This is a genomic window from Alcanivorax sp. DP30 (genome assembly GCF_009882945.1).
GTDB lineage: Bacteria > Pseudomonadota > Gammaproteobacteria > Pseudomonadales > Alcanivoracaceae > Alcanivorax.
On sequence record NZ_WTUY01000005.1, the window covers coordinates 451,493 to 677,781 of the forward strand.

Genomic DNA, 226,289 nt, shown 5'->3' on the forward strand with positions numbered 1-226,289 from the left:
GCTCAAGGCATCCGAGATCCTGGCAATGCTGGAGACGGCAAAAACCATGATTCTCGCTGACATGGGGTATCTGCCAAGTGAGTAAGCCAATACCTACCGAGCACGAAGAGCAAAAGGCCGTAATTCAGTGGTTCAACGCCCAGCACAGGGCGCTGAAGGGTCGACTCATTGCGGTGCCGAACGGGGCGCATCTGGCCGGCAGCGCTCGCCAGCGATGCGCCAAGATGGCGCGAATGAAGGCGGAAGGCCTGAGCCCGGGATTTCCTGACCTGTTCTTGCCGGTGGCCCGGCGCGGGTTCCACGGGCTGGCAATCGAAATGAAGCGCGTGAAGGGCAGCACGACCAGCAAAGAGCAGCAGGACTGGCTTCAGTGGCTGCCCGAGCAAGGTTATCTCGCTGTGCTGTGCAAAGGCGCAGACGTGGCAATAGACACCATTCAGGCTTATCTGGCAGAGGAAGAGTGAAATGGGATATGCACAAGCAGAGCCGGACTTTTCAGAAGCTTTCCAAGAGGCCAGAGCGACTGCCGGTCGCGATGATTCGATAGCAAAGACGGAGGTGCTGCTGGAGCAGTTTTGCATCTGGGCCCGCACAGGCAGCGGCGTTCCAGCCAAGTATCGGTCGATCATGGCTGCAACGATGAATATTGAGGGAGAGAGCACTGTTCGAGAGGCCTGTATAAGTGATGACCAGGCTCTGGAAATAGATCAGGCATGGCGACAGCTTGAGGATGCGCGCCCAGATGAAGCACTGGTGCTGCAGCTGTACTACATGCACGAATGGGAAATCCCCAAGATCAGCAGGGTCTGCAAGGCCTCAAAAAGCACCGTTTCCATGCTCAGGAAGTGTGGCCTCAGCTTTATCGATGCCAAAATACAGGACGAATAACCAGTGCTGTACAAATTACGCTGGAAATATTGACAGTTCGAACCGGAATCGGTAGAAAGGTGAAAGATGCAAGAGTTCGCCCAGTTGACGGCGTTTTGCGGTGCAGAGGGTTGCGAAAACGTAACCCATGTATCAGCCCTTTATTGTGTTGGGTGCCGCGAAAAGTATCTGGAGAAGGCCCTGGCTCGATTCCCTGAGCCGCCCAAGGGCAAGACATGGATTTATTTCATGCGATCAGGCGAGGATGGCCCGATAAAGATTGGCCAATCCATCGACCCCACAGAAAGAGCTGTGTATCTCCAGACTGGCAGCGCCGAAAAGCTATGGATTGAAACCGCAATGCTTGGAGCGCCAGAGATTGAGGGGCGGCTTCACGCAAGGTTTATAAAGCACCGGATCAGAGGGGAATGGTTTAAGCCGGCTCCCGATATTCAGGCGCTGATTGTCTGGGCCAAAAAGGCGGAGAAAGAGGCACGCCGTAAGCGTCTTGAGATCGCCATGGGCTCAGACATTTTTGATTCGAAGTAACAATTTGATTTCGTTGGCCGACCCTTCCCCCGAACCCATTGGCCAGCATCCCCCAAACCCGCCTTGTGCGGGTTTTTCTTTTTCTGCCCCGAAACGACGTTGGCCGGGGGCGGGAACAGCAGGCTAGCAACGCCGGCTGGTATCACTGCGGCCTCGGTGGGATTGGCGACCCCTTTGCAGTCAGTCAGCCACATCGCGATATATCTAGCCTGCCACGCCTCAACGGACTGGGAGTAACCCGTTCGGGCGCACCACGGCGGGCGCCAATTTCTGGAGCATGCAATGGACTGGGACAGATTCGCCAACTTCCAGCCGCATGAATTCGTGTGCTCCCACACCGGAAAGAACGGCATGAAGCCGGGCTTTATGGAAAAGCTGCAGGCTCTGCGCACTGAGTACGGCAAACCCATGACCGTCACCAGTGGTTACAGGCACCCGACTCACCCCATTGAGGCCCGCAAAGCCTCCCCAGGGGCGCATGCCAGTGGCCGGGCTGCTGATATTGCAGTAAGTGGCGGCGATGCCCTGAAAATCATTGAGCTGGCGCTGAAGCACGGCTTTACCGGTATCGGCGTGAACCAGAAGGGCGACGGGCGATTCATCCACCTGGATGACCTGAAGCCCGAGCCGGGGCGGCCCCGGCCTTGGGTGTGGAGCTACTGATGGCCCGCCTGTACCGGTTCATCACTGAAAATGCGCTCATGAGCCTGGTGGTAATTCTCTGGGCAATCACCCTGACCACCTGGGTGACAATCCGCGTGTTCGGTGACAGCCCGCCAGACGTGCCAGCGGGCACTGCAGCTGCGCTGACCACGGTATTTGGCTTGCCTACGCTGGGCTTCACTGTGTGGAAGTGGCGCAGGGAACAGAAATGACCTGGCTCACCCTGCTGAAGAAGGGCGGGCCGTATCTGGTCGTGCTGGCAGTTGCCGCGGCACTGGTCGGGATCGGCTGGGTTGGCAAGGGCTGGCATGAAGACTCCAAAGAGCTTGAGCGTCAAAAGGCCACCGCGGATGCAATTACCGCGGCACTGAAGTCAGATTCCAAGATTGCCGCGGCAGTGGAAGAGAAGCTATCGGGCCTGAAGGCAAATCAAACCGTTATCGACCGCGGGGTGACACGTGAGATCCAGAAGACTGTGTATCGCAATGTGTGCCTGCCTGGTACTGGTGTCAGCTTGCTCAACGCCGCGGCAACAAACGACATTACCGGCCTATCAGCAGAACCTGATGGCGAAATGCCCGCGGCAACTGCCAACCCTGAGTGACGGGGAGGCCGGTACGGTGCTGACCACCATGAAGCAGTGGGCCAGCCAGTACCACGATTGCGCAACCCGCCACAACGGACTGGTCGATGCGATCCGGGCGGCTGAATAAAAAGCTACAGGACACGCTACACGGCCTGATCCTGGGCGCAATCATCACACTACTTTTTTGGCTTGGCGCTGCATATTTGGTGCGGCAATGGTGGAGAGCGGTACGTGAGTCAGAACAGCCCCGAAAAGACAAACCATAAGCCGGTCCATTTCAATAATGAGATCAGCATCGGGAATGTCCTTACCGGCATCGGCATGTTTCTGGCCCTCGCCACCGCATGGTTCAACCTGGACAAGCGGGTAAGCGTCAACGAGGCCAATCTGATTAACCAGTCACAGCGCACCACAGAGCTACAGCGGCGCATCGATGACCGCTTGTACCAGATGGACCGCAAGCTGGATGTCATCGTAGAGCGGCAGATAGACAAAAACTAATGGCAAAGCATGTGACGTTCGTTATGCAAGTGAAGGTGCGATGGTGGTTGCGCCTGTACCTGCATGGCGTAGCACTCACCAGCTACCTGACGGGCTTAGAGCCTGATCACAACAAAGTGCAAAAGTGGATCAATCGTGGAGTGAAGACCCGACTGGTCAAGCGATAACGGGCGGTGCCCGGAACGTGGAGGAATCGGCGGTGCTGAATTCCAAACAGCAATTATTCGTAGAGGAATACCTCAAAGACCTGAATGGCACGCAGGCTGCAATCCGGGCCGGATACAGCCCAAATAGAGCCGACCAGACTGCTTCGCGACTGTTGAGAAATGGCAAGGTCAAAAGCGCAGTAGAAAAGGCCAAGGCGCAGCGTTCTGAAAGAACCAAGGTCGATGCTGACTACGTGCTCAAGCGCCTTCATCAAATAGATACTTTGGACGTGACTGATATTCTCGATAACACCGGGAATATGCTGCCAATTCGTGAGTGGCCGAAAGCGTGGCGCCAGTCGATTTCTGGTGTGGATCTTCAAGAGCTGATGTCGGGCGACACCGAGACCGTGGTGCGCAAGATCAAGTGGCCGGACAAGCTGCGCAACCTTGAATTGCTGGGCAAGCATGTGAACGTCAAGGCCTTCGAGGAAGACAAGGATGGCGGCGTAGAGGATATGGCGGCCGCACTTGAGAAGCTGGCTGACAAGCTGCCAGGCTGATGAATATACAGCTTCAGCGCCAGATGGAGAGGTGGTATCCGCTCAAGGATCATCCTGTCCAATTGGCGCTGATTAAGGCTGTTTCAGAAGGGGTTAGGTTCCCGGTGGTTCCGGCCGGCCGGAGGTCAGGCAAGACCGAGAGGTTCAAACGCTTTATTGCCAAAGAGGCGATGAAGCGGCCCGGCGAGAAATACTTCATTGGTGCGCCAACGCACGACCAGGTGAAGAAGATTTACTGGGATGACATGAAGAAGCTGACGCTCTCATGCACCCATGCAAAGCGGCCGTCTGAAAGTGACCGCATCATCTTCATGCCCAATGGCACAGAGATACACCTGATCGGCCTTGATCGGCCGGAGCGTATCGAGGGTATCCAGTGGACCGGTGGCGGCATTGATGAGATTGCTGACATCAAGGGCAAGTCTTGGGAGGCGCACATTCTCCCGGCGCTCAACACCGTCAACCCAACCCGGCCGGATTACCGCGCCTGGTGCTGGTTGCTGGGTGTGCCTGATGGCCTGAACCACTACTACGAAATGGCCCAGTACGCCGAAACGGCGAATGACCCTGAGTGGGCTCTTTTTCACTGGAAGTCATCAGAAATTCTGCCGGCTGATGTGATTGCGTCAGCAAAGCGGCAAATGTCCTCAAAACAGTTCAGGCAGGAATTCGAGGCCAGCTTTGAAACGGCTACCGGCCGCATCTACGAGGAATACAGCAAGGCCAACCAGACTGATGCTGTTATTGAGCCTCATGAGCAGCTGTGCTGGATGCACGACCAGAACTACACGCCGCTTTCCTCTTCAGTTGGTGTAGTCCGGAATGGCGACCTGTACCTGCTGGATGAAATCGTGCTCACAAGCGCCATCAGCAGGCAGTCAGCTGATGAGTTCGTGGAAAAGTTCAAAGACCACAAGAACAAGCACGTCCTGATCTACGGCGATCCGGCCGGCCGTGCAGGCGAGAAGCACGGCCACGCTTCGGATTACACCGATATTGAGGATGTGCTCAGGGCTAACGGCTGGAAGTTCACCCGAAAGGTGAAGAAGAAAGCGCCAGCCATTAAGGACAGGCAGAACGCAGTCAGGGCAAGAATTCTGAATGCGGCCGGTGAGCGCCACCTGTTTGTGAATCCAGTGACGGCGCCATGGAGCCACAAGGGCCTGGCAACTGTTCAGCTTCAAGAAGGCTCCACTTTCCAAGAAGACCAGAAGAACGATTACCAGCACATCACCACGGCCATTGGCTACATGGTCGATGTCGAGTGGCCGCTTGAGCGTGCCGCAATCTCCACAACGCTGAGAATGAATTACTAATGGCTAAAGACGTTACCTACACGCGAGGCGACTACGCCAAAGCGCTGCCCAGCTGGATGCTGGTTGGCGATGTGGTGGCCGGTGAGGAAGCAATCAAAGCCAAGGGCGAGGCATATCTGCCGAACCCGTCAGCCGTTGAGGGCGAGCCGGAGGCGGTTTATGACCGCTACAAGCAGCGGGCCAGTTTCTACAACGTCACCGGCCACACTTTGCAGGGGCTTATCGGGGCGGTATTCCGCAAAGACCCCGAGCTGGAAGTGCAGGCTGGTCTGGATTATGTCTCCACTGATGTTGATGGCGCCGGGGTAAGCATCTTTCAGCAGAGCCAGCGTGTCCTCGAAAACGTCATGGGCAAGGGCCGCGAAGGCCTGCTGGTGGATTACCCCAATGCAGAGGCCCCGGCCTCGCGGGCCGACCAAAACGCCGGCCTGGTCCGCGCTAGCATTGTTCGCTACCAAGCAGAGCAGATCACCAACTGGCGCACCACCAAGGTTGGGGGCGCTCATGTGCTTTCCATGGTGGTGCTGCATGAAACGGTTGAGGAGGCTGGCAAGGATGGATTCAGTGTTGATGAAATCGAGCAGTATCGGGCGCTGCAGCTTGTCGAGGGTGTCTATCAGGTAACGCTCTGGCGCTCAAATGAAAAGGGCACGGCTTGGGAGATCCACGAGCAATATGCCCCGCGCACCGGCACCGGCACAGTCTGGAACCGTATTCCGTTCACCTTCATTGGCGCACAGAACAACGACAGCGGCATTGATAAAGCCCCGCTTCTTGACCTGGCCCGACAGAACATCAAGCACTACCAGGTGGGGGCGGACTGGTATAACGCGCTGTTCTACGCCGGCCAGCCGCAGCCCTGGATGTCTGGCCTTACTCAGCAATGGGTGGACATGCTGGAAGACAAGGGTGTTTTGGTTGGCTCTCGCGCTCCCATCATGTTGCCCGAGGGCGGCCAATTCGGCATTGAGACGGTCATGGCCGATTCTGCCATCCAGAAGGAACTGAAAGACATTGAAGAGCGGATGGTCGGTCTTGGCGCCAAGCTGATGCAGATTGGCGGTGTTGTGAAGACCGCCACCGAGGTGGATAGCGATGACGCCGCGCAGCACTCCGCTCTGTCGCTCGCCTCTTCCAATGTGTCCGACGCTTACACCCAGTGCCTTGCCTGGATGGGAGACTTCAACAACGCCCCGGGCGAATCTTCCTATCAGCTGAATCAAGATCTGGTAGAGCACAAGCTGGACGCCCAGCTTCTGCGCGAGATTGTGGCGGCATGGATGAGTGGCGCGGTTCCCGAAACTGACGTTTGGGCATGGATGCGCCGCACTGGCCTGATCGATTCAGAAAAGACCGATGACGAAGTGCGCGAGGAAGTGAGCGACAGCGGCACCGGACTTGCCCTGGATGATGCTGATGGCGGTTCCTGAAGCCCTCGTTGACTCCACGGTTCGCCATGCGGTTTATCTGGAGCGCCTGAAATCAAGCGAAGCCAATCAGATGGTGAGCTTCCTTCAGGAAGTTGACCGAGAAATCCGCAAGAAGCTGCTGTTTCGCTCTGAGCTGGCCGCCTACAAGCGGGACAAGCTGAGCCGGCTGCTAAAAGAGATCGACAGCCTGCTGACCGGTCTATATGCCAAGCAAACAGCTGGCCTGTTGGGCAGCCTGAAGGAGTTGGCCGAATACGAAGCTGGCTTTGAGGCGCGAAACTTGGGCGGCGTGGTTGCGGGCACTACATTCGCCGTTCCCGGAATCTCCACGGTGTGGGCTGCGGCAACACTGGACCCCATGAGTGTGCGGGGCAGCCAAGGCGGCAAGCTGCTAGAGCCATTCATCAAAGACTGGGCTCGCAGCGAAGTTGAGGCGGTCAAGAATCGCATCAGGCAAGGCGCTTTCGAGGGCCAGACCAATGCCGAGATTGTCCGATCGATTCGCGGCACCAAAGCCCGGCGCTACAAAGACGGCATGCTGGACACCACCCGGCGCCATGCCGAAGCCATTGTGCGGACTGCCGTGCAGCATGTGGCTAGCACTGCCAGAAAGCAGACGTGGGACCGTAATGCCGACCTGGTAACAGGCTATCGGTGGGTTTCCACGCTGGATAGCCGCACCACGACACAGTGCCGCAGCCTTGATGGGCAGACGTTCGAGGTGGGCGACGGGCCAATGCCGCCCCTGCATATCGGCTGCCGCTCTACCACGGTGGCTGAGCTGGATGACGGGCTGGACTTCCTCGACAAAGGCGCCACGCGCTCCAGTGAGAACGGCTATGTGGATGCCGACCTGACGTATTACCAGTGGCTGAAACGACAGCCAGCCGCTTTCCAGGATTCAGCAATAGGGCCAACGCGGGGCAAGTTGCTCCGCAATGGCGGCATCAATGCAGAGCGATTCGCGCAACTGCAGCTCGACAGAAATTTCCAGCTCCTGACCTTGGCAGAAATGCGGCAACTTGAGCCGCAGGCTTTCGCACGGGCAGGGATTTAACCCAGTGGGTAAACCAAGAGGTCAGTGACCAATGCGATTCAATAAGATTCCCCAGATTAAACGTGAAGGTGCCGGTGGCGAAGGTGGTGACGGTGGCGGCGGTAGCCTGACCCCGGAGCAGATTGCCGAAATTCAGGCCGAAAACAGCCGCCTGAAGGAACACCAGGACAAACTGCTGGGCGAGACCAAAACCGCCAAGCAAGAGCGCCAGGAGGCCGCCAAGCGAATGAAAGAGCTGGAAGATCAGCTGGCATCCATCAATGACGACAAGAGCCGCAAGGCAGGGGATGTGGACGCGCTGGAAAAGAGCTGGCAGGAAAAACTGTCAAAGCGTGAAAGCGAATTGAAGGCCGAGGTTGAGCAGCACCAGGCCTGGCTCAAGGAGCAAATGGTCACTGGTGTGGCGTCTGGCATTGCGGCAGAGATCGCAGTGCAGGGCAGCGCCAAGGCGTTGCAGCCGCACCTGACCAGTCGCTTGTCGATGGAAGTTCGAGACGGCAAGCCGACCACCGTTGTGCTGGATGCCGAGGGCAAGCCCAGCGCAATGACGGTGGACGAACTGAAAGCAGAATTCAGCAACGATCCGGCCTTTGCGCCGCTGATTGTTGCTTCCAAGGCCTCTGGTGGCGGTGCCAGCGGGGGCGGTAATGGCGGCGGTGCCGCAACTAAAGGCAGCTTGGGCGGTGATCGTTCCGAGCGTACAGCCGCAATCAAAAACCGTTTCCCTGAACTGAATAATTGAGGTAACAAATCATGGCACTTTCCGATATGCAGGTGTTCAACCAGTACATCATGCCCGCGACCATTGAGACGCTGGCCCAGATGGTGGACAAATTCAACGCCGCAAGCCGTAACTCCATCCGCCTGACCACTGAAGGCTTTGATGGTGATTTCCTGCAAGAATCTTTCTTCGCAGCCATCCATAGCGCCCAGCGCCGGGTTGACCGATACGCTGCCAATGGCTCCGCGTCTGCCACTGACCTGACCCAGCTGAAGCACAGCTCCGTGAAGGTTGCCGGTGGTTTCGGCCCGATTCTGTTCGAGCCGGGCCAGCTGACCTGGCTGCGCAAGCCGACAGCAGAAGGCATTGAAGTGGCCAGCCGTAACTTCGCTGAAGCCCTCATGTCCGACCAGCTGAACACGGCCATTGCGGCTCTGGTTGCTGCCATCGAGAACAACAGCGACGCCACCAACGATGTGTCCGGCTCTGCCGGTCTGGATTACGGCGCCCTGAACTCTGCGCACGCCAAGTTTGGCGACCACAGCGGCAACATCATCACCAACGTGATGACCGGCGCCGTGTATCACAAGCTGATTGGCCAGAACCTGACCAACACCCCGCAGCTGTTCCAGGCGCAGAACGTCCAGGTGGTGGATATTCTGGGCAAGGCGGTGATCGTTACCGATGCGCCGGCCCTGTCCGAATCGGGCACCCCGGATCTGCAGAAAGTGCTGGGCTTGGTTGAGTCTGCTGCCATCGTGCATGACGGCGGCGACGTAATCAGCAACATCGAAACCAGCAACGGCAAAGACCGCATCGAAACCACCATGCAGGTGGATTACACCTTTGGGCTGGGCCTGAAAGGCTACACCTGGGACGAAGCGAACGGCGGCAAGTCCCCTACCGATGCAGAGCTGGCAACTGGCACCAACTGGGACCAGGTGGCCACTTCTGTGAAACACACTGCTGGCGTCATCGCTGTTGGCGACGCTGCTCAGTAAGGAGTAATGACCCATGGCGAATAAAGCGCCTGTTTGGTATCTGCCCGGCCCCTTCACTCGCTATAACGAGGATGTGAAGGCGCTGGCCCAGAAGTCCGGCGTTCGCATTGTGGATGCCCGTTTTGTGCCCGAGGATGGTCGCAAAGACGCAGCCCCTGAAAAGGATCTGCCGAAGGTGACCGAGAAGGGCAAGAAAGCAACAACCAAGAAAGCACCAGCTGACAAGGCTGGCGAGTGAACAAGGGGGCATTTGCCCCCTTTTCATTTCACGAATTTAAGGCATTCTGGTAAGCCGGAATGCAGGAGTACCCATGGCCCTGATCATCGAGGACGGCACAGGCAAGGCGGATGCGGAAAGCTACGCCACCGCAGCTGATTTTGTCGATTACGGCACCCGCTATGGCGTGACCGTGCCTGACACTGAGGCAGAGCAGGAAGCCCTGCTGCGCCAGGCTGCCGTCCAGATGAACGTGATGAAGTGGAAGGGCCACCGGGCCAATGCTGGCCAGGCGCTGGCGTGGCCCCGCTCCAACGTGTGGACAGATGGCCAGCTGCAGTCAAACGACTACATCCCCTCGCGGATTGAGTATGGCCAAATGGCCTTGGCTGCTGAGATATTCAACGACCAGACAAACCCGCCGGACCAGCGACAAGGGCCGGTCACCAAAGAAAAGGTGGACGTTCTGGAGGTGGAATATGGCCAGGTGGAGAACACTGGCAAGCTGATGTGGGCGGCGCCTGAGCGCCCCAGCCGTGCGCAGTTTGCTGATTTCTTGGTAACCCGCGGGCTGCTGGCTGTCCGTGCATGAGTGCCTTTTACGACAGACAGGCGGCCACAGCGCAGCGGCTACTAGCCCAGTTTGGCCAGCCTGTAACGGTTTCCAGGGTAACGGGCGGCACAGAAGACCCGTTGACCGGAGAATTGACCGGGCAGACGCCTGAGAGCTACACCCCGAACGGCGTTCTGCTGAACTACTCAGTCAAAGAGGCGGGTGATTCACGCGCCGCAGGCAACGAGATCCGCACCAGCGACCGCAAGTTGCTGTTGGCCCCGTTTGACGTTGACCCGGTGGTGACTGATTCGGTCACTGTGGATGGCAGCGAGTGGACCATTATCCGCATCAAGACCCTGCGCCCTGCAGGGCAGACCCTTCTGCATGAGATCCAGGTGAGAAAATGAGCTTCGCATCGGACGTTCGGTCATTCTCGAAGAAGGCCGGGCGCTCGATGGAGCAGACGGCCCGTGGCGTTGAGTTGCGCCTGTTTCGCGCCGTCATTATGGACACCCCGGTTCTGGATGGTCGACTGCGTGGTGACTGGCAGACCACTACCGGCTCCCCGGCAACGGCTGAGAACGGACGAGCAGACAAAACCGGAAGCACCACCACCGCCGAGATGCAGGCCATTGTGCAGGCCATTGAGGGCGGAAGCGTGACCATGCTGAGCAACAACATGCCCTACGCCTACCGCGTTGAGTTTGATGGCTGGTCACACACCAAGGCACCGGAAGGCATGGTGCGCCGCAATGTGGCCCGGTTTAAGCGCCTGTTTGAAGAAGAGGCCCGGAAGAACCGCGTATGAGATTCCTTGATATTCGCAATGCGCTGATTCAGTCATGGATCGAGGGCGAATTTGACCTGCCCTGGGCAAAGCCGGGCAAAGACTTTGACCCCGAGACGGGCGATCCGTGGGCGGCTCTTCATGTGCTGCCGTCACAGCCCGGGGTGGCCACGCTGGGTGATACCGGGCAAGACCGACACGATGGCGTGTTCCAGATTGACCTGAACTGGCCGCTTAATACCGGGGACACCCCATTGCTGGTGAAGGCTGACGAAATCGCTGCCCGGTTCAAGGCCGGCGCCCGGTTTGAGGCCCCGATTCTTTCAGAAACCCTGCATCTGGATTTTGTCGAGCAAGAGTATGGCATCTATGTCCCGCTCTGCGTGCTGATTCGTTCCTGTGGCGTAAGCCCCATTCGCCGCGTTGATAACTGGAATCGAGTTTCTGCCACGATTTACTACAGCGCCTGGGTCAACCGGGCGCTATAAACCCCACGGCCCGCCACTGAGCGGGCTTTTTTGTATGTCCCGACTGGAGGCTCCCCTATGGGCTGCCCTGCTAATGGCTCTCGCCACTCTATGGCCCTGGTGGCCGAAACTGTTGCCGGAACTACACCTGCGACCCCAACTTTCACCCCGATCCGCCAAACCGGCACCACGCTGGCTCTGACCAAAGAGACGATCCAGTCTCAGGAGTTGCGAGCTGACCGCCAGATTGCGGACATGCGCCACGGTAACAAGCAAATCGGTGGCGATATTAGCTGTGAGCTGTCCTTTGGTGGCGCATTCGACACCATGCTGGAAGCGGTGCTGTGCGGCACTTGGGAAGAAGATACCCCCAGCGCTGGCACCGATGAACTGAAGGCAGGCATCGTCCGCCGTCCCTTCACCATCGAGCGCCACTTTGCCGATATTGGCCAATACCTGCGCTACAAGGGTTGCGAATTCAACACCTGGAACCTGACCGTTTCCCCGAACGCCATCATCACCAGCAACTTCGGGCTGGTTGGCCGTTCCATGGATGATCCGGCTCAGACTGCTATTTCCGGCGCCACCTATGACGCCGATACCACTGCCAGCCCGTTCGACAGCTTCTCCGGAACCATTGAGGAGGGTGGTGCGGCTATTGCGGTCATCACCGAACTGTCCCTGACGCTGGAAAATGGCCTGAGCCCTCTGTTTGTGGTCGGTTCCGATACGGCTGAGTGTATTAGCATCGCCCGGTCGAACCTGTCTGGCTCGGTCACTGCCTGGTTTGAGTCCGAAGCGCTCTACGAGAAATTCATCAACGAGACGGAATCCAGCCTTGAATTCACCCTGAGCGATGGCACCAACGCCTACGGCTTCAGTCTGCCGCGCATCAAGTACAACAGCGGCCAGCCGGACGTGAGCGGTGAAGGCGAGGTGACCATCTCCATGGACCTGATGGCCCTCTACGATGAGACCGAAGAGAGTCAGATTGTTATCACCAAAGGTGCCGCGTAATGGTAGGAATGGATGCGTTTTTCACCCGTAACAAGGCGAACGAGGGCATCAAGGTGCCCTTGCGCACACCGGAAGGCGAGGAAACGGAACACTATCTGGTGATCCGGTCTCAATGGTCTGACGACTTCCAGAAGGCCAAGGCTGAGGCCTACCGTGCCGATCTGGCTGCCATCGCAGGCAAGGGTGAGGCTAGCGCGGAAGACCGCACAGTGATCCTCACGGCGGCTCTGGTGGCTGACTGGTCGTTTGATGAGGACTGCACCCCGGAGAACGTGCAGAAGTTGTTGCGTGAGGCGCCCCAGCTGCGGGACATGATTGACCGCTACGCCTCCAACGATGCCCGTTTTTTCACGAAACCGTCCAGCGACTCTACGACTGGGCGGAAGGGCAAATAGCCCTCGATCTACCCGACGCCAAGACCGGTATCAGCCAGCGAGAGCGGCTTGAACAGGTCTGGAAGCAAACCGGCAACAAACCCAAAAGCCTGAAGCTGGAACCACCCCCGGAGGGGCTTGAATACCTCTGGGGCTGGTTCTGCCAGCTGGGCGACTGCACTTTCACCGAGATCCACCACTGGGCAGCACTGAAGCAGATCCACCTCCTACCCTGGGAAGTGGACGTGCTGCGTCGTCTGGATCAACTCAGAGCGAAGGCCTGGCATGACAGAAACAGCGCGTCTCGTACTGGCGGTTGATAGCACGGATATTTCCCGTGGCGAGCGAAGCCTGAAACGGCTTGATGCTGCCGCTGGCAAGACCGAGCGCGAGACAAAGCAGCTTACCCGTGCTACTGATCAGCTGGGTGGTGCCTATCGCGGGTTGCGTACTGTGCTGGCCACAGTCGGCGCGGGCCTGCTTGTCCGTGAGTTGGTGCAGGCTTCTGACACCTATACCGAGCTTCGCAGCCAGATCAAGCTGGTCACCGACAGTCAGGAAGAGCTGAACGCGGTATTCGCTGAAAGCTATGAGCTGGCCAATGACACCCGTGGCAGCCTTGAGGGCACGGTTCAGCTCTACACCAAGCTGGCCCGCTCAACGGAAGAGCTTGATCTGGCCAACGAAGAGCTTTTCACCATCACCAAGGCGGTTAACCAGTCCTTTGTCGTGTCCGGCGCCTCTGCCCAAGAGGCCGAAGGCGCTATTCGCCAACTTGCCCAGGGCATGGCCTCCGGCACCCTGCGTGGCGACGAACTGAACTCCGTGATGGAGAACAGCCCCCGTCTTGCCCGTGCCATCGCGGATGGCTTGGGTGTCACCATCGGCGAACTTCGTCAACTGGGTGCCGATGGCAAGATCACCGCCGAAGCCATCACCACGGCCCTGCTGTCCACCGCCGACAGCATTGACCGCGAATTCCAGCAAATGCCCCGCACCGTGGGCCAATCCCTGCAGCAGCTGCGCAACGACCTGCTTGTCACCTTTGGCCAGACCGATACCAGCGAATTTGTCTCTGCCATCGATGACCTGCGCAGCATCGTTACTGACCCCGGCTTCCAGAGCAGTATGGTCACCCTGGGCACCTCTGTGGCCACCCTTACAGGGAATCTGGCCTCTGCCACAAAAGAGACGGTAGGGTTTACCAAATGGCTTGGTGAAGAGCTTGCGGCGCGAATTCATGGCATCGCCAATGATGATCTGGTCCGCCTGAATGAGCAGCTTGTCGAGCAGCAAGAGGTGGTGGAGACCATCCGCAAAGGGAAGGATGATTTCTTTTTCAACCCCTCGCTTCTTGAGCAGGAAGAAAAGCTGCTTGCTCAGTACACCAAGCAGTACGAGGATGCAGTAGCGGCTCAGGAAAGGGCCGCCCAGCAGGCGCTTAAAAACAGACAAATCCTTGCGCAGAAGGCAAAGTCTGAGCGTTTTGCGGATGAAATCCTGTCCGAAATGGGCGGCGGCCCCTCCCTTGGTGGCGACTCTGGCGGTTCCGACGCCATCCAGAAGCGTGTCGATGCCTTGCGTATGGAGGCAGAAACACTCGGCATGACCGCATCAGAGGCGGATCTGTACAGGCTTAAAAATGAGGGCGCGACACAATCGCAACTGAATGCGGCTCAAGCCCTATATGCTCAGATTGATGCCCATGAAGCGCTGACCGAGCAGCAAAAGGCGGCCCGACAAGAATCTGACCAGTTGCAGGCATCCTTGGGAGAAGTGCAGGAGCGATATGCAACCGAGCGCACTTTGCTTGAAGAAGATCTGTTAGCTCGGCGTGAGATTATCCTGGAGTCATTGGATCAGAAGAAGGTTGATCAAGATGAGGCTAACTCCCTTCTCTTGGCCTCCAACCAGGAATACTACGACTCCTTGGCTGCGTTAAGAGATCAGGACGTTGAGAGGGAGAGAGCCGCAAATGCAGCGATAGGGGCAGCAAGGTTTGCTGCGTTGCAGCAGGGCCTCGGGTTCTTGAGTGTGTTTGCTCAGGAGAATAAAGCGGTCGCCCTGGTTGTTCTTGGCGTCCAAAAGGGGCTCTCTGCTGCTGCTGCGTGGGTAAACACCCTGACCGCTGCCACGCGAGCCGTTGCAGAGCTTGGCCCGATTGCTGGCCCGCCAGCGGCTGCAAAGATAATGGCATGGGGCAAGCTGCAGGTCGGACTGATTGCAGCAACAGGCTTGGCAGAGGCAGCAGTAGGCGGCGGCGGGGGAGGCACCAGCATAAGCACAACCAGCGGTGGGGGAACGGGATATGGCGATGCCTATGCTCAGTCAGCCGCACCGTCTGCGCCTGCCCCAATTCAGTCACAGGTAAACCAAGGAAACACTGTTCAATTCGTGTTTGCCGGAGATGTGAGCGGCCTTGACGCCTCGCAAATGGCAGAGGCTGTGATGGCTGAGATTGGGGATAAGGTTAATAATCTGGATTACGTTCTGATTGACCCAGCCAGCAGAAATGGTAGAGCCTTGGCAGGACAGTGAGCCGGAAGTGATTAGATATGAGAAAAATAGCCATGATGCTGCCTTTTTTGGCTGCCTGCGCTCCGGGCTGGGGGCCAATGGATGCACGCCAGTATGTTCATGCTGATGCGGAGCCGGCGCCCGAGTATGCGATAGGGGTCTGGACGGGCGGCCTTGGGCCATACGTTATGACCATGAAGGTCGCTCCAGATGGCCATGTGGACACATGTCACTCATGGAACCACCGGGACGCAGTAGGCAAGGCCAAATTTGCTGGCGGGAATCTGTATTTTTCAGATGGCTCGTTTGCTGTTCTGGGAAAGACGGCTGACGGAATTACGGTTGTCCCGTTGGCCGATGAGGATCACGCATCGGATTTCGTTAGAGACGAATCTTTAAGGCAGGCGGCGCCCTTTTGCGAGGATTACTTTCAAAATAACTAGCGCCCCGCACTGACCCAAGAACCCGCTTCGGCGGGTTTTTTTATGCCTGGAGAAAACATGGCGGTAATCATTTACACGGCAAGGCGCGGCCTCGTTGCCGGCCACACTGCCGGCCAGTCCTATGAGCTGGAAGTTGGGATCGAGAGCGTTTCGCCCAGCTTTGACCGTGAGGAAAACACGCTCACCACGCTATCCGGCAAGGACTACACCACGTTTTACCGCATTGAGGAACGGGACAGCTTCAGCACAGTGGCCATAGACGATACGGCGCTGCTTGCTCAGTTGCGTGAATTCGTCATGTCTGTTGCCGCTGGGGAGCCGTTCACGATGGACCTGATGGGCGAGTCGGGCAGCCCTGTGGCCCCGGTCAGCTACAAGTTGCGCGGCAACCCCAGCAAGCGACTGGTGAACTCTGCCGGCTTCTACTCCTACTCATGGCAAGTGAAGGTGTTTGATGAGAACCCATAACAGCGCCTTTGGCTCTTTCAATGTCGGCCAGACCCGCGAGCCGCGCTTTGTTATCGAATTCGACTTTGGCGGCGGTGATTATCACTACTTCACCAGCCATGAGGTGGATGGGCTCTCTGGCGCCAACGTGACTGATGGCGTGCTGACCCGCGTGGACAGCACCAGCCAGAAGCTGGACCCGGACAAGGCCAACAGCAAGATTGGCTCCATGACCGTCCGCATTGCGGATGATGGCCTGACCGAGCTGCAGCAAGCCAAGCTGAACGACGACAAGGGGCTGCGCGGCAAGCGTGTGCGCTACTACGCTGGTTTCTTGGGCCTCCCGTGGTCATCTTTCGTCCTGGTGCAGACCCAGCTGATCCAGGGCGCCTCCTACAAAGAGCAGGAATACACCTTCAAGTGTGCTGATATTCAGCGCCAGATGCGTGATGACATCTTCGTCTTGAAGGAAACCACGCTCAGTGCCTCACTGGCTGCGGATGATACGGAGATTGAGGTCTATTCCGTCAATGGCCTGCAGCTGGTTAAGCAGCCCGTTAGCCCGTCTGGCCGGACCCTTGCCAGCGGGAAAAGCATCTGCCTGGTGAGGCTTGAAGGTGAGAATGATGCCTTTGAAATCGCCATGGCAGAGGAGATTGACGAGAGCACCAACACCCTCAAGCAGGTGACTCGTGGCGTCCTGGGGACCACGCCGCTTACCATTGAGGTGGACCCAGACGAAAAGCGCGACAATGCCCCCAAGGTAACCGAATACGTCTATCTGGACATGCCGGCCCCTATGCTGGCTTATGCGCTGCTGACCGGCTCTATCTATGGCTATCCCGGCGAATACCTGCCGGACCACTGGCATATGGGTGTAGGCCCTGAGTTCATCCGTACGTCTGAATATCTGAATATCGGGCCAGACCTTTGGGACGTAGACAGCTTCGACGATGGGCTGTCTGCTCAGGTCTCAGGGGTAGAGAAGGAGAGCGGCAAGAAGTTCATCGAAGAGCAGATCTTTCGCATGATGGGCTGTTACCCGCCTATCTATTCGGATGGCCAGATTGGCCTGCGCCGCATGACCCTGATCCCCTCCCAAAGCGGGTATGTGCGGGAGCTGAACGAGGACCATGTGCTGTCCCCGGCCACTCTGACCCATGACATGGGCGGGATGATTAACGACATTCTGGTCTATTGGAACTGGAACCAGCGCAAAGAGGCCTACACCCGCGTAAACCGCCTGCTGGATTCGGGCTCTATCGAGCGCAACGGTCAATCTGAAACCCTTGAGATTGAGTTCCGCGCCCTGAGTGCTGAGCGCCACACCTACACCACCATCAAGAACATCCTCGACAGTCTGCGGGATCGTTACGCCGGCCCTCCGCTTCGCCTGTCACTGGACCTCTCCCCCGAGAACAACGATCTGGAAGTGGGCGATATTGTCCGGGTGAATCTGGGCGGAATTAAGGACTACAGCACCGACCAGGTGGACGTGACCCTGAACCGAAATTTTGAGGTGCAGCAGGTCAAGGTGGACTGGCAGACCGGCAAGGTAACGGTTGACCTGTTCGGGTCCAGCCAGCGGGCCAGCGAATTGCCGGTGGACCAGTTTGGCTCAGCATTACCGCTCAGCTGGTATCAGAGTGAAGGCACCGAGATCAGCGCGGCCAACTTCCCTGGGGCTGTCGTAGAGAGCACCGGCGAGCGCCACATCACGGCGGACATTACCCTGGAAGGTCACGCCTCGATTGCCGACGACACGGCTATTTACTGGTGCCCGGAAGACCTGACCATTGATGGGGGCGTGACAGTCACGCTCACCAAGAATGTGCAGCTTCGTGTGGCCGGCTACTTCCAGAATAATGGCACTGTTGACGGTCGCGGTCAGGGCCAGCCTGGCGGGGCCGGGGTTGACGAACTGAGCATTGACCCTATCTATTCCGCGCGGTACTTCAAGTGGAATACTGACAACAAAGGGCTGCCCGGGTATCTGCGTGCCGAGTCTTTGCCGCAGTCGCCAAGCGTCATGATTCAAGAAGACTCTTTCAGGGACTATCGATGGGTATATGTTTCTGACCAGGCGTTGGATTATGCGCTTTTCGGCAGCAACGCGCTGGAGGACTCCTTTTCTCAGCTGCCCCCGGTAGGAGGGCTGGTTGTAAGTGCTGCCAGGTCAGGGCTTGATGTTGTGGATGGCGAGCTAAAAGGCCTCCCGGGATACCTATGGGGCGGGAGCGGCCATGGCGGCGGCCCTGCGGGCAAGCGCCCATTTTCGCCCTTTGAGCTGTCGTATCTTGGCCCTGGTGGTGACGGCGGCAACTCAGGTGCAGGGCTGGCAATTACCTGCCGCGGCTTCTCTGTGGGGGATAACGGCCTTTTTGACCTGTCAGGCGGTGATGCTCCAGAGCCGCAAACCTTTTATCAGGCCGCAAGCTGGGCGCGGGCCTACCCTGGAACAGGTGCGCCTGGCGGTCCCGGTGCCCTGTATTTCGTTATGGACGGCGAGACCGCTATTCCTGGGGATCTCACCGAAGGGAACTTCCACGCATTCTATGGCGCCGCTGCGGTCCCGGGGCATCAGGGCACCAGAGGAACGAACTCTCTTGGATTTTTAGGGAATTCCATACCGGGAGCGTATAACTACTACGAAAATTCCAGCAATGAAATCCTCTCGCCTTTGCAGAGCCCCCAGCCGCTTCCTCTGAATGTTTGGCAGTCAGCGTATGTGGTTCATCAGCTAACAGGTTCAATCGCTGCCACCCCGGACATTCCTGAAGAGACAGAGAACCCGGTTACGGTGACCATTGCCGAGCTGACCAACACTCCACGCAGCGCCAATGCCAACCTTTCCACGATTGAGGTGGCAATTCAGCCTCCAAGCGTTAGTAGTTACAAATACGCCCTGGTGGAGTACCGGGAGAAGGGTCAGGAGGGCTGGTTTGAGGTGGGCCCGGCCTCTCCTGAAGTCGGCTTTGTTGTCCCGAGTGACGGCAAGACCTACGAAATCCGTGCGCGTGGTGTATCGCTGGCCGGGAATGTTGTGCCTGATGCCCCGATTCAGGAAATCACCACCACCAAGATCCTGAATGCCGACCCGGGCGACGAGGATGTGGATGATGTGGTGGAGGTGCCGAACGTCCATGGCCTGGAGCTGTTCGAGCAGGGTAATGATTCCGTATTTGGTGGCCGTGACGCTAAGTTCGTGTGGCGCAAGACCAGCGTTACCGAATGGCTGGAAATGGGCAGCGAGGGCCAGCTGGGGGCCTCCCGTGGCTCTCTGGACCTTTACTTCAAGGATTACCAGGTAGAGGTCTGGGTAGGCGGGTCTCTGGTTCGGACAGAATGGGTTGTTGACCCTGCCTTCGTCTACACCTACGAGAAGAACGCCGAAGACTATGCGCGAGAGCAGGGCCAGGCGGGCGCGTGGCGTGCGTTTGAGTGCCGCGTGTACTGCCGGGGCCGCCAGAACCAACTCAGTGCACAGGCCGCGAAATTGCCCGTGGAGAACGTGGCGCCAGAATTGCCCGACGCAATCACGGTATCCGCCAGCTTCCGTTCTCTTCAGATCGACTATGACCCGCCGGAGGATCTGGATTACAAGGAAACCCGTGTCTGGCTCAGCCAGAGCGAAGGATTTACCCCTGACCCGGCCAATCAGGTGGCGCAAGCCTACGGCGGGCCAGTGATTATCGCTGGCCTGGCGGACAACACAGAGTACTTCCTGCGCTTCGCGACCTATGATGCCTTCGGGCAGGGGAGTTTAAGCCAGGAATTCAGTGTCACCACTCCCAGCCTTGCGGCTGCCGAGGTGGATGGTCTGAGCCCCTGGGCCACGGTTACCGACGCTGACAAGGCGTTCATTGATGCCAACCTAGAAAATGACGCCATCGACAGCACCAAGATCGTCAAGCTGACGGCCTCCAAGATTGTGACCGGCACTCTGGCCGCCACCGAAAAAATTAGCGTTGATGGTCAAATTGAGAGCGTAGTTGGCGATGCCGTTGCCACAATTGGCCCCAAGGCCACGGACGGCAAAACCGGCATGGTTACCTACCAGTACGATGGCACCACTCTGTTTGCTGTTTATAGCGACGGCAGCGCGGCCTTCTCTGGTGCGGTGACCATCACCAACGGCAGCGGCTATGCCAACCTGAGCGACAAGCCAAGCTCCTTGGCCGACATTAACAGCGGGGAAGGTGGGAAGCTTAGTGGCGTTGAAACTGGCGCCACTGCTGGCGCTGATTGGTCCAGCAATCTGTCCAACATCCCCAGCAGGCTGGGCGATACGCCAAGCACGGGCTTGAACCTCACCGCCACCCACCTGGGTTATTACGATGGCTCTGACTGGCGCGCATTCATCGAAAACGATGGCACCTTCTACTTTGGTGACGGCGATCAGAAATACCTGAAGTTTGACGGCACCGACTTCACTGCTGGCCGTGAAACTACGCTCATAGGCGTGGATTCATATAACGGCAGGAAGCTATATGTTCACGACAACTTCCTCACAGCCTTTGTTCCTGATGATAATTTCAGCGTAACCGGAGCTCCGAGTGCGGCTCTCAATCGAGGCAGGTATTCGCTGTGGCTTGAGACAAGCGAGAATGGGGACGATGTTGAATTTTATCATTATGTTCCCCAGTACATTATTGATCAGGCAGAGGCAAGTTCTAACTTTAGGATGAAGGTGGGCTTCTCCTTCGGCCATGGTGCAAACGGATCATATGGCTTTGGCGACAATGTAAACACAATAATGAATATGAAGCTGTTCTCCTGCAGGGACAGCGGCGCGAACTTTTGCCAGGCCCAATATGAAGTGGAAAGTGACTGGGCATATGCCGGATCAGGGAGCGATAGAGAGTACACCACCACTTATCGTGTCAGGTTTCGCCAAGGCATAACAACCGAAACCAGGGTTATTGCAACAGAAACAGGAACGGTCCCCCCTGCCTCAGTTATTGCGCCGTCTCTTGGTCAGTTCTACGGGGTTGAATGCTTTGTTGATCTTGAAAATGATGAGGTGACCATAAGCACACCCAATGGCGAAGAAACCTTCGCCCTGACCAGTACATACACAATCAACGACTTCAGCCCCGGGGATGCACTGAAGGTTTCTCTTGTAACCACAGGCAACCGGACAATGGAAGCGGAAGCCCACCTCAGCGATTTCTATTTCATGCAGGAATAACCGGAGTAACCAATGGCTCAATACAAAACGGGCACCGCCACGGCGGTGAACGATAGCCCAGTTGTGTCTGGATCTGGGACGCAATGGCTGGCCAATGTGCAGGCCGGTGACAGCTTTGTCATGGCTGGCGTGGGCTTGGTCTATGACGTGGCGAGCGTCGATAGCGACACGCAGATCACGCTGACCGCGCCTTACGGTGGCACTGGAAAGACTGGCGCCTATGCCATCCAGCGCGACTTCACCAGTGACGGCATTCCTGAAATGGCCCAGGGCGACGTAGAGACGGCGGCCATCTTCACGCGGGCGATGCGCAAACTGCAGGGCTTGCTGGCCCAGCTTGGCGGTGTGGCAGGCACCGGCGCAACGATTTATCCGAGCATTGCCGCCGGGGAGGCTGGCACAAGCGACACCGAATACTTCTGGGTAGCCGATGGCGGCACCTTGAAGCTGTACCAGAATCAAACCGGCACGGGCGTAGAGCAGGGCGAATACCCGAACAGCACAGCCCTGCAGACGGCCATTGATGCTTTCACTGGGGCCGAATCCAGAATTATTGCTCTGATCCAGTCCCTGCACCCTGATCTGCTCGGCACCACCTTTTACGCTGACTTTGTAGCCCAGTCCTATGTCCAGGAGGATGTGTAATGGCGCTTAAAACCGTCCCATTCAATGTTGCCTTCGATTTCTCGCGCCCAGCCCCAGCCGACTATGAAGACATCAATGGGGATATACAGACGGCGGGTGTCGATGAGCCACGATTCAACTACAGCAACGGCGTTGCAGAGGGGCTCATCCTTGACGCCAGCCTTTCAGAAACCGCAGCCATCAACGACATCCCCACTTTCAACTCCAGCTCGGGGACATGGGTATTTAAAGGGTTTCTGGATAAATCCCTGCCGATACCAAGCGCTGGGTTTGGTGAATTCATGGAGGGCTCTGGCACGCTGGTTTTTGTTTATAGCGGCGGCGTCGGAAAGTGTTGGGCAGATGGAGAGGTTTTGTACACGGTTGACTCTTTCTCTGCTGCAGAACCAGAATTTCTGTCAAATGGCGGGCTGGCGAAAATCCAATCCCTTAAATACTACCCATATGCCTGGTCAGAAGAAAAGGCAGCGGCAGAATCAAACGGTGAGTTCTCGATTTATTACAGCCCACTATTCCTTTTTGCGGATGGCACAGATGGCTACTGGGGCGACTCAAGCGACCCGGCGACCCGTTTCAAGGACGTGGCGGGCACTGACCCCGCGGCGGCGGCGGGCGATGAATTTGGGTTGCGGCTGGATAAGTCGGGGAACGGCAACAACCAATACCAAGCAACCACCGCGCAAAAAGGCACTTACCAGACAGACGGAACGTACCACTGGGTCGCCCTCGACGACGACGACAACTATTTAATCGACGTACCAGCGGGCGGCTGGGCTGGCACTTATGTGCAGGGCACTATGCAGGGCGTCATTGTTGCGGAGTTCGCTGCGCCGGAGGGGCCGTATCAGATTCCGACTGACCCGAACTATGCGGGGCCGGGCACTGACACCCAACTGGTGCTTGTTGATCGTGTGCTGTCTGACCATGAGTTAGAGGGCCTTGTGGAGTGGGTTGGGCAGCGTGGTGCTGAGACGGATTTTGCGGGGGCGGCTGACGGGGTGGATTGGTTCCTGTTTCGTGATGACCTTACCGCGCTCGACGCTAGCAGATGGGACGTGTCCGCGTTCGGCAGTCTTATTCGTTTTGTAGCGAACTGTTCTAACCTCGCATCGCTGAAAATGGACGGGTGGGTGCCGGCCAATGTGACAAGTTTTATGAGATTTATGACCAATTGCCCGCTGCTGACACGCCTTGATGTCAGTAGCTGGCGCACTGTTAGCGCCAACACGTTTTTTCGTTTTGCGGCGTCGTCGGGTCTGCATGAATTGATAATCTATGGCGGCACGGGGAATCCGTTTAGCGACAGTCCGTGCGTCGATTATAGGGCAGCGTTCCTAGACACCAACCTGAGCCAGCAATCCTACGAGGACCTTGTTACCGCCATCGAATCGGCGGGCACCAGCAATGGAGAGCTGGACATCACCGGCGGTAGCGCAACGACAACCGGCGCGGCGCAAACCGCTGTGGACGCACTGCGGGCGCGTGGCTGGGCAGTAACCACACCGGACGGGTACTAATTATGGCCGCTTACATTCGCAAACAACTGCGCATCCCGGCAGACATTCAAGACGCCGCGAACCGGGTGGCGGCAGTTTTCGACCCGGACAGTGGCGGCGCGGAGACGTTCGGCGTGTGCCGACTTGGCCCTAGTGAAGAAGGCCCGGTGACGCATTATCTGGCCAATACGCTGATTGACCCCGACTACCTGCCGCTGCTGGCTGACCCGGCCATGGCGCTGGCCGCGCTGAACCAGCTAGCCGACCTGCGCGACCGCGACCGGGTGACGCTTGAGGACGTAACGGCATTTTGCAACGGCGTGGAAATTGACCCGCCGGATGACCTGGAACGTGTGGGGGTGGGTGTGGCGCCCGCCGCATAGCGCTGGCACGTCTGCCGCTGGTATGTACCGGCGACGGGCAAGGTCATCGTCTCAGGTGCCAGGGAGGGTGTCTGTAGGCGATGGATTAACCCGGCGTAATCTGTCGGGGTATCCGTTCGTAAGCTGTTGTTTTCGCGTGTGCTGAATCTGCTGTTTTTCCCTCCTCAAATTCCCCCTGTTTTCCTTTCCATTCAGCTGCTTATCCCTGACCGGTCACGACCTTGACATGGTGGTGCTCTAAGGTGGCTCTCGAATCAAAACCCACAGCTAACTCGTTGATTTACTTATCCTGTCCAACTTGCCAAAATACTGTTTATACGTTCAGTATTTGATGCGCTGAAAACGAATAAAAACAATGGGTTAGGCGGGCACTGTCTCATGCATGGGGTGCAAGGGGTCGGAGGTTCGAATCCTCCCGTCCCGACCAAANTCGAGATACAAAAAAGCCCGACGGGAAACCGCCGGGCTTTTTTGTATCTGCTGTTTGCAACAGATCCCACTGCGCTGTTCAGTTCCACGCGCTCTGCGGGCGATTGCCTGCAAGCTCCCACAAGGTGTGTGTCTCTCTCGTACTCACCGCTAGTCCTTTTTATTCGCCTTCGCCTTGTAGGCCGCTTTTCTTGCTTGTTTCTTCGCTTCCTTTTCTTCCGCTTTCTGGCGGCGAATCTCGGCCACCTTTACATGCTCCTTTTCGGCCATGGCCGGGGTTTCCAGGGTGATCTGGCCCAGCTTGCCACTGCGAAACTCGTTGATCAGCAGCGTTGCGGTTCGGTCGAAGTCCACATGGCCACCGCGCCCCAGGCAGCCGCGTTGTTTGCCGATGGTTTCCAGGAAGGGGACGCCTTCCCCGGGAAGTGTATCCAGCTGGAAACGCTCCTTCATCAGCGCCGGGTAGGCGTCCATAAGGTATTCGGCGGCGTAGAGCGCCACATCATCGTCCTGCATGGCGGTGGCCTTGATGGCGCCTGACAGGGCGAGACGGTAACCGCTGGCCGGGTTTTCAATCTTTGCCCAGAGAATGCCGGGGGTGTCGATAAGGATCAGGCCCTCACCCAGTTCAATACGTTGCTGGCGCTGGGTGACGGCGGGTTCATTGCCGGCCTTGGCGACCTGGCGGCCGGCGAGAGTGTTGATCAGGGTGGACTTCCCCACATTGGGAATGCCGGTAATCAGGGCGGTGATGGTGGTGGCGCGATCAATTTTCTTGTGGACCATCTGTTTGCAGGTTTCTGCCAGCTTGCGGATTGGCTCCGGCTGCTGGGTGGTGATCGCCATGGCGCGCACAGTCGGGTCTTGCTGCAGATGATCCAGCCATTGCCGGGTTGTCGCCGGGTCGGCCAGGTCGCTTTTGCTGAGCAGTTTCAGGCAGGGTTTGTCGGCACGGAAATTCTCGATGACGGGATTGGCACTGCTGTAAGGCAGGCGGGCATCTACCACTTCAATGATCAGATCTACCTTGGGGAGGATCTCACGGATTTCGCGGGTGGCCTTGTTCATATGGCCGGGGAACCAGTTGATGCTCATTGACGTGCCTGCAGTGATGAAAGCAAATTTGCCGGGATTATAGCGGGTATGGCGGTGGCCTGCTGATCCTGGCAGGCAAAGGGCCGGGGCGCGTGTTTGAAATGGCGCATGACGGTTTTCGCCAGGGGGCTGATACGTCCCGTCATAAGTGTCTCACTGGTGCTCCTATACACTGTATACCATTGATTCTGATAACAGCGGAGTACGGTATGGATCTGCGTGTGCCGGAGCAGGAAAAGGCATTTCGGGATGAGGTGCGGACCTTTCTGGAAGAAAGTCTGACCCCCGAGATTCGTGAGGCAGGAAAGATGGTCACCTCGGTGTTCGCGCCGGTAAAGGAAGCCATGGCCTGGCAGAGAATCCTCAATGACAAGGGCTGGGCTGCGCCTCACTGGCCGAAGGAATTCGGCGGTACAGGCTGGAGTGTTACCCAGCGTGCCATTTTTGCCGAAGAGCTGGTGCGTGCCGAGACCCCGCCGCTGGTGCCCATGGGCCTGCATATGTGTGGCCCTTGCCTGATCGGTTGCGGTACCGAAGAACAGCAGAAGGAATACCTGCCGAAGATCCTCAACGGTGAGCACTTCTGGTGTCAGGGTTACTCCGAGCCCGGCTCCGGTTCCGACCTGGCATCGCTGAAGACCTTTGCCGAGAAAGACGGCGATGACTACATCATCAACGGCACCAAGATCTGGACCACCTACGCCCACTATGCCAACAAGATGTTCGCGCTGGTGCGTACCAACAAGGACGGCAAGCCCCAGCAGGGCATTACCTTCCTGCTGCTGGACATGGACCTGCCGGGCATCACCATTGAGCCCATCGTTGGCCTCGACGAAGTCACCGAGCAGTGCCAGGTGTTCTTTGACAATGTACGCGTGCCCCAGAAGAACCGTGTGGGTGCAGAAAACGACGGCTGGACCGTGGCCAAGTACCTGCTCACCTTCGAGCGTGGTGGTCAAGAATATGCGCCGGGTCTGAACGTGCAGCTGGAAAAAATTCGGTTGATGGCCGAGAAGCAGCAAACGGTTCATGGTTCCCTGAAGAACGATCCGGTATGGCAGCACAAATTCGCTTCCGTGGAAGCGGACGTACTGGCCCTGGAATTCACCGAGATGCGAATCAAGTCGGCATTGTCCGCTGGCAAGGATCCTGGCGCGCTGTCTTCCATGACCAAGATTCTCGGTACCGAGCTGCTGCAGAAAGTCACCGAACTGCGCATCGAGACTCTCGGTGCCCAGGCCGCCATCTGGCAGCCCCAGGCCCTGGTGCCCGGTGATGAACAGCCAATTATCGGTCCGGAGTATGCACTCACTGCCATGCCCCATTACCTGAACTCACGAGCCTGCTCCATCTACGGCGGCTCCAACGAAGTCCAGCGCGGCATTATCGCCAAAGCCGTCCTGGGTTTGTAAGCGTCCGCCAACAAGGAGAAGTCTGATGAATTTTCAGTTGAGTGAAGAACAGCAAATGCTGGCGGACAGCGCCAAGCGTTTTGTGCGTGATAATCACGATGTGGAGAAACATCGCCAGAACAAGAAGCTGATGCCACTGGACGAAGCGACCTGGAATCAGTTCGCCGAGCTGGGCTGGCTGGCGGTACCGTTTGACGAAGAGCACGGTGGCCTGGGCATGGGCCCGCTGGAAACCATGGTGCTGCTGCAGGAGCTGGGCGAAGGTCTGATCATGGCGCCTTATATTGCTACCGTGGTGTTGGGTGGCGGTTTCCTGCGTCACGCTTCTGACGCGCAGCAGGCGGAAACCATTCCATCGCTGCTGGAAGGGGGGCTGCAGCTGGCGTTTGCTGCCGAAGAATACGAGCGCGTCTTTACCCTGGAAAACACCGCCATGAAGGGCGACGTGCAGGGTGGAGATGTGGTGTTGAATGGCACCAAGTCCTGCGTACTGAACGGTGACCACGCCGATCAGCTTATCGTGCTGGCCCGTACCGCAGGCGAGCCCGGTGACAAGGACGGCCTGAGCCTGTTCCTGGTGGATGCCAACGCCGAGGGCGTTGAGCGTACACCTCACCGTACTGTGGATGGTCGTCAGGGTGCGGAGATTCGTTTCCGCAACGTTAAGGTGTCGGATGCGGCGCGTATCGGTGAGTTGAATAAGGGCTATGACATTGCCCGTAGCGTGCTGCTGGAAGGCCTGCTGGCCCTGTCGGCCGAGTGTGTGGGGAGCCTTGCTGTGCTGCTCAACGATACCGTGGAATACAGCAAGACCCGCAAGCAGTTCGGGCTGCCCATCGGTAAATTCCAGGTGCTGCAATTCCGCATGGCGGATATGTTCATCGCCATGGAGCAGACCCAATCCCTGCTGATGGCAGCGACCATGAAGCTGGTGGAAGGGCATGATGATGCGGCCAGAGCGGTGCATGCCATGAAAGCCCAGCTGGGTCGTACCGGCCGCAAGATTGGCCAGGAAGCCATCCAGATTCACGGTGGCATGGGCATGACAGACGAGCTGAACGTGGGCCACTTTGTGAAACGGCTTAGCGCCGTGGACGGCCTGTTTGGTAACGCCGATGTGCACCTGATGGAGATGGCGAAGTCTGCATAATGCCTGCGTATTCGGAAGAAGCGGCCCACGGGCCGCTTTTTTTGGCCTTCGCGTATTTGCGGGAACGTCATGTCGTGTGGTCGGAGGTTAGACGCCTGACGTCAGACGTCGGACCAATCTGCATTGCCGCTATTTCGCGAAGCACCTTCGCGTGCAAGCACGCTTCCGGAGCAGGAAACAGACAGGGCAGGTTTTCCAGGCGGTTCCCGGGTATTTCCCGATGAACCTTGGGGGGCTGCATGGTTGGGGCCTGTTTGCGGCAGTCTGGCGCATGGGGTATAAGTCTGAAAAACGATGAGACACAGGAATCTGAATGTCACAACAATCCGTTGCCGCTCAAACCCTTCTCCAGAACCTGAAAGTGCCTGAAGGGGACAAGACCTACGAGAAGATCCTGGATGCCGGGTTGTCGCTGTTTGTGGAATTCGGATTGCGTCGCACCACCATGGAAGATGTGGCCACCAGGGCCGGCATTGGTCGCGCAACGGCGTATCGCCGGTTTACCGACAAGGACCAGCTGATCCAGGTGGTCATTCTGCGAGAGTGCCAGCGAGAGCTGACCAAAATTGAAGCGGATCTTCGCAAGATTGAAGGTGGTCTGGAGCGGGTGCTGGAGTCTTTTGTGTTGGCGGTGACCCGCGCCTATCGGCACCCGCTGCTGAGTCGCCTTATGACCTCGGAACCAGAGACGATTCTGCCCATGCTGACACAGCGTCTGTGGCAGATGATGGGGTTCTTTCGTATCTACCTGGCCTCCCTGCTGGACAAGGTCAAGAAAGATGGCGCCATCCGTGACCAGTCCAGCGAGATGCTGGCAGAACTGATGTTGCGCCTTATGCAGTCCATGGTGCTGTCTCCCGATGGCGTCATGAATCCCGCCGATGAAGCCAGTGTCCGCAAGGTGGCAGATCTCTACCTTAGGCCTTTGCTGGCCAGATAAACCTTTCCTGGTACAGGCAGCCCTGCGGAGGGTTTCTGCGTGCAATACAGAATGCAGAAATCTGTATGGGTGGCTTGCGACGCCATCCTGTGAGACGTATTTTGTTATTCGTCTCACATTGGCAGTCAGGAGCCGTCATGACAGAAACCTCCGCGCAAACCCGTAGTCCCGACCTCATGCCCCTGGGACCGGACTCCTACACCTGGCAGGACTTCGGCTCCTGGCGCTTCAATCTGATGCTGCCACAGGCGTTTGTGCTGCAGGTTTCCCACCCGACGATTGACGCCGGCGTTGGTGAGCATTCTGTCTACAAGACCGACCCCTGGGGCCGTGCCAGGCGTTCTACCGAAATGCTGTGGCCCATTGTTTATGCCCGTCCGCAGAAGGCCATCGAGATGGGCGTGAAACTCTATGACCTGCATCGCTCTATCAAGGGGGTGGACAAGAGTGGCAAGAAGTACTTCGCCCTTGAGCCTGAAGCCTACAGCTGGGTACACATCACCGGTTACGACGCCACCATTCGCATGCACGAGTTGATGGGCAAGTCGCCCACAGCAGAACAGCGCACAGCCATGTTTCAGGAGTGGCGTCAGCTGGGCTTGTTGATGGGTATTCGAGACCAGGATCTTCCTGCCAACGAAAGCGACTACTGGGAATATTTCCACGGCATGATCAAAGATAAGCTCGAGATGACAGATGTGGCTAAAGACCTGCTCGCGCACAACCACTATCTTGAGATACCAAAACCCCCGGCTGACTGGCTGCCGGATTTTGCCTGGATAATGACCCGGGCGGTGATGGGGCGCTTTATGCGCTTTATTTTGCGAGCCACGCTACCACATCAGTATCGCGAAAAGTTTGCGATTGCCTGGACACGCAATGACGAACGTTTGTTCAAGGCATGGTGCCATTTTTATCGGATTGCGCATGCCATGACGCCGAAGAATCTGCGACTGATTCCTCTGGCCCGAAAAGCGTTCAAGGACGCTCGCCAACACCCCGAAGCCTATAACTTGAATAACACGCAGGAAGATGCGCACTATGAACTCGGATAACCGTCCCTGGCTCTCAACCTACGACTCATTGGGCAAGGACTGGCATACATTGCCGGAACTCCCCGAGAAAACTCTGTCCGATTATGTGCGTGATTACGCATCACAGTTTCCGGATCGTGAAGCGCTGGTTTTCCTTGGGCAGGGGATTACCTACAAACAACTGGATGCGCTGGCCGATCGCATGGCCGCCCTGTTTGCCAAACAAGGCGCCGTGGAAGGGGATGTTCTTGGCATGCAGTTGCCCAACACCCCGCAATATGTGATTGGTTTTATTGCCGCTGCCCGTCTGGGCATGGTGACCACCAGTATTTCCCCGCTGATGACTCCGCCGGAAATTACTCACCAGGCCAACGATGCCAAAGTAAAAATCCTGCTGACCCTGATGCCGTTCTGGCAGACTTCGGTGCAGCCAGTGTTGGGCAAGGTGCCGACCCTGAGCACCGTGATCGTGTCCGGTCCCATGGACATCATGACCGGGCAGGGCGAAGCGCTGGACGAAACCGTGGCGGGCGTAACGGGCATTTCACTGCATGATCACCTGCCGGAGACCACAGCAGCCGTGAACACCAAAGTGGACATGGACAAGGTGCTGTATCTGCAATACACCGGCGGTACCACCGGGTTGCCAAAGGGTGCCAGGCTCACCTCCCGCAATCTGTTCATGAACAACCTGCAGGCCAACGTGTTCTATGGTTACCGCACGGGTGAAGAGACGGTGGCATCGGCGTTCCCGCTGTTCCACATCGGTGGTGCAGCGGTGGTGTTCAACGCGTTGCGTACGGCTGCTACCTTTCTGCTGATTCCTGATCCCCGTGACATCGAGCATTTTGTCAGTGAAATGAAGGCGCGTACGCCGACCGTGCTGGCGGCAGTACCGGCCCTGTACCAGATGCTGTGTGCCAACGAGACATTCAGGAACCTGGATTTTTCCGGTCTGCGTATGGCCATTTCCGGTGCGGCGCCTTTTGCCCGGGAAGAGGTGCAAAAGCTGGAAAGCGTGGTGGGTGCAGGCAAGTTCTGTGAAGTGTATGGCATGACCGAAACCAGCCCGGTGATCACCCTGAACCCGGCCTCCCATTTCAAGGAAGCCCACGTGGGTATTCCGTTGCCGGGTACCGATGTGCGCATTGTGGATGCCGAGGATGGCGAAACGTTGATGCCGTTGGGCGAAGCCGGTGAAATCATCGCTGCCGGTCCGCAGGTGATGCAGGGGTATCTGGAGATGCCGGAAGCCACGCAGAAATCCCTGCGTGAAATGGACGGCAAACTGTGGATGCACACCGGGGATGTGGGAGTCATGGATGAGGACGGTTTTGTCCGTGTCTGCGATCGCAGCAAGGACATGCTCATCGTCGGTGGCTACAAGGTGTTCTCCGTGGAAGTGGAAGGCAAGGTACAGAGCCTGCCCTGGGTGGCCATGTGTGCGGTGGTTGGCCGACCCGACACCAACCGTCCGGGTAATGATGTGGTGCAGCTGTACATCGAGCGCACCCCTGACTCCCGGGAGAGTGAAAGTGAACTCAAAGAGCAGTTGCTGAGCTTCTGCCGAGAGAACATGTCGCCGTACAAGGTGCCCAGGGAAATCTTCTTCATTGATGCGATCCCGCTCACGTCCGTGGGCAAAATTGACAAGAAGGCACTGCGGCAGCCTGCATAACGCTGGTTCGAATTAAAATAACAAAGAGAGTCCTCCATGAAAGGTGTACTGCTGTGTCATGGCAAGACGGTGCTGCTGGCGTTGTTGCTGGTTCTGCAAGGCTGCTCTTCACTCAAGGAGTCGTCCTATGTTCCCCAGTCCCCGGAGGGATTGAGTGAGTGGCGGGTAGAAGGGAAGTTTTCGCTCTATTCCGAGGGGAAGAAAAGCAAGAGCTATTTCTACTACCAGCAGATAAATGAGAACTACGAACTGGCAGTGCTCATGGATGAGCCGGTGGGAGAGCCCCAGGCCATGATCCGCGGTAATGTGTTCGAGCCAGGTAGCGAGTCCGTGGATGTCATGGGTGGTGCAGATGCGCTGTCAGTGGCAGAACACCTTCAGTCGGGAATCCGTGCCGGCAACCTTTCCTATTGGTTGAGAGGTCTGCCGGCAACCGAGGATGCCACACTTTATCAAGACGGCCTGTATCAGGTCGACCGGATCGAGGAAGCCGGCTGGGAGATCCATTATCGCGATTACATGTCATTGCTGGGCGGGTATCGTTTGCCCGCAGACATCAAGTTCAAGGCCGATGACAAGACATTGGTGCTGGAACTGGTTCGTGGCGATACCGGCTATCTCACCCATCCCTGCGATCAGGGCGTTGGCGAGGAAGTCATGGTGATGGCAACGGATCCTGAGCCAGCGGCGGATGTTGTCAGCCAACTGGTTCCGCGCAATGGGCAGGCGCCCTTGCCGCGCTGGATCAATGAAGTGGACTTCTGTCGCCAGCTAGCCAAAATTCACGACAACAAATTACCCGATACCCGTGAGGGACTGTACGGCCCGGATTCCATGATGTGGAAACTGGATGGACTTAGTGCGCCGCCAGCCTTTGGTGCCGGCCGCGCCCTGTTGTTGCAGGTAGCACATCCCTGGGTGACGGCGGGCATTGATCAGCATTCCGAAGTGCGCGATGACCCCATGGGGCGTGCCCGTCGCACGTTCTATCATATCTCCAGCATGGTCTTTGGCAGCATCCCTCAGGCCATGGCTTCCGCTAACCAGGTGCGCGATATCCATGAAGAGATTGATGGCCAGATGACTGAGCAGGCAGGCGCCTTCCATCATGGCTCTGAGTACCGTGCCAACGAAGTCAGCGCCATGATTTGGGTGCATGCCACGCTGTGGGAAACCATCGTACACATGTACGAAAAGCTGGAAGACGATCTCAGCCAGGAAGAGAAAGACCAGTTCTACGAGGAAACCAAGTTATTCGCCATGTTGTTCGGGATTCCGGAAAGCGCCTTACCGGCGGACTGGAATGAGTTCATGGCCTACAACAAGGCCATGTGGGAAAGCCCGCAGCTCACCGTGACACCCAATGCCCTGCAGCTCAAGGAAGACCTGTTTGATCCCAAGTCTATCTGGATGATTGCACCGCTGTGGGGACAGGAGATCATTACTTCCGCAGAACTGCCGCCCCGGATTCGCGATCAGTACGGGATGAAATATGGCTGGTGGCAGAAGTTCAACTATGGCTGGATTCGTGCTGCCACCTGGACGGGGCAGGTACTGTTGCCCAAGAGTATGGAGCACCACCCGATCTATCATGAAGCCCTGGCGCGGCTGGAAGGTAAGCGGCTGGGCGGCTATAACCAGTGGCTGATCGAGGGTTTCTTCGACAAGGAACGCATCGTTAACTGATGAGCAGGAAACGGTTATGCCTTGCCCTCGGTCTGCTGCTGGCGACACTCTGCCCGTCAGTGATGGCGGTTAGCGGTTATGACGAAACCGAGTACCTTAAACCGGAAGCGTTTCTACACAAGGTCTATGGTGAAACACTGCCCGGCATCTCGCTGATGCCTCTGCGTGGCGACCTGCGCGAGCAGGTGGAAGCGGTACTGGGTCATCGCTACCGAGGCTTGCGTCTGCGCTACTGGGAAAAGGATGGCACCACTGCCTGGATCCTGGATGAGAAGAGCAAGGACATGCCCATGACCATTGGCATTGGCGTCAATGCCGAGGGCGAGATCGCGGTGCTGGAATTACTGGTGTATCGGGAACCACGGGGTGAAGAAGTGCATCAGGTCGGCTTTCGCAAGCAGTACCTGGGCATGACCCTCACTGACACCCTCGGTTTGTCTGGCAAGGTGGACGGTATTACCGGCGCGACGCTTTCCGTGGATGCCATGAACCGGGTGGCGGCGGTGGCGCTGCTTTTGCACCGGGCCGTCCAGCCGTGACGGCAGCACTTGTTTGATTCGGCGATCCATAAAAAGGGACACTCTGGTGTCCCTTTTTATGGCGCACTGTATGCTAAGGCATCACTTCTTGCCGGACTGTACCAGTCTGGAGAGTTCCGCCAGTTGCTCTTGAATCTCTGTGAGTTGGCGCGTCATTCGTTCTCTTTCGCCATGGGCCTCTTGCGCTTGTTTGGCGTTTTGTTCTTCGCTCATCACTTCCAGAATGGCACCGATCATCATGTTCAGGAAAACGAAGGCGGTGAGGAAAATAAAGCTGAGGTAGTACAGCCAGCTGAGTGGATAACTCTCCATGGTGGCGTACATGACGTCAGTCCAGTCTTCGAAGGTGGCCACCCGGAACAGGGTGAGCATGGAAATGGCCACATCTCCCCACAGGGTTTCATCGACACTGGAGAAGAACATGGATCCCATGGCGGCGTATATGTAGAAGATGATGAACATCAGCAGGGCGATGTAGCCCATGCGGGGGATCGCCTTGATCAGGGAGTTGATCAGAAAACGCAGTTCTGGCACCACCGACACCAGACGCAATACCCGGAATACGCGTAGCAGTCGGCCCAGCAGGACGACCTCGGCATTGTCCATCGGAATCAGGCTGCCGATCACCACCAGAGTGTCGAACAAATTCCAGCCATCCATCAGGAACCGCTTTTTGTCCTGATGAACTCCGAACCGGAACAGGATTTCCACCAGAAAGAACACCGTGATGGCGTTGTCGAGCACTGCCAGGGTGTCCCCGAATAGTGGCGGCAAGTTATAGGTGTTGGCGCCGATAGTCAGTGCTGAAAGGATAATGATGGTAATCACTGCGCCCTGAAAAAGTTTGCTCGATTCGATGCGGCGCAGCTGCTCCAGTGTGAATACGGAGCGGGTCAATTCGGTTGACATGACGTGTAAGGGTCCCGTTTGTAATGTGGCTGAACGATGTCAGAACCGAATTCTAATCGCCCGCGGGCTTGCGCAACAGCGCCCATGTTGGCGCACCAGGCTGATGGTGCGGAGCCCGGGAAACGCCAGACTAGTCTTCCAGCCGTTGAGACAGCCCGGAGGCTCTCCAGGTGGCTTTTTTTACTGCGCTGTCCCACACGCCGGCCTTGCCGAATTCCAGCAGCGTAAAGGTTTCCCTGGCGCGGGTGACCGCGGTATAGACCAGCTCCCGTGTCAGTAGCGGGTGCGGGGTGTCCGGCAGCACCAGCAGGGTATGGCGGAACTCGGAGCCCTGGGATTTGTGCACTGTCATGGCGTACACGGTTTCCACGCCATCCAGTCGTGACGGCAGCACCCATTTGATTCGGCCATCGGGTAACTGGAAAGCCACCCTTAGAGCGCGCAGGCCGGCCTCGTCTTGCTCGCCGGGCAGGGTCAGGCCCACATCCCCGTTCATCAATCCAAGCTGGTAGTCGTTGCGGGTCATCATCACCGGGCGGCCGGGATACCACTCCCGTTCCGGGGCCAGATCCTGCTGTTGCAGGTAGTGGGTGATCCTCTGATTGAGCTGCTCCACCCCGAACGGGCCGCTGCGCAGTCCACTGAGTAACTGCTGATGCGTTAGCTGTCTGAGTAATGCTGCGGCCCATTGATCGCGGGTGTGATCCTCCGGCGGCGTCTGTACTGCGTTGAATAAACTGCGCAGGCCATCGTGGCCGGCACTGCCTTCCAGCAGCAGGTTTTCCAGCTCCTGGCCATCGCTGCGCAGGGAGCGGCGATTCAAGCTGTCCGGGTAATCCGAAAACGCCGTGCGGGTACCTTTCAGGTCCGCCTGATTGATGGCGGTAGCCAGGGTGCCGATGCCCGGACTGTCCTTGGAACGCCAGTTCTTCCTCAGCATGGCGGTGCATTGAGCCAGTGCGGTGCCCTGTGTCGTGCCCGCTGCTTTGAAGGCGGTGATGTCAGTGCCGCAGCTGTCGGCAACAAAGGTAACGGTATCGTCCTGATAACGGCCCTCGAAGGCATGTCGGCAAAGATCCCCCATCACCGCACCGGCCTCCACGCTGGCCAGCTGATCCTTGTCGCCGAGTAGAATCAGCTGCGCATGAGCGGGGAGGGCGCCCAGCAGGCTGGCCATCATGTCCATGTCGATCATGCTGGCCTCGTCCACCACCACCAGATCCGCGTGCAGGGGATTGTGGGCATGGTGGCGGAAGTGTCGGGAGTCTGGGCGGGTACCGAGTAGACGGTGCAGGGTAGTCACGTCCGTCGGAATGCTGTCGCGCACGGCATCGGATACCGGCAGTGCTGCTACCTGATCACCGATGGACTCGGTGAGACGGGCCGCCGCCTTGCCGGTGGGGGCGGCCAGCCGGATACGCAATCGCTGCCCCTTCGCCATGGCCAGGCTTTGTAACAGGCCAAGGAGCTTGACCACGGTAGTGGTCTTGCCGGTACCAGGCCCGCCAGTAATGATACCGATGCCACTGCGACTGGCCAGGGCGCAGGCCACTTGCTGCCAGTTGGTGTTGTCGTCGCTGTGCGGAAACAGTGCCTGAAGGGGTTGGTGAAGCTCCGCAGCAGACAGCCCCGAAAGTGTTGCCAGCCGAGCGGCAATGGCCTCGGCCACCGCGCATTCCTGGGACCAGTTGCGGCGCAGATAAAGGCGGTGATTATCCAGCACCAGGGGGGTACTGCCGTCACTGCTGACCAGCGGGCTTTGCTGCAATGCCTTAAGCCAGTCTGCGGGTTTGCCGGGCAGTAGAGCGGCCAGATTGTCTGGTGGTGAGGTGCCCCACAACTGTTCGCTCAGCCTGTCATTGTCCAGGTCTACACACAGGTGCCCACTGGCCTGTTGGTTACTGGTGAGCGCTGCCAGCATCAATACCGCATGGTTGGCACCATTACACTGCTGCTCAAGGAAGCGGGCAATGGCCACGTCCAGATCACGAAGCAAGCCGTTGTCACGAAGCTGGTTAAGGGCGTCTTCCCAGTGAAGGGTGGTGAACATGTCAGATTGCATGGAGAACCCTCCGGGGCATTGTGCGACAAGCTTCAAGCTGCAAGCGACAAGGCGCGGGAAAGGTGGGAGGAATGAGCTGGGTGGCTGTACCCGCGTTCTCACCGTCATGAATCGCGGCGCGAGCGGTTACAGTGTGGCTACAACTGGTACCGTGTTGTAGCTTGTAGCTTGAAGCTTGTAGCTTGCTTCTCATTCCCCACCTCCAAACATCGCATCCAGCCTTTCTATCAGCGCGGTATCCGGTCGATCGAACACTGTTCCCGCCGCCGGGCCCTGCAGGCCACGGAGGAAGACATAAACTGCGCCGCCCAGGTGTTGCTCCGGGTTGTAGTTGTCGCCCAAGCGGCTTTTCAGCAAGCGATGCAGGGCCAGCAGGTAGAGCACATATTGCACTTCATAGCGCTTGTCGAGCACGGCGCGGGTCATGGCGTCGCGGGTGTAGGCGTTGTCATCCACACCCAGCCAGTTGGATTTGTAGTCGAGCACGTAATATTTGCCGTCGTGTTCAAAGACCAGATCAATAAAGCCCTTGAGCATACCGTTGAGCGTATCCGCTTCCAGCCGCGGGCGGGTTTGCGCTGGATGGATGTGATCACGGATTTGTTGGTCCAGTTCGGCCACGCTCACCCGGTGTGCTGGCAACATGAATTCCATTTCGGGCACATAGCGCTGCATGTGGTGCAAAGAAACCTGGCTGTCTGCCAAAGGCAGGGGCGTTTGCAATGCCACTTTCCACCATTGGTTGATGGCCTCGCGGTATTCCTGCCATCCCCGGGCCTGAAGTTTTTCCTCCAGCGTCTGTTCGAACGGTTCGGGCATGCTCAGAGTGGCCACGAAGTCCTGATTGGCGGCCAGTTCAAGGAAATCGTGCAGCAGGGTGCCCGGTGCTGCGCCGCGCGGAAAAGCATGGATCGTACCCGGTAACGGATCCTGTTCCGGACTGGCATCCTGATCGGGTTGTTCTGCCAGCTGGTCGCTACGCGGATCTGCCGGCGCCAGGGTTTCCTGTACATGCTTGAGGGCACTGTAGCTGGCAATCCACCAGGGCGTCCGTTTATGTGGCGGTGGGACCTGCGGCGGCAGCAGTGCCAGGTCCTGTTCTGCCGGCAGGTAATGGTCATCGTTACTTTCCGGGGGGGCGATGACTCTTATGTTCTCGCTGACAAAAGGCGCCAGTGATTTGGTCAGAGCGTTATTTTCAATCCCGTCTCCGAACAACAGACGGCCCACTGCACTCTTTTCCAGCTGGTTGGTTTTGCTGTTGCCTTTCACATAGGGTGCGATGCCCAGTGTGCAGGTATGGCAGGCGCGGGTCAGGGCCACGTAGAGCAGACGCATATCTTCGGCAAGCCGTTCCTCGTCAGCCTTGCGCTCATCCTCTGCATCCGGTTCCAGCGACACATGTAGCCGGTCATCGTCGTGAAATCGCAGAGGTGGTTTGCTTTTATCTGCGGGGCGGAAGCTGCAGATAAATGGCAGGTACACCAGCGGGTATTCCAGGCCCTTGGACTTGTGGATGGTGATCACCTTTACCCGGTCATCATCGCTCTCCAGTCGCAGGATGCTTTCCTTGCTGTTGTTGCTTTGTTGCTCCACGGTTTCTTCCAGATAGCGGATCAACGCCTGCTCGCCGTCCAGTTGAGTGGCCATGTGTTGAAGCAGCTCGGACAAGTGCAGCAGATTGGTCAGAGCCCGCTCGCCGTCCAGGCTTTGGCTGAGCCGTACCGGCACATGAAAATCCATCAGCAGGTTGCGCAGCATGGGCAGCACGCCCTGTTGCTGCCATTGCTGGCGATAGTCATGGAATTGCTCCACCAATTTTTCCCAGAGCACTTCATCCTGGTTGATGGCATCCAGCTCGGCGTAAGCCATGTCCAGGGAGGCACAGGCCAGGGCGCTGCGTACCCGGCTGTCGGATTCCGGGCTGGCGCAGGCGTGGAGAATCAGCAACAGGTCGGCGGCTTCCGGTTGCGCAAAGACCGAATCCTGATCGGAGAGATAGACGCTGCGCACGGATCGCTCCATCAGTGCATCGCGGATGGCCTTGGCTTCAGTGCGGTCGCGCACCAGGATGGCAATGTCATTGGGCTGCAGCGGCTGAAAACCGTCCCCCTTGCGAAAACCGGTATTTCCCTTGACGGCACCGTTGAGCAAACCGGCAATCTCCGTGGCGCAACGTTCGGCCATCTGTTGGCGGTACTGTCCGGCGCTGACGGCCTTGTCGCGATCTTCCACCCAGAGAGTGATGCCGGCGGTTGGCGTGCCATCGACTTCCAGCTGCTCCTTGCGGCCTTGTGCCTCCACAGGTTCAAACGGGAAAGGGCTGCCGGTTTTTTCCATGCGGAACACATCGCCGAAGGTCCGGTCGCTGTAACTGAAAAGTTCGTTTACCGCATGCACCATGGCGTGAGCAGAACGGAAATTTCGGCCCAGGGTGTGGTGGCAGCCTTCGGTGGCCTTGCGGGCTTTCAGATAGGTAAATACATCCGCGCCACGGAAAGCATAGATGGCCTGTTTGGGGTCGCCAATCATGAACCAGCCCGTGTCGGGCTGGTTTTGGTACAGTGCGGAAAAAATGCCGTACTGAACCGGGTCGGTGTCCTGGAATTCGTCAATCAGAGCGACCGGGAATTGTGTGCGAATGACTGCGGCTAGTCGTTCGCCGTTGTCGCCGTCCAGCGCGTCGCGCAAACGGGTGAGCATGTCATCAAAACCCAGAGTGGCGGTCTGTCGGCGCACCTGATCCACGCGACGATCAATCCAGGCGGCCACATGGGCAAGCAGATCGGTGCGCGGCAGGCGGGTGTTTTCGCGCCCTATGAGCATCCGGTCCAGGGTTTTGCAGAACACAAAATCCGGGCGGTGGTCCTGGCCGCTCTTGGTCAGTTTCAGGCCGTCTTCGGAAAACTTGTAGAGGGTCTCGTAATCTTTGTCGCGCAGGCCCTCGCCGTTGGCGTAGCGCTTCAAGGTCTTGAGCATGCCGGGCACACTTTTGGTCCGGTAGCTATTGCCGTTTAGCCACTTGTTGTCCTGGGCGGCGCGTAACCATTCAAAAAAATCCGGTAGCGCTTCGGCCAGTTGCTGGCGGGCCAGTCGGTCGATCTCGGCCTGGGGATCCGTCTGCGTCAGCCATTTTTTCACGCTGTCGGGCAGCTGTTCCGGGTCTGCTTCTTTGAGCCCCAGCAAGGGGCGTGCTTCCTTGAGCAGGTTGTCCGGGTTGCCCAGTTTTTCGCTCTGTAACTGATTGGCTGCACTGACCGGGAAACGGGAAATAATATTACGCCAGTAGTCCCTGGCGGCTTGCTGTTGTTCGTCGCTGGCGTCTTCCTGCAGTTCCAGGCTGAACAGGCTGCCGGAGTCGAAGGCATGCTGCTTGAGCATGCGGTTGCAGAAACCGTGGATGGTGTAGATGGCGGCTTCATCCATCCACTGCGCCGCAGCGTCCAGACGCTGTGCACATTGCTTGCGCGCATTCGGTTCCGCGTAATCTTCCAGCAGTTGTGACAGCACCGGATCATCGGCGCAGGCCTGGGGATCGGCAAAGGTGCGGGCGGCATCGGCAAGGCGATCACGAATCCGCTCGCGCAATTCTTCCGTGGCCGCTTCGGTGAAGGTCACCACCAGAATTTCCGGTGGCAACAGCGGGCGGTGGAAGGCCCGTTCGTCACCGTGACCCAGCACCAGCCGCAGATAGAGCGCGGCCAGGGTGAAGGTCTTGCCGGTGCCTGCACTGGCTTCAATCAATTGCGCGCCATGCAGGGGAAAGGTGATCGGCAGAGGCGCTTTTTGAGTCTTGTGGATACTGCTCATGCCGGGTCTCCCAGTTCGGTCCACTGGCTGTTTTGGAAGAGCGGGTCGTACAACTGCTCGGTCCAGTGAATGAAGCCGGGGCGTCCGTCATGTTCCTGTGCCCATAGATTCTCGAAGTCCGGCCAGGCCCGTGCCAGAGAAGGGTCGTCCACTTCTCCGTGATTAAAGTCGTTGCTGGTGTATTTGCGTTCCGCGGCTTTTTGCGCACGCTCTTCGTCTTCTTCGGCCAGCCAGGCAAAGGCCGTGGCACAGGCCACGGGCAGGGGCTCGCAAAGCGCCTGTTGCCAGGCGTGGCCAAGTTGATCCAGCAGACCTTGGGCGTGGGCCTGAGTGACTTGCAAGAGGGTAAAGCGGCCATCCTGGCCTTGAATATAGCTGGTCAAAGGGTGGCCGGCCGCACAGGCGGCCAGATGGATTACCCAGTCACGGGTGAGTTTGTCGTAACGGTTTTCCAGCTTGCCGGTTTGCAACACCAGCCGTTGCGGGTTGCCGTCCGGGCCGCGCAGGTCGGTGAGCCAGTCTTCCAGCTCCAGGGGGCCGGCGGTGAGACGGATTTCCTGCTGGGGTTGTGGCGCACCGCTTTTGGCGAGCAGGGCAAAATAATCGTCCAGGGGATCGCTAAGGGGCACCAGCAGGCTGTCGCGACTGCTTTCGGTAAACGGGGGCAGGGGCAGATCGCCGCTGGCGGCGAGGCGATTGAGGGTGTCCTGCATGGTGGCCTGTGCCAGCTCCGGGCCCACCCGGAGGGCCTCACTGACCAGTTGATCCTGAAGCTTGTAGCGTTGCAGTCCATCGAAGCCGAACGGTTCGCAGTCCTCAAGCACATCCAGGTGTTGATCCAGTGAGGCTTTCAACCGTTGCTTGAAGAAATGGGCAACGGGTTGTTTGAGAAAACGGCCCAGCGCGGTGCAGTTGACCGGTTCCTGATTGTCCAGCGGCGGCAGTGGTTGGTCATTGCGCACCGCAGGCGCCTTAACATCATGGAGAACCCGCCATTCATTAGCATAGGTGGTCAGTGCCGCATTGGCGGCATCGAAGTAACGGGCGCTGAACGGTTGCAGGGGATGGGACTGGGTAAGGGCGTCCACCGGTGCGCCCTGATCTGAGGACCAGCGCTGGTTGATGTGGTCACGGAGCTGGGCCACCAGTACCGAAGGTGGCCGTTCGCTGTTGTCACGCACATTTCGACCGGTCCAGCTGATATAGAGGCTGTCGCGGGCGCTGAGCAGGGCTTCCAGAAACAGGTAGCGGTCGTCGTCGCGGCGGGAGCGATCGCCGGGGCGGTAGTTGCCCCATTGGCGCATCAAATCGAAATCCATGGGCTGTGTCGGGCGCGGGTAATCACCGTCCTTCATGCCCAGCAGGCAGACATGGCGGAATGGAATGGCGCGCATGGGCATCAAGGTACAGAAATTGATGCGCCCGGCCATGAAGCGCTGGGACAGGCTTTCCGAATTGAGCGTGTCCAGGAGCGGCCGCCGGGCCACGGTAAGTGGCAGATCGCTGGCAAAGTCCGCTTCCGAACAGGCGGCAAGCCAGTCATTCAGCGCATCGCGCAGGCTGGCGTCCAGCCCCTGGTCATCCTGCTCTTCGGGGGCGAACAGATCATCCAGCAGTTGGCTGAAGCGTTGCTGCCAGTGTATCGGCGTGGCCGGGGCCCGGAAGGCCTGCCAGTGGTGCTCGAGGCTGTCCAGCAGTCGCGACAGCCGTCCCGCCAGCTCTGCGCCCAGGCCGGCCACCTCATCCAGGGGCTGGATGTCATTCCAGGCCGGGCCATCGCCCATCAGGTAACCGGCCAGCATGCGTTTAAGGCCAAAGGCCCAGCTGTTTTGTTCAAAGCCGGGCACGTCCAGAGTGTGGCGCTGCGTGCTGTTGAGGCCCCAGCGGATACGGGCCTGATCAATCCAGCTGGCCAGTTGGGGCAGGTCGCTTTCCTCAATGCCGAAACGCTGACGGACTGCAGGGACATCCAGCAGATCCAGAATATCCCCGGCGGTGAAACGCCACTGGGGCAGGTGCAGCAGGGACTCCATGGCCTGGGCCATGGGCGAGGCGGCACCGGCACTGCGGTCGCTGAGTGTATAGGGCAGGTAACGGGGATCGTCGCGCTCCATGCGGCCAAATACGGCATCGATGTAGGGGGCGTAGGCTTCGATGTCCGGGACCATCACGATCACGTCGCGGGGCTGCAGGTAAGGGTCATTGGCAAAGCGTGTCAGCAGGGCGTCCTGAAGAATTTCCACTTCCCGTTGGGCACTGTGTCCGATGGCAAAGTGCAGGGAACTGTCCGGCTTGAGGAGCGGTCTCTGGCCCGCTGCCGGCTGGGGTTCAAGATCGAGAATATCTTCCTGCAGTTGTTGCAGTAACGAGGTCGGCTCACGGTTTTCAAACAGGTCGATCTGGTTCTGAAAGGCGCTGCGGTAACTGTCCGGGTCATCATGATCGTAAAGCAGGCCGATAAAGTCCCGGCCCTGCTTGCCCCAGGCGGCCAGTAGTGGATTGACGCGATTCTCCGGCAACAGATCCATATGACGCTTGCGGTCATCCAGCTGGCGTTTGAGCAGGTGGCGATCTTCCACAATATCGGCCCAGTAATGCTGGCAGGGATTCTGTACCAGCATGAGTATCTGGCAGTGCTTGCTAAGGGCCGCGAGGGCTTCAAGGGCTTGTTGTGGCAGGGCGCTGATGCCAAAGATGATCAGCCGTCGTGGCAGGCCTTCGGGACTGTCGCCCTGACTCAGGCTGTCGACAAAGGCTTCATGGATGGCATTACGACTGAGGCCGCGTTTTTCGCTGGCCATGTCCGCCAGCAGGGCGCGCCAGAGAAAGGCCTGCCAGCGCTGGCTGGCCGGGAATTCATGGAAGTTGTTGCGATCATGGGCCTGGCGCAACTGGTCATTGCCGGCTTCCCAGTCGGTGAGCCAGTCAGCCCGGTAGACCTGGTAGGCGTCGTACAGGTCGGCCAGCCGCTCGGCCAGTTGGTGTCTTTTGCGACCGTCCTGATCGTCCGCAAGGAAGTGGCGCAGGGGACCAAAGTGTTGGTCGTCCAGTAAGGTGGGCAGCAGACGATACAGCCGCCATAGCAGCCGTGATTTATCGAATGGCGAGGTGCGCGGCACCTTGTCTTCGCCGAGCACGGTGCGGTAGGCACTCCACAGAAACCGGGCAGGCATCTGGAACTGAAAACCGGCACTGATGCCGAGCGCATCGGCCAGCTGCAGTTTCAGCCACTGGGCCATGCCATTGGATTGCACCAGAAAGGTTTCGGTTTCCAGCGGTCCCAGGGGCTGGCGTTGCAGCCAGTCAGTCACCAGTTCGGTGAGGGTTTCCAGACGGTTGCTGTGCAGCACCATCAGCCCGTTTTGCATGGGTCATCCTTGGCTTAAAAGAGAGTTAAGCGAAAGGAACTAGCCTAAGGGAGAAGGCCTCCGGACGCCACAACATAGGGACGTTTCCTGACGCGCAAAATCACAGGCTAAGGCCGGGGCAGGACAGATTCTGTCGCGCAGGGGCTGGGGGGTAAAACAGCGGGACCTCAGAAGCGAGTGACGAGTTTGATAAACAACAATCCAGGTCTTGAGGAAGGGTTTGATTTTCGCAACTCGCAAGAGCAATGCTACATCACGCTTAGCCACCAGGGCTCACGGTTCCCTGTCGGTTCGGCGGTTTGTGTTGGCTGTGCTTCGCCAGCCTTGCGCTTATTCGTTTCGCTGGCTTGCAACCCGAAGGTTGGCACCAGGGAAACAATCAGCAGGACGGCCATGGTCCGGTTGAATAGCCGAAGCCGTCTTCCTTCCGTCAGCCAGTGTTTGAGGACGGCCCCGAACAGGCTCCAGCTACTGATCAGCGGCAGACCCAATAACAGGAATACGCCTGCGATAATGGCCACGCTGGCCGTGAAATTTTCGGGATCTGTAAAGGTGGCGACACCGGTCAGAATCATCATCCATGCCTTCGGATTTACCCATTGAAACAGGGCTGCCTGGAAGAACGTAAACGGTTTGCTCTGCGAGGGGCTGTCTTCCACCGTTCTGCTGCGAACCAGTTGCCATGCCAGATACAGCAAGTACAGAGCGCCAGCGAAACGTAGCAGGGTGAGTGCCTGTGGGAATTCCCCCAGTAGCTGTCCAAGTCCAAGGGAAACGCACACCAGAATCACCTGGCAGCCGATAGCAATACCGAAAATATGTGGCAGTGAGCGACGGAAGCCTGCGTTGGCGCCGGACGCCATCAGCATCAGATTATTGGGGCCGGGGGTGGCGGTCATGACGGTCACGAATCCGATCAGGGCCAGGTACTGCTCCGTTGTCATACTGCGCATCCAGATATCGGGGAAGAACAACAAGAGTAAGTGGACAGCTGGGTGCGATACAGATATAAAAAAACAAAATTGATACGGTACAGAGTTTGGCTTTTCTGTTCTGTGCTGCCTGTTTTTTCATGAACTGTACTGCCGAGGGTGGGATGACGCTTTACCAGACACTGGCGGATCATATTCAGGGTTTGATTCGTGATCAGGTTTACCCGGTGGGCAGCCGTTTGCCGGGCGTACGCTTGCTCAGTGCCCAGCATGAGGTGAGCGTGTCCACCGCGGTGAATGCCTGCCGTGAGCTGGAGCAGCGTGGCGTACTGGAGGCGCGTCCACGTTCCGGATATTACGTGCGTCAGCCCACTCTGGTTCGTGAGCCTCCGCGGGTGGCCCGGGCCAGCCGCAAGCCCAGGCACATTACCGGTCAGGAACGGGTGTTGCAGATACTTCAGTCGGTGAAGGATCCGGGTGTGGTGAATCTGGGGGCGGCCGTACCCGCTCCGGATTTTATGCCGGTGGCTGCCATGGAGAGGGTTTATCACTCGGTGCTTCGCGAAGAGCGGCGCCGCTGTGTAGGGTATGAGTTTCCTCCCGGAGCGATGGAGCTGCGTACCCAGATAGCCCGACGCCTGGTGGGCTTGCACTGTGACGTCACTCCAGATGAGGTTTTGATTACCAACAGTTGCCAGGAATCGGTTTCCATTGCGTTGAAGCTGGTTACCCAGCCTGGCGATACGGTGGCCATTGAGTCGCCAACCTACTATGGCCTGCTTCAGGTGATTGAATCGCTCGGCTTGAAGGCTTTGGAAATTCCTACTGATCCGGTGGAGGGGATTTCGCTTGATGCACTTACCCTTGCCCTGGAGCGATGGGATGTGGCGGCTTGTGTGGTGGTGAGTAATTTTTCCAATCCGCTGGGGGTGTGTCTTTCGGATCAGCGTAAACAAGCATTGTTGGCGCTGCTGGGCAGGCACAAGGTGCCGTTGGTGGAAGACGATATCTATGGTGATCTACCGCTCGCAGGCCCTCGCCCAAGACCATTGAAAAGCTGGGACACCCATGGCCTGGTGTACTACTGCTCGTCATCGTCAAAGACCCTGTCGGCGGGAATGCGTGTGGGTTGGCTTGTTCCGCCTGCAGCCCAGCAGAAACGGGCTGAATATCTGCAGTTCATCAATACAGTTTCAGTGAATACGCCGGCGCAGTTAGCTCTGGCAAGGTATCTGGAAAAGGGGCGTTACGACCATTTCCTGCGGCAGCTGTGTGGGGAACATGTCCGTGGTGTGGCGAGGATGACCGAGCGGGTGACCCAGTTGTTTCCCGTGGATTCGAGGGTGAGCCGGCCTGCGGGTGGTTTTGTCTTGTGGGTGGAATTACCGGGTGAGGTGAATACCACTGAGCTTCTGGAAAAGGCCTTGCAAGCAGGTGTCAGTTTTGCGCCGGGGGCCATGTTCTCGGCATCTGGAAAATTTAGCCACTGCTTGCGCATGAACTGTGCGGTCCGATGGGATAACCGCGTGGAACAGGCGCTGGTCACGTTGTCGAGATTGCTTTGAAGCTACCTGAACGGGACGTCGATTCTGCTAAAACAGAAGCGAGTCGCGAAAAGAAAACCTGACGTATTCGTCCGGTCTTTTGATTTTCGAAACTCGCTGCTCGCAACTCGTTACCGGGTTCTGCGTTTACAGCAGCATGGTACCCAGCACTTCGCGTTCCTGGTCCTGGATCTTGACGACTTTGCCGTTTTCCTTGATCAGGGTGTAGTTTTCTTCGATGCCGTTGCTGGTGGCCAGTACGGAGATGGAGCCGTCGGCGTTGTAGGTCAACTCGGCCTGGTTGCCCATGCCGTCAGTGACGGTTTCGGTGGTGCCTGCCACCTTGGCGCCCTCATTGCTGATCGGATTGGTGCCGGTCCAGAATTCGATAGAGTTGAATATTATGATATCCCCCAGCAATGACAGACCGTAAACCGGGACCCACCAGAACACAAAGGAAATGCCCTGGTTCACAAACTTGTTATTGGTGGCGGTGGCATTCCAGTCCTGGACAGTATCGAACAGGGCGTTCTGACCGAGGCAGCCGGTCAGCATCATTGCGCAGGCTGCACTGGTAAAGGCTTTCTTCATGGTGTTCTCCTCGAAATAATAAGAACGTCCTTACCGGGCAAGTCAGCAAAGACGCGTTAGTAATAGCGCACTACAAGTGAAGGTGCCATCGCGAACAGTAGTAAAATGTGAAAGGCGCACCAACAAAAACGCCCCGCTGGGCGGGGCGTTTTGCAATGGCGTTAATCCGTTTTTTCCATTAATGCCAATTCGTCCTCGAAGAAGAATTTATCCTCCCCGAAAGCGGGCTCCAGATGATTGAGCCAGGTGGCGTCTTCGTTGTATTTGGCAAAGAAGGGTCGCTGTACCCAGTCGTGATTACGGCCCTGGATAAAGCGAAGGGCGAAGACTTTTTCACCGTTGATTTCGGTGACACCTTGAATTTCCACCTTGCCAGGGTGGCTGGACATGCTTGGGCCACGGGCGGTGCGGGCTATCCCGGAAACCTGTTTCATGGCGTCGCGGTAGATCTTCCAGGCTTTCGCCAGTGGTACTTCAAAGTAGTGACGGGCGCCGGTGTCGCGTTCCACAAACATGTAATAGGGCACGATGCCCAGTTCTACCTGGGTTTGCCACAGGCGAGCCCAGTCGTCGGCATTGTCGTTGATGTTGGCCAGTAGCGGACCCTGGGCGCGGATGACCGCACCGGTGGCGCGAACCCGGCGGACAGCTTCCCTGGCGATCTCGGTTTCCAGTTCCTGCCAGTGGTTGTAGTGCGCCATCAGGGCCAGATGCTTGCCGCTGGCCTGGACTTCGCGGAACAGTTCCAGCAGGTCCTCGGCATCGTCGTCGGATACCACACGCTGTGGCCAGAAGGTCAGTGCCTTGGAGCCGATGCGAATGGTGCGAACCTGCTCCAGCTCCATCAGTGGCTCGATATGGGCACGCAGATTTTTGGTTTTCATCACCAGCGGATCGCCACCGGTGATCAGTACGTCGGTAATTTCCGGGTGCGCCTGGATGTACTTCTTCAGCTGACCGGCTTCCTTGGCGGCAATTTTCAGGTCGTTGTCACCGATGAACTGGGCCCAGCGGAAGCAGAAAGTACAGTAGCTGTGGCATACCTGACCCTGACTGGGAAAGAACAGCACGGTTTCGTTGTACTTGTGCTGGATGCCATCAATCTTCTCGCCATCCACCTCTGGCATGTTGTGTTCCATCTGGCCGGCCGGGTGTGGATTGAGGGCCTCGCGGACTTCGGCGATGACGGCCTTGATTTCGGCCTTGTCGCCGCCGCGCATGGCGGTGGCCACTTTGTCAAAGTGTTCCGGTGCCAGCATGCCTTTCTGCGGGAAGGTCAGCTGGTAGATGGGGTCATTGGGTACCTTGTCCCAGTTGATCAGCTCATTGATCACATATTCGTTGACCCGGAACGGAAGCACGCTGGCCACCACTTCCATGGCAAACCGGGTTTCTTCATCAAGACGGGAAAGCGGCTCGATCTTGTCGAGCTGTCGCGCGGTGTAGACCTTGAACCGGCGCGGCTCGTCGAATTGTGGCTGCGCACTCTGGTGCAGCGGAATAACCGTATTGGTCTTGGGCATGGTTATGCTCCTCATCATGTGCCGATGCGGGCAGTTCAGCGCTAACATGCAACGCCAACACCGGAACACTGGCTGCCTAAACCAGCAAGATTAATCGTGTATTGCAGATGGCCAGCGGCGGCAGCCGCTGAAAATGAGCGCGGGGCTCATATGCGTGCGCCACGGGGTGACGCGGAGGATTCGGGTAACAACTGTGTCCAGCCATGCCGGGGACGCAGATGGCGGTCCGTCCAGGGCCGCGCTAACCGAAAAGAGGACGCATTCTACTGAATGGCGGGCTGATTCGCAAAAAACGTAGAAAATTCATAATGTTCTGTTTCCCGTTGTGGCGAGGTTCTGTGCTATGTTGGCGGGAATGCCTGCCTGCCAGAGGAGTGGGTAGGGCAGAAAAGCAGGGACTGGAGTGCAATGGGCGCGTGGATCAGCGACTGGCATCAGATATGGAATGATTGGGTAGACCGGCTTGCGCCGTTCTGGCCGTATATCGCTGCTGTCATCAGCATCAGTCTGGCCATCACCGTCACTATCCATGTGTCGAAGAACAAACGCGATGCCCGAGCTGCGGCCGCCTGGACTGGCCTGGTCTGGCTGGTGCCGGTAGTCGGCGCGTTGCTTTACCTGATGCTGGGGGTGAACCGTATCCGGCGTCGGGCCCGGCAGCTGACCGGTGGATTGATCGACAGTGAGGATGGCTGGCGGGTGGCAGCGGAGCCATTACCGGCCTGTGGTCATCTGCAGGAACTGAGCCGACTGGTCGGCAGGCTGACCCATTTGCCTCTGGTCAACGGCAATCATGTGGAACCGCTGGAGGCCCCCCAGGCCTGGCGGGCCATGCTCGACGCCATTGATCACGCTCGCGAAAGCATTTACCTGGCCACCTATATTTTCGGAAACGATGCCGCTGGCAAACCGGTCTGCGAAGCCCTGGAGCGGGCGGTGCAGCGTGGGGTAAAGGTGCGGGTGCTGATTGATGGTGTCGGTGCCCTGTATTCGCTGCCGTCGGTGTTCTGGCGGTTGCGACGCCAGGGGGTGTTTGTACAACGTTTTCTCTATTCCCTTGCCCCCTGGCGGATGCCTTATATCAATCTTCGCAACCATCGCAAGTTTATGGTGGTGGACCGTCGGCTGGCGTTTACCGGCGGAATGAATATCCGTGCGGGCTATATTCAGTCTCCGCCGTCCATTACCGATCTGCATGCGCGGGTAGAAGGCCCGGTGGTGGGACAGCTGCTGCGCAGCTTTGCCGCTGACTGGGTGTTTACCTGCGGCGAAGTGCTGGACACCAGCTACAGCGGCCTGGCACAGGTGGGAGAGGTACAGGCGCGAGGCATCAGTGCCGGCCCTGATGCGGATTTCGACAAGCGCCGCCTGACTCTGCTGGCGGCAATCGGCAGTGCGGAAAAGCGTATCCGCATTGTCACTCCTTATTTTGTTCCCGATCTCACGCTTCTCGCTACGCTGCAACTGGCCCTGCTCAAAGGGGTGGAAGTGCAGATTGTGATCCCGCGCAAAAACAATTTGCGAATGGTGCATTGGGCCAGCCTTCATGCGTTGCACTGGCTGGTGCAGGAGGGCGCGCAGCTGTATCTGTCCGCTCCCCCGTTTGATCACAGCAAGGTCATGACGGTGGATGGTCACTGGGTGATGCTGGGCTCCGGCAATTGGGATGCCCGCAGTCTGCGGCTCAACTTCGAGTTTGATCTGGAATGCTACAGCGATGCGCTCACCGAGACGGTGGATCTCTTTGTGGATGGCCGTATTGAGGCTGCCTCAGCGCTCGACGTGGAGGGATTCCGGCAGATTGCGCCCTGGCGAAAGGTGCGCAATGCGTTGGCCCATATGATGGAGCCCTATTTGTAAGTAGGGTATGGCATAGTGCCATGATTATTGTGGCCTGTGTCACGCTACGGCCTCTGCCGTATTTCACCACACCGGGACCCTCGCTAGAGTGCGTGCAGGTTCTCTTCCCGCTCGGGGGAATGATGAGGAGGGCCGGGCAAAATAATGAAAAAAATCATAGTACAGACATGGATACTGTTGCTGGCACTGACCTCCGTTGGCCAGGCCTCGGAGCCTGAGCGCAAACCGGAATGGATTCTGGTCACCGACCGCGATGGTGTTCAGGTTTATCGACAGGATGAGAACAGCACTCGGCTGAAGACGTTCCGTGGCATTGCCCGCATGAAGGTGGATGACTTCAAGGCCATTGGCGTGTTGATGGACGATTACGCCGCGGTGGCGGACTTCATGCACATGGTCTCGGAAATTCGGGACGTAAAGCGTTACTCCCACTTCAAGCGCGATGTGTACATAACCACCCGGTTGCCCTGGCCGGTCAGTGATCGCGATGCGCCGTTACGGGTTTCCTTCTATCAGGAGCCGGATAGCTATGATCTGGTCATGCCAATCCAGCTCAATCCGGGCATGCCGGAGCAGAATGGCTATGTGCGTATGCCGCAGATGGAAGGCTATTACCGGTTTTCTCCCGTTGCGCCCGGCGAAATAGAAGTCACCATCGAGGTGATTCTGGACCCCGGCGGTGCGGTGCCAGCCTGGATTGCCAACATCATCCTGCGGGACATCCCGTACTTTTCCCTCAAGCGCCTGCGCCGGGTGATTAACCAGCCCCGTTTCCAGGGCGTGGATACTGGCTACTACAAGGTGCCAAAAAGCTGGCAGGAAGCCGAAGAGGCGTCCGTCGCTAACGTTTCAGTGGAGAGCCCGGCCCCATCAGCGCCCAGATAATCAGGCCGATCAACGGCAGGATCAGCACCAGCAGCACCCACAGCACTTTGGCCCCGGTTTCTGCGGATGACTGGATAATCATGACAATGGCGTAAATCGTCAGAGCCAAGTGCAGCAATCCAAGCAACTTCATAGCCAATTCCCTTTTCGTGTTTGTCCTGACCGTGAATGTAGTGCAGCCAACACAGAAGGTAAATCCGCAGCGGTTAAATACCATCCACTGCGTGGTTTGGGGGGCGGCTGATCCAGAGTCCGTAAAGCAGCGCCAGAATGCCCGTGGCGCAGCCCAGCACGATCACCCCGCGCCAGTCATGCTGTTGGTAAACCCAGGCTGACGCCAGCGAACCTGCCGCCCCGCCAACGAAGTAAAGAAACATGTAACCGGAATTGAGGCGGTTACGGATGTCTTCATCCAAAGTGAAAATCAGGTTCATATTGGTGATATGCACTGCCTGCAGCGCCAGGTCCAGCAGCATGATGCCTGCCACAAGGGCGGCAAGAGAGCGCCCGCCCAGCCCCAGCAACCCCCATGACGCCAGCAGCAGGAGCAGGCCAACTACGGTCAGGCTGCGTCCATGTCCTCGGTCCGTCAGTACCCCTGCATGGCGGGCGGAGAGTGCGCCTACCGCACCCGCCAGCCCGAACAGACCAATGGTGGCATCGGAAAAGCCCCAGGGTTCTGCAGACAACAGAAAGGCCAGAGACGTCCACAGGATGCTGAACATGGCAAAGATCAGGCAGCCTAACAGGGCGCGCTGGCGAAACATGGGGTAGTGAAGAAACAGGCCGCCGATGGACGCGATCAGACGGTGATAGGAAAGACCGCTATTTTGCTGGTAGCGGGGCAGGGCCCGGAAAAGAATGGCCGTATTCACCAGCATCAGCGCGGCGGCTACCCAGTACACCGTGTGCCAGTCGCCCAGGGAGGAAAGAGCCCCGGCCACAGTACGGGCCAGCAGAATGCCCAGCAACAGGCCGCTCATGACCGTGCCCACGACCCGTCCGCGGCTTGCGACCGGGGAAAGTGTGGCGGCAAATGGCACCAATACCTGAGCTACTACCGAGAAGGCTCCGGTAATCGCGGTCCCTGCCAGTAACCCCCACAAAGACGTAGCCGTGGCGCTGATCAGGAGCCCGACCGTGGAGGCCAGCATCATGGTGACAATCAGCCCGCGCCGTTCCAGTAAATCGCCCAGTGGCACCAGCAGTATCAGGCCGACCGCATAGCTGGCCTGGGCGGTGGTAACGATAATACCGGCACGGGCATAAGACAGATTCAGCTGCTCGGAGATGGTGTGTAGCAGCGGTTGGGCGTAGTAGTTGCTGGCGACCACCAGGCCAGTGGTGGTTGCCATCAACAGGACCAGCCAGGGACTCAAGGGTGTTTGTCTGGTGCTGGCATCCATGGTCTGTGTCCCGGAAAAATTGAATATGATTCATTTTTGCTCCGCAATTTGCCTCGGAGGGAAGCAAAAAGGGAAATGGCGCCCCGGAGATGATTCGAACATCCGACCTAGCGCTTAGGAGGCGCTTGCTCTATCCAGCTGAGCTACCGGGGCATGGGGAAACTGATTGTAGTGACTTCACGCTCAGACGCCAGTATCCGGCGAGCAAACGGCTCTTTAACGCGCTTGCTCGCCCTCCGGGCGCCGGCAAAGCAGCGGTATCCGCTTCGCGTTCGTTCGGCCAAAGCACGCTTTGGAAATCCCCGAACTCACCCAGCTGAGCTACCGGGCATGGGGGAACCGATTGTAAGGACTTTTGATCAAGCTGCCACTTTTAAGGCAACGAGCGGCTATTTTTTAGGCGGAGCAGGATCAGTAGTGCGTTGGGCTTCTCTTCTTCTATTCAACAAACTGGATGTCCCACAAATTCTTATCCGCCAGCTGATCATCTTGCTCGCAACTCGCAACTCGCTCTTCACGTAACCTTTGCGACAACCCGGCATCCAATTGGTAGCATTGTTGAAACAGTTATCAGGTGAGTTATGCAGGACACCCACGACCTTCTCGTGCACAGCACCACGGACTTCCCGTCCTTGCGACGTCAAGCCACGTCCATATTGCAGGTAAACCTGGGTTACCTCTGCAACCTCAGTTGTGTGCACTGTCATGTGAATGCTGGCCCGACGCGTACGGAACTGATGGACAAAGAGACCGTGGAACTGGTGCTGGAGGTGATACGCGAGCGGGGTATTCAAGTACTGGATCTCACCGGTGGCGCGCCAGAGATGAATCCGCACTTCCGCTATCTGGTCAGTGAAGCCCGCAAGCTGGGCGTAGAAGTGATTGATCGCTGCAACCTCACCATTTTGCTGGAAGAGGGCTATGAAGACATGGCCGAATTTCTTGCCCGGCAGCAGGTGCATATCGTGGCGTCGCTACCATGCTATCTGGAAGATAACGTCAACAAGCAACGCGGCAAAGGCGTGTATCAGGGCAGTATGGAGGCCATTCGCCGCCTCAATGAACTGGGCTATGGCGATACGCTTACTCTGGATCTGGTCTACAACCCGACCGGGCCATCACTGCCGCCCCCCCAGGCCGCACTGGAAGCGGACTACAAGCGCGAACTGGCGGAGCGTTTCGGGTTGCGTTTCAACAGCCTGCTGACTATCACCAACATGCCCATCAGCCGGTTTGGTGCGGTGTTGCTTGCCCACGAACAGTTCAACGATTACATGCAGCTGTTACGTGACAGCTTCAACCAGCAAACTCTCCCTGCGGTGATGTGTCGCAACACGGTCAGCGTTGACTATCGCGGTTATCTGTATGACTGCGACTTCAACCAGATGCTGCACATGCCCCTTGGCAACCATGAGGCGCATCCGCATCTCTCATCCTTGCTGGAACATGACCTCGACGGTGAGCCGGTATATGTGGCCGACCATTGCTTTGGCTGTACCGCGGGAGCCGGTAGCAGCTGTGGTGGTGCCCTGGGGTGAACTCGGTCAGTGTGATCGTGCCGGTTCTCAACGAGGCCGCTCAGTTGGCGGAAGTGCTCGCCAGTATTCGCCGTGCCCTGCAAGAAGAGGATGAGCTGATCGTGGTCGACGGCGGTAGCCTTGATGGCAGTGCGGAGATTGCGGAGCGGTTCGCCGATCGTGTCGTCCATTCCCCTCCCGGGCGGGCACGACAGATGAATGCCGGCGCAGCACAGTCCAGCGGAGAGTGGCTGTGGTTTGTGCATGCCGATAGCCAGCTGTTGCCCGCACACCGGGCTGCGCTGGTGAGCTTGCCTGAGAAGGCAAGCTGGGGGCGCTTCGATGTGCGGTTATCCGGCCAGAGGATGATGTATGCCGTGATCGCCACCTTGATGAATTTACGTTCCCGCTTCACCGCCATTGCCACCGGGGATCAGGCAATTTTTGTTCGCCGGGATGTTTTCTCGGTGGTGGGTGGCTTTGCGGATCAGCCGTTGATGGAAGATATCGCTCTCAGCGCTCGTTTAAGACAGCGATCACGACCCTGCTGCGTGGGACCCGCCGTGGTGACCAGCAGTCGGCGCTGGCAAAAAAACGGCGTCTGGAGAACCATCTGGCTGATGTGGACGCTCCGCTGGCGCTACTGGCGAGGGGAAGATCCGGCTCGTCTTCATCGGGAATATTATGGCTGACCGCGAAGGCCCGAGAATGGGCGCCCCAGCCGCCCGGCGGCACGATCAGGATCTGCTGATCGTTTTTGCCCGTGCCCTGGAGGCGGGCAAGGTGAAAACCCGGTTGATCCCGGCAGTGGGTGAGCAGGGGGCTTTAAGGGTGTACCGGCAGCTGCTTGATACCACGCTGGTGGCTGCGCATGACTTTCCCGGACAGGTGGAGTTGTGGACGGACCGTCCGGATGTGACCTTGGCTGCCCGTGCCCGTCGCGCAGGCTGGGGGTGTCATGTCCAGCGCGGGGCTGATCTTGGTGCGCGTATGTCCTCGGCCATTGCGCAGGGTCTGCAAACATATCGGCGTGTTCTTTTGGTCGGCAGCGATTGCCCACTTCTGCACCACGGTTATTTCCATCAGGCGCTGGATGCCCTGAATGGTGCAGATGTGGTGCTGGGCGCCAGTGAAGACGGGGGCTATGTGCTGCTTGGCAGTGCCCGGCCAAGAATCTGGAAACGGAATCCGTTTAGCATGGTCAGATGGGGTACGGAACACGCGCTTTCAGACAGCCTGAGCGCTCTCGCACTTCGTTCCCGGCGCGTGGCTACCTTGGCCGCTCTGTGGGACGTGGATGAACCGCAGGACCTGTCTCGAGCGGTACATGAGGGGCTGATCAAGGGCTGAAAGGGCGTTTTGACAGGGATGACTACCCGAAAGTGGAAATATTGGAACTACTGCACATAAGATATATTTCCTAGATGGAACAATGACTAACCGTAAAGGATGACGGAAGCGCTATGCAGGCCTCAGACACGTTGATTATTGATTCGGACATCGTCGCAGAACTGAAGGATGTGATGGGCGATGACTTTTCTGTGCTGGTTGAGTCGTTTATTCGCGACGGCGAGCAGCGGCTTCAGGCCCTAAAGCAGGCGCTTGGGGAAGCCAACCGGGAAGCTTTGCGGGCCCAGGCCCATTCATTTAAAGGCAGCAGTAGCAACCTGGGGGCCGTGCAAGTCTGTGAGCTATGCCTGGCACTGGAAACTCTCGCAGTGGACGGCGAGCTTGGCAGTGCGCCAGACCAGCTGGATTCGCTGGAAGGCGCATTCCAAAAGGCCTCGCAAGCCCTTCGCGAACTTTGAGCTGCCGTCGGCTGACTGTATGACAGGCAAAAAAAACCCTCTTCCAAAAGTGGGGTGGAAGAGGGGGGTTGTGAGCGCTATTTCTAGCGCCTTGGGGGGATACTGGCTGAACCTGGGAGTTACCCTAAGCTCATAGAATTAATGCTATCTATTCATGGGCGTAGCTGCTGTAAGAACGGGTGAGAAATTGTAAAAACTTACCTGTGTTTTACTGGGCCCGTGTAGCGGCGCCATAAAAAAGGCGTTGCAGAGGAACCACATCACGCTTCTTTGTAAGAGATCTCTTACAAGGCTGTAGGAAATACACGTCATTTGTCACTGATTTCAAACCATGTCTTCAGCTTAACTCATTGTAAAGGCTGGACTTTCTGGGTTTGTGCGTTTTTTCGCCATACTTTTAATCTTTTTTTTACCCAAAACCTAAAAACCCGTTGCTATAGTGGAATCGTGTTCAGGGACGAGAGCACAAGGACAAGCAAGGATCGCAAGACACGGAAGTCGTGGTGAGCGCAAAAAAGGGTCAGGATGACTCGACGCAAAAAGGGCGGCAGGATGCCGCCCTTTTATTTTGTCTGCAGAAAAGTTGCAGAAGTCAGCGCCACACAGGGTTATGGCGCTGCCTGGCAGCAGGAAGGCCTTAGCCTTCCCACTCGCGGACCAGCTTGTCCCGCTTGCCAGCCACACCGTCCCATTCTTCAGCATCGTCCGGTGCGTCTTTCATTTCAGTAATGTTCGGCCACTTCTCAGCCAGCTCCGCATTGATTTCCAGGAATTCCTGCTCGCCGTCGGGGAGCTCATCCTCAGAGAAAATCGCGTTAACCGGGCACTCCGGCTCACAAAGTGCGCAGTCGATACACTCGTCCGGGTGGATAACCAGGAAGTTGGGGCCTTCGTAGAAACAGTCTACCGGGCACACTTCTACACAATCGGTGTGTTTGCAGTTAATGCAGTTTTCACCTACTACGAATGTCATAGCCTGTCCTCGCCAGGTGTCTTTATCTTGGTACAGCATCTAGCCGCGGATGATGGCGGCTTGAATACGGTCTCACTTGGGTGGCGCTAGTCTAGCGGCATGGCCAAAGGCAGGCAAACGAAGACTTGATATAACGATATAGCACGGACAGTCCGAAGAGGACACGGTCGGCGTAATGGGGCATCTGTAGGAGCACCTCTCGGGGTGCGAACACCGGGTTTTGAAATGTGAGTGTCGAGTTGCGAGAAGCGAGTTTCGGAAACCTGAAGCCATCAGGCCGAGGCGTCTTTTGCCTTTCGATACTCGCGACTCGTCACTCGCCGCTGTTCCACCGCGATTCGCGAAGCGAAACCGACGCCGGATCGAAAGCTCTCACCGTGCAACACGCAAGGCCTCCACCGAACAGCCCGGTTTATCTCAGTGACCTCTGTGCGCTCTGTGGTAAAACCGCCTTTAAACCAGCCCCTTCAGCTTGTACAACGCTTCCAGTGCCTGCTTGGGCGTCAGATCATCAGGGTCAAGCTCAGCCAGGGCCTGCTCCGCGGCGCTGGGTTCGGCAAACAGGCTGGCCTGCGCCGGCGCCGTTGTCGGGGTGCTGGCGGTGGGGATGACCGTGGGAGGTGCATCGTTCACGGTCAGGCTCTGGCCAGCTTCCAGCTCGCGCAGTTTTTCACCGGCTTGCTGGATCACCCCGGCTGGCACGCCAGCCAGCTGAGCCACCTGCAGACCGTAACTGCGGCTGGCCGGGCCTTCCTGCACCCGGTGCAGGAAGACAATGCGGTTGTCGTGCTCGCTGGCGGTGAGGTGGGCGTTGTAGATGCCGGGCAACTGCTCGGGCAATTGGGTCAGCTCGAAATAGTGGGTGGCGAACAGGGTAAAGGCCTTGAGATTGCGGGCCAGATGTTCCGCCGCTGCCCAGGCCAGGCTCAGGCCATCGAAGGTGCTGGTGCCACGGCCGATCTCGTCCATCAGTACCAGACTTTGGGCGGTGGCGTTGTTGAGGATGTTGGCGGTTTCGGACATTTCCACCATGAAAGTGGAGCGGCCACCGGCCAGATCATCGGAGGAACCGATACGGGTAAAGATCCGGTCCAGATTGCCGATGCGGGCGCTGGCGGCGGGCACACAGCTGCCCAGATGGGCCAGCAGGGCGATCAGCGCGGTCTGGCGCATGTAGGTGGATTTACCGCCCATGTTCGGGCCGGTGATGATCACCATGCGGCGGGCATCGTCCAGATGCAGGCTGTTGGGCACAAAGGCGTCGTCCAGCACCTGCTCCACCACCGGGTGGCGGCCATCGACAATCTCGATGATGGCTTCTTCGTCCACCAGCTGCGGGCGCACCCAGTCCAGCGCTTCGGCACGCTCGGCCAGGGCAGCCAGCACATCCAGCTCGGCCACGGCAGCGGCACAGCGCTGCAGCGGGTGCAGGTCGGCGGCCACTTTTTCCAGCAGCTCTTCGTAAAGGCGCTTCTCCAGGGTTAGCGCCTTGCTGGAGGCGGACAGCGCCTTGTCCTCGAACTCTTTCAGTTCGGGGGTGATAAAGCGCTCGGCATTCTTCAGGGTCTGGCGGCGCTGGTAGTCCACCGGCGCATCGTCCGCTTCCCGGCGTGACAGCTCGATGTAATAGCCGTGGACCTTGTTGTACTTCACCCGCAGGGTGGAAAAGCCGGTGCGCTCGCGCTCGCGGGTTTCGATATCCACCAGTACCTGGCCGGCGTTCTCGCTGATGGAGCGCAGCTCGTCCAGCTCGGCGCTGTAGCCGGGGGCAATCACGCCGCCGTCGCGGATCAGCATGGGCGGGTTTTCAATCACTGCGCCGCCGAGCAGATCCACCTGTTCCGGGAACTGGCCGATGCGTTCGATCAGTTCATAGAAAGCATCGGAAGCGGGCAGGGTGCCGATCAGGGCCGGCAGGGATTTCAGGCTGGCGTGCAGTCGGGTGAGATCCCGCGGACGCGCCGAGCGCAGTGCCACCCGGCCAAGAATCCGCTCCATGTCGCCAATGTCATCGAGCACATCGCGGGCGGACTCAAAGCACCAGCCCTGGCGCAGGGCCTCGATCTGGTCCTGGCGTTGATTCAGGGTGGTGCGATTGCGCATGGGCTGATGCACCCAACGCTTCAGCTGACGGGCACCCATGGCGGTCTTGGTGCTGTCCAGTACCCAGGCGAGGGTGTGCTGTTCCTGGCCATCCAGGGTTTCGGTCAGTTCCAGATTACGGCGGGTGGCGGCATCCATGGCGACGGTGTCATCAAAGCTTTCCACCACCAGCCCGGTGACATGGGGCAGCTCGCCGCGCTGGGTTTCCTTGGCATAACCCAGCAGTGCGCCGGCAGCGGCTACGGCCACCGGAGAAGGTTCACCGAAGCCGGCCAGATCCTGCACCTGAAACTGCTGGCACAGCTGGCGGCGGGCGGACTCCTCATCAAATTCCCAGTCCGGGCGCTTGCGACTACCGGCATTGTCGCTCCAGCGGCCCGGCAGGGATTTGTCTTCACTATAGAGCAGTTCGGCGGGAGACCAGCGCTCCAGCAGCGCCTGCAACTGCTCGTTGCCTTCCACCTGGGTCACCACAAAGCGGCCCGCGGCCACATCCAGGCTGGCGCAGCCATACTGATTCTTTTCTTCGTAGACGGCACACAGCAGGTTGTCGCGACGTTCTTCCAGCAGGGCCTCATCGCTCACCGTGCCCGGCGTCACGATACGTACCACCTTGCGCTCAACCGGCCCCTTGGCCAGCGCGGGATCACCAATCTGCTCGGCAATGGCCACGGATTCACCCAGCTTCACCAGTCGGGCCAGATAGCCTTCTGCCGCGTGGTAGGGAATCCCCGCCATGGGAATCGGTTTGCCGGCACTCTGACCGCGTTGGGTCAGAGTAATGTCCAGCAGTCGCGACGCCTTCTGGGCATCACCAAAGAACAACTCGTAGAAATCCCCCATGCGGTAGAACACCAGCTGGTCCGGGTGCTCGGCCTTGATCGCCAGGTATTGCTGCATCATCGGCGTATGTTGGCTCAGGTCCGCGCTCACGCTTCCTCCGGGGGTATCAGTGACAGGAATCAAAGGGGGGATGATATAGGGAACGACACAACTTTTCTTCTCAATCGGGGACACCCATCAATCAGGAGATCTCCTACAGGGATTTTAGTCTTTGTCTGATACAGGGCTGCTCATTTGGTCAGTATTGTTGGGTCATGGATAAGCAAGGAGGCTGGCCATGACCCGCGCACGATATACCCAGGTATCTCTGGACTCTACGTCTTACTATCACTGTATCTGCCGCTGTGTGCGGCGGGCGTTTCTATGTGGCAAAGACCATTATTCAGGTCAGGACTATGAACACCGCCGGCAGTGGGTGGTCGACAGGCTGGCGGTGCTGGTTGAGGTGTTCGCTATTGACCTTTGTGCCTATGCAGTGATGTCCAATCACTACCACCTTGTGGTTCGGATCAATCAACAGCAGGCGCTTGGCTGGTCTGACCGTGAGGTGGCGGAGCGTTGGATGCAGCTGTTCAGCGGGCCTTTGATCGTGAAGCGATGGTTGAAAGGCGAGACGAAGGCTGCGGAAGACCTCAAGGTGCAGGAGATCGTGGATACGTGGCGAGAACGGCTCCATGACTTGGGGTGGTTCATGAAGTGTCTGAACGAACATCTTGCCCGAAAAGCCAACGAAGAAGATTGCTGCAAAGGCCGCTTCTGGGAGAGCCGTTACAAGTGCCAGGCTTTACTGGATGAAAAAGCGGTGCTGCAATGCATGGCCTATGTGGATCTCAATCCGGTTCGGGCCCGTATGGCGGACACACCTGAAAACGCCGATTACACCTCTATGAAGCAGCGATCTGAGAAGATTCAGGGTGGCGAAAGCATGAACGTGCCCGCTTTGCTCCCTATGGTAGATGCAGAAAACACGGAAACCGCTGATCACGATACTGTGTGCCGTTTCAGGTTGATGGACTATCTGGAATTGGTAGACAGCACGGGCCGGGCAGTGCGTGATGACAAGCGAGGCTCGATCTCAGCACATGCTGCGGGCGTGCTGGATCGCCTCGGTATTGATGAGAGAGCCTGGCTTGCACATATGAAGCCGAGAAAACGTCGTCAGCCGATAGCAATGGGGACTCTGGAAAAGCTGAAGGAATACGCCCAGAACACCGGTCGGAAATGGGTAGCGGGCCAAAGCTTGGTGGTGTGGTAAGTCATGGCTTTGGTTGATTAAATTTGTGCGTGTCCCCGAGTCGCGAGTCGTAACTTCGGCGACGGGGCTTTTGGTCATGGGTACCCCCGTCGGGGTAACGTCACACTACGGCGCAGCGCTGCACTTGAGAGGACACAGCCCGAGCCAGTTCCTTGGGCCGGCTCAGCGGTGCCCAGTGAGAGGCATCCAGTTCCGAGCTGCTGTACGTTCTGGTGCCTTGTGCGCATTGCTCAAACACGGAAGGTGGCAGGAAGGGGTCCTTGACTGCCAGCAGCACATGAACCGGCACCTGACTGACCACGCGCCGTGGTCGCAAGGTACGCTGCAGCAGGTTAGCGCGGTAGATGCCGAGATAACGGATGGCATCGCCTTCTACGCCCGGGTTTTTCTGATAGGTAATGCGCGGTTCGAAGTGGGTCACCATGCGTCGCATCATGGCCACCCCCAGGCCCGAACGCCAAAGCAGTTCCGGTAGCAACGGCAGGGTAAAGAAGGTCATGAGGGAGTTGCGGCCCAGTTGGCCAAACAGCTGTAGCAGGTTGCGCGGTGTGGGGCGTAGCAGGCGCTTGCGCAGGAACAGGCCTACGTGCTCGAGGCTGGGTGACAGGGTGGTGAAGGACGCGATGCGCTTTTCTCCTTCCGGGCTGGCGATGGCTTCCCAGCCGTATAAACCGCCCCAGTCGTGGCCAACCAGGTGGACTTTCTGGTTAGGGCTCACGGCGTCGATCACCGCGAACAGATCCTCAATCAGGGCCGCATATTTATAATGACGAATACCGCGAATGGGGGTGGAATCGCCGCAGCCGCGCATATCAAAGGCTACCACGAAGTAGTCCCTTTGCAGTTCTCTGGCAACTTTCTCCCAGAGGACGGCGCGGTCGGGAAAACCGTGGGCCAGCACGATGATTTCCCGTGGTTGCTCCACGCTGGGTGCCTGGCCCCAAGTGTAAAGTGCCAATTGGATGTCACCGGCCTGAATCTTTTGTTTGTTCATTGTCGATTGTCCCTGGTTAGCCGTGCTCACGGGTAGCCTGCCCATAGATCACATAAAACATGGCGAGAAAGAAAAGACCCAGGCAGCCCCCTGCGGGTAGTACGTACCCCTGACCGGCAGCCAGGTAGTCCGCCGGCAACCCGACCCAGTTCACCGCCCAGAGCATGCCCAGCAAGAAGGCAGGGAAGGGCAGCAGGGTGAGCAGAAAGACCAGGCTTTCCTTCATCAGTGCCCGTTGCCCAACATGCCAGGTACCAAGGAAAACCAGCAGGAAGGCCGCCAGCAGGGTGCCCGCCAGGGTGTAGAGGGTACCGCCGGACAGTAACCCCTTGTTTGGCTGCAAGCCGATATGGTGGCCCATGGCCAGGCTGGCCAGCAGCATCAGTCCGGTGGCAACGGCGAAAGTGGTCACCATGCGGGAGGAGGTGGGTTGTTGCGGCCGGGTAAACAGCTGGCGTAGCAACCACAGGCCGGTGAACAGTGCGGTGCCATTGGCGAGGGCAAACAGGGGACCAAGCCAGCCATACTCACTGAGCATGCCGCTTTCCCGGTCCACCAGGGCGGGAGGCATCAGGTTGGCCGGGGCCAGTGAGAGGATGCCGTCGCTGAACACATAGGCCGTGAGGCTGACCGCAAAGACCAGCGCAGCCAGTCCAAACCAGAGAGGCATGGCGGCGAAAAAGGCGTGGTTGATGGCCGGCACCCGTGGCGCGGACTTGCGACGTACCAACGCGCGCAGGTACTGGCGGTTTACCAGCGACAGGCCGTAACCGATCAGCAGTACCTCAGGCAGCATGATGCCCATGGTGACCAGGTTTAGCGTTTCCTGATCAATGTGGGGAAATGCCCAGGCCAGCACCACCCAATTCCAGCGCAGCATGGGCGCCACGATCAGGCAGCCGAACGACAGCGCCATCCAGGACTGATGTTCATGAATGCGCTTTGCGCTCAGGGCTCGCATGGCCATGACAATGGCGATGATGGCCAGTATTCCGAAAACCCACAGTGCACACCAGGCCACCAGGTGGGCGTAGATATTATGCGGCGGCGTAAGGGCTAAATAGACCAGCGACAACATCACCGAGATGGGGGCGGTCACCACGTAAAGGGCGCCAAACGCACGGTGCACTCGCATGAAACGTTTGCGGAACTGAGGCCAGAACTGAAAACCGCCCACTACCAGGCAGAACACACCCAGCAGTATATGGCTGACCAGCAATAGCTGATTGTGTGGCGGCATGGTGGTGTAGTAGAGGCTTTGATCCGGCAGCCGGGATTCCGTCATTCTTTCTACCGACGTGGCGCGGGCCAGGAAGGCCAGCTCTTCGCTGACATGGCTCAGGGTGTCCAGATCCGGTGTGGCGCGGGCCTGTGCGATCTGATCACCAAGAACATCGCTGCTGTCATCAACAATAAACGGCAGCATGAAGCGGGTGGCGCCCTCGTGCAGGGCAATCAAGCCGGTGGCTGCCATGACGAGTGTGAGCACAAGGACATAAGATAGTGCGGTCTTGTGGCCTAGCCATGCCATTGGTGCGGGCGTGTGTGGTTTCATCTCAAGCATCCTTCATTTGGTTCCATTTTGGAACCGATTGGGATGCTAGGTTCTTTTTTGGTACCATGTCAACAAACACCATTGGCCGTAGAGCCGAGAAGGGAGTGCTGATGAAGTGGGAAAATGTTGGAGAGATGAATTGTTCGGTGGCGCGCACCCTGTCGGTGATCGGTGATCGCTGGACCATGCTGATCATCCGCAATGCTTTCATGGGAACTCGGCGCTTTGCCGATTTCCAGTCACAGCTGGGCATGACCAAGCACCTGCTTTCCGATCGCCTCAAGCGGTTGGTGGAGGTGGGGGTCTTTACCCGGGAGGCTTATCAGCAAGGCCGATACGAATATCGATTCACGGCCATGGGCGACGCTCTCTACCCGGTCTTGCTGTCGATGGCGGCCTGGGGCGATCGCTGGCTTGATGAAGGCAAGGGGGCTCCTGTCGTCTTTGTTCACAAGGAGTGTGGCAAGCCCATGACTCCGACCATGGCTTGCTCTGAATGTGGGGAACCTGTGACGGTACATAACGTGATTCCTGCTCCGGGCCCAGGGCTGATGACCATTAACGAGAAAGCATGAGTCCCGTGCTCTGAGAAGTGATTTGCTGGGTCGGGGGGGCTATACAGAGACGATGGTTTCCGCTCCCTGGCAACAGAAATAACCCCGCGCGAATCAATACGAGAACGCCGAGGATGTTGATCCCCGGCGCTCAATCCGGAAGCGCAGGAAGCTTACGCTTTTACGGCTCTTTTCAAGGGCGCTGAATTCTCTCTTTCTTCCGCTTCTGCTTCCTGGCGGGTCTGCTTTTTTTGTCCTTTCAGTCGGCACGCGGTCAGTGGGTCGAAGTCGGGGCCCCATTGTGAGAACCGTGACGGATCGGCCAGCACCTTGCCGTTACGGATTTCTTCTTGCAGATTACGCCCGGTGATGGCGCTAGCTGCATAAAGCCCGCTTAACATGGCTCCTGCCGTCCCCGGCCCCCAGGTGGTGCTGGCCCCGGCCATGAACAGTCCCTTGATGACGGTGTTGACGCCTGGCCGGAAGGGGCCGAATTGGGTTATCCGAGGTTCGATGCCAAATGCCGCGCCCTGGCTCGTGTAGGTGAACCGCTCCTGGGAGGCGGGCGTGCCTTGTTCATTCCAGGCAACCTTGGCAGAGGCTCCAGGGTAGGCCTGTTCAATCCGGTCCAGCAGCCCGGTCGAGATGATTTCCTTTATTTCCTGATAGCGAGAGTCGCGACGGTAGGCGCCGGTGGCCACATCGTAGCCGTTGAACCCCCACAGATTGGGGTCTGAGGGTGCCAGGGTTTGTGCTTCAATGGCGGCATGGCCTGTGGGTGCACTGCGATGATTGTCCAGGTCTCGTCGGGTTGAACACTGTACAAAGGCTGGCTGGTTACGGGCAAAGTCTTGTGCCCAGTCTATCGGGTCGCGGCCCGAGGCCCGGGTCACTCGTCGCGAGAAAGACCGATGCAGGTTCCACAGTGAAGAGGTGCTGTCCCAGTTGGGCACAACATAGTAATTGGTGTTCGGGGTCTTGCTGATATCGATTTCGATACCGAAAAACCCATTGATCAAGGGGTGAGACATTTTCCAGTTTTCGCTGCGGCGAGTGACGGAGGCGGGCAGGTTTTCGTAGCCTACCAGGTCCCGGTAAGTGCGTTTGATGTCGCCCGCCGCTACCACCGCTGAGGCACGAAGCTCTCTTCCTCCTTCCAGGCGAACCCCTTTGACTGCTCCGCCTTCGATCAGAATCCGATCGACATGGGTTTGGGTACGGATTTCACCCCCATGGCTGCGAATCACTTCGGCAAAACCCGCGGCAATCATCTGGCCACCGCCTTTCGGGTACCAGGCGCCACCGTTGATGAAATCATGCAGAAAGGACGCCCGCATCATCACTGGTGCCGCATCCGGCGTTGTCGCTGTGGCAGCATCCTGCAGGGAAAGCGTCATGATGGTGCGGGGGCGCAAGCGACAGGCGGCAAGCAAAGAGGCATGAGGCATCATGATCCACGGTGCTGCCCAGCCACATCGCGCGGCGAATTTGGCCATTTCGGTTTTCGATGAGAAGGACACGCTGGGGTCCAGACTATTGGCGATTCGCCGCATCACCGAGATATAGAAACGCAGTCCGCGCGCTTCGCCCGGAAAGGCAAGGAGCAGATTCTCGAGATATTGATCCCAGCAGGAGGGAGTACGAAGCTCCAGATCCGGGCCGATAATGGTATCGAAGCCGTCGCGATCCAGTTGCAGCCAGTGTATTCGGTCATCCAGACCGAGGCCCTGCATCAACGTTGCTATCGTAGAACCCGGGCCACAATCGCCGATGTAATGAATCCCGCAATCGAATTCCCATTTTTTCTTGCGGCGAAAGACATCGGAGCTACCCCCCAGTACGGCATAGCGCTCCAGTAACAGAGTGCGTTTGCCGGATGCGGCGAGGTAAGCGGCTGACGAGAGTCCACCGAGGCCAGCGCCGATAACGATGGCATCCCAGTTCTCAGAATGCGCGGAAGAAGCGTTTCCAGAAGTCATTATCTTCACCGATATTTTAATGGTTTCTCGCGGTCAGGCTTGATCGCCTGGCGTTGGGCTTGTCCTCATACGGTGAGGGGCCATTTGCATCAGTAAGCCGGGAGCCCGAGATCTTGATTTGACAAATCTAGTGAGGATGATGACATTGGTGAATGACAAAGTGGTGCAGAAATTTGACTTTTGGGGACATCATTAATGCCGGTTAAGCCCTACTGGGATGTTTTGCGGCCCTCTAGCAGCTTGAATATCCTGCTGCAATGCGCAGGAGACTATGGCCTTGGCAGTGAACGGTGCTTGTCCGGCAGCGGAATAGAGGAGGACAGTCTGCTTGCGCCGCAGGCGCATATATATGGAAGGCAAGAGTTGCATGTGATTCGCAATATTCTTGCCGAGCTGGGCCCCGGGACGCCGCTGGCTCTTGAAGTGGGTTGCCGTCAACATGCCACCACCTTTGGCATGTTGGGCTTTGCCATCCTGAGTAGCCAGAACCTGCAGGAAGCCATGCAGCTTTTTCTTCGCCACATACGCATGACGTCTTCCTACTCCCGTATCACCCCTGCCTCTGGGAATGGTGAGGCGTTGCTGCGGGCCGATAATTCCCAATTGCCAGCGGATGTCCGCAACTTTCTCGTGGAACGTGAACTTGCCACGCTGATTACGCTTGAGAGAGATCTGGCACCGCTGGACATGCGAGCCCAGGCCGTAAGGTTCCAGTTCCCTGAGCCTTCGTATGCTCATCGGGTCGAGGGCATTCTGGGCATTGTTCCGGAATATGATTTTCCCACCAATGAATGTGCGTTTCCCGTTGAAATGCTGAAGATGCCCTTGTCGCAGAGTAACCCGGCGACCCGGCAAGCCTGTGAAGAAGAGTGTCGTCGTTTATTGCAGACAATGAGCGACCGTTCCGGACTGGCAAGCCAGGTGAGAGACCGTTTGGTCAATAGTGCTTCGCTCTTTCCGAGCATGCAGTCGTTGGCCGATGATATGAATATTCACCCGAAAACCCTGCGCCGCCGTCTGGCCAAAGAGGGCGTGATTTTCTCGGACTTATTGGAGGAGGTGCGCAGGGCGATTGCGGAAGAATTACTGGCCAATACCGAGTTGTCCCATGAAGAGATCTCCGTGCGTCTTGGCTATTCCGAGACGTCTGCGTTTTCCCGAGCGTTCAAACGCTGGAATTCGGTTTCTCCTCGTCAGTTCAGGCGTGATCTAAGAGCCAAAGAGCACTGAATCGTTACTGAAGCAGGGCTCAATGCTGTTGTTGTGCTGAGTGGCCGCGATGAATGCCGTGCACCGTTACGCGGTTTACTGCCGGCGGGCTGTTTCGCTGACTCGCAAGTTGATGGCATACGGGCTACCGCCCGGCTGAGGGTATCCAGAATGTCTGGCCGGGTAATGAAGTTGCCGGCCTTGGGGCACTGTGCGGGGAGATCAGCGGTGGCTATCGTAGTTAGGTCGGTGTCTGCCTTTTCAAAAGACAAGTACGGCAACGGTTATAACGACACACTTTTCAAGATCACTGATGGCGTTCCGCCAGCCGCGCCATGACGATCTTTCCCTTGTCATCATCCCGCTGGAATTTCCTGTCCAGGTCACGGGCCATGAGCGCGGCGATCTTCTGTCCTACCACAGGCACATTCACATTGATGTTGAAGTTCAGGTCCAGGGTGGTTTGCTCGCCCTGATCGATCAGCCGCATGTCACAGGTCACTCGGGCGGGGGTGCCTTTCATGGTGATATCGAGAGTGCCGGTTTTGCTTTTCAGGTCCCAGGTATCTGTCTGGGTGAGGGTGATGGTGTCGTCAATGAATTTGCGAGCAAAACGGGGCAAAGGGATTTCCAGAGACACATCGCGCTGGACGGTAATGCGGCTTCGGCTATTGTCGCAGGAATGATCCAGCAGCGTGATGTGGCGGGCCCCCGTAAGCCGGTATTTTTCCAGGAAGTAGTCCTTGTCCGAGAACAGCCTGATAACCACATCACTGGGTAGCGGATAGGTGCTTTGTTTGTGGAATCTCATGGTCCCTCCCAGCGAAGTCGTGCGGCAACCCGTTATGCGGCCATGGGTGGTTTGACCACGCTTTTGCTAACGACTAGCTCCATCATTGCCCAGAATGGGGCGCGGGTAACGATCTTTTTGCCTGCCAGACAGGGAAAGTGCCCTGCAGCGTTGCCGGGTGTTAAGGTGTTTATCCGGTTCCTCCTCTCTTTCTTTATTTCAACGGGTTCCGGTGCTGTCAGGAATTTTTTATGACCCGCATCGCGGTTTTTGCCGACGTTCAGAATATTTATTACACCGCTCGCCAGTCATTCGGTAGGCAATTCAATTACCGGGCCCTGTGGCAGCAATTGCAGGCACGGGGGGAGATTGTCCATGCCTTTGCCTATGCGACCTATCGTGGGGATGATGGGCAGACCAAGTTTCAGGATGCCCTCAAACACATTGGATTCACGGTAAAACTCAAGCCTTTCATTCAGCGCAGCGATGGCTCAGCCAAGGGGGACTGGGATGTGGGTATTGCCGTGGATGTGATGACCCTGGCCCCGGAGGTGGACACGGTGGTGCTGCTTTCCGGAGATGGGGATTTTGATGTGTTGTTGCAGGCGGTGAACGAGCGATTTGCTGTCCGCACCGAGGTGTATGGAGTGGCGTCGTTAACGGCAAAATCCCTTGTTGAAAGTGCCTCAATCTTTCACGTCATCGATAATGATCTACTGTTGTAGCGGGTGACAGCTCTACCTCCAGGTGGGGCGACAAATTCCTCGCTGCGCCCCGGTCCAGCCATGTCGTCACCGCTTTGATGGTGCTGTAAATCAGCAGTGCAGAGTCCACACCAGCAATTAGCAGGGTTTCGCCTGTATTGCGGTGCTGAATGCTGAACCCGGACAGCAGCTTTGCCAGCCGATGCACAGGGTTACAAAACTTCATCCTTCTGCTGGCACAAAAACTGGACAAGCGACCAAATTTGGTGATTCATTAGGGCTTGGCCAGCCATCGCGCGCGACAACAGGGTCAATAACTAGCAGACAAGCAGAACGGGCAGGGTGCCCGGAAGAGGGGCAGGCGGAAGAATATTGTCCGCATCAGCGGATTCTTTCCTGGCTGATATGCCGGTCGGTGCCGACCCCTGGGCTCATGCCTGTATTCTGACGCGTGCCGTTTGGGCGCTGCTTGTATGAATTCCAACAAAACGCTGGAGAGAGGAGAGCAAGAATGAACGGAACCATGATGCATGAATCGCTGACGGTGGGGTCGTTGCTGGACCATGCCATGAACTACCACGCCGGCACCGAAGTGGTCTCTGTGGAAGTCAACGGTGATGTTGAAACCCTGAACTGGGGCCAGATTTCCCACAATGCCCGCCGTCTGGCGGCGGTGCTGGACAAGCTTGAGGTTCCGGTGGGCAGCCGTTGCGGCACCATTGCCTGGAATAACCGTCGCCACCTGGAAATCTACTATGGGGTGGCCTCCAGCGGCCGCATCACCCACACCATCAATCCCCGTCTGCACCCTGAGCAGCTGATCTTCATTGTGGAGGATGCGGATGATCAGGTGTTGTTCTTCGACCGGACTTTCCTGCCGGCAGTTGCTGCGCTGAAGCCCAAGCTCAAGAGCATCAAGCATTTCATTCTCATGGGTGGTCGTGATGCCGAAGCGGAAGCCATGCTGGATGGGCTGAAATTCTATGATGAACTGCTCGACGAGGTGGAGCCTGTCGCGCAATGGCCCGAGATTGATGAGACCAGTCCCGCTGCCCTGTGTTACACCTCGGGTACCACTGGTAACCCCAAAGGGGTGCAATACACTCACCGCTCCACGGTGCTGCATTCCCTGTCGGGCAATCAACCTGACGGGCTGGCCATTGCCGCACGCGATACGGTGCTGCCCGTGGTGCCCATGTTCCATGTGAATGCCTGGGGCGTGCCCTATATCGCTGCGGCGGTGGGTGCCAAGCTGGTCTTGCCGGGGCCGCACCTGGACGGCGAAAGCCTGGTGAACCTGCTGAACGATCAATCGGTGACGATGGCACTGGGTGTGCCCACCATCTGGATGGGGCTGCTGGAAGCCATGGCGCGTACCGGCAAGAAACCGGAAAGCCTGGAACGTACCGTGGTAGGTGGATCTGCACTGCCGCCGTCCATGATTGATCAGTTCCGTGACAAGTACGGCGTCGAACTGATTCATGCCTGGGGCATGACCGAAACCTCTCCTCTGGGCACCATGAACCAGTTGCTGCAGAAGCATCAGGGGCTGAGCGATGAAGAGAAAGCCTTGCTCCGCCAGGGGCAGGGACGTCCGCCCTATGGGGTTGCCTTGCGTATCGTTGATGAGGAAGGCAAGCCGCTTCCCCATGATGGCAAGACCCAGGGCGACCTGCAGATTCGCGGTCACTGGATTGTGGAAAGCTACTTTGGCAAGGGTGAATCCGCGCTGACTGCCGATGGCTGGTTTGATACCGGTGACGTGGCCACCGTGGATGAAGACGGCTACATGATCATCCGCGATCGCTCCAAGGACATCATCAAGTCTGGTGGTGAGTGGATCTCCACGGTGGAACTGGAAAACATTGCCATTGCCCATCCGGGTATCGCCAACGCAGCGGCCATTTCGGCCCGTCATCCCAAGTGGGATGAGCGCCCGATCCTGGTCGCTATCAAGAACGGTGAGGCTGACGTGTCCGAAGAAGCCTTGCTGGCGTTCTACAAGGGCAAGGTGGCCAGCTGGCAGATCCCGGACAAGGTCATCTTTGTGGATGAGCTGCCCCTGGGTGCTACCGGCAAGGTGATGAAGAACCAGCTGCGTGAACGCTTCGGTGACGTTTTGCTGGAAAGCTGATCACGCCAGCGGCTGCTTGCAGCTGCTTCTTCTGAACACTACTGCCTGATTAACGCCTGCCTTGGGGGCTCTCCCCGGGGCAGGTTTTGGTCGGGTTAACGTGGCGAGACAGGCATGACGGATTCAGTAACCGACAAGCTTCAGTTACGAGAGCAGCGTAACTCCCAGAAACGTAATGAAAAAAAAGCCCTGATTGCTGACAGTGCCCTGCAGGCGTTGCATGAGCTTGGTTTCGCCAACACCAGTTTGCGCGATATTGCGGCCAGGGCCGGATTGTCGCTGGGGATGTTGCATTATTACTTCGAAGACAAGACAGCGCTGATCGCTTATTGCGTGAAGACTTACAAGTCCGGTTTTATGGCGTCCCTGGAGGGGGCGCTTGCCGGTGAGCAAGACCGGGCGGCGGTAGTTGCCCGGCTGTCTGGCGTACTGGCGTTTGCCATTTTCAATGATGGCCCGACCCACCGGCTCTGGTATGACATTCGCAACCAGGCACTGTTTGATCCCGCTTTTCGGGAAACGGTCAATGATATCGAGCAGAGTCTGGTTCAAGTCATGAAGAATGCGTGGGTTCTGGCGGGGCACAGTGATTCGTCGTTTTCCCCACTGGTTTACTCGGCCGTTGACGGCGCTTTCCAGTACCTGGTGCACCAGCAAGCGCTGGGGGTGGCGAAGAATCAGCAAGCCATTGCCGGGGAGCTCCAGTGGGTGCTGGAGCGGATTTTATAGCGGTTGCCTTGTGCCGGCCCGGGGCGGAGGCCCACTGGGCCGGGGCTGGCGCCCATGTCCAATGTGTGGATTATCGTTCCCCGGTTGAGAGTTCTGGATCGTCTTTTGTGCGGCAGGCCGCAACGGCCTGATCCAAATCAGTGTTTTTTCCCCCGAGCGCGCATACTGTTGAATAAGACTGGATCCTGGCAGGGCCCTGTGCTGCCGGGTGACGGCGTGTGATACAGCGGTCATGGGAGCTTGAAGGATGAGTGTAGAAACCGTTTACGATGTCATGGAGCTGACTCGCAAGGTGCATCACAAACTGGCTGAGGATCTGGATAACTGCTACACGGTGGAAGGCAGGGAGCGTGTCCGCATGTTGCTCGCCTATCTGAGTGAGCATGAGTCGAAGCTTGAGGCGGTGATCAAACAGGCGGAGCAGGATGCTGTCAAAGCTATCCTGAATACCTGGCTAAGTGATTACCTGGATGGCTTTGCTGCCCTGCAGCATCTTTCCGCACCGCTGGAATGTGATCGTGGTGATGCCGATGCCGTGCTGGCGGCTGTGCTTGTCATGCATGAGCGATTGATCGAGCTCTATCGCTACCTGGCAGACAAGGCGCCGACCCCCTCGGTGGCGGAATTGCTCGGTAGCCTCATGGAGCTGGAACACAGTGAAGCCATGCGCATGGCTCGTGATGCCGGACGCTTGAACGATATCTGACGCACTGCAAACTGGAGCGGGACGGGAACACTCGGGTTTGCGGTTTTGTGTGGGCGAAAACCGGTTGCCGCCGCCGCGGCAGCGCCTGTGTCGTGTTGATTCTGCTCGTCCGGATGTATCCGGAAATAACCAAATGCAACGAATCTGGCAATGAGTCCGAGGGAGAAATCCTGACAATAAAGCATTTGGCATTGATGTCAGGAGAGTGGCATCGTGTTGATCAAACAATAAAGAATAACGTTCGGGAGCAGATTATGGCGCGCAAACTTTCCATTATGGATTCCGGCTGGCTGATGATGGAAACCCGGGAGACCCCCATGCACGTGGGCGGGCTGGCATTGTTCACCATTCCCGAGGATGCCCCGGCGGACTACATGGAAAGCATGTATCGCTACCTGGTGGATGTGGATGGAATCTGTCGTCCGTTTAGCCAGAAGATCCAGTCGCATTTGCCGCTGCGAATGGATGCGGCCTGGGTGGAAGACGAGAATTTCGATATTGATTATCACGTGCGCCACTCCGCCTTGCCGCGCCCGGGCCGGGTCCGCGAACTGTTGGCGCTGGTGTCCCGTTTGCATGCCCAGCGCCTCGATCCCAGCCGTCCCCTGTGGGAGTGCTACCTGATTGAGGGGATTGAGGGGAACCGCTTTGCGCTCTACACCAAGATGCACCATTCCATGGTGGACGGCATGGCGGGCATGCACCTGATGCAGTCACGCATGGCGAAGAGTGCGGATGAGGGTATCCCCGCGCCCTGGTCCGGTGAGTGGGATGCCAACAAGCCCAAGCGCTCACCCGGAGAAAAAGTGAAGGCGTCCGTGCGGCAGGGCTTTAGCAATGTGTCCAAAGGCACGGGGCAGCTGGTCGACCTGTTGCGTCAGCCCAAGGATGGCAACGTGAAAACCATTTACCGGGCACCCAAAACCCAGCTTAACCGTCGGGTGACGGGCGCTCGACGGTTTGCTGCCCAGTCCTGGTCCCTGCCGCGCATCAAGGCAGCGGCAAAGAAGCACAACGGCACAGTGAACGATATCTTTCTGGCCATGTGTGGCGGTGCTCTGCGGCGTTACCTGCTGTCCCTGGACAGTCTGCCGGACGAGGCGCTGGTGGCGCAGGTGCCGGTGGCGCTGCGCAGTGCGGATCAGGCCGGGGAGGGCGGTAATGCCATTACCACCGTGCAGGTCAGCCTGGGCACCCATTTGGGCACGCCGGAAGAACGCCTGGCCGCGATTCAGGATTCCATGAAATCGGTCAAAGATCGCCTTGGCGATATGCAGAAAGCCGAGATCGACGTGTATACCCTGCTCACCAATGTGCCGTTGTCTCTGGGGCAGATTACCGGTTTGTCCGGGCGCGTCAGCCCCATGTTCAATCTGGTGATTTCCAATGTGCCAGGGCCGAAGCAAACCTTGTATCTCAACGGTGCCGAGATGCAGGCTACCTATCCGGTATCGTTGGTGCTGCACGGCTATGCGTTGAACATTACCGTGGTCAGCTACAGGGACAGCCTGGAGTTCGGGGTCATCGGTTGTCGCGATACCCTGCCGCATATCCAGCGTTTCCTGGATTACTTCGAACAATCCCTGGCTGAGCTGGAGCAGGATTGATAACCACCTTGGGGTGAAGGATGGTTGAGTGGGTGTGGGCCGCGGCGATTACCGTTTGGCTGGTCTGGGGGGGCTATGAGGCGGTGTCCGGCAGGTTGCTGCATGCTGCGACACTCATGACTCTGCTCTGGTGGGCCGTGCTTTTTTCAGTTGTATTCTATTTTGGCGCCAGCGCCTTTCATCTTCTCTGGATCATGCCGTTGATTTACCTGATGGCGCACATGGTCACTGTGAACACCCCAATACAGTCATGGGTAATGTCGGTGGTGATGATGTCACCACTGATGGTGTCGCTTGCCGTGTTTGGCTGAAGCAGCGGCAGAGCAGATACAATACGGCGTCAAGGAGACGGCCATGTATTACCGGAACGTGATGCGTAGATTAGTGCTGCTGTTGTCATGCCTGTTGGCTCAGGCGTCATGGTCTTCCGGGCCTCCCGGAGAATTTGTCGATGAGGGCGTTTGTCCTTTTGAGTGTTGCGAGTACGGTCGCTGGACGGCGGTTCAGTCCGTGACGGTTTTTGATCAGGTGGAGGGTAAACCGGTTGCCAAGCTGCATCCCGATGAGTCGGTGGATGCCCTGACGGGGGATGTATATATCAGCGAGCCGGGACTTGTTGTGGTACGGCGTGATTATCAGAGTCCGGAGTCCGGTCGCCGCTATCAGGCGGGTGACAGGATGTATGTCTATACCTCCCAGGGAGAGGGCTTCTTCCGGGTCTGGGTGGATCAGGCCTGGTTGAGTGAGGAGATCACGTTTCTGGCCGGTTGGGACAGCTGTGAAGAGGATGACAGTTGCTGGGGAGAGGTGGTGCGTGTGCCGGCATCCCGTTGGTGGATCAATGTCCGGCAGGATAATGGACAGCAAGGCTGGGTTCAGGATACGGACGTCTTTCTGGGTAGTGACGCCTGTGGTTGATCCGCGCCAGGTTTAGAAACGCGGTCCTGTGCGATGCCAGTCCGGTAGCCGCTCGGGCTGGCAGACACGGAATCCGAAGCTGCCGTAAAGGTTGGCGGTGGTGCCACAATGGTAGACAACGTAATTGGGTGGGTAACGCTCAGGAATCGCGACCAGGTGATAATCCAGAATGGACGCACATTGGTCCCGTTGCGCTGATGACCAGTGGGACGGAAATTCCACTGACCACCTTCCGGGGCCGCTCCGGCCAATGAGCACTTCCCCTGACAATTCTGGTGCGCCGGCTTCACTGTTCTGGCCCTCCAGGGCCAACCAGGGGGTGCGCACTTTGGCGGGGCTCCAGCGAAAACGCAGCCAGCCTTTGTGATAAAGCCAGGGCCCCAGGCTGCGGTCAAACATGTTAAACAAACGAGTGAGCACCGGGTGTCTTTCCTTATGGCCGGGAGGTGTTGTCCGTCAATGTGGCCGGGTCGAGAAGGCGTTCCAGTTCTTCGCGTTCCAGGTCGGTGTGTTCTGCGGCCACATCAATGATCGGGCGGTTTTGCTGGTAGGCCAGCTTGGCAATTTCTGCCGCTTTCATGTAGCCGATCACCGGGTTCAGCGCGGTGACCAGAATCGGGTTGCGGGCCAGCGCCTCATTCAGTTTCTCTTCCCTTACCGTAAACGTAGCGATGGCCTTGTCCGCCAGCAGGCGGCTGACGTTGCTGAGCAGACTGATGCTTTCCAGCAGGTTTTTCGCCACCAGCGGCAGCATGACGTTCAGTTCGAAATTTCCCGATTGCCCGGCCACGGTGAGGGTGGTGTCGTTGCCGATGACCTGGGCGGCCACCATGGCGGCGGCTTCCGGAATCACCGGGTTAACCTTGCCGGGCATGATGGAGGAACCCGGTTGCAGGGCTTGCAGTTCGATTTCCCCTAAACCGGCCAGCGGCCCGGAATTCATCCAGCGCAGATCGTTGGCGATTTTCATGAGCGACACCGCAGTGGTCTTCAGCTGGCCAGACAGGGCCACGGCAATATCCTGGGAGCCGATGTGGGTGAAGAAGTTTTCTGCCGGCGTGAAGGTGATGCCGGTATGGGTGCTCAGGGCCCGACTAAAGGCGGCGGCAAACTGTGGGTGGGCGTTGATGCCGGTCCCCACCGCAGTGCCTCCCTGGGCCAGGCTCTGGATAGATGGCTGCAGCTGTTTCAGGTGGGTAATGTTGCGTTCTATCTGGTCGGCCCAGGCGTGGAGAGCCTGGCTCATGCGCACCGGCATGGCATCCATCAGATGGGTACGGCCGGTTTTTACATGGTGATGTACCTCATCCGCCTTGCGGCGGGTTACCTGCACCAGATGTTGAAGCGTCGGCAGTAAATCTTCCGCCAACGCCATGGATGCGCTGACATGGATAGAGGTGGGGATCACATCGTTACTGCTCTGGCCACAGTTGATGTGATCGTTGGCGTTGACTGGCTTGCCGTAACGGTGGCTGGCCAGGGTGGCCAGCACTTCGTTGGCGTTCATGTTGGAGCTGGTGCCTGAGCCGGTCTGGAATACATCCACCGGGAAGTGCTGCATGAAATCGCTAGCCAGTAACTCATCCACACACTGACAAATGGCGTCGCCCATTGGGGCCGGAATCTGTTCCAGTTCGTTGTTGGCCGTGGCTGCTGCCCGTTTCACTAAAAGCAGGGCGCGAATGAAGGCCTCGGGTAGCGGCTGACCACTGACGGGGAAATTGTCGATGGCCCGCTGCGTTTGTGCGCCGTAAAGCGCATCTGCGGGCACATTCAGCTCACCCATGCTGTCTTTTTCGATGCGAAAGCGGGTCATGGTTTGCTCCCTGTCAGCGGTCCAGACCACGAGTGTAGCAGTTGCCCATGGCTATCGCCCGGCGGGTACCCGGTTGGCGCCGGATACCCGGTATTCGGGCGGCTCATCAGTCTTGCCCGGCTGGTAAAACCTCGAGCAATTGCAGCTGCAACGTTCGGTTTCGATAGGGCCAGTCGATGGTGTCGCCAACCGCAAGCCCAAGCAGGGCTGCGCCAGCAGGGCTCAGGATCGAAATGGCGTCCGTGTAGAGTTCGCGGTCGGCGGGCATTGCCAGCACGCGTTGGTGTTCCTTGCCTGTTGTCGTCTCGCGAAAGCGCACACGGCTACCCAGGCAAACGGTGCCTTCAGGCAGCTGCTCCGGAGGGACGACGTGAGCCCGTTCCAGCTCCGTATAAAGGTGGTCTGCTTCGTCGCTGTCGTCCTGCTGGTGTTCGAGCAAGGCATACAGACGGGCACGATCCAGCGTGCTGATGGTAATAGGGGGCAGATTGGCCATTGGGTTCTCCTGAAAAAGTCCGATTGTGAGGTGCTGGAGGCGCCGAACTTCCGGCACGGGCTCGGACGTTCGGCGTCAGGAGAGAAAGGCAGGGATGCTCGCAACCATGCCCGCGTTGGGGGTGGCTGTCTGGGGGAGAAGTCGCAGGCTCACCGTCACGGGAGCAAAGTTAACGGTCATGGTGTGAGCGTAGCAGAAAGGCGGTGGTTGTCCAGATGACTCACCCTGAATCCATAACCCTGTATTGCCTGAAGGAGGTGTCGAGTCGATCGTCAGGTGGGTAACATACCCGGCAATGACCCTACAGGTGGACAGGAAGGCGAACGTGGAAAAGGACGCGATACAACAGGCGGCGCAGCTGCTGGCAGAGACTCTGCTCCGGCAGCAACTGATGGCGGTGACAGCAGAATCCTGTACCGGTGGCGGTATTGCCCAGGTACTTACGGAGATTCCCGGTTCCTCTCGCTGGTTTGAACGAGGTTTTGTCTCCTATTCCAACGAGGCCAAGCAGGACCTGCTGGGGGTTACCGCTGCGACCCTTGATGCCCATGGCGCGGTGAGTGAAGAAACGGCGCTGGAAATGGCCCGTGGTGCGGTAAGTCATTCCCGTGGCCATGTCAGCGTGGCAGTGACCGGCATTGCCGGGCCGGACGGAGGCAGCCGGGACAAGCCGGTGGGCACGGTGTGGATTGCCTGGGGGCAGAAGCTGGGCTACGCCGAAGCGCAATGCTTCCATTTTCAGGGCGACCGCCATGCCGTTCGTCAGCAGACCATTCTGGAAGCCATCAAGGGCTTGAATGCCCGCCTTCAGTAGTCACAATCTGCCCATGCGATAAACAGGGTTGCAAAGGACAGGAATACCTGTTCATAATACTGTCCATATTGTCAGTGCTGACTGAAAGGCCAGTCTGGCGACACAGATACCGGCGATGCAATGACTGTCACGCCGACAAAGGAGAGGGGTCACAATGAGCGATAAATCCAAGGCGTTGTCCGCCGCACTGTCCCAGATCGAACGTCAGTTTGGTAAAGGTTCCGTGATGCGCATGGGCGACCGCAAGCGTGAGCGCATGCCGTCCATTTCTACTGGCTCCCTGGGGCTGGACATTGCATTGGGCATTGGCGGTCTGCCGAAAGGCCGTATCGTCGAAATCTACGGCCCTGAATCTTCCGGTAAGACGACCCTGACCCTGAGTGTGATCGCCCAGGCACAGAAGAAAGGCGCCACTTGTGCCTTTGTGGATGCAGAACACGCCCTGGACCCGGACTACGCCGAGAAGCTGGGCGTGAACGTGGACGACCTGATCGTGTCCCAGCCGGACACTGGTGAGCAGGCGCTGGAAATCACCGACATGTTGGTCCGTTCCGGGGCCGTGGACGTGGTGATTGTGGATTCCGTGGCGGCCCTGGTGCCGAAGGCCGAGATCGAAGGTGAGATGGGTGATGCCCACGTAGGTCTGCAGGCCCGCCTGATGAGCCAGGCGCTGCGCAAGATCACCGGTAACGTAAAGAATGCCAATACGCTGGTGGTGTTCATTAACCAGATCCGCATGAAGATCGGTGTGATGTTCGGTAACCCGGAAACGACCACCGGCGGTAACGCGCTCAAGTTCTACTCCTCCGTCCGTCTGGATATTCGCCGTATTGGTGCAGTGAAGCAGGGCGATGAAGTCACCGGTAACGAGACCCGTGTGAAGGTTGTGAAGAACAAGGTGTCTCCGCCGTTCCGTCAGGCCGAGTTCCAGATTCTCTACGGCCAGGGGATCAACCAGCTGGGTGAAGTGCTGGATCTGGGCGTTCAGCAGGGCCTGGTGGACAAGTCCGGTGCCTGGTATGCCTACAAGGGCGACAAGATTGGCCAGGGTAAGCAGAACGCCTGCGAGTACCTGCGTGAGAACCCGGCCATTGCCGAGGAAATCGAGCTGGAAATCCGCGCCCGTCTACTGCCGGATCCGAACGCCGAAGCGCCAATGGAAGAGGAAGTTGCGGCGGACGATGAGTGAACCGCTGACTGAATCCGAGCTGCGTCAGCGGGCTGTCAGCCTGCTGGCGCGTCGGGATCATGCCCGCCGCGAGTTGGAAACCAAGCTGCGCAGCAAGGTGGGTGACCACCCGGCACTGGCCGCGGTGATCGAGTGGTGCGAAGAACATGGCTTTATCGATGACCGGCGCTTTGCCGGTTTTTTTGTGCGCTCGCGAATCGAGAGAGGGCATGGGCCGCTGCGGATTCGACAGGACATGCAGCTGCGCGGCGTGGACCGTGAACTGATTGAAGTGGCATTGAGTGAAGCCGGTGACGAGGAGGGCATGGACTGGTTCGCTCTGGCCCGTGAAACCCGTGCCCGTCGGTTTCGTGCCTATCCCCAGGATCAAAAAGAAAAAGCCCGCCAGCTGCGTTTTCTGCAAAGCCGCGGGTTTAATGCCGAGCAGAGTTTTGCGGCGCTGGACATGCGCGAAGAGGAATAGACGCTCTACGCCAAATACAGGGATCATCAAGGCTGATCCTTGTCTCAGATTGCATCACCCTACCTGGAAATTTGTCACCCCTGACAGGCGCCGCAGGGGCTTATTCTGGGAGCGTGCTTGCAGGAGAATGAATTCCGCCACGGATATACGCTTCGCGTGCAATCTCGCCTCTGCAGCACTTGCATTTGATACAGCCAACTCCGGGTGCGGTGGTTTTCCTCTAGTCTGCGATGAACCTGACGCAAGCGGTGTCTGTTGCGCCCGAGCTGATTTTCGAAGAGGTGTAGTGGTGTTCGATGGGTGGAGGAATCAGAACTCTTCTTCAGACAACCGCTGCATGGTTTTCATCCGGCCACTGAGCTTGCTGTAGAGCGCAAAGTCATCTTCTGCATCCTGCAAGGCATATTGCATCTGCAGTAAGGCCTTGCTGCCGTTGCCGCGCAGGAACTGACTTTCAGCACGGGCATGAAGGGCGCGAATCCGATCACCACTGTTGCCATAGGCGTCCGCAGCCAGATCCCAGATTTGCGGGTCGGTGGGCCTTTTGTTGAGCAGGGGTTTGAGCACGGGAAGCGCCAGGGTGGGTTGTTTGCTACGCAGGTAGGCTTTGCTCAACAGGATAGAAGCGGCATAGTCATCCGGTGAGATTTTCAGTACCCGCCGGGCTTCATCGATGGCGCGGGGATAGTCCTCTTCATCCACGGCCACTTCTGCCAGACCGAGGCGAAACCAAAGTTCATCCGGATACTGCGCGGCCAGCTGCTCCATGAGAGAACGTGCCAGGTCGTAGTGATTGGCGCGCAGATGACTCAGAGCCAGGCCATAGCGGGCTGCCTGCAAGGCGAGGGCACTGCGTTCATTGCTGTAGCGCTCAAAATAGGAAATGGCCTGATCATCGCCCTGAATAAATGCCGCTCTCAATCTGGCCTGCACCAACAGGTAGTGTGGCGATACGGTCATGGGCGGAGAAGGCAGGTTTCGGGCCCGGGCGCGGCTGTCTGAAATCCGGCTTTCCGTGACCGGGTGAGTGAGCAGAAACTCGGGCGGATCACCGGAAAACTGTTTTTCGTTGTGCATGCGCTCAAAGAAACGCGGCATACCGCCGGGGTCCATGCCCGCGGAGACCAGTGTCTGCATCCCTACACGGTCAGCTTCGCGTTCATTCTGGCGGGAGTAGGCCAGTTGCGCCTGGATGGCGCCGGCCTGGGTGGCAGCAATGCCCGCCATGCCGGCTTCCCCGTCGCCGGCGATAGCAATGGCGAGACTGGCCAGCATGGCAGCCAGCACGGCGGTATTGACCTTTTTGGAGTCCAGATAGCGGCGTGCAAAATGCCGTTGGCTGACGTGGGCAATTTCGTGGGCGACCACGCCGCCGACTTCGGATTCATCCTCGGCATTGAGAAACAGCCCCGCGTTCAGGCCGATAACCCCGCCGGGTACCGCAAAGGCGTTGATCTGGCGGCTGTTGATCACCACGATATCAAGATCAGGCTCTTTGAGGTCACTGAATGACGCCAGTTTGTAGACCAGACTTTCCACATATTCCTGAATCAGTGGATCAGACATGATGGAGGTCTGGCCGCGCAATTGCCGCAGCCATGCCCTGCCCAGCCGGTACTCCTGGTCCGCTGACATCAACGCGGCAGTCGGATCGCCCAGTATGGGCAGATCGTCATTGGCGCTGGCCGGGGCCGGGTTTGACAGCAGGCAGCAAAGAAGCAATAACGCGCGATGTAACAACTTCAATCAGGACTCCATGTCGGATGGGCAGGCATGTGACTATAATGCCGTCAGGCAGACAATCAATGAAACCCTGTGCATGACCGACCCGTTAATTGATCTTCAAATAGATGCTTCTGGCTTGCAGTGCCCGATGCCGCTACTCAAGACCCGTCAGGCTCTCAGACACCTGAATCCCGGACAGGTTCTTGAAGTGATCGCCACCGATGCGTCATCGGCGCAGGATATTCCTGCGTATTTGAGACAGTCCTGTCACCAACTGGTTCGCTGCAATGAACAGCCCGGGCGCTGGATATTCCTGATTCGCCGAGGAGAAAGGGAGAGCTGATGGTACGTATTCTGAAGCACTGGATGGACCAGTACTTCTCTGACGAGGAGGCGGTATACCTGTTGGTGGTGCTGCTGTCCGTGGGGCTGATCATCGCCTTCCTGGGTGGCATGCTGGCGCCTGTGCTGGCGGCCATGGTGATTGCCTATCTGATGCAGGGGCTGGTGGCTGCCCTGGAACGGCGCGGCATGGGCAGAATGCTGGCGGTGGGCTCGGTGTTCACGCTGTTCATGGGGCTGCTGATCGCAACCCTGGTGGTGCTATTGCCCATGGTCTGGCGGCAGACGGTATTGCTGGTGCGTGACCAGTTGCCCCATGTTTTGAAGGGCGGGGAGGCCTGGTTGCGTGAGCTGCCTACCCGCTATCCGGAAATGGTGTCCCTTGAACAGATTGATTCCATTGTGGCGGTAATCCAGCGGGAAGTGGCAGAGGTGGGGCAGGGTGTATTGACCCTGTCGCTGGCGTCCATTCCCAACCTGGTGGAAGTGATGGTCTTCCTGGTGCTTTTGCCACTGTTGGTGTTCTTTTTCCTGAAAGACAAGGATGCCATTGTCAGCTGGCTGATGCGTTTTTTGCCGGATCGCCGTCGGGTGCTATCCCATGTGTGGCAGGAAATGGATGGGCAAATCGCCAACTATGTGCGCGGCAAGGCCATCGAGATTCTGCTGGTGGGCAGTGCTACCTTTGTGGCCTTCATCCTGTTCGGTTTGAACTATGCGGTGCTGCTCAGTGTGCTGGTGGGACTGTCGGTGGTGGTGCCTTACATCGGGGCCACGGTGGTTACCCTGCCGGTGGCCGCAGTGGCCTATGTGCAGTTTGGCTGGAGCGGCGACTTTGCGCTGGTGATGGTGGTCTACGGTGTGGTCCAGTTTATTGATGGCAATATTCTGGTGCCGTTATTGTTTTCCGAGGCCGTCAATCTGCACCCGGTAGCGATTATCACCGCGATCCTGCTGTTTGGCGGCATGTGGGGGCTGTGGGGTGTGTTCTTTGCGATTCCTCTGGCCACCCTGATCAAGGCGGTGATCAATGCCTGGCCCAGTCATGGTGACTATCCACCGGAGGCATCGTCTGAGCAGGCTGGGGAGTAACGGCCTGAACGGAACAAAAAGGGGCGCTTCTGCGCCCCTTTCTGATATCAGGATTAGATACCCAGCTGATCCAGTTCGGCGAGAAGATCCTCGTGATGGGTCTTGGTCTTGAACTTGTCCATCACCTTCAGCAGTTTGCCGTCCTTGCCGATGATAAAGCTGGTGCGGATGAGCCCCATGAATTCCTTGCCCATGAACTTCTTCATTCCCCAGCAGCCGTATTTTTCTGCAACTGCATGATCCTCATCAGACAGTAACGTGAAGTTCAGATCATGCTTGTCGATGAATTTGGGGAGACGCGATACGGCGTCCGGGCTGATGCCAAATACCACGACGCCACGCTTTTCCAGCTCCGCTTTGGTGTCACGAATACCGCAGGCCTGCACGGTGCAGCCTGGTGTCATGGCCTTGGGATAGAAGAACAGCACCACCGGATTCTTGCCCTTGAACTGTTTCAGCTCAACGGTATTGTCGTCCTGATCCTGCAGTTTGAAGTTGGGGGCCAGATTACCAATCTTGGGATGTGCCATATCGGTTCAATGCTCTTCGTTTGATGTTTTAGCGTATTGCGCGCCGCGTAATGCCTGCTGCGCAAGTCAACGTTTCGGGCTCATGGTGGCATCCAGGTTGCGGGCTTCGCAGAAATCCAGGAAGGCATCGCGCAACTGGGCCACGGATTGTTCCGCACTCATGCTCAGTACCAGGTGAAGGCTGAACATGGGGGTGCCGGTGTGGGGCGCAGCATAGGTGCCAGTGTGCAGGTCATCAATATTGATGCTGCGGGAAGAGAAGAAGTTGGCAATTTCATGGACGATGCCGGGGTTGTCCATGGCCACCACCTCCACTTCGTAGGGCAGGGCGGCGTGTCGCTGATCACGCTGGCGGGTGCGTTTGAGTGTAATCAGCAGATCAAGTTCCTCGCCCAGGCTCTGCTGGTCTGTTTCCAGCTGGCTGAGGGTGCCTTCGCTGCCGGCCACCAGCATCAGAACCGCAAACTCCCCGCCCAGCACGGTCATGCGCGAATCGAGGATGTTGCCCTGGCGCTCCAGCACCGCGCGGGACAGGGATTCAACGATACCGGGACGATCAGAGCCCAGTGCAGAAATGACGATCAGCTGTTCCATGGTGTGTCTCCCTGAAATCCTGTTTCTGAGTGGCCTCCCAGGAGGCATTATTATTGGATATTGAGCATGTAAGCTGGAGTGTAGAGTGCGCAACAGGATTCTGCACGGGCCAGGTTGGCCCTGCCGGGCGTCCGGGTGTCGCCTTTCCCTGCTGGCATCTGGCGTCCAGCCCTGTCGGAGTTTACCATAGCGCCCTTCACCATTTAGGCAGGGTCCGGTGCACAGGAGTACCGGTTTTGCGGCCAACAGGAGACAGGCATGATTCGCGGCAGCATTGTAGCGTTGGTTACCCCCATGCGTGGGGACGGTTCCGTAGACTGGGAACATCTGCGTTCGCTGGTGAACTGGCATGTGGATCAGGGCACCCACGCCATCGTGGCAGTGGGTACCACCGGTGAATCTGCCACCCTTGGCTTCGAGGAGCATGACAGTGTGATTCGCGAAGTGGTTGCCATTGCCAAGGGTCGCATTCCTGTGATCGCCGGGACCGGAGCCAATAACACCGAAGAAGCGATTCGCCTGACCCGAGACGCCAAGCGTGATGGCGCGGATGCCTGCCTGCTGGTTACGCCTTACTACAACAAGCCGCCACAGGAAGGCCTGTACCAGCATTACCTGGCCATTGCCCGTGCCGTGGATATCCCGCAGATTCTCTACAACGTCCCTGGTCGTACCGCCTGTGACATGCTGCCGGAGACTGTGGAGCGCCTCAGCAAGGTGCCCAATATCATCGGCATCAAGGAAGCCACCGGCAATCTGGAGCGTGCCCGCGAAATCCGTGAGCGTTGCGGTGATGATTTCATGCTCTACTCTGGTGACGATGCCACCGCCTGTGATTTCATCCTGGCCGGCGGTCATGGTGATATCTCGGTGACTGCCAATGTGGCCCCGGCCAAGATGGCGGCCATGTGCGAAGCAGCCCTGGCCGGCGATGCCGACAAGGCTCGTGAACTGAATGCGGAACTTGAACCCCTGCATCGGGATCTGTTTATTGAAGCAAATCCGATTCCGGTTAAATGGGCATTGTATGAAATGGGCCTGATTGACGCGGGTATCCGGCTGCCGCTGGTGTCGCTGTCTGAGGCAGCCCAACCGCGGCTGCGCGATTCCCTGCGCCAGTGCGGGCTTCTGGAGGCTAAATGAAGCAAGTGGAAACGACCTCTTCGCGTCGCTTTTCGATCATGAAGAGGCGTTTGCCGGGTACCCTGGCAGTGTTGGCCTTGATCAGCGGCTGCAGCTGGTTACCCAACAGCAGTCTGGATTATCGTAATGCCGAGGTGAGCGATCCGATTCAGGTGCCGGAAGGTGGTGTGTTCATTGGTGAGCAGGCTCTGTATGCCGTGCCCCGCCAGGACGAGCGCCTGATCGGCAAACAGCCGGACGAAGACAAATACGTGCCGCCAACGCCCCCGGTACTGGTGGTTCTGGGCAATGAGCCGGAAGATCCCGAGAATGCACCGGTGCCGGAAGGTGAATCCGCCCGGGCGATTCTGGCCCGTGATGGCAACGGCTACCCGATCCTGATGATGTCGACCCGTTTCGCCTGGGCTTGGGAATATATTGGCGACGCACTGAAAGAAACCGATCTGAAAGTGTCGGACCGGGATCGGGAAATTGGCGTCTTTTACCTGAAGGTACCGTCTCGCTACGAGCTGGGAGCCCGCGAAGCCCAGCTCAAGCTGAGCCATACCACCAACGGTATTCAGGTAGCGGTACTGAACAACAAGGGCACTGCGCTGGTTGAAAAGACGCCGGGACTGGCGATCCTTGAGCGCATTTACGAAGAGCTGGATTAGACACTGATGCGTCTTGCCTCCCTGGGCAGTGGCAGCAAGGGCAATGCCACCCTGGTTCAGGCGGATGACACCCTGGTCCTTGTGGATTGCGGGTTCACTGTCAAAGAAACCCTGGCTCGTCTGGCTCAGCGCGGTTTGCCGCCGGAGAGTCTCAGCGCCATTCTGGTCACCCATGAACACGGTGATCATGTACGCGGGGCCGGGGCGCTGGCGCGCAAGACGGGCTGCCCGGTCTACAGCACCTTTGGCACCGCCTGTGCGGTTCGGGACAAGCCGGCCAGCTTTCGCAACGCGGACTGGCAGGAAGTGCGCCCGGGCCGGAGTTTTCAGGTTGGAGCGCTGGACATCCTCCCGGTGCTGGTGCCCCATGATGCCCGTGAGCCGTGCCAGTACCGTTTTGCCTGGCAGGGCCGCACAGCGGGTGTGCTCACTGACCTGGGCTCGGTAACCCCCCACGTGGTGGATGCCTACAGCGAATGCGATGCCCTGGTGCTGGAGTGCAATCATGACCGCCAGATGCTGGAAGGCGGCCCCTATCCTGTTTCGTTGAAGCGCCGGGTGGGTGGTATGTTAGGGCATCTGAGCAACGACCAGGCGGCGGCGCTGTTGCGCCAGACCAATGTGGACCGCCTGCAACATCTTGTGCTCTCTCACCTGAGTGAGCAGAACAATACGGCCATGCTGGCGCTGGATGCCATCGAGCGGGTAATGACCTGCGGCCGGGAACGAATTGGCGTGGCCAGTCAGACCGAAGGGTTCGACTGGCTGCAGATACATTGACGGGTGATAGGCCTTTTCATGGAAAAACGCGACGAGTTGTATGCCGGCAAAGCCAAGTCTGTATACACCACTGATGATGCAGACCAGCTGGTAATGGTGTTTCGTGATGACACTTCTGCCTTTGACGGCAAGAAGAAAGAAGCCCTGGCGCGCAAGGGTGCCGTGAACAACCAGTTCAACGCTGCCATTATGGAAAAGCTGAAGGCCGCCGGCATTCCCTGTCACTTCGAGAAAATGCTGTCTCCCACCGAGTCGCTGGTGAAGAAGCTGGACATGATTCCGGTGGAATGTGTGGTGCGAAATGTCTCCGCCGGTTCCATTTGCCGTCGTCTTGGCGTGGAAGAGGGGCTGGAGCTGAATCCGCCGACCTTTGAGTTCTTCCTCAAAAACGATGATCTGGGTGATCCCATGGTCAACGATTACCACATCCGCAGCTTTGGTTGGGCTACCGATGAGCAGGTTGCTGAAATGAAGGAACTGACCTTCAAGGTGAACGATGTGCTCAAGCAGCTGTTCCTGGATGGCGGCATGCTGCTGGTGGATTACAAACTGGAATTTGGCGTGTTTAATGGGGAAGTGCTGCTGGGTGATGAATTCAGCCCGGACGGCTGTCGCCTGTGGGACAAGGATACCCGCGAAAAGCTGGACAAGGACCGCTTCCGCCAGGGGCTGGGTGGCGTAGTTGAAGCCTACGAAGAAGTCGGGCGTCGCCTGGGTATGACCTTCGATTATTGAGGGTCTACTGCCGGCGCGGAAAGCGCCGGCACACAAATAATAAGAAGGAGAAGAAGATGAAAAGCGTAATTCGTCTGGCCGCCGTGGCCATGTTGTCGGTAGTGTTGAGTGGTTGCTTCCTTACCAAGATTGTAACTACCCCCATGCGCCTGGTTGGCGCGGCAGGCTCGGTGGTGGGCGCAGCTTTGTCTATCATTCCTGTGGCGGGTAATGCTGCGGATGAAGCGCTTGAGAAAGTGGATGGCGCTATCGACACCACCGCGGACAGCATCGACAAGATCCCGCTGTAACCGGTTGGACATTCGGGTTGGCGCCGGAGCGCTTGTAATCCACGGGGGGCTGTGAAGAATAAGGTTTGCGCCCTCCCGGGACGCCCGACATAACAACAAGAACTGGAGTTCGCCATGCGTCGCTGGCTTGTGTCTCTCATTGCCTTATTGCCATTTTCCGCTCAAGCGGACGATGCCCTGATCGGTCTGGGTTACCTGAATGGCCTGGTGGGCATCAATCTGGAGTGGGCCACCACCCAGAACAGTTTCTTTGCTCTTCCTGCCTACTATGTTGATTCCTCCGGTCTGGATACGGACGAATTTCGCTGGGTGGTTGGCTGGCGCCATAAAATGGAGCGCGGCATGATGGATGAGAGCGGTTTCTATACCGGTCTGATGGCCGGCGATCTGGGCGGTGAGCGTCATTATGAGCGTCTGGGTGCCGGGTTTGAAATCGGCCATCAGTGGGTAAAGCCCTATTCACGCTGGACTGTCAGCGCTGCCATTGGTGCCCTTGAGGCGCTGGAGTGCGCCGACTACAAGGCTGCCATCCGCTGTGACAGTGAAGAAGAGCAGGAGCAAAACGACCTGGATATCGAGCCAGTTGTGGTTCTGGGTATCAGTTACAGCTTCCGCCGCTAAAAAGGCGTATTCCCCTGTTTGAGCGGCGCTCGCGCCGCGAAAACTGCCCTCTCTGCTGTCGCCGCAACGGTGCGGCCAATCTGCGTGCCGTGTTTTCCCGCCAAGGCACCGTTTCTTTATTTACACGGGCAACAGATTTCGCCTGCATGTCTACCTGTGCCCTGTGATTGCGCATCACTTTTGCACAGTCTGGCGACGTTATTTCACTTGTATTCTAGCGATCCCGCCTAACTCATTGATTTGTGGGTTTAAGGTCTTAACTTCATGATTTTAAAGGGTTTTAACCGCATGGACATTTTTTCATCACTTTAGTGCCATCATAGGTATTGTCTGTGCTGGCGCCAGTTCCTGACAGTCTATGCACAGAGTTATCCACAGATATTGTGAGTAACTTTTCCATGCACAAAAAAGCATCAAGAAGAGGCGATTAGCGACGCAGCATGGGCAGTGGTCGCCACGGTTGGCTGAGCAGTTGCTGGCCACTGAGCTTGAGTAGCAGGGTATGAAAGCCGGCGTTGGGAAAGGTCTCACGGATATGTCGAATGCGTGCCGAGGGGAGGCCAAAGCGAAGCAGTCCCAGGCTCACGTCAATCCAGTCTGCGCGCCGGAACATCTCGCCCAGCGCCAGGGTGTCCCGACTGAAGCGACTGATCTTGTGGTGGTTGAGAATCATGGCCTCAACGGCAGGTATCCAGGCATGCAGACCCTGCTCTTCCAGATAGTGGCAGGCAAGGCGGGATGAGGGCTCCAGGTAGTCAAAGGTACCTGCCAGCCAAATCCCTGCATCGTGGAAAAAACCGGCAATGGCGACCTGGTCCAGCTCCTCTTCACTGAGCAAACGCTGGGAGGCGACCAGATTGACCACCCGGTAAATATGGTTGCGGTAGGGGGTCTGGTCCTTGCCAAACCGGTCCGAGTAGGTGTCAAAAAGGGCTTCGATGCGAGGGTGCCGTTGTATCAGGTCTGGTGTCATTGTGTGTCCATACAGGTGAGCCCTACATAGTGACTGCCGGTCTGGGTGAAATCCAGTATTGGCGCGCAGTTATTCCATCCGGTTGGCAATTCTGGCGTGTCATGTATCCCGATGCGTTGTGCTTTGCGGGAATTTGTCATGTCTTGTTGGTGGGGCTTGGTGCGGAAAAGCTCCTGTACTATAGTCGGACAATAATTTTGAAATTGTTCAACAAGGACCGGGGGTCAGGTGAGCTTCAAGGCAAAGGAAAGTCTTTCTGAACAGATCGCCCAGCATCTTGCGGATCAGATTATTCGCGGTGACGTACTGGCGGGAGATCGCATTCAGGAACTGCGTGTTGCCGGTGAGCTGGAGGTCAGCCGGGGCTCTGTGCGAGAGGCATTGTTGATCCTGCAGCGGCGGCAGCTCATTGATATCCTGCCGCGACGCGGTGCCGTGGTGAAGGAAATGTCCGAGGCCCACGTGCGCAGCCTTTACGAAGTCATGCAGATCCTGCTTGGGTTGGTCATACGAAAGGCCATCAAGGTGGTGCAGGAAGACGATCTGGATGCCTTTATCGAGCTGGTCCATGGCCTCCAGGTGGCCGCAGAAGAGCGCAACCTGGATGAGTTCTTTAAGCTCAGTTTCCGCTTCCTTGAGCACGCTTATCCCTTCGCCCGCAACCCGTTCGTGGAAGATATCCTGATCAACATGCAGCCGGCCATGCAGCGCGCCTACTTTATGGCGCTCCACCTGGAAGCGGATGAAGTGAAGGAATGTCTGTCGTTCTTCAAGGCACTGGTGGAAACCATTTTCCGCCGTGATGTGCGTTCTGCCCTGGAAATCATCCGCGAATTTGCGGAGCACCAGTCCGAGCTGGTGGAAGAGTCCATCACCCGGGCACGGCAAATCGAGACCGCCTGGGGCTCACGACGGAAAAAGTCATAAAGCACGGGGCAGGGGGTTGCCCTGATCCGGCAAGCTGCATAGAATTGCCACCCTCTTCAGGCGGTTAGCCTGTTAGACATACAACCGTAGCTCAGTTGGTTAGAGCACCACCTTGACATGGTGGGGGTCGGTGGTTCGAATCCACTCGGTTGTACCAAATTGCGAAAGGCCCCGTCGTACTGCGATGGGGCCTTTTTGTTTCTGGATGCCCTGCTAGAATCCGGGTTTTGCTGACATCCATTTCGTGATGACCTCTATCGATTTCCTGGGTAATCCTGATGCCCGTCTTGTTTTGTATCTTCCGCATCGGCCGGCGGGGCTGGATAGCTTTGCGCATGCTCCCTCTGCTGAGGTGATTGTGGCTGCCAACAGCAATCACTGGCGCAAAATCATTAACCTGCTGGCGAAGGTGGTGAGTCCGGTGGCGGATGACTGGCGGGCTTTTCGCGATAGTCGCCTGTTCAATGAAGCGGCCCTGTGTTTTGCTCCAGAGGTTGGGGGACAGGAGGGCTGGCACTGGATTGCGGGACAGGCCAATCGGGAGCGTTTTGCGGGGTTTGAGTGTCAGGCGCGGACGCTCCCGGACGATACCGGGATCGCAGTAGATTGGCCACGAAAGCTGTTGCTGTCTCCGTATCCGGATTATCGGCAACTGAGTAACCAGCGCGTAGAGCGTATCCGTGCGCTGCTGGGGCAGGCCGGGTTTTATGCCGGGATGGGCTCATGATGCGGCCATATCGGCTGGGCTGTCCGCAGTGGCAGCACCCCAGCTGGCAAGCACGATTGCCGGCAGGCGCGGGTCCCCTGGGGCGTTACAGTGAAGTGTTTGATTGCGTGGAGGGAAACACTACCTTCTACGCCACCCCCACCCGGAATCAGTGCGAACAATGGCGCTCACAGGTGAGGGATGACTTCCGTTTTCAATTCAAATTTCCCCGTGCGGTGACTCACGATCGACTTCTGAGCGGCACGGCAGGCCTGGTGCAGGAATTCCTGGACACTCTGGCACCCTTGCAGGATGTGATGGGGCCTTTTTTGCTGCAGTTGCCTGCGGCGTTTGGACCTGGGCACTTGGATGCATTGTGGGGTTTTCTGGATGCCTTGCCAGACCCGCTGCGCTGTGCTGTAGAGGTGCGTCATCTGGCGTTCTTTGCCAAGGGGGAGGGCGAGCGTGTGTTGAATCAGGGGCTGCGCGAACGCAATACGGCGCGGGTCTGTTTCGACAGTCGGGCGCTGTTCAGTCAAGTGGCCTCGGATGCCGCTACTGCGGATGCCCAGAGGAAGAAGCCGCAGGTGCCTGTGCATGTATTGCCGGTGGAGGCAGATCCGGTGATCCGCTTTATTGGCCATCCCCAGTTGGCGCTCAATGAGGCGTTCCTGAAGCCGTGGGTGACTCGAGTATCGGAATGGATCGCAGCAGGCCTTCGGCCCTATATGTACATCCACATGCCGGATAACGGCGATGCGCTGGAGCTGGCGGAGCTGTGGCACGGGATGATGCGGGAAGTGTGGCCGGATATGACCCCGTTGCCGCTGGTGAGGCAGGTGGATCAGCCGGGGTTGTTTTGATACCCCAGTGGCGAGTTACGAGGAGCGAGTTTCGAAAGTCTAAACCTGAGGAAGGCGATGGCGATACAGGGATGGCAAAGCGGAGATAGTACTGAGGGAGCGCGAAGCGAATCCTGGAACGGTCTTCGCTTCTCGCTTCTCGAAACCCGTTACTGATTTTCAGTTCAGGGCGATGCGGGTGCCGTCACGACGCTGGCTGTTTTCAGCCCACACCAGAAGATCGTAGTAGCGGCGGATGTGGCGAACGTAGACCACCGCCTGACCGCCACGGGCATTGCCGTATTTCAGCTGGCTGGCGTAACCCGGCTTGGCGAGCATGGGCAGGCGCTGTTTCACATCCTGCCAGTTGTCCGGGTTGCCGCCCTGACGCTGGGTCAGGATGCGGGCATCTTCCAGGTGGCCATAGCCCACGTTGTAGGCGGCCAGCGCCATCCAGGTGCGGCTCGGCTCGGGAATCCGATCCGGGATGCGGGCATGGGTGCGACGCAGGTAACCGGCACCGGCGAGGATGCTCTGGGCGGGATCAGTGCGGTCACTGATACCCATTTGGCGGGCCGTATCGTTGGTCAGCATCATCAGGCCCTTCACCCCGGTAGGGGAGATGGCGCCCGGATCCCACAGGGATTCCTGGTAGGCTACCGCCGCCAGCAGACGCCAGTCGAAACCGCTTTCGTCACCGGCCTGACGGAACAGTTCTTCATAACGGGGCAGGCGTTGCTCCAGGTGACGCATGAAGCTGCGTGCGGCATACAGGTTGAAGTGTTCAACATGCCCGTAGAAGCGGTCTTCCAGTTTGGCCGTGGTGCCGTCCGCCTTGACCTGTGTCAGGTAACGTTGCGCGGCCAGGTACAGACTCTGATCATCCTTGGGGTTCAGTGCCCATGCCAGCGGCATATCAGCGGCCATGGTGTAGTCGGCAATCAGATCAGGCCACAGGGCGCGCTGCAGGGCATAGCTGTTGGAATTGATCAGGGTGTAGTCCACCTCGCCATCTTCCACCAGGGCCAGCAGCTGCTCCGGGGAGGCTTCTTCCACTTCAATGAATTCCAGCTCCGGATTTTCCAGCTGTGCCTTGATCAGCAGCTCGGCATGGCTGGAACCCGCCGGCACAGCCACAGTATGGCCTGCCAGTTCATTGACGTCGGTAACCCGCGGGCTGTCCAGGCGACGCACCACCAGGGAATCCACATTCTGATAGGGGGTGGTGAATTGCAGCCCTTCGCTGCGCTCCGGGGTGTTCACCAGACCGGCGGCGGCAATGTCGGCGGTACCCTTGCGGATAACGTAGCGAATATAGGAAAGGTCGTCGGACTCGAGGATACGCAGCTCTACACCCAGACTGTCAGCGAACCCTTTGGCCAGCTCGTACTCCATGCCGGTGAAGCCGTGCTGGTCTTCATAATAGGTCGTGTTGGATGGACGAGTAATCACCACCAGCTCACCACGAGCCATGACCCGCTCCATGGCGGTAGGCGTGGGGCTCATGGCCAGCATCAAGCCCAATACGCTGAACAATGCCAGCGAGGCGAGGAGATGCTTACTGTGTCGGAAGAACACCGTCATCCTTGGGGCTACCTCTGTCAGGTTATCCAGACAGGCCGATACTGCCTTACGTCGACCGGGTTACTAATCTTGTGCCTTGCTCGTATCCTGTTTCCTTTTACGTCCCATATGTGATCTATATCACGAAAGACGGGCTGCACTCTATCATTGGCAACCCTCTGATATGTAACCATTTGTCGGACAATTGATCCTTTTTTGCACAAATTTAATAACTCAAGAAGAGAGTATGAATTTGCTTATCAGGCATCCGGCGTAGGAGATTGTCCTGATTCTGAGGGCTGTCGTATTACCATAAGGTGGCCGCCCGGAAGTGGCCAAATATCCCCTTTAGAAGGCTGCGATGGCCGGTCAAATCCCGTATCATTGCGGCCCTGAATTGGGCAGCCCCCAACCCCAACTGGTTAATCATATAAGGCGCACTATGCTGATCCTCTCCGGAAGCCCGGCCCTGTCCGCATTTCGTAAGGAAAAACTGCTGGAATCCCTGCCCGGGATTTCCGCCATTTCAGCCCGTTATGTTCACTTTGTGGCACTTCATGAGACTTTGACTGCGCCTCAGCAGCAGGTGCTTGAAGGGCTGCTCGAATATGGCCCGTCGCTGGATGAGGAAGATGTGGAGGGGCTGCGCTTTGTGGTGGTGCCGCGCCCGGGCACCATTTCTCCCTGGTCGTCCAAGGCCACGGACATTTGCCATAACGCCGGCCTGACCCAGGTTGAGCGGGTGGAGCGGGGCATCGAGTACCGTCTGGCCGGTGATGGCGACCGGGCTGAACTGGCTGCGGCACTGCATGACCGTATGGTGGAGGTGGTGCTGGCCGAGCTGGACGAAGCTGAGGCCCTGTTCGCCCATCACTCGCCCCGTGAGCTGTCCACGGTGGACGTGATCGGTGGTGGTCGCGCTGCGCTGGAAGCGGCGAATGGTGAGCTGGGCCTGGCGCTGGCCGATGATGAAATTGATTACCTGGTGGAGCAGTTCTCTGCCCTGGGGCGTAACCCGGCGGATGCCGAGTTGATGATGTTTGCCCAGGCGAACTCCGAACATTGCCGCCACAAGATCTTCAATGCGGACTGGACTATCGATGGTGAAGCCCAGGATCTGAGCCTGTTTGGCATGATTCGCAACACCTACAAGCATGCCCCGGAAGGTGTATTGAGCGCCTACAAGGACAATGCGTCCGTGGTCGCAGGCCCGGTGGCTGATCGTTTCTTCCCGGCACCAGGGTCCGCCAAGTACCAGTTCGTCAACGAGCCGGTACATTTGTTGATGAAGGTGGAAACCCACAACCATCCCACTGCCATTGCGCCGCACCCGGGTGCGGCCACCGGTTCCGGTGGGGAGATTCGCGATGAAGGCGCCACCGGCCGCGGGTCCAAGCCCAAGGCGGGCATGACCGGTTTCTCCGTGTCGGACCTGAACATCCCTGGTTATCAGCAGCCCTGGGAAACCGGATACGGCAAACCCGGGCGTATCGCGTCGGCGCTGGACATCATGATCGAGGGGCCACTGGGCGGCGCTGCGTTCAATAATGAATTTGGTCGTCCCAATCTGTGTGGCTACTTCCGTACCCTGGAAATCGAAGCCCCGGGTGTGAATGGCGATGAAATGCGCGGTTACCACAAGCCGATCATGATTGCCGGTGGCATGGGCAATATCCGTGACGGTCACGTTGAGAAAGACCCCATCAAGGAAGGGGCGAAAATTATCGTGCTGGGTGGACCAGCCATGCTGATCGGTCTGGGGGGCGGCGCAGCCAGTTCCATGGCATCCGGTCAGTCCGACGAGGCGCTGGACTTTGCCTCGGTACAACGGGACAACCCCGAAATCGAACGCCGGGTGCAGGAAGTGATTGACCGCTGCTGGGCCATGGGTGAGGACAACCCCATTGTCTCCATCCACGATGTGGGTGCGGGTGGTCTGTCCAATGCGCTGCCTGAGCTGGTGCACGACCATGACATGGGTGCGAAGCTGGAACTGCGCCGTATCCCCAGTTCCGAGCCCGGCATGAGCCCGGTGGAAATCTGGTGTAATGAAGCCCAGGAACGTTATGTGCTGGCCGTGATGCCGAAGGACCTGGATTGCTTCGATGCCATCTGCAAGCGCGAACGTACTCCTTACGCCGTGCTGGGTGATGCCACCAATGAAGAACACCTGACGGTCAGCGATGAGCACTTCGGCAAGCCGCCGGTGGATCTGCCCATGGATCTGCTGTTCGGCAAGCCGCCGAAGATGCTGCGCAGCTTTGACCGTGAAGACTTCCAACGCCAGACATTTACCACTGAAGGCATTGATCTCAAGGAAGCGGGTGAGCGCGTACTTCGCCTGCCCACCGTAGCCTCAAAGAGTTTCCTGATCACTATCGGCGACCGCTCCATTACCGGTCTGGTGCATCGCGACCAGATGGTGGGCCCCTGGCAGGTGCCGGTGGCCGATTGCGCGGTTACTGCCACCGGCTTTAATCAGCGCCTGGGTGAAGCCATGGCCATGGGCGAGCGTACCCCGGTGGCCATGGTGGATGCGCCGGCGTCTGGTCGTATGGCCGTGGCGGAATCCATTACCAATATTGCCGGTGCCCACATCGGCGATCTTGGCCAGATCCGCCTGTCGGCCAACTGGATGGCCGCTGCCGGCCACCCCGGTGAAGACCAGGCCCTCTATGACACGGTGAAGACGGTGGGTATGGAGCTGTGTCCGCAACTGGGCATTGCCATTCCGGTGGGCAAGGATTCGCTGTCCATGCGCACCGTGTGGAACGAAAAAGGCATCGACAAGAGCGTGACGGCGCCGCTGTCGCTGATTATCTCTGCCTTCGCTACCGTTACCGACATCGATCTGACCATTACGCCTGAGCTGAAGACCGATGTGGCCAGTGAGTTGTTATTGCTGGATCTGGGACGGGGTCAGAATCGTCTGGCCGGTTCTGCGTTGGCGCAGGTGTATGGCAAGGTTGGCGATGTGGCGCCGGATCTGGATGACGCCAAGGACCTGATTGCGTTCTTTGAAGTGACCCAGCAACTGTTGGCCGAACGCAAGCTGCTGGCGTATCACGATCGCTCCGACGGCGGTCTGTTTGCCACCCTCACCGAGATGGCCTTCGCTGGCCGTACGGGTCTGGATATCAGCCTGGATCATATTGCCGGGGATGGCCCGGAAGCCGTGGCGGCTCTGTTCGCGGAAGAGCTGGGTGCGGTTATCCAGGTTGCCGATGAGCATGTGGCTGAAGTGGTCAAGCGTTATGGCGATGCGGGTCTCCATCAGTGTGTCACCCGTCTGGGACGTCCGGATGGTGATGATGTGATCCGTGTTCGTCTCGGTGGTGGCATTCTGCTGGAAACACCGCGCCGCGACCTGCAGCGCATCTGGGCGGAAACCAGTTACCAGATTCAGGCCCTGCGTGATAATCCGGATTGTGCCCGTCAGGAATTTGATGCCATTCCAGTGAGCAATGCGCCCGGGCTCAATGTCCGTCTGACCTTCGACATGACCGACAATCCGGCGGCTCCGATGATCAACACCGGCGTGCGCCCGCAGATGGCGATCCTGCGCGAGCAGGGCGTCAACGGCCAGACGGAAATGGCCGCTGCCTTCGACCGGGTCGGATTCGATGCCATCGATGTGCACATGAGCGATCTTCTGGAAGGTCGGGTGAAGCTGGAAGACTTCAAGGGCCTGGTGGCCTGCGGTGGCTTCTCCTACGGGGATGTACTCGGTGCTGGCGGTGGCTGGGCCAAGACCGTGTTGTACAACGAATCCCTGCGTGACGATTTCAACCGCTTCTTCTTCCGGGAAGATACCTTCGCGCTGGGTGTATGTAACGGTTGCCAGATGCTGTCTCACCTGAAGGACCTGATCCCCGGCGCCGAGCATTGGCCGCGTTTCGTGCGCAACCTCTCCGAGCAGTTCGAGGCGCGCACCTCCCTGGTGGAAATCCAGAGTTCGCCGTCCATCCTGCTGCAGGATATGGCCGGCACCCGCATTCCCATCGCCGTGGCTCACGGTGAAGGCCGCGTGGAGCTGGCGGACGACACGCTGAATCGCAATCTTGAGCAGCGTCTGGTGGCTTTGCGTTATGTGGATGGCCTGGGGAATCCCACCGAGCAGTACCCGGCCAACCCCAACGGCTCGCCCCAGGGCGTGACCGGGTTCACCACTACGGACGGTCGCGTCACCATCATGATGCCGCACCCGGAGCGGGTGTTCCGCGTGCTCCAGAACAGCTGGATTCCAGATGACTGGCGCGGCCACGAGAATGGCCCCTGGTTGCGCATGTTTGCCAATGCGCGCAAGTGGGTGGGCTGAACAGCAATAAATAATTGATAGTGAATAATTAATAACGAAAGAACAAAGGCGGAAATGGCTTGGCTATTTCCGCCTTTTTTGTGGCACTTATTGATCTTGTGGACAAGCGAGCAAGGGATCAGAATCAAACGAGCGTTTGATAGCGGGAAGTTATCAATTTTCAATTATCCATTATCAATTGGTGTTTCAGTGTCCGAAAAAACCTATGGTCCCTTCGAGCTTCGTACTGCCTACGCTTGCGAACCTGTGCCGGATGATTTTGTTCAGCGTCGTCGTATCGGTGAGGCCATTCGTACCCTCTCCGAGCGCCTGATCCGGGTGGAAGCTGATGAGGCCACGTTGACGGGCTGGGCAGACCAGCTGGAGGAGCTGGTGGCTACGGTGGGTCAGCCGGAGCGGCGTGACAGCCGTCAGGCGAATCGCAAGCTGTTCACGGGGGCGGCAACCATCGGTGATCTTTACCACATGATGGATTACGACCCCGTGGGTGGTGGCGCTAACCCCATTGCTCCACAGATCGACTGGACCCGTGAGGATCAGGATGGGGTGGAAGGTGCCTTGTGGCTCGGGCAGCAGTACCAGGGGCCGCCGGGCCGGGTTCATGGCGGGGTTATCTCCTGGATTCTGGACGCGGTGTTGTCTCGCGCCCTGCATGCGTCTTTCAAGCTGGGCGTCACCGGGACCTTGAATATTCGCTACATGGCAGGCTCTCCCATTGAGCAACCCCTGCGCTGCAGCGCCAGGATTACCGCTCACGAAGGACGGAAGATTTTTATTGAAGGGGGCATCTGGCATGGCGAGACCCAGACAGTGCATGCCGAGGGTGTGTGGCTGACGCCAAAGAGTCTGGGGTAATTGACCATGAAACCTGCATACCATTTTCGCGATATTCGTGTGGCTGAAACGCCACCCCCATCAAGACGGGCGCTGTTACACCGTCAATTGGGGCAGGCGCTTGCCGGTCTTAATGAGCAGGTGTTACGACTGGATGCGCCGGAAGACGTGCTGGAAGAACTGGTTGGCCGTGTCGAGACACTGCGCGCGGAGCTGGCAGGCTACGGCCAGCGGGACTATGGCTCAGCGTTGACACGTTTGCTTGGCGGTCAGGGCTCTGTGGATGATGTGACGGACCTGGTCGATTTCGAGATCCTTTCCGGCAAGGCTTCGCCATTATCGCCACCTCTGGAATTGTGGCTGGACGGCGACCGGGTTCGTGGCAAGGCGCACTTTGGGCTCGCCTACCAGGGGCCGCCTGGCAGAGTGCATGGTGGGGTGCTGGCGCTGGCACTGGATATGCTGATGGCGAAGTCCCAGGATTTTGTGGAACAGATAGGCATGACAGGGACGCTGAATATCCGCTATCTGGCCGGTACTCCGATTCAGCATGATGTGGACTTTGAAGCAAAACTGGTTCGCCTGGAGCGCCGCAAGCTGGTGTGCGAGGGTGCGGTATGGGTCAATGGAGTGCAAACGGTCGCGGCGGAAGGGGTCTGGATCTCGGCCCATGGTGACTACCGGCTCAAGACCGAGTACCAGAATCTGGAAAATGCCATCAGAACCCGAGAGGCCGTGCAGGATGAACGAACAGACGTATAAACTGTGTTTCTATGTGCCGGAGAGCCATGTTGAACTGGTCAAGCGTGCGGTCTTTGCCGCCGAGGCCGGCCACATCGGCAACTATGATAGCTGTGCCTTTCAGGTGCGGGGCGAAGGACAGTTTCGCCCGCTGGATGGCAGTCAGCCGTTTCTCGGTCAGCAGGGTGAGGTGGAGAAGGTGGCCGAGTACCGGGTAGAAACCATCGTGACTGCTGCTAACCTGCAAGCGGCAATCAGCGCCTTGCGCCTGGCTCATCCCTATGAAGAACCCGCCATTGATCTCTGGAAGCTCGAACCCTTGCCGGCGTGAGCTGTGAAGAGCGAGCTTTGAGTTTTGAGTTGCGAAAACCGAACATCGCGGGCGTAAATGTTTTGCCTTTCGAAACTCGCTTCTGGTAACCCGAAACTCATCCCTCTCTCTGGCCCGGATCGCTTACAGGCAAGCTCCTGCAGCTACTGCAGTACAGATCAGCGGCAGTCAATCGTCACTGGGGCGTCGCTGCAGGGGGGCAATGTCCTGACAGCGTACCGGGAATTTGCCGCTTTCCAGATCTTCGATATAGAAACGCAGGGTACGGCCAATGGTGGGGAAAGCCAGTTCGTCCCAGGGAATCTCGTCCAGCGAAAACAGCGCGGCATCACTGCTTTCCTCACCAACGCCATATTTGCCATCCTCGATACGTCCTAGGAAAAACACATACACCTGATTGATATGTGGCAGATTAAAAACAGTGTAGAGGTCGTCGATGGCGACGGTGGCGCAAGCCTCTTCCCAGGTTTCCCGCGCAGCCCCTTCCTGCAGTGTCTCACCATTTTCCATAAAGCCGGCAGGAAGGGTCCAATACCCTTTTCGCGGCTCGATGTCTCGCTTGCACAGCAGGACCTTGCCTTGCCAGATTGGCACGGCCCCCACCACAATTTTGGGGTTTTGATAATGAATAGTCTGACATTTTTCGCACCAATAGCGCGGACGGTTATCCCCCTCCGGGATACTGAAATACAGGTCAGGGTTGCCACATTGGCTACAAAAACGCATGGCCTCTCGCTCGGTCAGATTGGAAATCGGTGAAGACTGTTCATCGGTTATACCCCATATGGGGGGTGTTTATTTTCAGGGCTAAGTATAAATATCGTCCTTGAAACTGTGACAGGGTGCACACTTCTTGGATATTTTCCATAATTTTAAAAATAGCCATAAGAACTAGTGCTCACTCTGATGGCTAGACCTAGACTAACCCCCTCGACTAGCGGTAGCTAGTCGGCTGGCCAACGAGTCAGCTGGGAAGGGAACGACACCTAACCGCATTAGGCGGCGGGGAAAGGGGAAGAGACTATGGATGTTTCAATGGCGCATGGAACGCGTGACGAAAGCAAGGCGTATTTGGTGGTATCGCACTGTAATAATCTTGCCATCCGGCTTCTGGCCAGATCCATCGAAAACCAGCGTGGGGTGGCCTGCACAGCGATTACCCGGGAAGACCTTTTCTGTGACCAGATTCAGGATGACCTGGTTCTGATTAATGTTCTGGATTTCTCTGCCTCGGAGATAGAGCGATTGCTCGGGCGGGTCCAGGAAAAGATGCCGATGTGCCGGGTGATTCTGGTCAACGCTGATCGCGGCGATAATATCTTTTTCTTGTTGAACTGGCCGATCGTGAAAGGTGTTATCTATCAGCAGGACAGCGATGCCCTTATCTCAAAAGCCATAGATGTGGTCTGCAAGGGCCGTAGCTGGTTTCCGCGTAACTACATGGATTACCTGGTACGTCATCGCAAGACGCCGACGCGTTGCGGCCATGTTTTCGAGAGTCTTACCGGTCGTGAGCGACAGGTGCTGGACCATGTGGTGCGAGGGATGAGTAATCATGAAATCGCCGATGCCCTCTGTTTGAGCACGCATACCATCAAGGCTCATCTTCAAAGCCTGTATCGCAAGGTCGGGGTAAAGAACCGCGTAGGAGTAATGCGCTGGGTTCACGAAAACCACCTGGAAGAAGAAGGGGGTTGAGACCCATGTTGCGGCGCGTCCTGCTTGGGGTTGTGTTGCTGGTATTCTCAGGGGCAATCACTACCGCGCTGGCATCGGATCAGGAAGGTGAAATGGGGGTCGTTGTAGACCAGACCATAACGCCTATAGGTAAACGATTTCATCAGCAGTTTTCCTATCAGAGACATTATCTCTACCCGGATACCCCCTACTCGGTGAGTATCCATGAGCAGCCATCCGCAAGGAGTGGCAGCATTATTACCATCAGGGGAGCAGACACCCAGATTGCCCGGTTCGTGCTGTCATTTGCGTCGAACTGGGAGGACGCACGCGTTCAGAGTCTGGTTCAGTCCGTTGAGAGTCAGGTCAGGCGTCTCAAACTGCTGAATGCTCTTGTCGATAACCCGGACCTGGCCAAGGATGGCTACTAATGAAAACCCTGTTGAGTATTGTCACTGGCTGTCTGCTTGCCTGTGGAGTGACGGCAAGCGAGTTGGTGTATCAGCCTGTGAATCCCAATTTCGGGGGAAACCCCCTGAACGGTTCTTATTTGCTGGGTAACGCCCAGGCGCAGAATGATTACAAGGACCCTGAAGCCCGGTCTTCAACTTTCGAGCGCCCCTCCGAGCTGGAGCGACTGACGTCATCTCTGCAGTCGCGGCTGTTGAGCCAGCTGCTTGCGGATGTAGGGGAGGGGAACGAGGGGAGTATCGTGACGGATGATTTTGCGATCAACATCGTTGACGATCAGGGCGTTCTTTCCATTCTGATTGAGGATATTAACACCGGGGAAGTGACGCAGATTGAAGTCGACGGACTGGTCCCGGACACATTTTAAGCATTATTCAGGGATGAGAATATGCAACCGTATCTATGTCGTCTGGCGACAGTGGGGATTTTGGGCCTGTCGTTGGCCGCTTGCGTAACACCACCGCTGGATCCTGAAGCTCCGACGCTGCTTGAGAAGTCAGAGGTTGCCGAGGATCTTGAAATGCTTCCGGCGCCAAAAGGCAGAATCATGGCATCGGTCTACAGCTTTCGCGATTTGACGGGGCAATACCGCCCTGCGCCATCTTCATCGTTTTCCACGGCGGTCACACAGGGTGCGGCGGCCTTTCTGATCGATGCTCTAAACCGTTCGGGCTGGTTTCTGACTCTGGAGAGGGAAGGGCTTCAGGATCTTCTGACCGAACGCAAGATCGCACGGGCTGTGGTGGAAAAGCGACAAAAAACCGGGCAGGCAGTGCCGGATGTACCGGATCTGTTTTCCTCCGACATTCTTTTTCAGGGCGGCATTGTCGCCTATGAAACCAACCTTAAAACCGGCGGCCTGGGAGCGCGTTATCTGGGAGTGGGGGCTTCCGAGCAGTACAGAACCGACCAGGTTACGGTGAATCTGAGGGCAGTTGATGTACGAACCGGGCGTATCATCAATACTGTCTCTACTCGCAAGACCATTTACAGCAAGGAGCTCCAGGTCGGGGTTTATCGATACATCGACTTCAAGGAGCTGCTGGAAAGTGAAGCTGGGGTGACCACCAATGAGCCTGTCCAGCAGTGTGTGAAGCTGGCCATTGAGGCTGCAGTGGCGCACCTGATCGTCAAGGGCGTAATGGATGGCAACTGGCAGCTTCAAAATCCCGATGACATGGGCGCAGAGGTCATTCAGCAGTACAGCGCGGCATTTGGCAACTGATCTGACGGGATGGTGGCTAAGCGGCGCTTAGACTCCAGGTTATCACGCTGCGGGAGAGGGTAACGCTCCTGCGACGCATCAGACAGCAAGAGGGAGGCAGGGCTTGAGCGATGAGACCGGCTGCTTCCTTTGATGGGGTCCAGACTGATACGGAACGTGGCGACCCCTGCTCAACTATCGATTTAACCATGGGCGAAGCCTGGCAATGCCACGGGTTGCGCCAGTATGTAATGAAGATGGGCGGCGTTATCTTGTAGGCGGATACTCCCTGTTCACCTGGGAAACCACTACGTTCTCGCTGTTACTTAGCGAGGCATTGACTCTCACCGTATCAGTGGGGGTGACATTGATTTTTACGTTACCTACCACGAGCCGTTTGGAATCGATGGTTATTCTTCCCGACTGGCTGGTCTTGCTGGTGCCGCTTTTTCCCAGTTTCTCTACTTCAATCCGGTAGGTGAATATGCTCCCGGTATCCTGACATTCCAGTTCAAGCTGAAACTGGTGAAGATCCGCAGAGGGTTGGTTTAGGATGTGAAGAGTGCATGGCTCCCCTTGAGGTACGGCTGGCATGGCGTACGCTCCTCCGTAAGAAAAGACGAGTGAAAGCGCCATAAACAGGCGAAGAAAGCCGGGAAATGGCGAATCAAAATTGATGGACCGTGGCATTGTTTCCTGCTCCGTACTGAATGACTCTGCCCATATTGTTGAAGCCTGATGGCTGAATAATGATGGCGCTATTGCCATGACTGATATCAGCTGATGATTGTTGATGAATATGAGCTGAATTGTCTGAACCACCTTGGATAATGTCTGCTTCATTGCCGGTACCGAATTGTTCTGTCTCGGCAAGAAGATTATTCCCACCGATTTGTACGGTTTCAGCACGGGAAAGAGGCGCCATTTCCTGCGCTGTCTGCGCCAGGCTGCCTGTAGTGTTGGTTTGTGTAATCCCCGCCATGCTATTGGCAGTCTGCTCCTGGTCTACATGGGCTTCGGCAAGGTAGGTACTGGATTGATCGATGACTGCCCGGGAATCCTGCCCATTGGACTGATCAATCCTGCCGCTACTCTCAACGCTGTCATGCTGATGGATGCTGGCCCTGAATCCTTTGGTGTTTTTTTGCATTATCACTGCCGCGTTAGCGGCGCTTCGGGTCTGGGTAATAAGGACCAGACTTTCCTGGCTATTTTCCTGGTGGGAATCTGCAGAATCATGTGAGCCTTCCTGAACAAGGATGGCGGCATCATTGTCTGCCAGTACTGGGCTGGAAACGGACAGCAGCAGGACAGCAATAATCGCAATGCTTTTCGCTTTCATGCTGATCCCTCCGTCAAGTTGCCGACCTTTATTTCATCCAGTGAATAAAATCTTTTTGGGATTATCCAATCAATAGTTTGGCAACACCGGGGTGATTGCGATAGTAGCCAAAGTTACCGAATATTCAGTGGGAAACCTTCATATTGAGGTGTTGTGCCGCCCTCAAATCAAGAAATTGAGAAAAAGAGAAAGGCCGGGTATTGCGCCCGGCCCTGAGACTTTCTTTTCTCGTTTTGGTGCTTAGTTCTGATTGATCAGCGCGTTGTTGCCGCCACCGCCAGCCTGGAAGATGGATGCTGTATCCATGGTTGAGGACTGGAGAATGGTTGCAACGTTTTCGTTGCCGGAAGCGCCAATGCCGCTCTGCTCGATGTAAGCCCAGTTGTCCGGACCGCTCTGATCGATAGTGGCGATGCCATATTCGGCGGATGCGGTCTGTTCAACTTCTGCATAGTTATCGACATCAGTCTGATCAATATCGATTACACCATTGCCGCCATGGGAGTGCGCCTGAGCGTAGTTTCCGGATGCGGACTGATCAACCATGGCCACGTTGTCGGAGCCGGACTGATCCACTTCAGCTTCGTTGCCATTGCCGGTCTGGGTGACGGTGGCGTCGTTGCGATCGCCAAGGCCCTGATCCACATTTGCAATGTGGTCATCACCACTCTGGTCAACACTGGCGCTACTTTCCCAGGAGCCTTGCTGATCAATGTCAGCCATGTTGCCGCTGTCCGTCTGTGTGATCATTGCGGAAGAGAGCCCGGAGAAGTTCTGGGTGACGGTGGCAGTGTTGCCCAGACCGCTTTGATCAACGGTGGCATCTGATGCGAATGAGATATTGGTCTGGCTCACGCTGGCGGTGTGACCGAAACCAGTCTGATCCACATCAGCGGTGGCAAAGCTGGACAGGGACTGGTCAACAGTGGCTGTTAGGCCGCCACCAGCCACTTGATCCACTGTTGCAACATTGCCGGCACCAAAGGACTGGGTCACAGTTGCGGTTGAGAAGGAATCAACCAACTGGTTGATGGTGGCGGAAGATCCCGCTGTGGCTGTCTGGGTAATGCTGGCATCGGCTACCGCAGCCAGGCCCTGATTGATGGTTGCATCTGAACCGATGGAATCGGTCTGGGTGATGGTGGCATCAACGAAGGCATCCAGATTCTGGTTCACGGTCGCCGTATTAAAGGCCCCCCCGTCCTGGGTGATGGTGGCATCAGCATCAAGGGTGCCGGTTTGGGTTACAGAGGCGTCGGAACCAAATGATCCCCCTACCTGGTTAATGGAAGCAGAAGAACTGGCAAGATTCCCTTCCGCATCATCTTGATCGATGGACGCGCTGTTGGCGTTACCAACCTGCACAACTGAACCTTCAACAGAGGCGCTGGAGTTTTGGTTGATGACGGCACTATTGTCGTTGCCGGTAGTATCAACAGAAGCAGTCTGAGTATCGCTGCTGTTGGTCTGCAATACATCGGCGCTATTGTTGTCCCCAACCTGGGAGACTGTAGCGTCATTGAAATCCGTGTTGGATTGAGTGGTCGTTGCAGTGTTGCCACTGCCCGTCTGGCTGGTTGTTGCGGTGTTGCCTGCGGCGTAGGCGCCGGAGGCAAGAGCCAGGGTGACGGCGGCTGCGATAGGCTTGATTATGTTCATTTTCCCTTCTCCTCATATTTGGCATGCATCCTGCGACCCGAGGTCTTACTTCTTGTCTTGAATCGCACAAGATTAATTGTGATAGAGATCAAGAAAATTAAGTATTGCTCCGCGAGACCAATTTATTTTTTTAAAAATAGGTCTGCGAGTTAGGCAAAAATATACAAGGGACCAGGAGTGTGCTTCTTCATCAAAAGCGGAGATGAGAATTATTTTAAGACGCTAATGGATGACGTTGTTGTCAAGGTGTTAATGAGTGGGATGAGTTAGCGCATGTCGATAATGAGAGTGGGGTATTTAATATGGTTTCTTTTCTGTAAGTGCTTGAGATGTGGAGCGTAAAGGGTTGTTGTTTAAACATTAAAATTTCTTTGTGCTTGGCATTGTTTTGGATGTGAAGTTTATTGTTAATAAACTGTCGCCAATGGGAGCTTGAATGGTGGGCTGAAAGATAAATGATTCAGGACTGAACATTCACAAAAAAACCGGGCCACCAAAGGGCAGCCCGGTTTTCTGGAAACGCTGAAATTACATTTGTGTAATGGAAGCGTTGTTCCCTGCGCCGCCGTACTGGCTGATGCTTGCGGTGTTGGCATCAGAGCTTTGCAGGATGGTGGCAGTATTCGGATCAATGCTGGTGCCCAGGCCGGTCTGCAGGATATCGGCTGTATTCCCTGCGCCAGTCTGTTCGATGGAAGCGATCCCATATTCAGCCGGGGCTGTCTGGTTGATATAGGCAGAGTTGCCAGTGTTACTTTGCAGAATGGTAGCTTCACCATTGCCGCCCCACTGATCGATATCGCCGCTGTTGTTATCGCCGGACTGGGTGACGGTGCCCACGTTATCAGAGCCTGACTGCTCAATTCGACCGTAGTTCATGTCACCGGTCTGAGTGAGGGTGGCCAGGTTGCGGTCGCCAAGACCCTGATCCACTTCACCAATCAGGTTGGTGCCATTCTGGTCAACGTAGGCTTCCGAATGATGGGATTCATCCTGAATCACGTCGGCCATGTTGTTGGTGCCCTGTTGCATGACGTCAGCGAAGGCATAATCAGACACGTTTTGCTGGCTCACGCTGGCAGTGTTGCTGTCGCCGGTTTGCTCTACATAGGCTTCTGAAAAGTCACTGTCGCTCTGGTTGACCGTGGCAGTCAGGAAGTCGCCATCATGCTGGTTAACGTTGGCAATGCTCCCTTCACCATTGGTCTGGGTGATGGTGGCAGAAGAATCATCAGCGAATGTCTGGTCGATGTTGGCGTTGGCATTCAGGGTGGCATCCTGAACAATCACTGCGTTGTTATTGTCCGCCCCGAGCTGAGTAATTGTCGCCACGGAGGAATCGCTGCCGCCCACCTGGGAGATGGAGGCAGAGGTGTTGTCAGAGGTGAGGGTCTGGCTGATATCGCCGCTGTTGTTGTTGCCATCCTGTTCAATAGTGGCAGAGGCGAACCAGCTGTCGTCCTGCACGATGCCGGCATGGTTGTCATTACCAACGGTATCAATGTCCGCCATCATGGGGTTGACGCTGTTGGACTGGCTTACATCGGCGTTGTTGTTGTCGCCGGTCTGGTCAACGGTGGCAACGGCACCATCGACCGCACTTTGGGTGGTGCTGGCCGTGTTGTTGTTGCCCGTCTGGTTGGTGGTAGCGGTGCTGCCTGCAGCAAAGGCGCTACCGGTTGCAGCGGCCAGAATCGCGATTGCCAAAGGCTTCATTACAACTTTCATGGTCTCTTCCTCATCATTGTCTAGGCAAAAGTGTTAAGTCGTACAAAAGTCAGTCCCATTGTTTAATGGAGACATACATTCCGGCCCCGTACTGGGTTACCGAAATACTGTTGGCCGTGCCGTTTTGCGAGATCGCGGCATGGTTTCCAATTCCGTCCTGGTTTACGCGAGCGAAGTTGTCCTCTCCGATCTGCTCGATGGTGGCGGTGTTGTAATGGCCTTTCTGGTCGATAGCAGCGGAGTTGCCGATTCCGTATTGGGACACTACGGCAAGGTTTTCCCAGCCGAGCTGGGTGATATCGGCATCCTGATTGGTGCCGTATTGAATGACGTCGGCCTGGTTGCCGTAGCCCTTCTGCATGATGCGGGCATTGTGGTCATAGCCCGTCTGAGAGACTGAGGCGGCATTGTTGCCTGTCTGGTGAATGTAGGCTGTCAGGTCTGCCCCTGTCTGGGAAATGTCTGCTTCGTTATGAAGCGGTATCTCATCGAATAATGATAGGTCGCCGGCCTTGCTCTGCATTGTAATGAGCAATAGCAGAGTGACGATGATTCCGGGGCCTATTCCTAGCCCGATATGCATGATCTCGTCCCTGATAATTTTCGTTCCTCGCGATTTAGTCTTGCGCTATTCCCCTGTGGTTGTAATTCGCCATGAGTGCCGAATTTAAAAGCGGCAACCTAGCTCCGAGGTGTAAGAAAAAACATGGCGCGGCCAGCGTCGCTACGTTGTTTGAAAATCCTGAGTCCATCTGGGACGGTAAAACACGGTTGTTGTTGCAAGAGGAGGGTGTAGCCGCAAGGTGTAGGAGATATGCCATGGCCATTGTAGCCAGCGTGTAACAGCGCTAAGTGAATCGGTGAAGGCTTGTCGATGATCGACAGACTTGCCGACAGGGCGGCAGCTGTTCAAACTGTCGTTTGAATCGTCGGTTCTGGAGAGTGTTGTGCTCGACTTGCTCAGGCAGCGGTTGCCTGATTATCAACGCACGGAGTTGCCCCTGGCGCTGCCAGAGGCTGCGGTACTGATGCCGCTGGTGGACAGCCCAGAGCCTCGGGTTATCCTTACCGTGCGCTCCAGTTCCATGCCGACCCACGCGGGTGAGGTGGCCTTCCCCGGCGGCAAGCGGGATCCGGGGGACAAGAACCTGTTGATGACGGCCCTCAGGGAAAGTGAAGAAGAAGTGGGGCTGGACAGGGCCTACGTGGATGTCCTGGGTCAGTTGTCGCCGCTGGCTTCCCGCTATGGCATGAAGGTCACGCCCTTTGTCGGCATTGTGCATCCCGATGCCCAGCTACAGGCTGAACCCGGTGAAATCGAGACCATCTTTCAGGTGCCGCTGGGCTTTTTCCTGGATGAGAAGCCGGAGCTGTCCAGCCCCATTGATTTCTTCGGGCGCCGTTTCCGGATACCCAGTTATTACTATGAAGACAAGCGAATCTGGGGGCTGACGGCCTTCATGATTCTGGATTTGATCAACCACGTATACGATGCCGGTATCGAGTTTGATGTAAGCCACTGGCCGGCAGACAGGGAACAATAAGCATGATTTACAAGATAGGCAGTCGTCGCCTCGAACAGCGGGGCACCGGTCACTGGATTGCAGATAACGCAACGGTAATCGGTTCGGTGATCATGGAGAGCAACAGCAGTATCTGGTTCAACGCGGTGCTGCGGGCAGACAACGACGTTATCGAGATTGGCGAGAATACCAATATTCAGGATGGTTCCGTCCTGCACGTGGACCCGGGTGTGCCGATGAAGATTGGCCGGGACGTGACCGTGGGCCACAAGGTAATGCTGCATGGCTGTACCATCGGGGATAACAGCCTGATTGGCATTAACGCTGTGGTGCTCAACAAGGCAGTGATTGGCAAGAACTGTATCGTTGGCGCGAATTCACTGGTGCCTGAAGGCATGAAGATTCCTGACAATTCCCTGGTGATGGGGTCACCGGCCAAGGTGGTGAAGGAAATCACGGATGGCCACAAGGCCATGCTGACCATGAGCAGCATGCATTATGTGGCCCATGCCAAGGAGTTCAGCGAGCACCTGGAAGTGGACGAACGCTACCACCATGACTGATCGGCAACGTGTCTCACCCTGTGTGTCCATCTGCGCACTGGATGAAGATGATATCTGTGTAGGCTGCTTCCGCTCCGGTGGCGAGATCTCCATCTGGGGACTGCTCACTGATGAGGAGAAAGACGAAGTCTTTCGTCGCATTGAACAGCGAATGAACGGGGAGCGGGCCCCTTGTGTGGTAAGAAGCAGGAACGCACAGCCTTGAGCTGAGACGCGGCTGAAAAAAAGCCGAAGGGATAGATGGAAATGAGCGAAAAGAACACCCTCACTCAGGCGGGGGGCAAACCGGTGGTCGGGTTGGCGCTGGGAAGTGGTTCTGCCAGGGGCTGGGCACACATCGGCGTGATCCAGGCGCTGGAAGAGATCGGGGTCGAGCCAGATGTGGTGGCAGGAACCTCTATTGGTTCTCTGGTAGGCGGGGCTTATGTCACCGGTACGCTCAATGAGTTTGCCGACTGGGTTCAGAGTCTCACCGTGAAAGACGTGGTCGGCCTGTTGGATATCAGTTTTTCCGGTGGGGTGGTGAAGGGGGAGAAGTTGTTTTCCTTCTTTCGCGAGCACCATGAAAATCCGGATATCGAGACCCTGGACAAGAAGCTGGTGACGGTGGCCACGGACATGAAAAGTGGCCGTGAGATCTGGATCACCAAGGGACCGATGCTGGATGCCGCCCGTGCCTCCTGTGCGCTACCGGGTCTTTTTTCGCCGTTTAGCCGGCAAGGCCGCTGGATGCTGGATGGAGGGCTGGTGAATCCTGTCCCGGTGTCTGCGGCGCGAGCCATGGGGGCCGATGTGGTGATTGCGGTCAATCTGAATGCGCAGCTGGTGGGCGCCCATCTGGCCCGGGACACCCGCAGGCAAGTTGAAGACGAGGATGCCTCCGATGAAGAGCGCAGCATCTGGCAGAAGGTGATGGATTATTTTGCCTCTGGCGATGACGAGGACCCGGGTTTCTTCGATGTGGTTGCTTCCAGCATCAATATCATGCAGGACCGAATTACCCGCTCCCGCATGGCCGGCGATCCGCCGGAAATCACCCTGGTGCCTTTATTGGAAGATTTCGCGCTGATGGACTTTCATCGCGCCAAAGAGGCCATCGAAGAGGGGCGTGCGCTGGTAAAGCGCCACGAAGCGGACATTCGTGCGTGGGTGGGTTCGCCGGTGGCGGACAGGGTTTGAAAGGCAATTGATAATTGGGAATGGATAATTGATAACTGGCGCGAGCCAGCTTTTCAGGTTTCTCAAACGCAAGAGGCCGCGTCCAGACTTTGGGCGCGGCCTCTTGCGTCTCAATGACATGAAAGTTGATACGCGTCGTTATCAATTGCCTGCTGCTCTTCTCATCCTTGCCGCTTTCACCATGTTGTCCTTCACCTGAAGGATTTCGATCTGGTAGTCCAGAATCTTCACCGAGATGTTGGCGTCGGGGATGTCCTGTAGGTATTCCAGGATCAGGCCATTGAGGGTTTTCGGGCCGTCGGTGGGGAGGTCCCATTGCAGGGCGCGGTTGATGTCGCGCAGGGTGCTGGAGCCGTCGATAACGTAGGTGCCGTCTTCCTGGGGATGAATATCCTGGCTGGTGGCGGCAAGGTCGGTGGTGAATTCGCCCACGATCTCCTCGAGAATATCCTCCAGCGTTACCAAGCCCAGCACATCGCCATATTCATCCACCACGATACCGATGCGACGCTTGGCATTCTGGAAGTTGATCAGCTGCTGGTGAAGGGAGGTGGCTTCCGGCACAAAGTAGGGTTCCACGGTGTACTGCATCAGCTCGGCCTTGTTGATGTCTTCCTTGAGTAACAGGCGGCTGAGTTTGCGCAGGTGCAACAGGCCGATCATGTTGTTTGGGTCGCCGTTGTACACCGGGAGACGGGTGTGTTGGCTGGACCGCAGGGTGGTGAGGATGTCGTGCATGTCATCCTCCAGATCGATGCCCACCATTTCATTGCGTGGCACCATGATGTCTTCCACGGTGACGGTTTCCAGATCCAGGATGTTGAGCAGCATCTTTTGGTGGTTTTCGGGAATCAGGCCGCCGGCCTCATTCACCACGGTGCGCAATTCTTCCGGGCTGAGGTGGTCGTCATCCTGCTCGTTGGCATTAATGCCAGCCAGGCGCAGCAGGATATTGCTGACGCCATTCACCAGCCAAACCAGTGGCGCGAGAATCGTTTGCAGCGGTTTCAGGGCCAGGCTGGCAGGAAAGGCCACCCGTTCCGGGCGCATGGCGGCAAACGTCTTGGGGGTGATCTCCGCGAACACCAGCATGATGATGGTAATCACGACAGGCGCGACAGCAGCCCCCGTGTCGCCCAGCCAGCGGATGGCGAGTATGGCGGCCACGGTGGCGGCGAAATTGTTGACGAAGTTGTTGCCGATCAGGATTACCGACAACAAGCGGTCAGTGCGTTTTAGCAGGCCTTCCACACGGGAGGCCGCCTTGTGTCCCTGTCGGGCCAGGTGGCGCAGGCGGTATCGGTTGATGGCCACCATGCCGGTTTCACTGCTGGAGAAGAAGGCTGAGCCAAGAATCAGGAAGATCAGGGCGCCTATCAGCCACCCATCAGAGAAGGTATCCAAGGGAAAAGTCGTTTATCCGCCAGTTGGGTAGGTATTGTTCGGGGTAGGGGAGAGGGGTGTCAAGGAGGCGGTGATCAGTTAATAGTTAATAATGAATAATTAATAGCTCGCGAGCCGGGGTTGCCTTGTTCTGCAAGCGTTGAGGCCGCGTCCGGAATCTGGGCGCGGCCTCAACGCTTGAAACTGATAACGACGCTGAACGCGTCGTTATTAATTGCGGTGCAGGATGAACTCCAGCACCAGCTGACTACCGAAGAACCCCACCAGCAACACCGCAAACCCTCCCAGGGTAAAACGGATGGCGGTGCGGCCGCGCCAGCCGCGCAGGTGGCGTCCGGCGAGGAGCGTGGCGAAGACCACCCAGGCGATCAGGGTGAGCACGGTCTTGTGGACCAGATGCTGGGCAAACAGGTTATCCACGTAGAAAAAACCGGAGGCAATGGCGATGGTGAGCAGGATCTCACCGACCCAGATGGCCTCGAACAACATGGTTTCCATCACCTGCACCGGCGGGAAAAGCCGCATGATGCCGCGAATGTGACCTTCTTTGAGCTGATGATCCTGTATGCGGACCAGAATGGCCTGGGCGGCTGCAATGCCGAGTACTGCGTAGGCAAGAATGGAAAACAGTACATGGGTGCCCAGTCCGTGGGCCAGCGGTTGGGCTGTGTCGCCGTTACTGACCCAGAGCATGCCGGGAATCGTCAGCGCTGCAAACGGATAGACAATGGCGTTAATCCACTGAAACGGGCGCCACAAACAGGAAAGCAGCACCGCGATCACGCAGGTGGCAGCGGCCGCGGACGCGACCGGGAAAAGTCCCAGGCGAAGCCCTGCCGGCGTCAACATGGTGCCCCACAGGCTGATCATATGAGCGGCGACAGCAAGTCCGCCAAGGGTCAGGATGGAGCGACGGGACGGTGTGCTTTGCCCGCGAAACTGCGAGAACACCGTCAAGCTGGCCAGGATGTAAAGCGCAAAAGCGGCAAGTCCGCTGATCACGGAAAGGTTCATAGGTGTTGTAATCCGTTTTTAGCCAGCCCGGTCATGGTTTGAGGGCCAGCCCGCTGAAGTCTGGCATAGGCATAACTCTTCTATCAACAATCATTCTCATTTTGCGGGACCGTTTGGCGCAGGCCCATGACGTTGGCCCTGAATGAAGGCTATAATCGCGCCCCTGTCACTGCCATGGCGTCAGCCGTGGGCAGACAAGAGGATTTGGAGGTAGCACCATGTTCGAGAATCTCACCGACCGGTTGGGATCGTCGCTTAAAAACCTGGCAGGTCAGGGATCCCTGACCGAAGACAATATCCGCGACACCCTGCGTGAAGTACGCAAGGCGCTGCTGGAGGCCGATGTGGCCCTGCCGGTGGTAAAAGAGTTTGTCGAGCAGGTAAAGGAAAAGGCCCTGGGGCAGGATGTGCTGCAGAGCCTGAATCCGGGCCAGGCGTTCGTGAAGATCGTCAACGACGAGCTGGTTCATACCATGGGCGATGCCAACGACGCCCTGGATCTGGCCACCAAGCCGCCGGCCATCATTCTGATGGCGGGCCTGCAGGGGGCGGGTAAAACCACCTCCGTGGCCAAGCTTGCCCGCTTCCTGCAGGAGCGCGAGAAGAAGAAGGTCATGGTGGTATCCGCCGACGTTTATCGTCCGGCGGCGATTGAGCAGCTGAAGACCCTGGCCGGTGAAGTGGAGACCAACTTCTTCCCGTCCACCGGGGATCAGGATCCTGTCGACATCGCCAATGCAGCCCTGGACGAAGCCCGTCGCCGTTATATGGACGTGCTGATCGTCGATACCGCCGGTCGTCTCCATGTCGATGAAGACATGATGAGCGAGATCAAACGCCTGCATGGGGCCATCAACCCGGTGGAAACCCTGTTCGTGGTGGATGCCATGACCGGTCAGGATGCGGCGAATACGGCCCAGGCCTTTAATGAAGCGCTGCCGCTGACCGGCGTGATCCTGACCAAGGCCGACGGTGATTCCCGCGGTGGTGCGGCCCTGTCTGTGCGCCAGCTCACCGGCAAGCCGATCAAGTTTATCGGTATGGGCGAGAAGACGGATGCGCTGGAGCCGTTCCACCCTGATCGTATCGCCAGCCGGATCCTCGGCATGGGCGACGTGCTCTCCCTGGTGGAAGAAGCCGAACGCAAGCTGGACAAAAAGAAAGCCGAAAAAATCGCCAAGAAGTTCAAGAAAGGCAAGGCGATGGACTTCGAGGATCTCAAGGACCAGTTCCAGCAAATGCGTAACATGGGGGGCATGGCCGGCCTGCTCGACAAGTTGCCCGGTATGGGGGGCATGATGCAGGCCGCCCAGGATCCTGCGGCCATGAAGCAGATGAAGCACATGGAGGCGCTGATCGACTCCATGACCATCAAGGAGCGCCGTAATCCCGACCTCATCAAGGGCTCCCGCAAAAAGCGTATTGCCATGGGGGCCGGGCTGGAGATTCAGGATCTCAACCGCCTGATGAAGCAGCAGAAAATGATGGCCAAGATGATGAAGAAAATGCGCACCAAAGGCGGCATGAAAAACATGATGCGCGGCCTGGAAGGCATGATGGGGGGCAATGGCGGCCCCGGTGGCGGTATGGGTGGACCTGGCGGCATGGGCGGTATGGGTGGTCCAGGCGGTGGCATGCCGCCAATGTGATTCGGCGCGTCACGCAACATGCAGCATGCGGGCCGGGCAGGTGAACACCTCTCTGCCCGCGCTGCGTCTGGGAGATGGGTTTTTTCGGGGCGTTCCGTCGCATTTAGCATTTGCGAAGTGCTTGTTGCCTGCCGCGACTCCCTGTATAATCCGCGCCCTTCGCGGCCTGTTCCCTGTTTTCTATGGATCCGGGGGCTGGCTTTCAAGCGGATACGATGGCTCGCCATGCCCTCCTCGGCAGGTGGCCGGGAAACCGGATTGATAAAAAGGTAGATAAACCATGGTAATTATTCGTCTCGCTCGCGGCGGTTCCAAGAAGCGCCCGTTCTACAGCATTGTTGTTGCCGACAGCCGTAACGCCCGTGATGGTCGTTTCATCGAGCAACTGGGTTTCTATAACCCCATCGCCCGTGGCGGTGAAATCCCTCTGAAGCTGAACCTGGAAAGCCTGGACGCCTGGGTTGGTAAAGGTGCGCAGCTGTCTGATCGCGTCAAGACCCTGGTTAAGCAGGCCCGTAAGGAAGCCTGATGACCACTGGAGGGCAGTTGTCCTCTGAGCTGGAGGTCGTCGGTCGCATCCTTGGGGTGCACGGCGTGCAGGGGTGGGTGAAGGTGTTTTCCCATACCGATCCCCGCGAAAATCTCCAGCACTACCAGCCCTGGCACCTGAAACAGGGCGGCCAGTGGAAGCCGGTAAAAGTTACCGGCTTCCGTCCCCAGGGCAAGGGCTTGATCGCACAACTGGAAGGTATTACTGACCGGAATATGGCGGCGGCTCTGGTAGGGCAGGATATCGGCATACCCCGTGACCTGTTGCCTCGCTCAGGTGGCGGTGAATATTACTGGCGCGACCTTATCGGTCTGCGGGTGTTCCACAAGGACGGCGCAGATTTTGGCAAGGTGGCCCGGATGCTGGAAACCGGAGCCAACGATGTGATCGAGGTTCGCGGTGACAGCAAAAGCCTGGATCGTCGCGAGCGGCTGATTCCCTGGCTACCGGAAGACGTAGTCATTGACGTTGATCTGGCCGAAGGGCGGATGATCGTTGACTGGGATCCGGAATTCTAGAATGAGTGTGACGCCGTATCAGGTCACGCTGGTTACGCTGTTTCCAGAGATGGCCGGCGCAATCACCGATTTTGGCGTTACCCGGCGGGCCGTGGAAAATGGCCAGCTGCAGGTGGATACCGTGAACCCGCGGGATTTCACCGAAGATCGTCATCGCACCGTGGACGATCGCCCCTTCGGCGGCGGTCCGGGTATGGTGATGAAGGTGGACCCGCTGGCAAAAGCCTTGCTGTCCGCCCGTGCTGCCAACCCGGCGGCGAAAGTGATTTATCTGTCCCCCCAGGGGCAGTCGCTGACCCAGGCGAAAGCCGAGGCGTTGGCACAACAGCCCGGCCTGATCTTGCTGGCGGGGCGCTATGAAGGCGTAGACGAGCGGTTGCTCGAGAGCTGCGTGGATGAGCAGATATCCATCGGCGATTACGTCCTCAGCGGCGGCGAACTGCCGGCGCTGGTGCTGATCGATGCGGTCAGCCGACTGATTCCCGGAGTGCTGGGTCACCAGGATTCCGCCGAGCAGGATTCGTTTTCTGGTGAATTCGAAGACCTGCTGGATTGTCCACACTACACCCGCCCGGAGGTGTACGACGGACAGGCAGTGCCCCAGGTACTGCTGAGCGGCAATCACGAACTGATTCGCCGCTGGCGCCTGAAACAGGCGCTGGGACGGACCTGGCAACAGCGTCCTGACCTGCTGGAACGCCGCCGGGCGCGGGGTTTGAGCGTTGAAGAGCAGCAACTGCTGGACGAGTACATCGCCGAGCAGTCGTCGCATACAGCAAAAACGAACGAATAGGAGCATTGCCATGAGCGGCAAGAACCTGATCATCCAGGGCATCGAAAACGCCCAGCTGAAAGCCGACCTGCCGGAATTCGGCGCCGGCGACACCGTTACCGTTCAGGTAAAGGTGAAAGAAGGTACCCGTGAGCGTCTGCAGGCGTTCCAGGGCGTTGTTATCGCCCGTCGTAACCGCGGTCTGAACTCTGCGTTCACCGTGCGCAAGATCTCCCACGGTGTGGGTGTTGAGCGTGTATTCCAGCTGCACAGCCCGCTGATCGACTCCATTGAAGTCGTTCGTCGTGGTGACGTGAGCCGCGCCAAGCTGTACTACCTGCGTGACCGCTCTGGTAAGTCCGCACGGATCAAAGAAAAGATTCGTTAAGACCGGCGGACTCCGGTCTGCCGAGGGCGAATGTTGGTTCAGCCTTTGCTGTAGGGCATGCGGAATCAACCTCTGGACGGGCAGACCAAAGCTCCAATAAAAAAGCCGCCTCAAAGGCGGCTTTTTTGTGCCTGATTGTCTAGGCAGTGGCCTCCATGCACGTTGCCAGGGTGACACGATCACGTCCTGCGTGTTTGGCTTGGTACATTGCTGCGTCGGCTTTTTCCACCATGGTCCGTGCCGATGCGCAGCCTCTTGCGACTTCACTGCACACGCCAAAACTGGCGGTTAACCGTATCTCAGGCAAGTTATTGATCCTGGGTAGTGTTATGTCACGCAATGCTTTGGCGCAACGTTCTGCTACCAGTGAGGCGTTTTGTGCATCCGAGCCAGGCAGGATCAGGAGAAACTCTTCCCCTCCGTATCTTCCTACAAGGTCATTGTCGCGCAGAGTGTCCTGCAAGCAGCGAGCCACCAACTGCAGTGCCAGGTCCCCCATTTGATGGCCATAACGGTCGTTGATTTCCTTGAAGTGATCCAGGTCGAGCACGACAACCGAGAGAGGTCTCCCGGTTATTTCGGAGTGCCTGAATGCCTGCTCCAGGGCCTCTGTGGCATGCCGTCTATTGGCGACGCCGGTTAAAGGATCGGTGCTGGCCTGATGGAGGGTCTGGGCTTCCCGATGGCGCCACGAGTCAGTGAGGGCGGCCACAGTGAATGAATCCTTGATAACAATAAGCGTGGCGGCCAGCAGGGCCATAAAGTCGTACCAGAACTGGGCGACTGGGGAGTAGACGCGTGCCAGTAGTGGCTGGTAAGTGGCACCACCAAGGCTGATAACCACAGAATAGGCCAAAATAACGGTAATAGAGACCGCAAAAATGGTGGTGATTTGCCTGGCTGGGAAGAGTAATAGTCCGATCAATACACAGCCGGTTAGCACAATGCCCGTGACAAGATTGAAGGGGCCTACCAGCAGTAGAGAGATGATTCCGCTCAAACTGAAAAGGGCAATCACTTGCTGCGAAAATCTATGCTCCTGCGCTTCGGTCATTTCACGTTTGTTTCCGTAGAGCGCCAGGGCTGTCCAGAAAATGGAAGCAGCACCCCCCCAAAGTACACCGGCCCACAACAAGGGGTTGTAAATCTCTGTCATCCACTGAGACAGAAGCAGCCCCGCTACGCTTCCAAGGCCAATCAGTATGTGTACTGGTTGAGAAAGCCAGCAGATAAACACGCTCTTTTGCCTTGGTGAGCCATTAATCTGTTGGCCGATATACTGATAGAGCCGGGCTATTGTTGTATTCATTAAGGCGTTACCAGTTTCAAATTGTCATTTACGAACTGCCCGGTACAGTGCCAAAAGCACCAGGGCACCGACAATGGCAGTGACAAAGCTGCCGAGGCTGAAACTGCCCACCGATCCGCCGATACCAGTGATGGAACCCAGCCAGCCGCCAACAAACGCGCCGGCAATGCCGATCAGGATAGTGACGATAAAGCCGCCGGGATCTTTACCCGGCATAATCCACTTGGCCACGATGCCTGCAATCAGGCCGAAAACAATCCAGGACAAAATGCCCATTTTCCTCTCCTTGGTGGTTGAATGACTGTCGATACGTCATAGATGCCAGAATTGTCGTCGTTTGTCGTTCGTTTGTGTCGGTATGACGGTAATATTTGGTAAAAGGAGCGTATGGCACTTTGGATCACTGGATAATGAATGACGGCAGTTACTGATGAACATGCCCGCTTGATTGATGCCTGGCTGGATCAGCAATGGCTGGAGAAGGGGTTGAGCGAGCATAGCCTGAGCAATTACCGCCGCGATCTGGTGCAGCTGGCGGTATGGCTGCAGGCACAGGGTGGGGCAATGCTGCAGTGCCAGCGTTATCAGCTGCTGGAGTTTCTGGCGGCGCGCCATCAACTGGGCATCAGTGCGCGCTCTGTGGCCCGCCAGCTATCCGCGGTGAAAGGGTTTTATCGCTGGCTCAAGCGGGAGGGTCGGATCGACGAGGATCCGGCGTTGCTGATTGAGCGTCCTAAAACGGGGCGGCCTTTGCCGAAGACGCTAACCGAAGCGGATGTGGAGGCCCTGCTCAGGGCACCGGATCTGGGTACGCCGTTGGGCCTGCGTGACCGGGCCATGCTGGAAGTGCTGTATGCCACCGGGCTGCGGGTAACCGAACTGGTGACGCTCACACAAAGCCAGATCAACCCGCGACAGGGCCTGGTGAGAGTGATCGGCAAGGGCGACAAGGAACGCCTGGTGCCGCTGGGGGAGGAGGCGCTGCATTGGCTGGTGCGCTACCTGCGCGAAGGGCGGCCAGTGTTACTGGGCAATGATCAGGAGCTGCTGTTCCCCAGCCAGCGAGGGACCTGCATGACCCGGCAGACCTTCTGGCACCGGATCAAGCAGATGGCGACGGTGGCAGGGGTGCAAAAAAGCCTGTCTCCCCATACACTTCGCCATGCCTTTGCCACACATCTGCTTAATCATGGCGCGGACTTGCGGGTGGTACAGCTTCTACTCGGTCACAGCGATCTGTCTACCACGCAGATATACACCCATGTAGCCCAGCAGCGGTTACAGGACTTATACCAGAAACATCACCCCCGTTCGGGAACCTGACAGGGCTTGCGGGCTCCAACCAGGGGACAAAAGGAGTAATAACAGAATGAAAAAATGGTTTGTATTCGCCCTGATGGGCCTTGTGACCGCCTGTGGGGCAGAAACCGGTGCCGATGCGGCAGCGACTCAGGATGGCGAACAGGCCATCAATGGGGACAGGATTCGCGCGGTGATGGAAGAAGCCTTCGATGGCATCGAAATTTCTGCGGTACGACCATCGCCGATTGCCGGAGTGGCAGAGGTGGAGGTGGAAGGCAGGGATACCGTCTATGTGAGCAACGATGCGGGATACATCCTGGTGGGCAACCTGCTGCAGATCAAGGACGGTGAAGTCGTTGATCCGTCTGAACAGCGCTTTGAAAAGGTGCGCAAGGAAGGCATTGCCAAGCTGGACATGAGCCAGATGATTACCTATCCGGCAGAAGACCAGAAACACGAGGTCTATGTCTTTACCGATATTTCCTGTGGGTATTGCCGCAAGCTGCATCGCCACATCGAGGAGTACAACGAGGAGGGCGTGACAGTGCATTACCTGGCTTTCCCGCGAGGCGGCCCGACGGCGAAATCTGCCGCGGCCATGCGTCATATCTGGTGTGCCGAGGATCCGCAGGCGGCGCTGACCGATGCAAAACTCAATGATCAGATCAGTGAAGCCGAGCTGGGCGAATGTGCCAAGCCGGTGGATTCACAGTATGCTCTGGGTCTGACATTCGGCGTACGCGGGACCCCGGCAATCTATACCCCTGAAGGCAAGCAGCTGGGTGGCTATGTGGCGCCGGCTGAACTGCTCAAGCGCCTTGACTAGAATCGGTTAGTTCCCTCCTCAAGCCCCGCCAGCTGGCGTTTTCGCGCCAGTTCGACGGGGCGTATACATTGACTGTGACCCGCCGCACCGTTAATGTGTCCGCCTCATTTTGCCTCCCACCCAAGGTGCTGTCGTGGAAACCGATTTCCAGCGAATCCGTCGTTTGCCGCCCTATGTCTTCAACATTGTTGGAGAACTGAAGAAGGCTGCGCGGGCACGGGGAGAGGACATCATCGATTTCGGCATGGGTAACCCGGATCAGCCCACCCCGAAACACATCGTCGACAAGCTCACCGAGACCGTGCAGCGGGGTGATACTCACCGCTATTCCCAGTCCCGCGGCATTCCTCGGCTGCGCAAGGCCATCACCGACTGGTACCAGCGCCGCTACAACGTGGAGCTGGACCCGGAATCCGAGGCCATTGTGACCATCGGTTCCAAGGAAGGCCTGGCGCATCTTGCGCTGGCCACCATGGGGCCGGGGGATACCGTGCTGGTGCCCAACCCCAGTTATCCGATTCACCCTTACGGTTTTGTGATTTCCAACGCGGATATTCGTCATGTGCCGATGGTGAAAGGGGTGGATTTCTTTGTGGAGCTGGAGCGTGCCATCAAGGAATCCTGGCCCAAGCCGAAGATGCTGGTGCTGAATTTTCCGGGTAACCCCACCGGCCAGTGCGTGGAGCGGGAGTTCTTCGAGAAGGTGGTGGCCATTGCCCGTGAGCACCAGATCTGGGTGGTTCACGATATTGCCTATGCAGACATCGTGTTTGACGGCTATAAGGCGCCCTCCATTCTCGAAGTGGAAGGGGCCAAGGATGTGGCAGTGGAATTCTTTTCCCTGTCAAAGAGTTACAATATGCCCGGCTGGCGGGTGGGGTTCTGTTGCGGCAACCCTGACCTGATCAACGCCCTGGCGCGGATCAAGTCCTATCTGGACTATGGCACTTTTACGCCAATTCAGGTGGCGGCCATTGCTGCCCTGGAAGGGGATCAAAGCTGCGTCAGCGAGATCTGCGAGATGTATCGCAAACGCCGCGATGTACTGGTGGATGGCCTTGCGGAGATCGGCTGGCAGGTGGAGCGTCCCCGTGCGACCATGTTCGTTTGGGCTGAAATTCCGGATGCCTACAAGGCGATGGGGTCGCTGGAATTTTCCAAGAAGCTGCTCACCGATGCCGGTGTGGCAGTTTCTCCTGGTGTTGGCTTTGGTGAATATGGCGATGACCATGTGCGCTTTGGCTTGATTGAAAATGAACAACGTACCCGGCAGGCCATCCGCGGCATCAAGAAGATGTTCCGCGAGGATGGCCTGCTGGATTGATACGGTTGCCGCCAGCGGCGGGCAGCCAAACTGACTGATTATCTGGAACGAGGAAACGCTGTGGATCCGGTGAAGGTGGGTATTGCAGGTCTGGGCACGGTTGGCTCGGGCACCGTCAACGTGCTGAAACGCAACGCGCGGGATATTGCCCGTCGTGTGGGTCGGCCAATCGAGATTACCCATATTGGTGCCCGTCGTGACCATCCTGACTGTGATATCAGTGGTATCCGCGTTTCCCGCGACATCTTCGCGGTGGCGTCTGATCCGGATATCGATATTCTGGTGGAGTTGATTGGTGGCATCGACACCGCCCGCGAGCTGGTGCTGACCGCGATCAAGAACGGCAAACACATTGTTACCGCCAACAAGGCCTTGATTGCCGAACACGGCAACGAGATCTTCCAGGCGGCAGAAGCCAACGGCGTGGATGTGGCCTTTGAAGCCTCCGTGGCTGGCGGTATTCCGATTCTCAAATCCCTGGGCGAGGGCCTGGCTGCCAACCACGTTAACTGGCTGGCGGGCATCATTAACGGTACCGGTAATTTCATCCTCACGGAGATGGAAGAGGGCGCGCGTGCCTTTTCGGATGTACTGGATGAAGCCCAGAAGCTGGGCTATGCCGAAGCGGATCCCACCTTTGATGTGGAAGGGATTGATGCAGCCCACAAGCTGACCATTCTGGCGTCCATTGCGTTTGGTATTCCGTTGCAATTTTCCAAGGTTTACACCGAAGGGATCAGCCGTATCACCATCGAGGATGTGGCCAGTGCTGCGCACTTTGGTTACCGCATCAAGCACCTGGGTATCGCCAAGGACACGGGCAATGGCATCGAGCTGCGCGTGCATCCGACCCTGATCCCCAAGGAAACCATGCTCTCCGCCGTAAACGGTGTGATGAATGCGGTAATGATCCACGGTGATGCCGTGGGCCCGACCATGTTCTACGGTGCCGGTGCCGGTGCCGAGCCCACCGCCTCGGCGGTGGTGGCCGACATCATCGAGCTCGGCCGTGCGCTCACTGTGGATCACGAAGAGCGTGTGCCTTACCTCGGTTTCCACACGGATCACATATCAGACGACCCGATCCTGACCATTGATGATGTGGCCTGTAGCTTCTATCTGCGCCTGCATGTTCAGGACAAGGCCGGTGTGCTGGCGGATATCACCCGTATCCTCAGCGATAACAATGTCAGCATCGATGCCCTGGTGCAGCGTGAAGTCGACCAGGGGCTGGTGCCGATCGTGATGATGACCCACCAAGTTCGCGAAGGTGATATGAACGCGGCCCTGGACAAGATCGCTGCCCTGGATACCGTGGATAGCGATATAATGCGCATTCGGGTGGAAATGCTGGACGCATGATTTATTGTCGTCTGACGTCCGACGTCAGACGTCCGATGTTTTAAAAAGAGATTAAGACTATGCCTTTTCGTGACCGTTACACTGGCCTGATCAACCGTTACCGTGACCACCTGCCGGTGAATGATGACACGCCGATCATCAGCCTGGGTGAAGGAAATACCCCGCTGATCCGCCTGAAGAACATCCCCAAGATGTTGGGCAAGGACGTGGATATCTACGTCAAGTATGAAGGTCTGAATCCTACCGGGTCCTTCAAGGATCGTGGCATGACCATGGCGGTCACCAAGGCCGTGGAAGAGGGCAGCACCGCCATTATTTGTGCCTCCACTGGCAACACCTCTGCGGCCGCTGCTGCGTATGCCGCCCGTGCCGGTATCACCGCTTTCGTACTGATCCCGGAAGGCAAGATCGCCATGGGCAAGCTGGCCCAGGCGATGATGTATGGCGCCGTGATCATGCAGATCCGCGGCAACTTCGATCAGGGCATGGAACTGGTGAAGCAGGTCGCTGAAAAGGCACCGGTAACCATCGTGAATTCGGTGAACCCGTATCGTCTGCAGGGCCAGAAATCTGCCGCTTTTGAAATTGTCGAAGAGCTGGGCCGCGCCCCGGACTTCCACTGTCTGCCGGTGGGTAACGCGGGCAACATTACCGCGCACTGGATGGGCTACAGCGAATACAAGAAGGCCGGTGTGGTGAACGCTGCGCCGAAAATGGTGGGTTACCAGGCTGAGGGCGCTGCACCCTTCATGCGTGGTGGTCCGGTGAGTGATCCGGAAACCGTGGCCACTGCCATCCGTATCGGTAACCCGCAGTCCTGGGACAAGGCCTGGGATCTGCAGAAGGAGTCTGGCGGTTGGTTCGATGAGCTGACTGACAACGAGATCCTTGCGGCCCAGAAACTGCTGGCCGAGAAGGAAGGTGTGTTCTGTGAGCCCGCGTCTGCGGCTTCCCTGGGCGGCGCCATGCGTGACATCAAGTCAGGCAAGATTCCGGAAGGTTCCACCATCGTTTGTACCCTGACGGGTAATGGGCTCAAGGATCCGGATACCGCTATTGCCCAGTGCCAGGACAGCCGCATGGTTACCATCGATGCGGAACTGGATGCGGTGAAAGGCGCGATCCTCGCCAACATGGAATAAAAGCGCAGTCCTTCGGGATAGGCGTTACCTCCAGAGAACGGGCCGGTATTTACCGGCCCGTTTTCTTTTCCGGGAGCGAAAGCGGGCAGAGGAAACGCTGGACGAGTATTTCGGGGATGCGACTTGTTGAATGAAGGTGGCCCAGCCAATCCTGCGACGCATAACTGTCAGGCGCTTTCCTCCCAAGGCGGTTCGGATCATCATGGATACCGGTGCGTTAGCAGGAGAAAAGCCATGACCAATCAGGTAATCGTTAACGGCTTCCGGCAGGATGAAGTGGGCGACTGGGTAATGGAGCTGTCCTGCGGCCACCGTCAGCATGTCCGCCATCACCCCCCTTTTATCAATCGTCCCTGGGTGCAAACCGATGAGGGCCGTCGGCAACATCTGGACATGGTGGTGACGTGCACCCAATGCCAGCGTGGCATGCCGGTTCCTGAATGAGCGGGGACGGTGGATGCCTGACGCGAAATGCCGGCTCTGTCGGTGTATTGATTTGTGGCAGCTGCCTGTAAGCGACAGGGGGTTATCAAGGCCCATTCGCTTGCAGGCAAGCTCCCACAGTCAGCATTGGCTGAACGAAAAAAACGCCCGGGGATCGGGCGGTTTTTTTCGTCAGGCGTCAGGCATTCCGTATCCGCGTATGCCGGTTAATGGTGTGCTGCAGCCCGAACAGGGAGGGCAGGTGGGGACCGATGACACCCTTGCCGGTGGTCAGCAGGGCGCCACTGAGATCGCGCTGCGGATCTGCCCAGCAATAGATGCTGATAAAACCCAGGTGACCGAAGGCTTTCGGGGCGCCAGGACCGAACATGCCCATGCCGCGGTTACCCAGCATGAAACCATTGGAAAAATTCAGCGGCAGCATCAGGCTGCGGTCAAAGCGCGGCCGGTGCCAGGCGGGTTCCAGCGCGCGGGCTACCGTCTCTGCCTTGAAGATCTGTTTGCCGTTGTACTCTCCCTTGTTCAGCAACATCTGGAAGAAGCGGCTGGCTTCCTCGGCGGTGGCGTAGAGGTTGCCTGCAGGAACGATTACGTCCTGGAAGCGGTTGTCGTTGGACACCTCTACCACTTCATCAATGCTGCCCCCCACGGCGTGGTTGAGGAACAGGTCCACGAGCTTGAAGGGAACCCCGGTGGAGACATCGGTCGCCCGCTCCGGACCGGTCTTGCCGAAGGTGAAATATTTCATGCCCATGGGCTGGCGTACCACCCGGTCCAGAGTGGCATTGAGGTCTTCGCCAGTGATGGCTTCCACCACCTTGCCAACGATAAAACCGGCGGTGACCGCATGGTAGGCTTGGGTATTTAGGGTAGTGGGTTTGGCGGCACACAGGATGTCGAAGATTTCCTGGGGCTGGAACAGGATGTCCGGCGATACCGGCTCCTGGGGACGGGGGATGCCCGCCTGGTGAGTCAGCAGCTGACGGATGGTGGTGCGGCCCTTGCCATTCTGACCGTACTTGGGCAGGTAGCGGGTTATCGGGTCGTCCAGGTCCAGCTGTCCGTTTTCCACCAGATGGTGAATCATCATGGCGGCCACCACCTTGGAGGCGGAGAACAGGCAGACCGGGGTATCCGGGGTCATGATGCGTTGGCTGTCAGGGTCGGCAAAACCGATGCTGCGGTTGATCATGATCTCGCCATGGCGGCGCAGGCACAGGCTCACGGCAGGGCTCATGCCTCCACGGTAAAGCTTGCGGGTGGCGCGCCAGATGGCCTCCACCTGTCCGGATGCCATGCCGGTGCTGGCCAGTGGGGCTTCTTCGCCCTGCCGGATCAGGCTGTCCAGACTGCGGGGAATAGGGTTGGCCTGTTTGCTGATCAGGCGATTAACGCGGGGACGTAAAGCCATAAAGTCTCGGAATCCTTGCAGTAAAAGCACCGGCGTGAAAACGGGAAACGCCGTGTATGGGGGTGCGACAGGCCATTTTGCACGCCCCGGGTGGAGCTGCAATAGTCAGACGAGCCATCTGCGTGGCGTAATATCACAATTTTGATGGCCTGTCCTGCCCGGTGCCATGGGTTACAATCAGCCTGTGGCTACAAGTTTTGCCATTACGGAAGCGGGATAATCCCGGAAAAGCAAGACTAACAACAACCGTAAGGCCGGGCCGTTCATGCAGGAGGTAACCGTGACGACCATCAAGCAATCCGATTTCCAGAGTTTCGCCGAGTTCTATCCCTACTATCTGCAGGAGCACGGCAATCCCACCTGCCGCCGTCTGCACTTTATCGGAACGCTGTGTGTGCTGGCGTTGCTGACCGGGGTGTTGTTTACGGGCAATCTCTGGGGGCTGGTGCTGTTGCCTTTCGTGGGCTACGGCTTTGCCTGGGTAGGCCATTTTTTCTTTGAGAAAAATCGTCCGGCCACCTTCAAGCATCCCTGGTACAGCCTTGCCGGTGACTTCGTGATGTTCAAGGATATCCTGATTGGCCGTATTGCCTGGTGACAGGCGCCGGGGGCCAGACAGATATGGAGAGAGCGGTATGACGGCGGTGGAATATTACCGCCCCGGAGACCAGGAACAGGCCGATAGCGAACTGCCGGATCTGGATTGCCGGGAAAATATAGATGCCATGGTGCACGGTTTCTATCAGCGCTTGCTCAATGATCCGGTGATGGCGCCGGTGTTCCTGGACGTGGCACAGATCGACCTGAACAAACACCTGCCGATTATTTGCCAGTACTGGCACAAGATGCTGTTGGGCGAGGGTGGGTACCAGCGGCACATGATGGCAAGGCACCGTGACCTGGATGATCAGATGCCGTTAACCGGAGAGCACCACGAGCGTTGGCTTGGGCATTTCATGGCCAATCTGGAGGGCCGCTATGGCGGTCCCTGCACCGACAGGGCCCGCAGGCTGGCCGCGACTATCATGGACAACCTTTACCTGCAGCTGCACAGACGAAGAGCTTCTGCGACCTGAAGGTCGTGTCAGTCTAGAGCATCGGCACCAGCCAGTTGCCCAGCAGCAGGGCGCCTCCTCCCAGATAGCAACTGCGAATCAGCACCGGGTCAGATTGCAGGGCCTGGCGGCGTAGCTGAAAATACAGGCCGGCGCCCAACAGGGCGATGGCAACAGTAATAACGGTAATCCACATCAAAAGCTGCATGTTGTTGTCCTTGTGGCTTCCCTTTTTCTCTGTCTTTTTTAACGCCAGCTGACTGAGTGGTCAATGGTCTGGCGGCTGTGCTGACAGACGGCTGAAGCCGGAGGGGTACGGCTGGAGAGTGGCTCACGGCTTCTGGGTCGCTCTTGCATGCAGCCGGTTTCAGCGTGGCGGCACCCCTGTCTAGCCAATGATTCCCTGGCGTTTTAGGGCGTTGAACTCGTCGTCACTGAGACCCAGCTCATCACACAGAATGGAGGCATTGTGGCTGCCAATTTCTCCGCCCGGCCAGCGGGTTTCACCGGGAGTGTCGGTGAGCCGCGGGGTAATCGCCGGAATCTTCAGGGGCTTGCCGTTAATCTCCACCTGCTGGAACAGGCCACGGTCCTGGAAATGAGGGTCCTGCATCATGTCGGCCACGGAATAGATTGGGCCGGAGGGAACCCGTGCTTCTTCAAGGATCCCCAGGATTTCGTCACTGGGCAGGCTGCGGCACCAGCTGTCCAGGGCTTCATCAATGGCATCTTCGTTTTCCACACGCCCTGCATTGGTGGCCATGGCGGGATCTTCAGCCATGTCCGGGCGACCGGCAGCTGTCATCAGCCGCTTGAAGATGGAATCACCATTGCCGCCAATGACCACGAACTTGCGGTCGGCACAGCGGTAGGTGTTGGTGGGCACGATACCGGTAACCGTAGAACCAGAGGGCTCGCGGATCACGCCGGCGCCATCAAATTCAGGAATGACCCCTTCCAGCAGGTTGAATACCGATTCATACAGGGCGACGTCGACTACCTGGCCTCTTTTACTGGCGTGGCGCTCCAGAAGGGCCAGCAGGATGCCGAGGGCCGCATGCAGGGCTGCAATAGTGTCACCCAGAGACAGGTTGGGGCGTACCGGGCGCTCGCCGGGAAAGCCGTTTACGTAGCGTAGCCCGCCGATCCCTTCGCACACGGAGGCATAGCCAGGCTTGCTGGCGTAAGGGCCGGTCTGGCCGTAGCCGGAAATACGCGTGTAGATCAGGCCGGGATTGTCGTCGGCGAAGCTATCCGGGCCCAGGCCCCAGTTTTCCATGGTGCCGGGGCGAAAATTCTCGATCACCACATCCGCCTTGCTCATCAGTTTGCGCACCAGCGCCTTGCCTTCCTCGGTCTTGAGATCCAGGGTCACGGATTTCTTGTTGCGTCCCAGGCTGCGCCACCAGAAGGAAGTGCCGTCCTCATCCAGTTTGCGCCAGCCGCGAATGGGATCGCCGCCGGGTGGCTCTACCTTCACGACATCGGCGCCAAAGTATGCCAACAGGGTGCCGGTGAAGGGGCCGGCCAGCAGTTGTCCGAGTTCAACGACACGGATGCCTTCCAGGGGAAGCCGGCGGGAAGGGGTATCGGTCATGCTGTCTCCGTTACTATCGGGTGCAAAATGTGTATGAGGATCATGAGCCTAGCGGATTACGCCGGACTGTGGCAGTGACGATTTCTGTCCAAAAAACCGGTGAGTTTTGTCATCTGAAGGTTGTCCGGGGCCGGTTGGCACTATTTTCATGGCCCCTATACAATCCGCCGCCAGCCATGAGGAATTGCCATGACCCCGGAACGTTACCGCCGTATCTGTGAAACCCTGGATCGCCGTCAGCCCGATCTGACCGTGATCATGGATGGGGTCCACAAGCCCCATAACATTGCCGCCATCGTGCGTACCTGTGATGCGGTGGGGATTCTGGATGTGCATGCCATTCTCCCCAACAATCGCGCCCGTATGGCAGCTGGGACCGCCATGGGTTCCCAGCGCTGGGTCAAGGTTCACAAGCATGAGGAAAGCACCTCGGTGATTCGTGAACTGCAGGGGCAGGGCGTGCAGGTGCTGGCGGCCCATTTATCCGATACCGCCGTTCCCTACCGGGAGGTGGACTACAGCAAGCCCACCGCGCTGTTGCTGGGCACGGAAAAGTTTGGTGTCAGCGATGAAGCCGCGGCAGCGGTGGATCAGCATGTGATTATCCCGATGATGGGCATGGTGGAATCGTTCAACGTGAGTGTGGCGGCGGCCATAGTGCTTTCCGAAGCCTGCGAGCAGCGCCGGGCCAAGGGCTTATACGACCAGCCTCGTCTGGATGCCCAGCGCTATCAGCAGCTTCTGTTTCGCTGGGGCCATGCCAGGATTGCCCGTCTGTGTGATGCCCACGGCGTTCCCTACCCAGAGCTGGATGAGGAAGGTCAGGTCAAAGACAGCGCCGCGCTTACGGCGCTGCTGCAGAAGAGCGAGTAGGCGATCCCTTCAGACTTGCCGAAGGCGCGTGACTGACCTGCCAGTGGAAATCACTGGCACCGCCTTCACCCACCCAGGCGGGGAACCACAGCGTGTTATCCATGGTGGCGTAACGTAGCCGGGAAATATCCAGGTCTTGCTCCTCGGCCAGGGCAATCATGCGTTGCAGCACCTTGCCGTGATGAAGCTGGTCCGGGCGGGTGGTCGTGTCGATGATGGCCTGATGTACAAGGCGATTGAACGTATCGCGCGGAATGCCGGAGAAGTTCATCCGGTCCAGGTCGGCGATAAAGGCATCGGCCAGTGACTCCACTGTGGTAAAGCGTCCCTGCGCATTCAATTCTGCGAGTCGTTCGCTGACGACCGCATCGTACTTTTTGAAGGCTCCGTCATTCTCCGCCTCTGCCAGCGCTACGATGGCTTCGCCCAGACTGTTCATGTTGGCGTAATCCAGCTTGGGGATGGCGCCCATCAGGTTGATGACGGTGCGCGGTAGCCCGCTGCTTTGAAAACCCAGTCGCGGTGTGGCGCCGGGGAAGCGTTCGTAATCGGTGAGGCTGTCTGCATCATCCTCGTAGAACATGTTCATGTTGACGCCATTCAGGAAGGCATCAAACAGGCCGTTGGGCACCACCGGCATGTGATTACTGAAGAACATTTCCCAGCCCTGGTTGGAATCCATGTGCAACCAGTCGCCGGGCAGCCGGGTGGCATTCATGGTGTTCTCGAAGAGACTCATCTCGCCATCCACCAGGCCATACTCCTGCCGGCCATACACGGACTGGAAAGTCACCCGGGCGCCATCCAGGTTATGGAAATCGATGGCAAAGTGGATGCGCGGATCGCGCAGGAACATGAGGAAAAACTTCAGCACCTTTACGCTGCCAATGGCAAAGCGGGAAGGGATGGTGACCGACTGCTCGTAGAAATCCACCTGGAATTTCTGGCTGAAAAAGGTGGGCAGATAGGCATACCAGATGCGGGCTTTTACCAGCATGGAAACCCGCACCGGGCCATCGCGGACAGCGATTGGAGTGGCCTTGATGTTCTTGCGGGTATCCAGATCTACGCGCAGCTTCTGGTTGAGGATGCCGGTACTGATGTTGACATAAATATTGTCGAAAACACTCTTGTCCTGATGCGGGCCCAGACGCGGCGCCATGGACTGAATCTGGGTAAAGTCATCCGGCTCATAGTCAAGATGCATCAGGGTGCTTTGAATCTGTCCGGCCTTCAGGTCGGCACTGACATAGTCGGCGGTGGAGCGCTCGGGATTGTTGCGCACCAGATAGATATAGCGTGGCTGGTTGCGGGGAGAATCCAGGCGAATTTCCTCCAGGATCTCCCCGGCTTCTAGCGCATGCTCTGTGGGGGAATAGCGGCTGTTGCCTCCATCACGGAACATGAAAACCAGTTCGTCAAAGTCATCAAAGGTGCCGGGCTTGCCTTCCGCAGGATGGTCGTTTTCGCCATCGATCCAGATAAGACCGGTCTTGTCGAATTCATCAATCTGGAACGGGATGGGGATGAATTTTCCGGCCCGCACGGCCATCACCGAAAGCTCCTCAATGGGGATGCCCATATGGCCAGGCAGCTCGAAGCCTTTCATCTCCATGGGGTAGAGGTAGGTAAACTGGGTGGTATCCAGAGCCTTGATGGTGGCGTCCAGTTGTGCGCTGGATATCTTGCGCATACCCGGGGCCCAACGTCCCAGTGCACTGGGGTCGGCTTTGTAGAAATCGATAAAGTGCTGAAAATAGGCGTCTGGAACTCCGTCGGTCCAGATTTCCCGCGCCTGTAGCGGGCTGCCGAGGCTGATCAACAGGGCAATCAGCCCAATCCATGCCTGTCTGGCGGTCATTTTGTTATTCTCTGCGACGATTTTGGATAGGCGACGGAGCCTAGAGTATGACAAGCGACCCGAAAAGAGTAGGCCTGAACGCCCTCCACGAGCGGCTCCACCGCGTATTGCCGAATGTGAATCTGACCTGCCAGCCGTTACCCCAGACCCCCTCCCTGAAATTGTGGCTGCTTGACGAGCTGTTTCCGGAAAAGGCGCTGGAACCCGGTATCGTCAATGCCATCATGGAAGAGCCGCCTTACTGGTCTTTTTGCTGGGCGTCGGGACAAGTGTTGGCAGAATATCTGATCCGCCATCCAGAATGGGTGAAGGGGCGCTGTGTTGTGGACGTGGGGCCAGGCTCCGGGGTGGTGGCCATTGCTGCAGCGATGGCCGGCGCCCGCAAGGTCATCGCCTGCGACCTGGATGAGGATGCGCTGACTGCCACCCAGGTGAACGCGGCAGAAAATGGCGTCCACATCGAACTCAGTCAGGATCTGGACAGTGCGCTGGCCGACGCGGATCTGGTTACTGCGGCAGATATCCTCTATGACCGCGAAAACCTGCCGCTGCTGTCGCGCTTCAATGCCGCAGGGGCGGTGTTGCTGGCAGACTCCCGGGTACCGGATCTGGACCCGCCGGGTTACCGGTTGCTGGGGCAATGGCAATCCTGTACCTGGCCGGATCTTGGGGAATCCAGTGAATATAACGGGGTGCGGTTGTTTGCTTCGGAACCGTAGTGAAAAATGCCGGTCAGAGAATGCACGTGACGGAAGTTATCAGCCTGATGCTGCCACTACTTCCGTTGTGGGGGACAACAGGGATATGAATCCCGGTGTGCTTATTCCTTGAGGAACAGGAGGAACAAACTTTGTTGAAGGCTAAACCATCCATCTATTCTGTTGCAGGATTGCTGGCAATCCTGATGGTTGTTCTGTCACCGGCACAGGCGGCCTTGCCCTCTGCCACTGGTGATGGTCAGGCACTACCTTCGCTGGCGCCAATGCTGGAGGCGGCTTCTCCGGCGGTGGTCAATATTGCGGTGGAAACCCGGGTGCGGGCAGCTCGCAATCCGTTAATGGAGGATCCCTTCTTTCGCCGCTTTTTCAATATCCCTGAACAACAACGCGAGCGTCGCGCCGCCAGTGCCGGCTCCGGCGTCATTGTGGATGCCGACAATGGCTATGTGCTGACCAATGCGCATGTGGTCAAGAATGCAGATACGATCGAGGTGACGCTCACCGATGGCCGGGAACTGACGGCTGAGCTGGTGGGGACGGACGAAGAAGTGGATCTGGCGGTGCTGAAACTGGAAGACGCCAGTGACCTTACCCAGATCGCCATTGCGGATTCCACCACCTTGCGGGTAGGGGATTTTGTGGTGGCCATCGGTAATCCCTTCGGACTCGGGCAGACGGTGACCAGCGGGATTGTCTCTGCGCTGGGACGAACGGGTCTGGGGATCGAGGGCTACGAGAGCTTTATCCAGACCGATGCGTCCATCAATCCGGGTAACTCCGGGGGCGCCCTGGTCAACCTGCGCGGCGAACTGGTGGGCATCAATACTGCCATTCTTGCCCCGGCGGGTGGCAACGTGGGGATCGGTTTTGCCATTCCTACGGAAATGACGGAAAACGTGATGCACCAGCTGATAGAGCATGGCGAGGTGCGTCGCGGCATGCTGGGCGTCACCATTCAGGACCTGACCCCGGAGTTGGCGGACGCCTTTGGCGTAGAGCGTCAGCGCGGTGTGGTTATCACCCAGGTAGTGGAAGACAGTGCCGCCGAGAAGGCCGGTGTCAAGAGTGGTGATGTGGTGGTGGCCGTGGATGGCCGTCCTGTGAACCGAGCCAATGACCTGCGAAACAAGGTGGGTATGTCACCGGTGGGCGAAAAGGTCCAGCTGAGCATTTTGCGTGACGGCAAGAAGAAGTCTGTCACGGCGGTGATCAGCGAAACCTCCCAGGAGACGGCCGGTGGAGAGGCGGTTTCCAGTTATCTGGAAGGTGCCAGCCTGCGCGACCTGCGCAAGGGCGAGCTGCAGCACGCCGATCAGGGTGTCTTTGTGGACAAGGTAGAGCAGGGGTCCCCTGCGTGGCGTGCCGGGCTCCGGCAGGGTGATGTGATCATCAACGCCAATCGCAAGGATGTCGTAAACATGGATGAACTGAAGGGTGCCATTCAGGACAAGGATGCCGCCCTGTTGTTGCGGGTGAACCGAAATGGCGGTGTTTTCTTCGTAGTGGTACGTTAATCAGACGATGCAGGCAGGCCCGCCGAGCGGGCCTGTGACAAGGACGGAGTCTTGGAGAGTGATCATGAAGGGTTCATGGAAAGCATTGCCGTTCGCAGCGTTGTTCGCTGCCAGTACACCGGTTATTGCCAATGATCTGGAAGGCTTGATTGAATCGGTAGATACGGAGGCCGGCACTTTTGTCGTTCAAGGCATTACGTTTGTTACCAGCGCAACCACCTTCTATGAGGATGGTCTGAAAGAATTCAGCGATCTCCATGAGGGGCAGCGTGTGGAAGTGGACTTTCAGTTTCAGGATGGCAAGCATGTGGCCACCCTGATTGAGCTGGAGAGCCACGACTGAGTTGTTTCAAGGCGTGGCCTTCACGACTCGTCAAACTGGCCATGACGGCCACTGCCGGCCCTGAAACGGCCGGCACCTTCCAGGGCTTCCTCGAATACCACCGGGTAACCACCGGCGCCCTCCGTCTGCAGCGCGTCGGCCTCGGACTGTTGCCATTGCTCCAGCGCGGAGAGCCGGTCTGCACGCAGGCAGCGTTGCGGGAAGGCGGCAATTTGCTGCGCCATTTCCAGTGCCGCACCCAGAGCCCGGCCCTTTTCCACCACGCGATTGGCCAATCCGAAAAGTAGTGCTTCGTCGGCAGCCACAGGGCGCCCTGTCAGGATCATGTCCATGGCACGGCTATGGCCAATCAGACGGGGCAGCCGAACGGTGCCGCCATCAATAAGGGGTACGCCCCAGCGGCGGCAGAAGACGCCGAACACGGCATTTGCCTCCATCACTCGAATGTCGCACCAGAGCGCCAGCTCCAGCCCACCGGCAACGGCATAACCGCTGACGGCAGCGATAACCGGTTTCGTCAATGACAGCCGCGTTGGGCCCATGGGTCCGGGGCCGCTGCCTGCTGCATCAATCTCGTTACGACGCTGTGGATCTGACATGGCGCCAAGGTCTGCGCCCGCACAGAAGTTTCCGCCCAGGCCCTGCAGCACCGCGACACTCAAACTGTCGTCGGCATCAAACTGTTCGAAGGCTTGTCGCAAGGCGTCGGCAGTGGGGCGGTCGACCGCATTGCGGACTTCGGGCCGGTTCAGACTGACCACGAGAATGTTATCGTGGCGCTCGGTGAGTACGGTGGTCTGGGTCATTACTGGTATCCTTGGAGCGGTGGCAGGGAGCAACGCAAGGCAGAGTGTAACAAGGTGAGCGGTGATGCAGTATCAGGGTGTATATAAAGAGGAAACGCTGGGCCGGACGGAACTGGATAAAGTGGACGGTCTGGTCGTTGTGGAGTTTGGCACCAACTGGTGTGGGCATTGCCTTGCCGCGCAGGCGGATATCGAGAACGCCCTGGAGGCGTTGCCGGATGGGCAACATATCAAGGTGGAGGATGGGCCGGGACGGCGGCTTGGGCGAAGCTTTCGTGTAAAACTCTGGCCGACGCTGATCGTTATGAAAGACGGGCAGGAAGTCGCCAGGGCCGTGCGTCCGGATCGGGCCGCCCTGGACGCCCTGTTTTCGGGGATCAACTGATCGTCAGAACCACCTTGCCAATGGTGCGGCCGGATTGCAGTAATGCCAGCGCCTCATGGGCCTGGGTAAAGTCAAACTGATGACCCACATGAGGTGGCGTGATGGTAACTTCTGCCAGCTCCTGAAGCAGCGTCTGCATTTCCTTTTTTTGTTCCCATAGCCAGATCAGATTGAAGGCCAGTACGGAACGGTTGCTGCTGATCATCTCCATGACGTCATAGCGTGGCCGTTTCAAATACCGCCATAGAGCCCGGAGGTAGTCAGGCCTTTGACCACTGGGGGTAAATTCGGCGGCGCCGAACACCACCAGTCTGCCCATGGGATTGAGGGCATCAAAACTCGCTTTTTGCACCGCTCCGCCGATGGCATCCAGGACCAGATCAAAGTGCCTGTCTTCGCGTTGCAGTTGTTGCCGAAACGTTTTTTCGCGCACCAGAATCTGCGTGAATCCCTGTTGCTTCAACCAGTCTGCCTTGTCCAGACTGCTGACTGTTCCCACCGGTTTGGCCCCCAGGGTTTCGCATAATTTCATCGCCTGAAGTCCCACCCCTCCAGCGGCGCTGTGAACCAGCACCTGGTGTCCGGGCTGCACGGCGCCAAGCCGGGTAAGCGCGTACCAGGCGGTGAGTGTTTGCACTGCCCAGGCAGCGCCCTGAGCGGGGCTCCAATCGTGGGGTAGAGGCATCAGATAATCGGGATCGCTGTCGATCTGTGAGGTGTAGCCACCAAAGCGGGTAACCCCCATGACCCGATCGCCGACCTGATATCGCTGACACTGCGCACCGCATTCAATGACCTCACCGGCGAATTCCAGTCCGGGAGTGAATGCGCCCTCTGGCGTGGCCGAGTACAGGCCGGTGAGGGCAAAGATATCGGCAAAGTTCAGACCGACCGCCTCCACGCGAATTCTCACTCGGGTTTGTTCAAGAGGCCCGGACGCTTTCTCTTGCAGGGAGAGTCGGGAGAGACTGCCCGCTTTGGGAGTGTGCCAATAACGAATCATGTGTCGCTCGTGTTTGATGAAGGCACAAGCCTAGCAGAGAGATGGGCTGTCCGCAGGAAAGCTCAGGAGTGCAACGAAAAGCGCCTGCCCGCCCAGGCACTCCATGCTAGTGGACAACACAGCCATCCTATAACCCGACCAGCCCATTAACTACATCACCCTGATTGATAAATGCGTCATATTGTCGCCTTCGCATCGGATAAGCTGATGCTCTGACTGTCGGCTGGTGGTAGGGTTCGGAATGAGTCGGGTTGGTCCCGGTTCCACATTCAATGGGGAGATAGTGTCTTGAATAATCCTGATCTGGCGAAATTGATCCTGCGTCTTACAGCTGGAATCCTGATGCTGCTGCACGGTATCGGCAAGCTGTATTCCGGGGTGGGCTGGATTGCCCATGAGCTGGCATCCCATAACCTGCCGGGGTTCCTCGCCTACGGGGTGTTTATCGGCGAGATCATTGCCCCCTTGATGGTGATTATTGGGCTGCATACCCGTGTGGGTGCGGTGCTGATGGCCGGCAACATGTTGGTGGCTATCGTGCTGGTACACATGGGCGAAGTTTTTGCGCTATCCAAGTCTGGCGGCTGGGCGTTGGAACTGCAGGGTTTTTTCCTGTTCACTTCGCTGGCGATTTTTTTCCTGGGCGCGGGCAGGTACGCAGTCAAGAATTAACCCTTCGAGCTTCGAGCTTCGAGCTTCGAGAAAAGAAAAGGCCGAGCTCTGTCAGGAGCGCGGCCTTTTTTTAAGTTTGAAAAGTGGAGGGAGAGAGGCTGAACGTGTTCAGCCTGGCAGGCGGTTTTTCTCGGCGATTTGACCATTGAGAGTCAGGAAATCGTAGAGAATTCCCAGCCCGAACAGACCCACCGTCAGCAGATAGAGAATGCCGGTGAAGACCTTGCCCATGTAAAACCGGTGGATGCCGAAGATGCCCAGAAAGGTGAGCAGGATCCAGGCCACGTTATAGTCGATGCTGCCGGCCTCGTATTTTGCATCCGCCGCTTCGTCCATACCGGGGATCAGGAACAGGTCGATGATCCAGCCGATAAAGAACAGCCCGAGGGTGAAAAACCAGATGGTGCCCGTTATCTGCTTGCCGTAATAGAAACGGTGCGCGCCCATGAAACCGAAGATCCAGAGCAGATAGCCGATAACCTTGCTGTGCGTGTCCTGATTTTGCATGCATTGCGTCCTTATAATTTTACGGTGAGTGAGGCGATGGCGGCGTTGGCCTTGTCCCGGGCATTGGCAATGTCGCTGCCTAGCGCCAGCGCCACGCCGAGTCGGCGGCTGCCATGCACTTCTGGTTTGCCAAACAGACGCACTTCCGTGTTGGGTTGGCTCAAGGCCTGATCGAGGCCCTGATACTGCATCTGTTCTGAATCACCCTGCACCAGCAGTACGGATGAGGCGGCAGGGCCGCGTTGTTCCAGCGCCGGGATCGGCAGGCCGAGGATGGCGCGGGCGTGTAATGCGAATTCGGAAAGGTTCTGCGACAGCAGGGTTACCAGACCCGTATCGTGGGGGCGTGGAGACACCTCACTGAAATACACCTGATCGCCCTTGATAAACAGTTCAACGCCAAAGATACCGGTACCGCCCAGTGCTTCGGTAATGGCGCCTGCCACTTCCCGGGATGCATCCAGTGCTGCAGCGGACATGGGTTGTGGCTGCCAGGATTCCTGGTAATCGCCGTTGGCCTGACGGTGGCCGATGGGATCGCAGTACGTGGTGCCGTCGCGATGGCGAACGGTGAGCAGGGTAATTTCGTAGTCGAAGTCCACAAAGCCTTCAATGATGACCCGGCCTTCCCCGGCGCGGCCGCCGGACTGGGCATAGTCCCAGGCTTTCTGAATATCGGCTTCGGTCTTGATGGTGCTCTGGCCTTTGCCGGAGGAACTCATTACCGGCTTGATCACGCAGGGCATACCGATTTCGGCCACCGCTTGCTGGTAGTCTTCGAGGGTATCAGCAAAGCGGAAAGGTGAGGTGGGCAAACCCAGTTCTTCGGCGGCCAGACGGCGGATGCCTTCCCGGTTCATGGTCAGGTTGGTGGCCCGTGCGGTGGGAACTACGGTGACCCCCTCAGCCTCCAGCTTGAGCAATTCATCCGTGGCAATGGCTTCAATTTCCGGCACGATCAGCGCGGGCTTTTCCTTTTCCACCAGGCTGCGCAATGCGGCGCCGTCGAGCATGTTGATCACATGGCTGCGTTGGGCCACCTGCATGGCCGGGGCGTTGGCATAACGGTCCACGGCAATGACTTCGCACCCGTAGCGGATCAGCTCAATGGCCACTTCACGACCCAGCTCGCCGGAGCCGAGCAACATCACACGGGTTGCGGTGTCTGTATGGGGGGTGCCAATGGTGGTCATAAGATGTCTCATATCTGTTGTTAGGCCGATTGTAACGAAATGCCGGGCGGGTGCTACCATCTGCACAGCTGGGAGAATCTGCCATGAATGACGAAGACTGGATGCGCAGGGCATTGGCCCTGGCGGAACAAGCCGCTGAGGCCGGTGAAGTACCCGTGGGCGCCGTGTTGGTCCGCGATAACGTCTTGTTGGGGGAGGGCTTCAATCAGCCCATTGTCGCCCATGACCCCACTGCACATGCTGAAGTGATGGCGCTGCGTGATGCGGCCCGTAATGAACAGAATTATCGTCTGCCCGGTAGCACCCTGTATGTGACTTTGGAGCCTTGCACCATGTGCTTTGGTGCTTTGATCCATGCACGGGTGTCGCGGCTGGTCTATGCCGCCCCTGAACCACGTGCAGGTGTCTGCGCCAGTCAGCTGCAGTTGCCGGAGGTATCGTTCTACAACCACAAGGTGCTGGTGGAAGGCGGGTTGCTGACGCAGGACAGTGCGGCGCTGTTGAAGGGTTTCTTTGCCAGTCGGCGGGGGCGCTGAGCTACGAGCTACGAGCTACGCTCGATTGGATAGGAAAAACCAACAGGTCCCCAAATGCTCTGCTTTTCTACGCAGCAGCTGTAGGAGCGTGCCTGCACGCGATCCGAGCCTATCCGAGGTAAGGATTCCAGCGTCTCGACTGACGCCCCAGGCTTGCCTGGCGATCCGGATCCTGACATGGAAATGCATCAGCTTGAACAGCGTCCCCGATTTGTGTTCTGCAAGGGCCTGATCGCCCTGCGGTCGCGGAGCGGCATAAAAAAAGGGCCGACAATGTCGGCCCTTTTTTTGTTCAGGAAGTGTTCCTTACTGGAACTGGGCTTCCTTGGTGGTGGCTTTCATTACCGCTTCAACACGACGGTTCTGAGCGCGACCTTCGGCAGTGCCGTTGTCGGCAATCGGCTTTTCTTCGCCGTAGCCTTCAGTGCTGACACGTTCGGCGGCGATATCGTACTCGTCAACCAGAACACGCATCACAGCGTCTGCACGTTGCTTGGACAGCTTCTTGTTGAATGCTGCGGAACCGGTGCTGTCGGTGTGGCCTTCGAGTACCAGGTTGGCAGAAGGATACTGACGCATCTGCTCGGCAAGGTTACCCAGTTTCGGGTAGGAAGCCTTGGTCACTTCAGACTTGCCGTGCTCGAATTCAACGTAAAGGGTTTCCTTCACGTCCTTGTCGAGATACTGCTGGCAACCGGTTTCATCAACCAGAGCCCCAGCAGGAGTGTCAGCACACTGGTCTTTGCTGTTGGCAACGCCGTCGCCATCATCGTCCAGCTCGCAACCGGTGGCATCTACCTGAGCGCCAGCGGGTGTGCCTGAACACTGGTCTTGCTCATCCGGCACGCCATCACCATCGCTGTCGGAAACGATGTTATCCACTGGAGCAGGCTCTTCTTCCATTTCCTCGTCATTACCAGAGCTGCTGGCGCCGATCAGGAAGTTCAGGCCTGCGTAAATTTCCGCGTCCCAGCGCTCGCTGTCAAAGGCGTAGTAGGGGCGGGCGCCCACATCCAGAATGAAGTGCGGGTGCAGCAGGGTCTGGAAACCGGCTTCCAGGGTACCAATGGTTTCCTGGTAGTCGTTGCTGCTGTCGCTGTTCGGTTCTGCACGGAATTCACCGGCACCGATGCCCACATAGGGTTCGAAGGATGAGCTGCCGTAGAAGTGCTTGCGCAGGGCAGCACTGGCAATGTTCAGGTCCACATCGCCGAACAGTTCGGTATTGGAGTTGTTACGCTCCCACCAGCCCTGGACGGACCAGTCACGGTTGAATCGGTAACCCAGTTGGGCGCCGGGCAAAGTCACCTCGTTCTCGCTGGTGCTTTCCAGATAATGGTCGCCCACGTCCAGCCAGTTTTCACTGATGTGGCCACCGAAGTAGAAATAACGCTCGGGCATACCCTCAGCCATTACGGCTGAAGTGGCAGTAACAGACGCGCAAGCAATACTGGCTGCCAAAAAACGTTTAGCGTTCATAGACTCCTTCCTTTTTTATATCGATAGGCAGAACAAACACCAGTACAGTGTTGGGTAGCCTTTGATCCATGTAAATCCTACTTCTAGAGATTAATAAGAAAATTTACAAAGGGAGAAACTATTTGTCGTTTTTATGGCAACTCCCATAGAAAATTAACAATAAAGCATTATGAATCGTTAATGATTTGGTATTACGTTGCAGGTTCTGCGCCTAATCTGACGATATATGGAAGATAGGGCCAGAGGCAGTTTGAGGAATCGCAAGGGAATAAAAATTGTCTTTCGTTGTGATCAGGCTAAAAAGCACTCACCATTTTGTTGCTTGTCTTGTGTCAGTCGTCCGGCATGACAATTTTGTCTCGACGCTCGTTTCGGTTCTGATAGAGCGAGTAATCGGCTTCGTTGAGTAGCGAGTTCAGGTTTCGCCCACTGTTTTCTGTGCTGGCAGCACCAATTTTGGCACTGATACGAACAACAGGGCGGGTACCATCGTCCTGAATCCGGCCGTTGAGTTTCAGGTTGGCAGCGATGGCACGCAGGCCCTCTCCCATGCGGGTGGCATCTTCGAAACTGGTGTGTGGCAGAACCAACAGGAACTGGGCGCCATCAAAACGTCCGAACAGATCGCTTTCACGAATCTTTTCCGCGATACAGTCGGCGAATTGCTGCAGCGCCTGTTCTCCCACATGACGTCCCTGTTCATCCAGTAGCTGGCTGAAATCGCCAATTTCCAGCAACAGGACGGATACGTTGTAGTTGTGGCGCTGACTCAATGCCAGTTCTCTCTCCAGCATGCCCAGCAAGTGAGGCCTGTTGAACACACCGGTCAGATGGTCTTCCCGTGCGGCCTGCTGCAGTTCGCGATTGTGCCGGTCCAGGGCGATCAATCGGGTGGAAAAAAGAAACAGCAGCGGGGTGATGAGTATCAATGGGAGGGCGATGGCAAGGATCAGGGCAGATAACCAGTCTCGCTCCCCAACGATCAGCACGGCAATGCTGGTGAGGATGAGTGATACCAGTGTCGCGGCGGTCAGGAAGGCCGCCGTACCCTTGAGAGCAGAGGTGCGGTCTTTCTGGCTGATATGACGTGAGGCGGTAGCGATTACGTGAAACAGCGATGCCATGCTGCAAATTCCCCGAATACTGACTGTGTTTGTTATGGGGTCAGTATCCCGGCTGGCAGGGCGTGGCGCAATAGGATGGCTTACCGCTGTCCCAGCAGGGATTCCTTCATGGCCGGGGAATAGGGATCCGGACCGAACCAGATGGTCAGGTAGGCATGGGCAAAGTCATCACCACTCTGCTTTGTTAGCGCCTTGCCATTGAGGGCCAGTGTCAGTGCGCCATCATCATAGGTCAGTGTGTATTGGTCACCGTCACCCACGTCCTGATAGTACTGATTGAAGGTCGCCAGTTCCGGTTCCAGTCTTTCGAAACGGGATTCATCCAGGTTTTTCTCCAGGAAATGCATGGCGGCTTTGCCAAATGCATCACCGGGTACGTCACGGAAATAGCGGAAGGCCAGTTTCAGCGGTGGAGCCAACAGGTCTGCTGCATTGCAGTTTTCGCGATACAGGGAGGCCTCGCCGACGGTGAATACTTTCAGCGCCTTCACATCTGCACGGTGGCAGCGTTGCCAGTCCTCTTCGGCACTTACCAGCACAGGGGAAATGCCGATGAGCAGGGAAGTCACGGTCAGCGTGATACGAATCACGGTGTGTCTGAATGCTTGCGTAGCCATCGTGTTGGGGGTCCCAGTAGTGGTAGATGTTGATCAAGTCCCTGGCTGCTGTCCCAGAAATCCTGGTGAAAGGTGACCTGACCCTTGTCGTTGAAACATAGCTGGCTGATGCCCAGGGTGTGTGACAGCCGGTCCTTGCCCAGGAGGCTGAATTGCGCCTCCATTTCCCATACCAGAAAGGTGGCCTGGGCTTGATGACTGTCTCCCGGGTTACCCAGCGGAGAGGGCTGCAGGACATCCAGCAGCGTTACGGACATGCGGTCCAGCCTTTCGGCAGTACCCTGCAGATGCGATTGCAGCGCAGCGCGGTCATGCAAGGTAATCAGGGTGTCGTTGAAGTACAGCTCTTCCGCATAGATCAGTGGGATTTGCGAATCTATCTGGCCTTCTTTCAATTGATCGTAGAACCGGATAAAGCGCTGCACATGCTCGGTGTCAGGCATGCTGCTGCCGACGCAGCGGCTTCTTTCTTCCAGGTAGGCAGAGGTGTAGCCATAGGGTCCGGCAGGATTGCTGCTGCATCCCGCCAGCGCGGAGGCCAGAGCCAGTATTGTCAGTGCAAGGGCTGTTTTCATACCCAAAGCATCGGACAGAGGCGGTGAGACCCTTGTGAAGATTGGTTCACAGCCTCTTGACGAGGTTTGCCGCACTCTTCAAATATGAAATCCATTTCTCCCTCATTCCTGATTAACCTGATCGGCTTCCAGTTGCTCTGGCCCGCAGCCGTGCTGGGTGCCGCAAGGGGTAGCCCCCAGCTGGCCTGGTGGGTGCTGGGGATCATGGTTGTCCTGATGGTGGTTGCCGGGACGGCCTGGAAGCGCGATCTGAAAATGGTGGTGGTTGGCTTTGTGGCTTGCGCATTATTGGAGCCTGTCTGGCTCGGCAGCGGTCTGATCAAGTACACGGGCACATCATCCACATGGCTGGCCCCGGGATGGATCTGGGCGCTGTGGGGTGGTTTTGCGTTGAGCTTTTTTTACTGCCTTGCCTGGTTGCAAAGACGGCCGCTATTAGCTGCACTGTTTGGCGGTTTTGGCGGTGGGTTTTCGGTGATGATGGGCGTGCACCTGGGGGCGGCGGAAGCGCCACTGGGGGAATGGCGGCTGATGCTGGTGTACGGCGCAGTCTGGGCCGGCATCGTGCCACTGTTTGCTGCCCTGGCCACCTTGCTGGACAAATCCGGTGGGCCATTGAAGAGAGAGGTTGGCAATAATGGATAACATCTGGTTGTGGCTTGCAGGCTTGTTGCTGGTCGCGACCCTTATGTGGCTCAAACAGCGTAGTTCTGGCAATGCTGGCTGGGTTGATGTGTTTTGGGCATGGGGCACCGGGGGGACCGGTAGTGCTTTTCTGCTGCTTGGAAACGGTGAGTTGCTGCCGCGCCTGGCGGCGTTAGTGCTGCTTGCATGCTGGTCGGTGCGTCTTGGTGGCCATATCTTTAGACGGGTGAGTCAGGAGGATCATGAAGACGGTCGTTATGCGGCCATGCGTGCGGCGCTGGGAAAGAAGACTCAAACCGTGTTTCTGTTTTTCTTCTGGAGCCAGGCGCTGCTGGCCTGGGGCTTTGCGCTGACCTTCAAGGTGATCGGCGAGCAGGCACAGTGGTCAACCTGGTCGGTAGTGACTGGTGCGCTGATTGGACTGCTGGCTATCGCAGGTGAAGGGCTTGCCGACACGCAGCTCAGCCGATTCAAGGCGAATCCGGCGAACAGGGGCAAGACATGTCGCGAAGGTCTATGGCGATATTCCCGCCATCCGAATTATTTCTTTGAATGGTTGCACTGGCTCAGCTATCCGCTGATCGCCCTGGGCGCCAGCAATGCGGGCTGGTTATGGTTGTTGCCGCTCGCCATGTTTCTGTTTCTCTGGTTTGTTACGGGTATTCCCTACACGGAAAAACAAGCCATCAAGTCCCGGGGCGATGATTACCGGGAGTACCAACGCACCACCAGTGCCTTCTTTCCCTGGAGACCAACATCATGATTATCCAAATGGCAGAATCCGGCTGGCTACCGGACCCGCTGGTTCGTTTCGGTATCCGCCGCCTGCTTGGCCGTCGGCTGCAACAAGAGCACGAGCGCAAGCACGATGAGTTGACCGCGGCACTGAGCGCAGCGCCGGTGGCAGTGGATCAGGATGCGGCCAATGAACAGCATTATGAAGTGGATGCCCGCTTCTATGAAAAAGTGCTGGGTCCGCATCTGAAGTATTCCAGCGGTTACTGGCCCAGCGATGACAGCACCCTGGCTGAGGCTGAAGCGGCCATGCTGGCGCTCACCTGCGAGCGGGCAGAGCTGGCCAATGGGCAGAACATTCTGGAAATGGGGTGTGGCTGGGGGTCGCTGACTCTGTGGATGGCGGAGCATTACCCAGGCAGTCAGATTACGGCCATTTCCAACTCCTCTTCACAGCGCCAATTCATTCTTCAGCGTGCCAGTGAACGTGGTCTTGATAACGTCAATGTGATTACCGCCGATGCAGCAGCCTTTACGCCGGAGCAGCAGTTTGACCGGGTGGTGACGGTGGAGATGTTCGAACACATGCGCAATCACCGCACCCTGATGGCGCGTATCCATGACTGGCTGGTGCCCGGGGGCAAGCTGTTCATTCATGTGTTCTGTCACCGTGAGCTGACGTATCTGTTCGAAGACAAGGGCAGCAGTGACTGGATGGCGCGCAACTTCTTTTCCGGTGGCATGATGCCGTCCTGGGACTGGTTGCCCGAGTGTGCCGGTGAACTTAAGGAGGAGCAGCGCTGGGCAGTTAACGGTACCCACTATGGACGGACGCTTGAAGCCTGGCTGGTGCTGGCGGACACCCATCAACAAACGCTGATTGCGCTGCTGGATGAGCTGTATGGCTCCGGTGAAGGCAAGCGCTGGTTGCAGCGCTGGCGGATGTTTTTCATGGCATGCGCAGAGCTGTTTAACTATGGTGAGGGTGATGAGTGGTTTGTTGCGCACTATCGTTTTGTCCGGCCCATGACTGCATGACGAGAGGGGCCCCAGAGGGGAATGCATGAAGAAATCCGGGGTTCAGCATCGCATTACCCGCGTCTATCTGCTCCAGCTGTTGTTAATCAGCCTGGCGACAGTGCTGGGGGTATGGGCGACGGCCAATATCATTGAACAGGTGCTGGTGAAACAGGCACTGATCAAGGAGGCGGATCATTACTGGTCGTTGCTGGATAACAATCCCCGGCAGCCTCGGCCCAACACCCGTCACTTGCTTGGCCTTCTCAGTAGTGATGCCGTTAAGGATGAGATTCCCGCGGCTTTACAGGCCATGCCGGATGGTTACCACCGCGTGAGCCTCGGTGATGAGCGGCCCATTGTTTATATCGAAAAGCAGGGAAGCTCGAGGCTCTATCTGATTTTTGATGAACAGCGCGTGTCCGTGCTGGCGTTTCTGTTTGGTATCTTGCCGTTGACCGGCGTGCTGCTGGTGATCTATATCACCTCGTTTCTGGGCTGGAAAAAATCCCGGGAATTATTGTCCCCCCTGGTACAGCTGGCAGACCGTCTGCGGCAGGCGCCGGTGGACAACCCCGGTCTGGCACGCCCGGATCTGACTGATATCGAAGCGGACGCAGACAGTGAAGTGTCGGTGCTGCTGACAGCGTTGGACAGCTATGCGGATCGGCTGGTCAGTTTTGTGGAGCGTGAGCGGCAATTTACCCGCGATGCCAGCCATGAGCTGCGCACGCCGCTGGCCGTGTTTCGCACCAATCTGGAACTGCTGGTGAGCCAGATCGGTGACCGTCCGTTAATCCGCCGGATGGAAGACACGGTCGATGATATGGAGGCAACACTGGAAACCTTGCTGATGCTGGCTCGTACTGAGCAGACCAGCCAGGACAGTGACGAGATTATCGTCAACGATCTGGCAGTGAATCTGATGGAGCGGTTGTCGCCGTTGGCAGAGCGCAAACAGATCCGTCTGCAGGTACGTCAGCGAGCCTTGATGAAGGTGATGGCGCCGGAAGCGGTGCTCACCATTCTACTGAATAACCTGGTACGGAACGCCATCAACTACAGTGGTTCCGGTGAAGTGACCATTGTTATTCAGGATGGTGCAGTTCAGGTGGTGGATGCCGGCGTGGGTATGGAGCAATCTGAACTGGATCGGATGATGAAGCCGTTCCAGCGCGGTGAAAGCAAGGAAAGCGGCCATGGCCTTGGTCTGGCTATCGTGCAGCGGCTTTGCGAGCGCTATCACTGGGATGTCATGGTAGCCAGCGAACCTGGCCAAGGTACCCAGGTGGAAGTGCGGTTCTGACTGAGGTTTGGTGTTTTTGCCGGCTCAGGAAGGTGGCAGGCTTTCCTGTTGCAGGTGCACCAGCATCCGCTTGGCATTGAGCGCGTCCCGGATCCTGTCGGCCACCCGGTGGGCCTTGTGTTGATCCGTGTCTGTAAGCAGGATGCCGAAGTGGTTGTTACCAAGGTGTGCCACGCTATCCTGATCCCGCAGCAATGCAGCAAGCGAATCTGCAATCGCCAGACTGTCCGCCGATTCGGAGGCCTGCAGATACATGACAGAGGATTCCATGCCGAGGTCGCGGCAATTTTTCTGTTCCTGCTGGTAGATGTCCTGCCATCCCTCTGCGCCGGGTAAACCGGTATCGTCACAGCGATCAGGATGTTCGATGAACGTGGTCAGGCGTTGTTGCTGGGCTTCACGCAGGGCGTGTTCAAGGGTGTAGCTGATCAGCGCGGCGTCATGTTCCAGATCGGCAAGTTGATCCTGCAATGTGGCCGGCTGGGCATTAGGATCCAGTGCGCACAATGTGCCAAAAAACTGGTCTCGGGAGTCGACCAGCGGCATTCCTACGTAGGCACCAACGGCAAGATCATCATTGATTTGTGCTGAATGGTAGATGGGGTTTTTAGTGGTGTCTGTCACGATACGGGGCGCACCCTGTTCCACCATGCGGATACAGTAACTGCGCTCCCATTCGATACGATCCCCCTGTTCCAGGCCGTAATGCCGATCGGAGACTCGCAGTAGCCACATGGCGTTGTCTCTTACCCGGGTAATCATCCACAGGGCCATTCCGTAGCGTTGCTGGAGGCGCTGGAGGTGCGCGTCCAGCAATGCCTGGCTGGAGCGATAGCGAAGGGGTGGGTCAGAGCGGAGAACAGGCATAGAGAACAAGGGATGATGAGTTGCGTTATTGTCATCCCCAACAATATGCCAGTGCAAGGACGCTTTCTGTTAAGGGTTCGACGGTTCTGGTGATTGAATACAGAATCCGACGCCGGGTAACGTGTTGAGCAGGGCATTGGCAAAGGGTTTGTCGACCGCTTTGCGAAGATTGTAGAGATGGCTGCGCAAGGCATCAGAGTCGGGAACCAGATCTCCCCACAGCTCCTGCTCAAGTTGCTCGCGGCTGACAACCTTGGGGGATTCGCGCATCAGAATCCGCAGAATACGAAAGGCAGTAGGAGAAAGTTTCAGGGGCTGACCGGCGCGGCGAGCTTCCTGACGGGCAGGATCCAGTTCCAGATCGTCCACTTGAAGGGTGTTAGCGGTGACCTCTCGCCGCTGGCGTCGGATCTGGGCGTGCACCCGCGCTGCCAGTTCCGGCAGGGCAAACGGCTTGACGATGTAATCATCGCCACCATTTTTGAAGCCTTCCAGCTTGTCATCCAGCTGATCACGCGCAGTCATGAAAATGACCGGCATATCCAGGGTCAACTCTTCACGCAGAGAGCGGCAGAATTCAAATCCGCTTTCTCCCGGTAACATGACATCCAGCAGCATCAGATCATAGTGATGCTCTTTCACCAGTTCCCGCGCCAGATGCGTGTTGCCGGCGTAGTCTACGGTGGCGCCCTGTTGCTCCAGATATTCCAGCACCGTCTGGGCCAGTTGACGGTGATCTTCGACCAGCAAAATTGAGAGGTTGTCCACGGTGCTGCTCCTGTACAAATTTCCGGTTTTGTACAACCGAGATTGCCCTGACCATCGTCAACGGCGCGTCAACGTGCAGAAAGGTTAAGTGTCAGGCGGAATCAGGGTTATCGCAAGCTGGCCCGGATGAACCGCCTTCAGTCGTTCAATGTGCCGGTGCGGGCGAAGCGCTGTCGGTAGTGGCTGGGCGACAACCCGGTATGCCGCTTGAACAGCCGGGAAAAGCTGCTCACGTCCTGGTAGCCCACTTGTTCGGACAGTTTGGCCAGGTTTGATGAGCCGCGCTCCAGCATCTTGCGGGCGGCTTCAATTCGCACCCGCTGCAGGTACTGCAAGGGAGGTTCCCCAAGCGCACTGGTGAAGCGACGCTGAAGCTGGCGAGGGCTGATGTGCACCATTTCAGCCAGCTGCGTCAGCGAGGTGGCTTCATGAAAATGTTCGTGAATCCAGGCCTGCACGGTATGCACCTGGGCATCCTGGTGGTAGCTGTGTGCAGGCAGGCCGGCGTAGATACTTTGCAGGTCATTGCGCACATCAATCACAAAGGCCCTTGCCAGCTCCCGAGCCAGGTCGGGGCCGCAATAGCGTTCCACCAACAAAATGCTCAGATCTCGCCAGGCCGTACCTCCTCCCGCGCAGAAGATATTGTCATCGCGAGTGATCAATTCTTTTTCGTTAAGTGCGACTTCGGGATAGCGGTGACGAAATTGCTGGCTGAAGCCCCAATGAGTCGTTGCGGTGCGCCCATCCAGTAGCCCGGCTTCGGCCAGCAGGAAGGCGCCAGTGCAATTACTGGCGAGATCTGCGCCATTGGCGTGCATCTGGCGCAGCCAGGGCAGCACATCCTTCTGTTGCTTGAGGACACTCTCAATCGGGGCGCCGATGGTTGGTACCACGACCAGATCCACTTTTTCGATCTGGTCGATGGAGGCGTCGACCGCAATCCGGATATTGGGCGTGCACCTGACCGGATTACCGTCGCGGGAAACGATTCGCACCCGAAACTGACGATTCAGCGGCTCGCCCTGGATGCGGTTCCAGGTGACACCGGTGAGGCCCAGTAAATCCACAATGCCGGTGAGAGCCGAGGCAAAGACGCCATCGTAGGCAAGAACAGCAACTTGATACATATTGACGCAATCAACCATAAATGAGTCATAGGCGACAATGCCAGAGACCCTTCCGTAATGGCAAGCTGATTGGAAAATAAAGTGGAGCCTTTCTGTGACCGTTACCATTCTTGATCGCCGGGATTTGCGTTTTCAGTTGTTTGACGTGCTGGATACTGACGCGTTGCTGAGCCGCCCGCGTTTTAGTGAGCACAGCCGTGAAACCATAGAGGCGGCCCTGGATACCGCAGAAAAACTGGCTCACGAAAAATTTGCCAACCACAACACGCTTGCCGACAAGGATGAACCGGCTTTTGTCGACGGCAAGGTGGTCATGCGACCCGAGGTGCAGGAGGCTTTTGATGCCTACATTGAGGCCGGGTTTCTTGCGGCCAGAGCCAGCTTTGAAGAAGGCGGCATGCAGTTACCGGAAACAGCTGTGGCTGCCTGTACCGGCATGTTCACCTGCGTGAATCCCAGTTCCACGGTCTATCCTTTTCTGACCGGGGCGGCAGGCAACGTGATCCGCAACTTTGCCAGCGAGATGCTCAAGGAACAGTTCCTTGTGCCGATGATGGCTGGCCGTTTCACGGGCACCATGGCGCTCACAGAGCCCCATGCAGGTTCGTCCCTTGCCGATATTCGCACCCGTGCGCTGCCTCAGGAGGACGGGAGCTATCGCATCAAGGGCAACAAGATCTTTATCTCTGCCGGTGAAAATGAGCTGGCTGAGAATATCGTTCATCTGGTGTTGGCCAAAATTCCTGGCGGTCCTGATGGGGTAAAAGGGATTTCCCTGTTCGTGGTGCCGAAATACCGGCTCGATGCACAGGGGAAGCCGGTTCAGCGCAATGATGTAACCCTGGCCGGGTTGATCCACAAGATGGGTTATCGCGGCGCCAGTAGCACTGCGCTGACCTTCGGCGATAACGATGATTGTCACGGTTATCTGGTCGGCGAGCCCCATCAGGGCCTGCGTTACATGTTTCAGATGATGAACGAGGCCCGGGTGGCGGTGGGGTACGGCGCTGCACTACTGGCATACCGCGGCTACCGGTTTTCCCTGGATTATGCGCGCGACCGCACCCAGGGGCGTCATGCCGAGGAGCCGGATTTCAGTCAGCCCATGGTGCCGATCATCGAGCATGCCGACGTGCGGCGCTTGCTGCTTACACAGAAATCCTATGCAGAAGCGGCGCTGGCCATGTGTTTTTACGGTTACCGGTTGGTGGATGAAATTGAGAGTGGCGATGAGGCTGCTGCCTGTGAGGCGCAATTGCTGCTGGATCTGCTGACGCCGGTGATCAAGACCTGGCCATCAGAGTTTGGCGTCAAGGCCAACGATATGGCGATACAGGTGTTCGGCGGTGCCGGTTACACCCGTGAATATCCGGTGGAGCAGGTATGGCGTGACAACCGGCTTAATCCTATCCATGAAGGTACCACGGGCATTCATGGCCTGGATCTGTTGGGCCGTAAGGTCTGGCAGGCGAAAGGGCAGGGCATGCAACTACTGGTGGAGCGGATCATGGCGGATGTGGCCGCCACCAGCGATGCCCGTTGCGAACCGTTTGCAGAGGCACTTCAGACCATGCTGCCGAAAGTCGAAGCTGCAACCAGGGCGGCAGGTGCGTTGATGGCCCAGCAGGGCCCCACCGCGGGATTGTCCAACGCCAATGCGTACCTGCAGCTGGTTGGCCATGTGGTGGCCGCCTGGATGTGGCTGCGTCAAGCCAATGCGGCAGCGGCGCTCACTTCTGTGGAAGATGAAGACTTTGCCTGTGGCAAGCTCCAGGCTGCCCGTTACTTCTTTCAGTGGGAGCTGCCCCGGGTTGAACTGGAAGTTCAACGATTGCTTGAAGGGGACCGGACATTTCTGGAAATGGAGGATCGCTGGTTCTGATTGGCATGGATCCATTTATGTGTGCAGTCGTCATGCGCTCAGGAGAGCTGCAACATGGCATCAAGCTATGACGACGTTTCAGGCCCCCGTTCAGGGGGCTTTTTTTGTTAATCGACATTGATAGGGGCAGGTGGTCGGACGTCTGATGCCACAGACCGGGAGCCAAACCGAAATCCGCGAGCCGTAGTCACATTCTTAAGGTTTCTTGTTGCTGTCATTAAATAGTCATATATTGCGGGGGCGTTTGAGGATTTTTATTCCAAGGAGAAAATTATAATGAAGAAGCATTTGCTTGCGGTGGCGGTCAGCGCCGCCCTTCCTGTCACAGCTCTCGCAGCCCCAACTTTTTACGGCAAGATTAATCTGAGTGTGGACAAGACCAGTGATTATCCGGAAAGCCCTCTGGTATTTGCCGAGGACGATCTTTCTGATGCCTGGTTTGTGTCCAGTAATAGTTCCCGTCTTGGTGTGCGCGGTGAAGAGCCGCTGGATTTCGATAGTGTCTCCGTGATTTATCAATATGAGGCGGGTTATGACGTGGACGGCGATTCCGGTTCCACGTTCAGCACCCGTAACAGCTTCCTCGGTCTGAACACCAATGCGGGTAAATTCTTTGCCGGTCGTTTCGATAGCGTGGTGAAAGACGCGGAAGGCTGGGTGGACCAGTTCAATGAAACGGTGGCCGATATGGAAGTGGTATTTATCAGCCAGAACCGTAACAACAATACCCTGAATTGGGAGAGCCCGGATTTTGGCGGTGTGGTTATCCGTGCCCAGATCGCGCCGGGTGAAGGGGAAACCATCGGTGCCGGTGCCAATACCGAGACCAAGGATGGCCTCACCGATACCTGGGGGGTTTCTGCTACCCTGGATAACGATGCGCTTTATGCGGCGCTGGCCTATGAAAGCTCCTATGATGAAGTCAGCATCGTCGGTGCCACGTTTGGTGGCGATCGGGATGCCCTGCGTGGCACTTTCGGTGTCCAGGCCACAGAGAGCGTTCAGCTGGGCGTCATTGCGGAACAGGCAACTTTTGATCCCATCGGTAGCGACGAAGCCGATCTGATGTCTTATCTGTTAAGTGGCCGTGTGGGGCTGAGTGATCGTCTGGGGGTTAAGGCGCAGGCTGGTGTCATGGACAGCAGCGACCTGGATCTGGACGTCCAGGTGCTTGCCGTCGGTGCAGATTACAAGCTTGGCGATCAGACCACTGCTTATGGCGTTGTGTCAGCGTCGGATACAGAATATGACCCGCTCGGCACCGTTAACGACGTGGACGAATCCGGCATGGCTTTCTCTGTCGGCATGGTGCATAAATTCTAGCAACACGCGTTGTACAGAATAAAAAAGCCCGGCATTTGCCGGGCTTTTTGTTAGTGAGCTATTAACTGTTAATTATTAACTATTAATTTAGCCTTCCCACTTCTTCAGCAGCAGGCTGGCGTTGGTGCCACCAAAGCCGAAGCTGTTGCTCAGAACAACGCTGGGACCTGTATCTTTGCCTTTGACCAGAACTGGAAGGCCTTCGGCCTTTTCATCCAGGGTTTTAATGTTGGCGCTGATGGCGGTGAAGTCGTGTTGCATCATTAGCAGACTGTAGATGGCTTCGTGTACGCCAGCGGCACCGAGGCTGTGGCCGGTCAGGCTCTTGGTGGAGCCGATGGACGGACAGTGCTCACCAAACACCTCGCTGACGGCTTTCAGCTCGGCCACATCACCCACCGGAGTGCTGGTGCCGTGGGCATTGATATAGTCCACCTGGCCATCGAAGTTGGCCAGCGCCTGGCGCATGCAGCGTGCTGCACCTTCGCCGTTGGGAGCGACCATGTCATGACCGTCGCTGGTGGCCCCATAGCCGATCACTTCAGCGTAGATTTTGGCGCCGCGGGCCTGGGCGGTTTCCAGATCTTCCAGTACCACCATGCCGCCGCCGCCGGCAATCACAAAGCCATCGCGGGTTGCATCGTAGGCTCGGGATGCCGTTTCCGGAGTGTCGTTATACTTGCTGGACAGGGCGCCCATGGCATCGAACAGACAGCTCAATGCCCAGTGTTCTTCCTCACCACCACCGGCAAAGACACGGTCCTGCTTGCCCAACTGAATCTGTTCAACCGCATTGCCGATACAGTGTGCGCTGGTGGCGCAGGCGGAGGTGATGGAGTAATTCACGCCCCGAATTTTAAAGGGGGTAGCAAGACAGGCGGACACGGTGGACGCCATCACCCGCGGTACCATATACGGGCCAATGCGTTTTACGCCGCGAGTACGGGCAATGTCAGCGGCTTCCACCTGGTTCAGCGAAGAGTGGCCGCCGGAACCGGCAATCAGACCGGTACGCTCATTGCTCACTTCGTCTTCGCTGAGGCCGGCATCGGCAATGGCCTGTTGCATGGCGACATAGGCATAGGCCGCGGAGTCGCCCATGAAACGTCTGGCCTTGCGATCAATGAAATCTTCAAGGTTGATTTCGGGAACGCCGGCCACCTGGCTGCGCATACCCATTTCCTTGTAGGTTTCGTTGAAACGAATACCGGAACGGCCTTCCTTCAAGGATTGAGTGACACTGTCGGCGTCGTTACCCAGACAGGACACGATACCCATGCCTGTAATTACTACACGGCGCATGTTTTTAGCTCCTAGAATCCATCGGTGGAAGTGAACAGGCCCACCCGCAGTCCTTCTGCGGCATAGATTTCGCGGCCATCCACTTCCACCGTGGCGTCGGCGATGCCGAGAATCAGTTTGCGGGTGATGACGCGTTTCACGTCCAGGCGATAAGTGACTTTTTTGGCGGTGGGCAGGATCTGCCCGGAGAATTTCACGTTACCGACGCCGAGAGCGCGGCCGCGGCCTGGGTGCCCTTCGCGGCCAAGGAAGAAGCCAAGCAGTTGCCAGGTGGCATCCAGGCCCAGGCATCCGGGCATTACCGGATCGGATTCAAAGTGGCAGTCGAAGAACCAGAGGTCGGGGCTGATATCCAGTTCGGCAATGATTTCGCCTTTACCGTATTTGCCGCCCTGATCACTGATATGGACGATGCGATCCATCATCAGCATGTTGGGCAAAGGCAGTCGTGCGTTCCCGGGGCCGAACAATTCGCCATGGGCGCAGGCCAGCAGGTCGTCACGATCGTAGGAAGATTTCTTATCTGTTGTAGTGCTCAAGATCTTACTCCATGAAGGCCAGGGCGGCGCATTCCGAGTATATGGATGATTTGTGTCATTTTTCCGTCAGCCCTGTGACGAGCTTCAAGAGTGACGGTGATACTAGCAAAGCCAAGTGAAAGCATACGAATAGCAAGCGTCTCAAAATATGTCGGAGGGTCTGCTTTACCGAAAATGACCGATGAACGGACTTAAAAGGCCGTGGTCATACCGCCGGGAGGGTAATGGAGCCCGGTTTTGTCTGTCAGTAACCCTGTCGCACATTCCGGATGCCAGCATTGATCGGGGTCAGGTTATGGGCGGGGAAATGGCGAGCGTCTCCCTGTATCCTGCCCGTTCAGCGTAAATTCCTCGCGTATCAGCATTCGGTGCAGCCATATACTTGCAATTGGTGGGCCATCTAAAGATGCTATGCGCGCGGTGCGTGGCGCAGCCCTGCCGGGCGTTGCGCCAGATGAACTAGCAGATTGAGGAGCTTTCGTGGCAGTAGAAATCGGGCACCTGTCCCTGTGGTTGGCTTTGGCCGCCGCCCTGTGCGTATCTGTCTTCCCGCTGGTGGGCATAGCCAAGGGCATTGCGTCCTGGCAATGGTATGCCCGGCCGCTGGCCTGGGTGCAGTGGCTGGCCATGACTGTGGCCATGATTGCCTTGGGCTACAGCTTCTATATCAATGATTTTTCCGTTACCTATGTAGCCAATCACAGTAATTCGGCGCTGCCACTGGGTTATCGTCTGTCGGCGATCTGGGGCGGACATGAGGGCTCGCTACTGCTGTGGGGCTGGATGCTATCTGCCTGGGGAGCCATGGTTGGTGTCCTGAGCCGCAGTGTGCCACAGGAAATGGTGTCCCGGGTGCTGGCGGTCATGGGCATGATTGCAGTGGGCTTTCTGCTGTTCATGCTGCTCACCTCCAACCCCTTTGACCGTACACTCCCCTGGTTTCCCCTGGACGGGGCGGATCTGAACCCGCTGTTGCAGGATCCGGGTCTGATCGTTCATCCGCCCATGCTATATATGGGCTATGTGGGCTTTTCCGTGGCCTTTGCCTTTGCCGTAGCCGGGCTGCTGGCGGGTAATCTGGATCCGGCCTGGGCCCGCTGGGCGCGGCCCTGGACCACCGTCGCCTGGTGTTTCCTTACGGTGGGTATCGCTCTGGGATCCTGGTGGGCGTACTACGAACTTGGCTGGGGCGGCTGGTGGTTCTGGGATCCGGTGGAGAATGCTTCCCTGATGCCCTGGCTGGCGGGTACCGCGCTGATTCATTCCCTGGCCGTGAGTGAAAAACGTAACCTGTTCCGGGCCTGGACCGTCCTGCTTGCCATCATTACCTTTTCCATGAGCCTGCTGGGCACCTTCCTGGTGCGCTCCGGGGTGCTGACGTCTGTGCACGCCTTCGCCAATGACCCTACCCGTGGTGCCTTCATTCTTGGCTTCCTTGTGGTCGTGGCGGGTGGGGCCCTGACGCTGTTTGCGGTTCGCGCTTCGGCATTGCGCAGTGACGGTGGTTTCAAGCCGCTGTCCCGGGAAGCTTTCCTGCTGGGCAACAACCTGCTGCTGCTGACCGCCATGGCCGTCGTGCTGGTGGGCACCATCGCGCCGTTGTTCTTCGAATGGATGGATCTGAAAATTTCCATCCGCAGCCCCTATTTCAACGGGTTCTTTGTACCGTTGACCTTCGTTTTGATCCTGCTGCTTGTGCCAGGTGTTTTCAGTAACTGGAAGCGGCAGGAGGGCAACAGCCTGGTGAAACGCATCGCCCTGCTGATTCCAGCGGCAATGATCGCGGGCTGGTTTGCTGCCCGCATCCCCGAGCCTTCCCCCTGGCAGGGTGTGCTGGCCATCATGCTGGCTTCGTATCTGGTGCTGGCCCACGGTGATGATGTGTTGCGCCGTGCCCGTGCCTACAACCTGGGTCTGGTTGCAGGTTTGCGCAAACTGGCGCGCAGTTACTGGGGCATGGTGATTGCCCACTGTGGACTGGCAGTGATGGTGGCGGGCATTACAGTGGTCAGTTTCCACGAAGTGGAACGGGATATACGCATGGCACCCGGCGATGAAGTTGAGTTGGGTGATTATCGCTTCGTTTTTGACAGCCTGGATGAGTATCGGGGGCCGAACTTCGATTCCACCCGCGGGCACTTTGATGTGTTCTGGAAGGGCGAAGCGGTAACACGTTTGAATCCGGAAAAGCGCACTTATCACGCCAGCCGCCAGGTGATGACCGAGGCGGCTATCGATGCCGGTTTCTGGCGTGATCTCTACGTGGCCATGGGTGAACCACTCAAGACCGGTGACGCCTGGGCTGTGCGAATTTATTTCAAACCGGGCATTCGCTGGATCTGGCTCGGTGCCCTGATCATGGCCCTGGGTGGTGCCCTGGCGCTGTCTGACAAGCGCTATCGCCGTCAGAAGTTCGCCGCCTCGCAAACCGGAGTCGCCCGATGAAAGCAAATTCTCCCTGGGTTTTCCTGCCGCTGGCGGGTTTTGTGGCGCTGGCGCTGGTGCTGGCCAGCGGGCTTGGTCGTGATCCACAGGAGCTGCCGTCGGCACTGGTCGGCAAGTCGGTACCTGGTTTTAGCCTGCCATCTTTGCTCACCGGGGAAACCTTTACGGAGCAATCCCTCACCGGCCGTTGGCAGTTGCTGAATGTATGGGCGACCTGGTGCCCGACCTGTCATGTGGAACATCCCTATCTGCTGACCCTGGCTGCTCAGGGCGTGCCGATTACCGGGTTGAATTACAAGGATGAGCTGCCTGCGGCGAGGGCCTATCTCGCCAACATGGGCAATCCCTTTACCCATGTGATCGTGGATGCCGATGGCCAGCTGGGTCTGGATCTGGGCGTATACGGGGCGCCGGAAACCTTTTTGATCAATCCCGCAGGCGAGGTCGTTTTACGCCATGCGGGGGATTTGAATGAACGGGTCTGGCGTGAAAAGTTTCTGCCGTTGCTGCCATCCAGCCAGGGAGGTGACGCATGATTTTTCTGAGAGCCTTGCTGTTGGTGTTGCTGCCGTTGCAGGCGCTGGCGGCCATTGATGTTTACCAGTTCGAAACCGAGCAGCAGGAGGCGCGCTTTCGCGTGCTGACCGACGAGCTGCGTTGCCCCAAATGTCAGAATCAAAGTATTGCCGACTCCGATGCGGATCTTGCCCGGGACATGCGTGACCGTGTCCATAACATGATTCTGGAAGGCAAGAGTGATGCAGAAATCGTCGATTACTTTGTCTCCCGCTTTGGCGATTTCGTCAGCTATCGTCCGCCAGTCAATGTGCAGACGTCAGTGTTATGGCTGATTCCGCTGGTCATGTTGCTGGGGGGGGCGGCTCTGATCATTGTCCTGCTGCGCCGGGCCAGCGCCCGTGCCGACCTCAATGATGATGTGAATGATCGCAACAGTGACCAGGGGGGCACGCAATGATCTGGATTTTGTCTGCGGCGGTTTTTCTGCTGTTGCTGGCCGCTGCGCTGTGGTGGCAGTGGCGCCGTGAAGCGCGTCGAGCGGGCCGTGCCACTGCCGGGGGTGTGGGGATTCCCCTGATCGTGGTGTTGCTGGCGGCTGCGGGCTACCTGCTGATCGGCCGTAATGAACATACCGGTCCCTGGCTTGAGCATCAGCGCCTGTATGGTGATGCGGCCCGTTCCATTATCGCCGGTGAAACACCGGCCATGGCCGCAGCGGATATTCCTGCCGGGGCCATGGTGCGGGTCCTGCAGGCGCAGTTGTCTCAGACCCCATCCGCCACGGGCTGGTATGCGCTGGGCAGTCTTTACGACCAACTGGGTGCACCGGCTCAGACCGAGGAAGCAGCGCACAAGGCGCTGGCCCTGGATCCGGAGGCGTCGTCCGCTCATTTATTGCTGGCTCGTGCCTTGATTGAACAGGCCGGCGGCAAGCTGACTGATGCGGCCCGCGAGCAGATTCAGTGGGTGCTGGATCGTGAGCCCCATCATGATGGGGCCTGGATGCTGCTGACCATGGCTGCGGACCGGGCAGGGCAGTACCCGCTGGCGATTGCTGGTTGGGAGTCGCTGCTCAGCCGTCATGGCGATGGTGAAACCGCCGACTTGTTGCGGCGTGGCCTAGAGAATTCGCGGTTGCAACAGCAGCGTCAGGGAGTATTTGCGAATTTGAGTGCGGTTGTAGAAGGGCAGGGCTTGCCCGCCGGCGGAACCCTGTTTGTCTATATCCGTGAACAAGGCAGCACTGGTCAGCCACTGGCCGCCCGTCGCCAGGTGATTCCTGCTTTCCCTGCCACGCTGTCTCTGACCGCTGAGAACTGGCTGCAGGCCTATCCGTCCGGGGAGACATCCCTGGTGATGGGCGCGCGTTATACTCCGGCGCCCGGTGCTGCCGTGGATCAGGCCATGATCAGTGCACAACCGGTAGCCATGGCGCTACCCCAGCAGGAGCCAGTAACACTGAGGCTGAAGGCCAAATAGCCCTTCCATCGCTTCAAATTTTGTGCGTGCGACCTAGGTCGCACGCACCGTCCCTTGTGGAGAAACGGGCCTCAAGGTAAAGTTGCACCCCTTCGGAGGCCCTTGGGGTCTGTTTTCGTTGCCATGATCATGCTGGCTGTCGGTCCGTTTGTGCCCTGAATCCCTTTGATTTCGGGGTGTGGCGGGTAATCAGGTTGGCTGCTGCGGTGTGCGAAAGCAGAACATTGCCTCTTCTGAATCACAGAAAGATGGAGAATCCTATGCGTGTCATCCTGCTTGGTGCTCCCGGTGCGGGCAAGGGCACCCAGGCGCAGTTCATCAAGGAACAGTTTGGTATTCCTCAGATTTCCACCGGTGACATGCTGCGAGCTGCGGTAAAAGCAGGAACACCGCTGGGTCTGGAAGCCAAGAAAGTGATGGATGCCGGTGGTCTTGTCTCCGACGACATCATTCTGGGTCTGGTGAAAGAGCGTATCGCTGAAAGTGATTGCGCCGCGGGTTTCCTGTTTGACGGGTTCCCCCGCACTATCCCCCAGGCTCAGGCGCTGGTGGAGCAGGGTGTAGACATCGATTTTGTGGTGGAAATTGACGTGGACGATGAAGAAATCATCGAGCGCCTCAGTGGCCGCCGGGTTCACCCCGCCTCAGGTCGGGTTTATCACGTGAAGTACAACCCGCCGAAGGAAGCGGGCAAGGACGACGAAACCGGTGATGAACTGGTGCAGCGTGATGACGATCAGGAAGAAACGGTGCGCAAGCGTCTGGAAGTGTATCAGGCACAGACCCGCCCACTGGTTGATTTCTACCAGGATCTGGCTGATAAAGGCGAAGCCAATGCGCCTCGCTATGTTCGCGTGGCCGGTGTGGGCTCCGTTGATGACATTCGTGACCGGGTTCTGGCAGGCCTGAAAGGCTGATTCATACCAGAATAAGGAAAGGGAGGCTTTGGCCTCCCTTTTTTTTGCGTCATTCTGGACTAGCGGAAAGCCACCGCTCCTGGTGTGCTGGCTGTATCCAACGTAAGTGCTGCGGAAGGGGCTTGCACGGGATCGCGTTGTCCGTAATGAGGAGCCATTCGCGTGCAAGCACGCTCCCATATAGCCCTCCGCCCCCACGATGGAGGCCAGCAAGGCCTGCAGCGTTTCCGTAGTATGGCGGCCGTCCCCTTTATTACTCTACAGTCCAGGGTAAACCTTTTTGATTCAGCGTGGATTTAAGGGAGCGTCATGCCTGCTGTCCGGACGCCAGCAGTCTGACGCTCAACCCAACCCAGTGTGGCCGTGCGATACCAGGTTTGCGTAATGCTTGAATGGATTGGCGACAGCCTCCTGCGCTGACGTATGGATCGGTGGTCCTGGGTGTTGTCCGTGTTCTGTCTTTTGCTGCAGATCTCTTGCCTCCGACTTCAGGCCAACCTGTATTCGTGCTAATCCGCGATGAGCCTTTTTCAGGCTGCGCTGCGGCAGGGGTACACCGCTCCGGGTTTGCTGACGGGAGGGTTGTCTTGATCATGCCCTTACTATGGCACTCCTGACGAAATCCCCCTGGAGGCGTGTTGTTGCCAGGTTGCGAGCTGTCCGGTCAGTAACTCTTTCATGGTGAAAGCACCACTTCAACGACATAACTCCTCGTTAAGCCGGGCAATGCGCTTTCTGCGCGAGCCAACACTTTCCTTGAATTGATTCGTCTACTTGATCCGGAATCCGGGTTTCAGTGTGCACGGAAATGCAGCCGAAAAAGCGCCGATGACTGTCACCGTTCTACTCATTTTTAATTCTTTGTATTGCGGTATGACGATGCAGGGGGCGGCACTGATCTTTTCAATTGTCTCGATAATTGTGTCCGGGAGGCTTGGGGGGTTTATCCCGAGAAACCTTTCACGGATAAAGACGGGTTCGCTTAGGGCATCGCGCCGGCGTCACCGCTTTACTTACCGAGTCCGTCGGAATATTCCTGTGAGAATGGTCAAAGGTTCCCGTTTTTCAGGGAAAAAAGGGGGGGGGCAGTGCGAATCAGTAAAAATTTTTAAATGCGTTAGATCGAAAAATACCGCCTGGATAAAACTGAAAAAAGTGATGCCAGGCCAGGGAAAAAATTAGTGAAATGAAAAAGGAAAATTGAATTGATCAAATAATGTACCAACCGAATTTTTTTTATGCTATTTTTCCCTTGTCGCAGTAATGATGACAACGCTATAGCTTAGGAGATCAATCATGGCTCGAGCAAAGAAAGCCGCCGCAAAAAAAACTGCGGCTCGTAAACCAGCAGCAAAGAAGACTGCAGCGGCCAAGGCTCCGGCCCTGCCGAAGTCTGTGACTAACGCTGAAGCTAAAGTGAAACTGCAGCAGAAGGCAGTGGATCAGGCACAGAAGAAAGTCGCCCAGGCTGAAAGCAAACTGGACAAGCATCGCACCAAGGTCGATGGCGAAAATGCCAAGCTGGCCAAACTGCGTGCTGATACCGCTGCCAAGCGTGACAAGGCGAAAGCCAAGCCCACTGCTGCAGCCAAGCGCGCCGTAGAAACTGCCCGTGGCAAGCTGAACACTGTTCGCCTGAAGCTTCAGGACATTCGTGCAGAAGCCAAGCTGATCCGTGCGGAAATCCAGGCTGCCAAGAAGGTTGTTACTCGCGAGCTGAAAAAGCTGCGCACCGCAGAGCGCAACATGAAGACCAAGCTGCGTGAGCACGAGCGCAAGCTGGCCAAGAAAGTCAAAGCCGAGCAGAAGAAGGCTGAAGCCAAGGCGAAGGCTGCGGCCAAGCGCGAAGCGGCGAAAGCCAAGCGCGCCGCCAAGAAAAAATCTGCCGCGCCGAAGCGCAAGAAGGCTGCAGCGAAAAAAGCTGCTACCCGTAAAGCGCCTGCCAAGAAGAAGGCTGCTGCCAAGAAAACTGCACCAAAGAAAGCAGCAACCCGCAAGGCCCCAGCCAAGAAAGCAGCGCGTAAGCGTCCTGCGGCCAAGGCCAAAGCGTCTTCCTGATCCTTCGGGTTCTGGCAATAAAAAGCCCCGCATTGCGGGGCTTTTTTTGTTTTATCGCGATTAGAAACCACCTTCACGGCGTGTTGGCTGTGACAAAGGCAAGTGCAGCAGGATCGTTCTTGAACGCGGATCGGTTGCAACTAGCGTCGTGCCATTAACGCCTAAGCAACACTCCCACAATAAATCCCCAGGTGATTAGCGTGATCCAGTTGCGCACAACCGGTGCTCTTTCGCGCTTCCGGAGGACAAGTGCTACCCCCGATGAAGGCAAGGCAAAATGCAATTATATGCATTTTCATTCTGCAGGCAGGACGAACAGGGGAAAGCCATAATTCATAAAAGGTGTTGATAATGATTCGCGTTAGGGTTAGCATCGTCACCAGAGATTGAGGAATGGCGTATGTACGTTTGTATCTGCAAGGGCATTACTGACAACCAAATACGGGAAGCGGTCGAAAATGGCTGCGACAGCCTGCGTGATCTTCGTCGGGAACTTGGGGTTGGAAGTCAGTGTGGAAAATGTGCCCGCCACGCCCGCCAGGAGTTGCGTGAAGCCCGTAGCGCAAATCAGGCGACCTCTTTCTCTCACTCTTCCTCAGAGCCGGTAATGTTCTGGCCGCAAACGGCATAACAATCGTTCTCATTTTCATAAGCGATTGTATTGAAAGCGTTTTTCTTCCTTATTACGCCTTGTTTATGATGTCTCGATCCTGAACAATAGGGGCTTGTCAGCTTCCCTGATTCAACGGATGGAGAATCCCCATGAAAGGCGACGCCAAGGCCATTGAGTTCCTTAACCGGGCACTCGGCAACGAACTGGTAGCCATCAATCAGTACTTTTTGCACGCCAAAATGTACAAGGATTGGGGCCTGCATGCCCTTTATGAAAAGGAATACCACGAGTCCATCGATGAGATGAAGCATGCCGATTGGCTGGTAGACAGGATCCTGTTTCTGGAAGGCATGCCTAACCTGCAGGATCTCGGCAAACTCATGATTGGTGAGAACACCAAAGAGATGCTTGAGTGCGATCTGAAACTGGAAAAGATTGCCGTACCCGATTTGCGTGAAGGCATTGCCTACTGCGAATCCATTCAGGATTACGTGTCTCGGGATTTGCTGAATCGCATCCTGGAATCCGAAGAGGAACACATCGACTGGCTGGAAACCCAGCTCAATTTGATCGAGCTTGTGGGCATTGAAAATTACCTGCAAAAACAAATTGAGGCAGAAGAAGACTGATTGCTGAACTTTTGAGCGATTGGCGCTTGACTCCCCGAGGGTGTTTCGGAATAATGCGCAGCCTCTCGGGGCGATACAGCAACGAGATGAAAAAGCGCTGGTAGCTCAGCTGGATAGAGCATCTGGCTACGAACCAGAAGGTCGGGGGTTCGACTCCTCCCCAGCGCGCCATACAGACGAAGGGCTTGCAGAGATGCAGGCCCTTTTCTGTTTCTGGTGGCCTGAAAACCGGTCACCCTCCCGCACTTATCCCGCATACGTTATTTTATTCCCTTTAGCGTAAAGTTTAGCTGTCAGACAGATGTCTTGTGTCTTGCAGTGGGCAGAGTGAGTGCGCTTTGGTCGCACTGCTTGCGTGCGCTGTCAGGGGGATTGATCAAAACCACCAAAACCGCTTTCACCTAATACCCTTGCCTCATTGCGAATTGTCGACAATCCGCTTACATTCCGCGAAATCCTGACGTGAACCTGAAAGACCCACAAAGTCGAAGGGCAACGGTTTAACCGACTGTTATCCCGTTCACGGCTGCGGCAACTGAAACCGCTAACGGAACCGTAAAGGAGTGTTCCATGGATCCACTGATGTCCCAGGGCCTCGAGCTCATGCTGGTTGGTATGGGGGTGGTGTTTGTTTTCCTGATTGTCCTGGTGGGGATTACCACCTTGATGTCAGCGCTGGTACAGCGTTTTGGACAAGCTCCGATCGTCCCGGCAGTCGTTCCTGCTGCGACTCCGGCCTCTGCTGCCTCGGATGTTCCTCCCGCTGCAGTGATCAAGGCCATCGAGAAAGCCGTGCGTCAGCATCGGCAGTCTTCCCAGTCATAATCCGGAAATCATCATGAGTAAGAAACTTGGTATCACCGATGTGGTGCTCCGCGATGCCCACCAGTCCCTGTTTGCGACGCGTATGCGTCTCGATGACATGCTGCCGATTGCGGCCGCACTGGATGAAATCGGTTTCTGGTCCCTGGAATCCTGGGGCGGTGCGACGTTCGATGCCTGCATCCGTTACCTTGGCGAAGATCCCTGGGAGCGGATTCGTGAGCTGAAGAAGGCCATGCCCAACACGCCACAGCAGATGCTGCTGCGCGGTCAGAATCTGCTGGGCTACCGCCATTATGCGGATGATGTTGTGGATGCTTTTGTGGAGCGCGCAGCGGAAAACGGCGTGGATGTTTTCCGTGTCTTTGATGCCATGAATGACATGCGCAACATCGAACGCGCCATTGCGGCTGTGGTAAAGCAGGGCAAGCATGCTCAAGGCACCATTGCCTACACCGTTAGCCCCGTGCACACCCTGGATATGTGGGTAGAGCAGGGCAAGGTGATCGAACAAATGGGCGCGCAATCTGTGGCCATCAAGGATATGGCCGGCCTGTTACGTCCCGGCGATGCCTTTGAACTGGTAACCCGACTCAAGGCCGCGCTAACCATTCCGGTTCACATGCAGTGTCACGCCACCACTGGCTTGTCTACCGCCACGGCCTTGAAAGCAGCAGAAGCGGGTATCGACAACGTGGATACGGCGATTTCTTCCATGTCGATGACCTATGGCCATAGTCCTACCGAATCCGTGGTGGCCATGCTGGAAGGCACTGAGCGTGATACCGGACTTGATCTGAAAAAACTCAATAACATTGCCAGCTACTTCCGCGACGTCCGCAAGAAGTATGCGAAATTTGAAGGCAGCCTCCGTGGTGTGGATGCCCGCATTCTGGTGGCACAGGTGCCCGGCGGCATGCTCACCAATATGGAAAGCCAGCTCAAGGAGCAGGGCGCGGCGGATCGCTTCGACGAAGTGCTGGATGAGATTCCGGCGGTGCGCAAGGATCTGGGTTACATCCCGCTGGTAACGCCTACCTCGCAGATCGTTGGCACCCAGGCGGTACTGAATGTGTTGTCCGGCGAGCGTTACAAGGTGCTCAGCAAGGAAACCCAGGGTGTGCTGCGTGGTGAATACGGTGCAGCACCTGCGCCGTTCAACAGTGAGTTGCAGGCTCGTGCCCTGAATGGGGATGAGCCTGTGACCTGTCGACCGGCGGATCTGATTGCCAATGAAATGGACAGCCTGCGTGAAGAAGTGGCCGGGCTGGCCAGTGAAAAAGGCCTTTCGCTGTCTGCCGGGGAGCGTCGTGATGATGACGTGCTGACCTATGCGCTGTTCCCGCAGATTGGCCTGAAGTTTCTGGAAAAGCGGGGCGATGCCTCAGCCTTTGAACCCGTTCCGACGGGCGAGGAGGCCCCTGCGGCTGCCGCAAACAGCGAAGGTATTTATACGGTGGACGTGGACGGCAGGCAGTACACCGTGAAAGTGAGCGATGGTGGTGATGTCACCGGCATCAAGTCTCTGGGCGGCGCTGTTGCAGACGCCGCTCCTGTGGCACCGGTAGTCGGTGATCCGGCCAACAGCATGCCGGTACCTGCGCCGCTGGCAGGCAATATCTTCAAGGTGCTGGTGAAGCCCGGTGATCGCATCGCTGAAGGCCAGAAGATCATGGTGCTGGAAGCCATGAAGATGGAAACCGACGTCTCCACCCCTGAAGCGGGCATCGTGACCGAGGTGCTGGTGAAAGAAGGCGATGCGGTAACGGTGGGCCAGACCCTGCTGAGTGTGGAGCCAGCTCATGGATAAACTGGAAACCCTCTGGACCAGTACGGGTCTCTACCACATGAGCGCGGGCCAGCTGATCATGATGCTGGTCTGCCTGGGCCTGCTGTGGCTCGCCGTGCACAAGAAGTTCGAGCCCCTGCTGCTGGTGCCGATCGGATTTGGTGGCATTCTTGCCAATATCCCGGTGGCCGGGCTGGCGGAATCCGCTATCAGCCAGGCGCTGCATCTGGGCGATCAGCATTTGCTCGCCAGTATGGCTCAAGTGTTGGGCATGGATGTGGAGGCTGGCCGTCAGGCGCTCTACAAGGCCGCGGAAGCGGCAGGCCCTGCGGTGCATGATCAGCTGCATTATCTGGCCACTAAGGCCAACTACGGCGACGGCATTCTTTACCTGATTTATACCGCCGGTCTGACCACGGGTATCTTCCCGCTCCTGATCTTTATGGGGGTGGGGGCCATGACCGACTTTGGCCCCTTGCTGGCCAACCCGCGCACCCTGTTACTGGGGGCGGCGGCACAGTTCGGTATCTTTGCTGCCTTGTTGGGCGCCCTGGCGCTGAATTGGTTGGGGCTGGACTTCAGCCTTCAGGACGCCGCCGCCATTGGCATTATCGGTGGTGCTGACGGCCCCACTTCCATCTATGTGACCACCAAGCTGGCCCCGGAACTGCTCGGTGCCATCGCCGTGGCAGCCTATTCCTACATGGCGCTGGTACCCATCATCCAGCCGCCTATTATCCGTGCGCTTACCAGCAAAGAGGAGCGCGGAATCAAGATGGAACAGCTGCGCCCTGTGAGTCAGGTGGAGAAGATCCTGTTTCCGGTCCTGTTGCTGATTCTGGTGGCGCTGGTACTGCCTGACGCTGCGCCGCTGCTGGGCATGTTCTGCTTCGGTAACCTGATGAAGGAATCCGGTGTGGTCAATCGCCTGGTGGATACCACCAGTAACGCCTTGATCAATGTGGTCACCATCATGCTGGGGCTGGCCGTGGGCTCCAAGCTCAGTGCTGAAAAATTCCTGGTGGTGGAAACCCTGGGCATTCTGGCCCTGGGGCTGGCGGCCTTCATGATTGGTACTGCCACCGGTGTGATCATGGGCAAGATCCTCAATCGCCTCAGCCAACACCCGGTGAATCCGATTATCGGCGCAGCCGGTGTGTCTGCGGTGCCCATGGCGGCCCGCGTGGCCAACAAGGTGGGGCTGGAGTCCAATCCGCATAACTTCCTGCTTATGCATGCCATGGGCCCGAATGTGGCCGGTGTCATTGGTTCGGCGGTCGCTGCCGGGGTGCTCCTCAACTTCGCTGGCTGATTGTGTCTGGCGATGCAGGCCTGACCGGCATCGCCAACGTCCTTGCTCTTCTCTCGTTTCCCTCGTATATCCTCGCCAGAGGATGCCGGCGCGTGCGGATGGCGATCTTGTTTTCCGATTCCGCTACAATGTGTGCCCTCTCGCCCCGCACAGACCTCGGTAAAAAGGTGATTCCATGACTGATACCCTGACCATTACCCGCCCGGATGACTGGCATCTGCATTTCCGTGATGGAGCCATGTTGGCGGAAACCGTGCCGGCCACGGCAAACGTGTTTGGTCGGGCTATCGTGATGCCGAACCTGACGCCGCCGGTGACCACGGTGGCCGAGGCCCGCGCCTATCGGGAGCGGATTCTGGCCCAGGTGCCAGGTGGTGTGAGTTTCGAACCGCTGATGGTCCTGTACCTCACCGATCGCACCCCGGTGGAAGAGGTGGCGCGCGCTGCTGAATGTGAATTTGTCCATGCCTTCAAGCTCTACCCGGCAGGGGCGACCACCAACTCGGACAGTGGTGTTACCGACCCGGGCAAGATCACCCATCTTTATGAGGCCATGGAAAAGCACGATATCCCGCTGCTGGTCCACGGCGAAGTGACCGACGCCGATATCGATATCTTTGACCGTGAAAAAATCTTTATCGATCGTTACCTCTACGATATCCGACGTCAGTTCCCGGCGCTGCGTGTTGTTTTCGAGCATGTCACCACGGCGGAAGCCGTCCACTTTGTACAGGAAGTGAATGACCTGACGGCGGCCACCATTACCCCGCAGCATTTGCTCATGAATCGCAACGACATGCTGGTGGGCGGGGTGCGTCCGCACAATTACTGCCTGCCTATCCTGAAGCGCCGTCAGCATCAGGAAGTGATCCAGCAGGCTGTGCTGGAAGGGCACCACCGTTTCTTCCTGGGAACGGATTCTGCCCCCCATGCCCGTAACAAGAAGGAAGCCGCCTGTGGTTGTGCAGGCTGTTACTCTGCCCGTGCCGCCTTGCCGCTGTATGCCAGCTTTCTGGAACAGCATAACGCCCTGGACAAGCTGGAAGGTTTTGCCAGCCGCTTCGGTGCTGATTTCTACCGTATGCCCTATCACACCGATACCGTGACTCTGGTGCGCAAGCCCTGGTCGGTGCCGGAAGTGATTGATGCTGCTGGCGAGGCCATGGTGCCGTTTTATGCCGGGCAGGAGCTGCCCTGGTCGCTGGCCTGAGCATGGACCGCATCCCGGTAGTGGTGCTGACCGGGTTCCTCGGCAGCGGCAAGACCACCCAGCTCAATGCCTGGCTGGAACAGCGGCAAGATCTGGCGGTGTTGATCAATGAGCTGGGTGACATCGGCATTGATCAGCACCTTACCCGCAAGGCAGGGGTGCCGGTGACACTGCTGGCCGGGGGATGCGTATGTTGTGTGGTGCAGGGATCACTGTCTTCCACGCTGCGTAACCTGTTCATGGCACGCAAGAATGGCGACATTCCTGAATTCTCCATGGTGGTACTGGAAACCACCGGTGCCGCAGAACCTTCCGGGGTGCTGGCGCCGCTGGAGCAGGATCCCTGGCTGCGCAAGCGATTTGTTTGCCAGTCTGTACTGACTGTGGTGGATGTGGCTGCCGGGGCGGCCTCCATTCAGCGCCACCCGGAATGCCTGGAACAGATACAGGGCGCAGATTTACTGTTGTTGTCCCGGGTGGATCAGGCAAAGAGCGATAGTCTGGTGCTGTTCAGGCAGCAGCTGTCGGCGCTTAATCCGACGGCGGAACAATTCCCAACGCCAGTCCCGCCCGATGTGCTGGATCGCCATTTTGCGCGGCGTTGCCGTGTCACCGGCCGCTTTCAATTTGCGCAGCCGCAAGCGTCATCGCTGTCGCCAATCACACAGGCAAAAAGGTCACCCTCTCGCCATCAGCTCTATAGTGCCTCTTTGGCCTGGCCTTATTCTCTCAGCTGGGAGCACTGGCAAGCGGCGCTGCGGCAACTGGCCGGCCAGTGTGGTGATGCACTGGTACGGGTGAAGGGCCTGCTGAAAGTGGAAAATCTGGATGGCCCGCTGCTGGTTCAGTGGACAGGCTCTGCCGATCCGGAGCTGACCCCCATGAATCAATGGCCGGATGAAGACACCCGTACCCGACTGGTGCTGATTGTGCGTCATGCAGACGCTGACTTTGTCCACCAACAGATGGCACACTGGAAGTCCTTGCTGTCGCAATTGCGCAGCGCACCCTCTGACTGATTCAGGGTTTCTCCTCCATGGGGTATCTCTATCTGACCATCGCCATCGTGGCGGAAGTTATCGCCACCTCGGCATTGAATGCCTCCCAGGGTTTTACCCGGCTCTGGCCTTCAGTGGTTACCGTCATCGGTTACGCCATCGCCTTCTACGCCTTGTCCCTGACTTTGCGCACCGTTCCCATGGGAATCGCCTATGCGGTCTGGGCCGGGACAGGTATCGTATTGATTGCCCTGGTGGGCCTGTTGGTCTTTGACCAGAAACCGGATCTGCCTGCGGTGATGGGGATGGGGTTAATCGTGGTGGGTGTGGTACTGGTGACGTTTGTGTCGAAAACATCCTCGCACTAGATAAGGAGTCGTCGTGACAGAACGGATGGAAAGTGTTGAGCGCGCCGTGGATGCGGTGATTGAGAAAACCGGCGGGGAGATTCGTCTCGCCATGCCCCTCGGGCTGGGTAAGCCCAATCGTTTTGTCAACGCGCTTTACCGCCGTGTGGAGCAGGACTCGAGCCTGTCGCTGGATATCTTTACTGCCTTGTCTCTGGGCCGGCCCGGGGCAGGTAGCGAGCTGGAAAAACGTTTTCTGGAGCCCTTTGCCGACCGCGTGTTTGGTGATTATGAAGAACTGGCCTATCTCAAGCCCGTTAAGAAAAACGCGTTACCGGACAATATCCGGGTGTATGAATTCTTTTTTCAACCCGGCAGCATGCTCGGCAGCGACAGTGCCCAGCAGCATTACATTTCCAGCAACTATACCCATGTGGCGCGGGATCTGAACGCCCGCGGGATCAATGTGGTGGCGCAACTGCTGGCCCACCGTAATGTGGATGGCGCAGACGAGTACAGCTTTGCCTGCAACCCGGAAGTGACCCTGGATTTGATGCCGTTGTTGCTGGCCCGTCGGGAAGCGGGAGAAACCATCATCTCGGTGGGACAGGTACATCGCGATTTGCCCTTCATGGAAAACGATGCCCGAGTGGACGACTGGTTGCCGCACATGGATATGGTGGTCGATGACCCGGACGGCCATACCCGTCTGTTCAGCACCCCAAACATGCCGGTCAACATACAGGATCATTTCGTCGGGCTTCACGCCAGCACGCTGATCCGTGACGGCGGAACCTTACAGATCGGTATTGGTGCCCTGGGTGATGCACTGGTGCATCACCTGCGGCTGCGTGACCAGGATAATGAGCGTTACCTGCAGCCTCTGAATGCATGGGGACTGCCGGCCACCCAGCAGCAGATGATTGCTGCGGAAGGCGGCACTGAGGCATTCCGGGAAGGCCTGTATGGATGCAGTGAAATGGTTACGCATGGCCTGCTGCAATTAGTGCATGACGGGATTATTCGCCGCCCGGTGTATGACTGGGAGGCCCTGCAGCAGCTGGAAATGCACGAACCGGTACTGCCCGGGTTAGCCTTGCTGGACGCCCTGAGAGAGCAATCCGCCATCAGCCGCCGTCTGGATCGCGCGCAGCTGCGTACCCTCAAGCGCTTCGGCATTTTTCGCGATAACGTCAGCAAGCACGGTGACCAGCTGGAGTTGCCTAATGGGGTGAAGGTAGCCAATGATCTGGATGACCGCACCACCCGTGAGGCCCTGAAAGCGGTGTTCGGGGACCGTCTGCGCGGCGGTATCGTTATGCACGGCGGGTTCTTTCTCGGTCCCAGGGCGTTCTATCAGCGATTGCGGGACATGGAACCTGCACAGCGCGCTGCTATCAATATGACCCGCATCAGCTTTGTGAATCATCTTTACGGCGAAGAAGGGCTCAAGCGCCTGCAGCGCCAGGATGCACGTTTTGTGAATACCGCCTTTACCGTCACCCTGCTGGGTGCCGGTGTGGCAGATCAGGTGGATGATGGTCGGGTGTTGAGTGGTGTGGGGGGGCAGTACAATTTTGTCAGTCAGGCCCACGAACTGGATCGGGCCCGTTCTATCCTCATGGTTCGTGCCTGGCGGGAACGGGCCAGCGAAGCCATGAGCAATGTGGTCTTTGGTTATGCCCACAACACGATTCCCCGACACTTGCGTGATGTGGTGGTGACGGAATACGGCGTGGCGGATCTGCGTGGCAAGACCGATGAAGAAGTGGTCATGGCCATGCTGAACGTGTCAGATAGTCGCTTTCAGGTCAGCCTGATGGAAGAGGCCCAGGCCGCAGGCAAACTGCGCAAGGATTACCAGATACCCGAACCGCATCGCCGGAATAATCCAGAGCATTTACACGAGATTGCCGCCCGGTGTGGCGAGACCAGCTTCCCGTTATTCCCGCTCGGCGCAGATTTCACCGAAACGGAGCAGCGGCTTCTCAAGGCTCTGACCTGGCTGAAGGAAAAAGTCAGTCACAAGGAATATATGGAATTGGGCAACAAGGCTCTGTTCCATGAAGGTAGCGAAACCGAATTTGCCGAAGAGCTCGCGCGAATGGGGCTGAAGAAACCGGATGGAGTGAAAGAGCATGTGTACCAGCGGCTGCTGCTCACTGCCCTTGAAGTGGTGATCTAGAAGCTGGAATCCAGGCCAGGAGGGGGAGGGCAGACGCCTCCCCCTGAAGCTGGCATTTACTCCGACTTGTCCTGCTTGTCCTTATCCTTGCGATTCTCATCCCTGCGAGCAGTCTTGCCGGTTTTCGGATCGATTGAGCGACCTGACAGCACTCGCCAGAACGGGATGCGCCGGGTTACCGAGACCATCTCATCCACCGTGTCACCAATGCCGGAAAGGCGGTCCACGGTATCGCGTAACCCGACCAGCTCATCCACGTGTTCTGAAATCTTGAACACCACCATGTAGAACTCGAGCAGGGCGCGTAGCACGGAGGCCAGCACCAGGAACGTCACCGGGGCGGCGATAAAGAAATAGAACAACCCTCGCCAGGTGGAAGCCATGAACGCTTCCACGCACAGGTATAACAGGCCCATGCCAATGGCGGTCAGGGCGATGCCATACACCCCCGGCAGTACCTGGATGATCATGTATTTGTCGAAGCGGAAATTGAACAGTTCTCGCCAGTACTGAACGATCCAGAAAATGCCGCGCCGCAGCTTTTCGTTCACTTTTTCCTGGTGAATATCCTGTGGTTCCTGATTGTTGTTTTCTACCATTTTGCGTATTGCTCCTCGACAAAACCATAGCGGCTATTGATGGCAATGGTGCTGCCGTCATCCAGACGTAGCTGGCCATCAAAACGACCGAAAAGTTGGTTGAAATTACTGGCGAACAAACCGAGATTGAGGCGCTCGCGATGGTTGCCGCTTGGGGTAAACGTCAGTTCGACGCGGCCGCACAGGCTGCGGATACGCCAGGGTTGCATCAGATCATCGCGGTGGTAATCAAACATGACTCCACCGGTGGGGATCAGCGTGTCATCCACCCACAGACAGTTTTCCGAAAAGGTGGTTTCATTCACGCCACAGGACAGGTTGAGACCAATGCGTTTTCCTTCTGCCTGGGTGGACAGGCAGGCCCAGTTCCAGAATGTCTCACGGCGCATGTAACCGGCCGAAAAATCATGGTGGCCGCAGGCATCCAGCGCTTCCAGGCACTGCGATTCACCTTTGCGGGTCAGGGTGCCGGTCACTGTCTTGCCGGCAACCTTGTTGGCGTAAACCCAGCCATTCACCCCGGTGCGTGTGCACAGGGACATGGGCTGGTAGTGATTCCCTTCGGACATGGTGGCCTGCAGCTGCAGGTCATCAAGGGTAACGGACAGGGTTTTGGTCAGGGTGTTGTTGTGTTCCTGATAGCCCAGTTCGATCTGAACGCCTTTCTGGCGGAAGTGACTGCTGCCCTGGCGGGGTGAGCTGGACATCTGCAGATCCCGTCCCAGCGGCGAGCGCCACGTGTATTCCTTCAGCGTGCCGGTACGCGGCTCGAAAATATAGAAAAACGCCATGCCAAGCCAGGCGGTATGGGCCAGTGCGCAGCCTGCCAGCAGCTCATCACTGATAATGCCGAAATACTGAAATTGCTTGTAATGGAAATGCCGCGCCATGGCGCTGGCACGGTTGCCCATGGGAGTGCGGTAATCGGCATCGCGACCATTAACCTGTGACACCGTGTCGGGAAAAACGCCCAAGGCGACCTGTCCCCGGTCATCAACCAGAGAGAGGGGTTGAGGTTGAAAATTCATGAATTTGGCCAGCTGACTGGAACGATGAAACCCGGCTCAGGACGCAATGCTGAGAGCACCATAAGCGGGCGTGACTGCGACTCAACATAGTCAATCAGTTCTGGGGTATCAATAGAAGTGGTACTTTTGTCCGACATTATTGGCAGTGGCCAGTTTTTCTTATCAATGACGTGCCAGCATTGTTGAGGCAGGCTGTGGGTGGGTAGCCACCAGCCTCTTTCATGCTGCGGATGACGGGGCGGTGAGTCTGGATGTCCCTTACGATAAAACAGTCGCCCACGCGTGAGCAGGGCCTGGCCGTCAACCCGCAGGCCGCGTTGGGCCAATAATTGTTGGCACTCCGGCAGGGTGCTGCGAGGCAATTGTTGTTCCACCAGATGCCGGTATTTACGCGCCAGGGTGTCGCGACTGTTGGGCCCATACCAGTGGTCTGCGGTGCCAAGATAAAACTTCAGGGCCAGCTCCCAATGCCAAAGCTTGCCGCTGTCGCGGTCGCGCACCAGCATGTCGAGTTCGCCCAGAGTAGCCTGTTCGTGACGTATTGGCAGGTTGCGGTCCACCAGCTCCAGCCCTTCACTGACTGTGACCAGTGCTGCGACCCATTGCTCAAAGGCCAGCCCGAGGCGCTGGGGTGGGTTGAGATCGTCTAGCCATGCTACGGCTTTACCGATCAGGCCGGGGTCCCTGAGCCATTCGCGTTTCAGCAGAGCGCCTGCATCCTCGAAAGGGGTGCAGGGGATCAGGGGCGGGGCCTGTATCAACCAGACGAGCTGATTGAACAGTGCCCCGGCCACGGCAATGGGGATCATGCAGAGGTGGGCAGATTTTCCCGTTTGTGCAGTTCGCTACGGACCTCGTCTGCCCAGCTCAGCCAGGCCTGCTGGTCGAGAATGCCGCGGCGCAAGGTCAAATAGGTGTACATGTCCTTTTCGGTATTGCGCTCCGACAGAGCCAGGGCAAGCGCTTCGAAGGTACTCAGACGTTCCCGGCGCAGGTCAGCCTGGTCTTCCAGTTCCCGCAATACGGCGGAAGGTTCACTCAAGGCGCCGCCGGCAATCTTCACCATGAAGGAATCACGAATGCGGGGGGGCGCTGCGGGTTTGCGCAACCAGCGAATCAGTTCATCGCGGCCGGTGTCGGTGATGCGGTAAAGCTTTTTGTCGGGCTTGCCGTCCTGGGGAATGTGACGGTACTTGACCATGTCCTGTTCGTTTAGTTTGCCAAGTTCCAGATAGATCTGTTGATGGGTGGCATTCCAGACCAGCCCGATACTGTTGGCAAATTCGCGAGCGAGGTCATAACCGCTGGCTTCTTGATCTTGTAGCAATACAAGTATGGCATGGCGCAAAGACACGGCTCACTCCTCGTCCTGATTAAATATGGCGAATACCAATTGATAGTAGAGAGCCGTGTTATTGCTGCGCAATCCGTTGAATAAGTAGATTTGTAAAAAGTTGGTGAAGTTGCCCTTCAGTACTTTTCCTGTGTAAGTATTTGTTATTAAAAGACGTGCAGTCTGTAGGGCGAGTTATTCAGTCGGCAACCGCAGGTTGGCGCACTGTCAACGGTGTCGATCCTCGAACGCCATCAGCATACTGGCCTGATACTGTGACGAAGCCGTGAGCTGATCGTTATCCAGTTTGGGGATCAGGTTGTGGATCAGGCTGCGGGACGCCTTGCGGGTGGTTTCTACCCCCACGCTGGCCAGCTTGCGCAGTACTGGGCCAAACCCCAGTAATGCCATGGGTTTTTCGAAGTACCAGTTGATGGCCTCATCAGTCACTTCCAGCAGGTACTCCTCAAGTTCCCTGCGCGCTTCCACATAGTCGCCGTTGGCGCACAGGTCGGGGAGATTGTTGCCCTTGATAGCCAGGCTTTCGCTCACGGGAAAAGCCACGTACCAGCCTTCGCCTTCCGTTCCGGGCTGGCGAACGGCATCCATGTACTCGGCGGCTGCCTTGTTCTGCTTCAGGTCCATTTTCTTTGCGCTGCGGCCGATCACGATTGAGGAGGCCTTGTTGATCGTCTGACAGGTCATGTTGACCACCCGGAACAGGCTCGAAGACAGCCCGGCAGCTTCTGCGGCGCGAACCATGAAGGCCTGCAGGGCCTCATCAAGGAAAATAGCCATGATGGACTCGATTTCCCGGGGTTCGGGTTTGCTGGCACCACCTCTCATGCGGGTGATGAAACCCTCGGTTTTCGTGTGCAGGGTGTCGCTGGACAGGAAGGCCACGTGGGGAATTGTCATTATTGTTCTCCTCAAACTGGAAGAAAAGGATGATACGCATGGGCTTTCGCCGACCCAATGACCAAAATTGCCGGGTTTCTATTCCTTTTTGATTGCTGATAGCTGATGATTCGCGGCCATTGCCGGACAAGGGAGAAATCATGTTAGGCGTTGTTCAGGCTGATGCGAACCAGATCAAGCAGTGGTTGCAGCAAGCCAATATCCAGCACTATATCTGCGAGCATTGTCATGGCCTGCATCTTTCCGAGTTGCAGGGACGTGAAGGCGTGGTCGATGCACGCCTGTTTGTGGAAGACGATGGCGTACTGCTGACCACAGAACTGGAAGTTCGTCCGGCTGCGCTTTTTGCCGTGCAGGCCGAACTCAGCCGCCTCAATATGGCGTACCCGTCAGTAAAGCTGTTCCTGGATGTGAACGATGACTCCCTGCCGCGGCTGGTGGCCTGTGATCTGTTGCTGAGCCGAAGGGGCATCAGTTTTGAGCAGTTCATTTATTTTGTTCAGGCCACCGTTGACGCGACCTTGCAGCTGATGGACGAATGTCAGGAATACAACTGGCTGATCTGGCCTGACGAATTCGACAGCGGTCCCGGTGAGGCGCTGCACTGAGATGCAGGACAGCGCGGATCTCGTTGGCGGGGTAGGAGGGGGGCACCTTGATGGTCTGGTCGAGGGGCTGGTGCGTGACAGCTTTGCAGTGTCACCCGGCTTTGCCCCGCTTTCTCTGGTGCGCGCTTTGCGCAAGGAAGCCCGGGAACGTGATCGTCTGGGCGAGTTCCGCCTTGCAGGCATTGGCCGTCGTCAGGATTACCAGAAAGACACCCGTATTCGCAGTGACCGAACCTGTTGGTTGAAGGGCGACACCCTGGCCCAGTGCCAGTGGCTGGAATATATGGAAGCGTTGCGTATGGCTGTGAACCAGTCCCTGTTTATGGGGCTGTTTGAGCTGGAATCGCATTTTGCCATTTACGGGCCGGGTGATTATTACCAGCGCCACATGGATGCGTTCAACGGTAACAACGGTCGTTTGTTGTCCGTGGTGTTGTACCTGAATGAAGGCTGGCAGAGTGACTGGGGTGGGCGCTTGCGTGTCTGGCCGGGCCCGGATGCCACCAGCATTGCCACCGAGGTAGAGCCCCGTGCAGGCACCCTGGTAGCCTTCCTCAGCGAGAAAATCCCTCACGAAGTCTTGGCAGCCACCCACGAACGCTACAGTATTGCGGGATGGTTTCGATGCAACAACACTACCGCCGACTGGCTCGATCCGCCGCGCTGATTCTGGCAGGCCTGCTGTTTGCAGGTGCCGTGCACGGGCAATTGTGTGCGGAGCCCGGGCGTGACGGTTCCTCGCCGGTGGGCGCGGTGGTCAATACCTACTTTACCGGGCCCGATTCCCAGGTGCTCACTGCCGGAACGCGTTCCTTCACGCTGAGCCGCGCCCGCGGTGCGTCCCCACTGATGCCCGGCGATCTTGCGCTGCTGCTGCAGGTTCAGGGCGCCACCATCCTCACCCACAATGATGCCCGTTACGGCCGGCTGCAGAGTCACCAGCTGCACGCTGAATGGGTACGTATCGAACAGCTGGAAGGCAGCACCCTGCGGGTGCGTGGTGGTGGCGCTGGCGGCGGCCTGTTGCACAGTTATGTCAATCAGCCAGCGAGCAAGCAGCAGGGCCGGTTTCGCTGGCAGCTGATCCGGGTTCCCCAGTACGACACCTTGGCGTTGACACAGGACCTCAATGCGTTGCCCTGGGATGGGTATACCGGTGGGGTTCTGGCTCTGGATGTACGCCGCAAGTTATCTCTCAATGGCCATCAGCTGGATGTGTCAGCGAGTGGATTACGGGGCGCTCCGGCGTTGTCGTTGCTGGGCGCGCTGGGTAGCCCGGACGACTGGCGCTATACCAGCCCTGGCGAGGCAGACCGCAAGGTGGCCTATGGCCATCATGCCAGCAAGGGAGAAGGCATTGCCGGTACCCCGGTATTGTTGTTGCCGTCCGAGCAGGGCTACCCGTCAGGAGACATGGCGCGGGGAGCACCGGCCACGGCGGGCGGGGGGGGCAACGCGCTGGATCTTTCCCACCGGGCACTGGCCAGTGGAGGAGGTGGTGGCAACGGCCGGGCAGGGCAGGATGGTCTGCCCGAGAGCGGCGGCGGCAAGGGCGGTGCCACTGCCCCTGCCGGGTTGCGCCTGGGCAGCGGTGGCGGTGCCGCCGCCCGTAGCAAGGGGGACGGCGGTGATGGAGGCAATGGCGGCGGTTTGCTGCTGGTGAGAGCGGCCGGCCTGCTGGGGCCGGGGACGCTATCCCTTGCGGGTGCCAGTGGAACGGTGGCTGGCCGGGCGGGCGGTGGAGGCGGCAGCGGAGGCTCGCTTTGGCTGGATATGCCGGCGGGCTCGCTGTTGCCGGTGACCCTGGATCTGGCGGGTGGAAAGGGGGCTGCCGGTGGAGGCGCCGGTGGCGCAGGACAGCGCCTGGCAGCCGCTGCCCAACCCTGGCCAGGATTCGCGATATTGGCTGTGCCCGGGGCGCAAGGGGGCTACCAGTGCCGGCCCGCCGGACATTGGGTGTCTGGTCTGGTGTTCGAAGATAACGGCGCAGGCAAGCCGTCCGGGGCCTTTAATGGCAAGCAAGATGATGGCGAGCAGGTTTTGCCCGGCGTGCCGTTCGTGCTGAAGGACAGCAAGGGGCTTGAGCTGCAGGCCGCCAGCGGAAAATCCGGTGGCATCAGTCTGCGGCTGTCGGAGGCACAGAGTCAGGGCCAGGCCATGACGCTGTCGGCGGCCTTGCCGGAAAAGTACCTGCTGCCGCGAGTACCGGATATCCAGGGCGTAGCGGGTCAGCACCAGGGCCAGAAAGTGAGCTGGCCCCTGACTGCCCAGCCGGATCGCCATTCCGGGCCTCTGAATCTCGCTCTGGTGACAATGCCACTATGGCAGGCACCAGCTACCCAGCGGGTCGCTGCGGGGGGCAAGGCAGTGGTGACCTTCCGCTATCACGCCACGCTTTCGGGTGAGGTGCGATTCATCAGCGAGACTCATGGTGTGAGTGGTTTGCTCATGGATCGAGCCTGTTCTGGTAATAGTGAGCGCTGGAACAGCGGCAGCAGCCCCCGCTGGACGGTCACCGCAGGGGAACAATTGTGTGTGCGCGTGCCGGTGGCGGTTGCGGATCAGCCTCTGGCGCTAGCGGTGAGTGCAGAGACCTATCCTGCCGGGGCACCGCAGGGCTTTGAGGTGCCCGTCTTGCAGGCGATTACCCGGCTCACCATTGCCCGTTGACCCGCTCTGTTACGCGCACTTGAAAAGCGTTTTTCCGTCCCCATTTCTGGTTTTGTGACAAGACCGGTCTGAAGCGTTCTGCCACTCACGGCAGGCGCTTTCTGTCACGCGAATCTGATTGTTAACCATGATGCAGTGGATGCTTGCGGGGTCTGCTGTGGCTGATGAGGATGAGTGTGATGAATACAGGTTTTTCCCTTGCGCCCCTGTTCCGCCATTCGGTGGGATTCGACCGCTTTGATGAATTGCTGGATGCTGCCCTGCGTGCGGACCAGTCCAGCAGTTACCCCCCCTATGACATTATTCGCGAAAGCGATGGCCGCTATCGCATCGTGATGGCGGTGGCAGGTTTCCGGCGCAGTGATATCGAGATTACCGTTCAGGAAAACGAGCTGCGTATCCGTGGTGGTCTGCCCAGCCAGCAGGATGACGAGCGAACCTGGTTGCATCGGGGCATCGCTCGCCGTGCTTTCGAGCGTACCTTCAAGCTGGCCGACCATGTTGAAGTGGCCTCGGCGGGACTGGATGACGGTTTGCTGACAGTGACCCTGGAGCGGGTTGTGCCGGAGGAAAAAAAGCCGCGCATTATCCCTGTGGATGGAGAGGCTGCACCTACAAAAAGCAATTAATCGCTAACAGTTTGTGACGCGAATTTTGTGACACAGTAAAGGGGTCGGGCAGACCCCTTTTTGCTAATTTGGATTTGCAGAAAGCGGTTTCTGGCTTGTCCGGCAGGGCAGTCAGCCCCGCCTCAAGCGCCTCCGACCCCTGATCAGGACGATCAGGAGCGACCCCATTGTCAGCCATAGGGAGCGGCAAGCAATGAAACGACTCTATTACTTCACCAAGTCACTGGCCTCAGTGAAGGGCATCACCAACGAGCTTCAGCAGGTCGGTATCGGTGAGAACCACCTCCATGTCATGGGTAATGACACCATGGCCATTGCCCAGGCCCATGTTCACGGTACTACTCCCTGGGAAGAGACCGACATCATGCACTCCGGTTTTGTCGGTGCGCTTGCCGGTATGGGGATCGGACTGCTGTCCGGTTTTCTGCTGGCAGGCATGGATCCTTGGGGAATGCAGCTCGATACCGGTGCGATAATCGGTGCGACCCTGTTTGGCACCTGTTTCGGCGCCTGGCTCGGCGGTTTGCGTGGCGTCTCCAGCCAGAATCATCATCTGACACCCTATATGGACAGGGTGATGGAAGGTGACTACCTGATGATGGTTGATGCCGACGATGATAATCAGGCGGGCAAGATCGAGAGGGTCATGGCTGGTCATCGTCATGAAGCCGAAGAAGCCGGCCGCGAAGAGCACTTCAGCCCCTTCGACTGATTACGTTTGAGCTCTTACGCAAAAGACGAACGGTGGGGTTGCCTCAGAGGACACACAGACCAGACTGACTGTTTCCCAGCGGTCTGGGTGTCCTCTTCAGCGCTTCAGTGCTCTGCGGTGAACAGGCTAGAGCTGCATCCAGTAGTCCGCCACATCCAGCATACGCTGACTGAACCCCCATTCATTGTCGTACCAGGCCAGTAACTTGGTTTGCTGGCCGATCTGTCGTGTGTGGTTGGTATCGACAATGCAGGAGAAGGGCTGGTGATTGAAGTCTCCGGACACCAGCGGGATGTGGTTGATCGCCATGACGCCCTGCAGTGGGCCATGGGCAGCATTGCTGAGCGCCTCGTGGATTTCCTCCATGCTGGCCGGCTTGTCCAGCAGTACGGTCAGATCCGTTAGTGACACGTTCAGCGTTGGTACCCGCACCGCCAGCCCATCCAGCCTGCCAGCCAGGTGGGGAAGCACCTTGCCCACAGCCTTCGCCGCACCGGTACTGGTGGGGATCATGTTCACCGCAGCCGCCCGCGCCCGCAACAAATCGCCGTGGGCCTTGTCCACCAGATTCTGATCATTGGTGTAACTGTGGATGGTGGTCATCAGTCCTTGCCGGACGGTAAAGGTCTGATCAAGCACATCCACCAGCGGCGCCAGACAGTTGGTGGTGCAGGACGCATTGGAGACAATCCTGTGCTCTGCACTCAGGCTCGCATGGTTCACCCCGTAGACCACCATGGCATCGGCATCTTCCACCGGATAACTGCACAGCACGCGCGGTGCCCCGGCCGTGAGATGCTCCTGCAGCGCGGCGCGTGTCTTGAATTTGCCGGCACACTCGATCACCAGATCCGGTTTGAGACTTTGCCAGGGCAGGTCGGACAATTCCTTGTGGGAAGAACAGGGAACGCGATGGCCATCGATTTCCAGATAACCGTTATCGTAATGGACGGAGTGCTCCCAGCGGCCGTGGGTGCTGTCGAAGGCCAGCAAGTGGGCCAGCACCTTGAAATCTGCCAGGTCATTGATGCCGACAAGAGTAAAGCGGTCTCCTGCCGGGTGGTCGCTGAGGGCGCGGACAATACAACGCCCGATGCGGCCGAAGCCGTTGATGGCAATGCGAATTTGTCCTTTTCCAGCCATGGTGCAGTCTCCGTCTACCCCGATATTTCAGTGTAGACCTGTGCGGGTGTTGATCAAGCTTTGTTCAGACGAACGGCAGCGTCTTGCAAAGCAACATCGCTTTGTCGCACAATGCGCCCTCGCTTCGTGGCCGCCAGGCCCGTGCGCGTTATGGTCGACCCGTCGGTCCCCCCGCAACGACAAGCTGTAAACCCCGCCAGGCCCGGAAGGGAGCAACGGTAGCAGTGGACTCGTGTGCCGGGGTGTGGCTGGCGGGAAGACCTCCTAATTTCGCTTCCCCTTCCTCGTTTCACGCAAAACCCAAATCCCGCTCCAGATTCGCACAACCTGCTCCTTGCACTGTCCTCCTTTCGGGAACTTCGCTAGCATAAGCGGCTGAATTTCAATTCCTTTGTCTTGGTGGCCAAGAAAGCCGCTGGAGTGCTATGAGTTATCAGGTTCTTGCCCGCAAATACCGTCCCCGCACCTTTGATGAACTGGTGGGGCAGGAGCATGTCTCGCGGGCCCTGATGCATGCGCTGGATCAGGATCGTCTGCACCACGCCTATCTGTTTACCGGTACCCGTGGGGTGGGCAAGACCACCATCGCGCGGATCCTGTCGCGCTGCCTCAATTGCGAGCAAGGTGTCAGTGCCCGTCCCTGTGGTGTCTGTCCCACCTGCCTGGAAATCAACGAAGGCCGCTTCGTGGATCTGATTGAGGTGGATGCGGCCAGCCGGACCAAGGTGGAAGACACCCGCGAGCTGCTGGACAACGTGCAGTACGCGCCTACCCGGGGTCGTTACAAGGTGTACCTGATCGATGAGGTGCACATGCTCTCGGCGCATTCCTTCAATGCACTGCTCAAGACCCTGGAAGAGCCACCGCCCCATGTGAAGTTCCTGCTTGCCACCACTGATCCGCAGAAGCTGCCGGTGACAGTGCTGTCACGCTGTCTGCAGTTCAGTCTCAAGGCCCTGCCGCCGGAGCAGATTGCCGGTCACCTGAAGGCGCTGCTGGACAAGGAAATGATCCGTTATGACGAGCCGGCACTGTTATCTCTGGGCAGGGCCGCGCAGGGCTCCATGCGCGATGCCCTCAGCCTGACAGACCAGGCCATTTCCTTTGGCGGAGAACAGCTGGGCAGTGAGGCCGTCAATGCCATGCTCGGCACCGTGGATCGCAATCACGTGCTGACTTTGCTGGTGGCGCTGGCGGAACAGGAATCGGGAGGCGTACTCAAGGCGCTGGCGTCGGTGTGTGAACACAGCCCCGGTGAGCTGGCGCTGCTGGATGAACTGATCAGCCAACTGCACCAGATTGCGGTGTGTCAGGCGGTGCCCGGTGAGGCGGACGAGACCCTGATCAAGCTGGCTGCTGCGCTGACTGCAGAACAGGTACAGCTCTATTACGATGTGGCCCTGCGTGGTCGTCGTGACCTGCAGGATGCCCCGGATACCCGTGCGGCGCTGGAAATGTTGCTGCTGCGGATGGTGCTGTTTACTCCGAAAGGTGTGCTGCCCGCCCAGGGGGGCGGCGCAGCCCCTGCAAAAAAGCCTGAACCGCAAGCGCCGTCGGCTGAAGCCGATGGTCGTCCTGACTTGCGGGCTTTGCTGGATACTCCGAAGCCGGCCACGGTGGCGGCGCAGCCTGCGTCCCGGCCGGCGGCAAATCCGCAGCCACAACCGGCACCGACCCAGCCCCAGTCGGTGAATCAGGCGCCGGCCCCCGCGCCTGCCTTGGCGGCCAGTGAGCCCTCGCAAACGGTGGCCTCGGCACCGGCGCAGGATACCCCGCCCTGGGAAGAGGACGTCCCCCCCTGGGAAGACGAGCCGGCCAGTGGACAACAGCCTGAGGCAGTGAGCCCGGAGGCCGCACCGCAAGAGTCCCAGGCTGAAGCTCAATCAGGGGAACAAAGCGGGAACCCGGATAATGGGCAGCCAGCTACGCCGACCGCAGAACCTGAGACACCGCTGGCGCCCCTGCCTGAACCCACAAGCGAAGCGGAAGTGGCCACCTGGTGGGCGGCGTTGCTGCTGCGGCTGGATCTGGATGGCACGGTGCGCAATATCGCCCGCAATGCGGTGCTGGTCAGTCGTGAACAGCACATCTGGACCCTGCGTATCAGCACTGGTCATCAGGTGTTGGTCAACCGTGAACGTCTCGATGAATTGTCAGCGGCCCTTGAAAATTATTTCCAGCGCCGCATCCAGGTTCAGGTGGAGTATGAGCAGAAGGCCGGGGATACCCCGGAGCTGATGGCCGAAGCCAAACGTCAGGAAATCCTGGCGGACGCAATACACACCCTGCACCAGGATCCGGTGGTGCAGCAGCTGGTGGGCCGCTTCAACGGCCGCCTGGACGAAGACAGCGTGACCCCGAAACAGACAGTAGAATAGTGATGCCCGACGCCTGACCCCGCGACACTTTTGTGTTTCAGCGTTGCGGATTCGGCGCCCAGCGCCAGGCGTATTTATTTGGAGACCCCCATGGACTTTGATATCAATTCTCTCATGCAGCAGGCCCAGGCCATGCAGGAGAAAATGAAGAAAATGCAGGAAGAGGCCGCCAACGCGGAAGTCACTGGCGAAGCCGGCGCGGGCCTGGTCAAGGTGACCATGAATGGTCGCCATGATGTGAAATCCGTGAGCGTGGATGACTCGCTGATGAGCGAAGACAAGGAATTACTGGAAGACCTGCTGGCTGCTGCAGTGAACGATGCCGTGCGTCGGGTGGAAAAACAGCAGCAGGACAACATGCAGAACATGGCCGGTGGTTTCCCGTTTCCGCCTGATTTCAAACTCTAGTCCCTCTTTAGGATTTTGCCTTGAAGCACGCACCCCTGGTTGACCAGTTAATCAATGCCTTCACTTGCCTGCCCGGCGTGGGGCCGCGTTCTGCCCAGCGCATGGCCTATGCCCTGCTGGACCGTGGGCGTGAGCAGGGGCGCCGGCTTGGTGATGCACTCCATGCGGCCATGGACGGCGTGCAGCACTGTCAGCGCTGTCGTAATTATGCAGAAGCGGAGTTGTGTCCCATCTGCGAGAGCCCAAAGCGGGATGCTTCGCTGATCTGCATCGTTTCTACCCCTGCCGATGTGTTGGCGTTTGAGCAGTCAGGAGAATACCTTGGACACTATTTTGTGCTGATGGGGGAGTTGTCACCACTGGATGGCATCGGACCCCGGGAGTTGGGGCTCGATGTGCTGGAGCAGCGTCTCCAGGGCGGGGAAATTCGCGAGCTGATCCTGGCCACCGGCACCACCGTGGAAGGCGAAGCCACCGCGCATTATGTACTGGATCTGGCTCAGGATGCCGGGGTACAAGTGACCCGTATCGCCCAGGGCGTGCCCATGGGCGGCGATCTGGAATTTGTCGATGGCGCCACCCTGGCCCAGGCACTGCGCGCGCGCCGACCGTTCGAAAGCTGAATCCCCCATGACAAGCCCGTTGCAGGCGTTTTCTGACAAACGCCTGCGGCAAATCCCGTTCCGTTCAATCCACATAACCTTTTCGGGTGTATAGCCTTTCTCCCTGCCTCTCTGCTAAGGTCTGACCAAGCAAGCGCTTGGTTAATATCGTGACTAGAGAGGGAGCCCCTGTGAGCGCACTGGAATACTTCAATGAAACCCACCAGATGGTGCGGGCAACAGTTAAAAAATTTGTGGAACGGGAGATTCTTCCCCATGTTGATGACTGGGAAGAGGCTGGCGAGTTTCCCCGTGAGCTTTACGGGAAGGCGGCAGAGGCCGGGATTCTTGGTATCAATGCGCCGGAGCAATACGGTGGCACGGGTGAGGATGTGTTCATGAAGGTGGCGGCCTGTGAGGAGCTGGTACGTTGCTCTTCGGGAGGCCTGTGCGCCAGCCTGGGTTCACTGGATATCGGCCTGCCGCCAGTGTGGAAGTGGGGCAGCGAGGCCATGAAGGAGAAAGTAATTCCCGAAGTGATCGGTGGCGAGAAGATCTCTGCCCTGGCGATCACCGAACCCAACGGGGGGTCTGACGTGGCCAACCTGCGGACCCGCGCGGTCCGTGATGGTGATCACTATGTGGTAAACGGGTCCAAGACCTTTATCACCAGTGGTGTGCGGGCGGATTACTACACTGTAGCGGTGCGCACCGGTGATCAAGGCTACGGGGGTATCAGCCTGCTGCTTGTCGAGAAGGGCACACCGGGCTTCAGCGTTGGCCGTAAGCTGAAAAAGATGGGTTGGTGGGCCTCCGATACGGCAGAGCTGTTCTTCGAGGACTGCCGGGTGCCGGCGGAGAACCTGATTGGCCCGGAGAATGGTGGCTTCTACTGCATCATGAGCAACTTCCAGATGGAGCGCCTGATTCTGGCGGTGACGGCCAACAGCACCGCCCAGCTGGCCCTGGATGAGTGCCTGCGCTATGTGAAGGAGCGGGAAGCCTTTGGCCGTCCGCTGGCCGGTTTTCAGGTCACTCGTCACAAGCTTGCGGAAATGGCTACCGACATCAAGGCGAGTACGGAGTTTACTTACCGGGTGGCGGCAAAAATTGCTGCCGGAGAGAACTGCGTGCTGGATGTGTCCATGGCCAAGAATGTGGCGACTCGCTGTTCCGACCGTGTGACCTATGATGCGGTGCAGTTATTTGGTGGCAGCGGCTACATGCGCGGCACCATCGTTGAGAGGCTATTCCGCGATAACCGTATTCTTTCCATTGGCGGCGGCACTCACGAGATCATGAATGAGGTAATTGCGAAGCAGATGGGGTTGTGAGGGAACCGTTAAGTAACGAGTAACGAGAAAACAGCACGGTTTTTTTGGTTTCGAAACTCGTTACTCGTGCCTCGCCTCCCGACAACGAAAGAGGCAGCGCTCATGCCTGGGCGCTGCCTCTTATCGTTCAGTCACTAACAAGCTTCAATCGCGTTGTAGCCTGTATCAGGTGCATTCTGCGCGGCTCTGATCCAGCTTGCAGCGGATCTTGCGTAGCAGGGTCAGCATGTCCGGATCATAGTAACCCTCGATCTTAAGCTGGTTACGGGCTTCCTGCATCAGGACTTCATATTCGCCTTTGTCAGCATCGGGGATTTCTACCCACCACTTGGAATCCACCTTGGATTCTTCCTTCTTGAGCTGATCCAGAATACGGTCGAGATTGTTGTAGAAGTACTCGCGGGACTTTTGCGCCACTTCCGGGGTGAAGGCGTCTTTCTTGGCGATGAGCTGGATGGTCAGCTGTACCAGAGGGTAGTTGATGATGCCGCCGTCAGGGGACAGGCCCTTGTACAGCTCCAGTGCCTCATAGGCCGCCAGGGGAGCGGCAATTACATCGACCACGCCATTGTTGAACTTGGTGGAGAAGTTGGTGATGTCGGAGGCTACCGGGGTAGCGCCTACCTGCGAAACCAGCTTGGCCTGGGTTTCATCATATTCCAGCACCGCAACACGCTTGCCTGCTGCCTTGGCGAGGGAATTGACCTCTTTATCGTTCACAAAAATATAGGCAGCACCCGCCGGGGCAATGCCCATTATCTGATAAGAGCCCTGTGACAGTTTGGGCGCGCTCTGCGGCATGGAGAGCACCTGCAGGGCGATGCGCATGTGATCCAGAGTGGGGATGGAGCCGATGGAGTCCACGGTGCCGGCAAATTTGTTAAAGCCGCGCCCGCGAATACCGGTCACCAGTGCAGCGTCACAGATGCCGGCTTTCAGGTCTTCGGCAGCGATGGCTTCGTTGGTGTAGGGAATCAGTTCTGCTTCCAGGCCCCAGCCCAGAGCAGCGGTTTGCCAGTCTTTCATGGCGCCCATCATGGGGCCAACATTACCGACGATGTCGAATACACAAATTTTGGTCGGTGCGGCCTGGGCCGTCACGGAGGTCGCCAGGGCACAAGCCGCCAGAGCGGCAGTCATCAGCTTCTTCATGAATAATTCCTGCGTTTGTTATTACTGGTATCGCTGTTGTAAGACCGGATACTAGAGGGAAAGGTTCAGAAAGAAAAAGCCGCTCCCGTCAAATGCTCTGTATTTTGGGTCAATTCGTTCACAGGGGGCTATTGACGGTGGGCGCGGCGAACCTCTCCCGGGGTTTTGCCTGTCCAGGAGCGGTAGGCCTTGCTGAAGCTGGCCTGATCGCTGTAGCCGATATGTTCGGCAATTTTCTCAAGCGGCATGTCTGTATCTTGCAGGAACCGGGTTGCAAAGGTCTCTCGGACCTGGTTCCGAATGGTGCTGAATCCGTATCCCGCCAGATTCAGATGCCGGCGTACCGAGCGGGAGCTCATGCCCAGTTGTTCGGCAACCCGTTCCAGGCTGCTGCTGCGCCCCGGTGAGGTCATGATCTGGTGACGCACCTGGGTCACCACTTTGAGGCTGTCGTTGCACTTCAGCTGCTCCTGGCTGCGGGCGGCAGCCAGATAATTGGCCATGCTGGCATCATCATCACGCATCTGCCTGCCTACAAGCGGCATCAATACCCGGTTTTGTGGTTGATCAAACCGCATGGTCCCGCCTTTTGCCAATTGTTGCCATTGCAGTGATTTACCCGGGCAGGGGAAATCAAATTCGAAGGTGAAACGTTTGCTCACCAGCGACGCCAGCGAATAGATGCTGCCCATGTAGATGCCAGCGATGGTGGGTTTGAGATCACCGAATTCCCAGTTGTCATGGAGTTGGATGGAAATCTCTTCGCCGTTGGCCTTGATTTCCATGTCCATCAACGGGAGGGATACCCGTAGGTACTGCACCACCATATTGACCAGATGACGGTAATTTTTTTGCCTCAGAAGCGCGAAGCCGAATAAACCATGACCATGGAGATCCAGTTCCTGCCCGAAGCGGAAACCGGTGGTCTCATCATTGAGTAAACGGTTGCCGTGGCGAAGGATTTGGGAAACCTGCTTGATGGAGAGAAAACCTTCGGGATTATCAAGAATGGCCGGATCGATGTCGGCATTTTCGAGCACTATCGTTCCATTGATTCCGTGTTTTTGTACAAACCGCAAATACCGGCGGGCATAGCGAACTGAAATGATGGGAACGTTCAGTGCCATTCCACTGTTTTTCATTATCTGTACCTGGCCTTTGGCCTAATTCCTGTTGTTATTATGGGTGAGAACAGGTTCTCACTATCTCGCGTATTAATGAAAAAAGAATCATTGTTGCCATTTTTAACAAAAAAATGGCCGCTTTAACCATTATGTAATTGGGGGGAGGTCGCGATTATGTGCGCCGCTTTTAACGAACAAAAATAAACACGGAGCGGAGAAATGAAAAGGGAAAAATCGGCTTCTTTGAAGGCGCGCTATTTGCCTATTTCTAAAGTATCAGTTCTTGATATGCGACGAATGTATGAGATCTATTCTGGCTACTACGAAAATATAAGTCTGGATCTTTTCTGTCGTGACATGTCCGAGAAAGATGGTGTGTTCCTCGTGGCAGAGCGTTCCACCAAGCGCGTGGTTGGTTTTTCCACCATGAAAACCCTGGATATGAAGGTGGATGGTCGCCCTGTTCGAGGAATATTCAGCGGCGATACCATCATCGAAAAAGAGTATTGGGGTAGCAAGGCCCTACACGTCGCATTTTTCTTTCGTGTTATTCGTGAAAAACTTCGTCACCCGGTTCGCCCGCTATTCTGGTTGTTGATTTCGAAGGGCTATAAAACCTATTTGCTGATGGCGAATAATTTTCACAATTATTACCCGAATATTGAGGGTGACTGTGAAAAGCTGGCAGGGTTGGTCGATAATTATTGTGACACCCTTTTTCGCGACTATTACTGCTCGGAGAGGAAACTTCTGGATTTCGGTTCCGGTTATACCTACCTGAAATCTGATGTGGCCGGAATTACCGATGAAATGCGAAAAAATAATGAAAAAATTCAATTTTTTGAGTCGAGGAATCCAAGCTGGCAGCGGGGCACTGAATTGCCCTGTATTGGGGAAGTCAGCTATTCGCTGATGCTTGGTTACCCCATGGCGCTTTGGCTTAAGTTACGACGTAAAAGCGCGCAGGTCGCTGCACCAGTGATTGCCAATAACTAAAAGAAAAAGGCAGGCCATGTTTGGACATCGATTGCTGAAATTGGCCACGTGGCCAGGGGAATCCCGATTTTCCGCTTCGCGCCGTTCTCTTGAGCAGGTGCAGCGGCAAAAGCTGGCTCAGTTGCTGACGCGGGTAGCGCGCCAGCCGTTTGGTCAGGCAACGGGGCTTGAGGCGGGAATGAGTTGGGAGCAGTTTGCCGCTACCCAACCCATCACGGATTATGATCATTGGCGGCAGGCTATTGAGGGGCACCGCCTACAAGGCCAGCCTGGCCTGATTGATTCTCCCCTGGTACGTTTTCAGCCCACCAGTGGTTCCACGTCTGCGATCAAGTGGGTTCCCTACACCAAACACTTTCTGGGTGAGCTTGATAACGCCATCAGTCCCTGGGTGGTTGATTTATATCGCCAGTATCCGGGCCTGATGAAAGGGCGTCACTACTGGTCCATGTCCTGGGTACCTACAGCCTTGCGTGCCAGCATGCGCGAGGATATCAATGATGATCTGCAGCTGATGTCATTTGGAAAACGGCTGGTGGCGGGCGCCACCCAGGCGGTACCCCAGAATGTTTCTCTGGCCAGCAGTTCTGATGACTCCATGTTTGCCACCCTGGCTTATCTGGCTGCGGACCCTTCTCTGTCCATGATTTCTGTGTGGAGCCCCACCTTTGGGCTGGGCATGCTCAAATCCCTGTCCCACTGGCGTGAAGAACTGGCGGAAGCTCTTGCCACTGGGCATTGGGGGCAACGCATGCTGGGCGTGAATGCGCTGCCATGTCCGGTTTCTCACCGTGCTGCGCAGTTGTTGCGTGAGTGGAACGGTGTTCTCGATTCCGAATTCTTCATTGCACTGTGGCCTTCCCTGGCCCTGGTGAGCGCCTGGGACACGGCCGCATCCGCGCCCTGGGCCAAACAGCTGCATCGTTTATTGCCGCAGGCGGCATTCCAGGGCAAGGGGCTATGGGCCACGGAGGGCGTCGTGACGTTGCCATATCAGGGGCAGCAGACGCTGGCATACCGTAGCCATGTCTACGAATTTCAGGATCCGGATGACGGCTGTATCTACGCGCCCTGGGAGCTGGAAAAAGGGCAGGTGGTGATGCCGTTACTGAGCACCGGTAGCGGTCTGCTTCGTTATCAGCTCAAGGATCTGGTCCGGGTGGATGGTTTTAATGAAGGGGTGCCTGTGCTCACCTTCCTTGGCCGTTCAGGAACCACGGATCTGGTGGGCGAAAAAATGACCGCCCCGGTGATGGAAGAAGCCGTGACTCAACTGGTTCTGCCGGATGATCTGACCACAGTCTGCACTGTGGCAGTGGATGACGCAGGGAACGGGATCCCGGGTTATATCCTCTTACTGGAAGGTACGCCGGGTGCGGGCGATGCGAGCCTTGCCAAACAACTGGATGGGATTTTACAGCGCCACTTTCATTATCAGCTGGCTAGAAATCTGGGGCAGTTGGCGCCGTTACGTTGTGTGGTTCACCCGGCCATGCGCGAACGGTATCTACATCAGTGTCTTCAGCGCGGCATGATTGAAGGCAACATCAAGATCGAATCCCTGCAGTACTGGAACGGCGAAGTCCCGTTGTGGATGACCCGTGCAGCCGAAGGGCAGGGGGTCTTGTGAGTTATCAGATTCGCCCCGCACGGCAAGAGGATAACGCGGCCATTCTGGCGCTGCTTCAGGGAACCCCGCAGCCCGGGGCGGTAACGCTGAATTTCGAGCGTAACCCGGATTATTTTCGCGGTGCGAAAGTTGCCTGTGAACAGCCGGATGTGTGGGTGGCGGAAGCCCGTGATGCGCCGGGAAAAGTGGGTGCAGTCTATAACGTGGGCTGGCGCCATGTGTGGATCAATGGCGAAGTGAGGCCGATCCGTTACGCCCATGATCTGCGTATCGCCCCGGAATTTCGCAATGGCATGATTCTCCATCGCATGTTTCGACACCTGCGCAAGCAGCTGGCCGAAGGGGAGTGGATGCAGACAACGGTACTGCGCGATAACCAGGCTTCACTGGCCACGGTTGCCAGTGGCCGCGCCGGCCTGCCGGTGTACTACCCGGCCGGCACTATCGAAACCAGCATGCTTTACACACGCCAGCGTTATCCACGTCTGCCGGCTGATACCAGCATCCGCCAAAGTGGTTCTTCGGATCTGCCTGAAATAGCTGCGTTACTCAAACGTGAGGGCAGAAAAAAACAGTTCTTTCCCTATTGGGATGTGAATCGTGTGCATGGCGACGAGTATTGCTTTGGACTCAATGCCTCTAGTTTTTTGCTGTTGCGTATAGGGGGGGAGCTCAAGGGTGTGTTGGGTTTCTGGGATCAGAAGCCAATCAAGCAAACCCGTGTGCTTGGTTATGCCCGTGGCATGGGCGTGATGCGTCATCTCTACAACACCCATAGTGTGCTTCGTGGTGGCATGCGTTTGCCGCCGGCGGGTGGCGTGCTTTCCTATCTCTCACTGCATAGTTTGATCGTCGCTAACGATGATCCGGACCTGTTGCGTTTGCTGATGGATTACGCAGTTGCCTATTTCCATGGCCGTTATGACGCCTTGATCTGTGGATTTTTCCAACAGGACCCACTGGCTGGTGTGGCGGCGCGCTATCGTCGCCGGCTGCTGCTAAGCGAGCATTTTCTGGTCAGTTATGACGGGGATCCGCGGGGGGCGCTTGACGGAGAACGCCCCTGGTACGTGGAGGTTGCCCGTCTGTGAATACTGGCATCATCGATTATATCGGTATGTGGTATCAGGCCCGTGCGAAGCTGGGCGTGGATGACCGTATCGATTTCATGTTTGACGATCCTGCGACGGGCAAGCGCACCAATGTGATTTTGCGGCACCGTGATTACGATGGGGTGGGTGGCATTCTGGCCTCCGCCCGTCAGGTCGGCATGATCGAGCCGCTATTGCCCTCCGGGAAGCATCGCAAGCCACCCTCTTTCTGGCGGCGTTGGCAGCGAAAACCATTGAGCAGAGAAGCCGAAGCGCCGCAGTGGGAACATTTTGAAACGCAACAGGCGCCTTCCGTAGAGCCTCTGATGGGCTGGTTGACACGGGCTGAAACTCAAGGACTTCTGCGCTATGCCGACAGCCAGCAAGTGTCCCTGAACAGCCTGTTGCTGCTGGCTCTGCACCGGGCTGTTTGCGACACCCTGATGCAGGGAAGGGCAGTGGGTAGCTGGTGTTTTCCCGTCAATATGCGTAATGCCATCACGATTCCCCGCCAGGAAATGAACTTGTCCAGCGCGTTTTATCTGACTGTTTCGCCGGATGATGCACCTGCCGACATTGACCGGGCCATTCGCGCCAATCTGAAAGCCAATGTGCACTGGCGCTTTTGGCATCTGGCGCGTGTTGGCCGGTTTATCGGTCAGCGCGGGGTGGATTGGTTGTGCGCGCGGATGCTTAACGGGAAACCCCATTGCGGTTCCTTTTCCAGCCTTGGCGAATGGCAGATGGATTTTATCTCCGCGGGGATGGCGCCAGATACGACGTTCTGTTGTTGTGGCCCCGGAAGCCCCAACCATCCAGTGGCCAACGGCGTCATGATCGTCAACGGACGCCTGACACTGGCGTTACGGCTGCACCCTTCTCTTGGTGCAGATCAAGCCCGGGCAGAACAGTGCCTGCAACACTGGAAAAATGGCCTGTTGGAGTGGATATGACTTTTCCGAGCTTGCGTACCCTGGTTGCGCTGATCGCAGCGGCCGCAGTCACAGTGGCGGTGGCGATGCTTTACCTGGTACCTCCGGCACAGCCGGCCCAAAACGTACGCGACAATATTCTGGCCCTGGACACCTGGAAGGTAAGTTGGAGTGACCAGATTATTCCGGTTTATACCCAGGGTCAGGTTTCCGCCCGTCACCAGCTGCCGCTGAGTCTGGAAGTGTCTGGTCGGGTTGAAGAAGTGGCTCCGGCCTTTGCGGATGGTGGCCGGGTGATGGCCGGTGAAATCCTGTTGCGGCTTGACCCGGAGCCCTTCGAGCTGGAGGTGATCACGCAGCAGAACGCGGTGCAGGCAGCCCGTCTGCACCTGGCAGAAACCCGCGCTCGCGCCCGAGTCGCCGGCAGCGCCAGTCGCTCGTCGGCGCTGGGACGTTTTGAACCGCAAATGGATGAAGCGCGCAGCCGTCTGGCAGCGGCCCAGGCGGGATTACGCCAGGCCCAGCGGCAACTGGAGCAGACCGAGCTGGTGGCTGCGATCAGTGGGCGTCTCAAGGGCGTGCAAGTGATGCCAGGTCAGCATTTACAGGCTGGTACTGTGCTCGGGCAGCTCTATCAGGAAGATCTGGTAGAGGTACGGCTGCCGGTACGTGATGACTGGCTGGCCTTGCTGGGTATTGTCCCCGGTGATGACAGCACTCTGGAACCGGTGCAGGCCCGCTTGAGTGGGCGCTTTGCCGGTCGGACTGGCGAATGGCAGGGTAAGGTGGTGCGTCGCGAAGGGGGGCTTAACCGTAACCAGATGATGCATTTGATCGTCCAGGTGGCCAATCATGAACAGGATCTGCCGCTGGAACCGGGAGTGCTGGTACAGGCCGAGCTGCGCGGAGCGCCGACTCAGGCTGTGGCGGTGTTGCCGCGTTCCGCCCAGGCTGGAGAAGACAGCATCTGGGTGCTGGACGATGAACAGCGCCTGCGTCGACAGACCGTTGTTGTGCTGCATCATGATCGTGACAACCTTTATGTCAACGATGGCGTCACCAGCTCCACCCGTGCCGTGCTGGCCGGGGATCTGCAATTGCTGGAAGGCATGCGCATCAACCCCAACCCGCCGGCGCCGGGACTGGCCAACATGAGCGGACCCCTGCAATGAACCGTACCATCGCCTGGTTTGCAGGCAACAGCGCAGTAGCCAACCTGCTGATGATCACGTTGTTGCTGGCGGGCATAGTGGCGATTCCCATGACCCGACAGGAGACCCTGCCGAATGTGCCGCTGGATCGTATTGGTATCTACGTGGCCTGGCCCCAGGCCACCCCGGACAATGTGGAATCCCTGCTGTGCGGGCCGGTGGAAACAGCCCTTGATGACGTGGAAGGCGCCACCGACCTGATCAGTGAATCCCGTGAAGGATTGTGCTCTGTGCAGCTGGATGTGCTGGAAGGGCATGATACCCGCAAGGTCCTGGAGCTGGTGCGCTCTCGTCTGGATGCTCTGGATAACCTGCCAAAGGGGGCCGGACGGGCCCGGGTTCAGGAATTGATTGTTCGCAACCGGGTAGTGCGATTGATCCTCAGTGGTTCCCTGTCCCGCCATGACATTTATGAATTGGCCCAGCAGTCAAGGAGGGAGCTGCTGAATGATCCGGCAGTGTCCAGTGTCGACATTGAAAACCTGCCTGAGCGGGAGATGTCCATTGAGGTGCAGCGTGATGACCTTTATCGCTATCAGCTGACTCTGGATGGGATTGCCGCGGCGGCCAGTCAAAGTGTGCAGCGGACTGCCGGCGGGGTGTTGCGCAGTGACCGTGGTGACTGGATGCTGCAGACCGGTCAGCAGCCAGGGGATGCCCAGGCCTATGAGCAGCTCGTGATCAGGCAGTCGGAGCAGGGAGATCTGCTGCGGCTGGGGCAGGTAGCAACGGTAAAAGACGGTTTCTCCCGCGATAATCTTGCCGCCTGGCTGAATGGGCATCCGGCGGTAGCGCTGGATGTGTACCGGGTCGGTGAGCAGAACGTGCTGGAAGTGGCCGATGCCGTGAAGGCCTGGGTGAACAATACGGAGCTGCCGAGGGGCGTCAGTGTTCGTATCTGGAGCGATGATGCGCGTCAGTTTCAGGAGCGCTCCAATCTGCTCTGGCGCAATGCCCTGCAAGGGCTGTTTTTGCTCACCATCATGCTGTCGATTTTCCTGACACTGCGCCTGGCCGGCTGGGTCGCACTGGGAATTCCTGTGTGTATGTTGGGCGCCTGTGCCCTGCTGCCCTTGCTGGGCGAATCCTTCAATACCATTTCGCTGTTTGCGTTCATTCTGGTGTTGGGCATCGTGGTGGATGATGCGGTTATCGTGGGAGAAAGTATTGATCAACAGCGTCGGCTCGGCTTGCCGGGCCCCCAGGCCGCGGTGACTGGCGCGCAAAAAGTTGCCAAACCGATTCTGTTTGCGGTCCTGACCACCTTGTTTGCATTCGCGCCCTTGCTGTTTCTGCCCGGACCGGAAGGGGCATTGATGCGGGTTATTCCCATCGTGTCCATTGCCATTCTGGTGCTTTCGTTGCTGGAGTCATTGTGGATTTTGCCCGCGCACTTGAGTCACAGCCGTTCCCCGCGGGGGATCTGGCTCAAGTCTGAAAAACTGTCAAACCGGATCAACGATCGTCTGGAGCACTGGCTGGAAGAGAAGGCGCGGCCGTTGCTGAGAACGGCGCTGCGTTGGCGCTATGTCCTGGTTGTTGTCTTTGTCGGGCTATTCATGTTCTGCAGTGCGTTGGTAAGCAGCGGCTGGCTGACCATGGTGCTGTTTTCGCGGGTGGAAGGGAATCGCGTTATGGCGGAAGTGGTCTTTCCCCAAGGCACGGGAGAAGCCCGACTCTACCGGGAGCTGCAATCCCTGGAGGGTTCTGCGCGGGCGTTGGCGGTAGCGCTTGAAGATGAACACGCGCCGATCACGGTGGAGGCAGTTTTTGCCGAGCAAGGCGTGCGCCAGAAAATCTCCAATGCCCGTGATCCAGCGGCGAGATTCCGGGTGCGAGTAACACTGGCAGTGGAGGGCGATACCGGGGCCATGCCACCACGTGAACTTGCCGCTCGCTGGCGGGAATTGCACGGGTCTATTGCCGATGCGCTGTCCGTGAAATTTCACGCCAGCCTGATGCAGGTGAAGCCGGATATTCATGTCAATATTTTCCATCCGGATATGGCGGTATTGCAGCGATTGAGCGATCAGGCCGCGCTGTCGCTGTCGCGCATGGACGGTGTGCATGAGGTTGCCAATAATCTCTACGCCAAACGGACCCTGGTGGACATTGCATTGCGCGAGCAGGGAGAGCTGGCCGGTTTACGTGCTGACCAGGTGGGTCTTCAAGTCCGCAATGCCTTCCACGGCATCGAACTGGATCGCTGGTTCGAACAGGATCAGGAAGTGCCGGTGATGCTGCGCCTTGCCGGGCAGGACAGTCAGCAACTGACGGATCTGGAGCGCTTGCCGTTGCAGCTCCCCAACGGTGACATGACGGTACTGGCGGCGGTGGCAGATCTGGAGCGCCGTCAGGTGCCAGCCATGATCAGTCACTATGATGGCCGACGCAGCGCCACAGTCAGCGCTTTTGTGGATGATCATGTGACAACGCCGGGCCAGGTCATGGCAGTTCTGCGTGAGAGCGTCCTGGATCCCATGGTCGAGGTGGATGAACGTGCTGGCTGGACCGTTGCCGGCAAGCCCGCCGGGATCAAAGATTTTCTCGATTATCTTTCTGTCAGTTATCTCATTGCATTGGCGGCCATTTTCTTCCTTCTTACTGTTCTTTTTGGCGGTTATGGCCAACCGTTGCTGGTCATGGCAGCTATTCCGTTCGGCATGGTGGGAGCCTTCATGGGCCACTTTTTCCTCGGTTACAGCCTGACGTTGTGGTCTCTGGTGGGGGTGATTGCCGTGAGTGGTGTGGTGGTGAATGATAACCTGGTGTTGATTGATGCAATCAACACTGCCCGTGACAGGGGGTTGGCATTGCGCCAGGCGGTGGTGGAGGGTGTCAGTGGCCGGTTGCGGCCGGTCATGCTGACGTCCATTACCACTTTTGCCGGCGTTGCCCCGTTGATGTTCGAGACCAGTGTGCAGGCCCGTTTCCTGATTCCCATGGCCGTGTCCCTGGCTTTCGGGGTGATGTTTGCCACTCTGGTCAGCCTGTTACTGGTGCCTTGCCTGCTGGTGGTCGGGCATGATGTAACCGTGGCCTGGCAACGCTGGCAGGCCCGCTGGCGAGCGCCGGAAGCATCAGAACTGGATAGCGTGGATGTGGCCTACGAACGCGGCCAGTTCACCGCCTGGTGGAGCGCAAGCAATCCCTATGAAGACCCGGTACTGCGCTCCGCCTGGGAAGCCGGGCGGCAGGATCATGGCAGCCGTGAAGAGGGCGAGTTGCCGCATCCGTAGGGGCGAGCTGAAAGTGAAAACGCGAATGACATGACCGGGTTGTGATGCCGAGCCCGCCCCATCCAAATGCCCAAGCCCATCCTGACCTCCTGTGGGAGCTTGCCTGCAAGCGATACCCCTGAGCCGGTCGTCTTTATCGCTTGCATTCAACGCCAGCAGTGCAGGCGGGCCTCAGTGATGAACCACAAAAAAGCCCGCCCCGGCAGACCGGGGCGGGCTTTTGGCATCGGACATCCTGCCTCAGGCGTCTGGCGTCATCACGCCTTGCCCTGGTTGGCCACTGCCTCAGCCGCCTTGGCCACTGCCTCTGCGTCGCCCAGATAGTAGTTTTTCACGGCTTTCAGGTTGTCATCCAGCTCATAGACCATGGGAACCCCAGTAGGGATGTTCAGCTTCACAATTTCTTCGTCGGAGATATCACCCAGGTATTTAACCAGCGCGCGCAAGCTGTTGCCGTGGGCACAGATCAGTACCTGTTTGCCAGACTCGATAACAGGCTTGATCTCGCTTTCGAAGTAGGGAATGAAACGGTCCACGGTATCCTTGAGGCTTTCGGAAAGCGGGATCTGCTCTTCGTTAAGATTCTCGTAGACGCGGAAGTTGCCAGCGTAACGCTCGTCGTCGCGCTCCATTTTCGGCGGCGGGGTATCGTAGCTACGACGCCAGATATGCACCTGATCATCACCGTACTTGGCGGCGGTCTCGGCCTTGTTCAGGCCCTGCAGAGCGCCGTAGTGGCGTTCGTTCAGACGATAGTCGCGGATCACCGGAATCCACATCTGATCCATGGTGTCCATAATGGTCCATAGAGTGCGGATGGCGCGCTTGAGCACGGAGGTGTAAGCCACGTCGAATTCAAAGCCGGCTTCTTTCAGCAGTTCGCCTGCGGTTCTCGCTTCCTCACGGCCTTGATCGGTGAGATCCACGTCCTTCCAGCCGGTGAAGCGGTTTTCCTTGTTCCAAACGCTCTGGCCGTGGCGGACCAGTACCAGTTTCGTGCTCATGCGGTGTTTCCTGTGCGGGTTTCAGTGCGGCGCAAAGCGTAGCAGAAAATCGTCCGGAAATTGAGCGTCGGCGACCATATTTCGCCCTGGTGGGCGGCTACGGAGGTGATTCCTTTGTCTGTTTGCTGAAATCTGCCTGCCCGAGCCCGTATAATCATCGCCAATTCAGCTTCAGGCGGTTCCATGGCTTATCTCTGGTGTGACACAAATGACGCAATCGGCAGCTGGCTGGCAGGCCTTGAGCCCGGCAGCCCGGTGTATCTGGATACGGAATTCATGCGTGAGCGCACCTTCTGGCCCCAGCTGGCGCTGGTGCAGGTCCACGATGGCCAGAACATCCGCCTGATAGACACCCCTCGTATCAGCCCGGACGTGCTGGCCCCGCTATTCAGTAAGCATACTCTGGTGATGCACGCCTGTTCCGAGGATCTGGAGGCCATTGCCAGCTTTACCGGGGCGTATCCTGCAGCCATTGAGGACACCCAGATCGCGGCAGCGTTGACCGGTGAGGACATGCAGCTTGGCTACCAGAAGATTGTGCAGATGCTGCTGGGGGTGGAGTTACCGAAGGGCGCAACCCGCACTGACTGGCTCAAGCGGCCGCTCAGTGAAGAACAGCTGCACTACGCCGAAGACGACGTGAAGTACCTGCCTGAAGTGACCAATATCCTCCGTGACCGGCTGGCATCCCTGGGCCGTTTGGACTGGTGGGAGGAAGAGTGCGGCCGGCTGCTTGCCCAGGCCTGCCGCGAAGAGTTGCCGGAAGATGCCTGGCGGGGCGTCAAGGGGGCCGGACTGCTGCCGGACGAGGCCCGTGCCGTGCTGTCGGTGCTGGCCCCCTGGCGCAATCGTATGGCCCGTGAGCGCAATCTGCCGAAAAGCTTTGTCATCAAGGATGCCCAGCTGCTGGATCTGGCCCGCGCCCGGCGCAGTGATCGCGGTATGCTGGCCGAGGTGGGCCTGCATCCGAAAAGTATTCGTCGCGACGGTGATGCCTTGATCGCATTGATCGAGGAAGGGCACCGCGCCGCGCCGCCGCCACCATTGCCGGGGCCGCCGGATGCCCGCGAGAAAAAGTTGGCCAAGACATTACGTGGCAAGGTGGGGAAAATCGCCGATGATGTGGGCCTGAAACCCGACGTGCTGATGCGCCGCCGTTGGCTGGAATCCCTGATTCGGCACCCGGAGCGGGTGCCTGAACCCCTGACAGGCTGGCGCGAAGAAATCGTTACCAAACCCTTGCTGGAGTTGCTCTAACGTGTTGAAAGGCAAGTTGTTCTGTTCGATTTACAAGACCCGCAAAAAGACCGGGATGTACCTGTTTGTAGACCGCCAGAAAGGCCTCAAGGAACTGCCTGAGGTGCTGTTGAACCAGTTTGGCCCTGCGGTACATGTGAATGACATGATCCTCTCACCCGACCGTCCGCTGGCCCGGGCCGATGTGCAGCAGGTCATGGACAGTATCCGTGAGCAGGGTTTCTATCTGCAGATGCCGCCCCCGCCGGATGAAGATCTCTATCTGGCCGCCGGCCACCCTGATCGCCCGCGGACGCTAGATGACGACTAGGTCCTTGCGTGAACGTTTCTGGGAGTTGCCCCTCGAAGCACTCAACGATGAGGAATGGGAGGCACTGTGCGATGGCTGCGGAGGCTGCTGTCTGGTTAAACTGCAGGATGAAGAGAGCGGTGAACTGGCATTCACCAATCTTGCCTGCCGGTATCTGGATGCCAGCAAGTGCCAGTGTCGGGTCTATGAAGAGCGTTTCAGCAAGGTGCCGGACTGCATTCGGGTAACCGAGGCTGTGGCCCGAAATACCGACTGGTTACCGTCCACCTGCGCTTACCGTCTGCGCGCCCATGGACAGCCTTTGCCCAGCTGGCATCCATTGCTGAGTGGCGACAGGCGGTCCGTGCAGCAGGCAGGCGTCAGCGTGTCAGGTCGGGTAGTATCCGAGCAGTTGATTCCCGAGGAAGACTGGGAAGAACACATTATTCACTGGGTGGAGTAATCTCCGCTCACAGTAGTAGTCAGGAGTTGTCGTGACGACCAAAGCATTTCTGTGGGGCTGGTTCGCCTATCTCGTGGGTACAGTCGGTGTCCTGTTTGTCTGGTGGTGGCTTACCCGTTCACTGGCGGTGTGGGCCAAGGTGCCGTTGCGCATCGTGCTGACCGCCTTGCTGATCACGCCCTGGTCGGTTTCGCCCGAACATGATGAGTGGGCGCCGGCCTGGGTGGTGAGCCTGTTTGATGGTCTTGCCCAGGAAGACATCAGTCTGTGGCGGGCTGGTGGACCGCTGGTGGCCATGTTGCTGGTGGCCATGGTCGTGGCGGTGCTGGAGGTCTGGCGGCAGCGGCGAAAGCAGACCCGCCTGGAAGCGGATACGGCGCGACCAGAATGAGCCAGTGCATCTTCTGTCAGATACAGGCCGGAGAGCTGCCGGCCAGTGTGGTGTATGAGGATGACCGGGCCATGGTCATTCTCGACCTTTTCCCGGTCCGTGAAGGGCACTGTCTGGTGATCCCCAAGGTGCATGCGCCGCTGGTGGAAGAACTGACGGCCGATATGTCCAGCCATCTGATGGATCTGGCTCGACGAACCATCAAGGCGCAGAAGCGCGCGGGTTTGCCGGTGAAGGCGCACAATCTGGTAATCAATGATGGCCGTGAGGCCAATCAGCATGTGCCCCACGTGCACCTGCATGTGATTCCCCGCAAGGGTGGCGATACACTCGCCACTGCCTTCACCTGGGCCACCCGCTTGTTGAATATCTTTGGCATGGGCAAGCGTCGCAACAAGCTGGACCGTCTGGCGGGCCTGCTCGCCGAGCACTTTCCCGATGCTTCTGATCGGCGCCCCTGACAGCCGATAACCGCTCAGCGCAAATTGGCATGAACAGCTTTATTTCTGGTTCATCGCGGGATGTCGGGGTCAAGGTTTGCGCCAGGCTTTTACTCTTAACGGCCAGCGTGTCACCCGTGTTGTCTCTCCCCACGCATCAGCCAGTACAGGTGCGAAGCTTTTCAGAGGGTCTTCCCCCGCCTTGCGCGCTTTGACCAGTGCGGACCAGGTATCCAGATACCCCAGCATATCTTCAAGCTGCCAATGGCACTCGAGATAGTCTCCAGGAAACACCACCTGTGGCCAGGGCAGGGTGGCGTTGGGGTAATTGGCCATCAGCAAAGACCTTTCTCGCGGCCACCATGGCCCCAGCGGGCCATCATGATAATCCCCAATCAGGGAGCCCAGGCCTTCCACTTCGCAAAGACCGTAGCTGATAAGGGCAAGCATGCCGCCGGGGCGAAGGCAGCGGCCGGCCTCGACGAAAAAGGCTTGCGCATCAAACCAGTGGAAGGCCTGGGCAACGGTGATCAGATCCAGGCTGTTATCGGCCAGGGGCAGGGCAGAGGAGGTACTCGCCAGGTAGCAGGCCCGAGAGGCCGGAGCGGCATGGAGTTGCTTTAGGCTGAGATCTGCGCCAATGACCTGTTCAAATCGGGGCTCAAGCCCCCGGCATGCCTGTCCGGTGCCGCAGCCCATATCGAGTACTCGTGTCGGGTCCGGGCAGTGCTGTGCAAGCCATTCAAACAGGGAGTCGGGGTAGTGGGGGCGGTGTTGCTGGTAAGCAGTGCCACGCTGGAATAACGGTTCAGTCACTCAAACTGCCATCATTGTCGAAATGGGCTGACCACAGTCTGCCGTCAGCCCGTTCAAGATCCAGCGCAATACCCGCCAGCAATTGGCCGTCCGGAGCGGCACACCAGGCGACGGTACCGTAAAGGTGGTAGGTGCCATGCTCTTCGAGCAGGGCAACCCAGAGCTCCACGTCGGTGTCGGGGCGAATCGGGGAGGGGAGCTCCACGCTGATGCCTGCCACCGAAACATCTTGAGTGGTGAGGTACAGCCTGTCTTCCCGGCTGACAGAGGTGGAGCGCGCCGGCAGTAATGTCAGCGAGAGACTTTCTTCACGGTGTATGCGGGGATAGCGTCGGTTTTCCATTGCCGTTGCCATAGTCATCCCTATCCGTAGATTGCCCGGTCAACCAGGTATGAAGCGAGCGCAATAAAGCCTACCACCCCGGCCAGAAACAACAGAAAAAACAATGCCGGTTTGGCCGTTTTGGGCAAGGGCTCGGTGTTTCGTGGTAGTGGTGATGGTTCAGTTTTCGCCATCAGCGATCTCCCTGCAATAGCCTTTCCCCACAGTATCCGCTATTCGCAAGAATTTAGAAACCAGTGTGACAGTACCATGATTGGCGTTCCATGAAGCGGCAGTGAAAAGGGGCTCTGGCGCCAGGGGGGAGATATTTACAGATTGCCCTCTCGAAGCTGGCGTATGGACTCTGCGGCATGTGTAGAACAAAAAAAGGGGCCCGAAGGCCCCTTTTTCATACTGCGACGCTGTTACCCGTGCGCGATTTTCTGGAACAGATATTCGTGGAGATTATCTGACAGCAACGGCAGGTAGGACACCATCAGCAGGGCGGTCAGCATGACTGCGATAGGCAGCAGATACTTCTCGTAGCGACGGTAGAAGCTGCCACCGTGAACCTTGGCGGATTCCACTTCCTCGTCGCCCACTACTTGCCTGGTTAACAAGTGGTTCAGGGCCACCGGTGGTGACAGATACCCGAGCTCGAAGGCCACCAGGGTGATCATCCAGAAGTGCAGTGGCGCAATGCCGTTGTCGAAGGCTATCTGGGCAATGGTTGCGTTCACCAGGATTACCGCCCCGTAGGGGTCCATGATCATGCCGATGATAACCATGGTCACTACCAGCAGCGTCATCGCAACCCAGATGTTCGGGAAGGTTTCCGGCAGCATTTCCATCATCCCGGAGCGCTCGATGATGCCGCCCACGCTCACAGACAAGGCCATCAGCATCAGCAGAGCGCCGATGTGACCGGTGGTCTCATTGGTGGCAAAACGCAGGGAGGTTTCCAGTTTTTCGCCAACGCCGGGTTCCGGCTGGTAGTGCGGGTCCATGTCCGGGGTCTTCACCAGATAGTGGATCACCAGGCAGGCGCCGAGAATCACGTTACGCCAGAACAGTCCCCAGAACAGGCTCTGCAGATCTTCTGCAGAGGTCCCGGTGGGGATGTTGCCGGAGCTGAGTGCTTCCTGCATACCAGCCATGTTGTAGAAGGAATAGAGGATCAGCGGTACCAACGCCAGAGTGAAAACATGCAGGCATTTGTTGCTCAGTTTCTCGTAGCCGAGAATGGCCAGCAGCATCACCGGAAGGATGATCGGTGCATAGATCTCGTTCAGCTCGGTGCTCAGCAGGTCGCGGAACACCACCACTACGGTACCCATGATGATGACATAGGGCAGCAGCGGGATCAGGCGCTTGAGGCTCTGGGGTACTGCTTCCGAGAACGGGGCGATACGGGCCGGTGCGGTACGGGCAAACTGGCTGTAGATGAAGAACAGCAGCAGCGACAGGCCAAAAATTTTCAGGCCGGAGGTGAAAAGTTCATCGGTGGTGACGCTGTTGTTGAGGGCGGCGATGATCACCACCAGCAGACAGGGGCGCAGTACCACACCCATGGAGCCCGACATGGCAGTGGCCGCCAGGGCGAGCTGTTTGCGTGCACCGGCACGAATCAGTTCGTTGTAGATGGTGGCACCGGCGGCGATAACGAAGATACCAGAGGCGCCAGTGTAGGCAGTGGGCACCGCAGCAACAGCAAGCACCACGAAACACATCAGTTCCGGGGACATCTTCCAGGGACGCAGTACATCAAACACCAGATGGGCCATCTTGGTCTGGCGCAGCAGCATACCGATCCAGATATACAGGGCCAGGCTCAGGAACAGGGTGGACAGCTCCATCATCATGCCCAGGTATACACTGATACCGTGGTAATACCCCTGGCTAACAAACTGGGCACCAGCGGTGAGACACATGAAGCTGTAGAGCGGAATGGTCAGCAGGGCCTTGCCCCAGGTGCCTCCTTCTTCCAGGTCCTTGGGCGGGCGTACCAGCTGATACAGGGCAGCAAGCGACAGGATGATAAAGCCGCCGATCCAGAACTGGTGCAGGTAGAAATGGTTGACCTGTACGCCGTCGGCAACCGCAGAGACTTCCTCGCCACGGTAAATCCAGGCAGACGCCAGAAGCATCACGTTGGCGGCAAGCTGGCCAGTGGTAGCGACCAGGTGATCCTTGCGTGTGCGGGCAGGGCGCAGGGAAATGTGGTGACGGGTCAGTGTGGCAGTGGCCGCACAGATGATCACCAGAAGGCAGAGCAGAAGGCGCTTGTAGTTGCCCAGGGTAGTCACGATCTTGGCCACGCCCCCTTCCACGTTACGGAAGGCGATGACCCCAGGGGTCACTTGTTCCTGGACCATCTTGTAGTCGGCCCACTTGTCGCGACAGATCTGGCGGGACGCTTCCAGGGACTGGCGCAGGGCGCCTTCGTCCACGTCTGTGCCGAAGATGCCAGCCAGCGGGTCGTCAGCCATTTGGGCCTGCTTCTGGGCGACCGCTTTCTGCAGCTCATCGTCCAGATTGGGATCCGGGTTACAGGTTGGCTCCCCGATCAGGCCTGCTGTACGCAGCTTGAAGTAGCCCTCCCAGGTGTTTTCCCCGATCTTCAGGAGCTGGGAATGAATCACTTCCCCTGACGCAAGGAAAATGGTCAGCAGGAGGAGAATCAGGGTGGGGAGGGAAGATAGCCATTCACCGACGGAGCGGTTGGCTACAGTCATACTAGAAGGTTTATCCATTGTGCACCCGGTTATTGTTATACCGACATGGTTTGGGTGGGAGAAGCATCTAACGATGATTCAGCCCCAAGGAAAATCCCGTTTCATGGCAGTGTAAACACCTTGTCTTGCCGCCGCATTGGCAGAGAAGGCCATTGTTGAGATTGAAAGGGAAAACGGGGCCACTCCCGGCCCCGTTCGCTAGCCCCGCTGATTACTCAATGGGGTTGACACACTCTGCTCGGGAAGGCTCTTCTTTACAGCGAACCTTGCGCAGCAGGGTCATCATGTCCTTGCTGTAAACGCCATCTTTGGTCAGCTCAATTCGTGCTTCACGAAGCATTTGGTCGTACTTGAGCTTGTCGGCTTCGGGAATACGAATCCACCACTTCTTGTCGACTTCAGAGTTGGCGTTCTCGATGACCCGCATGGCGCGGTCAAACTGGCCGAGCATGTACTTGCGAGACTGCTGGGCGAAGCCATCCGGGAACTTGTCCTTGCGAATTACGACCTGGGCGGTCAGCTGGCCCAGTACATAATCGACAATGCCACCGCTGGGCTGCATGCCCTTGTAAAGCTCCAGGGCCGAGTAGGCGGCGATGGGAGCAAAGCAGATATCCACGGAACCGTTGTTGAAACGACCTGAGAAATTGGTGATGTCAGACATGACCGGGGACATGCCCACACGAGAGGCCATGCTGGCCTGAGCACTATCGTATTCGAGTACAGCAATGGACTTGCCGGACAACTCGCCCACGGTGTCGATGGTCTTGTCTTTCACGAACAGGTAGGCGGCTCCCATGGGGGCGATACCTGCCACTTCGTAGGGGCCGGATACCAGGTTCTGGTTAACGGAAGGGTTACCGCTGGCCAGAACCGTGATCACAGTGCGCATGGCGTCGTAGGAAGGAATCGCGCCAACGGAATCCAGGCTGCCAGTGTAGTTATTGAATTGACGACCACGAATGCCGGTCAGTACCGCAGCATCACACTGGCCTGCCTTCAGATCTTCTGAAGCGATTTTTTCATCAGTGTAGGGCTTGAGCTCCAAGTCCACGCCCATACCCAGAGCGGCAGTCTTGTAGTCTTTCATGATGTTGTAGATGTCGCCGTTGGCGCCAATGATATCGAACACACATAAAGTGCGTTTTTCGGCAGCCTGGGCGGGGGAAATCGTCAATGCCAGAGCTGCGGTTGCCGCTGCACCCAATACTTTGAGATAGCGCATGGTGGTCTCCTGGTTACTTCCTGAAAGGTTCAAACTCAAAAATTAAAATGGAGCAAAAGCGGCCCGAGGGCCGCAAAAGAAGCCTTGCTTACAAAAGGTCGTTGATATCTACAGCTGGACCGGAGGTAGAAGCATCATCCCAGAAGGTGCCAATGCCACCAATGGGGGTACGCTTGCCAGTGTTTTCGGTCCACTCACGGTCGGAGATGCCTACGATGATGAAGCCGGCGATGGCATCCAGCATGGCGTAGTCCGGGTCCAGGTTCTTGTCGTTGGCGGCGTAGTCACGGATAGCCTTGCGAAGACGCTCATCATCGCCCTTGCTGAAGGCGCTCATGGCGTACAGGGCGCTGCCCAGACGGATGCCGTTGTCGAAGCCGGCCTTGGCGGATGCTTCGAGTTCGGCCCAGGCATCAGCATTCGGCGGCGCCAGCATCGGCAGCAGGTTCCATACTGCAGCGCGAACGCCACGGGGAACGCCCCACCAGGTTGCGTTATCCAGACACTTCATGTTCCGCTCAACCTTGGCGGCGATATCGCGGGGTACACCAACGGCACCATCGGAGCTGCCGTCATTGAGCAGAGCAGTAACGCCGGAGATATTGCCGACCAGCCATACCATTTCATCGAACTCGGTCTTCAGTTTCGGGCACTCGCCCTCATCCGGTTCGCCGTAGGCTTCAAGCATGTAGTTGTAAGCGGTGTACTGACGCTGGGCGGCTACAGCAGACCAGCGCTTCTGTTCGATCCGGGCATCCTGGGCTTCGTTAACGCGGCCATCTTTCACGGCGCGCATGTAACGCAGTTCGGAATCCAGAGCGATCTGTTCAGCACAGGTGGCAGCCGTGGTGAATACCATGGTGCCGAGTTTGGCGGGATGAGAGCCGACACGTTCGAATGACATCAGCAGTGGCGTTTGCGCCTCGCCGGTGACACAGGCCATACGAACATCGTTGTAGGTCATCATGTAGGGAAGCATTTCAGACCGGCCGAAGCTGATCAGAACGTCACCAGTGGTCTTGTAGATGACGCCACAACCCTGTAGAGCAAGAATCGCGCCCCCTATCAAGGCAAGGCGGGTTTGCCCGAGCAGTTTTTTCACGGAGAGAGAACGCATTCGGTAGCTCCTTGTTATTGTTCTCAAATTGCGCGGTCAAAGGTACGAAAGTCCGGGAATTGGCACAAGCGGCAATTACAAAAAAGCCTGCAAGCAATTACAAACCATAAATTTGCTATATGATGTGTCAACGCTATGTTAAACGCCCGCACACTCACGGATAGTAAGACTTTATTATGAGTAATAGCTCTGGCATCAAGGACATGAAGGCGTGGCTGGAAGGTGAACGCAGCGGCCTGGCGCTTGCCCTGAATACGGCTCGCGGGGGTTTTCGTATCGCTGAGACACTGGGTGTAATCAGTCGTCAGGGGCTGGGCTGGCTTCTGGGTGATCGCCCGCCAGTACCGGCTTTGCTGCGTTCTACCTTCGAGTCGCTGGGAACCACTTACATCAAGCTTGGGCAGTTTATTGCCAGTTCCCCGTCCATCTTCCCTGAGGAATATGTGGAGGAATTCCAGCGTTGTCTGGACCGCACGCCTGCACTACCTTTTCATTACATCCGGCAGACCATCGAGCAGGAGCTGGGGCAGCCACTGGAGCAGCTCTACCAGTCCGTTGACCCCAAGCCATTGGCCAGTGCGTCTATTGCGCAGGTACATTCTGCCAAGCTCAAGAATGGTCAGGACGTGGTGATTAAGGTTCAGCGTCCCGGCGTGCGTAACGTTCTGCTCACCGATTTCAATTTTCTTTACCTGGCGGCGCGTATTACCGAGCGGCTGGCTCCCGGTTTGTCGAAGTCTGCCATTTCCGGTGTCATCGAAGAATTGCAGGCCGGCATGCTGGAAGAGTGTGACTTTATCAAGGAAGCCGGCAATCTGAAGGCGTTTAATGCCTTTCTGAAAAATACCGGCAATACCTCTGCCGTGGCGCCGGAGCCGGTCATGTCCCATACCACTGGCAAGGTGCTGACCATGGAGCGCTTCTTTGGTGTGCCTCTGACGGATATGAATGTCCTTAGAAAGTATACCGATGACCCTGCCCAGACTCTGATTTCAGCCCTGAACACCTGGTTTTCCAGTCTGATGCTGTGTGATTTTTTCCATGCGGATGTGCATGCTGGCAATTTGATGTTGCTGGAGGATGGTCGGGTGGGCTTTATCGACTTCGGGATTGTCGGCCGCATTCGGCGGGAAGCCTGGGACGGTATGGCGAAATTCTTTGACGCCATTGGCCGCGGTGATATTCGCCAGATGGCTGAGGCCATGGCGATTATCGGCATGACCCGTGAAGAAGTAGATGTTGATGCCCTGACCCGTGATATCGAGCAACTGCAGGGGGCGCTGGGTCAGGTTGATCCGTCAGCCCTGATTCAGGCTGATCGCAATGACAAGGAAGTGAATCGCCTGCTGATGGATCTGGTCAAGATCGGTGAAGGCCACGGCATTCGCTTCCCCCGCGAATTCGCCCTGTTGCTCAAGCAGTTCCTGTACTTCGATCGCTATGTTCAGGTGCTGGCCCCGGAAATGGACATGTTCAGTGATAGCCGTCTGGATATGTTTGGCGGCGTCGATGAGCTGCCGGACGGGTTGCTGCACTAATAACTACAAGCTACGAGCTACGAGCTACGAGCTACAAAAAAACCGCGCCCATTGGGCGCGGTTTTTTTGTTTTCGGCTCCTGGAAGCGCGGGAACAAGTGGTTCCGGTTAGGCTGAATCTTTCTTGGCGTCGAAACGGGTAGCTCGTCACTTATTCTACCGGATTGGCGCATTCCCCACGGGTTCCATCAATCTTGCAGCGGATCTTGCGTTGCAGGGTAAGCATATCGGCGTCGTAATAGCCTTGTTCTCTCAAGGTCAGACGAGCTTCTTGCATCATTACTTCATATTCCTGCTTGTCATTGTCCGGGATCTCGATAAACCAGTGCTCAGGGACTTTCGCGGCCTCAATGTCCAGGCGTTCCTTGATCAGGTGATAGCTGTTGAAAAACTCTTCGCGAACCAGCTGTGCCACCTCATTGGGGAACTTGTCCTTGCGGCCGATCAGTTGCATGGAAATCTGCGCCAGAGGGTAATTGATGATTCCGCCATCCGGTTCCAGGCCCTTGTAAAGCTCCAGCACTTCATAGGCAACCAGGGGGGCAGGTAGCACATCCACCACGCCGTTATTGAACTTGTTGGGGGCTGAAAGGATGTCCGAAGCTACGGGGGTGGCACCGATCTGCGACACCATTTCTGCCTGAGTCGGGTCATAGTCGAGAACCGCAACCCGTTTACCGGACGCATTGGCAAGCGTGTTGATGGTCTTGTCGTTGACGAACACATAAGCACCGCCGGCGGGAGCAATGCCGAGAATGACGTATTCGCCACTGACCATCTTGTCGGCAGATTTCGGACTGGCCAGTACCTGCAGCAGGATACGCATGTGCTCATCAGTCGGTAGACCGCCGACAGCATCAATCGTGCCGGTATAACGATTAAACAGGCGTCCACGCAGGCCGGTCATCAGTGCCGCATCGCAGATGCCTGCTTTAAGATCTTCGGCAATGACTGATTCGTTGGTGTATGCCTCTATATCCAATTCAACGCCGTATTCCAGCAGTCGGGTGCGCTGATCTTTTGCCGCCTGGTAAATCGGGCCTACCCGGCCAGCGACATCCCAGATGCAGATGCGACGTTTCAGCGGCTCGCCGGCACTGAACCCAGCCACTTTCTGCATGGCGTCAATCCGTTCATCCAGGCTGCGGCTTTGGTCATAAGCGATGGCACGAAGTTTTTTTACTAGTGCGGGTGTCAGGTTTACGCCTGGAGCAAAGCTTTCAAGTTCGGCCTGCTGGGCGGGCGTGAGATCTATGCTGTCCTCAGCGTGGACAAGGAATGAGCTGGCCAGCAGAGTGGCTGCGGTGAAAAATCGGAGGAAGCGCACGGAGACTCCAGTATTTATTGTTAGTCAGTTCATTGTGAACTGCATACTGCGGGAGTCTCTGGCTCCTGTGCCATGACCCGATGCGTCATGGTCAATATATCGTTCGGGTTATTCCGTTTCCTGGCTGCACTCGGGGCGCTGCGGGTCTTGGCTGCAGCGGATGCGCTTCATGATCGACAGCATGGTGGCGTCATAGTAACCCGTCTCCCGCAACTTGAGCCTTGCTGCGCGCATCATGCTGTCATATTCCTGTTGATTGTGCGCAGACACTTCGATCCACCACCGCTGGGGGATTTTGTCGGACTCCTTGTTCAGTGCGGTCTGGATGGAGGTAAAACTGTCTGCGGCCACCTCCCGGATCAGGGAGGCAATGGCTGGCGGGAACTTGTCTGTATGGGCAATCAGTTGGGCGGTGAGTTGCACAATGGGGTAGTTCACGATGCCGCCATCCGGGGACATGCCTTTGTACAGCTCCAGTACTTCATAGGCAATTAGAGGGGCGGGCAGGATATTGACAGTGCCGTTGTTGAACAGGTTGGGTGCGGTTGCCAGGGTAGTAGAAACCGGTGCTGCGCCAATATGGGTGACCAGTTTCGATTGTCCCGGATCAAAATCCAGTACCGCCACTTTCTTACCTGCGGCCTGGGCAAGAGAGTTAAGGCGCTTGTCGTCCACAAAGAGATAAGCTGCACCGGCAGGGGCAACGGCGAGAGTCTGGTACTTGTTGCTGACCATGTGTTCACCCAGATTGGGATGGGCAAGGGTGCGCAACAAGGTTTTCATGTGTTCGAGATCGGGCAGGCCGCCGATGGCGTCAATGGTGCCGGTGAAACGGTTGAACTGGCGAGCGCGGAAGCCGCTCATCAGCGCTGCATCGCAATGGCCGTTTTTCAAAGACGCAACCATGACGCCTTCGTTGGTGAAGGCTTCAAGGGATATGTCGATGTTATAGCGCAGCAGATCCAGGCGCAGATTGGTGGCGCCATTGAAAACCGGGCCGGACTGGCCAGAGAGGTCCCACAGGCAGATATGGCGTTTTAAGGGTTCGCCATCTTTCAGCCCCATTTCTGCTCGAGCGGCCTGCAACTGTTTCTCCTGACTCTCAGTGAGGGCGAGAGCCCAGCTGTTGGCGCTCAGCAGGGTGAAAATAAATGCAATCAATAATGTGTGTGGCGAAGCCATGGATGTTCCTTCACGTTCATGTGGTTCGCTTATAACATTGAAAAAACGGTGAAAGTTTTATCTCTTGTATGACAATTGTACGCTGCGCCGGGATTGGCGCAGCGGGCATGTTCCGGAAAGAGGGGCTTACTGGCTGCACTCTGCTCTGGCGGGATCGAATTTACAGCGGATTTTACGCTGCAGGGTGAGCATGTCAGCACTGTAGTACTGGCGATCTTTCAGTGCATTACGGGCTTCCTGCATCATCACTTCGTATTCCTGTTTGTCCTTGTCGGGAATCGGAATCATCCATTTGGCCGGAACCCGGTCGGTTTCCTGTTTCAGTCGTGCCATGACTTGCGGATACGCTTCGAAGGAAGCTTCGCGAATCAGTTGGGCCACTTCATTGGGAAACTTGTCGAGGCGGCCGATCAGTTGCATGGTCAGTTGGGTCAACGGGTAGTCGACAATGCCGCCATCGGGTTGCATGCCCTTGTAGAGTTCGAGGATTTCGAAGGCGATCAGGGGGGCGGGAAGAATATCAATCTGGCCGTTGTTGAATTTGTTCGGCGCAGAAACGATGTCGGTGCTGACCGGGGTGGCACCGATGGAGGCCACCATTTCTGCCTGGGTCTGGTCGTAGTCCAGCACGGCTACGCGGTGGCCTGCTGCTTTGGCCAGGGAGCTGATGCTGCGGTCATTAACAAAGATGTGGGCGGCACCTGCCGGATAAATACCCATCACCACATAGTCGCCTTGCACCATGTGTGCTGCCTGCTTGGGATGGGCGAGTACCTGTAGCAGGGTTTGCATGTGTTTCTGGTCAGGGACGGCGCCGATGGCATCCACACTGCCTGAATAGAGGTTGAACTGGCGTGCGCGCAGGCCGCTCATCAGGGCAGCATCGCAGCGGCCAGCCTTGAACTCTTCCACCATTACAGTTTCGCTGGTGTAAGGCTCCATTTTCAGGTCAATGCCGTATTCGGTAGCCAGTGCTCGTTGCTCCATGGCGGCGTTGAAAACCGGTCCGTTGCGGCCGGCAATGTCCCAGATGCAAATGGTGCGGCTGAAGACGGAGCCTTTGGGCATCTGGTCGAGGCCGACAAGCTTGCTGATGGCCCGCAGCCGATCCCGTACCGGCATTTCCCGGGTGTAAAAGATATCGGCCATCTGGGACATGGTGCTGTCAGACAGCGTGGAGCCCGGCACCAGCTGCTGCAATTTTTCTTTCTGGGCATCGGTAAGATTGGCGGCGCTGACCAGCGAGCAGAGCAGGCTCAAGGCCAGAAAAAGACTCAGACGTTTTTGCATGGTTGTCTCCGTACGCATGCTTGTTGTTATTGCATTAAGAAGTAGCACGCTAGCGCAGCACTGGGGAGGGCTCCAGCGCAGGGGGTGGCGGCGTTTGGGCAACCATCACAAAAATATGTCAGGGAGATATGAAAGGAATGCCTGATGCCTGGTTTCGTTCCGGGTCCGTGCTTAGGAGGCTCGAACAGTTGAAAGCTAAAAGTTGAAACGCGAGTCACAGGCTGTGTCACCTGAAGATTTGGACTCCGCGCTGCATGGAATTACAGGGCGGGCAAAGCTCCTCAGGACAAGGTGCCATCGCCCGCACTTTTTAATTTTCAGCGTTAAACTTTCAACTCTGTCATTTCGGCTGCGCGTCGATGGACTGACCATTGACGTCCTTGCTGGCCGGGCCGAGCAGGTACAGGTATGGCGCCATGATGTCGGCCGGTGTCTTGATGGACATCGGGTCTTCACCGGGATAAGCCAGGGCACGCATGTCGGTGCGGGTGCCGCCGGGGTTGAGGGTGTTGACGCGGATGTTGGTGGTGTTTTCCAGCTCTTCGGCCAGTACCTGGGCCAGATTTTCCGTGGCCGCCTTGGACACGGCGTAGGCGCCCCAGAAAGCTCGACCCTTGCGACCGACACTGGAAGAGGTGAACAACAGGCGGGCATCGTCGCTGGCGCATAGCAGTGGCAGCATGGCCTGGGTCAGGTAAAAGGCGCTGGTTACGTTGACCTGCATGACAGAATCCCAGGTGCCGGTGCCATAACGGTCCAGAGGGGTGATATCCCCAAGAATGGAAGCGTTGTGGAGAATGCCGTCCAGACGACCAAACTCCTGTTCAAACAAGCCCGCCAGTTCCTGAAAGTCTTCGGGGCGTGCCACTGCCAGATTCACCGGCGCCAGTGCCGGCTCGGGGCCGCCTGCCGCCTTGATTTCATCGTAAACCCGCTCCAGTTTTTCCTGGGTCCGGCCAAGCAGAATCACGGTGGCGCCGTGGGCCGCCAGGGTCAGGGCCGCAGTACGGCCGATACCGGCGCCAGCGCCAGTGACAAGAATGATGCGATCCTTGAAGGCGTCTTCAGGGCATTGGTAGTTGATAGCGTCTTGTTGAATGTTGGTCATGGTGAATCCTGTCACTCCGGCGTCAGCCACTGGATGCCTGGCGCCGGATGCAATTAAACATGGACGGAAATTGTCTTGCGGTAATTTCCGCCCTGCGATCAGCCGCGGAGTTTTTTTAGCAACGGCAACAAGTCCGAGCCTTCTTCCAGATAATAGTTGGCCTGCCAGCCACGCGGGTCATCATCCGCATCGATGTAACCGAATGCCGCCACCGCAGTAGCCATGCCGGCGTTCTGTCCTGCCTGAATGTCGCGCAGGTGATCTCCAACGTACAGGCAGTGTACGGGGTCCACGTTATCCTGAGTGGCGGCAATCAACAGGCCTTCCGGGTCCGGCTTGCGCTGTTTTACATCATCCGGGCACAACACCGGGCCGACTCGTTCATGCAGCCCCAGACCTTCCAGCACCTTGTGGGTAAACCGCGAGGGTTTGTTGGTAATGATGCCCCAGGGAATGCCGTTGGCATCCATCCAGTCCAGCGCCTCGGCCATGCCGGGAAACAATACTGTATCCACAGCGAGATGCTTTTCGTAGGCATCGAGAAGTTCTTCCAGAAAAGCCGGGAAGGTCAAATCCTCCGGGCCTTTTCCAAAACCCAGTTCGGTGAGCGCCCGCGCACCGTTGGAGACATTGGCGCGTACCGCGGAGTAGCTCACTTCAGGGCGCCCATGCTTTTTCAGTAGCGCATTGAGCACCGTATAAAAGTCCGGTGCGGTATCAATCAGGGTGCCGTCGAGATCGAAGTAGACGGCGTCAAGGCGTTCCATAGGGCTCTCTGTTTTTTGATCGTTGGTGCTTATGGTGAAGACCTGAAAGCAGCTGCGAGTTTCGAGTTGCGAAGATCCAAACCGGTTTTGTCTTTCGAAACTCGTCACTGTTTCTTTCCTGCTGTGGGAGCTTGCCTGCAAGCGATATAGGCCTGGCCAGGCAGGAATCGCTTGCAGGCAAGCTCCCACAGGGAATTCAATCCCCCTTGCGGGCGTACATCAGGTAATTCACCGATACATCCCGGTTAAGCTTGTACACTTGGGTCAGCGGGTTGTAGACCATGCCGGTGGTGTCCTGCACATCCAGGGCTGCATCCCGGGCCCAGCCAGCCAGTTCTGAGGGTTTGATCAGTTTGGCGTATTCGTGGGTGCCGCGGGGCAGAAGACGCAGCACATATTCGGCGCCGACAATGGCAAACATGAAGGCCTTGGGGTTGCGGTTGATGGTGCTGAAAAAAACATGGCCGCCAGGTTTTACCAGGGTGGCGCAGGCGCGGATCACGGAAGAAGGATCCGGCACATGCTCAAGCATTTCCAGGCACGTGACAACGTCGTACTGGCCGGCACGTTCCTCGGCAATTTTTTCCGCCGGCGTCTGCAAGTATTCCACTTCCACGCCAGCCTGCTCGGCATGAATCCGGGCCACCGCCAGCGGCGCTTCACCCATGTCGATGCCGGTCACGTCTGCGCCCCGGCGGGCCATGCCTTCGGACAGCAGGCCGCCACCGCAACCGATGTCGATGACTTTCTTGCCCGGCAGGCTGACACGCTCGTCGATATAGTTGAGGCGCAGCGGGTTGATGTCGTGCAGCGGACGGAACTGGGAGTTCGGATCCCACCACTGTTCGGCCAGGGCGTTGAACTTGGCAATTTCCCCGGCATCTACATTCGGTACGCTATGTTGTGTATCAGTCACGGTTGTCGGCTCCGGCAATCGTTTGTTGCCACTGCTTGGCATTCTTGAGAATGACGGCTTCATTGAGTGTGGTCAGCTGGCGGTTATTCATCAGGCAGCGTCCGCCAACCCAGCTATGGGTTACCTGGTCGCGGGTGGCGGCATAGACCAGCTGGGCCACCGGATCATAGACCGGCAGGGTCTCCAGTCGGTTCAGATCCACCGCTACCATATCTGCCTGCTTGCCAATTTCCAGTGAACCTGTTTCGTCTTCGCGCCCCAGCGCCCTGGCGCCATTCAGGGTGGCCATCTGCAAGACCTGGGCGGCGGGCAGGGCATCGGCCTGCAGGCTCACACCTTTGGCCAGGAAAGCGGCAGTGCGCGCTTCGCCTATCATATCCAGATCATTGTTGCTGGCGGCACCGTCGGTGCCCAGCGCCACATTGACACCCGCCTTGCGCAGTTTTTCCACCGGCGCAAAGCCGCTGGCCAGCTTGAGGTTGGATTCCGGGCAGTGCACCACCTGAGTGCCGGTCTCGGCCACCAGTTCGATTTCCTCGTCGGTGAGCTGGGTCATGTGTACGGCAAGCAGTCTGGGTGACAGCAGGCCCAGTTCCTTGAGACGCGTCAGCGGCCGTTCGCCGGTGTTGCCCACCGCCATCTGGATCTCTCCGGCGGTCTCGTGAACATGCATCATCATCGGCACATCCAGCTCTTCGGCCAGGGTCAGCACCTTCTGCAGGGGCTCGTCAGACACGGTGTAGGGGGCATGGGGACCAAAACCGATCTGGATGCGCGGATCATGTCGCCATTCATCCATGGCATCCGTTGCCAGACGGATGTAGTCATCCGGTCCTGAGCCCATGGGGGTGGGAAAATCCAGCAGCGGGCAGAACAGGGTGGCGCGCAGACCGGCTTCCACGGTGGCTTTGGCGGCGCTGGAGGGGAAGAAGTACATGTCCGCAAAGGTGGTGGTGCCCGAGCGAATCATCTCGGCGGCGGCCAACCGGGTACCTTCGTAGACAAACTGTTCGCTGACGAACTGGCCTTCGGCGGGCCAGATGTGTTTTTCCAGCCAGGTCATCAGTGGCAGGTCATCAGCAATGCCGCGCAGGAGATTCATGGCCGCATGGGTGTGGGCATTGACCAGACCGGGTATCAGCAGGTGATCGCCCAGCCGGGTGATTTCGCTGGCCTGCCACTTCTCGTCTGCCAGGGCGCTGGGCAGCAGGTCAGCAATGCGGCCGTCCTTCACTACCAGGGCATGATTTTCCAGTACCGTGTGCTCTGAAGACACGGTGGCAATCCAGCGGGCGTGGACGATCAGGTCGGCCTGATGGTCGCTCATGCATAACTCCTTGATCGGGCAGGGGACTTGCTCCCCAGACAATGGCCCGCAGTATAGCGGTTCGGGCGCCGTCTTGCTTCTGCCACATGCGCACATTTCCAGTGTTCGCGGCCTTGCCGTCCTGTGCTATCATCCGGTGCTTTTCCGGGCTACGTATAATGTTGGGACCCGGAACCATGGAGTCAGCCTGAGTCCCGCCTGCGGGGCTGTTGGGGATAATAAGGATCACTATGTCGGATCTCGCCAGAGAAGTTACCCCGGTAAACATCGAAGACGAACTCAAGCAGTCGTACCTGGATTACGCCATGAGCGTAATCGTCGGGCGGGCCCTGCCTGATGTGCGCGACGGCCTGAAGCCGGTACACCGCCGCGTGTTGTTCGCCATGCATGAGCTGAACAACGACTGGAACAAGCCCTACAAGAAGTCCGCCCGTGTGGTGGGTGACGTGATCGGTAAGTATCACCCCCATGGTGATTCCGCCGTGTACGACACCATCGTACGGATGGCGCAGCCTTTTTCCCTGCGCTACATGCTGGTGGACGGCCAGGGGAACTTTGGTTCCATTGACGGTGACTCCGCCGCGGCCATGCGTTACACCGAAGTGCGCATGTCCAAGATCGCCCACGAGTTGCTGGCCGACCTGGACAAGGAAACCGTCAATTTTGTCGATAACTACGACGGTACGGAAAAGATTCCTGATGTGATGCCCACCCGGGTGCCGAATCTGCTGGTGAACGGTTCCTCCGGTATTGCTGTGGGCATGGCCACCAATATTCCCCCCCATAACCTGGGCGAGGTGGTGGACGGCTGTCTGGCGCTGATTGATGACGACAGCCTGACCCCGGATGACCTGATGGAGTACATCAAGGGCCCGGATTTCCCCACCGCCGGCATCATTAATGGTCGTGCCGGTATCGTGCAGGCCTACCGGACGGGGCGTGGCCGCGTCTACATGCGCGCCCGTGCGGAAATCGAGCCCACCGACAAGAGCGGCAAAGAAGCCATCATTGTCACCGAGATTCCCTACCAGGTGAACAAGGCGCGGCTGATCGAAAAGATCGCCGAGCTGGTGAAAGACAAGAAAATCGAAGGCATCACCGAACTGCGCGACGAGTCCGATAAAGAGGGCATGCGCATCGTCATCGAGCTGCGCAAGGGCGAAAACGCGGAAGTGGTGCTGAACAACCTGTACCAACAGACCCAGATGGAGTCTGTGTTCGGGATCAACACCGTGGCGCTGGTGGATGGCCAGCCCAAGACCCTGAACCTGCGTGAGTTGCTGGACGCCTTTATTCGTCACCGCCGTGAAGTGGTGACACGTCGTACCGTGTTTGAATTGCGCAAGGCGCGGGAAAAGGCTCACTTGCTGGAAGGTCTGGCGGTCGCTCTGAGCAACATCGACCCGGTGATCGAGCTGATCAAGAGCTCCCCCAGCGGTGCCGAAGCGAAAGAGAAGCTGTTGGCCAAGGGCTGGACCCCGGGCGACGTGCTGAAAATGCTGGAGCGTGCCGGTGGCGAAGATGCGGCCCGTCCGGATGGCCTGGACGAGCAATATGGTCTGCGTGATGGCCTCTACTATCTTAGCCCGGAACAGGCCCAGGCGATTCTGGATCTGCGTCTGCAGAAGCTGACGGGTCTGGAACGCGAGAAGCTGATTAATGACTATCAGGAGCTGCTGGAAATTATCGCCGAATTGCTGATGATTCTTGCCGATCCCGAGCGTCTGATGCAGGTGATCCGCGATGAACTGAAGGCGGTGCGCGAAGAGTACGCTGATGAGCGCCGCTCCGAGATCGTGGCCTCGCGCCTGGATCTCAGCATGGAAGACCTGATTGCCGAAGAAACCGTGGTGGTGACCCTGTCCAACGGGGGTTACGCCAAGATGCAGCCCATCGACACCTATCGCGCCCAGAAGCGTGGTGGTCGCGGCAAGTCTGCCGGGCAGCTGAAAGACGAGGATTACGTGGAGCACCTGCTGGTGGCAGGCACCCACGACACCCTGTTGTTGTTCACCGACGCTGGCAAGGTGTTCTGGTTGCGTACCTTCGAACTGCCCCAGGGTGGCCGGGCGTCGCGCGGCAAGCCGATTGTGAATCTGCTGCCGGCACTGGGTAACGAAGAAAGGATTACCGCCATTCTGCGCCTTGAGGCCGATATGGTGCGTCAGCAGAAAGCGGACGCAGAAGAAGATGAAGAGACCGTTGTCGATGCGGACGAGGTGGTGGAAGACGCCGTTGATGGCGATGAAGCCGATGTGGTGCCTGATACCGTACCCGGCCCGTTTATCTTCATGGCCACCTCCAGCGGTGTGGTGAAACGTACCCAGTTGGCGAACTTTGCCCGTCCGCGCAGTTCCGGCCTGATTGCCGTGAAACTGCAGGAAGGCGAACACCTGGTGAACGTGGCCATTACCCAGGGCCACGAAGACGTGATGCTGGTAGCCCGCAACGGCAAGGCTGTGCGTTTCCATCAGTCCAAGGTGCGAGTCATGAGTCGTCTGGCCCGTGGTGTGCGTGGCATCAAGCTGGCTGAAGGCGTCGATGTTATCTCCCTGATCGTGCCGGAAGAAGACGGTCAGATCCTTACCGCCTCCGAAAACGGCTACGGCAAACGCACTCCGCTTACCGATTACCCCACCAAGGGGCGTGGTGGCCAGGGCGTGATCGCCATGGTGATCAACGAGCGTAACGGCGAGCTGGTTGGCGCTACCCAGGTATTCGGCGGCGAAGACATCATGCTGATCTCCAACCAGGGCACTCTGGTGCGCACAGGCGTGGATCAGATCAGCACCTCCGGCCGTAACACCCAGGGTGTGCGTCTGATTCGCCTTGGCGAAGAAGAGAAGCTCTGTGGTCTGGCCACCATTCCGGAACTGGAAGGGGTGGAGGAAGACGAGGATCTGGAAGGCGAAGAGGGCGAGGTGATTGAAGGGGAAGCGACCCCTGAAGCACCAGAGTCCGATGCCACCGACGGCGCTGAAGACTGAAACTGTAGGAGCACCTCTTGAGGTGCGAACCTCTGCACAAAAAGGATGGTTCGCACCTCGAGAGGTGCTCCTACAATGCCTCAGGCAGGTTTTAACGTAATTCCCAAGCCCGGTCTCACCGGGCTTCTTTGATTAGACGGAGAACATGAATGTCCCGCGCCTATAACTTCTGCGCAGGGCCGGCGGCGTTGCCGACGGCGGTATTGGAACAAGCCCAGCAGGAAATGCTCGATTTCCAGGGTAAGGGCTTGTCCATCATGGAAATGAGCCACCGGGACAAGGTCTTCGTGGATATCGCCGAGAAGGCCGAGCAGGACCTGCGTGACCTGATGGGTATCAGCGATGATTACGCAGTGTTGTTCCTGCAGGGCGGGGCGTCTACCCAGTTCGCCATGGTGCCCATGAACCTGCTGGGCGAGGGTGAGACGGCGGACTACATCAACACCGGGCAATGGTCCAGGAAGGCCATCAAGGAAGCCGCGCGCTACGGCAATATCAACGTGGCTGCCAGCAGTGAAGACACCCACTTCACCACCGTACCCCCCCAGGACAGCTGGAAATTGTCTTCCAACCCGGCCTACGTGCATTACTGCCCCAATGAAACCATTGGTGGGCTGGAATACAGCTTTATCCCGGAGGTGGGCGATACCACCCTGGTAGCGGACATGAGCTCTACCATCCTGTCCCGCCCGCTGGATGTGAACCGCTTTGGCCTGATCTATGCGGGTGCCCAGAAAAATATCGGCCCTGCCGGCCTGACTCTGGTGATCGTGCGCAAGGACCTGCTCGGCAAGGCTGCCGATACCGTACCCGCCATGCTCAACTACCAGACCCACGCCGACAACGGCAGCATGTACAACACTCCGCCCACCTATGCCTGGTACCTGGCCGGTCTGGTATTCGAATGGCTGAAAAAACAGGGTGGCGTGGCTGAAATGGCCAAAATCAACCAGCGCAAGGCCGAAAAGCTGTATGGTTTTATTGACGACAGCGCGTTCTACAGCAACCCGGTAGAAGTGATCAGTCGCAGCCAGATGAATGTGCCCTTTGTGCTGGCGGACGATCGCCTGGACAAGCAATTCCTGGCGGAAGCCGATGCCGCTGGCCTGCTCAATCTGAAAGGCCATCGCAGTGTGGGCGGCATGCGCGCCAGCATTTACAACGCCGTGCCGGAAGCGGCCGTGGATGCGCTGATTGCCTTTATGGCAGAGTTTGAGAGCAAGAATGCCTAGACGCTTCCCGCAACACGCCATGTTTCAAAGGAAGAAGCTGGCCTGAGGCAAAAGTGATTGTTTGAAAGGTGGGTAGAACAATGGATTTGAACGGTTGGCACGAGATCGCAACGAACGCTCCCACGCCTGTACGCGTGTTGCGTGATCCGTGCTGCATGCAAGTGAGTTCAAAATGACCGATTCATTAGACACTCTGCGTAAACAGATCGACGAGCTGGACCAGACGCTGCAGGATCTGCTTAACCAGCGTGCCACCCTGGCCCACAAGGTGGCCGAGGTGAAGATCGCCACCGATCCGAACCCGGTGTTCTATCGTCCCGAGCGCGAAGCCCAGGTGTTGCGCCGGGTCAAGGAGCGTAATCAGGGGCCCCTGGATGGCGAGACCATGGCGCGCTTCTTCCGCGAAGTCATGAGTGCCTGTCTGGCGCTGGAGCAGCGCATGAAGGTGGCGTTTCTGGGCCCGGAAGGCACCTTTACCCAGCAGGCTGCGCTCAAGCATTTCGGCCATGCGGTGGAATCCGTGCCGCTGGGCGCTATTGATGAAGTCTTCCGTGAAGTGGAAGCCGGTGCGGCCCACTATGGTGTGGTGCCGGTGGAAAACTCCACCGAAGGGGTGGTCAACCACACCCTGGATACCTTCATGACCTCCGAGCTGAAGATCTGCGGGGAAGTGGAACTGCGCATTCACCACCACCTGCTGGCCGGTGAGCACACGCAGCGCGACAAGGTGACCCGGGTCTATTCCCACCAGCAGACCCTCGCCCAGTGCCGCCAGTGGCTGGATGCCCATATGCCCGGCGTGGAGCGCATTGCGGTGAGTTCCAATGCCGAAGCGGCCCGCCGCCTTAAGGACGAATGGAATGCCATGGCCATCGCCGGGGAAATGGCGGAAGAGCTGTATGGCCTGGAAGCGGTGCAGCGCAATATCGAAGATCGCCCGGACAACACCACCCGTTTCCTGATCATCGGCCGTCAGGACACCCCGGCCTCCGGCAAGGACAAGACCAGCCTGATGGTCAGCGGCAAGAACCGCCCGGGCCTGTTGTTCGAGGTGCTCGCGCCGTTCCGCGACGAAGGCATCAACCTGACCCGCCTGGAATCCCGCCCGTCGCGCACCGCCAACTGGAGTTATGTGTTCTTCGTGGACTGCGAAGGCCACAAGGAAGACGCTAACCTGCAGGCGGTGCTGGACAAGCTGGAAGCGGCCGGCAATACCATCAAGCTGTTGGGTTCATACCCCAAGGCTGTTCTATAAAATCCAGGTCTGACGTCGGAGGTCTGACGTCGGACGCTTTGCGGTTTTGCGTCAGACGTCCGACTTCAGACGTCTGACCCCGATCAGATAACCCCGGTGGCCAGGGTTGGCAACCCGGGGCAAAGGGAGCTCACACCATGACCTGCGACTACATCAAACTCGCCAACAACGGCATTCAGCAGCTCAGACCCTACGAGCCAGGCAAGCCCATCGAAGAGCTGGAGCGTGAGCTTGGCGTCACTGACATCGTCAAGCTGGCCAGCAACGAGAACCCACTGGGTGCCAGCCACAAGGCGCTGCACGCCCTCAAGCACCTGCATGAGCTGCATCTCTATCCGGATGGCGCCACGTTTTCTCTGAAGGCTGCGCTGGCGGAGAAGCTGGCGGTGGACAGCAAGCAGCTGACCCTGGGCAATGGTTCCAATGATGTGCTGGATCTGATTGCACGCGCCTACCTGCAGGAAGGTGATGAAGCCATTTTTTCCGAGTACGCCTTTGCGGTGTATCCGATTGTGACACTGGCCTGTAACGCCACACCGGTTCAGGTAGCGTCCAATTTGTTCGGCCACGATTTGGCCGCCATGGCGGAAGCGGTAACGGATCGCACCCGGGTGATTTTTGTCGCCAACCCCAACAACCCAACCGGCACCTGGTTCAACGCCCACGCCCTGGACGAATTCCTGTCACGGATTCCCGAGCGGGTGATTGTGGTACTGGATGAGGCGTACTTCGAGTATGTGGAAGAAAGTCATTATCCGAATGGTATTGAGCGATTGGGCAAGTACCCCAACCTGATCGTTACCCGGACGTTCTCCAAAATCTACGGCCTGGCCGGGCTGCGGGTGGGCTATGGCATTTCCAGCCCGGAAATTGCCGATGTGCTGAACCGGGTGCGTCAGCCGTTCAACGTGAACACTCCGGCCCAGGTGGCAGCGGAAGCGTCGTTGCAGGACGACGATCATCTGGAAAACTCGCGCAGCGAAAACACCACCGGCCTGGTGCAGATTGCGGAAGGCCTGCAGCAGCTGCACCTGGAACAGATCCCGTCAGTGGCCAATTTCATCGCCTTTGACTGTGGCCAGCCTGCCATGCCGGTGTACGAAGGGCTGCTGAAAGCGGGCGTGATCGTGCGCCCGCTGGGCGGCTACGGCATGCCCAATCATCTGCGTGTCACCGTGGGCACCAGTCGCGAAAACGAGCGTTTCCTGATTGCGCTCAAGCAGGTGCTGCAGGATCTGGCCGATGGGTAGTAACAAATACGTTTCATTCCTTGCTGTAGGAGCGTCGCTGGCGGCGCGATTTGCGGTGGGGGATCGCGCCGCCAGCGACGCTCCTACGGAGAGGCGAGATGTCTGACCCAATCTTCAACCGCATTGCCGTTATCGGCCTGGGCCTGATTGGCGGCTCCTTTGCGGCTGCGGCCCGTGAAAACGGTCTGGCCAAATCCATCGTGGCTGGCTCTCGCTCGGCACGCACCCTGGAGCAAGGTATTGCTCTGGGCGTGGTGGATGCAGGCAGCCAGGATCTTGCCGAAGCCGTGGACGGCGCCGATCTGGTATTCGTCTCCACGCCGGTGTCGGCCATGGGCAAGGTGCTGGCGGCCCTGAAGCCGGGCCTGTCCTCCACGGCCATCGTTACCGACGGAGGCAGCGTAAAAGGCAATGTGATCACAGCCGCCCGCGAAGCGCTGGGAGAGCACTATTCCCGCTTCGTTCCCGGCCATCCCATTGCCGGCAAGGAGAAGAGCGGGGTAACCGCCGCGGATGCGAGCCTGTACCGGGACCATCGCGTCATCCTGACGCCCACCGATGAGACGGATCCGGCGGCCACCGCCAAAGTCCGGGCTATCTGGACCGGGATGGGGGCGGAAGTGCTGCAGATGACGCCGGGTTACCACGATCAGGTGCTGGCGGAAACCAGTCATCTTCCCCACCTGCTCGCCTTCTCGCTGGTGGATACGCTGGCCCGGCAGGGGGATTCCAACGAGATTTTCCGCTATGCTGCCGGCGGTTTTCGGGACTTCACCCGCATTGCCAGCTCCGACCCGGTCATGTGGCATGACATCTTCCGGGAGAACAAGGCAGCCCTGATGCAGGCGCTGGGCCTGTTCAGCGATGGCATTGACCGCTTCCGCGATGCCGTGGAACGGGGGGATTCCGATGCCCTGATGGGCATCATGACCCGCGCCAACACGGCCCGGGCACACTTTATGGCCATGAACGGGCGCACCTCTTACACCCGCGCCCAACATTCAGGTGACGATACAATCATGAACGACACAGGCAAAGCTAACCCGAGCTATCTGATGACCCCGGGTGGCAAGCTTAATGGCCGCATTCGCGTGCCGGGCGACAAATCCATGTCTCACCGTTCCATTATGCTGGGTTCCCTGGCAGACGGTGTGACTGAGGTAGAAGGGTTTCTGGAGGGTGAGGACGCGTTGGCCACCCTGCAGGCATTCCGTGACATGGGCGTGGTGATCGAAGGCCCCACCAACGGTCAGGTAACCATTCACGGCGTCGGGCTCAATGGTCTCAAGGCCCCTGAGAAGGCCCTCTATATGGGCAACTCGGGCACCTCCATGCGTCTGCTCACCGGCCTGCTGGCCGGTCAGGCCTTTGATGTGGAGCTGACCGGGGATGCCTCCCTGTCCAAGCGTCCCATGGAGCGGGTGGCCAAGCCCCTGCGCGATATGGGCGCCCAGATCATCACCGGCGATGAAGGCCGTCCACCGGTACGTATCCGTGGTGGCCAGTCCCTCAAGGCGATCCACTACGATCTGCCCATGGCCTCGGCCCAGGTGAAATCTGCCGTCCTGCTTGGCGGCCTGTACGCGGAAGGCGAAACCTCCGTCACCGAGCCGGCCCCCACCCGCGACCATACCGAGCGCATGCTGGGCGGTTTCGGCTATGACGTGCGCCGTGACGGCGCCACCAGTGCCGTGAAGGGTGGCGGCAAGCTCACCGCCTGCAAATTGGAAGTGCCCGCGGATATTTCCTCTGCGGCTTTCTTTTTGGTGGGCGCCTCCATTGCTGAAGGCAGTGAGGTCACCCTGCCGCACGTGGGTATCAATCCCACCCGTACCGGCGTTATCGACATTCTCAAACTCATGGGCGCAGATATCCGCCTGGAGAACCAGCGTGATGCCGGCGGCGAGCCGGTGGCGGATATCGTGGTGAAATCGGCCCCGCTCAAGGGTATTGAGATCCCCGAGGACCTGGTGCCGCTGGCCATCGACGAGTTTCCGGCCATTTTCATTGCCGCGGCTTGTGCCGAGGGCGACACCATCCTGCGCGGTGCGGAAGAACTGCGGGTGAAGGAATCCGACCGGATTCAGGTGATGGCCGATGGTCTGGCCGCCCTGGGCGTCGACCACGAAGTGTTTGATGATGGCATTCGCATCACCGGGGGCGACTTTG

220 protein-coding genes, 3 tRNA genes and 1 other RNA gene (2 of these 224 running past the window's edge) are annotated in these 226,289 nt (G+C 57.7%); 149 read left to right on the forward strand and 75 right to left on the reverse strand.

The window, feature by feature from the left end:
- From GQF00_RS13090 to GQF00_RS13230, 29 genes are all read left to right on the forward strand, one after another.
- Nucleotides 1-85 carry the end of a hypothetical protein gene (locus GQF00_RS13090; protein ID WP_161319595.1) on the forward strand. Its footprint begins 170 nt before the window's first position, so only the last 85 of its 255 coding nucleotides appear in the window; the start codon falls outside the window, past its left edge; the stop codon is at nt 83-85.
- Nucleotides 78-464: a VRR-NUC domain-containing protein gene (locus GQF00_RS13095; RefSeq protein ID WP_161319596.1), complete on the forward strand. Its 387-nt coding sequence runs from the start codon at nt 78-80 to the stop codon at nt 462-464. Before GQF00_RS13090 ends, GQF00_RS13095 begins: the two co-directional genes overlap by 8 nt.
- A gap of 1 nt (nt 465) precedes the next feature.
- The gene (locus GQF00_RS13100; protein WP_161319597.1) at nt 466-888 is read left to right on the forward strand and encodes an antiterminator Q family protein; all 423 of its coding nucleotides are present in this window, start codon (nt 466-468) and stop codon (nt 886-888) included.
- Between the two features lie 66 nt (nt 889-954).
- A complete protein-coding gene (locus GQF00_RS13105; protein ID WP_161319598.1) occupies nt 955-1,416 on the forward strand; it encodes a GIY-YIG nuclease family protein in 462 nt (153 codons plus the stop codon).
- Between the two features lie 282 nt (nt 1,417-1,698).
- Complete coding sequence (locus GQF00_RS13110; protein WP_161319599.1) at nt 1,699-2,079, forward strand: D-Ala-D-Ala carboxypeptidase family metallohydrolase; 381 nt, start codon at nt 1,699-1,701, stop codon at nt 2,077-2,079.
- On the forward strand, nt 2,079-2,291 hold the full coding sequence (locus GQF00_RS13115; protein ID WP_161319600.1) for a hypothetical protein: 213 nt from the start codon (nt 2,079-2,081) through the stop codon (nt 2,289-2,291). The genes GQF00_RS13110 and GQF00_RS13115 overlap by 1 nt, the downstream gene beginning before the upstream one ends.
- The gene (locus tag GQF00_RS13120; protein WP_161319601.1) at nt 2,288-2,683 is read left to right on the forward strand and encodes a hypothetical protein; all 396 of its coding nucleotides are present in this window, start codon (nt 2,288-2,290) and stop codon (nt 2,681-2,683) included. Before GQF00_RS13115 ends, GQF00_RS13120 begins: the two co-directional genes overlap by 4 nt.
- Nucleotides 2,646-2,792 (forward strand): hypothetical protein, encoded by a 147-nt coding sequence (locus GQF00_RS13125; RefSeq protein WP_161319602.1) that lies wholly within the window; start codon nt 2,646-2,648, stop codon nt 2,790-2,792. The genes GQF00_RS13120 and GQF00_RS13125 overlap by 38 nt, the downstream gene beginning before the upstream one ends.
- A gap of 104 nt (nt 2,793-2,896) precedes the next feature.
- On the forward strand, nt 2,897-3,166 hold the full coding sequence (locus GQF00_RS13130) for a hypothetical protein (protein WP_161319603.1): 270 nt from the start codon (nt 2,897-2,899) through the stop codon (nt 3,164-3,166).
- A 199-nt stretch (nt 3,167-3,365) separates the two neighbouring features.
- The gene (locus GQF00_RS13135; protein WP_161319604.1) at nt 3,366-3,875 is read left to right on the forward strand and encodes a terminase small subunit; all 510 of its coding nucleotides are present in this window, start codon (nt 3,366-3,368) and stop codon (nt 3,873-3,875) included.
- Nucleotides 3,875-5,191 carry a terminase large subunit domain-containing protein gene (locus tag GQF00_RS13140; RefSeq protein WP_161319605.1) on the forward strand — a complete coding sequence of 439 codons (1,317 nt, stop codon included), beginning with the start codon at nt 3,875-3,877 and terminating at the stop codon, nt 5,189-5,191. Before GQF00_RS13135 ends, GQF00_RS13140 begins: the two co-directional genes overlap by 1 nt.
- Nucleotides 5,191-6,621, forward strand: a complete 1,431-nt coding sequence (locus GQF00_RS13145) for a DUF4055 domain-containing protein (RefSeq protein ID WP_161319606.1) — start codon at nt 5,191-5,193, stop codon at nt 6,619-6,621. Before GQF00_RS13140 ends, GQF00_RS13145 begins: the two co-directional genes overlap by 1 nt.
- Nucleotides 6,608-7,678, forward strand: coding sequence for a minor capsid protein (locus tag GQF00_RS13150; protein WP_161319607.1), 1,071 nt, complete (start codon nt 6,608-6,610; stop codon nt 7,676-7,678). Before GQF00_RS13145 ends, GQF00_RS13150 begins: the two co-directional genes overlap by 14 nt.
- A 31-nt stretch (nt 7,679-7,709) precedes the next feature.
- Nucleotides 7,710-8,420, forward strand: a complete 711-nt coding sequence (locus GQF00_RS13155; protein ID WP_161319608.1) for a hypothetical protein — start codon at nt 7,710-7,712, stop codon at nt 8,418-8,420.
- 11 nt (nt 8,421-8,431) lie between these two features.
- Nucleotides 8,432-9,400: a major capsid protein gene (locus GQF00_RS13160; protein ID WP_161319609.1), complete on the forward strand. Its 969-nt coding sequence runs from the start codon at nt 8,432-8,434 to the stop codon at nt 9,398-9,400.
- 13 nt (nt 9,401-9,413) lie between these two features.
- A complete protein-coding gene (locus tag GQF00_RS13165) occupies nt 9,414-9,638 on the forward strand; it encodes a hypothetical protein (protein WP_161319610.1) in 225 nt (74 codons plus the stop codon).
- Nucleotides 9,639-9,711: 73 nt separating this feature from the next.
- A complete protein-coding gene (locus GQF00_RS13170; RefSeq protein ID WP_161319611.1) occupies nt 9,712-10,209 on the forward strand; it encodes a DnaT-like ssDNA-binding protein in 498 nt (165 codons plus the stop codon).
- Entirely contained in the window at nt 10,206-10,580 is a 375-nt protein-coding gene (locus tag GQF00_RS13175) for a hypothetical protein (protein WP_161319612.1), read from the forward strand. The genes GQF00_RS13170 and GQF00_RS13175 overlap by 4 nt, the downstream gene beginning before the upstream one ends.
- Nucleotides 10,577-10,981 carry an HK97 gp10 family phage protein gene (locus tag GQF00_RS13180; RefSeq protein ID WP_161319613.1) on the forward strand — a complete coding sequence of 135 codons (405 nt, stop codon included), beginning with the start codon at nt 10,577-10,579 and terminating at the stop codon, nt 10,979-10,981. The genes GQF00_RS13175 and GQF00_RS13180 overlap by 4 nt, the downstream gene beginning before the upstream one ends.
- Complete coding sequence (locus GQF00_RS13185; RefSeq protein ID WP_161319614.1) at nt 10,978-11,448, forward strand: phage tail terminator-like protein; 471 nt, start codon at nt 10,978-10,980, stop codon at nt 11,446-11,448. The genes GQF00_RS13180 and GQF00_RS13185 overlap by 4 nt, the downstream gene beginning before the upstream one ends.
- 57 nt (nt 11,449-11,505) lie before the next feature.
- Entirely contained in the window at nt 11,506-12,444 is a 939-nt protein-coding gene (locus GQF00_RS13190) for a phage tail tube protein (RefSeq protein ID WP_161319615.1), read from the forward strand.
- Nucleotides 12,444-12,839 carry a hypothetical protein gene (locus GQF00_RS13195; protein ID WP_161319616.1) on the forward strand — a complete coding sequence of 132 codons (396 nt, stop codon included), beginning with the start codon at nt 12,444-12,446 and terminating at the stop codon, nt 12,837-12,839. Before GQF00_RS13190 ends, GQF00_RS13195 begins: the two co-directional genes overlap by 1 nt.
- Nucleotides 12,840-13,103: 264 nt before the next feature.
- Nucleotides 13,104-15,356, forward strand: a complete 2,253-nt coding sequence (locus GQF00_RS13200) for a tape measure protein (protein WP_161319617.1) — start codon at nt 13,104-13,106, stop codon at nt 15,354-15,356.
- A gap of 17 nt (nt 15,357-15,373) precedes the next feature.
- A complete protein-coding gene (locus tag GQF00_RS13205; protein WP_161319618.1) occupies nt 15,374-15,778 on the forward strand; it encodes a J517_1871 family lipoprotein in 405 nt (134 codons plus the stop codon).
- A 57-nt stretch (nt 15,779-15,835) separates the two neighbouring features.
- The gene (locus tag GQF00_RS13210) at nt 15,836-16,246 is read left to right on the forward strand and encodes a hypothetical protein (RefSeq protein ID WP_161319619.1); all 411 of its coding nucleotides are present in this window, start codon (nt 15,836-15,838) and stop codon (nt 16,244-16,246) included.
- Nucleotides 16,233-21,416, forward strand: coding sequence for a hypothetical protein (locus GQF00_RS13215; protein WP_161319620.1), 5,184 nt, complete (start codon nt 16,233-16,235; stop codon nt 21,414-21,416). Before GQF00_RS13210 ends, GQF00_RS13215 begins: the two co-directional genes overlap by 14 nt.
- A gap of 12 nt (nt 21,417-21,428) precedes the next feature.
- The gene (locus tag GQF00_RS13220) at nt 21,429-22,061 is read left to right on the forward strand and encodes a hypothetical protein (RefSeq protein WP_161319621.1); all 633 of its coding nucleotides are present in this window, start codon (nt 21,429-21,431) and stop codon (nt 22,059-22,061) included.
- A complete protein-coding gene (locus tag GQF00_RS13225) occupies nt 22,061-23,578 on the forward strand; it encodes a hypothetical protein (protein WP_161319622.1) in 1,518 nt (505 codons plus the stop codon). The genes GQF00_RS13220 and GQF00_RS13225 overlap by 1 nt, the downstream gene beginning before the upstream one ends.
- 2 nt (nt 23,579-23,580) lie before the next feature.
- The gene (locus tag GQF00_RS13230; protein WP_237440516.1) at nt 23,581-23,940 is read left to right on the forward strand and encodes a hypothetical protein; all 360 of its coding nucleotides are present in this window, start codon (nt 23,581-23,583) and stop codon (nt 23,938-23,940) included.
- 579 nt (nt 23,941-24,519) lie between these two features.
- Here the strand turns inward: GQF00_RS13230 and ylqF are convergent.
- On the reverse strand, nt 24,520-25,464 hold the full coding sequence (gene ylqF / locus GQF00_RS13235; RefSeq protein WP_161319624.1) for a ribosome biogenesis GTPase YlqF: 945 nt from the start codon (nt 25,462-25,464) through the stop codon (nt 24,520-24,522).
- A gap of 209 nt (nt 25,465-25,673) precedes the next feature.
- Between ylqF and GQF00_RS13240 the strand changes: the two genes are divergently transcribed.
- From GQF00_RS13240 to GQF00_RS13270, 7 genes are all read left to right on the forward strand, one after another.
- Nucleotides 25,674-26,876, forward strand: a complete 1,203-nt coding sequence (locus GQF00_RS13240; RefSeq protein WP_161319625.1) for an acyl-CoA dehydrogenase family protein — start codon at nt 25,674-25,676, stop codon at nt 26,874-26,876.
- Between the two features lie 25 nt (nt 26,877-26,901).
- Entirely contained in the window at nt 26,902-28,026 is a 1,125-nt protein-coding gene (locus tag GQF00_RS13245) for an acyl-CoA dehydrogenase family protein (protein ID WP_161319626.1), read from the forward strand.
- A 313-nt stretch (nt 28,027-28,339) separates the two neighbouring features.
- Nucleotides 28,340-28,966, forward strand: a complete 627-nt coding sequence (locus GQF00_RS13250; protein WP_161319627.1) for a TetR/AcrR family transcriptional regulator — start codon at nt 28,340-28,342, stop codon at nt 28,964-28,966.
- Between the two features lie 137 nt (nt 28,967-29,103).
- The gene (locus GQF00_RS13255) at nt 29,104-30,021 is read left to right on the forward strand and encodes an oxygenase MpaB family protein (RefSeq protein WP_161319628.1); all 918 of its coding nucleotides are present in this window, start codon (nt 29,104-29,106) and stop codon (nt 30,019-30,021) included.
- Nucleotides 30,008-31,678 (forward strand): AMP-binding protein, encoded by a 1,671-nt coding sequence (locus GQF00_RS13260; protein WP_202560497.1) that lies wholly within the window; start codon nt 30,008-30,010, stop codon nt 31,676-31,678. The genes GQF00_RS13255 and GQF00_RS13260 overlap by 14 nt, the downstream gene beginning before the upstream one ends.
- Nucleotides 31,679-31,714: 36 nt before the next feature.
- Nucleotides 31,715-33,364, forward strand: coding sequence for a lipoprotein insertase outer membrane protein LolB (locus tag GQF00_RS13265; protein WP_161319629.1), 1,650 nt, complete (start codon nt 31,715-31,717; stop codon nt 33,362-33,364).
- Nucleotides 33,364-33,903 (forward strand): FMN-binding protein, encoded by a 540-nt coding sequence (locus tag GQF00_RS13270; protein ID WP_161319630.1) that lies wholly within the window; start codon nt 33,364-33,366, stop codon nt 33,901-33,903. Before GQF00_RS13265 ends, GQF00_RS13270 begins: the two co-directional genes overlap by 1 nt.
- An 81-nt stretch (nt 33,904-33,984) precedes the next feature.
- Here GQF00_RS13270 and GQF00_RS13275 read toward each other — a convergent pair whose 3' ends face one another.
- The 5 genes from GQF00_RS13275 to GQF00_RS13295 all read right to left on the reverse strand — a co-directional run bounded on the left by GQF00_RS13275 (nt 33,985) and on the right by GQF00_RS13295 (nt 44,996).
- On the reverse strand, nt 33,985-34,812 hold the full coding sequence (locus GQF00_RS13275) for an ion transporter (RefSeq protein WP_161319631.1): 828 nt from the start codon (nt 34,810-34,812) through the stop codon (nt 33,985-33,987).
- Nucleotides 34,813-34,942: 130 nt separating this feature from the next.
- Nucleotides 34,943-36,874 (reverse strand): exodeoxyribonuclease V subunit alpha, encoded by a 1,932-nt coding sequence (recD, locus tag GQF00_RS13280; RefSeq protein ID WP_161319632.1) that lies wholly within the window; start codon nt 36,872-36,874, stop codon nt 34,943-34,945.
- Between the two features lie 189 nt (nt 36,875-37,063).
- Nucleotides 37,064-40,684: an exodeoxyribonuclease V subunit beta gene (gene recB, locus GQF00_RS13285; protein ID WP_161319633.1), complete on the reverse strand. Its 3,621-nt coding sequence runs from the start codon at nt 40,682-40,684 to the stop codon at nt 37,064-37,066.
- Nucleotides 40,681-44,052, reverse strand: coding sequence for an exodeoxyribonuclease V subunit gamma (gene recC, locus GQF00_RS13290; RefSeq protein ID WP_161319634.1), 3,372 nt, complete (start codon nt 44,050-44,052; stop codon nt 40,681-40,683). Before recC ends, recB begins: the two co-directional genes overlap by 4 nt.
- 248 nt (nt 44,053-44,300) lie before the next feature.
- Nucleotides 44,301-44,996 carry a LysE family translocator gene (locus GQF00_RS13295; protein ID WP_161319635.1) on the reverse strand — a complete coding sequence of 232 codons (696 nt, stop codon included), beginning with the start codon at nt 44,994-44,996 and terminating at the stop codon, nt 44,301-44,303.
- A 128-nt stretch (nt 44,997-45,124) separates the two neighbouring features.
- Between GQF00_RS13295 and GQF00_RS13300 the strand changes: the two genes are divergently transcribed.
- Nucleotides 45,125-46,549, forward strand: coding sequence for a PLP-dependent aminotransferase family protein (locus tag GQF00_RS13300; RefSeq protein WP_237440517.1), 1,425 nt, complete (start codon nt 45,125-45,127; stop codon nt 46,547-46,549).
- A gap of 126 nt (nt 46,550-46,675) precedes the next feature.
- Here GQF00_RS13300 and GQF00_RS13305 read toward each other — a convergent pair whose 3' ends face one another.
- Both GQF00_RS13305 and GQF00_RS13310 read right to left on the reverse strand, forming a co-directional pair.
- Nucleotides 46,676-47,119, reverse strand: coding sequence for a DUF3332 family protein (locus tag GQF00_RS13305; protein ID WP_161319636.1), 444 nt, complete (start codon nt 47,117-47,119; stop codon nt 46,676-46,678).
- 161 nt (nt 47,120-47,280) lie between these two features.
- On the reverse strand, nt 47,281-48,642 hold the full coding sequence (locus GQF00_RS13310; RefSeq protein ID WP_161319637.1) for a KamA family radical SAM protein: 1,362 nt from the start codon (nt 48,640-48,642) through the stop codon (nt 47,281-47,283).
- A gap of 408 nt (nt 48,643-49,050) precedes the next feature.
- Between GQF00_RS13310 and GQF00_RS13315 the strand changes: the two genes are divergently transcribed.
- The gene (locus GQF00_RS13315) at nt 49,051-50,502 is read left to right on the forward strand and encodes a phospholipase D-like domain-containing protein (protein ID WP_161319638.1); all 1,452 of its coding nucleotides are present in this window, start codon (nt 49,051-49,053) and stop codon (nt 50,500-50,502) included.
- A 144-nt stretch (nt 50,503-50,646) separates the two neighbouring features.
- Nucleotides 50,647-51,387, forward strand: coding sequence for an START domain-containing protein (locus tag GQF00_RS13320; RefSeq protein ID WP_161319639.1), 741 nt, complete (start codon nt 50,647-50,649; stop codon nt 51,385-51,387).
- Here the strand turns inward: GQF00_RS13320 and GQF00_RS13325 are convergent.
- From GQF00_RS13325 to GQF00_RS13335, 3 genes are all read right to left on the reverse strand, one after another.
- A complete protein-coding gene (locus tag GQF00_RS13325) occupies nt 51,344-51,520 on the reverse strand; it encodes a PLDc N-terminal domain-containing protein (protein ID WP_161319640.1) in 177 nt (58 codons plus the stop codon). The genes GQF00_RS13320 and GQF00_RS13325 overlap by 44 nt on opposite strands.
- Before the next feature lie 73 nt (nt 51,521-51,593).
- Complete coding sequence (locus tag GQF00_RS13330; protein WP_237440518.1) at nt 51,594-52,793, reverse strand: MFS transporter; 1,200 nt, start codon at nt 52,791-52,793, stop codon at nt 51,594-51,596.
- A gap of 76 nt (nt 52,794-52,869) precedes the next feature.
- Nucleotides 52,870-52,946: transfer RNA gene (locus GQF00_RS13335), tRNA-Arg, on the reverse strand.
- Nucleotides 52,947-53,374: 428 nt separating this feature from the next.
- Between GQF00_RS13335 and arsS the strand changes: the two genes are divergently transcribed.
- From arsS to GQF00_RS13355, 4 genes are all read left to right on the forward strand, one after another.
- Nucleotides 53,375-54,331 (forward strand): arsenosugar biosynthesis radical SAM (seleno)protein ArsS, encoded by a 957-nt coding sequence (gene arsS, locus GQF00_RS13340; protein ID WP_161319641.1) that lies wholly within the window; start codon nt 53,375-53,377, stop codon nt 54,329-54,331.
- Nucleotides 54,328-55,002 (forward strand): TIGR04283 family arsenosugar biosynthesis glycosyltransferase, encoded by a 675-nt coding sequence (locus GQF00_RS13345; RefSeq protein ID WP_161319642.1) that lies wholly within the window; start codon nt 54,328-54,330, stop codon nt 55,000-55,002. The genes arsS and GQF00_RS13345 overlap by 4 nt, the downstream gene beginning before the upstream one ends.
- Nucleotides 54,995-55,660 (forward strand): TIGR04282 family arsenosugar biosynthesis glycosyltransferase, encoded by a 666-nt coding sequence (locus tag GQF00_RS13350; RefSeq protein ID WP_237440519.1) that lies wholly within the window; start codon nt 54,995-54,997, stop codon nt 55,658-55,660. Before GQF00_RS13345 ends, GQF00_RS13350 begins: the two co-directional genes overlap by 8 nt.
- Nucleotides 55,661-55,773: 113 nt before the next feature.
- The gene (locus tag GQF00_RS13355) at nt 55,774-56,118 is read left to right on the forward strand and encodes an Hpt domain-containing protein (protein ID WP_237440520.1); all 345 of its coding nucleotides are present in this window, start codon (nt 55,774-55,776) and stop codon (nt 56,116-56,118) included.
- A gap of 637 nt (nt 56,119-56,755) precedes the next feature.
- Here the strand turns inward: GQF00_RS13355 and fdxA are convergent.
- Together fdxA and mutS are read right to left on the reverse strand one after the other, a co-directional pair.
- Nucleotides 56,756-57,091: a ferredoxin FdxA gene (gene fdxA, locus GQF00_RS13360; protein ID WP_161319643.1), complete on the reverse strand. Its 336-nt coding sequence runs from the start codon at nt 57,089-57,091 to the stop codon at nt 56,756-56,758.
- Nucleotides 57,092-57,544: 453 nt separating this feature from the next.
- Nucleotides 57,545-60,097, reverse strand: coding sequence for a DNA mismatch repair protein MutS (gene mutS, locus GQF00_RS13365; protein WP_161319910.1), 2,553 nt, complete (start codon nt 60,095-60,097; stop codon nt 57,545-57,547).
- A 217-nt stretch (nt 60,098-60,314) separates the two neighbouring features.
- Between mutS and GQF00_RS13370 the strand changes: the two genes are divergently transcribed.
- Complete coding sequence (locus tag GQF00_RS13370; RefSeq protein WP_161319644.1) at nt 60,315-61,292, forward strand: transposase; 978 nt, start codon at nt 60,315-60,317, stop codon at nt 61,290-61,292.
- 100 nt (nt 61,293-61,392) lie between these two features.
- Here GQF00_RS13370 and GQF00_RS13375 read toward each other — a convergent pair whose 3' ends face one another.
- Both GQF00_RS13375 and GQF00_RS13380 read right to left on the reverse strand, forming a co-directional pair.
- Complete coding sequence (locus tag GQF00_RS13375; RefSeq protein ID WP_161319645.1) at nt 61,393-62,286, reverse strand: alpha/beta fold hydrolase; 894 nt, start codon at nt 62,284-62,286, stop codon at nt 61,393-61,395.
- A 16-nt stretch (nt 62,287-62,302) separates the two neighbouring features.
- The gene (locus tag GQF00_RS13380) at nt 62,303-63,841 is read right to left on the reverse strand and encodes a DUF2306 domain-containing protein (RefSeq protein ID WP_161319646.1); all 1,539 of its coding nucleotides are present in this window, start codon (nt 63,839-63,841) and stop codon (nt 62,303-62,305) included.
- Nucleotides 63,842-63,951: 110 nt separating this feature from the next.
- Here GQF00_RS13380 and GQF00_RS13385 point away from each other — a divergent pair, with 110 nt between their 5' ends.
- Nucleotides 63,952-64,416: a helix-turn-helix domain-containing protein gene (locus tag GQF00_RS13385; protein ID WP_161319647.1), complete on the forward strand. Its 465-nt coding sequence runs from the start codon at nt 63,952-63,954 to the stop codon at nt 64,414-64,416.
- 152 nt (nt 64,417-64,568) lie between these two features.
- Here GQF00_RS13385 and GQF00_RS13390 read toward each other — a convergent pair whose 3' ends face one another.
- Entirely contained in the window at nt 64,569-66,374 is a 1,806-nt protein-coding gene (locus GQF00_RS13390; RefSeq protein ID WP_161319648.1) for an NAD(P)/FAD-dependent oxidoreductase, read from the reverse strand.
- A gap of 195 nt (nt 66,375-66,569) precedes the next feature.
- On the opposite strand from GQF00_RS13390, the gene GQF00_RS13395 reads away from it, so the two are divergent.
- Nucleotides 66,570-67,604 carry an AraC family transcriptional regulator gene (locus GQF00_RS13395; RefSeq protein WP_161319649.1) on the forward strand — a complete coding sequence of 345 codons (1,035 nt, stop codon included), beginning with the start codon at nt 66,570-66,572 and terminating at the stop codon, nt 67,602-67,604.
- Between the two features lie 286 nt (nt 67,605-67,890).
- Here the strand turns inward: GQF00_RS13395 and GQF00_RS13400 are convergent, their stop codons facing one another.
- Nucleotides 67,891-68,394, reverse strand: a complete 504-nt coding sequence (locus tag GQF00_RS13400; protein ID WP_161319650.1) for a DUF2505 domain-containing protein — start codon at nt 68,392-68,394, stop codon at nt 67,891-67,893.
- A 230-nt stretch (nt 68,395-68,624) separates the two neighbouring features.
- On the opposite strand from GQF00_RS13400, the gene GQF00_RS13405 reads away from it, so the two are divergent.
- Nucleotides 68,625-69,098 (forward strand): NYN domain-containing protein, encoded by a 474-nt coding sequence (locus GQF00_RS13405; RefSeq protein ID WP_161319651.1) that lies wholly within the window; start codon nt 68,625-68,627, stop codon nt 69,096-69,098.
- Here the strand turns inward: GQF00_RS13405 and GQF00_RS16710 are convergent.
- Nucleotides 69,073-69,303 carry a hypothetical protein gene (locus tag GQF00_RS16710; protein ID WP_237440521.1) on the reverse strand — a complete coding sequence of 77 codons (231 nt, stop codon included), beginning with the start codon at nt 69,301-69,303 and terminating at the stop codon, nt 69,073-69,075. The two genes, GQF00_RS13405 and GQF00_RS16710, sit on opposite strands and share 26 nt — an antisense overlap.
- A 285-nt stretch (nt 69,304-69,588) precedes the next feature.
- On the opposite strand from GQF00_RS16710, the gene GQF00_RS13410 reads away from it, so the two are divergent.
- From GQF00_RS13410 to GQF00_RS13435, 6 genes are all read left to right on the forward strand, one after another.
- Nucleotides 69,589-71,211 carry a long-chain-fatty-acid--CoA ligase gene (locus tag GQF00_RS13410; RefSeq protein WP_161319652.1) on the forward strand — a complete coding sequence of 541 codons (1,623 nt, stop codon included), beginning with the start codon at nt 69,589-69,591 and terminating at the stop codon, nt 71,209-71,211.
- 114 nt (nt 71,212-71,325) lie between these two features.
- Nucleotides 71,326-71,940: a TetR/AcrR family transcriptional regulator gene (locus GQF00_RS13415; protein ID WP_161319653.1), complete on the forward strand. Its 615-nt coding sequence runs from the start codon at nt 71,326-71,328 to the stop codon at nt 71,938-71,940.
- 247 nt (nt 71,941-72,187) lie between these two features.
- Entirely contained in the window at nt 72,188-72,646 is a 459-nt protein-coding gene (locus GQF00_RS13420; protein ID WP_161319654.1) for a hypothetical protein, read from the forward strand.
- Nucleotides 72,647-72,900: 254 nt separating this feature from the next.
- Complete coding sequence (locus tag GQF00_RS13425) at nt 72,901-74,253, forward strand: wax ester/triacylglycerol synthase family O-acyltransferase (protein WP_161319655.1); 1,353 nt, start codon at nt 72,901-72,903, stop codon at nt 74,251-74,253.
- A gap of 20 nt (nt 74,254-74,273) precedes the next feature.
- Nucleotides 74,274-74,564, forward strand: coding sequence for a hypothetical protein (locus tag GQF00_RS13430; protein ID WP_161319656.1), 291 nt, complete (start codon nt 74,274-74,276; stop codon nt 74,562-74,564).
- 43 nt (nt 74,565-74,607) lie between these two features.
- Nucleotides 74,608-75,171: a hypothetical protein gene (locus GQF00_RS13435; RefSeq protein WP_161319657.1), complete on the forward strand. Its 564-nt coding sequence runs from the start codon at nt 74,608-74,610 to the stop codon at nt 75,169-75,171.
- A gap of 12 nt (nt 75,172-75,183) precedes the next feature.
- On the opposite strand, the gene GQF00_RS13440 is transcribed toward GQF00_RS13435, so the two are convergent.
- The 3 genes from GQF00_RS13440 to rnk all read right to left on the reverse strand — a co-directional run bounded on the left by GQF00_RS13440 (nt 75,184) and on the right by rnk (nt 77,483).
- Nucleotides 75,184-75,570 carry a hypothetical protein gene (locus tag GQF00_RS13440; RefSeq protein ID WP_237440522.1) on the reverse strand — a complete coding sequence of 129 codons (387 nt, stop codon included), beginning with the start codon at nt 75,568-75,570 and terminating at the stop codon, nt 75,184-75,186.
- Between the two features lie 34 nt (nt 75,571-75,604).
- Nucleotides 75,605-76,987 (reverse strand): lyase family protein, encoded by a 1,383-nt coding sequence (locus GQF00_RS13445; protein ID WP_161319659.1) that lies wholly within the window; start codon nt 76,985-76,987, stop codon nt 75,605-75,607.
- 106 nt (nt 76,988-77,093) lie between these two features.
- On the reverse strand, nt 77,094-77,483 hold the full coding sequence (rnk, locus tag GQF00_RS13450) for a nucleoside diphosphate kinase regulator (protein ID WP_161319660.1): 390 nt from the start codon (nt 77,481-77,483) through the stop codon (nt 77,094-77,096).
- Between the two features lie 295 nt (nt 77,484-77,778).
- Between rnk and GQF00_RS13455 the strand changes: the two genes are divergently transcribed.
- The 3 genes from GQF00_RS13455 (at nt 77,779) to GQF00_RS13465 (ending at nt 79,949) form a co-directional block, all read left to right on the forward strand.
- Nucleotides 77,779-78,297 carry a CinA family protein gene (locus tag GQF00_RS13455; protein ID WP_161319661.1) on the forward strand — a complete coding sequence of 173 codons (519 nt, stop codon included), beginning with the start codon at nt 77,779-77,781 and terminating at the stop codon, nt 78,295-78,297.
- A 154-nt stretch (nt 78,298-78,451) separates the two neighbouring features.
- Complete coding sequence (gene recA / locus GQF00_RS13460; protein ID WP_161319662.1) at nt 78,452-79,486, forward strand: recombinase RecA; 1,035 nt, start codon at nt 78,452-78,454, stop codon at nt 79,484-79,486.
- Nucleotides 79,479-79,949: a regulatory protein RecX gene (locus GQF00_RS13465; protein ID WP_161319663.1), complete on the forward strand. Its 471-nt coding sequence runs from the start codon at nt 79,479-79,481 to the stop codon at nt 79,947-79,949. Before recA ends, GQF00_RS13465 begins: the two co-directional genes overlap by 8 nt.
- A gap of 309 nt (nt 79,950-80,258) precedes the next feature.
- On the opposite strand, the gene GQF00_RS13470 is transcribed toward GQF00_RS13465, so the two are convergent.
- Nucleotides 80,259-81,695, reverse strand: coding sequence for a M48 family metalloprotease (locus GQF00_RS13470; protein ID WP_161319664.1), 1,437 nt, complete (start codon nt 81,693-81,695; stop codon nt 80,259-80,261).
- 73 nt (nt 81,696-81,768) lie between these two features.
- Between GQF00_RS13470 and GQF00_RS13475 the strand changes: the two genes are divergently transcribed.
- Together GQF00_RS13475 and GQF00_RS13480 are read left to right on the forward strand one after the other, a co-directional pair.
- Nucleotides 81,769-82,017, forward strand: a complete 249-nt coding sequence (locus tag GQF00_RS13475) for a sulfurtransferase TusA family protein (RefSeq protein ID WP_161319665.1) — start codon at nt 81,769-81,771, stop codon at nt 82,015-82,017.
- On the forward strand, nt 82,017-83,108 hold the full coding sequence (locus tag GQF00_RS13480; protein WP_161319666.1) for an AI-2E family transporter: 1,092 nt from the start codon (nt 82,017-82,019) through the stop codon (nt 83,106-83,108). The genes GQF00_RS13475 and GQF00_RS13480 overlap by 1 nt, the downstream gene beginning before the upstream one ends.
- A 53-nt stretch (nt 83,109-83,161) precedes the next feature.
- On the opposite strand, the gene bcp is transcribed toward GQF00_RS13480, so the two are convergent.
- Both bcp and GQF00_RS13490 read right to left on the reverse strand, forming a co-directional pair.
- Nucleotides 83,162-83,638 (reverse strand): thioredoxin-dependent thiol peroxidase, encoded by a 477-nt coding sequence (bcp, locus tag GQF00_RS13485; RefSeq protein WP_161319667.1) that lies wholly within the window; start codon nt 83,636-83,638, stop codon nt 83,162-83,164.
- A 66-nt stretch (nt 83,639-83,704) separates the two neighbouring features.
- Nucleotides 83,705-84,232: a glycine cleavage system protein R gene (locus tag GQF00_RS13490; RefSeq protein WP_161319668.1), complete on the reverse strand. Its 528-nt coding sequence runs from the start codon at nt 84,230-84,232 to the stop codon at nt 83,705-83,707.
- Nucleotides 84,233-84,490: 258 nt separating this feature from the next.
- On the opposite strand from GQF00_RS13490, the gene dapA reads away from it, so the two are divergent.
- The 6 genes from dapA to GQF00_RS13520 all read left to right on the forward strand — a co-directional run bounded on the left by dapA (nt 84,491) and on the right by GQF00_RS13520 (nt 88,454).
- Complete coding sequence (gene dapA, locus GQF00_RS13495) at nt 84,491-85,375, forward strand: 4-hydroxy-tetrahydrodipicolinate synthase (protein WP_161319669.1); 885 nt, start codon at nt 84,491-84,493, stop codon at nt 85,373-85,375.
- Nucleotides 85,372-86,028, forward strand: coding sequence for an outer membrane protein assembly factor BamC (gene bamC, locus GQF00_RS13500; protein ID WP_237440523.1), 657 nt, complete (start codon nt 85,372-85,374; stop codon nt 86,026-86,028). Before dapA ends, bamC begins: the two co-directional genes overlap by 4 nt.
- 6 nt (nt 86,029-86,034) lie before the next feature.
- Nucleotides 86,035-86,808, forward strand: coding sequence for an MBL fold metallo-hydrolase (locus GQF00_RS13505; RefSeq protein WP_161319670.1), 774 nt, complete (start codon nt 86,035-86,037; stop codon nt 86,806-86,808).
- Between the two features lie 18 nt (nt 86,809-86,826).
- The gene (gene purC, locus GQF00_RS13510) at nt 86,827-87,543 is read left to right on the forward strand and encodes a phosphoribosylaminoimidazolesuccinocarboxamide synthase (RefSeq protein ID WP_161319671.1); all 717 of its coding nucleotides are present in this window, start codon (nt 86,827-86,829) and stop codon (nt 87,541-87,543) included.
- Nucleotides 87,544-87,599: 56 nt separating this feature from the next.
- Nucleotides 87,600-87,833, forward strand: a complete 234-nt coding sequence (locus tag GQF00_RS13515; RefSeq protein ID WP_161319672.1) for a DUF6726 family protein — start codon at nt 87,600-87,602, stop codon at nt 87,831-87,833.
- Between the two features lie 114 nt (nt 87,834-87,947).
- Nucleotides 87,948-88,454 (forward strand): hypothetical protein, encoded by a 507-nt coding sequence (locus GQF00_RS13520; protein ID WP_161319673.1) that lies wholly within the window; start codon nt 87,948-87,950, stop codon nt 88,452-88,454.
- A 427-nt stretch (nt 88,455-88,881) separates the two neighbouring features.
- Here GQF00_RS13520 and GQF00_RS13525 read toward each other — a convergent pair whose 3' ends face one another.
- On the reverse strand, nt 88,882-89,427 hold the full coding sequence (locus tag GQF00_RS13525; RefSeq protein ID WP_161319674.1) for a hypothetical protein: 546 nt from the start codon (nt 89,425-89,427) through the stop codon (nt 88,882-88,884).
- A 228-nt stretch (nt 89,428-89,655) separates the two neighbouring features.
- On the opposite strand from GQF00_RS13525, the gene GQF00_RS16850 reads away from it, so the two are divergent.
- The 4 genes from GQF00_RS16850 (at nt 89,656) to GQF00_RS13545 (ending at nt 91,923) form a co-directional block, all read left to right on the forward strand.
- Nucleotides 89,656-90,354: a GntR family transcriptional regulator gene (locus GQF00_RS16850; RefSeq protein WP_161319675.1), complete on the forward strand. Its 699-nt coding sequence runs from the start codon at nt 89,656-89,658 to the stop codon at nt 90,352-90,354.
- 80 nt (nt 90,355-90,434) lie between these two features.
- Nucleotides 90,435-90,511, forward strand: a tRNA-Val gene (locus GQF00_RS13535).
- 90 nt (nt 90,512-90,601) lie between these two features.
- Nucleotides 90,602-91,081 carry a hypothetical protein gene (locus tag GQF00_RS13540; RefSeq protein WP_161319912.1) on the forward strand — a complete coding sequence of 160 codons (480 nt, stop codon included), beginning with the start codon at nt 90,602-90,604 and terminating at the stop codon, nt 91,079-91,081.
- Nucleotides 91,078-91,923 (forward strand): DUF72 domain-containing protein, encoded by an 846-nt coding sequence (locus GQF00_RS13545; protein ID WP_161319676.1) that lies wholly within the window; start codon nt 91,078-91,080, stop codon nt 91,921-91,923. Before GQF00_RS13540 ends, GQF00_RS13545 begins: the two co-directional genes overlap by 4 nt.
- A gap of 159 nt (nt 91,924-92,082) precedes the next feature.
- On the opposite strand, the gene mltF is transcribed toward GQF00_RS13545, so the two are convergent.
- Entirely contained in the window at nt 92,083-93,486 is a 1,404-nt protein-coding gene (mltF, locus tag GQF00_RS13550) for a membrane-bound lytic murein transglycosylase MltF (RefSeq protein ID WP_161319677.1), read from the reverse strand.
- Nucleotides 93,487-93,907: 421 nt separating this feature from the next.
- Here mltF and purL point away from each other — a divergent pair, with 421 nt between their 5' ends.
- From purL to GQF00_RS13570, 4 genes are all read left to right on the forward strand, one after another.
- Complete coding sequence (purL, locus tag GQF00_RS13555) at nt 93,908-97,783, forward strand: phosphoribosylformylglycinamidine synthase (RefSeq protein WP_161319678.1); 3,876 nt, start codon at nt 93,908-93,910, stop codon at nt 97,781-97,783.
- A gap of 189 nt (nt 97,784-97,972) precedes the next feature.
- Nucleotides 97,973-98,638: a PaaI family thioesterase gene (locus GQF00_RS16855; protein ID WP_161319679.1), complete on the forward strand. Its 666-nt coding sequence runs from the start codon at nt 97,973-97,975 to the stop codon at nt 98,636-98,638.
- A gap of 6 nt (nt 98,639-98,644) precedes the next feature.
- Nucleotides 98,645-99,379 (forward strand): PaaI family thioesterase, encoded by a 735-nt coding sequence (locus GQF00_RS13565; RefSeq protein ID WP_161319680.1) that lies wholly within the window; start codon nt 98,645-98,647, stop codon nt 99,377-99,379.
- Complete coding sequence (locus GQF00_RS13570) at nt 99,360-99,689, forward strand: YqfO family protein (RefSeq protein WP_161319681.1); 330 nt, start codon at nt 99,360-99,362, stop codon at nt 99,687-99,689. Before GQF00_RS13565 ends, GQF00_RS13570 begins: the two co-directional genes overlap by 20 nt.
- 168 nt (nt 99,690-99,857) lie before the next feature.
- Here the strand turns inward: GQF00_RS13570 and GQF00_RS13575 are convergent, their stop codons facing one another.
- Nucleotides 99,858-100,415, reverse strand: a complete 558-nt coding sequence (locus tag GQF00_RS13575; protein WP_161319682.1) for an NUDIX hydrolase — start codon at nt 100,413-100,415, stop codon at nt 99,858-99,860.
- Between the two features lie 309 nt (nt 100,416-100,724).
- Between GQF00_RS13575 and GQF00_RS13580 the strand changes: the two genes are divergently transcribed.
- The 4 genes from GQF00_RS13580 to GQF00_RS13595 are packed head-to-tail and all read left to right on the forward strand — an operon-like array spanning nt 100,725 to nt 103,062.
- Nucleotides 100,725-101,387 (forward strand): helix-turn-helix transcriptional regulator, encoded by a 663-nt coding sequence (locus GQF00_RS13580; RefSeq protein WP_237440524.1) that lies wholly within the window; start codon nt 100,725-100,727, stop codon nt 101,385-101,387.
- Between the two features lie 5 nt (nt 101,388-101,392).
- Nucleotides 101,393-101,797 carry a CsgE family curli-type amyloid fiber assembly protein gene (locus GQF00_RS13585; RefSeq protein WP_161319684.1) on the forward strand — a complete coding sequence of 135 codons (405 nt, stop codon included), beginning with the start codon at nt 101,393-101,395 and terminating at the stop codon, nt 101,795-101,797.
- Nucleotides 101,797-102,204 (forward strand): curli assembly protein CsgF, encoded by a 408-nt coding sequence (locus tag GQF00_RS13590; protein WP_202560499.1) that lies wholly within the window; start codon nt 101,797-101,799, stop codon nt 102,202-102,204. The genes GQF00_RS13585 and GQF00_RS13590 overlap by 1 nt, the downstream gene beginning before the upstream one ends.
- A 21-nt stretch (nt 102,205-102,225) precedes the next feature.
- A complete protein-coding gene (locus GQF00_RS13595; protein WP_161319685.1) occupies nt 102,226-103,062 on the forward strand; it encodes a CsgG/HfaB family protein in 837 nt (278 codons plus the stop codon).
- Between the two features lie 246 nt (nt 103,063-103,308).
- Here GQF00_RS13595 and csgH read toward each other — a convergent pair whose 3' ends face one another.
- From csgH to GQF00_RS13620, 5 genes are all read right to left on the reverse strand, one after another.
- Nucleotides 103,309-103,731 carry a curli-like amyloid fiber formation chaperone CsgH gene (csgH, locus tag GQF00_RS13600; protein ID WP_161319686.1) on the reverse strand — a complete coding sequence of 141 codons (423 nt, stop codon included), beginning with the start codon at nt 103,729-103,731 and terminating at the stop codon, nt 103,309-103,311.
- Nucleotides 103,709-104,383, reverse strand: coding sequence for a hypothetical protein (locus GQF00_RS13605; RefSeq protein WP_161319687.1), 675 nt, complete (start codon nt 104,381-104,383; stop codon nt 103,709-103,711). The genes csgH and GQF00_RS13605 overlap by 23 nt, the downstream gene beginning before the upstream one ends.
- A 240-nt stretch (nt 104,384-104,623) precedes the next feature.
- The gene (locus tag GQF00_RS13610) at nt 104,624-106,042 is read right to left on the reverse strand and encodes a hypothetical protein (RefSeq protein WP_161319688.1); all 1,419 of its coding nucleotides are present in this window, start codon (nt 106,040-106,042) and stop codon (nt 104,624-104,626) included.
- A gap of 528 nt (nt 106,043-106,570) precedes the next feature.
- The gene (locus tag GQF00_RS13615) at nt 106,571-107,770 is read right to left on the reverse strand and encodes a hypothetical protein (protein ID WP_161319913.1); all 1,200 of its coding nucleotides are present in this window, start codon (nt 107,768-107,770) and stop codon (nt 106,571-106,573) included.
- Between the two features lie 49 nt (nt 107,771-107,819).
- Nucleotides 107,820-108,353, reverse strand: a complete 534-nt coding sequence (locus GQF00_RS13620; protein ID WP_161319689.1) for a hypothetical protein — start codon at nt 108,351-108,353, stop codon at nt 107,820-107,822.
- Between the two features lie 364 nt (nt 108,354-108,717).
- Here GQF00_RS13620 and GQF00_RS13625 point away from each other — a divergent pair, with 364 nt between their 5' ends.
- The 4 genes from GQF00_RS13625 to rssA are packed head-to-tail and all read left to right on the forward strand — an operon-like array spanning nt 108,718 to nt 111,035.
- Nucleotides 108,718-109,314 (forward strand): CoA pyrophosphatase, encoded by a 597-nt coding sequence (locus GQF00_RS13625; RefSeq protein ID WP_370519504.1) that lies wholly within the window; start codon nt 108,718-108,720, stop codon nt 109,312-109,314.
- Between the two features lie 2 nt (nt 109,315-109,316).
- Nucleotides 109,317-109,856, forward strand: a complete 540-nt coding sequence (locus GQF00_RS13630) for a gamma carbonic anhydrase family protein (protein WP_161319690.1) — start codon at nt 109,317-109,319, stop codon at nt 109,854-109,856.
- The gene (locus tag GQF00_RS13635) at nt 109,849-110,061 is read left to right on the forward strand and encodes a DUF1289 domain-containing protein (protein ID WP_161319691.1); all 213 of its coding nucleotides are present in this window, start codon (nt 109,849-109,851) and stop codon (nt 110,059-110,061) included. Before GQF00_RS13630 ends, GQF00_RS13635 begins: the two co-directional genes overlap by 8 nt.
- A gap of 41 nt (nt 110,062-110,102) precedes the next feature.
- The gene (gene rssA, locus GQF00_RS13640) at nt 110,103-111,035 is read left to right on the forward strand and encodes a patatin-like phospholipase RssA (protein ID WP_161319692.1); all 933 of its coding nucleotides are present in this window, start codon (nt 110,103-110,105) and stop codon (nt 111,033-111,035) included.
- 141 nt (nt 111,036-111,176) lie between these two features.
- Here rssA and GQF00_RS13645 read toward each other — a convergent pair whose 3' ends face one another.
- Nucleotides 111,177-112,439, reverse strand: coding sequence for an HlyC/CorC family transporter (locus tag GQF00_RS13645; protein ID WP_161319693.1), 1,263 nt, complete (start codon nt 112,437-112,439; stop codon nt 111,177-111,179).
- A 210-nt stretch (nt 112,440-112,649) separates the two neighbouring features.
- Nucleotides 112,650-113,453, reverse strand: a complete 804-nt coding sequence (locus GQF00_RS13650) for an inner membrane protein YpjD (RefSeq protein WP_161319694.1) — start codon at nt 113,451-113,453, stop codon at nt 112,650-112,652.
- Between the two features lie 218 nt (nt 113,454-113,671).
- Here GQF00_RS13650 and ffh point away from each other — a divergent pair, with 218 nt between their 5' ends.
- The 5 genes from ffh to rplS all read left to right on the forward strand — a co-directional run bounded on the left by ffh (nt 113,672) and on the right by rplS (nt 117,330).
- Nucleotides 113,672-115,102 carry a signal recognition particle protein gene (ffh, locus tag GQF00_RS13655; RefSeq protein WP_161319695.1) on the forward strand — a complete coding sequence of 477 codons (1,431 nt, stop codon included), beginning with the start codon at nt 113,672-113,674 and terminating at the stop codon, nt 115,100-115,102.
- Nucleotides 115,103-115,382: 280 nt separating this feature from the next.
- Complete coding sequence (rpsP, locus tag GQF00_RS13660; RefSeq protein WP_035230104.1) at nt 115,383-115,631, forward strand: 30S ribosomal protein S16; 249 nt, start codon at nt 115,383-115,385, stop codon at nt 115,629-115,631.
- Nucleotides 115,631-116,170: a ribosome maturation factor RimM gene (rimM, locus tag GQF00_RS13665; RefSeq protein ID WP_161319696.1), complete on the forward strand. Its 540-nt coding sequence runs from the start codon at nt 115,631-115,633 to the stop codon at nt 116,168-116,170. Before rpsP ends, rimM begins: the two co-directional genes overlap by 1 nt.
- Nucleotide 116,171: 1 nt before the next feature.
- Nucleotides 116,172-116,963 carry a tRNA (guanosine(37)-N1)-methyltransferase TrmD gene (trmD, locus tag GQF00_RS13670; protein ID WP_202560500.1) on the forward strand — a complete coding sequence of 264 codons (792 nt, stop codon included), beginning with the start codon at nt 116,172-116,174 and terminating at the stop codon, nt 116,961-116,963.
- 10 nt (nt 116,964-116,973) lie between these two features.
- Nucleotides 116,974-117,330 carry a 50S ribosomal protein L19 gene (rplS, locus tag GQF00_RS13675; protein WP_161319697.1) on the forward strand — a complete coding sequence of 119 codons (357 nt, stop codon included), beginning with the start codon at nt 116,974-116,976 and terminating at the stop codon, nt 117,328-117,330.
- A gap of 139 nt (nt 117,331-117,469) precedes the next feature.
- On the opposite strand, the gene GQF00_RS13680 is transcribed toward rplS, so the two are convergent.
- Both GQF00_RS13680 and GQF00_RS13685 read right to left on the reverse strand, forming a co-directional pair.
- Nucleotides 117,470-118,639, reverse strand: a complete 1,170-nt coding sequence (locus GQF00_RS13680; protein ID WP_161319698.1) for a GGDEF domain-containing protein — start codon at nt 118,637-118,639, stop codon at nt 117,470-117,472.
- Nucleotides 118,640-118,663: 24 nt separating this feature from the next.
- Nucleotides 118,664-118,915: a GlsB/YeaQ/YmgE family stress response membrane protein gene (locus tag GQF00_RS13685; protein ID WP_161319699.1), complete on the reverse strand. Its 252-nt coding sequence runs from the start codon at nt 118,913-118,915 to the stop codon at nt 118,664-118,666.
- Nucleotides 118,916-119,053: 138 nt separating this feature from the next.
- Between GQF00_RS13685 and xerD the strand changes: the two genes are divergently transcribed.
- From xerD to GQF00_RS13715, 6 genes are all read left to right on the forward strand, one after another.
- Complete coding sequence (gene xerD, locus GQF00_RS13690; RefSeq protein ID WP_161319700.1) at nt 119,054-119,962, forward strand: site-specific tyrosine recombinase XerD; 909 nt, start codon at nt 119,054-119,056, stop codon at nt 119,960-119,962.
- A 46-nt stretch (nt 119,963-120,008) separates the two neighbouring features.
- Nucleotides 120,009-120,767, forward strand: a complete 759-nt coding sequence (locus tag GQF00_RS13695; protein WP_161319701.1) for a DsbC family protein — start codon at nt 120,009-120,011, stop codon at nt 120,765-120,767.
- Nucleotides 120,768-120,900: 133 nt separating this feature from the next.
- On the forward strand, nt 120,901-122,091 hold the full coding sequence (gene alaC / locus GQF00_RS13700; RefSeq protein WP_161319702.1) for an alanine transaminase: 1,191 nt from the start codon (nt 120,901-120,903) through the stop codon (nt 122,089-122,091).
- A gap of 60 nt (nt 122,092-122,151) precedes the next feature.
- Nucleotides 122,152-123,453: a homoserine dehydrogenase gene (locus GQF00_RS13705; protein WP_161319703.1), complete on the forward strand. Its 1,302-nt coding sequence runs from the start codon at nt 122,152-122,154 to the stop codon at nt 123,451-123,453.
- Between the two features lie 59 nt (nt 123,454-123,512).
- Nucleotides 123,513-124,595, forward strand: coding sequence for a threonine synthase (gene thrC / locus GQF00_RS13710; protein ID WP_161319704.1), 1,083 nt, complete (start codon nt 123,513-123,515; stop codon nt 124,593-124,595).
- Nucleotides 124,596-124,829: 234 nt separating this feature from the next.
- Nucleotides 124,830-125,039, forward strand: coding sequence for a DUF3565 domain-containing protein (locus tag GQF00_RS13715; protein WP_161319705.1), 210 nt, complete (start codon nt 124,830-124,832; stop codon nt 125,037-125,039).
- A 178-nt stretch (nt 125,040-125,217) separates the two neighbouring features.
- On the opposite strand, the gene GQF00_RS13720 is transcribed toward GQF00_RS13715, so the two are convergent.
- A complete protein-coding gene (locus GQF00_RS13720) occupies nt 125,218-126,450 on the reverse strand; it encodes a serine hydrolase (RefSeq protein ID WP_161319706.1) in 1,233 nt (410 codons plus the stop codon).
- Between the two features lie 280 nt (nt 126,451-126,730).
- Here GQF00_RS13720 and GQF00_RS13725 point away from each other — a divergent pair, with 280 nt between their 5' ends.
- Complete coding sequence (locus GQF00_RS13725; protein ID WP_161319707.1) at nt 126,731-127,048, forward strand: DUF962 domain-containing protein; 318 nt, start codon at nt 126,731-126,733, stop codon at nt 127,046-127,048.
- A 37-nt stretch (nt 127,049-127,085) separates the two neighbouring features.
- The gene (locus tag GQF00_RS13730) at nt 127,086-127,526 is read left to right on the forward strand and encodes a group III truncated hemoglobin (protein WP_161319708.1); all 441 of its coding nucleotides are present in this window, start codon (nt 127,086-127,088) and stop codon (nt 127,524-127,526) included.
- A gap of 13 nt (nt 127,527-127,539) precedes the next feature.
- On the opposite strand, the gene GQF00_RS13735 is transcribed toward GQF00_RS13730, so the two are convergent.
- Nucleotides 127,540-127,713, reverse strand: coding sequence for a hypothetical protein (locus tag GQF00_RS13735; protein WP_161319709.1), 174 nt, complete (start codon nt 127,711-127,713; stop codon nt 127,540-127,542).
- A gap of 180 nt (nt 127,714-127,893) precedes the next feature.
- Nucleotides 127,894-129,102 (reverse strand): CaiB/BaiF CoA-transferase family protein, encoded by a 1,209-nt coding sequence (locus tag GQF00_RS13740; RefSeq protein WP_161319710.1) that lies wholly within the window; start codon nt 129,100-129,102, stop codon nt 127,894-127,896.
- 189 nt (nt 129,103-129,291) lie between these two features.
- On the opposite strand from GQF00_RS13740, the gene trmH reads away from it, so the two are divergent.
- Nucleotides 129,292-129,975, forward strand: coding sequence for a tRNA (guanosine(18)-2'-O)-methyltransferase TrmH (trmH, locus tag GQF00_RS13745; RefSeq protein WP_161319711.1), 684 nt, complete (start codon nt 129,292-129,294; stop codon nt 129,973-129,975).
- Here the strand turns inward: trmH and GQF00_RS13750 are convergent.
- Entirely contained in the window at nt 129,947-131,836 is a 1,890-nt protein-coding gene (locus GQF00_RS13750) for a hypothetical protein (RefSeq protein ID WP_161319712.1), read from the reverse strand. The two genes, trmH and GQF00_RS13750, sit on opposite strands and share 29 nt — an antisense overlap.
- 47 nt (nt 131,837-131,883) lie before the next feature.
- Between GQF00_RS13750 and GQF00_RS13755 the strand changes: the two genes are divergently transcribed.
- The 3 genes from GQF00_RS13755 to GQF00_RS13765 all read left to right on the forward strand — a co-directional run bounded on the left by GQF00_RS13755 (nt 131,884) and on the right by GQF00_RS13765 (nt 134,412).
- Nucleotides 131,884-132,555 carry a methyltransferase gene (locus GQF00_RS13755; RefSeq protein WP_161319713.1) on the forward strand — a complete coding sequence of 224 codons (672 nt, stop codon included), beginning with the start codon at nt 131,884-131,886 and terminating at the stop codon, nt 132,553-132,555.
- Between the two features lie 185 nt (nt 132,556-132,740).
- Nucleotides 132,741-134,069 carry a DegQ family serine endoprotease gene (locus GQF00_RS13760; RefSeq protein WP_161319916.1) on the forward strand — a complete coding sequence of 443 codons (1,329 nt, stop codon included), beginning with the start codon at nt 132,741-132,743 and terminating at the stop codon, nt 134,067-134,069.
- Nucleotides 134,070-134,133: 64 nt separating this feature from the next.
- Entirely contained in the window at nt 134,134-134,412 is a 279-nt protein-coding gene (locus tag GQF00_RS13765; protein WP_161319714.1) for a DUF5666 domain-containing protein, read from the forward strand.
- Between the two features lie 20 nt (nt 134,413-134,432).
- Here the strand turns inward: GQF00_RS13765 and GQF00_RS13770 are convergent, their stop codons facing one another.
- The gene (locus GQF00_RS13770) at nt 134,433-135,218 is read right to left on the reverse strand and encodes a crotonase/enoyl-CoA hydratase family protein (RefSeq protein WP_161319715.1); all 786 of its coding nucleotides are present in this window, start codon (nt 135,216-135,218) and stop codon (nt 134,433-134,435) included.
- Nucleotides 135,219-135,282: 64 nt separating this feature from the next.
- Between GQF00_RS13770 and GQF00_RS13775 the strand changes: the two genes are divergently transcribed.
- Nucleotides 135,283-135,603 (forward strand): thioredoxin family protein, encoded by a 321-nt coding sequence (locus GQF00_RS13775; protein WP_161319716.1) that lies wholly within the window; start codon nt 135,283-135,285, stop codon nt 135,601-135,603.
- Here GQF00_RS13775 and GQF00_RS13780 read toward each other — a convergent pair.
- Nucleotides 135,596-136,606 carry a zinc-binding dehydrogenase gene (locus GQF00_RS13780; RefSeq protein ID WP_161319717.1) on the reverse strand — a complete coding sequence of 337 codons (1,011 nt, stop codon included), beginning with the start codon at nt 136,604-136,606 and terminating at the stop codon, nt 135,596-135,598. The genes GQF00_RS13775 and GQF00_RS13780 overlap by 8 nt on opposite strands.
- A 288-nt stretch (nt 136,607-136,894) precedes the next feature.
- Here GQF00_RS13780 and GQF00_RS13785 point away from each other — a divergent pair, with 288 nt between their 5' ends.
- Nucleotides 136,895-137,278, forward strand: coding sequence for a DoxX family protein (locus GQF00_RS13785; protein WP_202560503.1), 384 nt, complete (start codon nt 136,895-136,897; stop codon nt 137,276-137,278).
- A 108-nt stretch (nt 137,279-137,386) separates the two neighbouring features.
- On the opposite strand, the gene GQF00_RS13790 is transcribed toward GQF00_RS13785, so the two are convergent.
- Both GQF00_RS13790 and purT read right to left on the reverse strand, forming a co-directional pair.
- Nucleotides 137,387-137,785 (reverse strand): TM2 domain-containing protein, encoded by a 399-nt coding sequence (locus GQF00_RS13790; protein WP_161319718.1) that lies wholly within the window; start codon nt 137,783-137,785, stop codon nt 137,387-137,389.
- Nucleotides 137,786-137,796: 11 nt separating this feature from the next.
- Nucleotides 137,797-138,978 (reverse strand): formate-dependent phosphoribosylglycinamide formyltransferase, encoded by a 1,182-nt coding sequence (gene purT, locus GQF00_RS13795; RefSeq protein WP_161319719.1) that lies wholly within the window; start codon nt 138,976-138,978, stop codon nt 137,797-137,799.
- A gap of 83 nt (nt 138,979-139,061) precedes the next feature.
- Between purT and tadA the strand changes: the two genes are divergently transcribed.
- Nucleotides 139,062-139,514 (forward strand): tRNA adenosine(34) deaminase TadA, encoded by a 453-nt coding sequence (gene tadA, locus GQF00_RS13800; RefSeq protein WP_161319720.1) that lies wholly within the window; start codon nt 139,062-139,064, stop codon nt 139,512-139,514.
- A 306-nt stretch (nt 139,515-139,820) separates the two neighbouring features.
- Here the strand turns inward: tadA and GQF00_RS13805 are convergent, their stop codons facing one another.
- The 4 genes from GQF00_RS13805 to GQF00_RS13820 all read right to left on the reverse strand — a co-directional run bounded on the left by GQF00_RS13805 (nt 139,821) and on the right by GQF00_RS13820 (nt 143,309).
- Nucleotides 139,821-140,993, reverse strand: a complete 1,173-nt coding sequence (locus GQF00_RS13805; RefSeq protein WP_161319721.1) for an OmpA family protein — start codon at nt 140,991-140,993, stop codon at nt 139,821-139,823.
- A gap of 332 nt (nt 140,994-141,325) precedes the next feature.
- A complete protein-coding gene (locus GQF00_RS13810; RefSeq protein ID WP_161319722.1) occupies nt 141,326-142,117 on the reverse strand; it encodes a GGDEF domain-containing protein in 792 nt (263 codons plus the stop codon).
- A gap of 80 nt (nt 142,118-142,197) precedes the next feature.
- Nucleotides 142,198-142,707, reverse strand: coding sequence for a chalcone isomerase family protein (locus GQF00_RS13815; RefSeq protein ID WP_370519506.1), 510 nt, complete (start codon nt 142,705-142,707; stop codon nt 142,198-142,200).
- Entirely contained in the window at nt 142,704-143,309 is a 606-nt protein-coding gene (locus GQF00_RS13820; RefSeq protein ID WP_161319723.1) for a nuclear transport factor 2 family protein, read from the reverse strand. Before GQF00_RS13820 ends, GQF00_RS13815 begins: the two co-directional genes overlap by 4 nt.
- An 84-nt stretch (nt 143,310-143,393) precedes the next feature.
- On the opposite strand from GQF00_RS13820, the gene GQF00_RS13825 reads away from it, so the two are divergent.
- Genes GQF00_RS13825 through GQF00_RS13840 form a run of 4 tightly spaced genes read left to right on the forward strand, consistent with a single transcriptional unit; the run spans nt 143,394 to nt 147,012 of the window.
- Complete coding sequence (locus GQF00_RS13825) at nt 143,394-143,954, forward strand: DUF2878 domain-containing protein (protein WP_161319724.1); 561 nt, start codon at nt 143,394-143,396, stop codon at nt 143,952-143,954.
- Complete coding sequence (locus tag GQF00_RS13830; protein WP_161319725.1) at nt 143,947-144,717, forward strand: DUF1295 domain-containing protein; 771 nt, start codon at nt 143,947-143,949, stop codon at nt 144,715-144,717. The genes GQF00_RS13825 and GQF00_RS13830 overlap by 8 nt, the downstream gene beginning before the upstream one ends.
- Entirely contained in the window at nt 144,714-145,727 is a 1,014-nt protein-coding gene (locus tag GQF00_RS13835) for a cyclopropane-fatty-acyl-phospholipid synthase family protein (protein WP_161319726.1), read from the forward strand. Before GQF00_RS13830 ends, GQF00_RS13835 begins: the two co-directional genes overlap by 4 nt.
- Before the next feature lie 25 nt (nt 145,728-145,752).
- Complete coding sequence (locus GQF00_RS13840; protein WP_161319727.1) at nt 145,753-147,012, forward strand: HAMP domain-containing sensor histidine kinase; 1,260 nt, start codon at nt 145,753-145,755, stop codon at nt 147,010-147,012.
- A 24-nt stretch (nt 147,013-147,036) separates the two neighbouring features.
- Here the strand turns inward: GQF00_RS13840 and GQF00_RS13845 are convergent, their stop codons facing one another.
- The 3 genes from GQF00_RS13845 to GQF00_RS13855 all read right to left on the reverse strand — a co-directional run bounded on the left by GQF00_RS13845 (nt 147,037) and on the right by GQF00_RS13855 (nt 149,777).
- Nucleotides 147,037-147,879, reverse strand: coding sequence for a GAF domain-containing protein (locus tag GQF00_RS13845; protein WP_161319728.1), 843 nt, complete (start codon nt 147,877-147,879; stop codon nt 147,037-147,039).
- Between the two features lie 69 nt (nt 147,880-147,948).
- Nucleotides 147,949-148,647 carry a response regulator transcription factor gene (locus GQF00_RS13850; RefSeq protein WP_161319729.1) on the reverse strand — a complete coding sequence of 233 codons (699 nt, stop codon included), beginning with the start codon at nt 148,645-148,647 and terminating at the stop codon, nt 147,949-147,951.
- A 137-nt stretch (nt 148,648-148,784) separates the two neighbouring features.
- Nucleotides 148,785-149,777: a GlxA family transcriptional regulator gene (locus GQF00_RS13855; protein WP_161319730.1), complete on the reverse strand. Its 993-nt coding sequence runs from the start codon at nt 149,775-149,777 to the stop codon at nt 148,785-148,787.
- 94 nt (nt 149,778-149,871) lie between these two features.
- Between GQF00_RS13855 and GQF00_RS13860 the strand changes: the two genes are divergently transcribed.
- The gene (locus tag GQF00_RS13860) at nt 149,872-151,659 is read left to right on the forward strand and encodes an acyl-CoA dehydrogenase (RefSeq protein WP_161319731.1); all 1,788 of its coding nucleotides are present in this window, start codon (nt 149,872-149,874) and stop codon (nt 151,657-151,659) included.
- 276 nt (nt 151,660-151,935) lie between these two features.
- Entirely contained in the window at nt 151,936-152,982 is a 1,047-nt protein-coding gene (locus GQF00_RS13865; protein ID WP_161319732.1) for a porin, read from the forward strand.
- An 87-nt stretch (nt 152,983-153,069) separates the two neighbouring features.
- Here GQF00_RS13865 and fabB read toward each other — a convergent pair whose 3' ends face one another.
- Both fabB and fabA read right to left on the reverse strand, forming a co-directional pair.
- The gene (fabB, locus tag GQF00_RS13870) at nt 153,070-154,284 is read right to left on the reverse strand and encodes a beta-ketoacyl-ACP synthase I (RefSeq protein WP_161319733.1); all 1,215 of its coding nucleotides are present in this window, start codon (nt 154,282-154,284) and stop codon (nt 153,070-153,072) included.
- 11 nt (nt 154,285-154,295) lie between these two features.
- Nucleotides 154,296-154,823: a 3-hydroxyacyl-[acyl-carrier-protein] dehydratase FabA gene (fabA, locus tag GQF00_RS13875; protein ID WP_161319734.1), complete on the reverse strand. Its 528-nt coding sequence runs from the start codon at nt 154,821-154,823 to the stop codon at nt 154,296-154,298.
- Between the two features lie 480 nt (nt 154,824-155,303).
- On the opposite strand from fabA, the gene GQF00_RS13880 reads away from it, so the two are divergent.
- The 16 genes from GQF00_RS13880 to GQF00_RS13955 all read left to right on the forward strand — a co-directional run bounded on the left by GQF00_RS13880 (nt 155,304) and on the right by GQF00_RS13955 (nt 172,146).
- Nucleotides 155,304-157,268, forward strand: coding sequence for a heme lyase CcmF/NrfE family subunit (locus GQF00_RS13880; RefSeq protein ID WP_161319735.1), 1,965 nt, complete (start codon nt 155,304-155,306; stop codon nt 157,266-157,268).
- Complete coding sequence (locus tag GQF00_RS13885) at nt 157,265-157,804, forward strand: DsbE family thiol:disulfide interchange protein (RefSeq protein WP_161319736.1); 540 nt, start codon at nt 157,265-157,267, stop codon at nt 157,802-157,804. Before GQF00_RS13880 ends, GQF00_RS13885 begins: the two co-directional genes overlap by 4 nt.
- Nucleotides 157,801-158,244, forward strand: a complete 444-nt coding sequence (locus GQF00_RS13890) for a cytochrome c-type biogenesis protein (RefSeq protein WP_161319737.1) — start codon at nt 157,801-157,803, stop codon at nt 158,242-158,244. The genes GQF00_RS13885 and GQF00_RS13890 overlap by 4 nt, the downstream gene beginning before the upstream one ends.
- Entirely contained in the window at nt 158,241-159,266 is a 1,026-nt protein-coding gene (locus GQF00_RS13895) for a cytochrome C biogenesis protein (protein WP_161319738.1), read from the forward strand. The genes GQF00_RS13890 and GQF00_RS13895 overlap by 4 nt, the downstream gene beginning before the upstream one ends.
- Nucleotides 159,267-159,526: 260 nt before the next feature.
- On the forward strand, nt 159,527-160,183 hold the full coding sequence (adk, locus tag GQF00_RS13900) for an adenylate kinase (RefSeq protein ID WP_161319739.1): 657 nt from the start codon (nt 159,527-159,529) through the stop codon (nt 160,181-160,183).
- Between the two features lie 1,296 nt (nt 160,184-161,479).
- Nucleotides 161,480-162,241 (forward strand): hypothetical protein, encoded by a 762-nt coding sequence (locus tag GQF00_RS13905; protein WP_161319740.1) that lies wholly within the window; start codon nt 161,480-161,482, stop codon nt 162,239-162,241.
- A gap of 400 nt (nt 162,242-162,641) precedes the next feature.
- Complete coding sequence (locus tag GQF00_RS13910; RefSeq protein ID WP_161319741.1) at nt 162,642-162,872, forward strand: bacterioferritin-associated ferredoxin; 231 nt, start codon at nt 162,642-162,644, stop codon at nt 162,870-162,872.
- A 131-nt stretch (nt 162,873-163,003) separates the two neighbouring features.
- Nucleotides 163,004-163,483 (forward strand): bacterioferritin, encoded by a 480-nt coding sequence (bfr, locus tag GQF00_RS13915; RefSeq protein ID WP_161319742.1) that lies wholly within the window; start codon nt 163,004-163,006, stop codon nt 163,481-163,483.
- Nucleotides 163,484-163,577: 94 nt separating this feature from the next.
- Nucleotides 163,578-163,654, forward strand: a tRNA-Arg gene (locus GQF00_RS13920).
- Nucleotides 163,655-164,053: 399 nt separating this feature from the next.
- Nucleotides 164,054-164,308 (forward strand): OadG family protein, encoded by a 255-nt coding sequence (locus tag GQF00_RS13925; protein WP_161319743.1) that lies wholly within the window; start codon nt 164,054-164,056, stop codon nt 164,306-164,308.
- A gap of 13 nt (nt 164,309-164,321) precedes the next feature.
- Complete coding sequence (gene oadA, locus GQF00_RS13930) at nt 164,322-166,115, forward strand: sodium-extruding oxaloacetate decarboxylase subunit alpha (protein WP_161319744.1); 1,794 nt, start codon at nt 164,322-164,324, stop codon at nt 166,113-166,115.
- Nucleotides 166,108-167,406, forward strand: coding sequence for a sodium ion-translocating decarboxylase subunit beta (locus tag GQF00_RS13935; protein ID WP_161319745.1), 1,299 nt, complete (start codon nt 166,108-166,110; stop codon nt 167,404-167,406). Before oadA ends, GQF00_RS13935 begins: the two co-directional genes overlap by 8 nt.
- 175 nt (nt 167,407-167,581) lie before the next feature.
- Nucleotides 167,582-168,616, forward strand: a complete 1,035-nt coding sequence (pyrC, locus tag GQF00_RS13940; RefSeq protein ID WP_161319746.1) for a dihydroorotase — start codon at nt 167,582-167,584, stop codon at nt 168,614-168,616.
- A gap of 2 nt (nt 168,617-168,618) precedes the next feature.
- Complete coding sequence (locus GQF00_RS13945; RefSeq protein WP_161319747.1) at nt 168,619-169,635, forward strand: GTP-binding protein; 1,017 nt, start codon at nt 168,619-168,621, stop codon at nt 169,633-169,635.
- A 17-nt stretch (nt 169,636-169,652) separates the two neighbouring features.
- The gene (locus tag GQF00_RS13950; RefSeq protein ID WP_161319748.1) at nt 169,653-169,982 is read left to right on the forward strand and encodes a multidrug efflux SMR transporter; all 330 of its coding nucleotides are present in this window, start codon (nt 169,653-169,655) and stop codon (nt 169,980-169,982) included.
- Between the two features lie 25 nt (nt 169,983-170,007).
- Nucleotides 170,008-172,146 carry an acetyl-CoA hydrolase/transferase family protein gene (locus GQF00_RS13955; RefSeq protein ID WP_202560535.1) on the forward strand — a complete coding sequence of 713 codons (2,139 nt, stop codon included), beginning with the start codon at nt 170,008-170,010 and terminating at the stop codon, nt 172,144-172,146.
- A gap of 56 nt (nt 172,147-172,202) precedes the next feature.
- Here the strand turns inward: GQF00_RS13955 and GQF00_RS13960 are convergent, their stop codons facing one another.
- The 5 genes from GQF00_RS13960 to GQF00_RS13980 all read right to left on the reverse strand — a co-directional run bounded on the left by GQF00_RS13960 (nt 172,203) and on the right by GQF00_RS13980 (nt 176,024).
- Entirely contained in the window at nt 172,203-172,745 is a 543-nt protein-coding gene (locus GQF00_RS13960; protein WP_161319750.1) for a DUF4282 domain-containing protein, read from the reverse strand.
- Entirely contained in the window at nt 172,739-173,773 is a 1,035-nt protein-coding gene (locus GQF00_RS13965; protein ID WP_161319751.1) for a DUF2804 domain-containing protein, read from the reverse strand. Before GQF00_RS13965 ends, GQF00_RS13960 begins: the two co-directional genes overlap by 7 nt.
- Nucleotides 173,770-174,582, reverse strand: coding sequence for a DUF1853 family protein (locus GQF00_RS13970; RefSeq protein ID WP_161319752.1), 813 nt, complete (start codon nt 174,580-174,582; stop codon nt 173,770-173,772). The genes GQF00_RS13965 and GQF00_RS13970 overlap by 4 nt, the downstream gene beginning before the upstream one ends.
- Nucleotides 174,579-175,127, reverse strand: a complete 549-nt coding sequence (locus tag GQF00_RS13975; protein WP_161319753.1) for a PadR family transcriptional regulator — start codon at nt 175,125-175,127, stop codon at nt 174,579-174,581. Before GQF00_RS13975 ends, GQF00_RS13970 begins: the two co-directional genes overlap by 4 nt.
- A gap of 207 nt (nt 175,128-175,334) precedes the next feature.
- On the reverse strand, nt 175,335-176,024 hold the full coding sequence (locus GQF00_RS13980) for a hypothetical protein (protein WP_161319754.1): 690 nt from the start codon (nt 176,022-176,024) through the stop codon (nt 175,335-175,337).
- A gap of 140 nt (nt 176,025-176,164) precedes the next feature.
- On the opposite strand from GQF00_RS13980, the gene GQF00_RS13985 reads away from it, so the two are divergent.
- The 5 genes from GQF00_RS13985 to GQF00_RS14005 all read left to right on the forward strand — a co-directional run bounded on the left by GQF00_RS13985 (nt 176,165) and on the right by GQF00_RS14005 (nt 180,643).
- Entirely contained in the window at nt 176,165-176,632 is a 468-nt protein-coding gene (locus tag GQF00_RS13985; protein WP_161319755.1) for a YbjN domain-containing protein, read from the forward strand.
- 1 nt (nt 176,633) lies between these two features.
- Nucleotides 176,634-177,299, forward strand: coding sequence for a 2OG-Fe(II) oxygenase (locus GQF00_RS13990; RefSeq protein ID WP_161319756.1), 666 nt, complete (start codon nt 176,634-176,636; stop codon nt 177,297-177,299).
- Nucleotides 177,257-179,302 carry a hypothetical protein gene (locus GQF00_RS13995; protein WP_161319757.1) on the forward strand — a complete coding sequence of 682 codons (2,046 nt, stop codon included), beginning with the start codon at nt 177,257-177,259 and terminating at the stop codon, nt 179,300-179,302. Before GQF00_RS13990 ends, GQF00_RS13995 begins: the two co-directional genes overlap by 43 nt.
- 179 nt (nt 179,303-179,481) lie before the next feature.
- A complete protein-coding gene (locus tag GQF00_RS14000; RefSeq protein ID WP_161319758.1) occupies nt 179,482-179,931 on the forward strand; it encodes an Hsp20 family protein in 450 nt (149 codons plus the stop codon).
- 193 nt (nt 179,932-180,124) lie between these two features.
- Nucleotides 180,125-180,643 (forward strand): hypothetical protein, encoded by a 519-nt coding sequence (locus GQF00_RS14005; protein ID WP_161319759.1) that lies wholly within the window; start codon nt 180,125-180,127, stop codon nt 180,641-180,643.
- 126 nt (nt 180,644-180,769) lie between these two features.
- On the opposite strand, the gene gap is transcribed toward GQF00_RS14005, so the two are convergent.
- Nucleotides 180,770-181,786 carry a type I glyceraldehyde-3-phosphate dehydrogenase gene (gene gap, locus GQF00_RS14010; protein WP_161319760.1) on the reverse strand — a complete coding sequence of 339 codons (1,017 nt, stop codon included), beginning with the start codon at nt 181,784-181,786 and terminating at the stop codon, nt 180,770-180,772.
- A 160-nt stretch (nt 181,787-181,946) separates the two neighbouring features.
- On the opposite strand from gap, the gene ffs reads away from it, so the two are divergent.
- The 5 genes from ffs to GQF00_RS14035 all read left to right on the forward strand — a co-directional run bounded on the left by ffs (nt 181,947) and on the right by GQF00_RS14035 (nt 186,508).
- An RNA gene (ffs, locus tag GQF00_RS14015) (signal recognition particle sRNA small type) lies at nt 181,947-182,043 on the forward strand.
- A gap of 168 nt (nt 182,044-182,211) precedes the next feature.
- Complete coding sequence (gene dnaX / locus GQF00_RS14020; RefSeq protein WP_161319761.1) at nt 182,212-184,164, forward strand: DNA polymerase III subunit gamma/tau; 1,953 nt, start codon at nt 182,212-182,214, stop codon at nt 184,162-184,164.
- A gap of 90 nt (nt 184,165-184,254) precedes the next feature.
- Entirely contained in the window at nt 184,255-184,572 is a 318-nt protein-coding gene (locus GQF00_RS14025; protein ID WP_161319762.1) for a YbaB/EbfC family nucleoid-associated protein, read from the forward strand.
- A gap of 20 nt (nt 184,573-184,592) precedes the next feature.
- Complete coding sequence (gene recR, locus GQF00_RS14030; protein ID WP_161319763.1) at nt 184,593-185,195, forward strand: recombination mediator RecR; 603 nt, start codon at nt 184,593-184,595, stop codon at nt 185,193-185,195.
- 170 nt (nt 185,196-185,365) lie between these two features.
- A complete protein-coding gene (locus GQF00_RS14035) occupies nt 185,366-186,508 on the forward strand; it encodes an acyl-CoA dehydrogenase family protein (protein ID WP_161319764.1) in 1,143 nt (380 codons plus the stop codon).
- A 165-nt stretch (nt 186,509-186,673) separates the two neighbouring features.
- Here GQF00_RS14035 and GQF00_RS14040 read toward each other — a convergent pair whose 3' ends face one another.
- Nucleotides 186,674-187,660, reverse strand: coding sequence for a putative solute-binding protein (locus GQF00_RS14040; RefSeq protein ID WP_161319765.1), 987 nt, complete (start codon nt 187,658-187,660; stop codon nt 186,674-186,676).
- A gap of 128 nt (nt 187,661-187,788) precedes the next feature.
- Complete coding sequence (locus GQF00_RS14045) at nt 187,789-188,700, reverse strand: helix-turn-helix domain-containing protein (RefSeq protein ID WP_370519507.1); 912 nt, start codon at nt 188,698-188,700, stop codon at nt 187,789-187,791.
- 303 nt (nt 188,701-189,003) lie between these two features.
- Between GQF00_RS14045 and GQF00_RS14050 the strand changes: the two genes are divergently transcribed.
- Genes GQF00_RS14050 through GQF00_RS14075 form a run of 6 tightly spaced genes read left to right on the forward strand, consistent with a single transcriptional unit; the run spans nt 189,004 to nt 197,883 of the window.
- The gene (locus tag GQF00_RS14050) at nt 189,004-189,780 is read left to right on the forward strand and encodes a hypothetical protein (protein WP_237440525.1); all 777 of its coding nucleotides are present in this window, start codon (nt 189,004-189,006) and stop codon (nt 189,778-189,780) included.
- A 16-nt stretch (nt 189,781-189,796) separates the two neighbouring features.
- On the forward strand, nt 189,797-191,410 hold the full coding sequence (locus GQF00_RS14055; protein WP_161319767.1) for a GH3 auxin-responsive promoter family protein: 1,614 nt from the start codon (nt 189,797-189,799) through the stop codon (nt 191,408-191,410).
- Entirely contained in the window at nt 191,407-192,501 is a 1,095-nt protein-coding gene (locus GQF00_RS14060; protein ID WP_161319768.1) for a hypothetical protein, read from the forward strand. Before GQF00_RS14055 ends, GQF00_RS14060 begins: the two co-directional genes overlap by 4 nt.
- Entirely contained in the window at nt 192,498-193,454 is a 957-nt protein-coding gene (locus GQF00_RS14065) for a hypothetical protein (RefSeq protein WP_161319769.1), read from the forward strand. The genes GQF00_RS14060 and GQF00_RS14065 overlap by 4 nt, the downstream gene beginning before the upstream one ends.
- Nucleotides 193,451-194,605 (forward strand): efflux RND transporter periplasmic adaptor subunit, encoded by a 1,155-nt coding sequence (locus tag GQF00_RS14070; RefSeq protein WP_161319770.1) that lies wholly within the window; start codon nt 193,451-193,453, stop codon nt 194,603-194,605. The genes GQF00_RS14065 and GQF00_RS14070 overlap by 4 nt, the downstream gene beginning before the upstream one ends.
- Nucleotides 194,602-197,883, forward strand: a complete 3,282-nt coding sequence (locus GQF00_RS14075; protein WP_161319771.1) for an efflux RND transporter permease subunit — start codon at nt 194,602-194,604, stop codon at nt 197,881-197,883. Before GQF00_RS14070 ends, GQF00_RS14075 begins: the two co-directional genes overlap by 4 nt.
- 257 nt (nt 197,884-198,140) lie before the next feature.
- Here GQF00_RS14075 and gpmA read toward each other — a convergent pair whose 3' ends face one another.
- Entirely contained in the window at nt 198,141-198,887 is a 747-nt protein-coding gene (gpmA, locus tag GQF00_RS14080) for a 2,3-diphosphoglycerate-dependent phosphoglycerate mutase (RefSeq protein WP_161319772.1), read from the reverse strand.
- 183 nt (nt 198,888-199,070) lie between these two features.
- Between gpmA and rnd the strand changes: the two genes are divergently transcribed.
- From rnd to GQF00_RS14105, 5 genes are read left to right on the forward strand one after another with little or no spacing between them, the layout of a single operon-like run.
- Entirely contained in the window at nt 199,071-200,144 is a 1,074-nt protein-coding gene (rnd, locus tag GQF00_RS14085) for a ribonuclease D (protein WP_161319773.1), read from the forward strand.
- 1 nt (nt 200,145) lies between these two features.
- Nucleotides 200,146-200,454, forward strand: coding sequence for a YcgL domain-containing protein (locus GQF00_RS14090; protein ID WP_161319774.1), 309 nt, complete (start codon nt 200,146-200,148; stop codon nt 200,452-200,454).
- The gene (locus tag GQF00_RS14095) at nt 200,444-200,896 is read left to right on the forward strand and encodes a YcgN family cysteine cluster protein (RefSeq protein ID WP_161319775.1); all 453 of its coding nucleotides are present in this window, start codon (nt 200,444-200,446) and stop codon (nt 200,894-200,896) included. Before GQF00_RS14090 ends, GQF00_RS14095 begins: the two co-directional genes overlap by 11 nt.
- Before the next feature lie 31 nt (nt 200,897-200,927).
- The gene (locus tag GQF00_RS14100; protein WP_161319776.1) at nt 200,928-201,287 is read left to right on the forward strand and encodes a hypothetical protein; all 360 of its coding nucleotides are present in this window, start codon (nt 200,928-200,930) and stop codon (nt 201,285-201,287) included.
- Nucleotides 201,284-201,748, forward strand: a complete 465-nt coding sequence (locus GQF00_RS14105) for an HIT family protein (RefSeq protein WP_161319777.1) — start codon at nt 201,284-201,286, stop codon at nt 201,746-201,748. The genes GQF00_RS14100 and GQF00_RS14105 overlap by 4 nt, the downstream gene beginning before the upstream one ends.
- 69 nt (nt 201,749-201,817) lie before the next feature.
- On the opposite strand, the gene GQF00_RS14110 is transcribed toward GQF00_RS14105, so the two are convergent.
- The 6 genes from GQF00_RS14110 to GQF00_RS14135 form a co-directional block, all read right to left on the reverse strand.
- Nucleotides 201,818-202,543 (reverse strand): class I SAM-dependent methyltransferase, encoded by a 726-nt coding sequence (locus GQF00_RS14110; RefSeq protein ID WP_161319778.1) that lies wholly within the window; start codon nt 202,541-202,543, stop codon nt 201,818-201,820.
- On the reverse strand, nt 202,536-202,898 hold the full coding sequence (locus GQF00_RS14115; protein ID WP_161319779.1) for a PilZ domain-containing protein: 363 nt from the start codon (nt 202,896-202,898) through the stop codon (nt 202,536-202,538). The genes GQF00_RS14110 and GQF00_RS14115 overlap by 8 nt, the downstream gene beginning before the upstream one ends.
- Nucleotides 202,899-202,906: 8 nt before the next feature.
- Nucleotides 202,907-203,059, reverse strand: coding sequence for a hypothetical protein (locus tag GQF00_RS14120; protein WP_161319780.1), 153 nt, complete (start codon nt 203,057-203,059; stop codon nt 202,907-202,909).
- 231 nt (nt 203,060-203,290) lie between these two features.
- The gene (locus tag GQF00_RS14125) at nt 203,291-205,618 is read right to left on the reverse strand and encodes a TRAP transporter large permease subunit (RefSeq protein WP_161319781.1); all 2,328 of its coding nucleotides are present in this window, start codon (nt 205,616-205,618) and stop codon (nt 203,291-203,293) included.
- A gap of 193 nt (nt 205,619-205,811) precedes the next feature.
- Nucleotides 205,812-206,825, reverse strand: coding sequence for a putative solute-binding protein (locus tag GQF00_RS14130; protein WP_161319782.1), 1,014 nt, complete (start codon nt 206,823-206,825; stop codon nt 205,812-205,814).
- Nucleotides 206,826-206,913: 88 nt separating this feature from the next.
- Nucleotides 206,914-207,942, reverse strand: coding sequence for a hypothetical protein (locus tag GQF00_RS14135; protein WP_161319783.1), 1,029 nt, complete (start codon nt 207,940-207,942; stop codon nt 206,914-206,916).
- A 176-nt stretch (nt 207,943-208,118) separates the two neighbouring features.
- On the opposite strand from GQF00_RS14135, the gene GQF00_RS14140 reads away from it, so the two are divergent.
- Nucleotides 208,119-209,480 carry an AarF/ABC1/UbiB kinase family protein gene (locus GQF00_RS14140; RefSeq protein ID WP_161319784.1) on the forward strand — a complete coding sequence of 454 codons (1,362 nt, stop codon included), beginning with the start codon at nt 208,119-208,121 and terminating at the stop codon, nt 209,478-209,480.
- Between the two features lie 150 nt (nt 209,481-209,630).
- On the opposite strand, the gene GQF00_RS14145 is transcribed toward GQF00_RS14140, so the two are convergent.
- The 7 genes from GQF00_RS14145 to GQF00_RS14175 form a co-directional block, all read right to left on the reverse strand.
- A complete protein-coding gene (locus GQF00_RS14145) occupies nt 209,631-210,806 on the reverse strand; it encodes a putative solute-binding protein (RefSeq protein ID WP_161319785.1) in 1,176 nt (391 codons plus the stop codon).
- A gap of 108 nt (nt 210,807-210,914) precedes the next feature.
- On the reverse strand, nt 210,915-211,988 hold the full coding sequence (locus tag GQF00_RS14150; protein WP_161319786.1) for a putative solute-binding protein: 1,074 nt from the start codon (nt 211,986-211,988) through the stop codon (nt 210,915-210,917).
- 126 nt (nt 211,989-212,114) lie between these two features.
- Complete coding sequence (locus GQF00_RS14155) at nt 212,115-213,278, reverse strand: putative solute-binding protein (protein WP_161319787.1); 1,164 nt, start codon at nt 213,276-213,278, stop codon at nt 212,115-212,117.
- 340 nt (nt 213,279-213,618) lie between these two features.
- Entirely contained in the window at nt 213,619-214,386 is a 768-nt protein-coding gene (locus GQF00_RS14160; protein ID WP_161319788.1) for a YciK family oxidoreductase, read from the reverse strand.
- Between the two features lie 98 nt (nt 214,387-214,484).
- A complete protein-coding gene (locus GQF00_RS14165) occupies nt 214,485-215,153 on the reverse strand; it encodes an HAD-IA family hydrolase (RefSeq protein WP_161319789.1) in 669 nt (222 codons plus the stop codon).
- Between the two features lie 196 nt (nt 215,154-215,349).
- Complete coding sequence (ubiG, locus tag GQF00_RS14170) at nt 215,350-216,111, reverse strand: bifunctional 2-polyprenyl-6-hydroxyphenol methylase/3-demethylubiquinol 3-O-methyltransferase UbiG (RefSeq protein WP_237440526.1); 762 nt, start codon at nt 216,109-216,111, stop codon at nt 215,350-215,352.
- On the reverse strand, nt 216,062-217,396 hold the full coding sequence (locus GQF00_RS14175) for a TRZ/ATZ family hydrolase (RefSeq protein ID WP_161319791.1): 1,335 nt from the start codon (nt 217,394-217,396) through the stop codon (nt 216,062-216,064). The genes ubiG and GQF00_RS14175 overlap by 50 nt, the downstream gene beginning before the upstream one ends.
- 230 nt (nt 217,397-217,626) lie before the next feature.
- Between GQF00_RS14175 and gyrA the strand changes: the two genes are divergently transcribed.
- The 5 genes from gyrA to GQF00_RS14200 all read left to right on the forward strand — a co-directional run.
- A complete protein-coding gene (gene gyrA / locus GQF00_RS14180) occupies nt 217,627-220,383 on the forward strand; it encodes a DNA gyrase subunit A (RefSeq protein ID WP_161319792.1) in 2,757 nt (918 codons plus the stop codon).
- Between the two features lie 149 nt (nt 220,384-220,532).
- Nucleotides 220,533-221,615 (forward strand): 3-phosphoserine/phosphohydroxythreonine transaminase, encoded by a 1,083-nt coding sequence (serC, locus tag GQF00_RS14185; RefSeq protein WP_161319793.1) that lies wholly within the window; start codon nt 220,533-220,535, stop codon nt 221,613-221,615.
- Nucleotides 221,616-221,787: 172 nt separating this feature from the next.
- Nucleotides 221,788-222,870 (forward strand): prephenate dehydratase, encoded by a 1,083-nt coding sequence (pheA, locus tag GQF00_RS14190; protein WP_161319794.1) that lies wholly within the window; start codon nt 221,788-221,790, stop codon nt 222,868-222,870.
- A 137-nt stretch (nt 222,871-223,007) separates the two neighbouring features.
- The gene (hisC, locus tag GQF00_RS14195) at nt 223,008-224,120 is read left to right on the forward strand and encodes a histidinol-phosphate transaminase (RefSeq protein ID WP_161319795.1); all 1,113 of its coding nucleotides are present in this window, start codon (nt 223,008-223,010) and stop codon (nt 224,118-224,120) included.
- Nucleotides 224,121-224,218: 98 nt separating this feature from the next.
- Nucleotides 224,219-226,289, forward strand: the 5' portion of a protein-coding gene (locus GQF00_RS14200) for a bifunctional prephenate dehydrogenase/3-phosphoshikimate 1-carboxyvinyltransferase (protein WP_161319796.1). 173 nt of this gene lie beyond the right edge of the window; the window shows 2,071 of its 2,244 coding nt (coding positions 1-2,071); the start codon lies at nt 224,219-224,221; the stop codon falls past the right edge of the window.

Bases quoted from the DNA above. Each gene is read 5' to 3' on its own strand.
- GQF00_RS13100 (WP_161319597.1), top strand. From the start codon at position 466: ATGGGATATGCACAAGCAGAGCCGGACTTTTCAGAAGCTTTCCAAGAG.
- GQF00_RS13105 (WP_161319598.1), top strand. From the start codon at position 955: ATGCAAGAGTTCGCCCAGTTGACGGCGTTTTGCGGTGCAGAGGGTTGC.
- GQF00_RS13110 (WP_161319599.1), top strand. From the start codon at position 1,699: ATGGACTGGGACAGATTCGCCAACTTCCAGCCGCATGAATTCGTGTGC.
- GQF00_RS13115 (WP_161319600.1), top strand. From the start codon at position 2,079: ATGGCCCGCCTGTACCGGTTCATCACTGAAAATGCGCTCATGAGCCTG.
- GQF00_RS13120 (WP_161319601.1), top strand. From the start codon at position 2,288: ATGACCTGGCTCACCCTGCTGAAGAAGGGCGGGCCGTATCTGGTCGTG.
- GQF00_RS13125 (WP_161319602.1), top strand. From the start codon at position 2,646: ATGGCGAAATGCCCGCGGCAACTGCCAACCCTGAGTGACGGGGAGGCC.
- GQF00_RS13140 (WP_161319605.1), top strand. From the start codon at position 3,875: ATGAATATACAGCTTCAGCGCCAGATGGAGAGGTGGTATCCGCTCAAG.
- GQF00_RS13145 (WP_161319606.1), top strand. From the start codon at position 5,191: ATGGCTAAAGACGTTACCTACACGCGAGGCGACTACGCCAAAGCGCTG.
- GQF00_RS13150 (WP_161319607.1), top strand. From the start codon at position 6,608: ATGGCGGTTCCTGAAGCCCTCGTTGACTCCACGGTTCGCCATGCGGTT.
- GQF00_RS13155 (WP_161319608.1), top strand. From the start codon at position 7,710: ATGCGATTCAATAAGATTCCCCAGATTAAACGTGAAGGTGCCGGTGGC.
- GQF00_RS13160 (WP_161319609.1), top strand. From the start codon at position 8,432: ATGGCACTTTCCGATATGCAGGTGTTCAACCAGTACATCATGCCCGCG.
- GQF00_RS13165 (WP_161319610.1), top strand. From the start codon at position 9,414: ATGGCGAATAAAGCGCCTGTTTGGTATCTGCCCGGCCCCTTCACTCGC.
- GQF00_RS13170 (WP_161319611.1), top strand. From the start codon at position 9,712: ATGGCCCTGATCATCGAGGACGGCACAGGCAAGGCGGATGCGGAAAGC.
- GQF00_RS13175 (WP_161319612.1), top strand. From the start codon at position 10,206: ATGAGTGCCTTTTACGACAGACAGGCGGCCACAGCGCAGCGGCTACTA.
- GQF00_RS13180 (WP_161319613.1), top strand. From the start codon at position 10,577: ATGAGCTTCGCATCGGACGTTCGGTCATTCTCGAAGAAGGCCGGGCGC.
- GQF00_RS13185 (WP_161319614.1), top strand. From the start codon at position 10,978: ATGAGATTCCTTGATATTCGCAATGCGCTGATTCAGTCATGGATCGAG.
- GQF00_RS13190 (WP_161319615.1), top strand. From the start codon at position 11,506: ATGGGCTGCCCTGCTAATGGCTCTCGCCACTCTATGGCCCTGGTGGCC.
- GQF00_RS13195 (WP_161319616.1), top strand. From the start codon at position 12,444: ATGGTAGGAATGGATGCGTTTTTCACCCGTAACAAGGCGAACGAGGGC.
- GQF00_RS13200 (WP_161319617.1), top strand. From the start codon at position 13,104: ATGACAGAAACAGCGCGTCTCGTACTGGCGGTTGATAGCACGGATATT.
- GQF00_RS13205 (WP_161319618.1), top strand. From the start codon at position 15,374: ATGAGAAAAATAGCCATGATGCTGCCTTTTTTGGCTGCCTGCGCTCCG.
- GQF00_RS13210 (WP_161319619.1), top strand. From the start codon at position 15,836: ATGGCGGTAATCATTTACACGGCAAGGCGCGGCCTCGTTGCCGGCCAC.
- GQF00_RS13215 (WP_161319620.1), top strand. From the start codon at position 16,233: ATGAGAACCCATAACAGCGCCTTTGGCTCTTTCAATGTCGGCCAGACC.
- GQF00_RS13220 (WP_161319621.1), top strand. From the start codon at position 21,429: ATGGCTCAATACAAAACGGGCACCGCCACGGCGGTGAACGATAGCCCA.
- GQF00_RS13225 (WP_161319622.1), top strand. From the start codon at position 22,061: ATGGCGCTTAAAACCGTCCCATTCAATGTTGCCTTCGATTTCTCGCGC.
- GQF00_RS13230 (WP_237440516.1), top strand. From the start codon at position 23,581: ATGGCCGCTTACATTCGCAAACAACTGCGCATCCCGGCAGACATTCAA.
- ylqF (WP_161319624.1), bottom strand. From the start codon at position 25,464: ATGAGCATCAACTGGTTCCCCGGCCATATGAACAAGGCCACCCGCGAA.
- GQF00_RS13240 (WP_161319625.1), top strand. From the start codon at position 25,674: ATGGATCTGCGTGTGCCGGAGCAGGAAAAGGCATTTCGGGATGAGGTG.
- GQF00_RS13245 (WP_161319626.1), top strand. From the start codon at position 26,902: ATGAATTTTCAGTTGAGTGAAGAACAGCAAATGCTGGCGGACAGCGCC.
- GQF00_RS13250 (WP_161319627.1), top strand. From the start codon at position 28,340: ATGTCACAACAATCCGTTGCCGCTCAAACCCTTCTCCAGAACCTGAAA.
- GQF00_RS13255 (WP_161319628.1), top strand. From the start codon at position 29,104: ATGACAGAAACCTCCGCGCAAACCCGTAGTCCCGACCTCATGCCCCTG.
- GQF00_RS13260 (WP_202560497.1), top strand. From the start codon at position 30,008: ATGAACTCGGATAACCGTCCCTGGCTCTCAACCTACGACTCATTGGGC.
- GQF00_RS13265 (WP_161319629.1), top strand. From the start codon at position 31,715: ATGAAAGGTGTACTGCTGTGTCATGGCAAGACGGTGCTGCTGGCGTTG.
- GQF00_RS13270 (WP_161319630.1), top strand. From the start codon at position 33,364: ATGAGCAGGAAACGGTTATGCCTTGCCCTCGGTCTGCTGCTGGCGACA.
- GQF00_RS13275 (WP_161319631.1), bottom strand. From the start codon at position 34,812: ATGTCAACCGAATTGACCCGCTCCGTATTCACACTGGAGCAGCTGCGC.
- recD (WP_161319632.1), bottom strand. From the start codon at position 36,874: ATGCAATCTGACATGTTCACCACCCTTCACTGGGAAGACGCCCTTAAC.
- recB (WP_161319633.1), bottom strand. From the start codon at position 40,684: ATGAGCAGTATCCACAAGACTCAAAAAGCGCCTCTGCCGATCACCTTT.
- recC (WP_161319634.1), bottom strand. From the start codon at position 44,052: ATGCAAAACGGGCTGATGGTGCTGCACAGCAACCGTCTGGAAACCCTC.
- GQF00_RS13295 (WP_161319635.1), bottom strand. From the start codon at position 44,996: ATGACAACGGAGCAGTACCTGGCCCTGATCGGATTCGTGACCGTCATG.
- GQF00_RS13300 (WP_237440517.1), top strand. From the start codon at position 45,125: ATGAACTGTACTGCCGAGGGTGGGATGACGCTTTACCAGACACTGGCG.
- GQF00_RS13305 (WP_161319636.1), bottom strand. From the start codon at position 47,119: ATGAAGAAAGCCTTTACCAGTGCAGCCTGCGCAATGATGCTGACCGGC.
- GQF00_RS13310 (WP_161319637.1), bottom strand. From the start codon at position 48,642: ATGCCCAAGACCAATACGGTTATTCCGCTGCACCAGAGTGCGCAGCCA.
- GQF00_RS13315 (WP_161319638.1), top strand. From the start codon at position 49,051: ATGGGCGCGTGGATCAGCGACTGGCATCAGATATGGAATGATTGGGTA.
- GQF00_RS13320 (WP_161319639.1), top strand. From the start codon at position 50,647: ATGAAAAAAATCATAGTACAGACATGGATACTGTTGCTGGCACTGACC.
- GQF00_RS13325 (WP_161319640.1), bottom strand. From the start codon at position 51,520: ATGAAGTTGCTTGGATTGCTGCACTTGGCTCTGACGATTTACGCCATT.
- GQF00_RS13330 (WP_237440518.1), bottom strand. From the start codon at position 52,793: ATGGATGCCAGCACCAGACAAACACCCTTGAGTCCCTGGCTGGTCCTG.
- arsS (WP_161319641.1), top strand. From the start codon at position 53,375: ATGCAGGACACCCACGACCTTCTCGTGCACAGCACCACGGACTTCCCG.
- GQF00_RS13350 (WP_237440519.1), top strand. From the start codon at position 54,995: ATGGCTGACCGCGAAGGCCCGAGAATGGGCGCCCCAGCCGCCCGGCGG.
- GQF00_RS13355 (WP_237440520.1), top strand. From the start codon at position 55,774: ATGCAGGCCTCAGACACGTTGATTATTGATTCGGACATCGTCGCAGAA.
- fdxA (WP_161319643.1), bottom strand. From the start codon at position 57,091: ATGACATTCGTAGTAGGTGAAAACTGCATTAACTGCAAACACACCGAT.
- mutS (WP_161319910.1), bottom strand. From the start codon at position 60,097: ATGATGCAGCAATACCTGGCGATCAAGGCCGAGCACCCGGACCAGCTG.
- GQF00_RS13370 (WP_161319644.1), top strand. From the start codon at position 60,315: ATGACCCGCGCACGATATACCCAGGTATCTCTGGACTCTACGTCTTAC.
- GQF00_RS13375 (WP_161319645.1), bottom strand. From the start codon at position 62,286: ATGAACAAACAAAAGATTCAGGCCGGTGACATCCAATTGGCACTTTAC.
- GQF00_RS13380 (WP_161319646.1), bottom strand. From the start codon at position 63,841: ATGAAACCACACACGCCCGCACCAATGGCATGGCTAGGCCACAAGACC.
- GQF00_RS13385 (WP_161319647.1), top strand. From the start codon at position 63,952: ATGAAGTGGGAAAATGTTGGAGAGATGAATTGTTCGGTGGCGCGCACC.
- GQF00_RS13390 (WP_161319648.1), bottom strand. From the start codon at position 66,374: ATGACTTCTGGAAACGCTTCTTCCGCGCATTCTGAGAACTGGGATGCC.
- GQF00_RS13395 (WP_161319649.1), top strand. From the start codon at position 66,570: ATGCCGGTTAAGCCCTACTGGGATGTTTTGCGGCCCTCTAGCAGCTTG.
- GQF00_RS13400 (WP_161319650.1), bottom strand. From the start codon at position 68,394: ATGAGATTCCACAAACAAAGCACCTATCCGCTACCCAGTGATGTGGTT.
- GQF00_RS13405 (WP_161319651.1), top strand. From the start codon at position 68,625: ATGACCCGCATCGCGGTTTTTGCCGACGTTCAGAATATTTATTACACC.
- GQF00_RS16710 (WP_237440521.1), bottom strand. From the start codon at position 69,303: ATGAAGTTTTGTAACCCTGTGCATCGGCTGGCAAAGCTGCTGTCCGGG.
- GQF00_RS13410 (WP_161319652.1), top strand. From the start codon at position 69,589: ATGAACGGAACCATGATGCATGAATCGCTGACGGTGGGGTCGTTGCTG.
- GQF00_RS13415 (WP_161319653.1), top strand. From the start codon at position 71,326: ATGACGGATTCAGTAACCGACAAGCTTCAGTTACGAGAGCAGCGTAAC.
- GQF00_RS13420 (WP_161319654.1), top strand. From the start codon at position 72,188: ATGAGTGTAGAAACCGTTTACGATGTCATGGAGCTGACTCGCAAGGTG.
- GQF00_RS13425 (WP_161319655.1), top strand. From the start codon at position 72,901: ATGGCGCGCAAACTTTCCATTATGGATTCCGGCTGGCTGATGATGGAA.
- GQF00_RS13430 (WP_161319656.1), top strand. From the start codon at position 74,274: ATGGTTGAGTGGGTGTGGGCCGCGGCGATTACCGTTTGGCTGGTCTGG.
- GQF00_RS13435 (WP_161319657.1), top strand. From the start codon at position 74,608: ATGTATTACCGGAACGTGATGCGTAGATTAGTGCTGCTGTTGTCATGC.
- GQF00_RS13440 (WP_237440522.1), bottom strand. From the start codon at position 75,570: ATGTTTGACCGCAGCCTGGGGCCCTGGCTTTATCACAAAGGCTGGCTG.
- GQF00_RS13445 (WP_161319659.1), bottom strand. From the start codon at position 76,987: ATGACCCGCTTTCGCATCGAAAAAGACAGCATGGGTGAGCTGAATGTG.
- rnk (WP_161319660.1), bottom strand. From the start codon at position 77,483: ATGGCCAATCTGCCCCCTATTACCATCAGCACGCTGGATCGTGCCCGT.
- GQF00_RS13455 (WP_161319661.1), top strand. From the start codon at position 77,779: ATGACCCTACAGGTGGACAGGAAGGCGAACGTGGAAAAGGACGCGATA.
- recA (WP_161319662.1), top strand. From the start codon at position 78,452: ATGAGCGATAAATCCAAGGCGTTGTCCGCCGCACTGTCCCAGATCGAA.
- GQF00_RS13465 (WP_161319663.1), top strand. From the start codon at position 79,479: ATGAGTGAACCGCTGACTGAATCCGAGCTGCGTCAGCGGGCTGTCAGC.
- GQF00_RS13475 (WP_161319665.1), top strand. From the start codon at position 81,769: ATGACCGACCCGTTAATTGATCTTCAAATAGATGCTTCTGGCTTGCAG.
- GQF00_RS13480 (WP_161319666.1), top strand. From the start codon at position 82,017: ATGGTACGTATTCTGAAGCACTGGATGGACCAGTACTTCTCTGACGAG.
- bcp (WP_161319667.1), bottom strand. From the start codon at position 83,638: ATGGCACATCCCAAGATTGGTAATCTGGCCCCCAACTTCAAACTGCAG.
- GQF00_RS13490 (WP_161319668.1), bottom strand. From the start codon at position 84,232: ATGGAACAGCTGATCGTCATTTCTGCACTGGGCTCTGATCGTCCCGGT.
- dapA (WP_161319669.1), top strand. From the start codon at position 84,491: ATGATTCGCGGCAGCATTGTAGCGTTGGTTACCCCCATGCGTGGGGAC.
- bamC (WP_237440523.1), top strand. From the start codon at position 85,372: ATGAAGCAAGTGGAAACGACCTCTTCGCGTCGCTTTTCGATCATGAAG.
- GQF00_RS13505 (WP_161319670.1), top strand. From the start codon at position 86,035: ATGCGTCTTGCCTCCCTGGGCAGTGGCAGCAAGGGCAATGCCACCCTG.
- purC (WP_161319671.1), top strand. From the start codon at position 86,827: ATGGAAAAACGCGACGAGTTGTATGCCGGCAAAGCCAAGTCTGTATAC.
- GQF00_RS13515 (WP_161319672.1), top strand. From the start codon at position 87,600: ATGAAAAGCGTAATTCGTCTGGCCGCCGTGGCCATGTTGTCGGTAGTG.
- GQF00_RS13520 (WP_161319673.1), top strand. From the start codon at position 87,948: ATGCGTCGCTGGCTTGTGTCTCTCATTGCCTTATTGCCATTTTCCGCT.
- GQF00_RS13525 (WP_161319674.1), bottom strand. From the start codon at position 89,427: ATGACACCAGACCTGATACAACGGCACCCTCGCATCGAAGCCCTTTTT.
- GQF00_RS13540 (WP_161319912.1), top strand. From the start codon at position 90,602: ATGACCTCTATCGATTTCCTGGGTAATCCTGATGCCCGTCTTGTTTTG.
- GQF00_RS13545 (WP_161319676.1), top strand. From the start codon at position 91,078: ATGATGCGGCCATATCGGCTGGGCTGTCCGCAGTGGCAGCACCCCAGC.
- mltF (WP_161319677.1), bottom strand. From the start codon at position 93,486: ATGACGGTGTTCTTCCGACACAGTAAGCATCTCCTCGCCTCGCTGGCA.
- purL (WP_161319678.1), top strand. From the start codon at position 93,908: ATGCTGATCCTCTCCGGAAGCCCGGCCCTGTCCGCATTTCGTAAGGAA.
- GQF00_RS13565 (WP_161319680.1), top strand. From the start codon at position 98,645: ATGAAACCTGCATACCATTTTCGCGATATTCGTGTGGCTGAAACGCCA.
- GQF00_RS13570 (WP_161319681.1), top strand. From the start codon at position 99,360: ATGAACGAACAGACGTATAAACTGTGTTTCTATGTGCCGGAGAGCCAT.
- GQF00_RS13575 (WP_161319682.1), bottom strand. From the start codon at position 100,415: ATGCGTTTTTGTAGCCAATGTGGCAACCCTGACCTGTATTTCAGTATC.
- GQF00_RS13580 (WP_237440524.1), top strand. From the start codon at position 100,725: ATGGCGCATGGAACGCGTGACGAAAGCAAGGCGTATTTGGTGGTATCG.
- GQF00_RS13585 (WP_161319684.1), top strand. From the start codon at position 101,393: ATGTTGCGGCGCGTCCTGCTTGGGGTTGTGTTGCTGGTATTCTCAGGG.
- GQF00_RS13590 (WP_202560499.1), top strand. From the start codon at position 101,797: ATGAAAACCCTGTTGAGTATTGTCACTGGCTGTCTGCTTGCCTGTGGA.
- GQF00_RS13595 (WP_161319685.1), top strand. From the start codon at position 102,226: ATGCAACCGTATCTATGTCGTCTGGCGACAGTGGGGATTTTGGGCCTG.
- csgH (WP_161319686.1), bottom strand. From the start codon at position 103,731: ATGCCACGGTCCATCAATTTTGATTCGCCATTTCCCGGCTTTCTTCGC.
- GQF00_RS13605 (WP_161319687.1), bottom strand. From the start codon at position 104,383: ATGAAAGCGAAAAGCATTGCGATTATTGCTGTCCTGCTGCTGTCCGTT.
- GQF00_RS13610 (WP_161319688.1), bottom strand. From the start codon at position 106,042: ATGAACATAATCAAGCCTATCGCAGCCGCCGTCACCCTGGCTCTTGCC.
- GQF00_RS13615 (WP_161319913.1), bottom strand. From the start codon at position 107,770: ATGAAAGTTGTAATGAAGCCTTTGGCAATCGCGATTCTGGCCGCTGCA.
- GQF00_RS13620 (WP_161319689.1), bottom strand. From the start codon at position 108,353: ATGCATATCGGGCTAGGAATAGGCCCCGGAATCATCGTCACTCTGCTA.
- GQF00_RS13630 (WP_161319690.1), top strand. From the start codon at position 109,317: ATGATTTACAAGATAGGCAGTCGTCGCCTCGAACAGCGGGGCACCGGT.
- GQF00_RS13635 (WP_161319691.1), top strand. From the start codon at position 109,849: ATGACTGATCGGCAACGTGTCTCACCCTGTGTGTCCATCTGCGCACTG.
- rssA (WP_161319692.1), top strand. From the start codon at position 110,103: ATGAGCGAAAAGAACACCCTCACTCAGGCGGGGGGCAAACCGGTGGTC.
- GQF00_RS13650 (WP_161319694.1), bottom strand. From the start codon at position 113,453: ATGAACCTTTCCGTGATCAGCGGACTTGCCGCTTTTGCGCTTTACATC.
- ffh (WP_161319695.1), top strand. From the start codon at position 113,672: ATGTTCGAGAATCTCACCGACCGGTTGGGATCGTCGCTTAAAAACCTG.
- rpsP (WP_035230104.1), top strand. From the start codon at position 115,383: ATGGTAATTATTCGTCTCGCTCGCGGCGGTTCCAAGAAGCGCCCGTTC.
- rimM (WP_161319696.1), top strand. From the start codon at position 115,631: ATGACCACTGGAGGGCAGTTGTCCTCTGAGCTGGAGGTCGTCGGTCGC.
- trmD (WP_202560500.1), top strand. From the start codon at position 116,172: ATGAGTGTGACGCCGTATCAGGTCACGCTGGTTACGCTGTTTCCAGAG.
- rplS (WP_161319697.1), top strand. From the start codon at position 116,974: ATGAGCGGCAAGAACCTGATCATCCAGGGCATCGAAAACGCCCAGCTG.
- GQF00_RS13680 (WP_161319698.1), bottom strand. From the start codon at position 118,639: ATGAATACAACAATAGCCCGGCTCTATCAGTATATCGGCCAACAGATT.
- GQF00_RS13685 (WP_161319699.1), bottom strand. From the start codon at position 118,915: ATGGGCATTTTGTCCTGGATTGTTTTCGGCCTGATTGCAGGCATCGTG.
- xerD (WP_161319700.1), top strand. From the start codon at position 119,054: ATGACGGCAGTTACTGATGAACATGCCCGCTTGATTGATGCCTGGCTG.
- GQF00_RS13695 (WP_161319701.1), top strand. From the start codon at position 120,009: ATGAAAAAATGGTTTGTATTCGCCCTGATGGGCCTTGTGACCGCCTGT.
- thrC (WP_161319704.1), top strand. From the start codon at position 123,513: ATGCCTTTTCGTGACCGTTACACTGGCCTGATCAACCGTTACCGTGAC.
- GQF00_RS13715 (WP_161319705.1), top strand. From the start codon at position 124,830: ATGACCAATCAGGTAATCGTTAACGGCTTCCGGCAGGATGAAGTGGGC.
- GQF00_RS13720 (WP_161319706.1), bottom strand. From the start codon at position 126,450: ATGGCTTTACGTCCCCGCGTTAATCGCCTGATCAGCAAACAGGCCAAC.
- GQF00_RS13730 (WP_161319708.1), top strand. From the start codon at position 127,086: ATGACGGCGGTGGAATATTACCGCCCCGGAGACCAGGAACAGGCCGAT.
- GQF00_RS13735 (WP_161319709.1), bottom strand. From the start codon at position 127,713: ATGCAGCTTTTGATGTGGATTACCGTTATTACTGTTGCCATCGCCCTG.
- GQF00_RS13740 (WP_161319710.1), bottom strand. From the start codon at position 129,102: ATGACCGATACCCCTTCCCGCCGGCTTCCCCTGGAAGGCATCCGTGTC.
- trmH (WP_161319711.1), top strand. From the start codon at position 129,292: ATGACCCCGGAACGTTACCGCCGTATCTGTGAAACCCTGGATCGCCGT.
- GQF00_RS13750 (WP_161319712.1), bottom strand. From the start codon at position 131,836: ATGACCGCCAGACAGGCATGGATTGGGCTGATTGCCCTGTTGATCAGC.
- GQF00_RS13755 (WP_161319713.1), top strand. From the start codon at position 131,884: ATGACAAGCGACCCGAAAAGAGTAGGCCTGAACGCCCTCCACGAGCGG.
- GQF00_RS13760 (WP_161319916.1), top strand. From the start codon at position 132,741: ATGGTTGTTCTGTCACCGGCACAGGCGGCCTTGCCCTCTGCCACTGGT.
- GQF00_RS13765 (WP_161319714.1), top strand. From the start codon at position 134,134: ATGAAGGGTTCATGGAAAGCATTGCCGTTCGCAGCGTTGTTCGCTGCC.
- GQF00_RS13770 (WP_161319715.1), bottom strand. From the start codon at position 135,218: ATGACCCAGACCACCGTACTCACCGAGCGCCACGATAACATTCTCGTG.
- GQF00_RS13775 (WP_161319716.1), top strand. From the start codon at position 135,283: ATGCAGTATCAGGGTGTATATAAAGAGGAAACGCTGGGCCGGACGGAA.
- GQF00_RS13780 (WP_161319717.1), bottom strand. From the start codon at position 136,606: ATGATTCGTTATTGGCACACTCCCAAAGCGGGCAGTCTCTCCCGACTC.
- GQF00_RS13790 (WP_161319718.1), bottom strand. From the start codon at position 137,785: ATGCAAAATCAGGACACGCACAGCAAGGTTATCGGCTATCTGCTCTGG.
- purT (WP_161319719.1), bottom strand. From the start codon at position 138,978: ATGACCACCATTGGCACCCCCCATACAGACACCGCAACCCGTGTGATG.
- tadA (WP_161319720.1), top strand. From the start codon at position 139,062: ATGAATGACGAAGACTGGATGCGCAGGGCATTGGCCCTGGCGGAACAA.
- GQF00_RS13805 (WP_161319721.1), bottom strand. From the start codon at position 140,993: ATGAACGCTAAACGTTTTTTGGCAGCCAGTATTGCTTGCGCGTCTGTT.
- GQF00_RS13810 (WP_161319722.1), bottom strand. From the start codon at position 142,117: ATGGCATCGCTGTTTCACGTAATCGCTACCGCCTCACGTCATATCAGC.
- GQF00_RS13820 (WP_161319723.1), bottom strand. From the start codon at position 143,309: ATGAAAACAGCCCTTGCACTGACAATACTGGCTCTGGCCTCCGCGCTG.
- GQF00_RS13825 (WP_161319724.1), top strand. From the start codon at position 143,394: ATGAAATCCATTTCTCCCTCATTCCTGATTAACCTGATCGGCTTCCAG.
- GQF00_RS13830 (WP_161319725.1), top strand. From the start codon at position 143,947: ATGGATAACATCTGGTTGTGGCTTGCAGGCTTGTTGCTGGTCGCGACC.
- GQF00_RS13835 (WP_161319726.1), top strand. From the start codon at position 144,714: ATGATTATCCAAATGGCAGAATCCGGCTGGCTACCGGACCCGCTGGTT.
- GQF00_RS13840 (WP_161319727.1), top strand. From the start codon at position 145,753: ATGAAGAAATCCGGGGTTCAGCATCGCATTACCCGCGTCTATCTGCTC.
- GQF00_RS13845 (WP_161319728.1), bottom strand. From the start codon at position 147,879: ATGCCTGTTCTCCGCTCTGACCCACCCCTTCGCTATCGCTCCAGCCAG.
- GQF00_RS13855 (WP_161319730.1), bottom strand. From the start codon at position 149,777: ATGTATCAAGTTGCTGTTCTTGCCTACGATGGCGTCTTTGCCTCGGCT.
- GQF00_RS13865 (WP_161319732.1), top strand. From the start codon at position 151,936: ATGAAGAAGCATTTGCTTGCGGTGGCGGTCAGCGCCGCCCTTCCTGTC.
- fabB (WP_161319733.1), bottom strand. From the start codon at position 154,284: ATGCGCCGTGTAGTAATTACAGGCATGGGTATCGTGTCCTGTCTGGGT.
- GQF00_RS13885 (WP_161319736.1), top strand. From the start codon at position 157,265: ATGAAAGCAAATTCTCCCTGGGTTTTCCTGCCGCTGGCGGGTTTTGTG.
- GQF00_RS13890 (WP_161319737.1), top strand. From the start codon at position 157,801: ATGATTTTTCTGAGAGCCTTGCTGTTGGTGTTGCTGCCGTTGCAGGCG.
- GQF00_RS13895 (WP_161319738.1), top strand. From the start codon at position 158,241: ATGATCTGGATTTTGTCTGCGGCGGTTTTTCTGCTGTTGCTGGCCGCT.
- adk (WP_161319739.1), top strand. From the start codon at position 159,527: ATGCGTGTCATCCTGCTTGGTGCTCCCGGTGCGGGCAAGGGCACCCAG.
- GQF00_RS13905 (WP_161319740.1), top strand. From the start codon at position 161,480: ATGGCTCGAGCAAAGAAAGCCGCCGCAAAAAAAACTGCGGCTCGTAAA.
- GQF00_RS13910 (WP_161319741.1), top strand. From the start codon at position 162,642: ATGTACGTTTGTATCTGCAAGGGCATTACTGACAACCAAATACGGGAA.
- bfr (WP_161319742.1), top strand. From the start codon at position 163,004: ATGAAAGGCGACGCCAAGGCCATTGAGTTCCTTAACCGGGCACTCGGC.
- GQF00_RS13925 (WP_161319743.1), top strand. From the start codon at position 164,054: ATGGATCCACTGATGTCCCAGGGCCTCGAGCTCATGCTGGTTGGTATG.
- oadA (WP_161319744.1), top strand. From the start codon at position 164,322: ATGAGTAAGAAACTTGGTATCACCGATGTGGTGCTCCGCGATGCCCAC.
- GQF00_RS13935 (WP_161319745.1), top strand. From the start codon at position 166,108: ATGGATAAACTGGAAACCCTCTGGACCAGTACGGGTCTCTACCACATG.
- pyrC (WP_161319746.1), top strand. From the start codon at position 167,582: ATGACTGATACCCTGACCATTACCCGCCCGGATGACTGGCATCTGCAT.
- GQF00_RS13945 (WP_161319747.1), top strand. From the start codon at position 168,619: ATGGACCGCATCCCGGTAGTGGTGCTGACCGGGTTCCTCGGCAGCGGC.
- GQF00_RS13950 (WP_161319748.1), top strand. From the start codon at position 169,653: ATGGGGTATCTCTATCTGACCATCGCCATCGTGGCGGAAGTTATCGCC.
- GQF00_RS13955 (WP_202560535.1), top strand. From the start codon at position 170,008: ATGGAAAGTGTTGAGCGCGCCGTGGATGCGGTGATTGAGAAAACCGGC.
- GQF00_RS13960 (WP_161319750.1), bottom strand. From the start codon at position 172,745: ATGGTAGAAAACAACAATCAGGAACCACAGGATATTCACCAGGAAAAA.
- GQF00_RS13965 (WP_161319751.1), bottom strand. From the start codon at position 173,773: ATGAATTTTCAACCTCAACCCCTCTCTCTGGTTGATGACCGGGGACAG.
- GQF00_RS13970 (WP_161319752.1), bottom strand. From the start codon at position 174,582: ATGATCCCCATTGCCGTGGCCGGGGCACTGTTCAATCAGCTCGTCTGG.
- GQF00_RS13980 (WP_161319754.1), bottom strand. From the start codon at position 176,024: ATGACAATTCCCCACGTGGCCTTCCTGTCCAGCGACACCCTGCACACG.
- GQF00_RS13985 (WP_161319755.1), top strand. From the start codon at position 176,165: ATGTTAGGCGTTGTTCAGGCTGATGCGAACCAGATCAAGCAGTGGTTG.
- GQF00_RS13990 (WP_161319756.1), top strand. From the start codon at position 176,634: ATGCAGGACAGCGCGGATCTCGTTGGCGGGGTAGGAGGGGGGCACCTT.
- GQF00_RS13995 (WP_161319757.1), top strand. From the start codon at position 177,257: ATGCAACAACACTACCGCCGACTGGCTCGATCCGCCGCGCTGATTCTG.
- GQF00_RS14000 (WP_161319758.1), top strand. From the start codon at position 179,482: ATGAATACAGGTTTTTCCCTTGCGCCCCTGTTCCGCCATTCGGTGGGA.
- GQF00_RS14005 (WP_161319759.1), top strand. From the start codon at position 180,125: ATGAAACGACTCTATTACTTCACCAAGTCACTGGCCTCAGTGAAGGGC.
- gap (WP_161319760.1), bottom strand. From the start codon at position 181,786: ATGGCTGGAAAAGGACAAATTCGCATTGCCATCAACGGCTTCGGCCGC.
- dnaX (WP_161319761.1), top strand. From the start codon at position 182,212: ATGAGTTATCAGGTTCTTGCCCGCAAATACCGTCCCCGCACCTTTGAT.
- GQF00_RS14025 (WP_161319762.1), top strand. From the start codon at position 184,255: ATGGACTTTGATATCAATTCTCTCATGCAGCAGGCCCAGGCCATGCAG.
- GQF00_RS14040 (WP_161319765.1), bottom strand. From the start codon at position 187,660: ATGAAGAAGCTGATGACTGCCGCTCTGGCGGCTTGTGCCCTGGCGACC.
- GQF00_RS14050 (WP_237440525.1), top strand. From the start codon at position 189,004: ATGAAAAGGGAAAAATCGGCTTCTTTGAAGGCGCGCTATTTGCCTATT.
- GQF00_RS14055 (WP_161319767.1), top strand. From the start codon at position 189,797: ATGTTTGGACATCGATTGCTGAAATTGGCCACGTGGCCAGGGGAATCC.
- GQF00_RS14070 (WP_161319770.1), top strand. From the start codon at position 193,451: ATGACTTTTCCGAGCTTGCGTACCCTGGTTGCGCTGATCGCAGCGGCC.
- GQF00_RS14075 (WP_161319771.1), top strand. From the start codon at position 194,602: ATGAACCGTACCATCGCCTGGTTTGCAGGCAACAGCGCAGTAGCCAAC.
- gpmA (WP_161319772.1), bottom strand. From the start codon at position 198,887: ATGAGCACGAAACTGGTACTGGTCCGCCACGGCCAGAGCGTTTGGAAC.
- rnd (WP_161319773.1), top strand. From the start codon at position 199,071: ATGGCTTATCTCTGGTGTGACACAAATGACGCAATCGGCAGCTGGCTG.
- GQF00_RS14095 (WP_161319775.1), top strand. From the start codon at position 200,444: ATGACGACTAGGTCCTTGCGTGAACGTTTCTGGGAGTTGCCCCTCGAA.
- GQF00_RS14105 (WP_161319777.1), top strand. From the start codon at position 201,284: ATGAGCCAGTGCATCTTCTGTCAGATACAGGCCGGAGAGCTGCCGGCC.
- GQF00_RS14115 (WP_161319779.1), bottom strand. From the start codon at position 202,898: ATGGCAACGGCAATGGAAAACCGACGCTATCCCCGCATACACCGTGAA.
- GQF00_RS14120 (WP_161319780.1), bottom strand. From the start codon at position 203,059: ATGGCGAAAACTGAACCATCACCACTACCACGAAACACCGAGCCCTTG.
- GQF00_RS14125 (WP_161319781.1), bottom strand. From the start codon at position 205,618: ATGGATAAACCTTCTAGTATGACTGTAGCCAACCGCTCCGTCGGTGAA.
- GQF00_RS14130 (WP_161319782.1), bottom strand. From the start codon at position 206,825: ATGCGCTATCTCAAAGTATTGGGTGCAGCGGCAACCGCAGCTCTGGCA.
- GQF00_RS14135 (WP_161319783.1), bottom strand. From the start codon at position 207,942: ATGCGTTCTCTCTCCGTGAAAAAACTGCTCGGGCAAACCCGCCTTGCC.
- GQF00_RS14140 (WP_161319784.1), top strand. From the start codon at position 208,119: ATGAGTAATAGCTCTGGCATCAAGGACATGAAGGCGTGGCTGGAAGGT.
- GQF00_RS14150 (WP_161319786.1), bottom strand. From the start codon at position 211,988: ATGGCTTCGCCACACACATTATTGATTGCATTTATTTTCACCCTGCTG.
- GQF00_RS14155 (WP_161319787.1), bottom strand. From the start codon at position 213,278: ATGCAAAAACGTCTGAGTCTTTTTCTGGCCTTGAGCCTGCTCTGCTCG.
- GQF00_RS14160 (WP_161319788.1), bottom strand. From the start codon at position 214,386: ATGACCAACATTCAACAAGACGCTATCAACTACCAATGCCCTGAAGAC.
- GQF00_RS14165 (WP_161319789.1), bottom strand. From the start codon at position 215,153: ATGGAACGCCTTGACGCCGTCTACTTCGATCTCGACGGCACCCTGATT.
- ubiG (WP_237440526.1), bottom strand. From the start codon at position 216,111: ATGCCAAGCAGTGGCAACAAACGATTGCCGGAGCCGACAACCGTGACT.
- GQF00_RS14175 (WP_161319791.1), bottom strand. From the start codon at position 217,396: ATGAGCGACCATCAGGCCGACCTGATCGTCCACGCCCGCTGGATTGCC.
- gyrA (WP_161319792.1), top strand. From the start codon at position 217,627: ATGTCGGATCTCGCCAGAGAAGTTACCCCGGTAAACATCGAAGACGAA.
- serC (WP_161319793.1), top strand. From the start codon at position 220,533: ATGTCCCGCGCCTATAACTTCTGCGCAGGGCCGGCGGCGTTGCCGACG.
- pheA (WP_161319794.1), top strand. From the start codon at position 221,788: ATGACCGATTCATTAGACACTCTGCGTAAACAGATCGACGAGCTGGAC.
- hisC (WP_161319795.1), top strand. From the start codon at position 223,008: ATGACCTGCGACTACATCAAACTCGCCAACAACGGCATTCAGCAGCTC.